General features: G+C 43.1%; 168 protein-coding genes, 2 tRNA genes, 3 rRNA genes, 7 pseudogenes and 2 riboswitches (2 of these 182 cut by a window edge). Of the genes and pseudogenes, 83 read left to right on the plus strand and 97 right to left on the minus strand.

The window, feature by feature from the left end; translation table 11 throughout:
- The 3 genes from uvrA to GD631_RS20315 form a co-directional block, all read left to right on the plus strand.
- A protein-coding gene (gene uvrA, locus GD631_RS20305) for an excinuclease ABC subunit UvrA (RefSeq protein WP_143259380.1) crosses the window boundary here: on the plus strand, nucleotides 1–2650 show its 3' portion. The gene continues 122 nt to the left of window position 1, outside the view; 2650 of the gene's 2772 nt are visible here — the last part of the coding sequence; its start codon lies beyond the left edge, outside the window; it ends in the stop codon at nucleotides 2648–2650.
- A 332-nt stretch (nucleotides 2651–2982) separates the two neighbouring features.
- Nucleotides 2983–4494: a sigma-70 family RNA polymerase sigma factor gene (locus GD631_RS20310; protein ID WP_143259379.1), complete on the plus strand. Its 1512-nt coding sequence runs from the start codon at nucleotides 2983–2985 to the stop codon at nucleotides 4492–4494.
- A 98-nt stretch (nucleotides 4495–4592) separates the two neighbouring features.
- Nucleotides 4593–5375 carry a class I SAM-dependent methyltransferase gene (locus GD631_RS20315; protein ID WP_143259378.1) on the plus strand — a complete coding sequence of 261 codons (783 nt, stop codon included), beginning with the start codon at nucleotides 4593–4595 and terminating at the stop codon, nucleotides 5373–5375.
- 154 nt (nucleotides 5376–5529) lie between these two features.
- On the opposite strand, the gene GD631_RS20320 is transcribed toward GD631_RS20315, so the two are convergent.
- Genes GD631_RS20320 through GD631_RS20330 form a run of 3 tightly spaced genes read right to left on the minus strand, consistent with a single transcriptional unit; the run spans nucleotide 5530 to nucleotide 7677 of the window.
- Complete coding sequence (locus GD631_RS20320; protein ID WP_004300961.1) at nucleotides 5530–6015, minus strand: outer membrane beta-barrel protein; 486 nt, start codon at nucleotides 6013–6015, stop codon at nucleotides 5530–5532.
- A gap of 4 nt (nucleotides 6016–6019) precedes the next feature.
- Nucleotides 6020–6250 (minus strand): hypothetical protein, encoded by a 231-nt coding sequence (locus GD631_RS20325; RefSeq protein WP_004300962.1) that lies wholly within the window; start codon nucleotides 6248–6250, stop codon nucleotides 6020–6022.
- Nucleotides 6247–7677, minus strand: a complete 1431-nt coding sequence (locus GD631_RS20330; RefSeq protein WP_143259377.1) for a carbon starvation CstA family protein — start codon at nucleotides 7675–7677, stop codon at nucleotides 6247–6249. Before GD631_RS20330 ends, GD631_RS20325 begins: the two co-directional genes overlap by 4 nt.
- A 108-nt stretch (nucleotides 7678–7785) precedes the next feature.
- On the opposite strand from GD631_RS20330, the gene GD631_RS20335 reads away from it, so the two are divergent.
- A complete protein-coding gene (locus GD631_RS20335; RefSeq protein ID WP_143259376.1) occupies nucleotides 7786–9252 on the plus strand; it encodes a glycoside hydrolase family 10-like protein in 1467 nt (488 codons plus the stop codon).
- A gap of 372 nt (nucleotides 9253–9624) precedes the next feature.
- Here the strand turns inward: GD631_RS20335 and GD631_RS20340 are convergent, their stop codons facing one another.
- Complete coding sequence (locus GD631_RS20340) at nucleotides 9625–10827, minus strand: hypothetical protein (RefSeq protein WP_143259375.1); 1203 nt, start codon at nucleotides 10825–10827, stop codon at nucleotides 9625–9627.
- Nucleotides 10828–10989: 162 nt separating this feature from the next.
- On the opposite strand from GD631_RS20340, the gene GD631_RS20345 reads away from it, so the two are divergent.
- Both GD631_RS20345 and nifJ read left to right on the plus strand, forming a co-directional pair.
- Nucleotides 10990–12168, plus strand: a complete 1179-nt coding sequence (locus tag GD631_RS20345; protein WP_143259374.1) for an ATP-binding protein — start codon at nucleotides 10990–10992, stop codon at nucleotides 12166–12168.
- 32 nt (nucleotides 12169–12200) lie between these two features.
- The gene (gene nifJ, locus GD631_RS20350; RefSeq protein ID WP_143259373.1) at nucleotides 12201–15749 is read left to right on the plus strand and encodes a pyruvate:ferredoxin (flavodoxin) oxidoreductase; all 3549 of its coding nucleotides are present in this window, start codon (nucleotides 12201–12203) and stop codon (nucleotides 15747–15749) included.
- Between the two features lie 128 nt (nucleotides 15750–15877).
- On the opposite strand, the gene GD631_RS20355 is transcribed toward nifJ, so the two are convergent.
- The 4 genes from GD631_RS20355 to GD631_RS20370 form a co-directional block, all read right to left on the minus strand.
- Complete coding sequence (locus GD631_RS20355) at nucleotides 15878–16744, minus strand: glycine betaine ABC transporter substrate-binding protein (RefSeq protein WP_143259372.1); 867 nt, start codon at nucleotides 16742–16744, stop codon at nucleotides 15878–15880.
- 20 nt (nucleotides 16745–16764) lie between these two features.
- On the minus strand, nucleotides 16765–17589 hold the full coding sequence (locus tag GD631_RS20360) for an ABC transporter permease (RefSeq protein ID WP_143259371.1): 825 nt from the start codon (nucleotides 17587–17589) through the stop codon (nucleotides 16765–16767).
- On the minus strand, nucleotides 17586–18812 hold the full coding sequence (locus tag GD631_RS20365; RefSeq protein ID WP_143259370.1) for a quaternary amine ABC transporter ATP-binding protein: 1227 nt from the start codon (nucleotides 18810–18812) through the stop codon (nucleotides 17586–17588). Before GD631_RS20365 ends, GD631_RS20360 begins: the two co-directional genes overlap by 4 nt.
- Nucleotides 18813–19110: 298 nt before the next feature.
- On the minus strand, nucleotides 19111–19449 hold the full coding sequence (locus GD631_RS20370; protein ID WP_143259369.1) for an MGMT family protein: 339 nt from the start codon (nucleotides 19447–19449) through the stop codon (nucleotides 19111–19113).
- Nucleotides 19450–19619: 170 nt separating this feature from the next.
- Between GD631_RS20370 and GD631_RS20375 the strand changes: the two genes are divergently transcribed.
- A complete protein-coding gene (locus tag GD631_RS20375) occupies nucleotides 19620–20918 on the plus strand; it encodes an LruC domain-containing protein (protein ID WP_143259368.1) in 1299 nt (432 codons plus the stop codon).
- Nucleotides 20919–20998: 80 nt separating this feature from the next.
- Here GD631_RS20375 and GD631_RS20380 read toward each other — a convergent pair whose 3' ends face one another.
- The 4 genes from GD631_RS20380 to GD631_RS20395 all read right to left on the minus strand — a co-directional run bounded on the left by GD631_RS20380 (nucleotide 20999) and on the right by GD631_RS20395 (nucleotide 31885).
- Nucleotides 20999–23815, minus strand: coding sequence for a substrate-binding domain-containing protein (locus tag GD631_RS20380; protein WP_317174220.1), 2817 nt, complete (start codon nucleotides 23813–23815; stop codon nucleotides 20999–21001).
- A gap of 14 nt (nucleotides 23816–23829) precedes the next feature.
- A complete protein-coding gene (locus GD631_RS20385; RefSeq protein ID WP_143259367.1) occupies nucleotides 23830–29394 on the minus strand; it encodes an alpha-2-macroglobulin family protein in 5565 nt (1854 codons plus the stop codon).
- 401 nt (nucleotides 29395–29795) lie between these two features.
- Nucleotides 29796–30683: a carbohydrate kinase family protein gene (locus GD631_RS20390; protein ID WP_143259366.1), complete on the minus strand. Its 888-nt coding sequence runs from the start codon at nucleotides 30681–30683 to the stop codon at nucleotides 29796–29798.
- 35 nt (nucleotides 30684–30718) lie between these two features.
- On the minus strand, nucleotides 30719–31885 hold the full coding sequence (locus GD631_RS20395) for an MFS transporter (protein WP_143259365.1): 1167 nt from the start codon (nucleotides 31883–31885) through the stop codon (nucleotides 30719–30721).
- A 15-nt stretch (nucleotides 31886–31900) separates the two neighbouring features.
- On the opposite strand from GD631_RS20395, the gene GD631_RS20400 reads away from it, so the two are divergent.
- Entirely contained in the window at nucleotides 31901–32122 is a 222-nt protein-coding gene (locus GD631_RS20400) for a hypothetical protein (protein ID WP_143259364.1), read from the plus strand.
- Between the two features lie 105 nt (nucleotides 32123–32227).
- Here GD631_RS20400 and GD631_RS20405 read toward each other — a convergent pair whose 3' ends face one another.
- From GD631_RS20405 to GD631_RS20425, 5 genes are all read right to left on the minus strand, one after another.
- Nucleotides 32228–34063 (minus strand): glycoside hydrolase family 32 protein, encoded by a 1836-nt coding sequence (locus GD631_RS20405; RefSeq protein WP_143259363.1) that lies wholly within the window; start codon nucleotides 34061–34063, stop codon nucleotides 32228–32230.
- A 100-nt stretch (nucleotides 34064–34163) separates the two neighbouring features.
- Nucleotides 34164–35732 (minus strand): glycoside hydrolase family 32 protein, encoded by a 1569-nt coding sequence (locus tag GD631_RS20410; protein ID WP_185911524.1) that lies wholly within the window; start codon nucleotides 35730–35732, stop codon nucleotides 34164–34166.
- A 17-nt stretch (nucleotides 35733–35749) separates the two neighbouring features.
- Nucleotides 35750–37135, minus strand: coding sequence for a DUF4960 domain-containing protein (locus GD631_RS20415; protein WP_143259361.1), 1386 nt, complete (start codon nucleotides 37133–37135; stop codon nucleotides 35750–35752).
- Nucleotides 37136–37161: 26 nt separating this feature from the next.
- Nucleotides 37162–38874 (minus strand): RagB/SusD family nutrient uptake outer membrane protein, encoded by a 1713-nt coding sequence (locus tag GD631_RS20420; protein WP_143259360.1) that lies wholly within the window; start codon nucleotides 38872–38874, stop codon nucleotides 37162–37164.
- Nucleotides 38875–38901: 27 nt separating this feature from the next.
- Entirely contained in the window at nucleotides 38902–42015 is a 3114-nt protein-coding gene (locus tag GD631_RS20425; RefSeq protein WP_185911525.1) for a SusC/RagA family TonB-linked outer membrane protein, read from the minus strand.
- A gap of 303 nt (nucleotides 42016–42318) precedes the next feature.
- On the opposite strand from GD631_RS20425, the gene GD631_RS20430 reads away from it, so the two are divergent.
- Together GD631_RS20430 and GD631_RS20435 are read left to right on the plus strand one after the other, a co-directional pair.
- Nucleotides 42319–43194 (plus strand): BRO-N domain-containing protein, encoded by an 876-nt coding sequence (locus tag GD631_RS20430; protein WP_143259358.1) that lies wholly within the window; start codon nucleotides 42319–42321, stop codon nucleotides 43192–43194.
- 36 nt (nucleotides 43195–43230) lie between these two features.
- Nucleotides 43231–44103, plus strand: coding sequence for an aldose 1-epimerase family protein (locus GD631_RS20435; protein WP_143259357.1), 873 nt, complete (start codon nucleotides 43231–43233; stop codon nucleotides 44101–44103).
- Between the two features lie 168 nt (nucleotides 44104–44271).
- On the opposite strand, the gene GD631_RS20440 is transcribed toward GD631_RS20435, so the two are convergent.
- Nucleotides 44272–46152, minus strand: coding sequence for a glycoside hydrolase family 32 protein (locus tag GD631_RS20440; RefSeq protein WP_143259356.1), 1881 nt, complete (start codon nucleotides 46150–46152; stop codon nucleotides 44272–44274).
- Between the two features lie 225 nt (nucleotides 46153–46377).
- Between GD631_RS20440 and GD631_RS20445 the strand changes: the two genes are divergently transcribed.
- On the plus strand, nucleotides 46378–47400 hold the full coding sequence (locus GD631_RS20445) for a helix-turn-helix transcriptional regulator (protein ID WP_143259355.1): 1023 nt from the start codon (nucleotides 46378–46380) through the stop codon (nucleotides 47398–47400).
- Between the two features lie 90 nt (nucleotides 47401–47490).
- On the opposite strand, the gene GD631_RS20450 is transcribed toward GD631_RS20445, so the two are convergent.
- Entirely contained in the window at nucleotides 47491–48336 is an 846-nt protein-coding gene (locus GD631_RS20450) for a patatin-like phospholipase family protein (protein WP_143259354.1), read from the minus strand.
- Nucleotides 48317–50539, minus strand: coding sequence for a cation:proton antiporter (locus GD631_RS20455; protein ID WP_143259353.1), 2223 nt, complete (start codon nucleotides 50537–50539; stop codon nucleotides 48317–48319). The genes GD631_RS20450 and GD631_RS20455 overlap by 20 nt, the downstream gene beginning before the upstream one ends.
- 184 nt (nucleotides 50540–50723) lie before the next feature.
- Here GD631_RS20455 and GD631_RS20460 point away from each other — a divergent pair, with 184 nt between their 5' ends.
- From GD631_RS20460 to GD631_RS20470, 3 genes are all read left to right on the plus strand, one after another.
- Nucleotides 50724–51248, plus strand: coding sequence for a hypothetical protein (locus GD631_RS20460; protein WP_143259352.1), 525 nt, complete (start codon nucleotides 50724–50726; stop codon nucleotides 51246–51248).
- Between the two features lie 10 nt (nucleotides 51249–51258).
- Nucleotides 51259–51459 carry a hypothetical protein gene (locus tag GD631_RS20465; protein WP_223225892.1) on the plus strand — a complete coding sequence of 67 codons (201 nt, stop codon included), beginning with the start codon at nucleotides 51259–51261 and terminating at the stop codon, nucleotides 51457–51459.
- 112 nt (nucleotides 51460–51571) lie between these two features.
- Nucleotides 51572–52756, plus strand: coding sequence for a C1 family peptidase (locus GD631_RS20470; protein WP_143259351.1), 1185 nt, complete (start codon nucleotides 51572–51574; stop codon nucleotides 52754–52756).
- Nucleotides 52757–52782: 26 nt separating this feature from the next.
- Here the strand turns inward: GD631_RS20470 and GD631_RS20475 are convergent.
- Together GD631_RS20475 and GD631_RS22240 are read right to left on the minus strand one after the other, a co-directional pair.
- A pseudogene (locus GD631_RS20475) lies at nucleotides 52783–52974 on the minus strand (LytTR family transcriptional regulator DNA-binding domain-containing protein); the annotation flags it as partial.
- A gap of 297 nt (nucleotides 52975–53271) precedes the next feature.
- Nucleotides 53272–53364, minus strand: a pseudogene (locus tag GD631_RS22240) (AraC family transcriptional regulator); the annotation flags it as partial.
- 115 nt (nucleotides 53365–53479) lie between these two features.
- Here GD631_RS22240 and GD631_RS20485 point away from each other — a divergent pair.
- From GD631_RS20485 to GD631_RS20530, 10 genes are all read left to right on the plus strand, one after another.
- Nucleotides 53480–54160: a hypothetical protein gene (locus GD631_RS20485; RefSeq protein ID WP_143259350.1), complete on the plus strand. Its 681-nt coding sequence runs from the start codon at nucleotides 53480–53482 to the stop codon at nucleotides 54158–54160.
- 40 nt (nucleotides 54161–54200) lie between these two features.
- The gene (locus GD631_RS20490) at nucleotides 54201–56075 is read left to right on the plus strand and encodes an alpha-L-fucosidase (protein WP_143259349.1); all 1875 of its coding nucleotides are present in this window, start codon (nucleotides 54201–54203) and stop codon (nucleotides 56073–56075) included.
- Nucleotides 56076–56207: 132 nt separating this feature from the next.
- Complete coding sequence (locus GD631_RS20495; RefSeq protein ID WP_143259348.1) at nucleotides 56208–56738, plus strand: GNAT family N-acetyltransferase; 531 nt, start codon at nucleotides 56208–56210, stop codon at nucleotides 56736–56738.
- Between the two features lie 765 nt (nucleotides 56739–57503).
- A complete protein-coding gene (locus GD631_RS20500) occupies nucleotides 57504–58376 on the plus strand; it encodes an electron transfer flavoprotein subunit beta/FixA family protein (RefSeq protein WP_143259347.1) in 873 nt (290 codons plus the stop codon).
- A 2-nt stretch (nucleotides 58377–58378) separates the two neighbouring features.
- On the plus strand, nucleotides 58379–59398 hold the full coding sequence (locus GD631_RS20505; RefSeq protein WP_143259346.1) for an electron transfer flavoprotein subunit alpha/FixB family protein: 1020 nt from the start codon (nucleotides 58379–58381) through the stop codon (nucleotides 59396–59398).
- A 6-nt stretch (nucleotides 59399–59404) separates the two neighbouring features.
- Nucleotides 59405–61111, plus strand: a complete 1707-nt coding sequence (locus GD631_RS20510) for an acyl-CoA dehydrogenase family protein (RefSeq protein WP_143259345.1) — start codon at nucleotides 59405–59407, stop codon at nucleotides 61109–61111.
- A 152-nt stretch (nucleotides 61112–61263) separates the two neighbouring features.
- Nucleotides 61264–63018, plus strand: a complete 1755-nt coding sequence (locus GD631_RS20515; RefSeq protein ID WP_143259344.1) for a rhomboid family intramembrane serine protease — start codon at nucleotides 61264–61266, stop codon at nucleotides 63016–63018.
- 7 nt (nucleotides 63019–63025) lie between these two features.
- Complete coding sequence (locus GD631_RS20520) at nucleotides 63026–63445, plus strand: hypothetical protein (protein WP_143259343.1); 420 nt, start codon at nucleotides 63026–63028, stop codon at nucleotides 63443–63445.
- Between the two features lie 37 nt (nucleotides 63446–63482).
- Nucleotides 63483–68543 (plus strand): DUF4132 domain-containing protein, encoded by a 5061-nt coding sequence (locus GD631_RS20525; RefSeq protein ID WP_143259342.1) that lies wholly within the window; start codon nucleotides 63483–63485, stop codon nucleotides 68541–68543.
- A gap of 7 nt (nucleotides 68544–68550) precedes the next feature.
- Entirely contained in the window at nucleotides 68551–69021 is a 471-nt protein-coding gene (locus tag GD631_RS20530; protein ID WP_143259341.1) for a GAF domain-containing protein, read from the plus strand.
- A 112-nt stretch (nucleotides 69022–69133) separates the two neighbouring features.
- On the opposite strand, the gene GD631_RS20535 is transcribed toward GD631_RS20530, so the two are convergent.
- The 6 genes from GD631_RS20535 to GD631_RS20560 all read right to left on the minus strand — a co-directional run bounded on the left by GD631_RS20535 (nucleotide 69134) and on the right by GD631_RS20560 (nucleotide 74905).
- Entirely contained in the window at nucleotides 69134–69448 is a 315-nt protein-coding gene (locus GD631_RS20535; protein ID WP_185911649.1) for a chaperone modulator CbpM, read from the minus strand.
- A 14-nt stretch (nucleotides 69449–69462) separates the two neighbouring features.
- A complete protein-coding gene (locus GD631_RS20540) occupies nucleotides 69463–70428 on the minus strand; it encodes a DnaJ C-terminal domain-containing protein (RefSeq protein ID WP_143259339.1) in 966 nt (321 codons plus the stop codon).
- Between the two features lie 94 nt (nucleotides 70429–70522).
- A complete protein-coding gene (locus tag GD631_RS20545) occupies nucleotides 70523–72226 on the minus strand; it encodes a phosphoethanolamine transferase family protein (RefSeq protein WP_143259338.1) in 1704 nt (567 codons plus the stop codon).
- Entirely contained in the window at nucleotides 72213–73412 is a 1200-nt protein-coding gene (locus GD631_RS20550; protein ID WP_185911526.1) for a BamA/TamA family outer membrane protein, read from the minus strand. The genes GD631_RS20545 and GD631_RS20550 overlap by 14 nt, the downstream gene beginning before the upstream one ends.
- An 89-nt stretch (nucleotides 73413–73501) precedes the next feature.
- Nucleotides 73502–74515: a threonine aldolase family protein gene (locus GD631_RS20555; RefSeq protein WP_143259337.1), complete on the minus strand. Its 1014-nt coding sequence runs from the start codon at nucleotides 74513–74515 to the stop codon at nucleotides 73502–73504.
- A 171-nt stretch (nucleotides 74516–74686) separates the two neighbouring features.
- Entirely contained in the window at nucleotides 74687–74905 is a 219-nt protein-coding gene (locus GD631_RS20560) for a winged helix-turn-helix domain-containing protein (RefSeq protein WP_143259336.1), read from the minus strand.
- A gap of 236 nt (nucleotides 74906–75141) precedes the next feature.
- Between GD631_RS20560 and GD631_RS20565 the strand changes: the two genes are divergently transcribed.
- The 4 genes from GD631_RS20565 to GD631_RS20580 all read left to right on the plus strand — a co-directional run bounded on the left by GD631_RS20565 (nucleotide 75142) and on the right by GD631_RS20580 (nucleotide 79396).
- The gene (locus tag GD631_RS20565) at nucleotides 75142–76881 is read left to right on the plus strand and encodes a thiamine pyrophosphate-dependent enzyme (protein WP_143259335.1); all 1740 of its coding nucleotides are present in this window, start codon (nucleotides 75142–75144) and stop codon (nucleotides 76879–76881) included.
- A 155-nt stretch (nucleotides 76882–77036) separates the two neighbouring features.
- Complete coding sequence (locus tag GD631_RS20570; RefSeq protein ID WP_143259334.1) at nucleotides 77037–77954, plus strand: DUF2157 domain-containing protein; 918 nt, start codon at nucleotides 77037–77039, stop codon at nucleotides 77952–77954.
- Nucleotides 77938–78912 carry a DUF4401 domain-containing protein gene (locus tag GD631_RS20575; protein WP_143259333.1) on the plus strand — a complete coding sequence of 325 codons (975 nt, stop codon included), beginning with the start codon at nucleotides 77938–77940 and terminating at the stop codon, nucleotides 78910–78912. Before GD631_RS20570 ends, GD631_RS20575 begins: the two co-directional genes overlap by 17 nt.
- Nucleotides 78899–79396 carry a GDYXXLXY domain-containing protein gene (locus GD631_RS20580; protein ID WP_143259332.1) on the plus strand — a complete coding sequence of 166 codons (498 nt, stop codon included), beginning with the start codon at nucleotides 78899–78901 and terminating at the stop codon, nucleotides 79394–79396. The genes GD631_RS20575 and GD631_RS20580 overlap by 14 nt, the downstream gene beginning before the upstream one ends.
- A gap of 273 nt (nucleotides 79397–79669) precedes the next feature.
- Here GD631_RS20580 and GD631_RS20585 read toward each other — a convergent pair whose 3' ends face one another.
- The 4 genes from GD631_RS20585 to GD631_RS20600 all read right to left on the minus strand — a co-directional run bounded on the left by GD631_RS20585 (nucleotide 79670) and on the right by GD631_RS20600 (nucleotide 85619).
- Entirely contained in the window at nucleotides 79670–82195 is a 2526-nt protein-coding gene (locus GD631_RS20585) for a hypothetical protein (protein WP_143259331.1), read from the minus strand.
- 374 nt (nucleotides 82196–82569) lie between these two features.
- Nucleotides 82570–83508 carry a tyrosine-type recombinase/integrase gene (locus GD631_RS20590; protein ID WP_143259330.1) on the minus strand — a complete coding sequence of 313 codons (939 nt, stop codon included), beginning with the start codon at nucleotides 83506–83508 and terminating at the stop codon, nucleotides 82570–82572.
- A gap of 160 nt (nucleotides 83509–83668) precedes the next feature.
- Nucleotides 83669–85306: a chaperonin GroEL gene (gene groL, locus GD631_RS20595; protein WP_143259329.1), complete on the minus strand. Its 1638-nt coding sequence runs from the start codon at nucleotides 85304–85306 to the stop codon at nucleotides 83669–83671.
- A gap of 40 nt (nucleotides 85307–85346) precedes the next feature.
- Entirely contained in the window at nucleotides 85347–85619 is a 273-nt protein-coding gene (locus tag GD631_RS20600; protein WP_004314007.1) for a co-chaperone GroES, read from the minus strand.
- A 244-nt stretch (nucleotides 85620–85863) separates the two neighbouring features.
- Between GD631_RS20600 and GD631_RS20605 the strand changes: the two genes are divergently transcribed.
- Nucleotides 85864–86913, plus strand: a complete 1050-nt coding sequence (locus tag GD631_RS20605) for a L,D-transpeptidase (protein ID WP_143259328.1) — start codon at nucleotides 85864–85866, stop codon at nucleotides 86911–86913.
- 411 nt (nucleotides 86914–87324) lie between these two features.
- On the opposite strand, the gene GD631_RS20610 is transcribed toward GD631_RS20605, so the two are convergent.
- From GD631_RS20610 to GD631_RS20620, 3 genes are all read right to left on the minus strand, one after another.
- Nucleotides 87325–88032, minus strand: coding sequence for a DUF5039 family protein (locus GD631_RS20610; protein WP_143259327.1), 708 nt, complete (start codon nucleotides 88030–88032; stop codon nucleotides 87325–87327).
- 59 nt (nucleotides 88033–88091) lie between these two features.
- A complete protein-coding gene (locus GD631_RS20615) occupies nucleotides 88092–88640 on the minus strand; it encodes an NUDIX hydrolase (RefSeq protein WP_143259326.1) in 549 nt (182 codons plus the stop codon).
- A gap of 72 nt (nucleotides 88641–88712) precedes the next feature.
- The gene (locus GD631_RS20620) at nucleotides 88713–88886 is read right to left on the minus strand and encodes a hypothetical protein (protein WP_008015767.1); all 174 of its coding nucleotides are present in this window, start codon (nucleotides 88884–88886) and stop codon (nucleotides 88713–88715) included.
- A gap of 144 nt (nucleotides 88887–89030) precedes the next feature.
- On the opposite strand from GD631_RS20620, the gene GD631_RS20625 reads away from it, so the two are divergent.
- From GD631_RS20625 to hydF, 4 genes are all read left to right on the plus strand, one after another.
- Nucleotides 89031–90500 carry a 4Fe-4S dicluster domain-containing protein gene (locus GD631_RS20625; protein WP_143259325.1) on the plus strand — a complete coding sequence of 490 codons (1470 nt, stop codon included), beginning with the start codon at nucleotides 89031–89033 and terminating at the stop codon, nucleotides 90498–90500.
- Nucleotides 90481–91521 carry a [FeFe] hydrogenase H-cluster radical SAM maturase HydE gene (gene hydE, locus GD631_RS20630; RefSeq protein ID WP_143259324.1) on the plus strand — a complete coding sequence of 347 codons (1041 nt, stop codon included), beginning with the start codon at nucleotides 90481–90483 and terminating at the stop codon, nucleotides 91519–91521. The genes GD631_RS20625 and hydE overlap by 20 nt, the downstream gene beginning before the upstream one ends.
- 116 nt (nucleotides 91522–91637) lie before the next feature.
- Entirely contained in the window at nucleotides 91638–93059 is a 1422-nt protein-coding gene (hydG, locus tag GD631_RS20635) for a [FeFe] hydrogenase H-cluster radical SAM maturase HydG (RefSeq protein ID WP_185911527.1), read from the plus strand.
- Nucleotides 93060–93135: 76 nt separating this feature from the next.
- The gene (gene hydF, locus GD631_RS20640; protein ID WP_143259323.1) at nucleotides 93136–94326 is read left to right on the plus strand and encodes a [FeFe] hydrogenase H-cluster maturation GTPase HydF; all 1191 of its coding nucleotides are present in this window, start codon (nucleotides 93136–93138) and stop codon (nucleotides 94324–94326) included.
- 122 nt (nucleotides 94327–94448) lie between these two features.
- Here hydF and hisS read toward each other — a convergent pair whose 3' ends face one another.
- The 8 genes from hisS to GD631_RS20680 all read right to left on the minus strand — a co-directional run bounded on the left by hisS (nucleotide 94449) and on the right by GD631_RS20680 (nucleotide 103496).
- Nucleotides 94449–95813: a histidine--tRNA ligase gene (hisS, locus tag GD631_RS20645; RefSeq protein WP_143259322.1), complete on the minus strand. Its 1365-nt coding sequence runs from the start codon at nucleotides 95811–95813 to the stop codon at nucleotides 94449–94451.
- Between the two features lie 240 nt (nucleotides 95814–96053).
- Complete coding sequence (locus tag GD631_RS20650; protein ID WP_004301089.1) at nucleotides 96054–96734, minus strand: zinc metallopeptidase; 681 nt, start codon at nucleotides 96732–96734, stop codon at nucleotides 96054–96056.
- Between the two features lie 120 nt (nucleotides 96735–96854).
- Complete coding sequence (locus tag GD631_RS20655) at nucleotides 96855–98153, minus strand: alpha-L-fucosidase (protein WP_143259321.1); 1299 nt, start codon at nucleotides 98151–98153, stop codon at nucleotides 96855–96857.
- A 109-nt stretch (nucleotides 98154–98262) separates the two neighbouring features.
- Nucleotides 98263–99534: an adenylosuccinate synthase gene (locus tag GD631_RS20660; protein ID WP_004301093.1), complete on the minus strand. Its 1272-nt coding sequence runs from the start codon at nucleotides 99532–99534 to the stop codon at nucleotides 98263–98265.
- Nucleotides 99531–100019: a Fur family transcriptional regulator gene (locus tag GD631_RS20665; RefSeq protein WP_008025868.1), complete on the minus strand. Its 489-nt coding sequence runs from the start codon at nucleotides 100017–100019 to the stop codon at nucleotides 99531–99533. Before GD631_RS20665 ends, GD631_RS20660 begins: the two co-directional genes overlap by 4 nt.
- Nucleotides 100020–100217: 198 nt before the next feature.
- Nucleotides 100218–100880, minus strand: coding sequence for a DNA alkylation repair protein (locus GD631_RS20670; RefSeq protein WP_143259320.1), 663 nt, complete (start codon nucleotides 100878–100880; stop codon nucleotides 100218–100220).
- A 6-nt stretch (nucleotides 100881–100886) separates the two neighbouring features.
- Nucleotides 100887–102935, minus strand: coding sequence for a dipeptidyl-peptidase 3 family protein (locus GD631_RS20675; protein WP_185911528.1), 2049 nt, complete (start codon nucleotides 102933–102935; stop codon nucleotides 100887–100889).
- Between the two features lie 96 nt (nucleotides 102936–103031).
- Nucleotides 103032–103496 (minus strand): helix-turn-helix domain-containing protein, encoded by a 465-nt coding sequence (locus tag GD631_RS20680; protein WP_004301101.1) that lies wholly within the window; start codon nucleotides 103494–103496, stop codon nucleotides 103032–103034.
- A gap of 270 nt (nucleotides 103497–103766) precedes the next feature.
- Here GD631_RS20680 and recQ point away from each other — a divergent pair, with 270 nt between their 5' ends.
- Nucleotides 103767–105575, plus strand: coding sequence for a DNA helicase RecQ (gene recQ / locus GD631_RS20685; RefSeq protein ID WP_185911529.1), 1809 nt, complete (start codon nucleotides 103767–103769; stop codon nucleotides 105573–105575).
- A 206-nt stretch (nucleotides 105576–105781) separates the two neighbouring features.
- Here recQ and GD631_RS20690 read toward each other — a convergent pair whose 3' ends face one another.
- The gene (locus GD631_RS20690) at nucleotides 105782–106600 is read right to left on the minus strand and encodes a tetratricopeptide repeat protein (RefSeq protein WP_143259318.1); all 819 of its coding nucleotides are present in this window, start codon (nucleotides 106598–106600) and stop codon (nucleotides 105782–105784) included.
- 27 nt (nucleotides 106601–106627) lie between these two features.
- Nucleotides 106628–107578, minus strand: coding sequence for a cysteine synthase A (gene cysK / locus GD631_RS20695; protein ID WP_143259317.1), 951 nt, complete (start codon nucleotides 107576–107578; stop codon nucleotides 106628–106630).
- 131 nt (nucleotides 107579–107709) lie between these two features.
- On the opposite strand from cysK, the gene GD631_RS20700 reads away from it, so the two are divergent.
- Entirely contained in the window at nucleotides 107710–109545 is a 1836-nt protein-coding gene (locus tag GD631_RS20700; protein ID WP_185911530.1) for an LTA synthase family protein, read from the plus strand.
- A 95-nt stretch (nucleotides 109546–109640) separates the two neighbouring features.
- Complete coding sequence (locus GD631_RS20705; RefSeq protein ID WP_143259316.1) at nucleotides 109641–110330, plus strand: phosphatase PAP2 family protein; 690 nt, start codon at nucleotides 109641–109643, stop codon at nucleotides 110328–110330.
- Nucleotides 110331–110411: 81 nt separating this feature from the next.
- Here the strand turns inward: GD631_RS20705 and leuB are convergent, their stop codons facing one another.
- The 12 genes from leuB to GD631_RS20765 form a co-directional block, all read right to left on the minus strand.
- Complete coding sequence (gene leuB / locus GD631_RS20710) at nucleotides 110412–111473, minus strand: 3-isopropylmalate dehydrogenase (protein ID WP_004311790.1); 1062 nt, start codon at nucleotides 111471–111473, stop codon at nucleotides 110412–110414.
- A 60-nt stretch (nucleotides 111474–111533) separates the two neighbouring features.
- Nucleotides 111534–113081 (minus strand): hydroxymethylglutaryl-CoA lyase-like TIM-barrel protein, encoded by a 1548-nt coding sequence (locus GD631_RS20715; RefSeq protein ID WP_185911531.1) that lies wholly within the window; start codon nucleotides 113079–113081, stop codon nucleotides 111534–111536.
- Complete coding sequence (leuD, locus tag GD631_RS20720) at nucleotides 113063–113659, minus strand: 3-isopropylmalate dehydratase small subunit (RefSeq protein ID WP_004307192.1); 597 nt, start codon at nucleotides 113657–113659, stop codon at nucleotides 113063–113065. Before leuD ends, GD631_RS20715 begins: the two co-directional genes overlap by 19 nt.
- Nucleotides 113660–113701: 42 nt before the next feature.
- Nucleotides 113702–115096, minus strand: coding sequence for a 3-isopropylmalate dehydratase large subunit (gene leuC / locus GD631_RS20725; RefSeq protein WP_143259315.1), 1395 nt, complete (start codon nucleotides 115094–115096; stop codon nucleotides 113702–113704).
- A gap of 95 nt (nucleotides 115097–115191) precedes the next feature.
- Complete coding sequence (locus GD631_RS20730; protein ID WP_008771292.1) at nucleotides 115192–116688, minus strand: 2-isopropylmalate synthase; 1497 nt, start codon at nucleotides 116686–116688, stop codon at nucleotides 115192–115194.
- 401 nt (nucleotides 116689–117089) lie between these two features.
- The gene (locus GD631_RS20735) at nucleotides 117090–117323 is read right to left on the minus strand and encodes a hypothetical protein (RefSeq protein ID WP_143259314.1); all 234 of its coding nucleotides are present in this window, start codon (nucleotides 117321–117323) and stop codon (nucleotides 117090–117092) included.
- Nucleotides 117324–117447: 124 nt separating this feature from the next.
- Nucleotides 117448–117558: ribosomal RNA gene (rrf, locus tag GD631_RS20740) — 5S ribosomal RNA — on the minus strand.
- A 93-nt stretch (nucleotides 117559–117651) separates the two neighbouring features.
- A 23S ribosomal RNA gene (locus GD631_RS20745) occupies nucleotides 117652–120531 on the minus strand.
- A 161-nt stretch (nucleotides 120532–120692) separates the two neighbouring features.
- Nucleotides 120693–120766, minus strand: a tRNA-Ala gene (locus tag GD631_RS20750).
- Nucleotides 120767–120836: 70 nt separating this feature from the next.
- Nucleotides 120837–120913 (minus strand) — tRNA-Ile (locus GD631_RS20755).
- Between the two features lie 208 nt (nucleotides 120914–121121).
- Nucleotides 121122–122650, minus strand: a 16S ribosomal RNA gene (locus GD631_RS20760).
- The 16S, 23S and 5S rRNA genes sit together here with 2 tRNA genes alongside, the layout of an rRNA operon.
- Nucleotides 122651–123930: 1280 nt before the next feature.
- Nucleotides 123931–125592 carry an IS1182 family transposase gene (locus GD631_RS20765; RefSeq protein WP_143257978.1) on the minus strand — a complete coding sequence of 554 codons (1662 nt, stop codon included), beginning with the start codon at nucleotides 125590–125592 and terminating at the stop codon, nucleotides 123931–123933.
- Between the two features lie 616 nt (nucleotides 125593–126208).
- Here GD631_RS20765 and GD631_RS20770 point away from each other — a divergent pair.
- The 6 genes and pseudogenes from GD631_RS20770 to GD631_RS20795 all read left to right on the plus strand — a co-directional run.
- Complete coding sequence (locus tag GD631_RS20770; protein WP_143257977.1) at nucleotides 126209–127315, plus strand: AAA family ATPase; 1107 nt, start codon at nucleotides 126209–126211, stop codon at nucleotides 127313–127315.
- A gap of 163 nt (nucleotides 127316–127478) precedes the next feature.
- Entirely contained in the window at nucleotides 127479–128393 is a 915-nt protein-coding gene (locus tag GD631_RS20775) for a WYL domain-containing protein (protein WP_143257976.1), read from the plus strand.
- Between the two features lie 60 nt (nucleotides 128394–128453).
- A complete protein-coding gene (locus tag GD631_RS20780) occupies nucleotides 128454–129509 on the plus strand; it encodes a hypothetical protein (RefSeq protein ID WP_143257975.1) in 1056 nt (351 codons plus the stop codon).
- Nucleotides 129510–129680: 171 nt separating this feature from the next.
- A complete protein-coding gene (locus GD631_RS20785) occupies nucleotides 129681–130685 on the plus strand; it encodes a DUF6557 family protein (RefSeq protein WP_143257974.1) in 1005 nt (334 codons plus the stop codon).
- Entirely contained in the window at nucleotides 130682–131392 is a 711-nt protein-coding gene (locus GD631_RS20790) for a hypothetical protein (RefSeq protein WP_143257973.1), read from the plus strand. The genes GD631_RS20785 and GD631_RS20790 overlap by 4 nt, the downstream gene beginning before the upstream one ends.
- Before the next feature lie 83 nt (nucleotides 131393–131475).
- Nucleotides 131476–131643: pseudogene (locus tag GD631_RS20795) on the plus strand (AAA family ATPase); the annotation flags it as partial.
- Nucleotides 131644–131900: 257 nt separating this feature from the next.
- Here GD631_RS20795 and GD631_RS20800 read toward each other — a convergent pair.
- On the minus strand, nucleotides 131901–132125 hold the full coding sequence (locus tag GD631_RS20800) for a winged helix-turn-helix domain-containing protein (RefSeq protein ID WP_004308997.1): 225 nt from the start codon (nucleotides 132123–132125) through the stop codon (nucleotides 131901–131903).
- 311 nt (nucleotides 132126–132436) lie between these two features.
- Here GD631_RS20800 and GD631_RS20805 point away from each other — a divergent pair, with 311 nt between their 5' ends.
- A complete protein-coding gene (locus tag GD631_RS20805) occupies nucleotides 132437–133294 on the plus strand; it encodes an AraC family transcriptional regulator (RefSeq protein ID WP_143257972.1) in 858 nt (285 codons plus the stop codon).
- Between the two features lie 214 nt (nucleotides 133295–133508).
- Here the strand turns inward: GD631_RS20805 and GD631_RS20810 are convergent, their stop codons facing one another.
- The 3 genes from GD631_RS20810 to GD631_RS20820 form a co-directional block, all read right to left on the minus strand.
- Nucleotides 133509–133880, minus strand: a complete 372-nt coding sequence (locus GD631_RS20810) for a VOC family protein (protein ID WP_143257971.1) — start codon at nucleotides 133878–133880, stop codon at nucleotides 133509–133511.
- A gap of 94 nt (nucleotides 133881–133974) precedes the next feature.
- A complete protein-coding gene (locus GD631_RS20815) occupies nucleotides 133975–134778 on the minus strand; it encodes a helix-turn-helix domain-containing protein (protein WP_143257970.1) in 804 nt (267 codons plus the stop codon).
- A gap of 171 nt (nucleotides 134779–134949) precedes the next feature.
- On the minus strand, nucleotides 134950–135819 hold the full coding sequence (locus GD631_RS20820; protein WP_143257969.1) for a DUF6845 domain-containing protein: 870 nt from the start codon (nucleotides 135817–135819) through the stop codon (nucleotides 134950–134952).
- 436 nt (nucleotides 135820–136255) lie between these two features.
- Between GD631_RS20820 and GD631_RS20825 the strand changes: the two genes are divergently transcribed.
- The gene (locus GD631_RS20825; RefSeq protein WP_143257968.1) at nucleotides 136256–137194 is read left to right on the plus strand and encodes a DUF1848 domain-containing protein; all 939 of its coding nucleotides are present in this window, start codon (nucleotides 136256–136258) and stop codon (nucleotides 137192–137194) included.
- A 372-nt stretch (nucleotides 137195–137566) separates the two neighbouring features.
- The gene (gene hdhA / locus GD631_RS20830; protein WP_143257967.1) at nucleotides 137567–138346 is read left to right on the plus strand and encodes a 7alpha-hydroxysteroid dehydrogenase; all 780 of its coding nucleotides are present in this window, start codon (nucleotides 137567–137569) and stop codon (nucleotides 138344–138346) included.
- A 170-nt stretch (nucleotides 138347–138516) separates the two neighbouring features.
- Here the strand turns inward: hdhA and GD631_RS22245 are convergent, their stop codons facing one another.
- Nucleotides 138517–138852 carry a hypothetical protein gene (locus tag GD631_RS22245; protein WP_244983347.1) on the minus strand — a complete coding sequence of 112 codons (336 nt, stop codon included), beginning with the start codon at nucleotides 138850–138852 and terminating at the stop codon, nucleotides 138517–138519.
- 40 nt (nucleotides 138853–138892) lie between these two features.
- Nucleotides 138893–139369 (minus strand): hypothetical protein, encoded by a 477-nt coding sequence (locus GD631_RS22250; RefSeq protein WP_244983348.1) that lies wholly within the window; start codon nucleotides 139367–139369, stop codon nucleotides 138893–138895.
- 166 nt (nucleotides 139370–139535) lie between these two features.
- On the opposite strand from GD631_RS22250, the gene pncB reads away from it, so the two are divergent.
- Complete coding sequence (pncB, locus tag GD631_RS20840; protein WP_143257966.1) at nucleotides 139536–140711, plus strand: nicotinate phosphoribosyltransferase; 1176 nt, start codon at nucleotides 139536–139538, stop codon at nucleotides 140709–140711.
- Between the two features lie 145 nt (nucleotides 140712–140856).
- Here pncB and GD631_RS20845 read toward each other — a convergent pair whose 3' ends face one another.
- Nucleotides 140857–141180, minus strand: coding sequence for a thioredoxin family protein (locus GD631_RS20845; protein WP_143257965.1), 324 nt, complete (start codon nucleotides 141178–141180; stop codon nucleotides 140857–140859).
- Between the two features lie 275 nt (nucleotides 141181–141455).
- A riboswitch (cobalamin riboswitch) is annotated at nucleotides 141456–141659 on the plus strand.
- Nucleotides 141660–141791: 132 nt separating this feature from the next.
- Between GD631_RS20845 and accC the strand changes: the two genes are divergently transcribed.
- From accC to GD631_RS20860, 3 genes are read left to right on the plus strand one after another with little or no spacing between them, the layout of a single operon-like run.
- Complete coding sequence (gene accC, locus GD631_RS20850) at nucleotides 141792–143306, plus strand: acetyl-CoA carboxylase biotin carboxylase subunit (protein ID WP_143257964.1); 1515 nt, start codon at nucleotides 141792–141794, stop codon at nucleotides 143304–143306.
- A gap of 22 nt (nucleotides 143307–143328) precedes the next feature.
- On the plus strand, nucleotides 143329–143838 hold the full coding sequence (locus GD631_RS20855; RefSeq protein WP_143257963.1) for an acyl-CoA carboxylase biotin carboxyl carrier protein subunit: 510 nt from the start codon (nucleotides 143329–143331) through the stop codon (nucleotides 143836–143838).
- Between the two features lie 19 nt (nucleotides 143839–143857).
- Nucleotides 143858–145393 (plus strand): acyl-CoA carboxylase subunit beta, encoded by a 1536-nt coding sequence (locus tag GD631_RS20860; RefSeq protein ID WP_143257962.1) that lies wholly within the window; start codon nucleotides 143858–143860, stop codon nucleotides 145391–145393.
- A gap of 590 nt (nucleotides 145394–145983) precedes the next feature.
- Here the strand turns inward: GD631_RS20860 and GD631_RS20865 are convergent.
- Nucleotides 145984–147048 carry an N-acetylmuramoyl-L-alanine amidase family protein gene (locus GD631_RS20865; RefSeq protein ID WP_143257961.1) on the minus strand — a complete coding sequence of 355 codons (1065 nt, stop codon included), beginning with the start codon at nucleotides 147046–147048 and terminating at the stop codon, nucleotides 145984–145986.
- Nucleotides 147049–147177: 129 nt separating this feature from the next.
- Here GD631_RS20865 and GD631_RS20870 point away from each other — a divergent pair, with 129 nt between their 5' ends.
- A complete protein-coding gene (locus GD631_RS20870) occupies nucleotides 147178–148458 on the plus strand; it encodes an O-acetylhomoserine aminocarboxypropyltransferase/cysteine synthase family protein (RefSeq protein WP_118407743.1) in 1281 nt (426 codons plus the stop codon).
- Between the two features lie 267 nt (nucleotides 148459–148725).
- Here the strand turns inward: GD631_RS20870 and GD631_RS22470 are convergent.
- The 3 genes and pseudogenes from GD631_RS22470 to GD631_RS20880 all read right to left on the minus strand — a co-directional run.
- A pseudogene (locus GD631_RS22470) lies at nucleotides 148726–148806 on the minus strand (Imm9 family immunity protein); the annotation flags it as partial.
- Between the two features lie 120 nt (nucleotides 148807–148926).
- Nucleotides 148927–151176, minus strand: coding sequence for an inorganic phosphate transporter (locus tag GD631_RS20875; RefSeq protein WP_143257960.1), 2250 nt, complete (start codon nucleotides 151174–151176; stop codon nucleotides 148927–148929).
- A gap of 513 nt (nucleotides 151177–151689) precedes the next feature.
- The gene (locus tag GD631_RS20880) at nucleotides 151690–153804 is read right to left on the minus strand and encodes an RNA degradosome polyphosphate kinase (protein ID WP_143257959.1); all 2115 of its coding nucleotides are present in this window, start codon (nucleotides 153802–153804) and stop codon (nucleotides 151690–151692) included.
- A 55-nt stretch (nucleotides 153805–153859) separates the two neighbouring features.
- Between GD631_RS20880 and GD631_RS20885 the strand changes: the two genes are divergently transcribed.
- The 3 genes from GD631_RS20885 to rfbB all read left to right on the plus strand — a co-directional run bounded on the left by GD631_RS20885 (nucleotide 153860) and on the right by rfbB (nucleotide 156482).
- Complete coding sequence (locus GD631_RS20885; RefSeq protein ID WP_143257958.1) at nucleotides 153860–154354, plus strand: metallophosphoesterase family protein; 495 nt, start codon at nucleotides 153860–153862, stop codon at nucleotides 154352–154354.
- Between the two features lie 99 nt (nucleotides 154355–154453).
- On the plus strand, nucleotides 154454–155323 hold the full coding sequence (gene rfbA, locus GD631_RS20890) for a glucose-1-phosphate thymidylyltransferase RfbA (protein ID WP_143257957.1): 870 nt from the start codon (nucleotides 154454–154456) through the stop codon (nucleotides 155321–155323).
- Between the two features lie 22 nt (nucleotides 155324–155345).
- Entirely contained in the window at nucleotides 155346–156482 is a 1137-nt protein-coding gene (gene rfbB / locus GD631_RS20895; protein ID WP_008641275.1) for a dTDP-glucose 4,6-dehydratase, read from the plus strand.
- 3 nt (nucleotides 156483–156485) lie between these two features.
- On the opposite strand, the gene GD631_RS20900 is transcribed toward rfbB, so the two are convergent.
- Entirely contained in the window at nucleotides 156486–157379 is an 894-nt protein-coding gene (locus GD631_RS20900; RefSeq protein ID WP_143257956.1) for a 1,4-dihydroxy-2-naphthoate polyprenyltransferase, read from the minus strand.
- Nucleotides 157380–157515: 136 nt separating this feature from the next.
- Between GD631_RS20900 and GD631_RS20905 the strand changes: the two genes are divergently transcribed.
- Nucleotides 157516–158595 carry a metallophosphoesterase gene (locus GD631_RS20905; RefSeq protein ID WP_143257993.1) on the plus strand — a complete coding sequence of 360 codons (1080 nt, stop codon included), beginning with the start codon at nucleotides 157516–157518 and terminating at the stop codon, nucleotides 158593–158595.
- 104 nt (nucleotides 158596–158699) lie between these two features.
- Nucleotides 158700–158888: pseudogene (locus GD631_RS20910) on the plus strand (ATPase); the annotation flags it as partial.
- Between the two features lie 5 nt (nucleotides 158889–158893).
- Here the strand turns inward: GD631_RS20910 and nadD are convergent.
- From nadD to GD631_RS20930, 4 genes are all read right to left on the minus strand, one after another.
- Nucleotides 158894–159475: a nicotinate (nicotinamide) nucleotide adenylyltransferase gene (gene nadD, locus GD631_RS20915; protein WP_229067658.1), complete on the minus strand. Its 582-nt coding sequence runs from the start codon at nucleotides 159473–159475 to the stop codon at nucleotides 158894–158896.
- Nucleotides 159476–159505: 30 nt separating this feature from the next.
- Entirely contained in the window at nucleotides 159506–159649 is a 144-nt protein-coding gene (locus tag GD631_RS20920) for a YciI family protein (RefSeq protein WP_342356069.1), read from the minus strand.
- 87 nt (nucleotides 159650–159736) lie between these two features.
- Nucleotides 159737–160303: a guanylate kinase gene (gmk, locus tag GD631_RS20925; protein ID WP_143257954.1), complete on the minus strand. Its 567-nt coding sequence runs from the start codon at nucleotides 160301–160303 to the stop codon at nucleotides 159737–159739.
- A 56-nt stretch (nucleotides 160304–160359) separates the two neighbouring features.
- Nucleotides 160360–161238 carry a YicC/YloC family endoribonuclease gene (locus GD631_RS20930; RefSeq protein ID WP_143257953.1) on the minus strand — a complete coding sequence of 293 codons (879 nt, stop codon included), beginning with the start codon at nucleotides 161236–161238 and terminating at the stop codon, nucleotides 160360–160362.
- An 89-nt stretch (nucleotides 161239–161327) separates the two neighbouring features.
- On the opposite strand from GD631_RS20930, the gene tsaB reads away from it, so the two are divergent.
- From tsaB to rseP, 7 genes are all read left to right on the plus strand, one after another.
- The gene (gene tsaB, locus GD631_RS20935) at nucleotides 161328–162017 is read left to right on the plus strand and encodes a tRNA (adenosine(37)-N6)-threonylcarbamoyltransferase complex dimerization subunit type 1 TsaB (protein WP_004316997.1); all 690 of its coding nucleotides are present in this window, start codon (nucleotides 161328–161330) and stop codon (nucleotides 162015–162017) included.
- 104 nt (nucleotides 162018–162121) lie between these two features.
- Nucleotides 162122–162733 carry a DUF4290 domain-containing protein gene (locus GD631_RS20940; RefSeq protein ID WP_004316998.1) on the plus strand — a complete coding sequence of 204 codons (612 nt, stop codon included), beginning with the start codon at nucleotides 162122–162124 and terminating at the stop codon, nucleotides 162731–162733.
- A 59-nt stretch (nucleotides 162734–162792) separates the two neighbouring features.
- Nucleotides 162793–164097: a UDP-N-acetylglucosamine 1-carboxyvinyltransferase gene (gene murA, locus GD631_RS20945; RefSeq protein ID WP_143257952.1), complete on the plus strand. Its 1305-nt coding sequence runs from the start codon at nucleotides 162793–162795 to the stop codon at nucleotides 164095–164097.
- Nucleotides 164094–164648, plus strand: a complete 555-nt coding sequence (rimM, locus tag GD631_RS20950) for a ribosome maturation factor RimM (protein WP_143257951.1) — start codon at nucleotides 164094–164096, stop codon at nucleotides 164646–164648. Before murA ends, rimM begins: the two co-directional genes overlap by 4 nt.
- A gap of 138 nt (nucleotides 164649–164786) precedes the next feature.
- Nucleotides 164787–165647: a M23 family metallopeptidase gene (locus GD631_RS20955; protein WP_143257950.1), complete on the plus strand. Its 861-nt coding sequence runs from the start codon at nucleotides 164787–164789 to the stop codon at nucleotides 165645–165647.
- Nucleotides 165648–165663: 16 nt separating this feature from the next.
- Nucleotides 165664–166833: a 1-deoxy-D-xylulose-5-phosphate reductoisomerase gene (locus tag GD631_RS20960; protein ID WP_143257949.1), complete on the plus strand. Its 1170-nt coding sequence runs from the start codon at nucleotides 165664–165666 to the stop codon at nucleotides 166831–166833.
- Between the two features lie 28 nt (nucleotides 166834–166861).
- A complete protein-coding gene (gene rseP / locus GD631_RS20965) occupies nucleotides 166862–168217 on the plus strand; it encodes an RIP metalloprotease RseP (protein ID WP_004317003.1) in 1356 nt (451 codons plus the stop codon).
- Between the two features lie 191 nt (nucleotides 168218–168408).
- Here rseP and nrdG read toward each other — a convergent pair whose 3' ends face one another.
- From nrdG to GD631_RS20985, 4 genes are all read right to left on the minus strand, one after another.
- Nucleotides 168409–168867: an anaerobic ribonucleoside-triphosphate reductase activating protein gene (gene nrdG / locus GD631_RS20970; protein ID WP_143257948.1), complete on the minus strand. Its 459-nt coding sequence runs from the start codon at nucleotides 168865–168867 to the stop codon at nucleotides 168409–168411.
- 121 nt (nucleotides 168868–168988) lie between these two features.
- Nucleotides 168989–171382, minus strand: a complete 2394-nt coding sequence (locus GD631_RS20975) for an anaerobic ribonucleoside triphosphate reductase (RefSeq protein ID WP_143257947.1) — start codon at nucleotides 171380–171382, stop codon at nucleotides 168989–168991.
- A gap of 32 nt (nucleotides 171383–171414) precedes the next feature.
- A riboswitch (cobalamin riboswitch) is annotated at nucleotides 171415–171603 on the minus strand.
- A gap of 288 nt (nucleotides 171604–171891) precedes the next feature.
- The gene (locus GD631_RS20980) at nucleotides 171892–172752 is read right to left on the minus strand and encodes an Rpn family recombination-promoting nuclease/putative transposase (protein WP_009038696.1); all 861 of its coding nucleotides are present in this window, start codon (nucleotides 172750–172752) and stop codon (nucleotides 171892–171894) included.
- Between the two features lie 463 nt (nucleotides 172753–173215).
- Nucleotides 173216–173728 (minus strand): HU family DNA-binding protein, encoded by a 513-nt coding sequence (locus tag GD631_RS20985; RefSeq protein WP_143257946.1) that lies wholly within the window; start codon nucleotides 173726–173728, stop codon nucleotides 173216–173218.
- 349 nt (nucleotides 173729–174077) lie between these two features.
- On the opposite strand from GD631_RS20985, the gene GD631_RS20990 reads away from it, so the two are divergent.
- On the plus strand, nucleotides 174078–174350 hold the full coding sequence (locus GD631_RS20990; RefSeq protein ID WP_143257945.1) for a DUF4248 domain-containing protein: 273 nt from the start codon (nucleotides 174078–174080) through the stop codon (nucleotides 174348–174350).
- Between the two features lie 267 nt (nucleotides 174351–174617).
- Here GD631_RS20990 and GD631_RS20995 read toward each other — a convergent pair whose 3' ends face one another.
- The gene (locus GD631_RS20995) at nucleotides 174618–175073 is read right to left on the minus strand and encodes a hypothetical protein (RefSeq protein ID WP_244983349.1); all 456 of its coding nucleotides are present in this window, start codon (nucleotides 175071–175073) and stop codon (nucleotides 174618–174620) included.
- A 270-nt stretch (nucleotides 175074–175343) separates the two neighbouring features.
- On the opposite strand from GD631_RS20995, the gene GD631_RS21000 reads away from it, so the two are divergent.
- The 7 genes and pseudogenes from GD631_RS21000 to GD631_RS21030 form a co-directional block, all read left to right on the plus strand.
- Nucleotides 175344–175688 (plus strand): SH3 beta-barrel fold-containing protein, encoded by a 345-nt coding sequence (locus tag GD631_RS21000; RefSeq protein ID WP_008770759.1) that lies wholly within the window; start codon nucleotides 175344–175346, stop codon nucleotides 175686–175688.
- 178 nt (nucleotides 175689–175866) lie between these two features.
- On the plus strand, nucleotides 175867–176091 hold the full coding sequence (locus GD631_RS21005) for a hypothetical protein (RefSeq protein ID WP_143257943.1): 225 nt from the start codon (nucleotides 175867–175869) through the stop codon (nucleotides 176089–176091).
- Between the two features lie 109 nt (nucleotides 176092–176200).
- A complete protein-coding gene (locus tag GD631_RS21010) occupies nucleotides 176201–176956 on the plus strand; it encodes an HNH endonuclease family protein (RefSeq protein WP_143257942.1) in 756 nt (251 codons plus the stop codon).
- The gene (locus GD631_RS21015; RefSeq protein ID WP_009038703.1) at nucleotides 176953–177396 is read left to right on the plus strand and encodes an N-acetylmuramoyl-L-alanine amidase; all 444 of its coding nucleotides are present in this window, start codon (nucleotides 176953–176955) and stop codon (nucleotides 177394–177396) included. The genes GD631_RS21010 and GD631_RS21015 overlap by 4 nt, the downstream gene beginning before the upstream one ends.
- A gap of 33 nt (nucleotides 177397–177429) precedes the next feature.
- On the plus strand, nucleotides 177430–178491 hold the full coding sequence (locus tag GD631_RS21020; RefSeq protein WP_143257941.1) for a DUF4373 domain-containing protein: 1062 nt from the start codon (nucleotides 177430–177432) through the stop codon (nucleotides 178489–178491).
- Nucleotides 178492–178809: 318 nt separating this feature from the next.
- The gene (locus tag GD631_RS21025; RefSeq protein WP_143257940.1) at nucleotides 178810–179433 is read left to right on the plus strand and encodes an NYN domain-containing protein; all 624 of its coding nucleotides are present in this window, start codon (nucleotides 178810–178812) and stop codon (nucleotides 179431–179433) included.
- Between the two features lie 19 nt (nucleotides 179434–179452).
- Nucleotides 179453–179728: pseudogene (locus GD631_RS21030) on the plus strand (hypothetical protein); the annotation flags it as partial.
- Between the two features lie 154 nt (nucleotides 179729–179882).
- On the opposite strand, the gene GD631_RS21035 reads toward GD631_RS21030, so the two are convergent.
- The 3 genes from GD631_RS21035 to GD631_RS21045 all read right to left on the minus strand — a co-directional run bounded on the left by GD631_RS21035 (nucleotide 179883) and on the right by GD631_RS21045 (nucleotide 185863).
- On the minus strand, nucleotides 179883–181247 hold the full coding sequence (locus GD631_RS21035) for a TolC family protein (RefSeq protein ID WP_143257938.1): 1365 nt from the start codon (nucleotides 181245–181247) through the stop codon (nucleotides 179883–179885).
- A gap of 230 nt (nucleotides 181248–181477) precedes the next feature.
- The gene (locus tag GD631_RS21040) at nucleotides 181478–184675 is read right to left on the minus strand and encodes an efflux RND transporter permease subunit (RefSeq protein ID WP_143257937.1); all 3198 of its coding nucleotides are present in this window, start codon (nucleotides 184673–184675) and stop codon (nucleotides 181478–181480) included.
- A gap of 18 nt (nucleotides 184676–184693) precedes the next feature.
- Nucleotides 184694–185863 (minus strand): efflux RND transporter periplasmic adaptor subunit, encoded by a 1170-nt coding sequence (locus GD631_RS21045; RefSeq protein ID WP_143257936.1) that lies wholly within the window; start codon nucleotides 185861–185863, stop codon nucleotides 184694–184696.
- A 156-nt stretch (nucleotides 185864–186019) separates the two neighbouring features.
- Between GD631_RS21045 and GD631_RS21050 the strand changes: the two genes are divergently transcribed.
- The gene (locus GD631_RS21050) at nucleotides 186020–186868 is read left to right on the plus strand and encodes a helix-turn-helix domain-containing protein (protein WP_143257935.1); all 849 of its coding nucleotides are present in this window, start codon (nucleotides 186020–186022) and stop codon (nucleotides 186866–186868) included.
- 66 nt (nucleotides 186869–186934) lie between these two features.
- Here the strand turns inward: GD631_RS21050 and GD631_RS21055 are convergent, their stop codons facing one another.
- The gene (locus GD631_RS21055) at nucleotides 186935–188017 is read right to left on the minus strand and encodes a PDDEXK nuclease domain-containing protein (RefSeq protein ID WP_143257934.1); all 1083 of its coding nucleotides are present in this window, start codon (nucleotides 188015–188017) and stop codon (nucleotides 186935–186937) included.
- A gap of 417 nt (nucleotides 188018–188434) precedes the next feature.
- A complete protein-coding gene (locus GD631_RS21060) occupies nucleotides 188435–189646 on the minus strand; it encodes a multidrug effflux MFS transporter (protein ID WP_185911532.1) in 1212 nt (403 codons plus the stop codon).
- A gap of 495 nt (nucleotides 189647–190141) precedes the next feature.
- Between GD631_RS21060 and GD631_RS21065 the strand changes: the two genes are divergently transcribed.
- From GD631_RS21065 to GD631_RS21075, 3 genes are all read left to right on the plus strand, one after another.
- A complete protein-coding gene (locus GD631_RS21065) occupies nucleotides 190142–191461 on the plus strand; it encodes a TolC family protein (RefSeq protein WP_143257932.1) in 1320 nt (439 codons plus the stop codon).
- A gap of 72 nt (nucleotides 191462–191533) precedes the next feature.
- Nucleotides 191534–192568 (plus strand): HlyD family secretion protein, encoded by a 1035-nt coding sequence (locus tag GD631_RS21070; RefSeq protein ID WP_143257931.1) that lies wholly within the window; start codon nucleotides 191534–191536, stop codon nucleotides 192566–192568.
- A 67-nt stretch (nucleotides 192569–192635) separates the two neighbouring features.
- The gene (locus tag GD631_RS21075) at nucleotides 192636–194249 is read left to right on the plus strand and encodes a hypothetical protein (protein ID WP_143257930.1); all 1614 of its coding nucleotides are present in this window, start codon (nucleotides 192636–192638) and stop codon (nucleotides 194247–194249) included.
- A gap of 130 nt (nucleotides 194250–194379) precedes the next feature.
- On the opposite strand, the gene GD631_RS21080 is transcribed toward GD631_RS21075, so the two are convergent.
- From GD631_RS21080 to GD631_RS21115, 8 genes are all read right to left on the minus strand, one after another.
- On the minus strand, nucleotides 194380–195495 hold the full coding sequence (locus tag GD631_RS21080) for an acyltransferase family protein (RefSeq protein ID WP_143257929.1): 1116 nt from the start codon (nucleotides 195493–195495) through the stop codon (nucleotides 194380–194382).
- A gap of 21 nt (nucleotides 195496–195516) precedes the next feature.
- Complete coding sequence (locus tag GD631_RS21085) at nucleotides 195517–197145, minus strand: beta-N-acetylhexosaminidase (protein ID WP_143257928.1); 1629 nt, start codon at nucleotides 197143–197145, stop codon at nucleotides 195517–195519.
- 21 nt (nucleotides 197146–197166) lie between these two features.
- Nucleotides 197167–199677, minus strand: coding sequence for a family 20 glycosylhydrolase (locus GD631_RS21090; RefSeq protein WP_143257927.1), 2511 nt, complete (start codon nucleotides 199675–199677; stop codon nucleotides 197167–197169).
- 38 nt (nucleotides 199678–199715) lie between these two features.
- The gene (locus GD631_RS21095) at nucleotides 199716–201101 is read right to left on the minus strand and encodes a DUF5016 domain-containing protein (protein WP_143257926.1); all 1386 of its coding nucleotides are present in this window, start codon (nucleotides 201099–201101) and stop codon (nucleotides 199716–199718) included.
- 33 nt (nucleotides 201102–201134) lie between these two features.
- On the minus strand, nucleotides 201135–202610 hold the full coding sequence (locus tag GD631_RS21100) for a RagB/SusD family nutrient uptake outer membrane protein (protein ID WP_143257925.1): 1476 nt from the start codon (nucleotides 202608–202610) through the stop codon (nucleotides 201135–201137).
- 11 nt (nucleotides 202611–202621) lie between these two features.
- Nucleotides 202622–205864 (minus strand): TonB-dependent receptor, encoded by a 3243-nt coding sequence (locus GD631_RS21105; RefSeq protein ID WP_143257924.1) that lies wholly within the window; start codon nucleotides 205862–205864, stop codon nucleotides 202622–202624.
- A 227-nt stretch (nucleotides 205865–206091) separates the two neighbouring features.
- Nucleotides 206092–207087, minus strand: a complete 996-nt coding sequence (locus GD631_RS21110; RefSeq protein WP_143257923.1) for a FecR family protein — start codon at nucleotides 207085–207087, stop codon at nucleotides 206092–206094.
- 97 nt (nucleotides 207088–207184) lie between these two features.
- Nucleotides 207185–207751 (minus strand): RNA polymerase sigma factor, encoded by a 567-nt coding sequence (locus GD631_RS21115; protein ID WP_143257922.1) that lies wholly within the window; start codon nucleotides 207749–207751, stop codon nucleotides 207185–207187.
- Between the two features lie 269 nt (nucleotides 207752–208020).
- Between GD631_RS21115 and GD631_RS21120 the strand changes: the two genes are divergently transcribed.
- The 6 genes from GD631_RS21120 (at nucleotide 208021) to GD631_RS21145 (ending at nucleotide 216015) form a co-directional block, all read left to right on the plus strand.
- Entirely contained in the window at nucleotides 208021–210312 is a 2292-nt protein-coding gene (locus tag GD631_RS21120) for an NADP-dependent malic enzyme (protein ID WP_143257921.1), read from the plus strand.
- Nucleotides 210309–210485: a hypothetical protein gene (locus GD631_RS21125; protein ID WP_004317275.1), complete on the plus strand. Its 177-nt coding sequence runs from the start codon at nucleotides 210309–210311 to the stop codon at nucleotides 210483–210485. Before GD631_RS21120 ends, GD631_RS21125 begins: the two co-directional genes overlap by 4 nt.
- 248 nt (nucleotides 210486–210733) lie before the next feature.
- A complete protein-coding gene (locus GD631_RS21130) occupies nucleotides 210734–212068 on the plus strand; it encodes an NADP-specific glutamate dehydrogenase (RefSeq protein ID WP_004317274.1) in 1335 nt (444 codons plus the stop codon).
- A 255-nt stretch (nucleotides 212069–212323) separates the two neighbouring features.
- The gene (locus GD631_RS21135) at nucleotides 212324–213784 is read left to right on the plus strand and encodes a catalase (protein ID WP_008641219.1); all 1461 of its coding nucleotides are present in this window, start codon (nucleotides 212324–212326) and stop codon (nucleotides 213782–213784) included.
- Nucleotides 213785–214013: 229 nt separating this feature from the next.
- Nucleotides 214014–215210, plus strand: coding sequence for a PCMD domain-containing protein (locus GD631_RS21140; protein ID WP_143257920.1), 1197 nt, complete (start codon nucleotides 214014–214016; stop codon nucleotides 215208–215210).
- A gap of 22 nt (nucleotides 215211–215232) precedes the next feature.
- Nucleotides 215233–216015 carry a porin family protein gene (locus GD631_RS21145; RefSeq protein WP_143257919.1) on the plus strand — a complete coding sequence of 261 codons (783 nt, stop codon included), beginning with the start codon at nucleotides 215233–215235 and terminating at the stop codon, nucleotides 216013–216015.
- Nucleotides 216016–216297: 282 nt separating this feature from the next.
- Here the strand turns inward: GD631_RS21145 and GD631_RS21150 are convergent.
- From GD631_RS21150 to GD631_RS21175, 6 genes and pseudogenes are all read right to left on the minus strand, one after another.
- Nucleotides 216298–217485: pseudogene (locus GD631_RS21150) on the minus strand (DDE transposase).
- Nucleotides 217486–217718: 233 nt separating this feature from the next.
- The gene (locus GD631_RS21155) at nucleotides 217719–219839 is read right to left on the minus strand and encodes a PCMD domain-containing protein (RefSeq protein ID WP_143257918.1); all 2121 of its coding nucleotides are present in this window, start codon (nucleotides 219837–219839) and stop codon (nucleotides 217719–217721) included.
- 288 nt (nucleotides 219840–220127) lie between these two features.
- On the minus strand, nucleotides 220128–220592 hold the full coding sequence (locus tag GD631_RS21160; RefSeq protein ID WP_185911533.1) for a calycin-like domain-containing protein: 465 nt from the start codon (nucleotides 220590–220592) through the stop codon (nucleotides 220128–220130).
- A 534-nt stretch (nucleotides 220593–221126) separates the two neighbouring features.
- Entirely contained in the window at nucleotides 221127–224096 is a 2970-nt protein-coding gene (locus GD631_RS21165; protein WP_143257916.1) for a PEP/pyruvate-binding domain-containing protein, read from the minus strand.
- A 4-nt stretch (nucleotides 224097–224100) separates the two neighbouring features.
- Nucleotides 224101–224742: an HNH endonuclease gene (locus GD631_RS21170; RefSeq protein ID WP_143257915.1), complete on the minus strand. Its 642-nt coding sequence runs from the start codon at nucleotides 224740–224742 to the stop codon at nucleotides 224101–224103.
- A gap of 5 nt (nucleotides 224743–224747) precedes the next feature.
- Nucleotides 224748–225983 (minus strand): AAA family ATPase, encoded by a 1236-nt coding sequence (locus GD631_RS21175; protein WP_143257914.1) that lies wholly within the window; start codon nucleotides 225981–225983, stop codon nucleotides 224748–224750.
- 146 nt (nucleotides 225984–226129) lie between these two features.
- Between GD631_RS21175 and GD631_RS21180 the strand changes: the two genes are divergently transcribed.
- From GD631_RS21180 to GD631_RS21190, 3 genes are all read left to right on the plus strand, one after another.
- Nucleotides 226130–228241: a prolyl oligopeptidase family serine peptidase gene (locus GD631_RS21180; protein ID WP_143257913.1), complete on the plus strand. Its 2112-nt coding sequence runs from the start codon at nucleotides 226130–226132 to the stop codon at nucleotides 228239–228241.
- Nucleotides 228242–228457: 216 nt separating this feature from the next.
- The gene (gdhA, locus tag GD631_RS21185; RefSeq protein WP_008024724.1) at nucleotides 228458–229795 is read left to right on the plus strand and encodes an NADP-specific glutamate dehydrogenase; all 1338 of its coding nucleotides are present in this window, start codon (nucleotides 228458–228460) and stop codon (nucleotides 229793–229795) included.
- A 232-nt stretch (nucleotides 229796–230027) separates the two neighbouring features.
- On the plus strand, nucleotides 230028–230686 hold the 5' portion of the coding sequence (locus GD631_RS21190) for a M24 family metallopeptidase (protein WP_143257912.1). Its footprint extends 505 nt past the window's final position; 659 of the gene's 1164 nt are visible here — the first part of the coding sequence; its start codon is at nucleotides 230028–230030; the stop codon falls past the right edge of the window.

Below are 230686 nucleotides of genomic sequence, written 5' to 3' on the forward strand. Positions count from 1 at the left end.
ATCACTTGCTTTTGATACCCTTTATGCAGAAGGACAACGCCGCTACGTAGAAAGTTTAAGCAGCTACGCGCGTCAGTTCTTGGGGAGAATGAGCAAACCGGAATGTGACTTTATCAAAGGGATTCCTCCCGCCATTGCCATCGAACAAAAAGTAAACAGCCGTAATCCCCGTTCCACTGTGGGCACCTCGACTGAAATTTACGAATATCTACGCCTGTTATATTCACGGGTGGGGAAAACGTATAGTCCCATCAGCGGGCAGGAAGTGAAGAAGCACTCCACAGAAGACATCGTCAACTGTATGCTTTCCTATCCGGAAGGCACAAGATATACGGTACTGACGCCTATCCGCCTGCGTGAAGACCGCACATTGCAACAGCAACTGGAGATAGACCTGAAACAAGGATTCAACCGTATCGAAGTGAACGGTGAAATGAAACGAATCGATGAATATACACCTGTGGCAGGTGATGAAGTCTATCTGCTGGTTGACCGTATGGCGGTTGCCACCAGCAAGGACGCCATCAGCCGACTGACTGATTCTGCCGAAACAGCCATGTACGAAGGCGACGGAACCTGTATGCTGCGCTTTTTCCTATCGGATGGCACCACAAAACTACATACTTTCAGCACTAAATTCGAAGCGGACGGCATCATCTTTGAAGAACCGAACGACCAGATGTTTTCATTCAACTCGCCTATTGGCGCTTGTCCGGTGTGCGAAGGATTCGGCAAAGTTATCGGCATTGACGAGCACTTAGTCGTTCCGGATCGTTCATTATCGGTATATGAAGGAGCCATCGTATGCTGGCGTGGAGAAAAGATGGGTGAATGGAAAGAAGAACTGATCCACAATGCGGATAAATTCGATTTTCCTATTTTCACTCCTTATTATGAGTTGACGGATGCACAGCGCCGGTTACTTTGGGAAGGCAACCAATACTTCCACGGCATCAATGATTTCTTCAAGATGCTGGAAGAGAATCAATATAAGATACAATATCGGGTAATGCTGGCACGTTACCGGGGGAAGACGCTTTGCCCGAAATGCCACGGCACCCGCCTGAAACCGGAAGCCGGATATGTACGGGTGGGCGGAAAGAATATTTCCGAACTGGTGGATTTGCCTATCACAGAACTGAAGCAATTCTTCGATCATCTGGAACTGGATGAGCACGACAGCAATGTGTCCCGACGTATTCTGATTGAAATAAACAGCCGGATTCGCTTTTTAATCGATGTAGGTTTGGGCTATCTGACTTTGAACCGGCTTAGTAATTCCTTATCGGGTGGAGAAAGCCAGCGTATCAATCTGGCAACTTCATTGGGAAGTAGCCTTGTGGGTAGTCTTTATATTCTCGATGAGCCAAGTATCGGACTGCATAGCCGTGATACAGACCGCCTGCTCCATGTGTTGCGTCAACTGCAACAATTAGGAAATACGGTAGTGGTGGTAGAGCACGATGAAGAGATTATCCGTGCGGCGGATTACATTATCGACATAGGTCCCAATGCCGGACGCCTGGGCGGAGAAGTCGTTTACCAAGGCGATCTGAAGGATTTGAAGAAGGGAAGCAATAGTTATACGGTACGTTATCTTTTAGGAGAAGATGAAATACCCGTTCCGGAGCATCGCCGGCCGTGGAATAACTATATCGAACTGAAAGGTGCACGTGAGAATAATCTGAAAGGAGTAAACGTACGTATCCCGCTCAATGTAATGACAGTTGTTACGGGTGTTTCCGGTTCCGGAAAAAGTACATTGGTGAGAGATATTTTCTTCCGGGCATTGAAGCGTGAATTAGACGAATGTAGCGACCGACCGGGAGAATTCTCTTCAATCGGAGGAAGTTTGCGTGACCTGCGGAATGTAGAATTTGTAGATCAGAACCCGATTGGCAAATCATCGCGCTCAAATCCGGTGACTTACATCAAGGCTTACGACGAAATCCGCAAACTATGGTCCGAACAGCCTTTGGCGAAGCAAATGGGATATACCCCCGGATTCTTCAGTTTCAATAGTGAAGGCGGACGTTGCGAAGAGTGTAAAGGAGAAGGAACCATCACTGTAGAAATGCAGTTTATGGCAGATTTGGTATTGGAGTGTGAATCTTGTCACGGAAAACGCTTCAAATCCGACACGCTGGAAGTGAAATTCAACGATAAAAGCATCTACGATGTATTGGAGATGACCGTCAACCAAGCGATTGAGTTCTTCAACGAACATGGACAGAAGAAAATTGTGAAAAAGTTGCTTCCTTTGCAGGACGTAGGACTGGGATATATCAAATTAGGACAGGCTTCTTCTACCCTTTCCGGTGGTGAGAACCAACGTGTCAAACTCGCATTTTATTTAAGTCAGGAGAAAGCCGACCCGACGATGTTTATCTTTGACGAGCCGACTACAGGATTGCACTTCCATGATATCCGCAAACTTCTGGATGCTTTCGACGCGTTGATTCGCCGGGGACACAGCATCGTTATCATCGAGCATAACATGGACGTCATCAAATGTGCTGATTATGTAATCGACCTCGGACCGGAAGGTGGAGATAAAGGTGGAAATATCGTAGCAGTGGGTACTCCGGAAGAAGTTGCCGCCTGCGGAGCAAGCTATACAGGGCAGTTTCTGAAAGAAAAACTAGGATAGGAACAATTCATTTTCTTTGATTCTTTATATCTTATCTCGCCCCACATATGCAAGGCATTTGTACCCTCTACCTTTAGGAGGAGTGTTCAAAGCCTTGCACTTTACTTCCTTTATCCCAATTACGCCTTTTACTTCTTGATATAAATAACAAGCCTAACACACAAACAACCAATCCATTAATGATTCTTAAACTGACTACATTTTGATAGGCTTCAGCTTCCCCTTACACAAAAGACAAAGAATAGAAATGTTAAAATCACAAAAGATATGCAGTCTTTGGGAGTTCTATATATCATATCTAAAATAGACTGTCGTATAGAACATAAAAACACATGAACCAAAAGGAACTTATAGAGTTATGTAAAAAAGGAGATAAGTCAGCTCTAAGCTGGCTCTACCAAACCTATGCCGATAAAATGACAAGAATATGCTTTCATTATGTTTCTGACAGACAAATAGCACAAGACCTCCTACATGATGGCTTCATTATCATCTTCACCTCTATAGACACCCTACATTCTCCTGATAAATTAGAATATTGGATGGGAACCATTATGAAAAACATATCTTTAAGATATTTGAAACAGTGCAGTTCAAAGTCCACAATCTCTTTAGAAGAAATGAGTGAAGATGAAGTCCCCATTGACACTTTTCCCTCTAATGATTTTCCAGCTTACAAGACAATGATCAGAATGATAGAATCGCTCCCTGAAGGCTATAACAAAGTTTTCAAATTGGCTGTATTAGAAGGATTGTCTCACAAAGAAATTGGTTCATTATTAAATATAGCTCCTCATTCTTCCTCATCGCAATTATCAAGAGCGAAAGATATATTACGGAGACTCATCTCCCAACACCGTATTATGATTGGATTATTTATATTGTCATCTATCATTTTTATACAAATATGGCTATATACATCTAAGAAAGCTATTACTACAGAACAAAACATTGTGACTACACAGAAAGAGAAAAAACAAAATGCTAAAAGCATATTATCAAAAGATTCTATAAAAACTATTTTAAATCATGTCCCCACTACTCCTCGGTATACAGATTTACAATCTATAAGAAAGATATCCAAACAAGAGGTTATTTTACAAGGCAGCGTTCCAGAAGGAAACGACAGCATTCAATTGTCTAATCATCAGATCATAGAGAATCAAGATACAAAAAAGCGGAAAGAATTTTACAACACCTATACTTCAAAGCAACTTTCCAACAATAAAAAAAACTGGTCGTTGGCTGTTTCTTATTCAGGAGGAGAAAAACAAGTCAACTCTCACAAATCAAGAATCCCCGGTGATATTTCATCCGAATCCCCCAAAGAAGTAGTGGAGAAATCATATCATCACATCCCTGTTACACTATCACTTTCGTTGCGTAAAAACATAAATGAGAACTGGGGTATAGAAACCGGAGTACAATATACATACCTACGTTCTGACTTCACGACCATCAGCGATTCTTATTTAGAGAAAATACAGAAAATCAGTTATATAGGAATCCCAATCAAAGGCTCTTTCAATATATGGAAACAACGAAGATTCTCTCTATACACTTCCGCTGGAATGACTTTGGATATACCTGTAAAAGCAACTTCAGAAGAATTCACGTCAGAAAATGGGCAAATTATATCTGAAAAGAAGAGTAGCTTATATCCACATTTACAGTGGTCAGCGGATTTTGGTATAGGCATCCAGTATCATATAACACCCTCTATCGGAATCTATGCAGAACCGAATTTACGATACTACTTCAACAATGAGAATAAGCTGAATACAATTAGGACAACAAAGCCATTCAATATGACATTGCCTATAGGTATTCGCCTATCTTGGTAAAAAAACAAAGATTATCATGCAGTCTTTCAGAGAATAGTTTATCATCATTATAGAAAGTAATTTTAATTGTGTTACTCTTTATATATGAAACTATTATTATGCAAGAACGTCATGAGAACCGGAATATCTATTTCAAAGAATTGTCCATAACAAGCAGGAATTATTTTATCCCATATATCCAATGTTGGCATGCAATAGAAGCAAGAATGAATGTATTGGAAATTGGTTGTGGTGATGGAGGTAATTTGCTTCCTTTCTCGGAAATGGGATGCAATATTATAGGGGTTGATATGGCTAAAAGCCGTATTAAAGATGCAAAAAACTTTTTTAATGTACACCATGCAGAAGGTGAATTTATAGCATCAGATATATTTAAGCTAAAGGAATTGGAGCAGAATTTTGATATTATTATCTGCCATGATGTATTTGAGCATATCACAGAAAAAGAACAATTCTTATCTAATTTGAGTAAATATCTGAAGCCACAAGGCATTGTTTTTATGTCATTCCCAGCATGGCAAATGCCATTTGGAGGTCACCAACAAATATGTAGAAACCGTATCTTGTCCTATCTGCCTTTTATTCATTTATTCCCTGTTTCTATATACCGATCAATTCTAAAAGCCTTCAGAGTAGACACTGATTGTATCAAAGAGCTGCTTTCCATAAAAAAGACAGGCGTATCAATAGAATTATTCGAAAGATTAGTTCAAAAGACAAATCTAATAATACAAAACAGGCAACTATGGTTCATTAATCCCCATTATAAAATAAAATTCGGGCTATCCCCACGTCAACTGAATCAGATGATTTCTGGAATACCTTATTTGAGAAACTTTGCAAGTACAAGCTGTTTCTACATCTTAAAAGAAAAAGACTAAACGAATAAGACTAAACAAGACATCAAGAGGCTGAATGTGTCAAAACTCTTATAAACAAAAAGTCACCCTCGCTACAATTATCTGCGACGAGGGTGACCCCATAGAAAGGGGAGTTTTGACACAAGCCCCAATATATAAAATATCGATTATACTACTATAAGTAGAAACCGAATCCAATCTTCACACCGAAACGTGACATATCTCCATCATTGAAACGCCATTTATAATAAACGGCAGGTTCAATGGTTACCGTACGCGAAAGGAAGTAAGCGTATCCGGCTTCGATGCCCAGTCCCCAGTCTGTCTGATGTTTTCCACCACTCCAACGGAAGCGGTTCCAGTCGAGTCCGCCACCCAGATAAATACCGGTTTTATTGAAGTAGAAACGTACTCCGGTACCTAGTGTATATTCGTCTACCGGTTTCGACCAGTCGGCTCCGGCATTTACCATCAAGGCAATACCTTCGGCAAAGAATGTACCGACCTGTGCACCAACTCCAAATTTTGCTTTATCATTTTTACTATACGAAAAGTCCAACCCCGACAATGAAGGATTAATAATCGTAGTTCCTTTCTCAAATTGCGCCTGTGCAGTGAAAGAGACTGCCAATAAGCAAAGAGCCAAAGCTAATTTCTTCATAAACTTACTTTTTTAAGTGAATAGATTGTTCGTCTTTTTTGCGGCGTTCACGCATTTGTTCCTTTTTCCGAAGCACCAGCCAAAGAAGAAGGACGATGACATAAGAAACTGCCACCGTAATTATTTTCTCTGTCAGGCTGACTTCCGTATTACGAGGCAACAAATAAGCCGCTGTTACGGATACATAAATAAGGAATGCAAGCGCAACCCCTGTTGATTTTCTTATTTTCTTCATTCTGATAATTTTCTTGTTTTTTGCTTATTTATCCAGATATAGAACCAAACTGCCGCAACTACTACGCACACTATACCAATGCCATAGGAAACTGCATGCGAAAGTCCCAATCCTTCAGGAGCAATACATATATAAGTAGAACATACACATGTCATAAACAGTGCCGGTATCAAAGTGATGATATAAGGTTTCTTGGATACCGCCAGAAAAACCGTTATAGCCCACAAGGTAAACACAGCCAATGTCTGATTTGCCCAGGCAAAATAACGCCATATCATATTAAATCCGTTTGCGTCACGCAAGCTATACAAAAGCAGACCGATAGCAATTACGAACATCGGAATGCAAATGTACAAACGACGACGCATACTTTTTTGCTCCATCCCCAAGAAGTCCGCCACAATCAGACGGGCGGAACGGAAGGCCGTATCTCCCGAAGTAATCGGAGCGGCAATGACTCCCAAAATAGCAAGTACTCCGCCGATTGCCCCCAACCATTCTTTTGTAATGGCATCAACAATAACAGAAGCATTGCTTTCTTCCATTCCGTTCTCATGGAAAAAATAAGTAGCGGCAGCTGCCCAAATAAGAGCAACAATGCCCTCGGTAATCATTGCACCGTAAAACACCGGACGTCCATGCCGTTCCGAGGTCATACAACGTGCCATCAATGGGCTTTGCGTAGCATGGAAACCAGAAATGGCACCACAAGCAATACTCACAAACATTATCGGGAAGATAGGAAGTTCGCTCGCTTCCGGGTTAGTATTTTGCAATCCGTCCCATAACTCCGGCAAAGCCGGATGGTTAACGTAAAGCATCACCAAAATGCCTACTGCCATAAACAACAAGGCAACCGCAAACAACGGGTAGATTTTACCAATTATTTTATCAACAGGCAGCAAAGTAGCCAAAATATAATATGCAAATACAACGATAATCCAAAACGTAGCATCCAAACTTTCCGGAGTGAGTTTTGCCAACAGTCCGGCAGGCCCCGCAACGAAAACCGATCCCACCAGAATCATTAAAATGACAGTGAATCCTCTCATCACTTGCTTGGTAGTCAGTCCCAAATAACGGCCTATTATTTCCGGCAGGCTTTCACCTCCATTACGCAAAGAAAGCATTCCGGCAAAATAATCATGCACTGCACCCGCAAAAATACTTCCCAGCACAATCCACAAGTATGAAGAGCTGCCAAATTTCGCTCCCATAATTGCTCCGAAAATAGGACCTAATCCGGCAATATTAAGAAATTGAATCATGAAAATCTTCCAGGTGGGCAATGGAATATAGTCCACTCCATCCGCCTTGGTAAGAGCCGGTGTTTTACGGTCATCGGGACCAAAGACGCGTTCCATCAGGCGTCCGTACGTAAAATAGCCTACTATCAGCGTCAGCAGGCATAGAGTAAATGTAATCATAGCGTGTCGTTTTTTAACTTGGCAAATGTAACATAATCTCACGAAACAGCCCAACAATACCGACACTTTTACTAACTTTGCAGGGATTTAAAACAAAAAATAAAGAATATGCGCTATACTATTTTCATTCTTTCACTTTTGTTTCCTTTCCTCTCAATTGTTGCGCAACCCAAACACGAAGTTCGTGCCGCATGGGTGACAGCGGTGTACGGCTTGGATTGGCCTCGCACACGTGCGACAACTCCTCAAACGATCCGCAAGCAGAAAGAAGAATTAATAGATATTCTTGATAAGTTGAAGGCTGCCAACTTCAACACTGTCCTATTTCAAACCCGTACTCGTGGAGATGTGTTATATCCTTCGGCAATCGAACCTTTCAATTCGATTCTGACGGGAAAGACAGGAGGAAATCCGGGATATGATCCGCTGGCCTTTGCCGTTGAAGAATGTCATAAGCGAGGAATGGAATGTCATGCCTGGATGGTAACTATCCCGTTGGGGAATAAGAAGCACGTTGCTTCGCTCGGCAGTCAGTCTGTCACCAAGCGGGTGAAAGATATCTGTGTTCCTTACAAAAGTGAATATTTTCTCAATCCGGGACATCCGGCAACGAAGGAGTATTTGATGAAACTGGTGCGGGAAGTCGTTAGCGGTTATGATGTGGACGGAGTACATTTTGACTACCTGCGTTATCCGGAGAATGCTCCTCTTTTTCCTGATAAATATGATTTCCGCCGATATAATAAAGGACGCACACTGGATCAGTGGCGCCGGGATAATATCTCCGAAATTGTACGTTATATATATAAAGGCGTAAAAGCCATGAAGCCTTGGGTAAAAGTAAGTACCTGCCCGGTAGGTAAATACCGGGATACTTCGCGTTACCCCTCCCGTGGATGGAATGCTTTCTTTACCGTTTATCAAGACCCGCAAGGCTGGATGGGAGAAGGTATTATGGATCAAATTTATCCGATGATGTATTTCCAGGGAAACAATTTCTACCCTTTTGCCCTCGACTGGCAGGAACAGAGTAACGGACGGCAAGTGATTCCGGGACTCGGCATTTATTTTCTCCATCCCGATGAAGGCAAATGGACACGCGACGAAATAGATCGTCAGATGAACTTTATCCGCAGTCAGAAAATGGCGGGTGAAGGACATTACCGGGTGAAATACCTGATGGAGAATACACAGGGTATTTATGATGAATTATCCGAGAATTTTTATGCATATCCTGCTTTACAGCCTCCTATGCCATGGCTGGATAATGTTGCGCCAACTGCTCCTTCTGCGCTGAAAATTACTCATATCGATAATGGATATACGGAATTAACCTGGCAGGCTGCTACTGATAACGATCAGCGCAACAAGCCCATGTATGTTATTTATGCTTCTAACGATTATCCGGTAGATATCAACCGACCGGAAAATATCGTTGCGCAAAATATCCGAGAGACGAGTTACGTATATGCCCCTATCCTACCTTGGAATGCAAAAAAGCACTTCGCAGTGACGGCTATTGACCGCTATGGAAATGAAAGTACAGCGACACAGGAACAAACGGTTCAGCAGTAAACCTGGTATTTAGAATCGACTTATTTGTTTCAAAACGGTATAGAAATAAACTGATCCGCACGGAAAGAAATTAAATAATATAGTTTAGATTTTTCTCCACTGTATAAACAATCTATCTGAGACCCGGGTCTCAGCATCTATGACACCCGGGTCTCAGGTATGCCAACACCCGGGTGTCAGTACCATTGAGACCCGGGTGTCAGATAGAACTCTACTACTAAGCGTTTTTTCTTTGTTACTAGAGTAAATAAAATTCCGATGCATCTAATATCTATTCAAATCCGGTGCAAAAAGGAATATATTTAGACGCGGATTACACGGCAGAAGCGACATTGAAGCAGATCGACGATAAAGGCTATCTGATACCGTAAGTTAAATATTATCAGGAGTTACCCATATCCACGCCCGATAACAACTTCTCCTATGAACAGGAACCAAAGGTAAATAACCGGAGTACACTCTACCTTCCCTGATTTCCAACGGATAAGTTGCGGACATTCGTTCATGTTCCTGCAAGGCTTCACCTTCCGAAGGATGATAATCAATCACAAAACGTCCTGTTGAACCTGGACGTACATAACGGTCATGTAAAAAACGCGCAATGACTCCCATATTCATGCGCAGATTGATTTCCACACAGGGATGAATCCGAAAAGCCGGCTTTTCATTTTCCGGAAACCGACAAATCATCATATCAACCCCAAGATAACCTTTATAAACGGTTCCTACCAACGCAGAAAGCCTATATTTCAAACAGTTCTCCAAATCCGTCAGAACCTTTGAAGGGACATATTGCGAAAGTTGTTTCCAGATTGCCTCATTAGAAAGCAAACGATTCCCTTCATACATTCCACTCTTTCCGGTATGGAAGAAGGAATATCCCACAAACGTCACTTCACCTGCACCATCGGAATAAAACTCCATGGCAAAATCCTCTACCTTATCATATATAGGTTCTGCAATGACTCCACCCTGCGAAGCAGTCACACGCGTACACCAACCGGAAATAAAAGGAGTAAATATGCCTTTACACCAGTTCAGACCTTTACCGCTTCCCGAAAGTGGAGCTTTCAACAAACATTCCTTCCGCTCTTCCACAAAACGTTTCCATTCCTCCGGGGTCTTTAAATAGTAAGATTCGCCGCAGAAATATTCATTCAGTCGTAATTCCGGAAGTAACGAGACGGCTTTAGAACGATGGGAGTATTCCCGCAGACCGTTTAATTGCTCCATAGAAGGAAACAAGGCTTCATCCACGCCCAACACAGAAAGCCGCTTCCGTAAAGCTAAATCCCATCCCCAAGGACGAATATCCAAATTCGGTTCAATAGCAAGTTCCGGCTCTGTCATCAAATCAACCGGAATATCCAGCAACTCCTGCATTTGCTTCAAATAATTGAGATTATAAGCGGAAGGAGCCAATACAACACTTCCCTCTTCCGCATACCACATCGGAAGCAAAGCCAGCTCGGAAGCCATACGTCTGGCCGAAGCCGGAGCCATATAATTAGTTTCACCGCTGGCCAACGCCAAGTCATGTTCCGGATTGAATATATAAAGAGCCTTTTTTGTCATTTCAAATGAATTCAAAACTTTATTCTGCAAATATATACAGGAAATAGTCAGGAATGACAACAATAAACATAAAGTTGGAATTAAAAGCACAATTTTGCCATCTCTACTTTGCAAATCCTAAAAAAAGCAGTATATTTGCCACCCGAAAAACAAAGAACTGAAATGGAATCATTCTACCGCACACACGCCTACCTCGTTGAGCACACCAATGCCCCCGTCCGCCGCGATCTTATGGACGAGATCGATTGGAGCGACCGCCTGATTGGTATCAAAGGGACACGTGGCGTAGGAAAAACCACTTTCCTTCTCCAATACGCCAAAGAGAAATTCGGGAACGACCGTTCCTGTCTGTTCATCAACATGAACAATTTCTACTTCTCGGGTCACAGCATTGTAGACTTCGCTAACGAATTTCAGAAACGCGGCGGAAAAGTATTGTTGATCGACCAAGTGTTCAAACATCCTGAATGGAGCAAAGAGTTGCGCATGTGTTACGACCGTTTTCCTAATCTGAAAATTGTCTTCACCGGCTCATCCGTGATGCGACTGAAAGAAGAAAATCTTGAATTGCGTGATATTGCAAAGAGCTATAACCTGCGTGGATTCTCTTTCCGTGAATTCCTAAACTTACAAACAGGCATGAAATTCAGGGCATACAGCCTCGAAGAAATTCTTAGCACTCACGAACAGATTGCCAAAGGAGTGCTCTCCAAAGTTCGTCCTCTCGATTATTTTCAGGATTACCTGCACCACGGATTCTATCCGTTCTTCCTCGAAAAACGTAACTTTTCGGAGAATTTGCTGAAAACAATGAACATGATGGTAGAAGTAGATATCCTGCTCATCAAACAAATTGAACTGAAATATCTTTCAAAGATAAAAAAATTACTATATTTGCTCGCTGTCGACGGGCCGAAGGCTCCAAATGTGAGCCAACTGGCAAGCGACATACAGACATCTCGCGCCACGGTGATGAACTATATCAAGTATCTGGCAGATGCGCGACTCATTAATCTGGTTTATCCGAAAGGGGAAGAATTCCCTAAAAAACCGTCGAAGATAATGATGCACAATTCCAACCTGATGTATTCCATCTATCCGGTGAAAGTGGAGGAGCTGGACGTGCTCGACACATTCTTTGCAAATTCTTTATGGAAAGACCATAAAGTACATAAAGGAGATAAAAACGTCTCTTTTATGGTGGACGAAGTAATGCCGTTCAAAATTTGCCAGGAAGGCGCAAAGATCAAGAACAATCCGAATGTAACGTATGCGTTGCATAAGGCTGAAATAGGTCGGGGCAACCAGATACCTCTCTGGATGTTCGGCTTTTTATATTAAAAGATTTATTTACTTAAATATTTAATTTAGTTATGACTAAACAGAAGAAATTCATCACTTGTGATGGTAACCAGGCTGCAGCACATATCTCGTATATGTTCTCTGAAGTAGCAGCTATCTACCCCATCACTCCTTCTTCGACTATGGCTGAGTACGTAGACGAATGGGCTGCCGCAGGACGTAAAAACATCTTTGGCGAAACAGTATTGGTACAGGAAATGCAATCTGAAGGTGGTGCTGCCGGTGCAGTTCACGGTTCTCTTCAGGCTGGTGCGTTGACTACTACTTACACTGCTTCTCAGGGTCTTCTCCTGATGATCCCTAATATGTACAAAATTGCCGGTGAGTTCTTGCCTTGCGTATTCCATGTATCTGCTCGTACATTGGCTTCTCACGCATTGTGTATCTTCGGTGACCACCAAGACGTAATGTCAGCTCGTCAGACTGGCTTTGCAATGTTGGCTGAAGGTTCTGTACAGGAAGTTATGGATTTGGCAGGTGTTGCCCACCTGGCTACAATCAAAGCTCGTGTTCCGTTTATGAACTTCTTCGACGGTTTCCGTACATCTCACGAAATCCAGAAGATCGAAATGTTGGAAAACGATGATCTAGCTCCGCTGATTGATCAGAAAGCTTTGGCTGAATTCCGTGCCCGTGCACTGAATCCGATGAATCCGGTAGCTCGTGGTATGGCTGAAAATCCTGACCACTTCTTCCAACATCGTGAATCATGCAATAACTACTATGAAGCAGTTCCTGCTATCGTAGAAGAATATATGAATGAAATTTCTAAGATCACAGGTCGTAAATACGGTTTGTTCGATTACTATGGTGCAGAAGATGCAGAACGCGTAATTATCGCTATGGGTTCTGTAACAGAAGCTGCCCGCGAAGCTATCGACTACCTGGTAGCAAACGGCGAAAAAGTGGGTATGGTTGCCGTACACCTGTATCGTCCGTTCTCTGCTAAGCACTTCCTGGCTGCTGTACCTAAGACTGCTAAGACTATCGCAGTTCTTGACCGTACTAAAGAACCGGGCGCTAACGGCGAACCTCTTTACCTTGACGTTAAAGACTGCTTCTATGGTGCAGAAAATGCTCCGGTTATCGTTGGCGGTCGCTACGGTTTAGGTTCAAAAGATACTACTCCTGCTCAAATCCTTTCAGTATTCGAAAACTTGGCTATGCCAATGCCGAAGAACCACTTCACTATCGGTATCGTAGACGACGTTACTTTCACTTCTCTTCCTCAAAAAGAAGAAATCGCTTTAGGCGGCGAAGGTATGTTCGAAGCTAAATTCTACGGTTTGGGTGCTGACGGTACAGTAGGCGCTAACAAGAACTCTGTAAAGATTATCGGTGACAACACTGACAAACACTGCCAGGCTTACTTCTCTTATGACTCTAAGAAGTCAGGTGGTTTCACTTGTTCTCACTTGCGTTTCGGTGACAATCCAATCCGTTCTACTTATCTGGTAAATACTCCGAACTTCGTTGCTTGTCACGTTCAGGCTTACCTGCACATGTACGATGTAACTCGTGGTTTGCGTAAAAACGGTTCTTTCTTACTGAACACAATCTGGGAAGGTGAAGAACTGGCTAAGAACCTACCTAACAAGGTTAAGAAGTATTTTGCACAGAACAACATTTCTGTATACTATATCAACGCAACACAGATTGCACTGGAAATTGGTTTGGGTAACCGTACCAATACTATCCTTCAATCTGCATTCTTCCGTATCACAGGCGTTATTCCTGTAGAACAAGCTGTTGAGCAGATGAAGAAATTCATCGTTAAGTCTTACGGTAAGAAGGGTGAAGACGTTGTCAACAAGAACTATGCTGCTGTAGACCGCGGTGGCGAATACAAAACTTTGCCTGTTGATCCTGCTTGGGCTAACCTGCCGGATGACGCAAAAGCTGAAAACAACGATCCTGCATTCATCAACGAAGTAGTTCGTCCGATCAATGCACAAGACGGTGACTTGTTGCCAGTATCTGCATTCAAGGGCATCGAAGACGGTACTTGGTATCAAGGTACTGCGAAATACGAAAAACGTGGTGTAGCTGCATTCGTTCCTGAATGGAATGCTGAAAACTGTATCCAGTGTAACAAGTGTGCGTATGTTTGTCCTCACGCTTCTATCCGTCCGTTCGTACTCGATGCTGAAGAGCAGAAGGGTGCTAAGTTCGAACAACTGAAAGCTGTAGGTAAAGCATTCGACGGTATGACATTCCGTATCCAGGTTGACGTTCTCGACTGTCTGGGTTGCGGTAACTGTGCAGACATCTGTCCGGGTAATCCGAAGAAGGGTGGCAAAGCATTGACAATGAAACACCTCGAAAGCCAATTGGCTCAAGCTGAAAACTGGACTTACTGTGCTGAAAACGTGAAGACTAAACAACATCTTGTTGACATCAAGGCTAACGTGAAGAACTCACAGTTCGCTACTCCGTTGTTTGAGTTCTCCGGCGCTTGCTCAGGTTGTGGTGAAACTCCGTACGTGAAATTGATTTCTCAATTGTTCGGTGACCGTGAAATGGTTGCTAACGCTACCGGATGTTCTTCTATCTACTCTGGTTCTGTTCCTTCTACTCCGTATACTACAAACGAAAACGGACACGGTCCTGCTTGGGCTAACTCACTGTTCGAAGACTTCTGTGAATTCGGTTTGGGTATGGAATTGGCTAACGAAAAGATGCGTGCTCGCCTCGTGAAAGTGATGAACGAAGCTATTGCTGCTGACTGCACTCCTGCCGAAGTAAAAGAACTGTTCACCGAATGGATCAACAATATGCTGGATGCAGATAAGACTAAGGAATTGGCTGCTAAGATCATTCCGGTTGTTGAAGCTAACAAGGATAAATGTAACCACTGCAAACAAATCGCTGAACTGCAACAATATCTTGTAAAACGCAGCCAGTGGATCATTGGTGGTGACGGTGCTTCTTATGATATCGGTTACGGTGGTCTTGACCATGTAATCGCTTCTGGTAAGGACGTTAACATCCTCGTTCTGGATACTGAAGTTTACTCTAACACAGGTGGTCAGTCTTCTAAGGCTACTCCAGTAGGTGCTATCGCTAAGTTCGCTGCTGCCGGTAAGCGCGTACGTAAGAAAGACCTCGGTCTGATGGCTACTACTTACGGTTATGTATATGTTGCACAAATCGCTATGGGTGCTGACCAAGCTCAAACTTTGAAAGCTATCCGTGAAGCTGAAGCATATCCTGGACCATCTTTGATTATCGCTTACGCTCCATGTATCAACCACGGTCTGAAAGCCGGTATGGGTAAGAGCCAGGAAGAAGAAGAAAAGGCTGTTAAGTGCGGTTACTGGCACTTGTGGCGTTACAACCCGGCTTTGGAAGAAGAAGGCAAGAACCCATTCCAATTGGATAGCAAAGAACCGAACTGGGAAGATTTCCAAGGTTTCTTGAAGGGTGAAGTTCGTTACGCTTCTGTAATGAAACAATATCCTGCTGAAGCTGAAGAACTGTTCAAAGCTGCTGAAGAAAACGCTAAATGGCGTTACAACAGCTACAAACGTTTGGCTAAAGAAAACTGGGGTGCTGAATAATAGTAATACCCTATAAATATAAAACGGTAATCTTGTAGAAGATTACCGTTTTTTTATTGTATGAACTCTGTCCAACATTAACAATTCCCTGTTTCTTCTTTCCGAATAAAGAATAACAATGACCCAATCTATTTATTCTCTGATTCCGGAATCCAACTATCCACCAACTGCCGATGTTCATCCCTCCATTTACGGGCTATTTCTTCTTCATCCATCCGGGCATCCTTCATAGCTGTCATAAAAGAGCTAAGTTCTTCTGTCGTTAGTTTGATGTTGCCAAAGAATTCGGCAGCAAACGGATCCTTCTCACTAAAACCTTTCCATGCAATAGCATGTATTTCTTCCAAGTCTCCATATACTTTCTTCGGATCATCCAAGAATTTCAAGTCAAACTGGTCAAACATCCAATGTGGCGCCCAACCTGTGATGACAATCCATTCTCCTTTATCCATCGCTTTTTTCAAAGAGGCCAGCATGGTGGAGCTACTTGAAGTCATAAGGGTATACCCATCAAGTCCATAAGCGGCAATAGCTTTATCGGTCGTCTTCATAATTCCTGCTCCGGCATCAATTCCCACTATTTCGGAAGAAAAACGGTCTTTGTTATCTGCCAGTTCACTAATAGACTGAATCGTAACATATTGAGGAACAACCAGTCCGACGCGAGCTTCTCCATATACCTCCCCCAAGAATTCGATGCTGTCTCCATACTGATCCATATAATCTTTCATCGTTATTGGTAGCCAGGCATCCAGAAACACATCCGATTTCTTTCCTGACATAGATACAAAGATAGGGGCAAGATCAGCATTTTGCAATTCAACCTCATATCCATGTTCTTCCAACACCACCTTGGCCAAATGACTCATGGCAATACCTTCCAACCAATTGGCATAGGCTATTTTTACTTTCTTTTTCTCTAAGTCTGAATTAGTACAGGAAGCTAGCAAAAGCATAGCTGACAATACTATTCCAACTATTTTATATATTCTCATACGTATTTTATCCTTTCCGTTTAGTTCTTATTTTTTCGTCCTGCCATTCCTTGCGTGATACGGTCTAAGATGATAGCTAAAATAACCACTGCTATACCACCTTCAAACCCAAGTCCGATTTTCATTTGGGTAATACCTTTCAACACAATTTCTCCCAGACCACCGGCAGCAATCATGGCAGCAATTACCACCATAGAAAGCGACATCATTATTGTCTGGTTGACACCAGTCAGGATGGTGGGCAACGCCAAAGGAAGCTGCACTTTATACAATAACTGCCAACGGGTAGCCCCGAACGAACGGGAAGCTTCCACTACATTTTTAGGGACCTGCCGTATTCCCAATCCGGTAAGGCGGACTACAGGAGGCATAGCAAAGATAATGGTGGCAAACACTCCCGGCACTGCTCCCAATCCGAAAAACAAAACGGCAGGAATCAGATAAACAAAAGCAGGCATCGTCTGCATCAAATCGAGAATAGGACGGAGTATTTTCTCTGCACGCGGACTGTTTGCCGTCCACACTCCTAAAGGTACACCAACAATCAGGGCCAGGCAGGTAGATGAAAAAACGAGAGCCAGGGTTTGCATAGTAGCCTCCCAAAATCCCATTCCATAGATTAGTAATAATCCCAATGCGGTGAAAATTGCCGTACCACGTCCTGCTTTCATCCATGCGAGTGCAGCAAGTACCAGGATGGTTATATAAAAAGGTATTCCGAAAAGTATGTGTTGGAATCCTATAATAAAACTACCGATGCCCGCATTCACGGCATCAAAGAAAGTGGAAAAATGTACCATCATCCAATTGATGGCCATCTCTATATATTGTCCTATATTTATCATAGATCTATTGCGTTTTGAATTATTTCGTTTATTTCTTCTTTATCTTTCCCGGTCACTTCGATGATTAAGGAGGAAAGCGGAATTGTTCCTAAAAACTCGCGCGTCTCATCAATCACCCATACCGGCGAATTAGTCTTTGTCATTAAAGGAAGTATATCCTCCAACACTGTATCCTCCAACACAGAATGTACTTCTGTACGCACAATCGTTTCAATGGATTTTTCCTGCCTGCTACGTAACTTAAGCAGGTCGTTCAGACGTACTTCTCCGACCAGTTTATCATCGGCGTCTATTACAGGTAATACAGTAATATTCTTCGCACGCATCTTACGAATCAATACTTCGGGACCTTCTTTCTTCAGACGGGCCACCAGCGGTTTGTCAATCATTAAAGAAGAAGCGGTGATAATTTTACTCCTGTCCACGTTTTCAACAAAACGGGCTACATACTCGTTAGCCGGTTCAGTCAGTATTTCTTCTGACGTACCTACCTGCACCACCTCTCCATCTTTCATAATGGCAATACGGTCGCCCAGTTTAATCGCTTCACTCAAGTCATGGGTAATAAAGACAATTGTTTTTTTCATCTTCGACTGCAAAGCCAGCAGTTCATCTTGCATTTGCACACGAATTAGAGGATCGAGAGCAGAAAAGGCCTCATCCATTAGAAGTACTTCGGGATTATTAGCCAAGGCACGGGCCAGTCCGACACGTTGTTGCATCCCACCGGAAAGCTCACCCACCATCTGATTTTCATATCCTTTCAATCCGACAAGCATCATGCTTTCCATAGCTTTCTTCTCACGTTCCTCTTTCTTCACTCCCTGAAGTTCGAGACCGAATGCAATATTGCTCAATACGGAACGGTGAGGCAACAGACCGAAATTCTGGAAAACCATCGCCAGCTCTTTCCGGCGAACCTGCAATAATTCTTTTTCGGATATTTTAGATATATCTACTCCGTTTACAAGCACTTGCCCGGCAGTAGGACGTATCAGACGATTGATACAACGCAGCAATGTTGATTTTCCACTTCCCGAGAGTCCCATTATCACAAAAAACTCTCCTTCATTAATTGAAAGATTGGCATCTTTCACTCCTACCGTACAACCGGTATCTTTCAGAATTTCCTCTTTACTCTTATCTTTTTTCAACATCTTGAGGGCTTTCTGCTTCTCGTTTCCAAAGATAAGGTACAAATCCTTTATTTCTATTTTACTCATATAATATATTGGTTTAGATTATAATAGTTGTTTTGTTTTCAACTGCCGCGTTCCTCATTCTCACTTACGATAAACAAGTTGAATGTTCGCATGGTTCAGTCATGTCACATGACAACATGACGATCCGACGTTTTTTAAATGGTTAAAAAAAACAGACTGAGTAGTTTAAAAGGAAGAGAATTTGATAAGATTATCCTCTCAATGAACAGTAGAAAACAGTATTTTCATAAATAAATAACAGTCTGTTCTTGCATATTGTTGGTACAAAGGTAAGGAAAACAGATTAAATATACAAATTTTATTCAGATACAGAGTAATTCCAAAGATGCTTTTTCAGGTCTACACACCCATTTTGCTTAAAAGAGATCCCTTCTTCCAACAAGAGTTGCTTTTGCTCTGTCCAACCGGGAACAAGACGTCCCGACGCATTGACAACCCGGTGACAAGGCGCAGATAAATCATCCGGAACCTGTTTCAAAGCACGCCCCACCATACGGGAACATTGAGGCATTCCCAACAATGCGGCAATTCCCCCATAGGTAGAAACTTTACCTACCGGAATTTCCCGAACAACCTGATATACCTCTTGACAAAAGGATGCGGAGAGACTCGCCTTATCTACTTTATAATCTTTCATTGCCTGGACTTCACTTATTTCACTCCCAAAGCTAGATAAAAAGAAGAGAATTTGCAAATAATAAGATCACCACAAACAAAATATGCAACTTTACTTGCTTTTTATACAAATAATATCGACCTTTGCAGTCATATAAGCAACCTATTATTAACAAAACAAGCACTGCTGTTATGAAAAAGGAAACAATTCTATTCACTTCTTGTTTGTTTGGAGCCTTCGCTTTCAGCTCCTGTGAGAAGAACCTTTATGATGAAAACAAACAACCTGAAAAAGAAATTCAAGTAAAAGACCTGGATATACCCGCAGGTTTTCAGTGGAAATTAACTCAAGTAGCCGCAGGAACAGTAGCTGCTACTACCCCCACTATGGTTTCCTTCTTTTTGGATGAAGCATGTAGTAAAGAAGAGAAAATAGCCGACATTCCTGTAGATACAGAAATTTCAAGTCTCCCTTTGAGCATCCCAACCTACGTAAATACATTGTATGCCCAGTACAAAACCGGCACCAATGAAACAAAAAAAGTGGCCATACCTGTAAATGCAGATAGAAGTTTCTCACTGAACATTGCTAATGATGCCAAATCCAAATCTAACACCACCCGGTCAATCACTCGTGGGCATGATATAGAAGATGACATCCAATTGGCAAAAGGAGTCATTTTTCATCCCAAAGATGGTTGGGGAACAATCATGTTTGAAGACCAATTCCCATCATTAGGAGATTATGACTTTAATGATTTTGTAGTCAATTATAAGGTGCAGTTCCAAGGTATTAAAAAGGTTGACAAAAAATACACTGCGCAGTATATACAAATAGGATTACGTCTAAAAGCTATTGGAGGAATATTCCCTTATTCTCCATATTTAAGACTGAAAGAAATAGACTCCGACGAAGTGGAAAATATTGAGGTTTATGAAACTAAAAATATGAATCCTGCGGTTGACGGAGTAGAACTTGTCCCCAACAAGCATCTTATCATTGATTACAGCCCTTTAATTAAGAATCTGGCTAAACCTGCAGGCAGCCAATATTATAATACAGAAAAGAGTGCTTTGGTAACAACAAGTGATTTACCGGAGATCAATATTCTGATCACCCTAAAGAAGAGAAAAGAAGTAAAGGAAATATTAGAAGGCGATGAATTCGACTTATATTTAAAACGTAATGATAGCGGAACAGAGATCCATATGAATGGTATTGAACCGATAACTTACCAATATCCATTCAATGATAAAAACCTGCTACCGGTATATACAAACGGGGACGAAGAAGATGATAACTACTATTTTAGTGCAGGACGCCTGATTTGGGGATTAAGAGTACCGGGCAACGCAGCGCATGCTATTGAAAAAGCTAATTTCTTGGAAGCCTATAAAGGATTCGCGAAATGGGCGCAAAGTAATGGCAAAAACGAACAGAACTGGTATAATCAAGGAAACGCAGATAAAAGTTTGTTGATTCAGAACTAACACATATAAATAAATCCCGGTAAACATTGAAAATTCAAGTTACCGGGATTTATTGTATTCTGACGTGAATAGTTTTGATTCTATCCTTTCCTCTTCAACAAATCTGTCGGACTCTCGCCAAACTGTTCTTTATAGCATTTGGTAAAATAAGAAGGAGAGCTGAAACCGACTTCATAACCAACCTCTGCCACTGTCATATCCGACGAAGCAAGCAGGGAAGCCGCTTTCTTCAAGCGGGCGATGCGAAGCAATTCATTCGGAGAATAATTAGTCAGGGATTTTATTTTGCGATAGAGCTGCACACGACTTAATCCCATATCCTTACCCAAATCTTCTACATTCAAATTTGAATCTCCCATCTTTGCTTCAATCAAAGCCTTGAATTTTTCCACAAAGTCTTTATCCATATCACAGACATCCTCTTTCGCCAATGTTTGTCCGTCGCCAAAAAACTGTTTCAGGCGGCGATGTGAATCTATCAGATTACGAACGCGTGCCAACAGCAATTGCGAACTGAAGGGCTTGGAGATATAAGAATCCGCACCTCCGTCATATCCCTGAATCCGTTGTTCATCCAAAGAACAAGCTGTCAATAGGATGACAGGGATATGGCAGGTTTGCAGTTCGCTTTTCAGACGACGGCAACACTCTATTCCATCAATACCGGGCATCATCACATCAGAGATTATCAAGTCCGGGACATATTTCATTGCTTTGCGGATGCCCTCCGAACCGTCTGCAGCTTCAATAACAGTATAATCGGTATGGAGTAATCCGCGTACATACAAGCGAATATCCGCATTATCATCAATTACCAAAACGGAAGGCTTGGAAGAATCATAGCCTTTTTCCAGTTCCTCTTCTTCGACAGCTAAAGTTTCATTCAGGTTGGAAGAGCCGGGAGAAGCAGGACTTAAAGGAACTGCAGAGACTGATGATATCAGAGAATCTTCAGCCAGAATAGTCTCACAAGTATGTACCGGTAAATCAACAGTAAAGACAGTGCCCTGCTTTTCGTCACTTTCCACAGAAATTGTACCTTTATGCAATTCAACGAAAGCTTTGACCAATGCAAGCCCGATTCCCGAACCGGCATGGTGCATGTCTATTTTATAAAAACGATCGAAAATGCTCCGGATATGTTCGGCGGAAATCATTGAACCGGTATTGGCTACAGTAAAACGAATCCAGCGAGTTTCCTCTTTCGTCAAGGAAGACAAACGAACCGTTATCTTTCCATTTTCCGGAGTGAACTTGAACGCGTTGGAAAGAAGATTAAAATAGATACGTTCCAACTTTTCCATATCTGCCAATGTATGGTAATCCGTATCCGGCATATTATCAAAAGAGAAATGAATATGTTTCTTCCGGGCGGCTGCAAGGAATGATTCGTTCCAACCCTCAAAAGAAGAAAGAACATCTACCTGAACAGGTGTATATTCCATCTTACCGTTCTCGTATTTACGGAAATCCAGAATCTGATTGACAAGACGCAAAAGGATATTCACGTTTCGTTGAATCAGCATCAACATTCGATGCTGATCTCCACTTAGTGTATGATCGGCCAATAAATGTTCTACCGGATCGGCAACCAATGTCAGCGGAGTACGGAAATCGTGAGATATATTTGTGAAGAAAACCAGTTTGGCATGCGTTGCCTCTTCCAGTTGATGAGAAAGCTGGATGAGCTGATCCCGCTGTTCTTCCAGTTTATCCCGCTGTTCTTCTAATTGGTCACGTTGTTCCTCTAACTTGTCCCGTTGCTCTTCCAGCTGTTTCTTCTGCCCGGAAAGTTCCTTATTCAAACGATTTTTAGCACGGAGAGATTTATAGACTACCAATAATAAGCCTGCCACCAATAGAAGAATGGCCAAACCTCCATACATCACCACCTGCTGTGTAGCAACGCGAGACAAATATCCGCTGATACGTCCGTTCAATGTTTCAATCTTCTGATCCAGTTCCGAGATATGAGTCGTCTGCAGTTGCATGACATGCGCATTCGTACGGTCAACCACCGCAGTGTTCATGACCGTTTCCCGGGGATAAGGCTTTTTCTCAAGGATATTCATTGCCAGTTGCATCACTTTGTCGCCATTGGTAGGATAAATAAAAGTAGCATTCAACACACTGTCAAGCACCATTTCCAATCCGTTGCCTTTGCCGGGAAGAGCATCAATACCGACAAAAATCATTTCCTTCTCCCGTCCCACTTTCTTTGCAGCCTGATAAGCTCCCGGAGCGATACGGTCATTATGCGCATACACGGCATCTATCTTCGGATGCCGACGGAGCATACTATCCATTTCCACTTCCGCCGGTTCACGCTCCCACGCAGCATCCGCTTTATCAATCAGTTTGATATCCGGAAAGTTACTGATAGCAGCCATAAATCCCTGATGGCGTTCCATGGCTGGAGTTGAGCCACCCAGTCCGGTAAGTTCCACCACATTCCCTTTTCCTTTCAGGCTTGACGCAATATAATTACCTACCGCACGTCCTATTTCATAATTGTCGGCACCGATATAGGCAGTATATTTATCAGAAAGAATCTTCCGGTCTACCAAGATGACAGGTATTCCCTTTTGATAGGCTTCCTCTACAATCGGAGTCATGGGGGCCGCTTCGTTGGCAGAGATAATCAATAAGTCAACCCCTTCATCTATAAAATAATGAACGTCTTCCGCCTGTTTGCGATTATCATCCGCAGCCGACCGGATTTCAACCGATACTCCATCGTAAAACATTGCTTCACGAAGAATCTCATCATTCATCTTATGCCGCCAGGAGTCATCACTACATTGCGCCACCCCGATACGGAAACGCGGTGCATCCTGCCGACAAGCCGTCATGCCAAGAAAACAAAGCAAGACCGCTATCCACTTTGTATACCTCATCGCTCTAATCATTCTCATTCTTTCGTATTTCTTTCTGTAATCCAAATTTTTCTCCCTTCATTATTAGCATTCACTACCGGGAAATACATCAGCTCCACTTTCACAGGATTCAGCGTGTATTTTCCTGTAAAGCGTGGAAGCAAAGGGATAGTAAACTGATAAGTACCTACCGGTAATTTTTCGCTAAAGATAACAGTTTTCTCCTTAAAATATTCACGATATACTTCAGAACAGGAGAAATTAACAGGTTTTGAGGCATAACTGCAACCAGCCGGAACAGGAACTTCGAGCATCACATATTGCGCACCTTCCTGTTTCACCTGCAAGGTGACCGACAGTGTAACAGGCATACCCGCTACCAGAGAATCTTTCTCCAAGGCCGCCTCTACCTTGAAAGCATCACTTTCGCGAGCATCCATCACTCGCTTCGTTGAATAAACACTGTACAATAAAGGCTCCTTACCTGTTTTTGAGATAAACAGACTATCTCCTGCCGTCAATCGGGCATGATAAGGAAATTCCATAATCCGCTTATTCTCCTTTCCGCTGACGGATACTGACGTCCCTACCCCGTTGCGATCCGCTCCTGTCAGCAAATCAGTCAAAACAGTTGCTACCGCAGCAGAAGCCTGATAGGTATTCCAACCACGCTCTTTAGTCCGCAGAATATACAGTTGCATATTCTCTTTCAACTTGCACAAAGAAGAATCATTCTTAATCACCCGGTAAGCAATCAACGTATTAATCATATGATTTCCTTCCCAATAATGAGTGCGACGACCATCGTCACAATAAACGCCTCCCAACATATCCTTTTTCAGATAATGCCGCACGCTATCACCGACATTGACAGAATCTACCTGTTGTTTGATTTCCCAAAGAAGCAACTTTTCCTTCAAATAAGAAAGAGGACGATAATGCTTGTTCCTGCTTGCCAACGAATCTTCCTTCTGTTCCAACTGCCGGACAAATGGTTCCAATAATCTGACAGCTGCAGAATAATCAGCTTCCACCTTCCAGTCATGCAAGGCATGAAGTATTTCTATATCCTCCAGTTTCATTCCCCGGTAAGGATGTACATGGGCATACTCCACTTTCAATCCATTCAGATTCAAATGGACAGGATAACCTGCGTCTTTTGCCATCTTCAAAGCCCGTAAGATATGTGCCGACATCCAGAAAGAAGTATTTTCAGAGTTACCCCACCATGACCATAACTGATGCTTATTCTGATGATTCGTCAGCCGGCGAATGATAGTCCGGATCGCTTTATCCCCCTTCACCTTCTCGCCTATCCCCTGCATATACTGTTGATAGGCCAGTAGACCGATCAGCTTGGAAGCTAATTGCTCGTTACACAAATATCGATATCCGGTCAGGAAATTCACAGATTCCTTATAAATATCCAACTGATTGTCCGTGATGCTGACCATCACTTCTTCATCCTCACCGGATTGTATGCTGACTGTCTCCGCATCAGACAAGATACCTAATGTGCCCTGTGCCAATTCTGTCCCCCGCGGCAATACCGGAATTGTATATTCCTCCCCATCCTTATACCCGTCCTCCCGGGTAAAAAGATAACTGATGGCCACACTGTCAGTATTTGCAGCCTGCATAGGCAATGTTTCATGAAATCCTTCCGTCAGATTGACTTCCCGCTGTTTCAACGTATCCGTTCCGACACAAAACTGTGTGGTTCCTTCTATACGCCGTCCATCCAGATAATTACGGATAGTCCCGACCAATGTACTCTGATCTCCTTCCACCAAGAAACGGGGAGTTTTCAGTTCCGCCATCAATGGCTTGTAAGAGCGAATGGAACGACGGAAAGTTCCTGTCTGCAAACGTCGGTTCATGGCATAAACCACCGTCTCCCATTTCGTCACGTTGTCGGGGAAAGTAGTCTCAAACCGGACAGTCCCGGTTTTATCCGTAAACAAACGAGGTTGCCAGAAAGCTACATCGGAGAAATTCCGGCGTAACCCGTTCAGTTGCAGCAGTTCAGTATACAACCGATTAGCATCTACTTCCTCCTTCGCTTTCTCTTCCTTATCCTGTCCGTCCAATTCCTCCAAAGGAGTTGTAGCAGAGGAAGACTGATCCACCCTCACTCCAGCAATAGACCCCGTCAACGAATGTCTTCTACTCATCCCGTATCCAACCACTACCACTTCATCTAATGCCCGGCTATCTTCCTCCAGCGTAACCAACAGGTTCGAACCGGGCATTGCTCTCACCTCTTGCTGCTTAAAGCCGACATAGCTAAACAGCAGTTGTTCCCCTCTCCTGTCACAATCCATTTCGAAATATCCATCCCAATTAGTTATTGTTCCTTCTGTTGTTCCTTTGATCAACACGCTGCATCCTATCAACGCCTCTCCGGTAGCATCTGTCACATAGCCACAGACTTTGCCACCATAACTGCGCACGTACTGCGTGATTCTCATCTCCTTATAACTGGGCTGATTCGTACCGATCGTCCCTCTTCCTCCCAACAAAAGCCACCCAGCAGATAGCGAATCAGCTTCGTGCAAGGGCAGAGACTCCATATTTACGTCCAGATAGCTATATGACTTTACAGGCAAAGCCTCCTGTTTCAGGTATTTCCCGTTATTATAAAGTAAAATCGCATCATACGTACCGGCAGGAAGTCTGGAATAAATCCGGTTCATGCGCACCAATGTATCCGGATAAATCAATTCACCGGTCGTACAATCTTTAAAGAACAGGTTTGCCACTCCGGTAGAATCTTTTTCTTCGGGGAGCCGGAAATTCAACTTCTTATCCGGCAAAGAAAAATAAATCCGGGTAGGATGCCAACTCTTTCCCTTCCGGAGTTCAGACACCAGGTTACGGAATCTTTCCGGTGATAAATAATAATCATTCAAAGTAGTAATCTTCGCCACAGACGAAAAATGCAAATACCGCGGACATAGTTCATTGTCCTTATATTTATAGACAACATTTCCATCAAATTCATAAGAGAAACCTCCCTCATGCCGATATAATACGCCATTCATATACTTCCAAAGCCCCGGCTCTACGGGACCTGCCAATATATTCTTTTTATAACGGGACAACTCCGAAAGCGAAACCGGAAACAATTTTCCATTATGTTCCAAAGAAGTACATATCGCCCCGTCCACCACAGGAAGGCGGCAAAGATACTGTTCGTATCGCTTCTTTTCTTCCTTAGTAAATTGGTATTCGTAGTATTTTCCTTTCTTTTGGCGCAGCCAGACCATTTCCACTCCTTGCGGCAACTGATTCATATCAAAGCTTAAAATCGTTTTCTTGCCACGTTCGAAGGCCAGAGAGTCGATGATAAAAGCCCTGTCATGCATTCGCAATGTTATTTTCTGCTTCCCTGCCGGACGAAGTACAGGAAAAGAGTACTCTTGAGGCTGTTCCGTCCACGAAAAATAACAGGGGATATCATTCTGTTCAATCACATAGATATTTACCGCTTTCCCGTCCAACATCACATAAGGGGCAAATTGAGTGGTTCCATCCGGTGTATCCACCGTCTGACGATACAGGTTTCCCGAAGGATAAGCAAACCGATAATAAGGTAATTCTTCTAAATGAAGCAGTTCATTCCAACGTTTATAATCTAACGTAGCCGTATGCAGGTATTCTTTTTGCTTCATCGAATAGGAAGCACGCTGTTCACGGGGACGGGGCGCACTCCCGTAATAAGGCAAGTCCGGAATCTGATAATTCAGTTGGCTGTTGACTGCGAAAGCCGTGAGATCGACGTTAGATACCGGACGTCCCTGAATATTCGTCACATTCAGTTTTGTGGTCACAGTCTGCCCGGGATATATCCGTTCCGGCAGATCAGATTCAATCACCAATCGTTCGGAAGGCGAAGTGTATGAGCGTTTCATCATACATTCCTTATTTCCCATGACATAGAATACCTCCACGTAATAGACCGAAGAAGGGTCAATCTCTCCGGATTTATGTTCCATCTCCTTTCCCGAACCTTTCTGCAATAATCGGTTGCCCTGATATACATACCATGAAAGCTCCAGTTGCAAAGGATTGGAGAGGGAGACACAGAATGAGTCTTTCTCTATTCCGCCATTCAGTTCCAGTTTGGGATCCAGTCCGGCGGGAGTAATGATTGTTTCATATCCTATTTCCGGTATTTTGAATCGATAATCCGAAATGGTCTGATTGAAAGGTTCCCGATAAGGTAAACGGATTTTTTTCACTTCTTTCTTATCCCCATAAGTCAGTTCCGCTTCTAAGGGACGCTCCACACCTAAGTCGAAGAATGAAAAACAGACTGTATCAGCTTGCGTGGTACACTGCACATTGTAACAAGAATAGTAAAAAGTCGCCTTGTCCTGTTGTTCCAAGCGGTTGTTATCCGCTGTTAGTAAGACAACACTCACACGATAGAAACAATCGGAAGCACCGAATATTTGAGAAGGAATATCTACCGAAGCTTTTCCGGAGACATCCAGTTCCGCCTGCACAGACATCAGCGTATCGGGCAAAGAAAGTATTTCGGTATACGATTTAAACACTTGTTCTCTGCCAATAGTCACTTCTACATTTACTTCCCGCAAAGGAAGACCGTTGGCATCCGTTGCACTGATATCGACACGGTTGCTCTGCGGTGCATATTGCACATTCGAAGCCAACGTTGCAAGCAACTTATTGCCATTCAGTTCATAGTCCTCATAGTTGAAATGGGTGGAAGCAACGATGCGTCCCCGCTTGTCACGAAGTTGAATGGAATATCTTTGGTCTAACTTCAAATTCAACGAATCATTCAATTCAAATTCTCCGGCAAAGCCTCCCGGATGGTAAGGGACAACCGGCATTATCTTCTTATAGTCACGCCAGGAAGAGCCGACACGCATCCATAATGAAAGTTCCTGTTTCAGAGGGCGTTTATGCTCGGAGAGAGCATACGATTTGAAACGAACCGTCTCACCCGGTTTATATTTGTTCTTGTCAGTAATCAGATAACTATAAAACTCCGGTCCATCTTGTCTCCCATAGTCATTCTGATACCAGGGCGACACCAGATGTTTTGTCAAATCAAATACGGCACGAAACTTATCCAATTCAACAGTCAGGATATGTTGCTCCTTCTGCGACCAGTTGTCATCCGTATACGTTTGACTGTCCTCATCGTAATATACAGCCTTACTGCCCACACGTACTTTAGCATCTTTCCTGATTGCTCCTTCGGCATCAACCACTTGCAAAGTCAATACACCATACTCTTTGAAAAGAAAAACATGAAAAGGAATCACCGGAGCATACCGGTAATGGACTTCATTCCGTTCTACATCAGCCAGCAGAAAATGTCCCTTTACAGGAGGGTTAGTCCATGTATCTGTGAAGCGGGCAAAGGGAGCCTGTTGTATCTTATCCCACTGTTTCTGCCGAAGTTTACCTTTTAGAAGTTTCAAAGCCTCTTTATTGGTCAATTCGAAAACAAGAGTCTCGGGAGAAGCATCGTTTCCGATCATCGGTTGTCCGAATACCTCACTAGAAAGAAATAACAGTCCCAGTAACAGCAAGCTTTTCATCCGAAATAGTATCGTGTCCATAGTTTTCAATAGATTGATTGAGAACAAAAATAAGAAATAAAACTGTGAGTATGCTATTTATCACCGGATTATTCTCATCATTATCCTCCAAAGAAATGCAAAAATGGTTCCCCAATATTCAACCGGAAACTATTAACAAAAGTATAAAGCGTAACACAAACGCTTAATCAATGTTATAAAACATCTCTTTTTATTTGGATTATTTGCAGATTTAGCAGAAGTCCGTATCTTTGCAATGTGTTTTTCATAGTATTAGATTTAAGGTTAACAAAGGTTGGAGCAAGGCGTTGCTCCTTTTTTTATGCCCGTACCTCTTATATCATGCGAATCATGCAAAAAGAAAAAAGAGGTATATTCCCACAGAATGAGATATACCTCTATACTTACTTTCCATCAAACAATTACATCAATCTGTCTTTTAATACCTGCGGAAGTTCAGGCATTGCACCGCTTTGCGTGCAGACATAAGCAGAAACTTCAACGGCAAGTTTGTGAGCTTCGGGAACCGGCTTTCCATTAAGAATGGAAGCACAGAAAGCAGCGGTAAAGGAATCACCTGCTCCCACCGTATCGGCAACCGGCACTTTGGGCGTTTCCTGGAAAGAGACAACACCCGGAGTAAACACATAACTGCCATTAATTCCGCAAGTCAGAATCAACATCTTCAGGTTGTATTTCGCCAACAGAATCCAGCATTTATCCTGCAAGTCGATGCCGGGATAGCCAAACAGACGGCTGATGGTCACCAGTTCTTCGTCGTTTATCTTCAGAATGTTGCAACGGCGGAAAGATTCGCGCAACACCTCTTTGGTGTAGAAGTCCTGACGGAGATTAATATCAAAGATTTTCAGTTGTCCGTCTATGTCGGGCATCGTATCCAGAAAACGGTTGATAGTGGCACGGCTCACTTCATTACGTTGAGCCAGGGAACCGAAGCAAACGGCACGCGTACTCAATGCCAAACGTTTCAGCTCATCCGTGAAAGGTATGTTATCCCATGCCACGCCTTCTTTGATTTCGTAACAAGGCACACCTTCGTCATCCAATGTCACCTGTACCGTACCGGTAGGATAATCCACTTGTTCAATCTGCGTTTTCAGTTTCTTCTCGTTGAATACGTTCAGAATCTCGTCTCCCAACTCATCTTTGCCCACGGCACTCACCACGCGACTGTCAAAACCAAACTGTGATACATGATAGGCAAAGTTTGCCGGAGCACCACCTATTTTCTTTCCTTCGGGCAACACATCCCAAAGTGCCTCGCCCATTCCTACGATTATATTATTCATGATCTACGGATTTTATTGTTTCCAAAGTTATAAAATTATTTTTTAATACGGAACGTATAGAACAAGAGATAAAGCACGCCCACCGTCATTACGGCTACTGCCCCACTCTGTCCCATCGCATCGGATGCTACTCCCATAGCCAACGGAAATACCGTACCGCCGAACAGTCCCATAATCATCAGACCGGAAACTTCATTCTTCTTACCCGGCAGGTAAAGCAATGCCTGCGAGAAGACTACGGAGAACACATTGGAGTTGCCGAAACCGATCAGGCCGATACATACATAAATCATTGTCTTGTCATGGAATATAAACAAACCTGCCATCGCTATCAGCATCATCACAACGCTAATGCCGAAGAACGATTTCGCCGACATCTTACGCAAAATGAAAGAACCCAGAAAGCAGCCTGCCGTACGGAAGATAAAATAAAGGCTTGTCGCAAAAGCTGCATCATCAAGACCCATGCCAAGACGTTCCATCAAAATCTTGGGGGCGGTAGTGTTTGTACCCACATCAATTCCGACATGACACATGATACCAATGAAAGAAAGCAAGATAAACGGTTTGCCAAGCAAGGCGAGACATTGTCCTAACGTAGACGGTTTGCCTTCTTCTTTTTCCTCTTTAATCTGCGTGACATTAAGCAACAGGATAGCAATGACGGCTACAATCATATAAATCGGGAACAAGATGCGCCAGCCTAAATCGAAAGTCGGGATGGCCTGTGTCGCTCCCCACATGGCAATGTAAGGTGCAAGAAAAGAGGCAATGGCTTTCACAAACTGGCCGAAAGTCAGGCTACTTGCCAGACGGTCGCCACGTACGATGTTAGAAAGCAACGGATTCAGGGAGGTCTGCATCAACGCATTTCCGATACCCAAAAGGGAGAAAGAAATCAGCATCAGCATATAGCTGTCTCCGAAAACCGGCAATAACAAAGAAGCAAAAGTCACAAGCAAACTAAGCAACACGGTTTTCTTCTGACCGATACGGCTCATTAACATGCCTGTGGGTACGGAGAAAATCAGAAACCAGAAGAATACCAGTGAAGGGAAGATATTCGCCTGTGAGTCCGACAGACCGAGGTCTGCCTTTACATAATTGGAGGCAATGCCTACCAGGTCAACAAATCCCATGGCAAAGAAGCAAAGCATCACCGGGATCAGTTTGGAAAGAGAAGAGTTTTTACTATTTTCCATTGTTTTATCTTTTATATGATGAATTCTGTTTCCATAGGGCGGGAAGCACACAACCTTACGGCAATGTACACGTCAGCCCTTTATGTAGTTGGTGTATCTCCCGTTCCTTGTTGTGCTAAAGCTACGGTATTGTTACCTTCCCACGGCCGTGGTGACTTCTCTTCATGGCTGTGGGAAGAAGCTACCACGGCCGTGGTAGGATCTCGTCACGGCCGTGAAGAACTACCAATAACGTAAGTTTAGAGCAACTATATCCCCACTTTATGGATACTCTCTCACCGGGAAAGAGGAACTCTGTCATAAGGAAACAGGGAAAGAACGTATGGAGCGGAATAGAGCAGCTTACGGTTTCAACTTATAAACTACAAATGAGTCTACCTTATAAGCTCCTCCTTTGCTGTAAAAGTCGATATGGTTGTAAGGTTCCGAAGGGAATACCTGATTAGTCATCGCAAAGCGTCCACCGTCTCCAAAGGCCTCAACGCTGGATTTATCAACAAACAGGCGAAGTTTTAATGCATCTTTTCCGCTTTCAATAGCTGTCCAGGTCAACATCGGGAAGTTCTCATTGAAGCTGACCTCTCCGCTCTTGCGGCGATCCATCGAGAATTTCTTTTCTTTCATGTCATACTGCATATCCACTTCTTCGCCTTTATCATTGTAGAGACGGAAGCCGATTACGTCTGCATGTTGATTTTCAATCGTCAGTTCTATTTCGTATGCACCGTCATTGCCGGAAATCATTTCTTTGATTGTGCGTGTTCCGTTTACCCTGAACGAACGCTTCTTTGAAGCATCACGCAAAGCCAGCAGCTCGGGAGAGGGAGCTGATTGGAGGTAAGTCTCACCATCTACGGTAAACAGGCTCAAGTCGCGGGGAACGGAGTTCGGGCTACGGTATTGGGAAGTAGGAACGTCGTTTGCATATTGCCAGTTGCTCATCCAAGCGATAGCAATACGACGGTTGTCGGGAGCATCACTCCAAGTCACGGTGGCATAATGGTCTTTTCCCCAGTCCATCCATTTGGTTTTGGAGGGTGATTCATTTACAAACTCTTTTCCGTTGAAGGAGCCTATAAAATATTGAGTAGCCGAGTCACCGAAAGGACCGTCGCCGAGGCTGCAAAGCAGTACCCACTTCTTTTCATTCGTTCCTTCTACCGGGAGTTCGAATAAGTCGGGACATTCCCAAACGTTTCCGTGTGCACCGTGTCCTTTGCCGAAGCTGCTTTCAAATGTCCAGTCTTTCAGGTTGGGGGAAGAGAAGAATTGCATTTCCTGCCCTACCGCCAATACCATGATCCAACGTTTGGTACCTTCGTACCAGAATACTTTCGGGTCGCGGAAATCACGCGCTTCAGATACTAATACGGGATTGTTTTCGTATTTGGTGAAAGTACGTCCGTTGTCGGTGCTATAAGCAATGCTTTGCACCTGACGGTCACTATTCTGTGTATAGATGGCGATGATAGCACCTGCACCGAAGCCGGCAGTATTGTGATGATCTATCACGGCGGATCCACTGAAGATAGTGCCGAATGCATCCGGGGCGATTGCTACGGGGCGATGTTCCCAGTTTACGAGGTCTTTGCTGATGGCATGTCCCCAGTTCATATTTCCCCATTTGGAGCCGTAAGGATTGTATTGGTAGAAAAGGTGGTATTCACCGTCTTTGTAGACCATTCCGTTCGGGTCGTTCATCCATCCGTAAAGGGGAGAGAAATGATAAATGGGACGGAACTTTTCACGGTTGCTTGTATCGAACGTATCGGACAATTTCATTTCCTTGCAGCAAGCAGTGTTGTCCGGTGAAAGGTTGACACGCACCGGGTCGTTGGAGTTCATTTTAAATTTGAAAGAGATTAGTTTGCCGGAATAATCGGAAAGGTCTACCGGGACAAAGTAATCGACTTTATGGATGGCCAGACGGACATCGAAGCTCTTTACCTCTTTATTATTGACAATCATGCTGATACGCACATCGGGCGACGCATCTTCTACGGGCAACAACAGATACTTCTGGTTAGTGTTGACGCGTACGAGGCAATGTCCTTCTCCTAAATCTTTAATTAATAGAGGAGAGTTGTCCGCACGGGCGGATAGAGAGATATTCATCACAATCATACAAAATAAAACCGCGAAGGTTCGAATTTGTTTGGAAGAGAGTCTTAAATTCATGCTTTATGGTATTAAGGTTGTTACAGTGCAAAGATAGGCGCTCCGGGATGAAACGCCTATCACTTTTGTTTCAAACACTGTAAAAGATGTTACTTTTCTATTAATATGTGCTCACTTGAATATCTGATACAGTGATTTCACCTTTATAACAGCAGAGTGACCACGGGTTCTTCTGCATTTGATAAATGCGGTTCGTGAAAGATAACTGGTCATTGATGTAGGTCACACAAACCGACTGGTCACTGTAAATCGTCACATGGTATTCATTATCCGTCGGGATGTTGAATTTGTTATCAAACAAGTATTTGGCATTGTCACCGTCTTTCTCGAAATTGGCTTTACCTTCGTCAGCGTTGACATGGATGCTATACCATGATTTGGAGTCCGTTCCACGAACGAAAGAGATCCCAAAACGATCTGTATTCGAGGATGCTTTTACGGTAAAGGAAATCTTGTTGTGCACTTTCAACCGGTTGAAGATGACGGAAGCTCCTTCGGCCAATGTATAGGTTTTACCGCTTTCTGTTACGTTTCCATCTTTAGCCATTACTTTTACTTCTTGTGCAGAAGTGTATTTACGGTCGATTGCCTCCGGAACTCCAAGAGTCAACGTACCGTCTTCGTGCTGAATGAGGCGTTGCGCTACCAGGTTTCCAGCCCATTCAGGTTCTACATCTCCTACGTTTCCATTATCATTGCCGGCGCGGGTAGGACACCAACCCCAGATGTAACGGTTGGTTCCATCGGAAGCGGTCTTTCCTGCATAGAATGCGCGGCTGTCCAGCATACCTTCCCGATTGTCCGGCCATATTCCGGCATCATTGGCGGTAGTCGCTTTCAGTTCTTCAAGTGTTCTGCCTTTGAAGTATTGTACCTTGCGCATGAAGGAAGCTTGTTCCGAATAGACCAGATACCACCATTCTCCCATCTTGAATACGTCCGGACATTCATAGAAACGATCCCACATCATGGTCATAAATGTTCCGGCAGACTCCCACTCTTTCAGGTCAGTAGAAGTAAATTCGGCAATGTGTCCTTTTCCATTTTTACGGGTGGCAATCAGCATGTGATAGACACCGTCTTCGGTCTGGAACAGGAACGGATCGCGGAAGTCATTCTTGTCATAGCCATACGTATCTCCTTTCAGATAGAAAGTGCGGTTCTTGGTCCATGTTTTAAAGTCAGGAGAGGTAGCTACCATGACTACTTGCGCATTCTGGTCGGAAGAAGGTTTGAATTTATTGCCGGTGTAGAAAGTGTAGTAGAGTTTATCAACCGGATTATAGATGGTACCTCCTGTACCGATGGCGGCATCCTGTTCGTCACGACCTCCGCAGGGAATCAGTTCGCCGAGAGATTCATAAGTAGCACCGTCTTTGGTGGCCACCCCGAAAATGGGGTGGTAAGTAGCTTCGGGGTTCGGACGGTAGTCTTGTAGGTACATCACTTTAAAGTCTTTGGCAACCGGATCATAGAATGGCATCGGGTCACCGACAAAGCCTACCTGCGGTTTATAGTACATCGAAAAGCCATGCTCGTCGGTCGATTGGAAGTAAGTGGCTGTACCGTCCCAGTCTCTTTGAGTCAATACGGGATCAATCTCATCACTGCAAGCGGTCATTGAGGCCAACAGTGTGGTTAATGCTATATGTAAGATCATATTTTTCATAATTATCGCTTATTCTTTTATTTACATAAGTAGTTGATTGCATTCAGAGTCATTTGCTCTACGTTGTAGTGGTAGTAATCGGCAGAAGCGTCTACTCCTTTACCGTACCAATCGTAACCACCGTAGCCGATACAGATCGTACGTCCGCTATTGGAGCGCGGCTCGAATTCGGCTATGATTACTGCACCGTCGTCTCCGCATGCCACATCGATTCCTCCTGTCAAGTTACGCCATGCGTTCAGGTCCTCATAACCTCCCCAGTTTGTTCCGATGTGCCATTGGGCTGTGCTATTGGTTACTGCGTAACCAGCATCAAAGGTATAGACTCTTGTTTTGTCACCATCTTTCCATTTTAAATCCTGAAATAACGGATGCGACTCGTTGCCAGTAATCGGAAAGCTCCACGGTCCATCAACAATTTCAGGTGAATCCTCACTTCTTCCCCAACTGTTGTTTGGTACACGCTCGTCTTTTGCAATGCTAAGATCCTTAATATAGAAAGTTGCGTAGCGGGTCAGCAACAGGTTACCACCGTTTTGATAGTAGACTTTAAATTTCTCTACGGCAGCTTTTGCATCATCCGGCAAAGGAGGATTGTCACCATTGTCTGCATGGAAATGCCACCAGATTGCAGTATATTTGCCTAAATCCACTTTTCCGTCTACTACATCTTTGAATGAGATGTATTCGGACATTGATATATTATCCATCATCCACTGGGCAGCGGCTTTTTCTTCAGGACTTGTAAGTTGGCTTACAGAAGAAGCTGTGCCGACAAAGGCCGTCGGAATCACGTTTCCTTGAGTAACCGTTACTACATAAGGAGTCACTGCCGAACGGTAAGTTGCCGTATAGGTGACAGGATTGGTAAAGTCCTGGATGCTGCCGGATGCCGGAGTCACAGTAGCTCCATCCGTCACGGTGAACGTACCTTTCAACTGGGTGATATCCACTGTCAGCGGAACAACTACGGAGATTGTTTTTGATAGCTGGTCTACTTTTCCTACATAAGTATCATTCAACTTAAAGGTCAGTATCTTCGCCTCGTCCCTCTTCACGGTAATCGTATAGCTCATTTGTACGTCACCATTCTTCACAATCAAAGATACGGGAAGAGAAAAGTCGATTGTTTCACCGACAGCGATGCTCGCCGTAGCGCCTTCGGAAAGGTCGATTTCGCTGACGGCCATCCGGGTAACGTCATAATCGTAAGGTACTCCCACTACGATTGTCTTATTTTGATAATCGATCGTTCCTGCGTATTCATCCAGTTTGATAGAGTTTACCCATACATCTCCGTCCAAACGAAGATTGGATTTGAAGTCATCGCTACATCCCGCAACTGTTATGCATACTACAGTCACCAACAGGATGGTATAGAGTTGTTTTATGATTGATTTCATTTTATTCTTTGTTTTAAGATTGATGATTACCAACCGAAATTCTGTGTATAATTTCCGTTACTGGCACTGATCTGTTCGAATGGAATTGGGAGGTATTCGTTCTTATTTTCCGTGAAACCTGCATTCTTGTAAATAGAACAACGGGCTGCTTCGGTCACATAATAAGCATTGATAACGTCTTTGGCTTCTCCCCATCTGACGAGGTCAAAAAAGCGTGAGCTTTCCATTCCAAATTCTATACGGCGTTCCCATTTCAACATTTTCATGGCTTCGTCCTGTGCATAAGCTTTCTGTTCATAAGGGGTTACTTTGAAGTTCACTCCGTACTCTTCTTTATAATTGAAGATCAGCATTGTACTTCCGGCTGCACGACTGCGTACATCATTGATGAGTGAGATGGCGTCGGCAATACGTCCGTCGTTCAACTGTATCAGGGCCTCGGCACGCATCAGCAATACATCTGCATAACGGATGACGATATGATTCAGAGAACTTGCCCAATAAGAGCCTTTCTTCAGGCAGTCACAGTCCGGGTCTACATTCTCTTTGAGCGAAACATAATATCCGTAAAGTCCCTTGCTACGGCTCCAGTCATCATTCTTCTGAATCAGGTAGCCTTCGTTGTATTTATAAGGGAAGCCCGGCATACCTACCGTGTGGAATAAACGGGGGTCTACATTGTCCGTTGTAACCTCGTAGTTCTCATTATCATAGGTGCTGAACAACGGTTTTCCCTGCGAGTCGGTTTTGAAAGCGTTCACCAGATTTTGGCTCGGTTTGTGGAAGTCACAGCAACCTAGTATCTGCGGAGTTGTCAGTCCCATTCCCCAGTTCAGGTTACCGTTGTATGTTCCGTCGTTGATAGAATATTGAATCGCCCATACAGACTCCGCGCCATTTTCATATTGAGGCAGGAAGTTCATACTATAATCATTTTCCAATCCGTAACCGGCTTTGGCCATGATGAGAGGATCGGTATATTTCACTACCTGTTTCAAGTCTTCTTCGTTGATCCCGGTAAGATTGTTATTCACTCCATCTTGGCGGTAAGCCTTATACAGGTAAGTCTTTGCCAGATAAGCAGCTGCGGCAGCCTGTGTAGGACGTCCTTTTTCTATTTGCACTTCCGGCAGGTTGTCGTAGGCAAACTGGAAGTCGTCTGCTATCTTTTGCCATTGTCCATCATTGGTATAGGTGGTATTCGAAAGCTTGTTGTAAGCATCCGGTTCCATGTTTTCATCGTCTACTATAACGATCTTCTTAAACAGTTGCTTCAACATAAAGTGAGCATGTCCGCGCAGGAACCTCATTTCAGCAATACGCTGGTTCTTCAGCGGATAAGTCTTTTCATCCATCAGGTCGAGTGACTGCAAGGCTGTGTTGGCACGAGTGATGCATTGATACAGTCTTTTCCATATATCGTTGATGTTCCAGTCGGTGGTGTTGATACCTTTAGAAATCTCCAGTGCGTTGAACACACCGCCGTCTTCCGTACCGGAACCGCCTTTATAACAATCGTCAGAACGCACGTCATAATTCCAAAGCGAGAAGGAAGAGTTGATGTCGTCACCTGTTGCCCAAATGGCGTAGGCTGAAATCACGAGGTTATCCACGTATTCGGGAGAAGCGATCTGATCGCCGGTCACAATACCCTGCGGAACCTGACGATCCAGAAAATCGTTGCAACTGCTTGTCAGCAAGGTAAATCCGATGGTTGCTATGTATAGTATCTTTTTCATGATAGTTCGTTTTATAAATGAAGTGAATTAAAATCCGATGTTAAGTCCGAAGGTGATATTCACAGGGATCGGATAAGAGAAGTTCGGGTTTTCCGGGTCTTCTCCCGTAAAGTCTTTACTCTTGATCGTCAACAGGTTTTGTGCGCTGCAATAGAAGCGTAAACGTTCCATTCTCAACTTCTTGGAGATTACTGCCGGAACCGTATAACCTAATTGGATATTACGCAGTTTCAGGAAGGAACCGTTTTCAACAAAGTAAGTGGAGACGCGCTGTTCATTGTTTGTATCGCTGCGGGTCAATGCCGGAATAGTAGAGTTCGGATTAGTAGGCGACCAGGCATTGAGCAAGCGGGTTCCCTTGTTCAGGAAGCCGACGTTGGATGCACTCCAGAAGTCACTTTTCTTCTTCACGTCACTGATGATATCTACTCCCTGAACGCCTTGCCAAAACATAGTCAGGTCGAAGTTCTTATATTCCAGATAGATATTCAATCCGTAGCTGAAAGCAGGAGTCGGATCGTAAATCCATTCCTGGTCTTTTTCATCAATCACACCGTTATGATCGATGTCGCGATAGCGAATACGGCCAACGGCTGCACCTTCCTGCGTAGCGTGATTGTCCACTTCTTCTTGTGATTTGAAGATACCGTCGGCAATGTAGCCCACTTGTGAATTGTATGTATGACCGACTACACTCTTTACTCCATTACCACCAAACTTTCCATTGGCAGCCACTGTCTCCGGTAATTCAAGAATTTCATTCCGGTAAGTGGAGATGTTTCCGTTCAAGTCGTAAGTCAGTCCGAAGGCAGTCTTGTTGCGGTAGCCCAAGTTGAATTCAAAACCCTGGTTTTTCATTGCGCCCGAATTAATCCAACGGTTGCCACCTTCTCCTAATACTCCCACACCTGCCATTTCAGTCAGGATATCGGTTGTTTTCTTGTAATAGTATTCCAATGAACCGTACAAGGATTGCTTGAACAGGCTGAAGTCGATACCGATGTTCGTCTGTGTAGTTGTCTCCCATTTAATATTGTCATTACCGATCTGGTTACGTTTGAATCCGGAAGGCAGAGTACCACCTCCGTTAGAACCTGTAATATCGTATGCCGTACCGTAGCTTTGACCGCCAAATGAATCTGTTGTTCCATAATTAGGAGCGTAGATAGTGTAACGGGCAAGGTTGGAGATTTCCTGATTACCGGTCTGTCCCCATGAAGCACGCAGTTTCAGATCGTCAAGCCAAGTCAGTTCCTTCATAAAGCTTTCTTGTGTGATGCGCCATCCCAAAGAAACGGAAGGGAAAGTGGCATAACGATGATTTTTACCGAAGCGGGAAGAACCGTCACGACGGAGAGTCAATGAAAGCAGATATTTGTCAGCATAAGAATAGTTCATTTTGCCGAAGAAAGAGACAAGCGAGTAACCTTCACCGGCACCGTAAGCCTGGGCTGTGCCGCTACCTGCATCGGGCCACATATAGTCGGGAGTAAGGATAGAGAAATCTTCTTTGTAGCCGGAGAAATGGCTGTCGTCTTCCCGATTCAGCTCCATACCTACCATGACGTCTCCACGATGTTTGCCTATTTCCAACTGGTAAGTGGCAATGGCATTCCACATCCATTTGGTCCAGTGTTCCTGTTTGGCTTCCACTGCACTCTTGCCGTTGTTGGTCTGTGTTCCTTCCTGATAAGGATAGGTAAAGTAACGGGCTTGCTTGTTTGCGTAGTCCAGACCAAAAGTAGAACGAACATTGAATCCTTTGAAGAGGCTTAGATTCACATAAGCATCACCGAACATACGCCAGTAAGTGTATCGGTTGTCTTTGTTGTATTCGAGTACGGCACGAGGATTACGACGGTCCGGCCATCCGCCTACCGGTCCTCCCCATGAACCATCCGAAGCATAAACAGGGATAGCGGAAGGAATGTCCAAAGCGGTTTCGATAATTCCGCCGGGAGCTTGTACTTCCGAAGTCCGGTTTAAGGTGAAATGCTGGCCGATAGTCAATATATCATCGATTAATTTATAATCACTGTTCATACGGGCAGAGAAACGGTCGAAGTCCGTATCTTTGATTACACCCAGGTTTTTGTAATATCCCAGAGAAAAGAAGGAAGAACCTTTCTCCGAACCGTTGCTGACAGAAAGATTGTATTGCTGGATAACACCTGTACGGGTAATCTCATCAAACCAGTCGGTATCTGCCACAGGCATTGTATTCTTCGAGTCCAGGTATTTGGAAAGGCTCATACCGTATAGTACAGGATTTCCGTTGGCATCGTAACCCCAATTGTAGTTATATCCCAAGGCATTGCCGTTCGGGTTCTCACCATCGTTTACATAGGCTTGCCACATGGCACGTCCGTACTGCTCCGTATTCAACACGTCCATCTTACTTTGATACATGGAAGCTGAAACCGAAGCATCAAAATTGATTTTAATCTGGCCTTTCTTTCCTTGTTTGGTAGTAATGACGATAACGCCATTTGCAGCACGCGAACCGTAGATGGATGCTGAAGCAGCATCTTTCAGTACTTGAATGGATTCAATGTCGTTTCCGTTCAATTCGTGCATGCCGGCTTTGGTAGGAACTCCATCGATAATATAAAGCGGATCGTTGTTGTTCAGCGTACCGATACCACGAATACGTACGGTAGCCGATCCGCTCGGATTTCCATCCGCCGTAATGTTCATACCGGGCACGCGGCCTTGAAGTGCTTTCACCGGGTTGTTCTCTCCTTGCTTCTGGATTTCGTCGACTTTCACTACGGAAACAGCACCGGTCAGGTCGGCTTTACGTTGAGTGGTATAACCTGTTACGACCACTTCATCTACCATTTGAGTGTCTTCTTCCAATAATACATTAACGATAGCAGCCGATTTTACGGTCACCGGTTTATAACCAATATACGTAATCTTTAAAGTAGAGTTAGCCGGAACCGAAAGGGTGAAATTACCATCTAAATCAGTAATTGTTCCATTAGTAGTAGCTGTAGCTTCAACAACAGAGGCACCGATGACCGGCTGTCCGTCCGTTTTAGAAGTAACGTTTCCTTTCACCGTAATGTTTTGCCCCCAAAGGACTGACATGAAAGTAAACAGGAAACAAACGCTGCAAAGAAGTTTTTTGTTCTTCATAATACGATGCATTAGTTTGATGTTATTAAATTAAAAGTACGAATTTTATCTTTATCGATGATGCAAATTACGGTTGATTTATATCAAACGACTAAAAAAAATGTTTCAAAGGCTATAACATTTGTTGCATAGAACGCTATTTTATAGGGTTTTATAAGATCTTTTTCTTGCTATGAGAAAAATGAGGTTCATATTCTCTTATGTAGATTGAAAGTGGTATCTTTGTGTAGTGATATGAGCCCCCAAATAGAGAAGACTCTTCATTAAAATAACAACCAATTAAAGATTCTAAAAACAGAATTCATGACTAAACAACAAGCATTAAAGCTCTTTGAGGAAAAAAAAGTACGTACGGTATGGGATGATGAACAAGAGAAGTGGTATTTTTCGATAGTAGATGTGGTAGCTGTTCTGACAGACAGTCCAAATCCCAATAATTATTGGAAAGTGCTAAAACACAGACTTAGAAAAGAAGGAAATGAGTCAGTTACAAATTGTAACCAACTGAAATTGGAGTCAAGTGATGGCAAGAAATATAAAACCGATGTCGCCGACACCGAACAGCTTCTCCGCCTTATCCAATCCATACCCTCCCCAAAAGCAGAACCTTTTAAATTATGGATGGCTCAAGTTGCCAGTGAACGGCTCAATCAAATACAAGACCCCGAATTATCCATCGAACAGGCTCTACAAGATTATAAACGTCTGGGATATTCCGACAATTGGATTAACCAACGTTTAAAATCAATTGAAATCCGTAAGGACCTTACTGACGAATGGAAAAAACGAGGTCTGCAAGAAGGTGTTCAATTTGCCACATTAACGGATGTAATCTATCAGACCTGGTCGGATATGACATCTAAAGAGTACAAACAATTGAAAGGATTGAAAAAAGAAAACCTACGAGATAATATGACCAATAAAGAATTGGTATTAAATATGCTTGCCGAACTTTCTACTAAAGAAATATCCGAAATCAGCGATCCCGAAACATTCAATGACCACATGGATATTGCTCAACAAGGTGGAGAAGTAGCCCGCAATGCCCGACTGGAACTGGAGGCTAAAACGGGCAAGAGAGTAATCTCTCCTCTTAATGCAAAAAGTGGTATGCTACTGAAAGGCAAATCTGAATACGAATTGAAAGACGGATTGAAAGATGAACCGAAAGATGAATGAAAAATTACCCTCAAAATAATCCAATAAATAAACGATATGAAAACAATCTCCAACGAACAACTTACGATTCAAGTATCTCCTCATGGAGCTGAACTTTGCAGTATTTTCGCCAATGGAAAAGAATATCTGTGGCAAGCCGATCCTGCTTTTTGGAAACGTCACTCTCCTGTCCTATTCCCTATTGTTGGGAGTGTATGGGAGAATGAGTATCGAAATGAAGGAATTTCTTATACGCTTACCCAACATGGTTTTGCCCGTGATATGGAGTTCGCACTCGTTACTGAAAAAGAGGATGAAGTACGTTACCGTCTTGTTAGTAATGAAGAGACTTTGCGAAAATATCCGTTTCTATTCTGTCTGGAAATAGGCTATCGCATCCAGGGAAAGAAAATTGAGGTTATGTGGGAAGTAAAGAATACCGGCGACAAGGAAATGTATTTTCAGATTGGTGCACATCCTGCTTTCTATTGGCCAGAATTCGATGCAAGCAATTCTGAAAGAGGGTTCTTCGGATTTGACAAGGAAAACGGTTTGAAATATATTCTCATTTCAGAAAAGGGATGCGCTGATCCTTCTACAGAATATTCTTTAGAGTTGACAGACGGATTGTTACCACTGAACACACATACTTTTGATAAAGATGCTTTGATACTGGAAAACGAACAGATCCGTAAAGTTACCTTATATAATAAGGAGAAACAGGCTTATCTAAGTCTACATTTTAATGCTCCGGTAGTCGGCCTCTGGTCTCCACCTGCAAAGAATGCTCCTTTTGTCTGCATCGAGCCTTGGTACGGACGTTGCGACCGTGCACATTATACTGGTGAATATAAAGATAAAGACTGGATGCAACACTTACAGCCGGGAGCGATATTCCAAGGGGGATATACAATTGAAATTGATGAGTAATTGATGAATATAAGTAGCTGCCGGATTTCACATCTGACAGCTACCAAACACCTAATTCTAATCTACAAAACCTAACTTATAAATCTAACCTATGAATCCTTAAAACAATCACTACTTGTTGCTTTCACTAAATCGACGCAAACATCTATTGCGTAACTTCTATTTCTCTTATAAACCTAGTCGATACGTATTGAATGAATCGACATGGAATGTACCTCCTTTGCTATAAAAACACATACGGTTGTATGGTTCCGATGGAAAGATAAGATTAGTCATAGCTACCTTTCCTCCATTCAGGAATATTTCTACAGAACATTTATCAACGAAAACATCCAACGTATATTTATTCTCTTTCTTTATCGGTGCCCAGGTAGCTAATGCAAAATCATCTATATAATTGATAGAAGCCGTCTTTCTACGGTCGTGAACCTCTATCTCATGAGGTACACTCTTCTTTCCGAAATCTACGATACCACTTTTCGTCCGGTCCATTACCAATCTCTTTTCCGGAAGATTGAAATAGATATCCACCTTTTCCCCTTTATCATTAAAGAGGCTGAATCCCATAATCTCCGCTTCCCCGGCGGTAATCTCCAATGCCAGTTCATACGCACCTTCATTATCAGCCAATAAAGAATCAATATGATAATCATTACCAACCATAAATGCCGGAATCTCTTTCTTTTCTTTTCGCAGAGTCTTTATCTCCGGCACCGGAGCTGCCGAAAGATAAATTTCACCGTCTTGTGTATAAAAACTTAACTCACGCGGCAGAGCATTAGCACTACGGAATTGCTTTGTCGGAACAATGTTACAATATTGCCAGTTACTCATCCAAGGGACGGCAATTGTGCGTTCTCCAGTATTTGAGAAACAAACGGTAGCATAATGATCCTTTCCCCAGTCCAGCCATTTCGTTACATTCGGTTGACTGTCACAACTGAATTTCGTTCCATCAAAGTCTCCTGTAAAGTATTGAGTGGCACTTCCTCCGAAATAACATCCCGGATTGACGTTCACTATCAACGCCCATTTTTTACGATTCAGATCTCCATCCACCGGAAGTTCCACCATGTCCGAACATTCAAACTGACAAGGCTGTACCCCGTATCCTTCTCCGAAGCTACTCATATAATTCCAGTCCTTCAGATTCTTAGAGTCATAAAAACGCATTTCTTTATCGGCGGAGACAATCATCACCCATTTATCTTCCGGTTCATAACGAAACACTTTCGGGTCGCGGAAATCTTTCAAACCATCAGCTGGCCTCAAGATGGGGTTCTTCTCATATTTAGTAAATGTTCGTCCGTTATCTTTGCTAAAAGCAAGACATTGAATCTGCCCGTTTTTATCACTGGCAGAAGTATAGAAAGCCAAAATACTCCCTGCTCCATACCCCGCTACGTTCTCCTGATCGACAATAGAGCTGCCGGAAAAGACATGTCCCAATGTGTCACGGGCAATAGCCGGGGCCAGATGTTCCCAATGCATCAGGTCTTTGCTGACAGAGTGCCCCCAATGCATATTTCCCCATTTGGAACCATAAGGGTTATATTGAAAATACAAATGATATTCTCCATCTTTATACACCAATCCGTTGGCATCATTCATCCAGCCATAAAGGGGAGTATGATGATAAACAGGACGAAACTTTTCCGTATTGGCTGTATCAAAAGTATCAGATAGTTTGATTTCTTTCCAGCAAAGTGCGTCTTTTGATTTATTACGGACACGCACGGTGGCAGTCTTCGCTCCGACAGGCAAGGCAAATGGAACGAAATAGTCCACTTGAGTCTGCGCCAGACGAATATCCATATCGGTATCCGCAGCCTCTCCCGTATCAAGCTGAACCTGACTTTCTGCAGCTTCCTCTTCTATAGGAAGCAATATATAATTAGTAGGATTGGTGATGTGGATAACAGTCAGGCTATCGTTTTTCTGTTCCAAGGTCAACTTGCTTTTAGTTGTGTGGCAATAAGTCAGTCCGTAAGAAACTGCTAACGCAAGTATTGCACCTTTACATAGTTTCATCCAAGGGTTTGTTTTCATGGCAACAAAGTATTCCTAGTTTATACAAGCTTTTAATCTAAAATAGACGAAGGCAAAGATAGGGGGTATCTTCGCCTTCGTCTATAAACTTTGTTTCAAAGGGTATCAAATTTGATACAAATCCTAAGAATTTTCTTTTTATCATCCAAGAATAAAGACCTGTAACCTCTTTGTTTTCCTGAATTTATTTTTCTACTTTTGAAGCAAATCTTTATTCTTCTACTTATGCCAGCAAATAGAAATGCCTTAATCCGTTATAAAACAATTGATAACTGTCTGCGTAATCCTTATCGACGCTGGACGTTGGAAGATTTGGTAGATGCTTGCTCGGATGCTCTTTATGAATACGAAGGCATTGATAAAGGCATAAGCAAACGTACGGTACAAATGGATATACAGATGATGCGTAGCGAGAAACTGGGTTATAACGCTCCGATTGTGGTGTACGAAAATAAATATTATAAATACGAAGATCCGGAATACAGCATTACACAAACCCCGCTGAATGAACAAGACCTGAAAACGATGTCGGAAGCAGTGGAAGTGTTACGGCAGTTTAAGGGTTTCTCCTATTTCACGGAAATGAGCGATATTATCAACCGCCTGGAAGACCATGTCGCTTCTGCCCGGATGAAAACCACTCCTGTCATTGACTTTGAAAAAAATGAATCATTGAAAGGACTGGATTATTTGGATACGATCTATCACGCGATTGTAAACGAGCATCCGATACAGCTCAAATATCGTTCGTTCAAGGCACGCTCCGCCAACAGCTTTATTTTTTATCCTTATCTATTAAAAGAGTATCGCAACCGGTGGTTCGTTTATGGAGTCAGAAGAAACGGACGGATCTTACAAAACTTAGCTTTGGACAGAATACAATCATTGGAAGTTCTACCACAGGAACATTACATAAAAAACACGTTCTTCGATCCAAACACATTCTTCGATGATCTGGTAGGAGTCACTAAAAACTCCGGAAGCATAGCGGAGAAAGTAGGTTTCAAGGTAGCGGCTGCTGAAGCACCTTACATCATAACCAAGCCTATACATCGCAGCCAGCAAGTGGTGGAAAGATTGGCCGACGGAAGTGTCATACTGGAAATAGAAGTCGTCATCAACCATGAGTTAGAACGAGTATTCTTCGGATATGCCGAAGGAATACAAATTCTTTATCCGAAGACTCTGGTAGAATTGATGGGTAGAAAACTAAAAAAGGCTGCTGAACAATATACCCATTCAAAATGAAAAGGGAACACGTCCAATTATCTTATCTGACATTCAAGAAAAACAAAAAAGCATGGAGAGCCTATCTATTATTCAACTATGAAGACTTGTTTATTCTTCAAGTAAGGCTCTCGCACATTCATATCCTTCCTGATAAAACTCTGTCAGTTTTTGCACATCTTTCTCGATGCGGTCTACGGCTACAGGTTTCAAAGGACGGATTACGACAATCTTTCCTTCATCTTCCATACGCTCCACCATTTCCAGTTGTTCATTATAAACAGCGCACCGGCAACTTAACGCTTCACGCAACTTCGGATATTTACGGTATACAAACGAAGGGATACGAATGTCTTTCGAATCTTTCCGATACCCCCGGTTACGGGTGAGTACCACGACATTTTTCGTGCAGCCATCCGCAATGGCCCTTTGCAGAGGTATGGAATCTACGATACCTCCGTCAAGCATGGGAACCTCGTCTACATAAGTAATAGGACATACAAAAGGAAGACTGCTGGATGCGCGGACAATATCAATTACCCTGTGCCTGTCTTTTTTCTCTTCGAAATAGTTGGCTTCTCCCGTGACGCAATTCGTAGTCACCATCACAAAACGTTCCGGTGAAGCAAAATATGTTTCATAATCATAAGGGAGAATATGTTCGGGAAATTCATTGAATAATAGATCAAAGTCGAGTATATTACGCTTTTTGAGCAAATGTTTCAAACCAATATAATCATACTTCTCCAACAAGTCAATGTTACTGTATCTGGCACGTCCCCGTTGCCTTGATGCATACGACAACCCGTTACACGCACCGGCAGACACTCCTATCGTATAGGGAAACCGGATATCGTGATCCATAAAATAATCAAGCACACCGCAGGTGAATACTCCACGCATTCCCCCGCCTTCCAACACTAATCCCGTAGATTCATCAATTTTCAAGTCTTTCATTTTTATCTCCCGTATTCTTATTCCGGCGGATTACCAGCAAAGATGACAATTCACGTATCACAGCCTCATCCTCGGATAATTTCGTATAAGAAAGATGGCTCATTATCAATAACCCGTCTTTCTCTTCAGTCACTAAATCTTCAACTCCCACAAACCACACCATCATCGTTTGTTCCGGATAACGCGCCTGTAAATCGTCAATGCGCCCACGGAACTCTTCATCATCCGTATCAAAAAGGAAAAGGCGTACCGAATGTCCGTTCTGCAACATCTTATCCAAATAGGAAAAAAGAAACATATCAATCATTCCGCCAAGTACGAAACTGACCGTCGCGCCTACCCGATACTGACGATTGACAAATACGGCCACGGGACATTTCACCTGCTCCATAATCTCATCAATCTTATCCCGGAAGAGCGTTAACCATAAAATTGCCCCGGGAGTTCCCGGCATATCCGAGCGATAATGACTCCCGGCTCCCAAAAGCAGCATATCAGGACGTTCTTTACGGACAAAGTGGATGATTTCCTGTACAAGTTTGTCTGTCACCCGATAATGGTTATCTACCTGGATATTCAATTTCGCTGCCTGTTGATTGAGCAAAGCAAAACTCTCGCTGGCATAATGTTCGGCATTCAACGGATTCAAATCCGCGCCCACCGTATAGTGTGCTGCAATCAAATGATTTTTCTTCAACTGCTTTCCAAATAACAAATCATAAATGGAAAGCAACACACGCCCGGATTCCGGACGCCCGAAACAAAATATCAATTTGTGCTTCAAAGATAATTTTTCTTCCCGACGTACGAAAATATGTTCCACCAAATGAAGCAAAGGAGTAGTCATAAAGGTCGTAACTAACGCCATAATGACCAAAATTACGAATATAGACGGGGGAAGAACTCCCATTTCATAACCGATATTCAAAGCGACAAGCTCCATCAATCCCCGTGTATTCATCAATGTCCCTATCGTCAGACTATCCTTCCACGACTCACCCACCAAACGGGCGGCAATGGCACATCCACCCAACTTGCCGACAATGGCAACCGTCACCAACAGTAAACATACCATCCACAACTCCGGACTGTTTATCAAACCGATTTCCGTGCGCAATCCGGTGAAGGCAAAGAACAGAGGTAAAAAGAAGACTAATGAGATATCTTCCACTTTTTCCATCATCACCTTCCGGAAACCCAGATTGGACGGCATCACTACCCCTGCCATAAAGGCTCCGAACAGTGCATGAATACCGATAATTTCGGTCAGACAAGAGGAAATAATAAGAATGAGCAGAATAAATGCCACGAATGTTTTATTGATTGCTTCCCGGTTGGCATATACTTCTCCTACTTTCTTCAGAAACGGGCGAACGACCAAAAACATGACCGCAATATAAACAACTGCCAGCCCCACTGAATAAAGTGCACTGGCAAAACTTCCTGCTTTGGAGATAGCAATCACCACTGCCAACAGGCACCAAGCTGTCACATCATCATTGGCAGCGGAAGCAATGGTCAGCGTTCCTAAAGAAGTCTTCGTCATATTCCGCTCCTGAATGATGCGTGCCAATACCGGAAAAGCGGTGATGCTCATAGAAATACCTATAAACAGGGCAAAAGGGAGAAACGGGGTTTGGGCAGCTGCATATTCTTCGTACACCCAGTAAGAAGACAAGATACCCAGGAAGAAAGGGACTAAAATTCCGGCATGACTAATCACCAGTGTTTCATTGATCTTATTTTTCAGCACACTGAAATCCAGCTCCATACCGATGACAAACATAAAAAGTATCAGTCCCACCTGACTCAATAACTCAAGATTGGTAAGCGAATGTGCCGGAAAAAGGAAATGAAAAGCATCCGGAAAGAAAAAGCCGAGTACGGAAGGTCCTAACACAATACCGGCAACAATCTCTCCAATCACTCCCGGTTGCCCGATCAGGCTGAATAAATAGCCAAAAAGACGCACCATCAGCAGCACGGCTATAATCTGAATCAATAAGGTAGTGAGCGGATGATGAAGATTGTCCTGTATAAACTGGAGAAACATAGTGAATGGATTCCCCTGTACCATGTTCTGCGCATTTATCGCATAGTGTGAAAACCGGTCACCCTCTTCAATAGCAACATAAATCAATCCTCCAAACAGGAGTAACATCAGTACATAAATGACATAATTCTTCCGGGCCCTGTTCCGCATAAACTTTACTTTTACGATTTGTGCATATTTATAGTAAAAACAAACGAAAAAGGCAGATAGTTTGGCGGAAATAACAAATTCTCAAACAAAATCTTGTTTTTTTGCTTCAATCTATGTAACTTTAGGCTAGCTTAATTGTTTAAGGAGGAAAAAATCAAAAAAGTCCTGCCCGCAGGCAAGCACCATGAGAATACAGTTTGAGATTAAAGAAAATTTGCCGGAAATTATCGAAGAAATCTTACACTCTGATAAGTGGCAAACTTCCGTGAAGGAAGAACTGAGCGGTCGGACGACCGTTGTGATCCGTGACCAGGCGTATGGTTCAGAAGCTACCATTGAAATTTATGCTACATCTATTGAAATCAAAACCGCATGGTCAAAGTACTCCTATCGTATATTTGTAACCAACGATATCGTATGGTGCGAATATAACGGTGCCTATCGTGGTCTGTTGGAACAAGTGCTCCTACCTACTATTACTCCCAAAGAAAACCTGCTCAATTCTGACGTGACTGAAAGTTCGCTCTATGGAAATGAGCATAGGAAATTGAGAGAGTATGCAGAAGATAACCTGAAACTGAAACAATTCCGCCGGGAAAACTTCAATGAACAGAAGAATGGAACCGCACCATTCGATCATCCCAAACGTGTGTATGATGAGTTTATCAAAGAAGATTATGTAGTAGCACCGAAAGAAGAAAAGAAATAACCTGTACTTCATGCTTTACCTTGTGTTATCGTCTTGGCACAACAGTGCCAAGACGGCTTCACTTACAGAATTGACCGAACAACGTTTCCAAATAGATGCCGGTATTATGGGAGCTTATCAAAAATACTCACAACGGGGAGCAAGTAATCGTTCCGTCACCGGAAACCTGAATAACTTGAGTATCGGTTGCCGGATTATTCCACGCTGGTAAATATAAAACCTTTGTGTACTCTGTGGTGAATTAATCTGTGTAAACCTATGTAATCTATGGCGAAACTTTCCTATATTTGTAGCCAAAACAATTTAATATTAATTTCATAGGAATGAAAAAGACAATCCTTATTGCTGCTTTAGGCTTATTCAGCCTAAGCATCATGGCACAAGATGCAAAACCTGAAGAAGGTTTTGTTTTCACGACGGTGAAAGAAAACCCGATTACTTCTATCAAGAACCAAAATCGTTCGAGTACTTGCTGGAGTTTCTCAACTCTCGGATTCGTTGAATCAGAATTACTTCGTTTAGGTAAAGGCGAGTATGACTTGTCTGAAATGTTTGTCGTACACAAAACGATGCAAGATCGCGGAGTAAACTACGTACGTTATCATGGTGACAGTTCTTTCTCTCCGGGTGGAAGTTTTTATGATGTAATGTACTGTATCAAGAATTATGGTATTGTTCCGCAGGAAGTGATGCCGGGTATCATGTACGGTGACACGTTGCCGGTGCATAACGAACTGGATGCTGTTGCTTCCGGTTACATCAATGCTATTGCGAAAGGTAAGTTGAGCAAACTGACTCCGGTATGGAAAAACGGACTAAGTGCTATTTATGATACTTATCTGGGAGCATGTCCGGAGAAGTTCACATACAAAGGCAAAGAATATACTCCGAAGACTTTTTCTGAATCACTGGGATTGAATTATAACGACTATGTATCACTGACTTCTTACACGCACCATCCATTCTATTCTCAATTCGCAATCGAGATTCAGGATAACTGGCGCAATGGATTGTCCTACAACCTGCCTATCGAGGAACTGATGGCTGTGATGGACAATGCTGTAAAGAAAGGTTATACTTTTGCATGGGGTAGCGACGTCAGCGAACAGGGATTCACACGTGACGGTATCGCCGTTATGCCGGATGTAAACAAAGAATCTGAACTTTCCGGTTCGGATATGGCTCGCTGGACCGGCCTGTCTGCTGCTAACAAACGTCAAATGATGACAACCAAACCATGCCCGGAAATTGACGTCACTCAAGAAATGCGCCAAGTTGCTTTTGACAATTGGGAAACTACAGACGATCACGGAATGGTAATCTACGGTATCGCTAAAGACCAAAACGGAAAAGAATACTTCATGGTGAAGAATTCTTGGGGTAAATCAGGCAAATACAATGGTATCTGGTATGCTTCCAAAGCCTTCGTTGCTTACAAGACTATGAATATTCTTGTACACAAAGATGCCCTTCCCAAAGAAATCGCAAAAAAGCTGGGGATTAAATAATTAATGAGCCATCGCCCATTCATCATTTATGAAAAGCTTAGTTTACTGATATATTCCGTAAACCGTTCTTTATAATTATCACCGACAGGAATATATGTATTCTTATCAAAGATAATACGGAGACGGAAGATTTCAGTAATCTTACGAAGATTGACAATATAAGAACGGTGGACCCGCATGAAATGCGTGGGAAGCCGTTCTTCCATTTTTGGGAGGCTGGCACCGGTTTCCTTCTTCCTGCTGCACAACGACACGTATGATGCGAAAGTCCTCTCCTGAATTCTTTTTGGAAACGCTCTTTCGCAGGAAATGGGAAGACTAAAAAGATAATACCTATTGCAAAAACCAAAGAGAATGTATATCGCCAATATCTTTTCTTAAAAAGGAAATAAGGAACCAATAGATAGTTATTCAGTAATTTCAACGGTAAACTGCTGCCTTTTCACATCTCCCTGATACATATTTAAGCGATTTTTTATCAACCGTCCTCATAACGGTTCTAATTTACGGCAGGGAATCTCTGTAATGATTGCCAACGGCCTGTATCCGGTTGCCCTGCGGATGGCACTTGAGAAATGTGCTGCAGTAACTCCACACTTCTCCGCATAAATCAATGATGCCATCCAAGATTTGCAACCGCTTTCTTTTTTTCCTTATATGTCATCATTTATCTATATATTACGTATCTTTGCGCAACAAAAATGAGAAGAAACAATCGATAAAATGAAAAAACAGATAATACTTATTGCCATCTTATTATGTACAGCCTTTGCACAGGCACAAGAAGTTTTTGTAACCGCAGATTTTGTGAGCAGCTATATCTGGCGTGGTATGGATAGCGGCAATGCAAGTGTGCAACCCTCGCTCGGCCTCAACTGGAAAGGACTGACCGTCTATGCATGGGGCTCTACCGAATTTCGTGAGAAGAACAATGAAATAGACTTATCACTGGAGTACGAATACAAAAACCTGACTCTTTACGCCAACAACTATTTTACCCAAACAGAAGAAGAACCTTTCAAATACTTCAATTACAATTCACATTCCACCGGACATACTTTTGAAGTAGGAGCCGGATATATGCTTAGCGAGAAGTTTCCATTATCAGTCAGCTGGTACACCACCTTTGCCGGAAACGACTATCGTGAAAACGGAAAACGTGCCTGGTCCAGCTATTGCGAATTGAGTTATCCGTTCAACGTGAAAGATGTAAACATGAGTGTCGAAGCAGGTTTTACCCCTTGGGAAAGTATGTACTCCGACAAATTCAACGTAGTCAATATCGGATTATCCGCAACGAAAGAAATCAAAATAACGTCCAACTTCTCTCTGCCCATATTCGGAAAGCTAATAGCCAACCCCTATGAAGAGCAACTTTATTTTGTATTCGGAATTACGTTGTAGATGATTCTTACATTCATTTATTAACTAATAAATTACCCCCATGAAAAAACACTTTCTTATTTTCGGAGCAGGCCTCCTTCTATTAAGTGCCTGTAATTCGGTCAAAGCACCGGAAGCTATCTTGCCCATTCCCGAAGCCAAGCAGGTAGAATGGCAAAAAATGGAAACGTATGCTTTCGTACACTTCGGACTTAACACATTCAACGACCGCGAATGGGGATACGGTGATTCCGATCCTAAAACATTCAATCCTACCCGACTGGATTGCGAGCAATGGGTACAAACCTTTGTGAAATCCGGAATGAAAGGAGTGATCCTGACAGCCAAACATCACGACGGGTTCTGCCTTTGGCCTACTCAACTGACAGAATATTGCATCCGTAACACCCCGTATAAAGACGGAAAAGGCGACATCGTTCGCGAACTATCGGATGCCTGCAAGAAGTACGGCATTAAATTCGCAGTTTATCTGTCTCCTTGGGACAGGCATCAAGCCAACTACGGTTCTCCCGAATACGTAGAATACTTCTATAAACAGCTCAACGAGTTATTAACCAACTATGGTGATGTTTTTGAAATCTGGTTTGACGGTGCCAATGGCGGAGACGGCTGGTATGGCGGAGCAAAAGACAGCCGTACTATCGACCGCAAAACTTATTACGATTATCCGCGAGCCTATAAATTGATCGACGAGTTGCAACCACAAGCTATTATCTTCTCGGATGGAGGTCCGGGCTGCCGTTGGGTAGGTAACGAAAACGGATTTGCAGGAGCTACCAACTGGTCTTTTCTCCGTGCCGGAGAAGTTTATCCGGGTTACCCTAAATATCGTGAACTGCAATATGGGCATGCCGACGGCAACCAATGGGTAGCCGCAGAATGTGATGTATCCATCCGTCCGGGATGGTTCTATCATCCGGAAGAAGACGACCGTGTGAAAACAGTAGATACATTGACCGATCTGTATTACCGTAGCGTAGGTCATAACGCAACATTGTTACTCAACTTCCCGGTTGATCGTGACGGGCTGATCCATCCGACAGACTCCGCCAACGCCGTAAACTTCCACCAGAACGTACAAAAGCAACTGGCATACAACCTATTGGCAGGACTTTCTCCCAAAGCCTCGGACGAACGGGGAAAAACATTCTCTGCAAAAGCGGTGACCGATGGTGATTATGATACTTATTGGGCCACCAATGACGGCGTCAACTCTGCCACAATCGAGTTTGACCTGCCTCAAACGGAAAAGATTAACCGCATAATGTTGCAGGAATATATTCCTCTCGGACAACGTGTTAAATCATTCGTTGTAGAATATAACCAGGCAGGCGAATGGCTCCCAGTGAAGCTCAATGAGGAGACTACCACTATCGGATATAAACGTCTTCTTCGTTTCGAAACAGTCACAACAGATAAGATTCGTGTCCGTTTTACCGATTCGCGAGCTTGCCTCTGTATCAATAACATAGAAGCCTATTATGCAGGAGAGACTTCCGATACATATACTGCAAAAGCAGAAGAGTTGAAGAGTTATCCGTTCACGCTCGTCGGAGTAAATGCGGAGGAAGCACAGAAATGTATGGATAAAAACAATCAGACCACCTGCTTCGTCAACGGAAATACATTATTGATTGATTTAGGAGAGGAACGCACAATCACCTCATTCCATTATCTCCCCGACCAGAGTGAATATAATAAAGGAATAATCAGTTCTTATGAAATCTCTGTCGGCACGGAGAGTAATGCTGTCAATCAGGTAGTAGCCAAAGATGAATTTTCCAATATAAAGAATAATCCGATTCTGCAATCGGTTTACTTTACTCCGGTTAACGCCCGCTATGTTCAATTGAAAGCAACACGGATGATCCATGACGGAGAACCAATGGGATTGGCCGAAATCGGTATACAATAAAAGTATTGGTATACAAATAACAATAAAATAGATTCAGTCACATTCTGCCTCTTTTTTGAGGTGTAAAACACTTCTCTTAAAAGTAGAATATGGCTGAATATACATTAATAAAAGCCTTAAATATCAGACAATATGGCGCAAGAACCAAGAATCATTGTAGAAAAGGAAAACTATACTCTCCGCACCTGGCAAACAGAAGATGCTGCGTCATTAACCCAATACATCAATAATAAAAAGATTTGGGATAACTGTCGTGACGGCCTCCCCTATCCATACGCTCAAGAAGATGCACAAACTTTTCTCGCTATAGTACAAGCCAAAGAAGGTATTCACGATTTTTGCATTGAAGTAAACGGAGAAGCAGTCGGAAGCATTGGTTTTATGCCTTGTGCAGATGTAGAACGCTTTAATGCCGAAGTAGGCTACTGGATTGGAGAACCTTTTTGGAACCGGGGAATCGTAACTGACGCCCTGAAAGAAGCAATCAGTTATTATTTCGAGCATACAGATAAAGTACGCATATTCGCACTTGTTTTCGAACATAACACAGCTTCCATGCGCGTATTGGAGAAAGCTGGATTTGTAAAAGCCGGAGTGATGCGAAAGGCTATTTTCAAGAATGAGAACTTCATAGACGCACATTATTACGAACTAATCAAATAATTTTAAATCCTTCAACCTGTGGATTTTGCACTCGGTTTTCTTATCAGAGCCAAACGTTTGAGTCATGTTATCATCACTCTTACATTCATCTTCCAGGAAGCAAGCATCTCATCTGACAAACACTCGCATTTCATATGCTTTTCCCTTATTGTTTATGTGTCTTTGCTTAATAGTTGTCAAGAGCTCACCATTGTGAACAAACAGGCTATCAGTTGTAAACAAAAACGTTCACAGACGTAAACAGCTTTGTTCACATAGGTGAGCCCTTGCAAAGCATTAGAGCTTAACAAAAGAACTACTAAGCATTAACGCATAAATACCTAAGAGAATACATAACAAGAACAGTTACTTTAAAACAAACATAAAGTGATGCCAATATTGTTTTGGGTGAGGGTAACTTTTTACCCTCACCTACCCTCACCTTTACCCTCACGCCTACAACCCCGATGAATAAATGGATTGAGCCAGAGGGTGAGGGTGTGAGGGTAAAAGTATCACCAACTTAATAGGAAGAAGAATGAAAGGTTTATGGATGCACATTCATTATAAGTTATTAAAGAGGAATCCTGAATTAAATCTATAAAAACCCTCCTATTTTGCTCAAAATTCTTAAACCTGTGCATTTTTTACTCGGATTTCTTGTCAGAACCAAGCGTTTGAGTAAATTTGCAAGCTGATAGTTAACCGGATAGTTTGGATAGCAAGAGATTACTACTTGACTACTGGCTGCTAACTTGTAGAAATACTAATACTAAAATTTATAGCATGAGTTTGAAAATTGTTGTATTGGCAAAACAAGTTCCCGACACACGTAACGTTGGGAAAGATGCCATGAAAGCCGACGGAACGATTAACCGTGCGGCACTCCCCGCCATCTTCAACCCCGAAGACCTGAATGCTCTCGAGCAAGCTCTCCGATTGAAAGATGCTCATCCAGGCTCTACCGTAACCGTTCTGACAATGGGACCGGGACGGGCAGCCGACATTATTCGTGAAGGACTTTTCCGTGGTGCAGATAACGGTTACTTATTAACCGACCGTGCTTTTGCTGGTGCAGACACACTGGCTACGTCTTATGCACTTGCCACTGCCATCCGCAAAATCGGTGACTGTGACATTATTATCGGTGGTCGCCAGGCAATCGACGGTGACACGGCACAGGTAGGTCCGCAGGTAGCAGAAAAGCTGGGATTGACGCAAATCACATACGCAGAAGAAATTCTGGAAGTGGGCGATGGTAAGATCAAGGTGAAACGCCACATCGACGGTGGGGTTGAAACTGTAGAAGGCCCGCTGCCTATCGTGATTACTGTCAACGGTTCTGCAGCTCCTTGCCGTCCGCGTAACGCTAAATTGGTTCAGAAATACAAACATGCCAAAACTGTTACTGAAAAACAACAAGGCAATCTTGATTATACAGACTTGTATGACAAACGCGATTATCTGAATCTGGCAGAATGGAGCGTAGCCGACGTAAACGGTGATCTCGCACAATGCGGTCTGTCCGGTTCGCCGACAAAAGTGAAAGCCATCCAGAACATCGTGTTCCAGGCTAAAGAGAGCAAAACCATCAGCGGCAGTGACCGTGACGTGGAAGACCTGATTGTTGAACTATTAGCTAACCACACCATCGGATAATCATGAATAACTTATTTGTATATTGCGAAATAGAAGAAGGTAACGTTTTAGACGTCAGCCTCGAACTTCTGACCAAAGGTCGTTCGTTAGCCAACCAGTTGAACTGTCAGCTCGAAGCGGTGGTTGCCGGAACCGGCCTCAAAGATATTGAAAAACAAATCCTTCCTTACGGAGTAGACAAACTTCACGTTTTCGACGGCGAAGGACTTTACCCTTACACTTCACTTCCTCACACAGCTATCCTGGTGAACCTTTTCAAAGAAGAACAGCCACAAATCTGTCTGATGGGTGCCACTGTGATCGGTCGTGACCTCGGTCCGCGCGTTTCTTCTGCTTTGACCAGCGGACTGACTGCCGACTGTACTTCACTTGAAATCGGTGACCACGAAGACAAAAAAGAAGGTAAGACCTACAAGAACCTGTTGTATCAGATCCGTCCGGCATTCGGCGGTAACATCGTTGCTACGATTGTGAACCCGGAACACCGCCCGCAGATGGCAACCGTTCGCGAAGGTGTGATGAAGAAAGAAATCCTCTCTCCGACTTATCAGGGAGAAGTGATCCGTCACGATGTGAAAAAGTATGTAGCTGATACGGACTATGTAGTGAAAGTAATCGAACGCCACGTAGAAAAGGCAAAGAACAACTTGAAAGGTTCTCCGATTATCGTAGCCGGTGGATACGGTGTAGGTTCGAAAGAAAACTTCGACCTGTTGTTCGACCTCGCTAAAGAACTTCACGCAGAAGTAGGCGCCAGCCGTGCTGCTGTTGACGCTGGTTTCGCAGATCACGATCGCCAGATCGGTCAGACAGGTGTTACGGTTCGTCCGAAACTCTACATCGCTTGCGGTATCTCCGGACAAATCCAACATATTGCCGGTATGCAGGAAAGCGGTATCATCATCTCTATCAACAACGACCCTGAAGCTCCTATCAATACGATTGCAGATTATGTAATCAACGGAACAATCGAAGAAGTTGTACCGAAGATGATTAAGTATTATAAACAAAATAGCAAGTAAGGAAAGATGGCCAATTATTATACAGACATACCGGAACTCAAGTATCACTTGAACAATCCGATGATGAAACGTATTTGCGAACTCAAAGAACGCAACTACAGAGATAAAGATGAATTCGATTATGCTCCGATGGACTTCGAAGATGCTGTAGACTCTTATGATAAAGTGTTGGAGATTACCGGAGAAATCACAGGAGAAATCATTGCCCCTAACGCAGAAGGTGTAGACGAAGAAGGTCCTCACTGTGCCAATGGTCGCGTAGAATATGCTTCAGGAACCAAACAAAACCTGGACGCAATGGTGAAAGCCGGCTTGAACGGTATGACCATGCCACGCAAATTCGGCGGTCTGAACTTCCCGATCACCCCGTACACCATGTGCGCAGAAATCGTGGCTGCTGCCGACGCAGGTTTCGGAAACATCTGGTCATTGCAAGACTGTATCGAAACCCTTTATGAGTTTGGTAACTCCGACCAACACAGCCGCTTTATCCCACGCATCTGCCAAGGCGAAACGATGTCTATGGACTTGACAGAACCGGACGCAGGTTCCGACCTACAATCTGTTATGCTGAAAGCTACTTACAGCGAAAAAGACGGATGCTGGTTGCTGAATGGTGTGAAACGTTTCATCACAAATGGTGACGCGGATATTCACCTCGTACTGGCACGTTCGGAAGAAGGAACAAGAGACGGTCGTGGTTTGTCCATGTTCATCTATGACAAGCGTCAGGGTGGCGTGAACGTACGTCGTATCGAAAACAAACTCGGTATCCACGGTTCTCCTACTTGCGAACTGGTATATAAGAATGCAAAAGCCGAACTTTGCGGTGACCGCAAACTCGGTTTGATTAAATACGTAATGGCTCTGATGAACGGTGCCCGCCTAGGTATTGCCGCACAATCTGTAGGATTGAGCCAGGCAGCTTACAATGAAGGTTTGGCTTATGCCAAAGACCGTAAGCAGTTCGGAAAAGCAATTATCGAATTCCCGGCTGTGTATGACATGCTGGCTATCATGAAAGGTAAACTGGATGCCGGACGTGCTTTACTGTATCAAACATCTCGCTATGTTGACATCTACAAAGCATTGGATGACATCGCCCGCGAACGTAAACTGACTCCGGAAGAACGCCAGGAACAGAAGAAATATGCTAAATTAGCAGACAGCTTTACTCCGCTGGCTAAAGGTATGAACTCTGAATATGCAAACCAAAACGCTTACGACTGTATTCAGATTCACGGTGGTTCAGGTTTCATGATGGAATATGCTTGCCAACGCATCTATCGCGACGCACGTATCACCAGCATCTACGAAGGAACTACCCAGTTGCAGACTGTAGCCGCTATCCGTTACGTGACCAATGGTTCTTACATCGCTACTATCCGCGAGTTCGAAGCCATTCCTTGCTCACCGGAAATGGAACCGCTGATGTCTCGCCTGAAAAAGATGGCTGACAAATTCGAAGCAAGCACCAATGCAGTGAAAGAAGTACAAGACCAGGAATTGCTTGACTTCACCGCTCGCAAACTGGTGGAAATGGCTGCTGACATTATCATGTGCCACCTGCTGATCCAAGATGCCAGCAAGTCTTCCGAACTGTTCTCCAAATCTGCACACGTATATTTGAACTATGCAGAAGCGGAAGTAGAAAAGCACTCAAACTTCATCGAAAACTTTGATAAAGAAGACTTGGCTTTCTACAAAAAATAATAAATCATCTATCAAATCTCATAAAAGCATCCCTTCTTACGAAGTGGATGCTTTTTTATTTGTCACATTCTATTATTTTTCATTATTATTCTATACATTTGTCAGTGAGATCAGTAATTTTTTAATCGACGACTCTATATAAGAATAGAAATATGGCACTCAAACCTTCATATAACGACAAACTGCATTTACCGGGTTTATCAAAAACAGAAATCCTTATACTGGCTCTCGAAGCTTCGCAAAAGCTGGAGTGGAATATCGAGGAAGTGACTCTGGAAGGAGCACGATTCGAGGTTCCGTTCAATATGTATTCCCGTGGAGAGGAAATAACCTTTACCATAGAACAGGGAAGCGACGGAGAAGTAGCTGTCCGCAGCCAATCTTCTTCCATACAACTTGTAGACTATGGAAAGAACAGAAAAAACATACAAAAACTACGGGAGACGATGGAGGATATAAAAGTATCCCTTACCCCGGAAGAGCTGACCCAAAAGGCTAAAGATTTCGAGGAAGAGTATAACCGTCCGCTCACAGAAGAAGAGAAAGCCTATTTGGAGGAAGAAAAGAAGAGGAACTCTTTCTGGTCGTTCTTCATTCCCCGCAAAGGTTTTATGGCAACGCCCATCCTGATAGACCTCAACATCCTTGTATTTATTGTGATGGTTGCATCCGGAGTGGGAATCATGTCTCCTTCCACCTTATCACTGCTGAAATGGGGAGCCGACTTCGGACCGTTGACACTAACAGGCGACTGGTGGCGTGCAGTGACCTGTAACTTCATACACATCGGAGCTTTTCATCTCCTGATGAATATGTATGCTTTCATGTATGTAGGACTTCTACTGGAAGGACTGATAGGAAGCCGTCGTATGTTCATGTCTTATTTACTGACCGGACTATGTTCGGCGGCATTCAGTCTTTATATGCACGGCGAGACAATCAGTGCCGGAGCCTCCGGAGCCATCTTCGGACTTTACGGTATATTCCTCGCCTTCCTGTTCTTCCATCGCATCGCAAAGGAACAACGGAAAGCATTATTGACCAGTATCCTTATTTTTGTCGGTTACAATCTGGTTTACGGCATGAAAGCGGGGATTGATAACGCCGCACATATTGGCGGGTTATTAAGCGGTTTCCTACTGGGAATCATCTATGTGTGCAGCTATAAATTTGAAAAAGCTGATGCGCAACGCACCGTTTCAATCCTTGGAGAGCTTGGTGTCTTTTGCATTTTCCTGTTCAGCTTCTTGATACTTTGCAAGAACGTTCCCCCTCTTTATCAAGACATACGCGGCGAATGGGAAAGCGGTATTGTAGAAGCCTATCTGAATGGTGAACTGGAAGAAGAAAACGAAGATGGCAACCAATCGGACATGGAGACTGTCGACAGTTCCTCTACCAGTCAATATCCTCCATACGTTCCGGCAGGCAATAACGATACGTGGCTTTCTTATTACGACGCAGAAACAAATTTCAGCTGCCAGTATCCTACTAACTGGAGGAAAATAACAGGAGCGAAAGGATTAACTCCCAACGCACAACCTCCGTTACTCAAGCTCGTTAATGGTGCCAACCAACTGACGGTTACAGCCCTTACCTACGATACACAAAAAGAGTTTGAACATATAAAGAAGTTATCGCTCACTCTCCCGCGAAATGCACAAGGGCAACCATCAGAAGACTATAAAAAGACCGATGTCAACATGAACGGACTCCCCATGACAAAGATCACGAATCCGCTGCACATCGGAGCTCCTGATGAGCCGGGAGAAGATATACAACAAATTGTATTACACTATTTCCAAGAGAGTAAGAAACGAACTTTTACCATTGTCATGCTTGTCTATGATGAAGAAGCCGAAACCGATCTGAATGCTATAGCATCAAGTGTTCAGATCACTCAATAAAGAGAATATGAGAGTATATATCCAAGTCAAACAGTTAGGAAAGCGAAAGTGCAGCATCGAAAAGATTCCTGTCGATTTTCCTGTTCCGCCTGTCGATGTACAGGGGTTGATTGAAGCCATCGTCAGTTGGCAAGTCAGTGAATATAATGAACGCTTGCAACAAAGCGAAGTACTGAAATACCTCACGCAGGAAGAAGTGGAAAATAAAGCAACTTCCGGTAAAGTTGGGTTTGCAGTAAACTATAACGGCAAACCTGCCGCAGAAGTAGAAGCAATCACCAATGCCCTGCAATCTTACGAGGACGGAATTTTCCGTATCTTCATTGACGATACGGAAACTGGAGACTTATCCTCTCCCACCGGACTCAAAGAAGAATCTACCATCACTTTCATCCGGCTGGCCATGCTGTCGGGAAGACTTTGGTAATCATTTTCTTATAAACACACTTAAAACGAAAATAATCATGAGACTTATTTATAATGAAGCATTAAACAAACGGATTGCTCCGTACCTGGAAAGGTTAACGAAAAAGAGAACCAGTTTAGACAAAGAGACAATGACACTGTTGGATGTATTTATGCAATACTTCAACATGGACACCCGGTATGGCGCATACAGCGATAAACTAGAGCCTTGCATCATACATATTATTCAGAAAGAAAAAATTAAGAGTGTTGCCAATCTTTTTGATGGAAAGTTGAACAAAGTGCTCCGTTATCTATTGGGAGACGAATATGCTAACCTGTTCCACACCTATCTGAAACTCAAAGCACGGTGTCCGTACACTCATGGATATTCGCGCCGGTCACAGCGGTCGACGAATCCTCTTCTGCATTTCAGTCACATCATAGATGCGCTGACGGAATTTCTAAAACTACGTGCCACCGGATTCAGCGAACAAGCCATACTGAACGGAGGAAACAATCCGGAAGAAATAGAGACATACAAGGATGCGATGAACTGCCCAAACTGGATGGCCGCCCAAATAGCAGAAGGCAACCAGACTGTCATTGCACACCTCAACAACGTATTGACCAGCGAAAATAATGCCAACCGCCTCAATCAAGGACATCTCCAGGCTATCGCAGTGAGCGGTTACCGCCCGCTGCTGGAACTGGAAGGGAAGTTACTGCTGGCAGCCAAACTGCAGGAAGGTCTCCGTCAGGCTATCGTGGAAACGATGGACGAAGGATGTCCCGAAAGTTATCTCCATCTGTTCTCGGTTATCTGCGACAACGGCCTGCAACGATTTGCCTCCGTGAAACGCGGCATTGCAGTCAGCACGGGTATCGGAGAACAAGACAGCAGCGAGCGTATCACCAACAAATATGTGGAACTGATCCGCCGTTTTCTGAACGACCGGGAAGAAGCACGCAAAGCCCTCCAAAGCAAAGATACAGTCGAACTCTATCTGGCTCTATGGAGTATCGGATTCTATAATACGGAAGAAATCCAGGCACTCGTTCCGGGAATGATTAAAGACGGTGCCAAATATCAGGTACAGACATTACTTTACTTTTTACGCTGTACGCAATACTCCGGCATGAACCACCGCATCAGTAAAGATGCTTTTGAAAAATGGTACAACGAACCGTCGGTAGTGGCGGCTATTCTGCCGCTGTATCTGTCCGGACTCTATCTTAGCCGATACGGAGGACATAAGGACACCCCGTCACTCTATGATTATTTTGATAGCAAAGAAGAGGCGATCCGCCATTATGGATATCTGAAAAACGTCTATCAGTCCATCTCTGCCAAAGAGATTTATTCTCCTTATGTATTCCCATGGGACAGTGCAGAGCTCACCCGTTCGGAAATCGTTCTCAAGATGGCGTATATTACCTGGATGACCGACGACTCTGCATTGAAAGACGATCTTTGCACCTGTCTGCCCTCTTTGGATACCTATATGCGGGCAGGCTATATCGGTGTCGTATTAAATCCACCGACTAGCCATTTACAGGAAGAATATGTGTTGCAATCACTGGGCGACCGTTCGCTGGACGTCCGTGACGAAGCCTACAAAGTCTTGTCCGAGATGACCCTGTCGCCCGAACAGAATCAGAAAGTAGAAGAGTTGCTGCGCTTCAAATATAGTGAGATGCGTATCAACGCCATCAATCTATTGATGAAACAGCCGAAAGAACAATTGTCCGGCAGCATCCGCCGCTTACTAACGGACAAAGTGGCCGAACGCCGCCTGGCCGGATTGGATATGATGAAGACTATCCACAATATAGAATTCCTGCAAGATACCTATCAGGAACTGATCCCCACCGTCAAAGAAATTCAGAAACCGAACGCGAAAGAAAGAGTGTTGATAGAATCTTTGATTGGCGACGGAACGGAAAAGAGCACCGTACAGCACTATACGAAAGATAACGGATTCGGTCTGTACGACCCGGCTCTTGAAGTCAGTCTGCCGGAGATTACCCAGGATAAAGGATTCAACGTGAAAAAAGCATTCGAATTCATTTGTTTCGGAAGGGCTAAACTTGTATTTAAAAAACTAAGCAAATACATCGAAACCTATAAGAACGAAGAGTTCAAGAATGGATATGGAGAAGCACGCCTGGTAGGAAACAGTGTCCTGATAAACTGGAGTAACTACGGAGGATTGAGCGGACTCGGTTTCCCGGAACTATGGAAGACCTTCTACGAAGAAGAAATAGGAAGCTATGACAAATTACTGATGATGAGTTTCATGCTTGCATCGACAGGCACTCCTAAAGACGATGACGACTACGATGAAGAGGATGAGGAAGACATCAAGGCAGACCAGAAATCAAGCAATACTTTCGAGCCGCTTGTCAACCGGATGTATGCCGGCATCACTTACCGCGGATTGCAGAAGGAGCTCCGCAAGATGCCTTACTACGAACAGATGAGTGATATTATCGAAGCATTGTCATACGAGTATAAAGACGAAGCAGTCTACCAACGATTGGCTGTCAATATGCTGCTCCAACTGTTGCCTTTGCTGAACACCAAAAACATTTTCCGTCAGTACACCAACAAGCATGCATGGCTTCGGGACAAACTGGAATATGGAGAAAAAGAGATCGTTTACCCGATACATAACAACAAGTTCGTGAATTTCTGGCTTGAAATGCCTCAAAAGCCCATGAGTGATGATCTGTTTATCCGCTACTTCACGGTGCGCTATCAACTTTACAAGCTCACCAACTACATGGAACACACACCCGAACTGGAGGAAACAGACTCTTACCTGCATGCCACGGACTTCGCCCGTGCATGGATGCTCGGAATCATCCCGACAGAAGAAGTATACCGCGAAATGATGGGACGTATCAGCTCGCCCGCCCAGATCAAGGCAATCACCACGGTATTGAACGACAATGTTCGTTTCAATAAGGAAAAAGAAAGATACGCCGACATCAAAAACGTTGATTTCTCTCTCTTCCGTTCTCTTGCACAGAAGATAGTAGACCGGATTCTTGAAATCGAACTAAAACGAGGAGACTCCGAGACACAAGTTACCAGCCTTGCAGAGGAATTAAGTTATATTTATGGAGCAGACAAATTTATCCACATTCTGCAAGCATTCGGCAAAGATACTTTCATACGCGACAGCTACAACTGGGGCAGTACCAAGCGAGGCGTATTGAGCAGCTTGCTCCATGCTTGCCATCCCCTGCCGACAGATACCAGCGAAAATCTGAAGAAACTGGCGAAACAAGCCGAAATCAGTGACGAGCGACTGGTAGAAGCCGCCATGTTTGCTCCGCAATGGATTGAACTGACCGAAAAGGCAATAGGCTGGAAAGGACTGACAAGTGCTGCCTATTATTTCCACGCCCATACCAATGAAACATGTGACGACAAGAAGAAAGCGATCATCGCCCGCTACACTCCTATCGACGTGGAAGACTTGCGGGAAGGCGCTTTTGATATCGACTGGTTCAAGGATGCGTTTAAGACAATTGGCAAACAACGCTTCGAAGTGGTCTACAATGCCGCCAAATATATCTCATGCAGCAATAGCCATACCCGTGCCCGCAAGTTTGCCGATGCCACCAACGGCGCAGTAAAGGCGGCAGATGTAAAGAAAGAAATAATAGCCAAACGCAACAAAGACTTATTGATGAGCTACGGCCTCATCCCATTGGGACGGAAACCGGACAAAGAACTGCTGGATCGTTATCAATACCTGCAAAAGTTCCTGAAAGAGAGTAAGGAATTCGGTGCTCAAAGACAGGAAAGCGAAAAGAAAGCGGTAAACATCGCCCTGCAAAACCTGGCGCGTAACTCCGGCTATGGAGACGTTACCCGTCTGACCTGGAGCATGGAAACGGAACTAATCAAAGAACTTCTCCCCTACCTGTCTCCCAAAGAGATAGACGGCGTAGAAGTGTATGTACAAATCAACGAGGAAGGCAAATCTGAGATGAGGCAAATCAAAGACGGCAAAGAGCTCAACAGTATGCCTGCCAAACTGAAAAAACATCCGTATATAGAAGAACTGAAAGCGGTACACAAAAAGCTGAAAGACCAGTACACCCGTTCCCGCGTGATGCTGGAACAGGCGATGGAAGACTGTACCCGTTTTGAAGAAAACGAATTGCGCAAGTTGATGCAAAACCCTGTCATCTGGCCATTGTTGAAACATCTTGTCTTTATCTGTAACGGACAGACGGGCTTCTACACCGATGGATTGCTGGTGACTGTAAATGCCATTTGCCTCCCGTTAAAACCGAAAGACGAGTTACGCATCGCCCATCCCACAGACTTGTACGCAAGCGGTGACTGGCATGCTTATCAGAAATTTCTGTTCGATAAAGCAATCCGCCAACCTTTCAAACAGGTATTCCGTGAGCTCTATGTTCCGACTCCGGAAGAAGTGGAAGCCACTCAATCCCGCCGTTACGCCGGCAATCAGATTCAACCGCAGAAAACGGTTGCCGTACTGAAAGGCCGTCGCTGGGTAGCCGACTATGAAGACGGTCTTCAAAAGATCTATTACAAAGAGAACATCATCGCCACCATCTATGCTATGGCAGACTGGTTCTCTCCGGCCGACATCGAAGCTCCGACATTAGAATATGTCTGCTTCCACAACCGCAAGGATTACAAGCTGATGAAAATCTCGGAGATTCCTCCTGTCATCTTCTCGGAAGTGATGAGGGACGTAGACTTGGCAGTAAGTGTAGCCCATGCCGGAAGCGTCGATCCGGAAACCAGCCACTCTACCATCGAGATGCGCAGCGTGCTGGTGGAACTGACAATGCCGTTGTTCCATTTCAAGAACGTGAAGATAAAAGGAAGTTTTGCCCACATTGAAGGCAAACTGGGTAAATACAATATCCATCTGGGCAGCGGCGTGATTCATCAGGAAGGCGGCGCGCAGATTGCCGTCCTTCCGGTACATTCGCAAAATCGCGGACGTCTGTTCCTGCCTTTTGTAGATGAAGATCCGAAGACAGCCGAGATATTGACTAAGATTATCTTCTTTGCAGAAGACGATAAGATAAAAGACCCGAGCATCCTGAATCAAATCAAATAGAAAAGAGATGGCAGAAAATTTATTAATCAGTACAGGAAATAAGGAAGAGAAATACCGGGAGTTACTTCCGCAACTGCACGCTCTAGTAAGTACGGAAACAGATCTCATAGCCAATCTTGCCAACATTGCGGCAGCGCTAAAACAGACTTTCGGTTTCTTCTGGGTAGGTTTTTACCTTGTGAAAGAGGATGAACTCGTACTTGGTCCGTTTCAAGGCCCCATTGCCTGTACCCGCATCCGCTTCGGCAGAGGAGTTTGCGGCACAGCCTGGAAAGAGGTCCGGACACTGATTGTTCCTGATGTAGAACAATTTCCCGGACACATCGCTTGTAGTTCGGACTCTAAATCGGAAATAGTAGTACCGATCATCCAACAGGGTGAAGTCGTTGGAGTGCTGGATATTGACAGTGATGCACTGGATAGTTTCGACACCATCGACGCACGCTATCTGGAAGAGATTTGTACGTATATCGGATAAGTTGACGACCGTGCAAACGTCCTGAAAAAACGGAGGCTCTGATTGAATGAATCAGAACCTCCGTTTACTATAAATAGAGCCTCTGTTCAGATCAAACAGAGGCTCTATTTTTTTACCAGTCCATATCTTCTATTTCCCGTTCCCGGTACAGTAGAAGTTGTTTGCGAAGCGAACTCATCTCGCGTCTCATATCTTCCATCCTTTCCAGCAAATGATGAATAGCATCGATACCTTCCATATTGATGGATAAGTCGTAGTACATTCTGCTGTAACGCTCCACGTTCGGGAGTTCCGACAAAAGCAGATAATGTTCACCGCCTTCGGTATGTACGTTAATCAAACCGCCCTCTTCCAACAAGTCGATGAATGAAGGCTCAATATGACATTTGTGACAGTATTCACTGACAATAATTAATTCGGTCTGCATAGTACTCATTCATTTTAGTTCATACTCTGTAATTGACGGAACAACTCTTTCTGTTTGTCGGTCAAGTTCGTAGGAATCTTGACGGAATAGGTCACAATCAAGTCACCGAATTGTCCTTCCTTCTTATAAACCGGGAATCCCTTACCTTTCAGACGGACTTTCGTACCGTTCTGTGTTTCCGGTTTTATCTTCAGTTTCACTTTACCATCCAGCGTGTCGATCACTTTTTCACCACCCAATACAGCAGAGTAAAGGTCTACTTCCACATCTACGTACAGATCGTCGCCCAAGCGTTTGAACACCGGGTCTTCGGCTATCACGAACGTAATGTACAAGTCGCCCGCAGGTCCTCCGTTGATACCTTCGGCTCCGTAGCCCTTCAGTTTGATTACCTGTCCGTCGGCTACACCGGCAGGGATGGTGATACGCACTTGTTTGCCATTTACGGTCAATATCTGCTTATGCGTTTGAGCTGCATCACGAAGGGAAAGATGAAGTTCGGCATTAAAGTCCTGTCCGCGGAATCCCGCAGAGCCTTGTCCTCTTCCTCCCCGATGTCCGAACATTGATTCGAAGAAATCGGAAAATCCACTGGCATTGCCACCGGAGAATCCCTCTCCATCGGAGCTATACCAATAACTTCCGCTACCATCGGAGAAACCTTGACCCGCACCGCCGAATCCGCCGAAACCTCCCGCACCGCCATAGCCTCCGGCTTGTTGCTGTGCACGTTTCTGCGCTTCGAATTCATCGGCATGTTTCCAATGTTCTCCGTACTCGTCGTACTTTTTACGTTTCTCGGGATCACTTAGTACTTCATTGGCTTCATTGATTTCCTGAAACTTATCCTTTGCACTCGGGTCATTAGGATTCAAGTCAGGATGATACTTTCGGGCCAACTTACGAAAAGCCTTTTTGATATCATTCTGCGAAGCACTTTTGTCTACTCCAAGAATCTTGTAATAATCTATATAGGCCATGTTTTATGAATTTAATCGTTCATACATCATACGGCAAATAACACACCAATCACGCTTTTGGATGCAAAATTTAACAAGGATTAAGAGCTTAATATTAATACTTTATATTCCTCTTTTCCAGCATCCGGAAGTCTTGCTTCTTCATGCCCAAATCATCCAGCGGACGGGGTTCGTTGTGATCGTTCAGATAAACTCTCGGTTTCATGGTGTAGTGCGGAGCCGTTACAGACTGCGAATCATTCCGGTAAGAAGTTTCTATTCCGCCTAAAGACAACATGGTCGGGAAGAAAGAGCTGCTGGAAGAAACATTCTTATCCTTATTATCAATGGCGGTATCCCAGTATTCGGGATAAGTTTCGCGATAGTTGTCGGACATCCAGATGAGGAACGGTACGTGAAGTTGATAATAAGAAGGTACGGGAGAAGCATGGAGAAACAGATGGCGGGAATCGTCGAAAATATCCTCACCATGATCGGAAGTGTAGAGCATGGCGGCATCTATCTGCTGTTTTTCCAACATGTGGATTAGGCGTGACAAGAAACCGTCCGTATAACGGATGGAGTTGTCATAGGCATTGACCAGATTATCCCGGTATTTTCTTTCTGCTTCCATCGGATAATCGGGCGTAAAGAAAGCACTCTCCGACGGGTAACGTTCGCGGTAGTTAAAGTGAGAGCCGTAGGTGTGGAGCACGATAAATTGTTTCGTCGCACCTTTAGCCAGTTCCTGCTCCACCAGTTTCAGAAGTTCGTCGTCAGAAGGATTGTAGGAGGATCTGACAGAATCTTCTTTTATAAAATCGTACGTATCGGCTTCCATCCCGAAGAAATCGATAAACGAATGGTTGTAACGTTGGTTGGAGAAAAAGGCTGTCCGGAAACCTGCCTCTTTGAAAGCGGTAATGATTCCTTTCTGATGATAAATAGAATCGTAGTTGCAGGCGGTAACGTCCGACATCAACATGGGGACACTTTTATGTGTCGTATTCGACTCTGTCAGTACTTTCGGGAAAGCAATCAGACCCGTTTGCCGGGATAAGAGTGGGGTTGTTTCACGTTCGTAACCATATAATTGCCAGTTCAGGGCACGGGAGGTTTCTCCCACGACCATTACGTATACTTCCCGTTTTTCTTTCGGATGCGTAGGCTGGGCATGGAAAGTAAAATCCTTTGAAGTACGGTGATAATTCTGCGTCAAGGCGTTTCGTTGGAAGGCAAGACCCACGTTATAACACACGTTTAGTGGATATAAATCGGACTTCAACTCATATCCGGGGTCCTGCACATAGGCTCCGGCAAGGCTAAGGAGGGAAATCCCAAAGACTATGGAGGCTCTCTTCCGTTCTCTGCGGATAAATTCTGCCGTAAGTTTCCGCTTACGTACAATTGAAATGGTCCCTAATATCAGAGCAGGTACGTAGAGTATGATTACAGCAATAATGGCAGGTGTGAGATTATCAAGCAGTTCCAGGGCTTCACTTGAATTGGTAGTCACCAGGTTCAGAAACATATCGACAGCGATAATGGACTGGCCGAACAAATAAAGCAATACAATCTGAAAGGCTCCGAAAAACAGGAACAGGAATAAAATCCAAAGCATCTTGCCACAGTTTCTCGACAAAGTCATCAACAGATAATAGCAGCCGAAAGGCAAAAGCACATTACACACCTTTGCCATCAACGGTAAAGGCTCCGTCAAACAGAGCACAAGGTTAGGTACTATCAAGATGAAGAGGAACAGATAAAACAAATGCTCCTGATTCTCCAACCAATTCTTTATATTCTTAAAAAGCTTCATTGATATTAAAAATAAATCCGGTCTGGTGTTTGCCAAACCCTAAATCCAAACGTACATTTACTCTCTTCTTAAATTCCCAACGATAACCGAAACCATAATTAGGCAGAATATGCTTCGAAGTAAACTCGGAAAGTCGTGGAAAAATCGTTCCCGCTCCTGCCCATACAGCTACTCCATTCCGTTTCCAGACGTGCTGCCGGAGTTCTATTTGCGCATCCATTGCTCCCTTGTCCCGATAGCGTCCTTCGTAATATCCGCGCATGGAGTAAGAGCTTCCCAGCGTTGCCATCAATCCCCACGGGGTATCGCCATAGGTAAGCAATGTATGGAATTGTCCTGCCAACACTCCGCCTTTCCATACCGGCTGATAATAGCTGGTAGTCAGTTCTGTGCTGCTAAAAGCATATTTATTGCCGAGAAAAGCCGGGCTGAATCGCTGGTCTATCCGCAAGTAATAGCCGTGAGATGCATTTGTCAGGAAATCACGTGAATCGTAAAGGAGGGAAAGTCCCAGACTGGTATTGGTAGTCCGTGCCGCCATTCCTTCCCATAGTTCCGGTTTATCAAAGTCCCGCCCATCAATATAATCGAATATGGCCATCGGGCCGATGTAGAAGTTCTTTGCCAGTCGAAACATAAAATCGACTTTCACCTGTGCCTGAAAGCGTTTATAATCGCTTTCATTATCAGAGTTGGCTCCATTGTCATATCCCCGTCCCCAATACAGGCTGGGGAAAGAATAGAAATAGAGATTGTAATTCAAGCGGTATTTGTCTTGCGGAAACAGATGGTTCCCACGGACTCCCAACAGGTAGAAGCCGACAGTCGACACATCTCCGTAAAGAGAAACATTGGAGGGAGGAAGAAGCGAATCAATCCGATCGGTGCGATATAGTCCGGCCGCAACCAGTCCGAGCCCGAACTTGGTGTCACTGGAATAGTGAGGACCGCCTATCACACTGAAATCAAACTTTTTATTCTTCTTTTCCTTATTGGCGTCATTGAAGTAATCAAGAAACTTTTTGAAGAAGTTGCGCTTTGCCGGAACAGAATCTTCCATGGTTACAAGTACAGAATCCTCCGGCAGTTCAATTTTAGTAGAATGCAGCTGCGCGCCCAATGGGGTTTGTGTCAATAACAAAATCGCGAATATGATTAGCCTGTTCTGTCTAGTATTCATAATCATAAGAAGTAGAAAACTTTGCGGACAAAGTTAATTTCAAACTTCTTATTACAACAGAGTTTCAGGCGCTTTTGTTGTCCTGAATTTCCTTTTTAACGTTTCAAAAGTCTTATAAACTCGTCTACATCTTCTTCTGTCGTATCAAAAGAAGTTACCAAGCGGATTTCATCCTTCTCTTCGTTCCAGAAATAAAAGAAATAAGACTTCAGCATCCGGTCGATAACCGGGCGGGGCATGGTGAGGAATAGTTGGTTGCTCTCGGCCTTTTGAGTAAAAGTGACTTCGGGCAATTTCTCTAATTCCGCACGAAGTTTGGCAGCCATCGCATTGGCGTGACTGGCATTCTTCAACCAAAGGTCGTCTGTGAGATATGCCGTAAACTGGCAAGAGAGGTAACGCATCTTCGAAGCGAGCTGGGCGGATTGCTTCCGGATGAAACGGGCTTCCGATTGCAGGTCTTCATTAAATACAATCACGCACTCTCCCATCATCAGTCCGTTCTTTGTTCCGCCGAAACTAAGAATATCGACTCCGCAATCCACCGTCAGTTCTTTAAGGGAAAGATTCAGGGCGGCACAGGCATTGGCTATTCTGGCTCCGTCCATGTGTACATACATACCATTCAGATGGGCAAAGTCAGTCAGGCGTTTCAACTCTTCGGGAGTGTAGATGGTACCAAGTTCGGTGCATTGGGAGATGTAGAGAGCTCTGGGTTGCGAATGGTGTTGATCGCCAAAACCGTGCAGGTAAGGTTGCATCAAATCCGGGGTAAGTTTACCGTCGGGAGTAGCAATCGGACGAATCTGACAACCTGTCATTTTCACGGGAGAGCCACACTCATCTACATAGATATGAGCAGTTTCCGCGCAAAAGATGGAATGATACGGGCGGGTCATCAGCTGCAATGCTACCACATTGCTGCCTGTTCCGTTGAATACAAACAAGGGAACACAGTTCGGGGTGAAGGTTTCTTCAATCTTCGCTACGGCTTCTTCCGTCCATTTGTCATCGCCATATCCTAAAGAATGGTCTATATTGGCCCGGTTCAAAGCTTCCATTACCAACGGATGCACACCGGAATTATTGTCAGAGGCAAAACTTCTCATTGTTTCTTGCATTTTAATTCGTGGTGCAAAGTAACAGAATTATTTCCGGAAATCAATTGAAACGAAGATACATTAAAAGGAAAAAAGATAAAAAACAAGAATCACCGAAAGGCTGACTGGGCTGTCATCCCTCCGATGATTCTGCTGTTCTCATTAAAGTGCCAAACTCTTTTAGCCAATATAAACATTCACACAGAGATATACATAGAGTTCTTCATCACACTGATCGAACTCAATCTTACTCTCTCTCGACAACCACCCTAAAGCGGCACCCAGTTCTTTATCTTTCAACCCGGATTTTCTCTTCAGAAGTCCGTAGCTCCACTTTTCGTTATTGCTAAGCAGTTGCCAAACCTTACCGGCATTTATACCGATTTCATTTCTGTTCATTTTTCTAGAGTAATTAAGAGGTTTAATACATTAGGTTAAGATTTCGCCTATAAAGATAACAAAAGGATATTGCAATTGTTTATGCATCTTTACTAAAAAGTTGTTACAGAAATATTTTTAACATAAAAGCGGTGATGTGTCCCGACACAAAGACGCTATTAGCATATGTTAAATTAGAACTTTTCCTTGCAGACATCTGTTATTACATAAAAAACAATCCTAAACCAATTACAGCTATGGCAAAAAAAATAGCAGAACAACTGATAGATACTTTGGTTAAATCCGGAGTTGAACGCATTTACGCCGTGACAGGCGACAGTCTGAATGAGGTAAACGAAGCAGTCAGAAAAAACGATCAAATAAAATGGATACATGTACGTCATGAAGAAACAGGAGCGTATGCCGCTGCTGCAGAAGCACAACTGACCGGCCGACCGGGATGCTGTGCGGGAAGTAGCGGTCCGGGACACGTTCATCTTATCAATGGTTTGTATGACGCGCACCGTTCCGGGGCACCGGTAATCGCCATCGCCTCTACGATTCCTACCGGAGAATTCGGTACGGAGTATTTTCAGGAGACGAATACAATCAAACTTTTTAACGATTGCAGTTATTATAATGAAGTAGCCACTACTCCCAAGCAATTTCCACGTATGCTCCAGTCGGCCATACAAACGGCTGTCACCCGTAAAGGGGTGTCCGTCATCGGACTACCGGGAGACTTGGCAAAGGCTTCTGCCGTTGCTGTCGACTCGTCGGTCCGAAACTATCCTGCCCCACCGGAAGTTTGCCCGTCAGAAGAAGATTTGGCTCAATTGGCTGACTTGCTAAACAAACATACACGTATCACTCTTTTCTGCGGCATTGGTTGCCGGGGAGCTCACGAGGAAGTGATCGCGCTTTCCGAGAAGCTGAATGCCCCGGTGGTATATACTTTTAAAGGAAAAATGGAGGTGCAATATGAGAATCCGTATGAAGTGGGTATGACGGGATTGTTGGGAATGCCTTCGGGATATTACAGTATGCATGAAGCCGAAGTGCTTCTCATGCTCGGCACTGACTTTCCATATTCCGCTTTCCTGCCGGATGATATCAAGATAGCTCAGATTGACATAAAGCCCGAACGCTTGGGACGTCGCGCAAAGGTGGATATCGGACTTTGTGGAGATGTCAAACTTAGCATCCAGTCTTTATTGCGTATGCTGAATCCGAAAACGGATGATTCTTTCTTATTGAAACAACTCAAAAGATATGAGGGAGTAAAGAAGGATTTGGCCGCTTACACCAAAGATAAAGGGGGCGTAAATAAGATTCATCCCGAATATGTGATGTCTGAAATAGACAAACTAAGTTCGGACGATGCTGTGTTTACGGTAGATACGGGAATGACTTGTGTATGGGGAGCACGTTATCTGCAAGCAACAGGCAAACGTCACATGCTGGGGTCTTTCAACCATGGTTCGATGGCAAATGCGTTGCCGCAAGCTATCGGTGCCGCATTGGCTTATCCGGATCGTCAGGTAGTTGCGCTTTGCGGAGATGGCGGATTATCGATGACTTTAGGAGACTTGGAAACTGTTGTACAATATAAGTTGCCGATTAAAATCATCGTATTCAACAACCGTTCATTGGGAATGGTGAAATTGGAAATGGAAGTGGACGGACTGCCGGACTGGCAGACGAATATGTTGAACCCTGACTTTGCCCAAGTGGCCGAAGCAATGGGAATGGCCGGATTTAATGTCAGTGATCCGGAAGAAGTGTTGACTACCTTACTGAATGCATTCGAGTTAGACGGTCCGGTACTTGTTAATATCATGACCGATCCGAACGCACTAGCCATGCCTCCCAAAATTGAATTCGGGCAAATGGTGGGCTTTGCGCAGTCAATGTATAAGTTGTTAATCAACGGCCGTTCACAAGAAGTGATTGATACGATCAATTCTAACTTTAAACATATACGGGAGGTATTTTAAGTTATTCTATTTTTAATATTTTCATTACCTCTCTCAAAGTATGACTTACTATTATTGTCTATTTCAATATGGTAAGTCATACCTTTTTATAGTCTATCTTGAGGTGATAATCATTTTATTTTATTATGTTTGTAATCATCAAAAAGTAAAAACACATGGAAAAGACCGGCTCTTCGCCTTTATCCCGACAAGCGCTGTACGCTGATAAAAAACAATGGAATCAATTCCTTTCTATTTTTTTATTGGCAGTGGGCGTTGGTTTTACAGTGGCAGGCATTATCTTCTTTTTTGCCTACAACTGGGATGAATTACCTAAATTTGTAAAGTTAGGAATAGTAGAGGTGTTATTAGTAGCTTCTGTCCTGCTCGCCACATTCACCCGTTGGAATAAGCTCGTCAAACAGATTCTCCTGACCGGGGCTACGTTCCTGATAGGTACGCTTTTCGCCGTCTTCGGACAAATCTACCAAACGGGAGCCGATGCTTACGATCTTTTCCTGGGGTGGACTCTTTTCACCATTCTTTGGGCGGTTGCTATCCGTTTTGCTCCGTTATGGCTGACGTTCATCGGATTACTTTGCACTACGATATGGTTGTACAATATACAGATAGTTAGTGCCAACTCTTGGGAAATGACTTTGTTGGCCAATGCAGTAACCTGGATATGTGCCTTGACAACGATAATCACGGAATGGATGAGTGTAAAAGGTCATTTGGACAGAAACAATCGTTGGTTTGTCAGTCTCCTTTCACTGGCCACTATTATACACACCAGTTTTCTGTCAATGATGGCAATCTGCGAAGAGAGCGCCATATTGTCTGTTCCCCTCATAAGCACCGTCCTTTTATTCTCTGCGGGACTTTGGTATGGATGGAAAGTAAAAAGCCTATTCTATCTGGCTATCATTCCGTTTGCCGCATTAATAATTCTATTGACTACATTCATATCACAAAGTGATCTTAGGGATGTTCAGATATTCTTCTACGGAGGAGTTATTGTTATCACCGGAACAACTTTGCTCATTTACATCATTCTTCATCTAAAAAAGCAATGGTATGGCACAGAAGCATAACCTCACTATTCAAGTCGTATCCATTATCGGGGGAATCCTGACGGCTATTTTCTTTTTGGGATTTCTGGCACTTGCCAGAATCCTCCGCTCCGATATTTCTTGCCTGATTGCCGGAAGTATGTTAATTCTCACTACGCTAACAATCAGCCGCATGGTGGTCCGGTCTTTTCTGGATGCAATGAACATCACTTTATACATAGCCGGATGTGTATTGATTGGCTTTGGTATAAATGCCAGCACTAATCTCCTCTTCATTACACTTATGGGAATCAGTATTCTCACATTCTTGCTATCAAGAGGATTTATCCTCCCCTTTCTTTCAGTCATTCTGTTTAATATATCTTTCTTCGGAGAAGCCGCCCATGTCTTTTCTTCGTTTTATCCCTTGCAAATAGCTGTAGTTCCTATCCTTGCACTGTTTCTATTTACCAACATCTTTGAAAACAAGTTGTTTGAGTGTATAGGAACAGAGAATTACTTTTCCAAATACAGCCCATTTCATTTCGGATTATTCGTATCCGGTATCGTCTCACTGGGAGGATTATCAATCAATTATCTGATATCAGAAGCAAATAGTTGGCTTGTGTCCTGCATACTGTCTGTTTGTATATGGTTCGGAATTCTTATCATGGTTCAACGAATCATGCAAGTCATGAAAGTGGATCATCCGGTGAATCAGGTTGGTATCTACATTCTTTGTATTGTTATCTGTCTGCCTACCGTGTTTGCTCCTTATTTATCCGGTAGTTTGTTACTGATTTTAATATGTTTCCATTATGGTTACAAAGCGGAATGTGCTGCCTCGCTCCTTCTCTTTATCTATGCTGTTTCCAAATACTATTATGATTTGAATTTGAGCCTGCTCACCAAATCCATAACGCTTTTCTTCATCGGAATTGCATGTATTGCAGCTTGGTATTTCTTCACTCAAAAAAGAACAAGACATGAAAAAGTATAGCCAAATATTGATTATCGCAAACCTGATACTGCTACTAGGATATTTCAACTGGTCGGTTTATCAAAAAGAGCAGACCTTGAAAGACGGACAGTTGGTCTTGTTACAGCTGGCCCCCGTCGATCCCCGCTCTCTTATGCAAGGAGACTATATGAGACTTAACTACAAGGAAGCCTCATCAGATCTGATAGATGAGCAAACCGACACACGCGGTTATGCCATACTCCGGACGGACAGTAATCAGATAGGAGAAATTGTACGATTACAAAACACTTTGGAACCTGTAAACGGCAATGAGCTAGTCATCAAATATAAAATAATAAATAGACGCCTCTTCCTCGGCGCCGAATCTTTCTTCTTTGAAGAAGGACAGGATACTCTTTATCAAAAAGCCGTATATGGCGGACTGAAAGTAGATGATAAAGGGCAAAGCTTACTCGTGGGATTGTATGATGAGGACTTTCGCCAAATTCAACCTGATAAATAACAATGAAAGCCCGGACTTTCGCAAGCCCGGACTTTCTATATTCTCAAAACGTCTCCTTAATCTATAGGGAAATAAGGGACTAGCAAATTGGTTTCTAGTGCAAATAAGGAGACATTATGAAATAAAGAAAAGGGATACCTGTGGGAAATAAGGGAGGTATCCCTTTCTATAAGAAGAACAGAATTGGAAGGATTGACTTTCACAAGCCAAATCCTTCACTCTGTTTCTTCTCGGCGTATTCTTCACACAAGGTGAAGAAGGGTTTGATTTTTATTATTCAAACTTATTGACTACAACTGTTACAGTTGTTGCATGAGTTACACCCCATTCATCAGTTGCAGTCAAGGTCAGTTTACAAGTTTGAGCTGTTACAATCTGTGCAGAAGTTTTCTTCTTCACAGTCAGTGTGCTCTGACCATCCCAACTTGCCAATGTTGACATATCCAAATAGTCTTGAGCATTCTTGTCACCAGTCCAAACTAAAGTTACTTTAGCATCTTTCAATGCAAGATCCTTACCATTAGCTACGTCTGCGATCTTAAATTCTTTAGCTTCAATAGTAGTTCCACTTTCATTCTTGATTTCCTTGCTTGCACCACTATATTTCAAAGTTCCTAATCCAGAAACAACAGTCAGACTGATTTCATCTGTAATATTTTCCAATCTACTATTATTAAACGGACTATAAATAGCTTTGATAGTACGAGCAACGCCTACACCACCTTTGGCAGGAGCTTTTGCAACTACGATATCACCAGTAGTTTTACTTCCACCATTTGTAAACCAGCTAGTAAAGCCTTCTGGAAGAGGCGTCTCTTCGTCAAACTTGATATAAGATGCTGCATCGCTCTTAGTTTCAGCAGAATACAAACCATATAAGTTATAAGTAACTTTCTGATTTACACCTGTTCCACTTATAACACCGGTTGCAGTTCCCTTATTACCGTCAAAGTAGCCAGCCAGACGTCTTCCGTCCCATTTAAATCCTTCGAACGGATTAACTACAATCTCAAAGTTAAGAACTTTTGCAACTTCGTTGCCCAGTGCAGAAGAACCATTGGCATTGTTTACATTGACAGAAACAGTATGTGTAGTAGCACAAACCGATTCTGGTTTAAAGGTTGTACGAATCACCCAATCTTTAGTTGTAGCTCCTGATACACCAGCATTTTTATCAACCAAAGCAAGTGTAATACTCTGTGAATCATAAGTCACATCAGCTCCATTCACCTTCACTACATCGTTCTTAAAGCCGATAGTCGGATTTGCGTCCAATGAATATCCTGTCTGATTGAAAAGTGCTTTCACTTCGTCAGTAAGAGCAATGTCAGCAGTATTATTAGGAGCAGCATTTACAGTCCATTTCATTGTACCTAAAACTACAGGATCAGCATAATACTTAAATGTGATCTTCAATGTAGGAGCAGCTGCTTCTTTAACCACTTCACCATTTGTTTTCAGATATTCTACTTTAATAGTAGCTGTTCCTGCACTCTTAGCAGTAATGGTTGATCCTGACAAAGTAATGTTTTCAGCTTTCAATTCGCCTGGATCACTAGTCAAGGCTAAAGAATATTTGCAATCAACAACTTTATCAGTACCCGGCATCAATGCGTTCAAGTCACAAGCTGTATTGATAATTGCTTCTGCAGTAGCATCACTCAAAGTTGGAGCTGACTGATCCACATTAATTGTCACATCATATTTAGAAATAATTTCATTTCCAAAAGGATCACGGGTAGTAAGAGCATAAGAACCTTTTGCAGGAATATTTGCCAAATCAAAGTTATCAGCATCCTTATTGAAAGTGACATTCATATCATAAACACCTTTATTAGCTGTTTTATCACCAGCAGCACGAGATAAAGGTTTTTCAGTCATATTTTCCTGAATACTTCCTTTTAGAATTTGGAAGAACTGATTATCTTTAGAGTCTGTCAAACCTATATTATAAAGTTGCACATTTACATCTGCCGGATTAATCAAAGCCTGTATTTTAGATGAGCCAGAAGCGACAAGAACTTCATTCTCTGCATACTTATGACCGTTAAAATCAACCTTACCAGTTGTTTTTCCGCAGAATAATGTAATCGTACTTCCAAGTGTCAGTTTTGCATTAACATCTACACTAACAGCATCCATGCTAACAATAGAACCTGCTTTAGGAAGTGTTACAGAAGATTCAGCATAAGTACCATCAGACTTCAATTCACGTACATGAAGTTCCCAAATCAATGGATTGCCAGCAACTTCAGTAACATAGATTGTTGCATTAGCTACTATATCTGTAGATTCCCATGCTCCAGTCTCTGTGTTATAAACTTCCCAGCATCCAGTGGTAGCACTGATACGAGGAGATTTCCCGTTTACTCCATCCTTACCATCTTCTCCGTCTTTGCCATCATCTCCCTTATCACCTTTAGGACCAACAGCAGATTGACCAGAATCTATTCCATCAAAGAACCAATTGTTATTAGCACCAATAGTAACTTTAGTACCGTTCTTTCCATCAGTTCCATCAACGCCATCTTTTCCATTAGTTCCATTGGTACCGTTAACGATAGAATAAGATTTTCCATCATCAAATGTGATCTTGAAACCTCCAGCAACATCTTCAACGGATTTAACCCATTTGCCTTCATTCACAAACTTCTGCAGATCGGCAATGCTGGCTTTGTTTGCGTCAATCTGTGTTTGCAGATTGTCGATGTCATCATCATAGTCTTTACAGCCTACATAGGTGACAGTAGAAAGTGCCAACGCCCCGAAGAACATCACTTTTACAAATTTTCTTTTCATAACTACTTAAAAATTACATTAATAATATATTATTAAACACTAAGTTTCAATAATAGCATGCCCGTTACTTTGTAGGTAACGGAAGAACCTTTGTCCTGCTCTTCGGGAGTAGTCAATACTGAAAAACGATACGATATGCTACGAAACATTTTTACCCCTGCTTTTGAAAGCAAGTAGCGGGGAGGGGAAATCTTGTGCAAAATTTAGAAGTTAACAAAGCCCTAATACAAAGAATCCGCGTGTTTTATCTGTCCTATTCCTGTTTTGAGTAGTTAATTAGAAAAAATGTATGATTTCATTTGGTTGTTTTAAGAAATATGCTCATATTTGCACCGGTATTTGTTCCCGTTACCTACAAAGTAACAGTTTATTTTTCAAGCTATTAATCCACTAATAGCACGGTTCACAAAATCAATTACCTGTCTATTAGCTTCATCAATTTTCTTATTCCTGAAAGGCTTTAGATACGTTTCAGTCACAGTGATGGAAGAATGTCCCATTGCTTCCGAAATAATACCCGGATGAATCTCACAATAATAAGCTGTCGTAGCCCAAGTGTGGCGGGCGGTATAAGAGCTCAATCTATCACCCAGTCCCAATAATTCACCCAACAACATCAACTGACGATTGAATGTGCGCAATGCCAACTGATATTCACGATAAGCTTCCGAGGTCCCTTCACGGCTCTTCAACAAAGAAAACAGATAAGGAGAAGAACTGTCACGATTCATATATCTCTTTACCAAAATCATTGCTTCCGCAGTCAGTGTCACAGACAAAGTTCGTCCCGTCTTACGCCTGCGATACGTGATCACATTGTCACGTAAATCACTTTTACGTAAATAGGCGAGATCGACAAAAGGCAAACCGCGCAATAAAAACATAAGGATAAATAATTCCTGTGCCTTTCGTAATGACGGAGAACCGGCAAAAACCTGTGATAACCTGGCAAATACCTTTTTCATATCCTCCTCTCCCAGCGCACGTTTGTGATCGGCACGAGTACCGGTATAAACAGAACGGAACAGGTGAGGCACATAAGGCGCCTTACGAAGATCGACAGCCCGATTATAAACTGCACGAAACGTGCGCAAATAAGTGGAGACGGTATTCCAGCTGCATCCACGACTCCGAAGATGCACCTCGAATCCTTTTAACCACTCCGGACTCACCTCATGGAAGGTGAAATCCTCTTTCCCACAATAAGCAATAATGGCATTGAGACTACTCCGATATACATGAGCAGTACCAAAGTTTCCCTCCATCTGTAGCCCACGAGCTACTTGCTTCATAAACGTTACTACTTTCAACATCTCACGATTTATTAATAAATTAGACAATAAATATAAGGGTATTCCAACAATCGAACAAATTGAAGGCAGAGATGTTGCAGGAATACAAAAAAAGAACCACCTCCCCTTATCAGGGAAAGTGGTTCTTATCTTCTTATATATTCTTAAGAGGAAGCCGGAATTACATCATTCCGCCCATGCCTCCCATTCCGGGAGCGCCCATCGGCATTTCTGGTTTATCTTCCTTCTTTTCTACAATTACACATTCGGTAGTCAGGAACATACCAGCGATAGAAGCTGCATTTTCCAAAGCTACACGAGCAACCTTAGCAGGGTCTACAACACCAGCAGCGTGCAAGTTTTCGTAAATGTCCAGACGAGCGTTATAGCCAAAGTCACCCTTGCCTTCACGTACTTTCTGAACAACTACCGCACCTTCTTTACCAGCGTTAGCAACAATCTGACGAAGTGGCTCTTCGATAGCACGTTTAATGATTTCAACACCGGTTGTTTCATCAGCATTATCACCCTTCATGCCGTCAATTGTGTCGATTGCACGAATGTAAGCTACGCCACCACCCGGGATGATACCTTCTTCGATAGCAGCACGAGTTGCACGCAAAGCATCGTCCACACGGTCTTTCTTTTCTTTCATTTCCACTTCAGAAGCAGCGCCTACATAGAGAACAGCTACACCACCTGACAATTTAGCCAGACGTTCCTGCAATTTCTCGCGGTCATAGTCAGACTTAGTTGCCACGATTTGTGCTTTGATCTGTTCGCAACGTTCTTTGATGCTGTCTTTGTTACCTGCACCGTTTACAACAGTTGTATAGTCTTTAGTAACTGTAACTTTGTCAGCAGTACCCAACATTTCGATAGTAGCTTGTTCCAGTTTCAAACCCTTTTCTTCGCTGATAACAACACCACCTGTCAGGATAGCGATATCTTCCAACATTTCTTTACGACGATCGCCGAAGCCCGGAGCCTTCACAGCACAGATCTTCAATTGAGAACGCAGACGGTTTACTACCAATGTAGTCAACGCTTCGCTATCTACATCTTCTGCAATTACCAACAGAGGACGACCTGTTTGTACAGCCGGTTCGAGGATAGGCAAGAAATCTTTCAGGTTAGAAATCTTCTTGTCATAGATCAGGATGTAAGGTTTCTCCATCTCACATTCCATCTTTTCTGTATTTGTCACGAAGTAAGCTGACAAATAACCACGGTCGAACTGCATACCTTCTACTACACCGATAGTAGTGTCTGTACCTTTTGCTTCTTCGATAGTGATTACACCGTCTTTAGAAACTTTACGCATAGCGTCAGCAATCAATTTACCGATTACCGGGTCGTTGTTTGCAGATACGGTAGCAACCTGTTCGATCTTGTCATAGTTGTCACCTACTGTTTCAGCCTGATCCTTGATTGATTCTACCACTTTGGCAACAGCCTTGTCGATACCACGTTTAATATCCATTGGGCTAGCACCGGCAGTTACGTTCTTCAAACCTTCAGCTACGATAGCTTGTGCAAGAACGGTTGCAGTAGTTGTACCGTCACCAGCATCGTCACCTGTCTTAGAAGCTACTTCTTTTACCAACTGTGCACCAGTATTCTGGTAAGCATCTGACAATTCGATTTCTTTTGCTACTGTCACACCGTCTTTTGTGATGTGCGGAGCACCGAATTTCTTCTCAATGATAACGTTACGTCCTTTCGGGCCCAGAGTTACTTTTACTGCATTTGCCAAAGCATCGACACCTTTTTTCAATTGGTCACGGGCATCGATATTGAATAATATTTCTTTTGCCATTTCTCTATTTACTATTTAAAGATTTACTTACTATTATTAATTAACCCAAAACAGCGAGAACATCGCTCTGACGCATGATAAGATATTTAGTACCTTCAACGTCAAGTTCTGTTCCGGCATATTTACCATAAAGAACTGTATCGCCTACTTTCAATACCATCTCTTCATCTTTCGTACCGTGACCTACTGCCACAACTTCACCCTTCAAAGGTTTTTCTTTTGCTGTATCAGGGATAATGATACCACCAATTGTTTTTTCTTCTGCAGGTGCAGGGAGGATAAGCACTCTGTCTGCTAATGGTTTAATGTTCATAGTTACTTGTTATATTTTAGTTATACATTTAATTGTAGATGTTATCCGCCATTTTTAAGGCGGAACGCTAAAGTCATTGCGAAAAGCGTGCCAAAGTGAATAAATGATTCTTTGTCAGAAATTGACTGACAAAATGACTGACAACTTGCACTGTATGGCAAAAAAGTATATTTGTCACCTACTTTTTAAACAAAACAAAAGGATTATTCCTTATAATGATGTATATTCGTAAACGAACCATCAAATGCACTGTATAAATAATATGAATAGAATAGCATCCGGCCTCATCATCGCCTCTTGCGTCTTCTACTCCTGCACTTTGCGTACAGGAGAGATTTCTTCTGTACATGAACAACAACAGCCAGATTCGCTGTCGCAAGATACAATAGCTCACCCCGAGGTTAAACCTGTTGACAAGAAACTCACAGCAGAACAGATACAAATCACCAAAGATTTATTGTATGACCAATATACATTGGAAGACACCTATCCTTATAAGGACACTACCCGGCAGTTTCAATGGGATAAAATCAAAGAACGGCTGGCTTTGCTCGAAAATATACAGTTGCCGCCTTCCACCTGGGCAATTCTCCAGAATTACAAAAACAGGAATGGAGAAGCACCGCTTGTGAAGAATTTCAAAAGAAATGCGTACGGACGAGTGGCAGATACTCTCGGCATAGAACGTTACCAATCCGTTCCGCTTTATTTGTTAACTGACACATTAGTGCCCGAACGCTACGGCCAGGATGGAGAACTAACCCGTTTTATCGAAGATGGAGAAAAATTCATAAAAGCAGAGCCAATCTTTACCGGAAATGAATGGATGATTCCTAAAAAGTATGTAAAAGTAATCGGAGATACGATTGTTTTTAACAAAGTTATTTTTGTAGACCGCCACAATCAGAATATCGCTTCTCTCGAACGTAGCGGAAAAGGTCAATGGCTGGTTCGCAGTATGAATCCTTCCACTACGGGACGTCATCTGCCGCCGTATGCACAGGAGACTCCGTTAGGTATGTTTGTATTACAGGAAAAGAAAGTGAAGATGGTATTTCTAAAAGACGGTTCGAAAGAAACGGGAGGTTATGCTCCTTACGCCAGCCGTTTCACAGACGGAGCCTATATTCACGGAGTACCGGTCAATGCTCCCCGCAAGACGCAGATAGAATACAGTCCGTCATTGGGAACGACACCGCGTTCGCACATGTGTGTGCGGAACGCCACTTCACACGCCAAGTTCATCTATAACTGGGCGCCTGTAAATGAAACTATTATTTTTGTATTGGAATAGACGCTGAACAAACATACACCACTATTCTCGAATCACTACTACCTATCGTCCAAAGTATAATCAGAAAACTTCTTTTCTATAAGGAGAGAACTTGCTTTCCTCCCTGAGAAAAGTTACTTTCCCTTTACTCCAATCTATAAACGCAAGTTGCATTTATAAAAACAAAGCTTGCAATTATAAAAACGAAGCCTTCATTTATATAATCAAAAGTTGCAATTATAGTTCGTTCTACGGCCTTAATAAGTTCCCTTCCCGTACAAAAGAAGTTTGCATAGGAGGAAAAAGAACTTTTCTATATATACTTGAGGGGAAAGATAAAGAGGTCTGAACTTTTCAGTCCAGACCTCCCAATTTGTAGAAAGGGATTTCTCCATCCCGTATTACCTTATCAATTATGTGTGAAACTCTCTTTTATTTATCTTCAGTCTTACCCAACCCATATCTTGCTCTTGTTATATTCTGAACAAGTTCTCTCTGCACACTTTCCAATGCGTTTATTTCTTTCTGCAACAACTCCAAAGCGGAACCTTTCTGCAATAAATAAGACCGTTCAGCATATTTTATATAAGAAGTAGGAATCTCCTGCTTTTTTTCTTTATAATGGGCAATCACATACCGCAAAGCTTCCGCCCGATATTTGCTGATCGCTTTCCGTTCGGCATAATACAAATCTCTATAAGGATTTTCTTCACTTCTCAATTTCTTCCAGAATGCAGTAAAAGCAGTCGATACAGCATCTTTCTCTTCCTTGGTTGATGCATCTTTCTGCCTCTTTGTCAGATCCTTATATTCCTTATATGTATTTAGAAACTTATCCAATTCATCTTTACTGGCTTTATGTGCCAATCGGTAAGTTTCCAAAGAAGCAGGACGTTCATATTCGACAACTGTTTGTAGATAAGGCAAGTCGTTCCAGCTTATATATTTATTGTTTGCTTCACAATAATCTGCATAAGCCGCCGCAAGCTGCCAACTATATTCTTTTGTCTTTTGATTCAAATCCTCATTGATAGCGGACAAGTTCTTTTCCATCTCTTGCAAGTCCTGCGCCGACACCGTTTGCATACTTCCCCATCCGGAGAGAAACAAACAAAGAATACTCCATAATATAGTTTTCATAATTAGATAATTTAAATTTTCTCCAAAGTTATTATTTCTCTACAGAATTCCAAACGATATTACAGATTTGCTATATATTTCCACAATGGAGCAGCATTCAGCGCTTGCATAATTTCGTTCTTATCAAGCAGGCTTCTTACCTCTTCCAATGTAAGCAAATGTACACTGATATCTTCAGTAGCTTCCAAATGCTGATGGTCTATCAGTTCCACGTCCGTAGCAAGGAAGCAATAAGTCAGATTAGTATGAGTGCTCGGATTAGCGGAAATCACCATATATTCCTGCCAGTTTCCTTTTCCGTAGCCTGTTTCTTCCCACAATTCACGCTGGGCGGACACTAACGGTGAAGCGTCTTCCTTCTCACAGACCCCGGCACAAAGTTCATAACAAGTTCGTTCAATTCCCGGACGATACTGGCGGACAAAAACAAATTTGCCATCTTTTGTAATGGCAATCGTATTTACCCAGTCGGGATACTCAAGAATATAATATTCGGGGATATGGTTACCGTTGGGAAGCAACATATCTTCACAACGCACAGTCAGCCACGGACGGCGAAATAGATATTTACTACTCACCGTTTTCCAGGCTTTATTCTTTTCTTCCATAAGGTCTGTTTTTTCTTCCGGCAAAAATACAAATTTCCCCCGGCTTTTCCTACCTTTTTCAGTTTCTTGTTTTTATTCGTCCGTGTCGATACAAGTGATCTCTATCCCTTGTATCTGCTCCAGGTATTTTTTGGTAGAGCTTACCAAAGAACTTCCCATGTAGAATAAAAACAGCAGACTGATAATAACCATCAATGCGCCAATCATGGCAAAACGACTACGTTGCTCGAAAATACTGCTATTCATAACTCGGCCTCCTCTAAGTTTTTTTTGTCCACTACAAAGATAACACGCGATGGCTACAAAAAAGTTACAAGAATGTTTCAAAAAACTTAAATATTGAATTTCTGTTCGTATCTTTGCACTAACTAACAACCTTTTTATTACAATATGGCATTTACGAATAATATTATGATTGTCCGGCATAAATTGCTGGCAGACCTTGTTAAACTCTGGAAAAACGACGAATTAGTGGAAAAGATAGACCGGCTCCCGATTGAGTTGAGTCCACGAAAATCAAAACCCCTAGGACGGTGTTGCGTACATAAAGAACGCGCAGTGTGGAGGTACAAGACTTTTCCTCTGATGGGACTGGATATGACAGACGAACACGACGAAGTTACCCCGCTTTCCGAATATGCGCGATTGGCATTGAGCCGCCCCGAACCGGACAAGGAAAATATTATGTGCGTCATCGACGAGGCCTGTTCTTCCTGTGTACAGATCAATTATGAAATAACCAACCTTTGTCGCGGATGCGTGGCACGTAGCTGTTACATGAACTGCCCCAAAGATGCGATACGTTTCAAGAAAAACGGTCAGGCAATGATTGACCATGACACATGTGTCAGTTGTGGTATTTGTCACAAGAGTTGTCCTTATCACGCTATTGTATATATTCCCGTGCCTTGTGAAGAGGCTTGCCCGGTAAAAGCTATCAGCAAAGATGAACACGGCATAGAACACATTGATGAAAACAAGTGTATCTACTGCGGAAAATGCATGAATGCTTGTCCGTTCGGTGCAATCTTCGAAATCTCGCAAACATTCGATGTATTGCAACGCATCCGTAAAGGAGAAAAGATGGTTGCCATTATTGCTCCGTCTATTCTGGGACAGTTTAAGACTTCTATCGGACAGGTGTACGGTGCTTTCAAAGAAATAGGATTTACAGATGTGATCGAAGTGGCTGAAGGTGCTATGGCAACCACCAGCAATGAAGCACACGAGTTACTGGAGAAATTGGAAGAGGGACAGAAATTTATGACTACTTCCTGTTGCCCTTCTTATATCGAGCTGGTAGAGAAACATATTCCGGATATGAAACCTTATGTTTCTACCACCGGATCACCGATGTACTACGCCGCACGGATTGCCAAAGAGAAACATCCGGATGCTAAGGTTGTATTTGTCGGCCCTTGTGTGGCTAAACGCAAAGAAGTACGTCGTGACGAAGCGGTGGATTATATTCTGACGTTTGAAGAAATCGGTTCGATTCTCGACGGGTTGGGTATTGAACTGGAACAGGTACAGGAATTCTCTGTATTACATACATCTGTTCGCGAAGCACATGGATTTGCACAGGCAGGTGGTGTGATGGGAGCTGTCAAAGCTTATTTGAAAGAAGAAGCGGATAAAATCAATGCAATACAAGTGTCGGACATCAATAAAAAGAATATCGCTCTGCTGCGTGCCTGCGCCAAGACAGGAAAGGCTGCGGGACAGTTTATTGAAGTGATGGCGTGCGAAGGTGGATGTATCACCGGGCCAAGTACGCATAATGACATTGTTTCGGGACGTCGCCAATTGGCACAAGAGCTGCTCAAACGAAAAGAGAGCTATGAAACAATGGATCGATAAACTACGGCAGGAAAGAACACTTAGCCCGGAAGAGCTCCGGCAACTGTTGACCGGATGTGACGCAGAAACCCTGCGTTACATCAATAAACAGGCGCAGGAAGTCGCTCTCCGCCACTTCGGAAATAAGATTTATATCCGTGGACTGATTGAAGTCAGTAATTGCTGCCGGAACAACTGTTATTACTGTGGTATCCGAAAAGGAAATCCGAATATCGAACGTTACCGGTTGAGCCTGGAAAGTATACTGGACTGTTGCCGGCAAGGATATGAATTAGGCTTCCACACTTTTGTGCTGCAAGGAGGAGAAGATCCTGCACTGACAGACGATCGGATAGAAATGACTGTCGCCCGTATCAGGCAGGATTATCCGGATTGTGCCATTACACTGTCGCTCGGAGAAAAGTCGCGTGATGCATACGAACGTTTCTTCCGTGCCGGAGCCAACCGTTATCTGTTACGTCACGAAACGTATAATGAGTCACATTACCGGCAACTGCATCCTGCAGAAATGTCCGGCAAACAGCGCCTGCAATGCTTAGAGGATTTAAAAGACATCGGCTATCAGACAGGAACCGGAATTATGGTCGGCAGCCCGGAGCAAACAGTAGAACATATCATCGAGGATATATTGTTCATTGAAAAGCTACAGCCGGAAATGATCGGCATCGGTCCTTTCCTACCCCATCATGATACGCCTTTTGCCCATTATCCCAGCGGGACAGTGGAACGGACGATTCTGCTATTATCTATCTTCCGCCTGATGCATCCATCCGCATTGATTCCGGCAACAACGGCTCTCGCCACTCTTATTCCTGATGGTAGGAAGCGGGGGATATTAGCAGGCGCAAATGTAGTTATGCCCAACCTGTCTCCCCGGGAAGAACGGAAAAAATATGAATTATACAATGACAAAGCTTCACTCGGAGCGGAATCTGCCGAAGGGTTGGCAGCTTTACAAAAGCAGTTGAATACCATCGGTTATGAGATTTCTACCGAAAGAGGGGACTTTAGGAGTGATTAATGGGATAGTGATTAGTGATTAATACTATGCGGCAGCATTGCTCTACTAATCGCTAATTCATTTATCACCCATTACAACACACAGCCCACTAATCATTAATCACTAACCACTAAAAAATGATATATCAAAAAGATTCATCCAAAGCAGAAGAGTTTATCCATCACGAAGAAATTCTGGATACACTGGAATACGCACATAACAATAAGGATAATCGTGTCTTGATTGAACAACTGATTGAAAAGGCAGCTTTGTGCAAGGGACTGACACACCGGGAAGCGGCTATTCTGCTGGAGTGTAACCAACCTGACCTGATAGAACGTATCTTTCATCTCGCCAAAGAAATCAAACAGAAGTTTTACGGTAACCGCATCGTCATGTTCGCACCGCTTTATTTATCTAATTATTGCGTAAACGGTTGTGTATATTGTCCGTATCATGCCAAGAACAAGACTATTGCACGCAAGAAACTGACACAGGAGGAAATCCGCCGGGAGGTAATTGCTTTACAGGATATGGGACATAAGCGACTGGCTCTTGAAGCCGGTGAGCATCCGTCACTGAACCCGATAGAATATATTCTGGAATCTATTCAGACAATTTATAATATCAAGCATAAAAACGGAGCTATCCGCCGGGTAAACGTAAATATCGCAGCCACGACGGTAGAAAATTATCGTCGGCTGAAAGAAGCGGGTATCGGCACGTATATCTTATTCCAGGAGACTTATCACAAAGACAACTACGAAGTTCTCCATCCTACCGGTCCCAAAAGCAATTACGCCTATCACACCGAAGCGATGGACCGTGCGATGGAAGGAGGAATCGATGATGTAGGCATTGGCGTCCTTTTCGGTTTGAATACTTATCGGTATGATTTTATCGGATTATTAATGCATGCCGAACATTTGGAAGCCAAATTCGGTGTAGGCCCACATACAATCAGTGTGCCGCGCATCTGTTCGGCAGATGACATCAATGCGGGAGATTTCCCGAACGCTATTTCGGATGAGATATTCAGCAAGATTGTAGCTGTTATCCGAATTGCCGTTCCTTATACAGGAATGATTATTTCTACACGTGAATCGCAAGAATCACGCAAAAAAGTGCTCGAATTGGGTATCTCACAAATCAGTGGCGGTTCGCGTACCAGTGTAGGCGGATATGCTGAAACGGAATTACCCGATCATAATTCCGCCCAATTTGATGTGAGCGATACCCGGACATTGGACGAGGTGGTCAACTGGTTGCTCGAACTCGGATATATCCCCAGTTTCTGTACAGCCTGTTACCGGGAAGGACGAACAGGTGACCGTTTCATGTCATTAGTGAAATCCGGTCAGATAGCAAATTGTTGCGGACCAAATGCCCTGATGACTCTGAAAGAGTATCTGGAAGATTATGCTTCAGAAGATACCCGTCGGAAAGGATTAGAACTGATTCTAAAAGAAACAGAACGAATCCCCAATCCTAAAATCAGGGAAATAGCTATCCGGAATCTCAAAGCTATAGCCGCAGGACAAAGAGACTTTAGATTTTGAATAATACGCCGATGTGCTAATATACCAATGCGCCAATTAGCTGCGCATGAATTAACAAGTTGAAAAATTATCAATTATGAGCCTAACAGATACTCCAAACGCCAACAAACTTCATATCACCCTTTTCGGTAGACGGAATAGCGGTAAATCTTCTCTTATCAATGCATTGACAGGACAGGACACTGCACTTGTTTCGAATACTCCTGGAACGACTACCGACCTTGTGTCCAAAGCAATGGAGATTCAAAGTATTGGCCCGTGTCTGTTTATAGATACTCCAGGATTTGATGACGAAGGAGAGCTTGGAGAGCTGCGTATCAGCCGGACTTTAAAGGCTATTGAGAAAACGGATATTGCATTGTTACTATATGAAGACACTACCTTTTCTCATGAAAAAGAGATACTGGCACTATTGAAAGAGAAGAATATCCCTGTCATTCCAGTATTGAATAAAATAGATATACGAGAAAACTGTGATAGCTTAGCTACGTATATTGAGAAAGAATGTAAAATACGCCCGCTACTTATCAGTGCCAAAGAACAAACAGGAATTGAACAGATCCGGCAAGCCATTCTCGAAAAGCTACCTTCGGATTTCGGCCAACAGAGTATCACCAGGGAACTTGTTACAGAAAACGATCTTGTACTTCTGGTTATGCCGCAGGATATTCAGGCTCCCAAAGGCAGACTAATTTTACCACAAGTACAGACCATCCGTGAATTGTTAGATAAAAAATGCCTCGTAGTGACTTGTACTACTGACAAATTTCCGGTGACCCTGCAAGCTCTTGCCCGTCCTCCTAAATTAATCATCACCGATTCGCAGGTCTTCAAAACGATTTATGAACAAAAGCCTAAGGAAAGTGAACTAACCTCTTTCTCTGTGCTTTTCGCAGGATATAAAGGTGATATTCATTATTATGTAGAAAGTGCAGCCGCCATTGAAAGACTAACGGAATCGTCGCGTGTACTGATAGCGGAAGCTTGTACACACGCTCCCCTTTCAGAAGATATAGGAAGAGTGCAACTTCCCCGTTTGTTACGGAAACGAATTGGAGAAAAACTACAAATTGATATTGTAGCAGGAACCGACTTTCCGCAAGATCTGACTCCTTATTCGCTGATTATCCATTGCGGAGCATGTATGTTTAACCGTAAATACGTACTTAGTCGCATTGAACGTGCGCGGGAGCAGCACATTCCTATGACGAATTATGGAGTAGCGATTGCTTTTCTCAATGGAATATTAGATCAGATAAAATATTAAAAAAGAAGTCGTCTCTTTTTTATTTTGAAATGCCCCCAAAAAGTCTTTTATCTAACTTTTGGGGGCACTTCATTTTTATATTGAGACGACCTCTTTATATTATAAAGTTCTAATATTTCTGCTTATTTCTTCACAACAGCAATCAGCTCCTCTGATGAAACAAGATTCTGTTCTCCTGTCTCCATATTCTTCAACATTGCTTTGCCTTCGTTCATTTCATTCTCGCCGACAATAGCTACAAACGGAATATTCTTCGCATTGGCATAACTCATCTGTTTCTTCATCTTGGCAGCATCCGGGAAAATTTCGGCACGGATACCGGCAGCACGCACTTTAGCCAAAATTCCCATAGAGAATGCAGCTTCCTTTTCACCGAAGTTGATAAACAAAAGTTCTGTTCCGTTTACAGCTTCTTTCGGATAAAGTTCGAGCTGGTTCAATACATCAAAGATACGGTCTGCACCAAAAGAGATACCCACTCCGGACACACCTGCCATACCGAAAACTCCGGTCAGGTTATCATAACGGCCACCACCAGTGATACTGCCAATCTGTACATCCAGTGCTTTCACTTCAAAGATAGCTCCTGTATAATAATTCAGTCCGCGAGCCAATGTAAGGTCAAGTTCGATTTCATTCTTCAAGCCCATTGTTTCCAGTGTATTCAGAATAAATTCACTCTCTTCCACTCCCTTCAGCCCTACTTCACTGGCTGATAACACATTCTTCAGTGTTGCCAATTTCTCCGCATTCGTACCACTAAGAAGAATGATCGGCTGCAACTTGGCAATAGCCTCATCACTGATTCCCTTCTCTTTCAGTTCGGCATTTACATTATCCAGACCGATTTTATCCAGTTTGTCAATTGCTACGGTAATATCTACAATCTTATCCGATTCGCCTATAATTTCAGCGATACCGGAAAGAATCTTGCGGTTGTTAATCTTAATACATACACGAATATTGAAACGACTAAAAACGGTATCGACAATCTGCATCAATTCCACTTCGTTCAATAACGAATCGCTTCCTACAACATCGGCATCACATTGATAAAATTCGCGATAACGTCCTTTCTGCGGGCGGTCGGCACGCCATACCGGTTGAATCTGATAGCGTTTGAACGGGAAAGTGATCTCATCACGATGCATCACTACATAACGGGCAAAAGGCACTGTCAAGTCGTAACGCAAACCTTTCTCACAGAATTTGCTTGCCAGTTTGGCAGCATTACGGCTTAACAATTCTTCGTCAGTAATCCCGGAAAAATAATCTCCTGAATTCTGAATCTTAAAGAGTAGTTTATCTCCTTCATCACCGTATTTTCCCATCAATGTAGAAAGCATCTCCATAGACGGAGTCTCTATCTGCTGGAAACCATACAGATGGTATACGTCACGAATCGTATTGAATATATAATTACGCTTCGCCATTTCTACCGGCGAAAAGTCACGAGTTCCTTTAGGAATACTTGGTTTTGCTGCCATAATATTACTGTTTATAATTTTAATTGCGCAAATTTACTGCAAATTTCCGAGCAATGCTTACATATATTTGAAAAAATCACCTGTATTGTGTCCATCCCCTATCAATATCATAAAGAAATACTCAAGCGAGTCCCTCAAACAATACAAAAAATCCTCCATAGTCTTCGGAAAGACTGCGGAGGATCCTTTTATATTCTATAGAGAGAAGTTAATAAACGCACTTTTCTCCCTTTTCATTTCTTAGTCTCTTCTACCCATGAAGATCATGATGTAGTATACCAATGTTGCCAATGAGCCCAATGCAGCAACTACATATGTATAAGCTGCAGAACGAAGAGCATCTTCAGCCTGTGCATGATTGTACGAATTAGTAATGCCGGATGAACTCAACCATACCAACGCACGTTTACTTGCATTAATTTCCACCGGCAGCGTGATAAAGCTGAACAGTGTAGTCATGGCAAACAGGATAATACCTGCCAGCAATAACTGCGGGAAAGAGTTTATCAACAAGATGCCACCCAACAATACCCATGTCATAATGGAAGAGGCAAAGTTCACAACCGGAACCAGCGCACTACGCATTTTCAGCGGAGCATACATGCGTGCGTGCTGCACAGCGTGTCCACATTCATGAGCTGCTACGGCAGCTGCCATTATACTATTACTTTCATACACCCCTTCACTCAAATTCACCGTTTTGTTAGTAGGATTGTAGTGGTCGGTCAACCGTCCCGGCGTATGTGTAACCTGTACGTCATAAATTCCATTGTCATGCAACATTTTTAAAGCAACGTCGCGTCCTGTCATTCCATTTCCTGTAGGAATCTTAGAGTACTTCTTGAATTTGTTTTGCAAATTCATCTGTACCAACCAACTTACAACAGCGATTCCTATAAATAATACCCAATAAGACATCATATACTTTTCAATTTTAATTATTACTCTATATCTTTATAAACAAATTGTTTGCCAAAAATAAGGGGAAACGTTCAATGTCAGAATAGTTTCCCCTTGCTTTTATGAAGAATTAGCTAAAAATTAGTCAATTGTCAGTTCTACCACATAGTCAATATCTTTCGGAACCTCGGCGAATTCGAGCAAAACACCGGCTTTCGTCTTTGTGAAACGAACCGGAGACTGGTCTTTAAACAAGACTGCCTTCTTGACCTTCTTGTCCGTCAACGGCAGGAACAAAGCCACATCTTTCAGGTCGAGAATATGCACATAGAGCTTATTTCCTTTTTGTGTCGTCACTCCCCAATCGTGCGGAGCAACTGCACCGCTTCGTGTTCCATAAATCGTTTCACCATATTGTTTCATCCACTCTCCCATCTCTGCCAAGCGTTGTACAGCTACCGCAGGAAGTTCCCCATCAGGTTGAGGGCCGATATTCATCAAAAGATTGGCATTTTTACCGGCTGCCTTCACCAGATAATGAATTAATGTCTTTGTCGATTTATAATTCTGGTCGGTAATCTTATATCCCCACATACCATTCATTGTTTCACAAGTCTCTAAAGGCAGACGACTCACCTCCTGTCCGGAAAGCCCCGAAGCATTTTCACCAGGCAGATCGCGTTCGAAAATCTGAATATCTTCCCCATCAAAAGGCGTTTGATGATGATTATTGCCCACCAGGCAACCCGGTTGGAGTTTGTGAATCAAAGCATACTGTTCCGATAATTCCCAGTTAAAAGTTTTGGGCTGATCCCACCATCCGTCAAACCAGATGGCACCTATCGAACCGTAATTCGTCAACAACTCTGTCAACTGGTTATTCATGAATTGATAATAACTTTTCCAATCTCCTTTTGAGTTCGAGCGACCTGTGCCCTGCCCTGTACGTCCCCAAGGATAGTCTTCGCGCGCCCAGTCAAGATGTGAATAATAAAAATGGAGCTTGATGCCCTGCTTGGCACAGGCTGCTGACAGTTCTTTCACAATATCTCTTTTAAAAGGAGTAGCTTTGACTACGTTATAATCCGAATACTTGGTATCAAACATAGAAAAGCCTTCATGATGACGGGTAGTGAAACAGATATATTTCGCTCCTGAAGCTTTGATAGCTGCCACCCATTTGTCCGCATCAAACTTGGAAGGATAAAATCCGCCTGCCAGTTTGGCATACTCTTTATAATTCAGATTATTGTTTGTCATAGTCCACTCACCGGTAGCGAGCATAGCGTATAGCCCCCAATGAAGAAAAATACCAAACTTATTGTCCTGAAATTCCTGCCGTGCTTTCAGATTCTCTTCGGTAGGCTGATAGGAAGATTGCGCAAATACTCCCAAGTTCATTACGAACAACAAAAGGAAAGTTATAAAACGTGTTTTCATAAGGCATACATTATTTTTGTGTGTTTAGGATAGACTATACAAAGGATTGAACAAGAAAGGCGGAGTTTTTCTTCAATCTCCGCCTTTCCTCCATATAATAAATCAATTGTTATTCTTCAGTATAACGTTCGATGGTCTGTGCTCTGTCCGGTCCTACAGATACAATCTTGATTTCTACACCAAGCTGTTCTTCCAGGAAAGTCAGGTAAGCATTGAATTCTTCCGGGAATTCATCTTCGCTCTGCATCTTGGTCATATCTGTCTGCCAGCCCGGAAGCTCTGCATATACAGGTTCTACGCCTTCTGTGATGTCATACGGGAAGTAGTCGATTTCTTCACCGTTCACTTTGTAAGCAACGCACGCTTTGATTGTTTCGAAAGTATCGAGTACATCGCTCTTCATCATAATCAATTTGGTAACCCCGTTTATCATCACGGAATACTTCAACGCTACCAGGTCGATCCATCCGCAACGACGTTTACGTCCGGTTACAGAACCGAATTCATGTCCTAACGTACACATCTTGTCGCCTGTTTCATCAAACAATTCTGATGGGAACGGACCTGCTCCGACACGAGTACAGTATGCCTTGAAGATACCATATACTTCACCGATACGGTTAGGTGCCACTCCAAGTCCGGTGCAGGCTCCCGCACATACGGTATTGGAAGAAGTCACAAACGGATATGAACCGAAATCAATATCAAGCATAGTACCCTGCGCTCCTTCACAAAGCACGCTCTTACCATCCTTCAACAGGTTATTCACTTCATGTTCGCTATCTACGAAATGGAATTGTTTCAGGTATTCGATACCTTCCAACCATGCTTTTTCCAGTTCAGTAAGATCGTATTCATAATTCAAGCTCTTCAGAATTTGTTCGTGACGAGCTTTCGCAGCGGCATACTTCTGGTCGAAGTTATGAAGAATATCACCTACACGAACACCGTTACGACTCACTTTATCCGTATAAGTAGGACCGATACCCTTACCGGTAGTTCCCACTTTAGCATCTCCTTTGGCTGCTTCATAGGCAGCATCCAGGATGCGATGTGTCGGAAGAATTAGATGAGCTTTCTTTGAAATGTGCAAACGTTCTTTCAGCGGATGGCCTGATGCTTCAAGTGCTTCTGCCTCTGCCTTAAACAATGCCGGATCAAGTACGACACCGTTACCAATGATGTTTACCTTGTTTCCTTGAAAAATACCGGAAGGAATCGAGCGAAGTACATATTTCTGTCCTTCAAACTCAAGCGTGTGACCGGCATTCGGGCCGCCCTGAAAACGAGCAACCACATCATACTTAGGTGTTAAAACGTCGACTACTTTTCCTTTACCTTCGTCGCCCCATTGTAATCCTAATAGAACATCTACTTTCATTTTTCTTTTTTATTGTTGTTATTTACTTTTTTCCGTTTGTTAGCTCTGTCGCACTTACTACATACTCCATATATATATAAGGAGTAATGCGAAAGCTGGAAGCGGCTCAATTTCGTATTTTCAATGGCTTGCTGCAGTTCCTCGTTCTGAAACTCGGTCACTTTACCACATTGAGTACATATCTGATGATGATGTGTCTCGCGATTATATGATTTTTCGTATTGGGAAGAAGTACCGAACTGATGCTTAATGACCAGTCGTGCATTGATAAGAAGAATAATGGTGTTGTAGAGAGTCGCCCGGCTCACCCGGAAATTCTCCTGGTCCATCATCCGTGAATAAAGCATGTCAATATCGAAATGACCGTCAATAGAATAAATAGTATCAAGTATGGCGTAGCGTTCAGGAGTCTTACGATGCCCGTTCGCCGTGAGATATTCCGTGAATATCTGCCTTACTGTATCTTTCACGTTTTGAGTTTCCATCATCAGCCAAAATTAGCGCGAACAAAGTTAAGCCTTTTTTGCGGAAAGCAAAAGAAATTCTTAGAAATAAGTGACAGGTAAATAAGTAATAGGTAATAAGTAGCAAGTAATAAGTAGATAGACATAGGTAATAGGCAATGCTTATGCAGATTATACATATTTATGCAATTACGGCATTACTTATTACCTGTTACTTGTTTATTCTTCCGTCTCTTCTTTCACCATATTGTAGAGCATTTGCTCTCCTTCCGAGGTAGAATCAGCCATACCTTCCACCAGGCGGCATACTTGAAAAGCATGTTCTTCGCTATGCTGCATATATTTGCGGATAACCAGCAAAGCAGCGTTACGAATATGATAGCTGTCGGAATGTACTGCACAAATCGCCTGGTCGAGCAATTCGCCGGAGGCGCGTTCGGTCATATCCCCTTTCTTCATCAGAAGACGGGCGGCAGTCAGGAAACCACAAGTCTGCACGTACTCCTGTTCGTCGGCAATCCAGTGAAAAGATTTAGCCGGAGCATACGGTAAATGTTGGAAGAGATTCATGCAGGTCAGTTCGGCTATTTCGATATTCCGGATGTTTTCCACCCAAATATCGGCTATCTCGGGATAAAACGTTTCAATCGGCTGAAGTATTCCCGCCAGAATCTTACACTCACGAATTTCCTCTTTCCATAAAGCCTGCGCCAGGTCATGATTCTTTTCATAACCTTCGGCAATCATCTTGATACGAGGCAGTTCCACTCCGAAATTGAGTTTATAAACCAGCCCTTTCTCGCGCATACTTTGGGACACAGCCCCGTTCATAGAGAGACGGAGCTGTGTCTTGATATCTTTCAATTGTTCTTTAATATCCATTTCAGATCAGTTGTTTATGGAAGGCAGCGGAGAATAATCAGTGCTGTAACGCAACATTTGTTCCACATAGCCTTCATCATAGGAAACTGTGACATCCGTAACGTTTCCGTTTTCATCTGTCACCAGTTCATATTTCGGATTCACAAAACCTTTATAAGGAGCCAGATTCAACTTCTTATAACGTTCAAGGACTTCTGCATGTAAAGCCGGATCTACTTTTACGGCATAGTTTTCTACCAATGAACGGGCACCTTCAAAGTCGCCTGTCGATTTGATCCGCTGAATTTCAGCCAACAATTCGCCGAAAAGTTCGCGTACCTTCTGATAGTCATTGATAACCACATAAGTCTTTCCGTCTTTCTTCGCCAATTCCACCACTTTATCAGCAGCCCCTTTCTCAAATACCCAACGGGCTATCAACTGGCGGTTGCGCATGTGAGCTTCTTCCACAGTATTTCCCGGTTCGATACGTACCAACTGCGTCATCAGACCATTCATCAGATAAGTATAGTATTGAGCTTTATAAGCATCGGGAGAAGAGAGAAGTCCCAATTCCACCAGCTTGGGATCAGCCACATAATACAATCCGAACAAATCGGCACGCGCCTCTTCGATGGTAGAGCCGTATGCTTTCAAAGCATCAGGATCTACCCCCGGCAGTAACTTACCGGAACCGTGTCCCAAACATTCGTGCAAGTCCGTATGCAGTTCATCCGTTAAATCAGAATAGGCATCGATCAGTTGTATTTCCGCATCGCTATAAACAAATTCTTCGTTGAATCCGTTTCCGTGAGCGGCTTTATTATAAGCATCTGTTATATTTCCGATTGTCACCGATTTAGAACCGTGGTGAGCACGAATCCAGTTAGCATTCGGCAGATTGATACCGATAGCTGTTGCCGGATAAAGGTCACCGGCAAGGATAGCGGCAGTAATCACTTTTGCCGATACTCCTTTTACCTTTTCTTTCTTGAAAGATTTATCTACCGGAGAATGATCTTCAAACCACTGCGCATTGCTGCTGATAATCTCCGTGCGGTGTGTTGACTCCACGTCCTTGAAGTTCACCAAAGATTCCCAGCTCGCTTTCATCCCCAACGGATCACCATAACTTTCAGTAAATCCATTCACAAAATCGATTCGTGAATCCAGATCTTTCACCCAGAGAATGGCATATTCATCAAAATCCTTCAGATTGCCAGTTTCATAGAATTGAATCAGCTTGGTAATAACGGCCTTTTGTGCCTCATTCTCTGCTACGCCTTCCGCTTTTTTCAGCCAGTAAACAATCTTCTCTATTGCCTGTGTATAGAGTCCGCCTACTTTCCAGACTTTCTCCTCCAACTTTCCGTTTTCTTTGACCAACCGACTGTTCAGTCCATAAGAAACCGGTGTTTCGTCTTTCGGATCTTTCATGGCACTATAAAAACTTTCCGCCTCTTTTTGCGTCACTCCGTCATAATAGTTACAAGCAGAAGTCAAAACAAGATCTTCGCCATCTGCCTGGTTTACCCGTTTTGGCATGATTGCCGGATCGAAAATCACCGGAAACAGTTCGGCACAAAGTTGTTCGGCAGTCTGCCCTTTCGCTAGCGGCAGCAACTTGGCATCTATACCGAGTACAGCCTGTTTCAAGAACTCCTGCGAGAAGTCGGGCACAAATTTCTCCGTACCATAGTGGTGATGGATACCATTGGAGAACCATACCCTTTTCAGGTACACCTCCATATTTTTAAAATCAGGCGTTGTTTTATCTCCCTGATAGTTTGTATATACTGCTTCGAGCATCCGACGGATTCTCAAATTATATTTTCCATTCTGGTCAAACAGAATATCCCTTCCCTCCAGAGCAGCCTCTGTCAGGTAATAAATCAGTTCTTTCTGTTTCAGCGTCAGTTCCTCAAATCCGGGAACTTTATAACGCAATATCTGTAAATCAGCAAATTGTTCCACTGTATAATCAAATTTGTCTGCTTCAGCAGTTGTTGTTTTACTTCCTCCGCACGATGTAAAAAGCGTAGCGGCCACTGTCATTAAAATCAGATGTTTTTTCATAATGCTAGCATTGATTAATTAAAATGAGAAAAGGAATTATCTCCAAAATCTTTCATTTAGAGGTAATTCCTTTTGGTCAGTTTTCGGAACGCGCAATTATTTCTTATTTTCGAGATGTTTTTTGCGATATCCATTAGGAGTCTCACCCACGTTTTTGTAAAATGCAGCATAAAAAGATTGACGATTTGCAAAGCCAACCATGGCACTAATTTCTTCCACATTTTTGTCGGCATAACGTTTGTCAGTCAATAAATGCAAAGCATCTTTTACTCTGTATTCATTCAACAGGCAAGAATAGTTCATGCCAAAGCGTGAGTTTACTACTGCAGAAAGGTAACGAGTATTCGTCTTCAATTCTTTCGCCAAGTCCTTAGCTGAATAATCAGGATCCTTGTACTTCTTCTGTACAACGATGATATTCAAGATCTTGTCATACAACTCGTCTGCCAATTCCGGTCTAATCAAAGACCTGTATGCAGCCTTTTTTTCTTTCTTTTCCCTCAAATTGTAGGGACGTTTTTTCGGAGTTTCTTCCGTTTTTTTGTTCTCTAAATCACTCATTGAATTAACTGGTTAGGGTTTGTTCATTTGTTAATAATTGCTCATTTGCAACATAACATGTTACAAATGTCTTACTTTTTTTTTAAACACACAATTATTTTGTGCATTATTTTTCTAAATAAACAATCAAAAACCTTGAAAAAGAAGGAATGGGTCCGAATAATAAGAAACTTTAACCTATTTATAATTCATATCAGAAACAGAAATCTACACATGATGGAAAAATGCCAAAGAAAAATGTACCTTTGCAGCATGGATAAATCAGCATCAATGAGAGAGACTCTAAAGACATATTTCGGGTACGATAGTTTCCGTCCTCTGCAAGAAGAAATCATCCACCACATCCTGAATAAACAGGATGCATTGGTATTAATGCCTACTGGTGGAGGAAAATCGATCTGCTACCAACTTCCCGCACTGCTTTGCGAAGGTACCGCCGTTGTCGTTTCTCCACTGATTTCGTTGATGAAAGACCAGGTGGAAACATTGCTGGCAAACGGCATTGCTGCCGGAGCACTGAACAGCAGTAATGACGAAACCGAAAATGCGAACCTGCGCCGTGCCTGCATTGAAGGGCGGCTGAAGCTGCTTTACATTTCACCGGAAAAACTTTTAGCAGAAAAGGACTATTTGTTGCGGGATATGAACATCTCTCTGTTTGCTATTGATGAAGCTCATTGTATTTCGCAATGGGGACATGATTTCCGTCCGGAATACACACAAATGGGGGTACTCCATCAACAATTTCCGCAAATACCGATTGTCGCACTAACTGCCACCGCGGATAAAATCACGCGTCAAGACATCATACGGCAATTGCACCTCAACCATCCCCGTGTCTTCATCTCCTCGTTCGACCGTCCCAACATCAGTCTGACTGTAAAACGTGGTTTCCAAGCGAAGGAGAAAAACAAGGCCATCTTAGAATTTATCCACCGTCACAGAGGAGAAAGTGGGATTATTTACTGCATGAGCCGGAGTAAAACGGAAACCGTCGCACAGATGTTACAGAAGCAGGGTATTCGTTGCGGTGTTTATCATGCCGGATTATCCACTCAACACCGGGACGAAACACAGAATGATTTTATTAACGACCGCATACAGGTGGTATGTGCCACCATTGCTTTTGGAATGGGGATTGATAAATCAAATGTCCGCTGGGTGATACATTATAATCTGCCTAAAAGCATAGAAAGCTTTTACCAGGAAATAGGACGTGCCGGCCGTGATGGACTTCCCAGCAATACCATCCTGTTTTATTCATTAGGAGACTTAATATTACTAACTAAATTCGCTTCGGAAAGTAATCAGCAAAACATCAACCTGGAAAAGCTTCAACGTATGCAGCAATACGCAGAGGCCGACATTTGCCGACGCAGAATCTTATTAAGCTACTTCGGAGAAACAACAACAGAGGATTGCGGCAACTGCGATGTTTGTAAAAATCCTCCTCAGCGATTTGACGGCACAGTCATCGTGCAAAAAGCATTAAGTGCCATCGCACGTACGGAACAGCAAATCAGCACAGGAGTGTTGATTGATATTCTTCGTGGAAACTACTCAGCGGAAGTAACCGGGAAAGGGTATCAGGAACTTAAAACGTTCGGTGCCGGACGCGACATTCCTCCTCGTGACTGGCAAGACTATCTGCTTCAAATGCTGCAACTCGGCTACTTCGAAATAGCTTATAATGAGAATAATCATCTCAAGATAACGTCAAGCGGAAGCAATGTTCTTTTCGGAAGGACACAAGCGGCATTGGTAGTTATCCAACATGAGGAAGCCGTTATCCGAAAAGGAAAAAAGAAAAAAGTGGTTATCGCCAAAGAACTCCCCTTCGGCGCGGCAGGCGGCGAAAGCCAAGACTTGTTTGAAGCATTGCGAGGATTAAGAAAACAGCTTGCCGATCAGGAAGCTTTGCCCGCCTATATCGTCTTGTCAGACAAAGTGTTGCATCTGCTTTGCATCTCACGTCCCACCACTATCGAAGAGTTTGGAGAAATCAGCGGTATCGGAGAACACAAGAAAAAGAAATATGGAAAGGATTTCGTAAATCTGATTAGACAGTTCGTAGAATAAAAGAAATTCTTTAATAGTATATATTAACGAGTCACCTGACTAATTATTATTCGTTCCACCAGGGTTATCTTTTCGTTCCACAGCTGTTTCCCTTTAGTTCCACATAGGTAGAACTAAAGGGAAACAGCTGTGGAACGAACTAATGCCTATAACAAAAGGTTCTAACTTATGTAAACTGGAAAGATATAGTTGCCTTATTGATCACTTCACTTGCATTGCCGCAATTGCTCGTGCAAATCAGCCGGAGGCACTCCCAATGAAATAGCTTTCTCAAAGTCAGCTTTTGCCAATCCTTTTTTCTTCTGTGCCAGGTAGATATTGCCACGCAACAGATAAGCATCAGCCGAGGCAGCATCCAACCGGATGGCTTCCTCCAAATCAACCAATGCCAAATCTTCATGTTTCATCTCACGTTCCACATCAGCACGGGCAATATAGAGTGTCGCATCTTCAGGAGTGGCCGCAAGCATCTTATTCAATATATCAAGAGCTTCCCGGAATTTTCCTTCTTTCTGTTCCAAAGTAGCCAATCCCAGCCGTCCGCTATAACTCTGCGGATCAAGTTCCAACAAACGATTATAATCTATTCTCGCAGCCGGATAATCGCGGCGGAGCACATAAATATAAGCACGCATCAACAGAGCTTCTTTGTTCTGCTTGTCCTCGTCCAACACCTGGCAATAATCCGTATAAGCACGGTCTGTTTTTCCCATTTCCATATAAATGGCGGCACGGTCAAGCAAAATAGGGACTGCCAAAGGAGCAAAGTTCAGTGCAAAAGAATAAGATTCCAATGCTTTATCAAACTCACCCAAACGGCGCTGAACTAACCCTAAGTTAGAAAAGAGCAATGCATTCTTAGCGTTCTTCGGTTCCAACTTCAAAGCCTGAAGCAAAAGTTCCTCTGCCTGAGGAAGACTGTCTTGCTCGATACACTCAATGGCTCTCTCAGACAATTGCTGATAGGTTTGCGCAAAGGCAACAGCCGGAAAACAAAAAAGCAAAGCTATAATTATTCTTACCATGGTTCAGGTCTTTTTATAGTTAATGAATTAATCCAATGGATATGCGTCAAAAGCAAACAGTTCGGTCGACAAATAACGCTCTCCCGTATCAGGTAACAATGCTACTATTTTTTTGTTCTTAAATTCCGGACGTTGTGACAGTTGACGGGCGGCATACACAGCTGCTCCCGAAGAAATACCGACCAACAAACCTTCTGTTGCCGCTAACTCACGCCCCGCACGAATCGCTTCATCATCAGGCACACCTATTACTTCATTCACCACCGAAGCATCATAAAGCTTCGGGATAAAATTCGCTCCAATACCTTGAATACGATGTGAAGCCGCCTCGCCCCCTGCCAACACTGGAGACGACGCCGGTTCCACAGCGACAATATAAATATCCGGATTATGTTTCTTTAAAGCACGGGCTACTCCGCAGACCGTTCCCCCGGTACCGACTCCGGCTACAAAAACAGCCACTTCACCGTCCGTATCCCGCCAAATTTCTTCACCTGTTGTCCGTTCATGAACAGCAGCATTGGCCGGATTTTCAAATTGTTGCAAAATCACCGAACCGGGGATACTATCACGCAACTCCTGCGCTTTGGCAATGGAAGCTGCCATTCCTCCCAGTCCATCTGTCAATACAATCTGCGCACCCAGCGCTTTCAACAGATTCCGCCGTTCCAAGCTCATCGTTTCGGGCATGGTCAATATCAGGTGATACCCTTTAATAGTAGCCACCATTGCCAACCCTACACCTGTGTTTCCACTTGTCGGCTCAATAATCGTTGCACCGGGTTTCAATGCTCCACGAGCTTCCGCATCTTCAATCATCGAAAGAGCTACTCTGTCTTTTACACTTCCCGCCGGATTAAAAGCCTCCAGTTTGGCAATAATATTTTGTTCCAGACCATACTTTCCACTATAACCGGAAAGTTCCATCAAAGGGGTATTCCCCACTAAATCTGTTAGTTTCTTTGCAATCTTTGCCATCTTATTACTTCATTTTTGTCACAGACACGACAAAGATATGGAAAAAAAGGTATGTTTTATATCACATCATGAGAAAGATAAGGAAAAGTATAGTAACTTTGTATCCGTTCAATCTTTTTAAGTTTACATATATGAAAAAGAGAATTATACAATTTCTCACGACCTATTTTTTATTTGTTCTTTTATTCGTTCTTCAGAAACCAATCTTCATGGTTTACTACCATGACTTATATACCGATGCATCTTTGGGTGACTACTTCCGCGTCATGTGGCACGGATTACCGCTGGATTTATCTCTTGCAGGCTATCTGACTGCTATCCCCGGCCTAGTGCTCATCGCTTCCGCCTGGACAAACTCATCCATACTCCGCCGCATCCGGCAAGGATATTTCGGATTAATAGCCTTTGTCATGGCCTGTCTTTTTATCATCGACCTGGGATTGTACGGCTTCTGGGGATTCCGTCTGGACGCCACCCCAATTTTCTATTTCTTCTCTTCTCCCAAAGACGCTATGGCAAGTGTCAGTTTTTGGTTTGTTCTACTTGGAATTCTGGCTATGCTGATCTATGCAGCAATTCTATACTGTATTTTCTACTGGTTCCTTATCCGGGAGAAAAAGCCTCTGAAAATACCCTATCGGCGTCAGAATGTCTCTCTTGCACTCCTTTTACTCACAGCAGCACTCTTCATCCCTATCCGGGGCGGATTCAGCGTATCGACCATGAATTTAAGCAAAGTGTATTTCAGTCAGGACCAACGCATGAATCATGCTGCCATTAATCCGGCATTCAGCTTCATGTATTCTGCCACCCATCAAAATAATTTCGATAAGCAGTATCGCTTCATGGATCCGAAAATAGCCGACGAATTATTTGCAGAGATGATAGACAAACCCGTCACAGCAACAGACAGCATCCCCCAATTATTGAATACACAACGCCCGAACATTATTTTCATTATCCTTGAGAGTTTCTCCACACACTTGATGGAAACTTTCGGAGGACAACCCAATGTGGCTGTCAACATGGATAAATTCGCCAAAGAAGGCGTATTATTCAGCAACTTCTACGGCAGCAGTTTCCGCACAGACCGCGGACTGGCATCCATCATCAGCGGATATCCCGGACAGCCGAGTACCAGCATTATGAAATATCCCGAAAAGACGGACAAACTTCCTTCCATCCCCCGCAGCTTGAAAAATGCGGGATACAGCCTGGAATATTACTATGGAGGAGATGCCGATTTCACCAATATGCGTTCTTACCTGGTATCTTCCGGCATTGAGAAAATTATTTCCGATAAAGATTTCCCTCTGTCCGAACGTACCGGAAAATGGGGAGCACAGGATCACGTTTTGTTCCAACGCCTGATGAAAGATCTGAAAGAAGAAAAACAAAAGGAGCCATTCCTGAAACTGGTTCAGACATCAAGTAGCCACGAACCATTTGAAGTTCCGTTCCACAGGCTGGATGATAAAGTCCTCAACTCTTTTGCGTATGCCGACAGTTGCGTGGGAGATTTCGTGAAACAGTATCAGGAAACACCGTTATGGAAAAACACACTGTTTGTACTCGTTCCCGATCATCAGGGCGCATACCCATACCCGATAGAAAATCCGCTGGACGGACAAACCATTCCGCTGGTTTTAATCGGAGGTGCAATAAAACAACCTCTTGTAGTAGATACTTATGCTTCACAAATTGACATTGCCGCTACCCTGCTCGCTCAATTAGGATTGCCGCATGATGAATTTACTTTCAGCAAGAATATCATGAATCCGGACTCTCCTCATTTCGCGTATTTTACCCGACCGAATTATTTCGGAATGATTACCGCCGACAACCAATTGGTGTACAACCTCGATGCCAATACCGTACAACTGGACGAAGGCACCGCCAAAGGAGCTAACCTGGAAAAAGGAAAAGCGTTCCTACAGAAGCTCTACGATGATCTTGCTAAACGCTAATAATTAAGAAATATGGAATATTTATAAGGCAATATAGGACATTTACTATTCTTTATTGTATATTTGTGACGTTAAAAATAGATCAATAAAGCCTGATGATACATAGCGAAATCGTCCAATTCCTTTCAGAGATAGATACAAATATCTTCTTATCTTTCAATGGTATACACTCCCCTTTCTGGGATTATTTCATGAGTTCCTTCACGGGTAAAATAATCTGGGTTCCCATGTATGCCACCATATTATACATATTATTAAGAAATTTCCACTGGAAGGTAGTCTTATGTTATGTGGCAGCCATCGCGCTCACGATTACCTTTGCCGACCAAATGTGCAGCAGTATTATCCGCCCGGTGGTGGCACGCCTGCGTCCCGCCAATCCGGACAACCCGATTGTAGATATGGTATATATCGTGAACGGGTATCGCGGAGGAAGTTATGGTTTCCCATCGTGCCATGCGGCCAACTCATTGGGCCTTGCCATGTTTGTAGTATTCCTGTTCCGCAAACGCTGGCTAAGTATTTTCATTATAACCTGGGCAATTCTCAATTGTTATACACGTATATACTTAGGTGTACATTATCCCGGTGATTTACTCGTAGGAGGTATTATCGGAGGATTCGGCGGTTGGCTATTCTGCACTATCGCTCACAAAGCAGCCATCTATTTGGAACCTTCCACCCGCACAAAGAGAAAGGAAATAAAACAATGGTCAGTCACTATTTATGTAGGATTGCTGACCGTACTCGGTATTGTTCTATATTCCACTATTAAAAGCTGGTAAAACATACATTATTTAAAGCTAAAAAGTAAAAGCCTGACACCGTGTATCCGATGTCAGGCTTTTACTTTTTAGTCTAGTTTATCAAGCTTTCTTGATATAATCAACAATCCACTGTCCTACTTCTTTCGTTCCGTATTTAGCACCGTCAGCCACCTGGATTTCGGGTGTACGTACATTCTCATCCAAAGAAGCGTCTACTGCTTTACGAATCAGCGCACCTTCTTCTTTGCAATCGAAATACTCGAACAACATAGCTACGGAAAGAATCTGTGCCAACGGATTAGCAATATTCAGTCCTTTAGCCTGCGGCCATGAACCGTGAATCGGTTCAAACACCGGAGTACTCTCGCCTGTGGAAGCAGAAGGAAGCAAGCCCATAGAACCACTGATTACAGAACCTTCGTCAGTCAGAATATCACCGAAGGTGTTTTCCGTTACCATCACATCGAAGAAAGCAGGTTCCTGAATCATCTTCATTGCAGCATTGTCCACAAACATATAGTCAGTTGTCACTTCCGGATAGTTCGGAGCCATTTCCTGTGCAATCTGACGCCACAGACGGGAAGAAGCCAACACGTTTGCCTTATCTACCACCGTCAGATGTTTTCTGCGCTTCATCGCATATTCAAAAGCCACTTTCAAGATACGTTCGATTTCCGGACGAGTATAATAGTTGGTATCATACGCCTTATCATTATCCTGATACTTTTCACCGAAATACATACCTCCGGTCAACTCACGGATACAGATAAAATCTGCGTTCTCTACCAGTTCCGCACGCAACGGAGATTTGTGAATCAGGCATTTGAATGTCTGTACCGGACGGATATTAGCGAAAAGTCCCAGTTTCTTACGCATCGCCAGCAAGCCTTGTTCCGGGCGTACCTTAGCGGTAGGGTCGTTATCAAATTTCGGATCACCTACGGCAGAAAATAAAACAGCATCCGCATCTTTACAAACCTGATAGGTTGCTTCCGGAAACGGATCGCCTACTTTATCAATCGCATCAGCTCCACAGATTGCATATTCATAACTTACTTTGTGGCCAAACTTCTCGCAAACGGCACTCATCACATCTACACCTTGCACAGAAATCTCCGGTCCGATACCGTCGCCTGCTAATACAGCAATTTTAAAATCCATAATCGTTTATTATTCTATTTATATATTCTTATAAAAAACATTCTTCGGGCAAGTTGTTTCTCATTTGCTCTTCTCGTATTCATCTTCTATGAGGTTCAACATCTTCATAGTAGCCTTAATGGCAGCCTCTGTCTGGTCGGCATCGAGTCCACGGGTACGGAACACCTGCTCATCATAACTCCACGTGATTACCGTCTGCACAAATGCATCCGTACGTCCACCGGGAGGGATGGTTACCGCATAATTGGTCAACATCGGGAATTTACGTCCTAATGTCACCTTATATATCTTACGCAGCGCACGAACAAAAGCATCATACTGACCATCGCCGCCTGAACTCTCTTCGTACTCTTTTCCGTTGATTTCTATCTTCAACGTTGCCATCGGTTTCAACCCATGAGCCAGATTCACAAAATAACTCTTCAGTTTGACCTTCTCCCCCACTGCTCCATGTTTCAACACATCCGAAACAATGTACGGCAAATCTTCCTGGGTAACCAGCTCTTTCTTGTCGCCCAACTCGATGATGCGTTCCGTCACCTTGCGCATAGCATCTTCGTCCAGCTCCAATCCGAGGTCTTCGAGATTTTTGCGGATATTAGCTTTGCCGCTTGTCTTACCCAATGCATATTCGCGCTTGCGGCCAAAACGTTCGGGAAGCAAATCATTACAGTAGAGATTATTCTTGTTATCCCCGTCGGCATGCACTCCTGCCACTTGCGTAAAGACATTCTCACCTACAATCGGTTTATTGGCAGGTATCACAATCCCCGAATAAGACTCCACTACCCGGCTGACATCATTCAAACGGCTCTCATCGATATTGGTCACCGCATTGAAATGGTCTTTCAAGATAGCCTGCACACTTGCAAGAGGAGCATTGCCTGCCCGTTCGCCCAGTCCGTTGATGGTTGTATGCAATCCTTTGACACCGCTTAATACGGCTGCAAGAACATTGCTCACTGCCAAATCATAGTCATTATGCGCATGAAAATCGAAATGAGTATTCGGATAACGTTTCTTCATCTTCCGCATATACTCTATCACTTGCAAGGGATTCAAGATACCCAGCGTGTCAGGCAACATATAACGCTTGATGCTTGTCTCTTTTAATCCATCCATCAACTGAAATACATAATCGGGAGAATCTTTGATACCGTTACTCCAATCTTCCAGATAAACATTGACGGTTATATCCTGTTCGTCGGCATAATGCACCACATTAATGATATCCGCCAGATGTTCTTCCGGTGTCTTTTTCAGTTGTTGCGTACAATGCTTCAGTGAACCTTTACAAAGAAGATTAATCACACGGCAACCGGTACGCTGAATCCAGTCGACAGAAGTATACCCGTCAACAAAACCGAGCACTTCCACTTTATGGAGCAGATTACGACGGGCCGCCCAATCGCAAATCATCTTCACGGCTTCAAATTCACCGTCCGACACACGCGCCGAAGCAACCTCCACCCGGTCTACCTTCAAATCTTCTAATAGCAAACGGGCGATCATTAGTTTCTCATGAGGCACGAAAGACACTCCGCTGGTTTGTTCACCATCACGAAGCGTTGTGTCCATGATTTCTATTTTCACGCCTTCTTTTCCCATTCTTCTATTTTATCTTTATTACTTAACAAGAAATCGATATCGTCCAATCCGTTCATCAAACAAAGTTTCTTGTAAGCATTGATTTCAAAATGTTCACTTTTACCTGTCGCCTTGTTGGTGATGGTCTGTTCGGGAAGGTTCACTTCCACTTCCATCTTCGGGTCAGCTTCTATCGAATCGAACAATTCTTGCAGAAACTCCTCAGTTACAACCACCGGAAGCACAAAGTTGTTCAACTCATTGTTCTTATGAATATCGGCAAAAAAGCTGGATACCACCACACGAAAACCGTAGCCAGCAATTGCCCAGGCTGCGTGTTCACGGCTGGAACCCGAACCGAAGTTCTTACCTGCCACCAATATCTGTCCGCTGTAAGTAGGGTTGTTCAACACAAAATCCTTGTTCAAAGAACCATCTGCATTATAACGCCAATCACGGAAAAGGTTATCACCAAAGAATTTTTCTTCACGAGTGGTTGCTTTCAGAAAACGTGCCGGAATAATCTGATCGGTATCTACGTTCTCTAAAGGAAGAGGAACACAAGTACTTGTGATTATATTAAATTTTGTCTTAGCCATCTTGATATTTACTATTTAATGATTTACGAATTACGATTGAAATTACATCAGTTCTCTCGGATCGGTAATCACACCAGTCACCGCAGCTGCAGCGGCTACCAGCGGACTAGCCAACAAGGTGCGTGCACCAGGTCCCTGACGTCCTTCGAAGTTACGGTTGCTGGTAGATACCGAATATTTTCCGGCAGGAATCTTATCATCGTTCATTGCCAGACAAGCAGAACATCCCGGCTGACGAATAGCAAATCCGGCTTCCGTCAAAATCTTGTCGATTCCTTCCTTACGGATCTGTGCGTCTACCATCCATGAACCCGGAACCAGCCATGCAATTACATTCTCCGCTTTCTTGCGGCCTTTCACGATGGAAGCAAATGCACGGAAATCTTCGATACGACCGTTTGTACAAGCTCCGAGGAATACATAATCAATCTTTTTACCCAACAAAGATTCCCCTGGTTGGAATCCCATATAGTCCATTGATTTCTTGAATGAAACCTGTGCAGCCTCACTCATTCCTTCCATAGTAGGAATGTGCTGTGTGATGCCCATACCCATACCCGGATTCGTTCCGTATGTAATCATCGGCTCAATGTCAGCAGCTTCGAAACGGACTTCCTTGTCAAATACGGCATCGTCATCACTCTTCAATGTCTTCCAATATGCCAAAGCCTTGTCCCATGCTTCGCCTTGCGGAGCACTTTCACGTCCTTTGATATATTCAAAAGTCACTTCGTCCGGAGCAACCATACCACCACGTGCCCCCATTTCAATAGAAAGGTTACAGAGAGTAAGACGTCCCTCCATTGTCAGATTGCGGATGGCCGAACCCGCATATTCTACGAAGTAACCGGTAGCGCCGCTGGTAGTCATCTTGGACATCATATACAGAGCTACATCTTTTGCAGTCACCCCTTTGCCCAGTTCACCGTCTACCGTGATACGCATTGTTTTCGGTCTTGACTGAAGAATACATTGTGAAGCCAATACCATTTCCACTTCGCTTGTTCCGATACCGAAAGCGATTGCTCCCATCGCACCGTGAGTAGAGGTGTGAGAGTCACCGCAGACAATCGTCATTCCCGGCAAAGTCAAACCACGTTCGGGACCTACGACATGGATAATTCCATTCTTCGGATGCATCATACCGTAGTGTGTCAAACCAAAATCCTTCGCATTCTTAGTCAGTGTGTCGACCTGCATTTTAGAAACCGGATCTTCAATCTCCTTATCCTGATCGTGTGTCGGTGTATTATGGTCGGGCATACAAAATACCTTTTCCGGACGCAACACTCCGATTCCACGTTCACGCAATCCGGCAAAAGCTTGCGGACTAGTCACTTCATGACAATATAAGCGATCAATATAAAGTTGTGTAGGGCCATCTTCCACAGTAGTCACCACGTGGGCATCCCATATCTTATCAAATAATGTATTCATCTGTTTATTTACTATTTTACTAATTACTATTTACTATTTACTATTTACTATTTTAGTCAATCTCTACAATGCCGATACGACTGTCAGCCTCTTTTTTATGATTTGAATTTGTTAATACAGTCAATATAAGCTTCTACGGAAGCGGCAATAATATCTGTATTAGCTCCAAAACCATAATAAATCTGGTTATCGTATTCTACCTGCATATGTACTTTACCTACATCATCACTTCCCTTGCTGATAGCCTGAATAGTAAACTCTTTCAAAGTCATGTGGCGTTCTACAATCTTCTTCAATGCTTTGATAGCTGCATCTACCGGACCGTTACCGCTGGCACAAGCCTCAAACTTCTCACCGGCAATGTTCAATCCCAAACTAGCTACCGAACGAACGCCAACCCCACTCGTCACCTGCAAATAATCCAATTTGATGCGATGGTTCTGGCTACGGTCTGCGCCTGCCAATACTAAAATATCATCATCATTAATATCTTTCTTCTTATCAGCCAATTTCAAGAACTCATCATACACCTTATCCAGCTTTTCCTGATCCAAGTCAACTCCCAAGATAGAAAGACGATTTTTCAATGCGGCACGTCCGCTACGGGCTGTCAATACGATAGAGTTATCATCAATACCCACATCATGCGGATCAATAATCTCATACGTCTGTACATTCTTCAACACGCCATCCTGATGGATACCTGAAGAGTGCGCGAAAGCGTTACGTCCAACAATTGCTTTATTCGGCTGCACCGGCATATTCATCAGGCTGGAAACCATGCGGCTGGTCGGATAAATCTTCTGTGTATTGATATTGGTCTGAATATCTATTTCGTGGTGGCTCTTGATAATCATGGCGATTTCTTCGAGGGCAGTATTTCCTGCACGTTCGCCGATACCGTTGATGGTTACTTCCACCTGACGTGCGCCGTTCAAAACACCGGCTATCGTATTGGCGGTAGCCATACCCAAGTCATTGTGACAGTGAGTAGAAAGTATGGCATTATCAATGCCGTCTACATGGTCAATCAAGTATTTTATCTTAGCGCCATATTCTGAAGGCAAGCAATAACCCGTTGTATCAGGAATATTCACTACGGTAGCTCCTGCCTTGATAACAGCTTCCACCACACGTGCCAGATATTCATTATCCGTACGGCCTGCGTCTTCTGCATAAAACTCTACATCGTCCACAAAACGGCGGGCATACTTCACGGCAGCTACCGCACGTTCGATAATCTCTTCACGATTCGAATTGAATTTATATTTAATGTGCGAATCAGAAGTACCGATACCGGTATGAATACGTTTATGTTTAGCAAATTTCAGCGCATCTACAGCAACATCAATATCTTTTTGAACGGCACGTGTCAAAGCACAGATAGTAGGCCAAGTCACCGCTTTTGAAATCTCAATTACAGAATTGAAATCTCCCGGGCTCGAAATGGGGAATCCGGCTTCAATCACGTCTACTCCCAACGCTTCCAATGCCTTTGCTACCTGAATCTTCTCTACTGTATTCAACTGGCATCCCGGAACCTGTTCACCATCTCTAAGAGTGGTATCAAAAATAAATAACCTATTGTCCATATTCAATGTATATTATATAATTATTAGCATTAAAAAAAGCCTTTCACACTTGGAAGTGAGAAAGGCTTTCGTATATTTTCATTTATACACATTTACGCACAGCACTCACTTCCACTAACCTTTGATAGTAGAATAATAATACCGCATAGTAGAATATGTATAAACATCTGGTTCATTTCTTGTCTCTTTTATAGTTTGACGGTGCAAAGGTATGGATTATTTCCTTACCACCAAATAATACGTTACTTTTTTATCGAAAAAAATATCATTTCATAAGTTAAAGCCGTTTTTTACCAAAAATATATCACGAATAAAGGTCTATATTTCATTAAATAAAAAGAGGGAGTAGAATGTTTTCAGCATTCTCTCCCTCATCTTCTTTATTGTTCTAAATCAATAGATTACTTCTTATCACAACATTCTTTCTTTTCTGCGCAATCTGCTTTTTTATCGCAAGCATTAGCACAAGAATCTTTAGCCTGGCAGCAAGAATCAGATTCAACAACAGCTTCTACTGTTTCTACAGTTGTTTCTTCACCTTCAGAAGCAGCGTTAGTAGTTTTGTTACCAGTACAAGACATCATTGCAAAAGAAAATGTTACTGCTACAGCAGCCAAAAATAATTTAGTTTTCATACCTTTCAAATTTGCTTTAAACGTTTAATAAAATAATTGTCAGTCGCAAATATAGTACTTTTTTTGCAAAGTACCAAAAAACAGAAAGCCCCTTGATTCTTAGTTGAATCAAGGGGCTTCTTAAAAACGGCGGCTACCTACTCTCCCACTGTTACGCAGTACCATCGGCGTGACGAGGCTTAACTTCTCTGTTCGGAATGGGAAGAGGTGGAACCCTCGTGCTATAACCACCTGAATAAGGTTATGACATGATGAAAAGTAAAATTGAAAGCTCATCGCTCATTGAAGAGCAATCCGCTAAACGTATATACCCAACCGGTACATATTTGAAAGAAAGTGAACGGGCAATTAGTAATGCTCGGCTTTGATGTTACCACCTTTACACCTGCATCCTATCAACGTCATCGTCTTTGACGACCCTAAGAAATCTAATCTTGTGGCTGGCTTCGTACTTAGATGCTTTCAGCACTTATCCAATCCCGACTTAGATACCCAGCAATGCACCTGGCGGCACAACTGGTAAACCAGCGGTCAGTCCAACACGGTCCTCTCGTACTAGTGTCAGAGCCACGCAAATTTCATACGCCCACGATAGATAGAGACCGAACTGTCTCACGACGTTCTGAACCCAGCTCGCGTGCCACTTTAATGGGCGAACAGCCCAACCCTTGGGACCTTCTCCAGCCCCAGGATGTGACGAGCCGACATCGAGGTGCCAAACCCCTCCGTCGATATGAGCTCTTGGGAGGGATCAGCCTGTTATCCCCGGAGTACCTTTTATCCTTTGAGCGATGTCCCTTCCATACGGAAACACCGGATCACTATGCTCTAGTTTCCTACCTGATCGACTTGTCTGTCTCCCAGTCAAGCGCCCTTATGCCATTACACTCTACGGACGGTTACCAATCGTCCTGAGGGCACCTTTAGAAGCCTCCGTTACACTTTTGGAGGCGACCACCCCAGTCAAACTACCCACCAAACAGTGTCCCCGCAACCACGGGTTAGAACTCAAATAATCAAAGGGCCGTATTTCAACAGCGACTCCACAAATACTGGCGTACCTGCTTCGAAGTCTCCGGCCTATCCTACACATCAATTACCCAAATTCAATGTTAAGCTATAGTAAAGGTTCACGGGGTCTTTTCGTCCCATCGCGGGTAATCGGCATCTTCACCGATACTACAATTTCACTGAGCTCACGGTTGAGACAGTGTCCAGATCATTACACCATTCGTGCAGGTCGGAACTTACCCGACAAGGAATTTCGCTACCTTAGGACCGTTATAGTTACGGCCGCCGTTTACTGGGGCTTCAATTCAATGCTTCTCTTGCGATGACATCTCCTCTTAACCTTCCAGCACCGGGCAGGTGTCAGGCTGTATACGTAATCTTTCAATTTAGCACAGCCCTGTGTTTTTGTTAAACAGTTGCCTGGACCTATTCTCTGCGCCCAACTCTCGTTGGGACCCTTTATCCCGAAGTTACAGGGTCAATTTGCCTAGTTCCTTAACCGTGAATCACTCAAGCGCCTTAGTATATTCAACCCGACTACGTGTGTCCGTTTGCGGTACGGGTACCTTAAAGATTAAGTTTAGCGGATTTTCTTGGGAGTATGCTTACACGCACTATTACCGTTTCCCGAAGGAATTGGTATACTATCAGGTTCGACTCTCTTTGTGGATTTGCCTGCAAAGATCAACATCTACACCCTTCAACGGACTATTCCGTCAGTCCGCGGCGTTGTCACGACTCCGTCTCCACGTCACTCCTTAAGGTAGTACAGGAATATTAACCTGTTCTGCCATCGGCCTCACCGTTCGGCTGAGCCTTAGGACCCGACTAACCCTGATCCGATTAGCGTTGATCAGGAAACCTTAGTCTTTCGGCGAGGGGGTTTCTCACCCCCTTTATCGTTACTTATACCTACATTTGCTTTTCCACACGCTCCAGCAAAGCTCACGCTTCACCTTCGACGCAGAGTGGAATGCTCCCCTACCGATCATTACTGATCCCATAGCTTCGGTAAATTGCTTGATGCCCGATTATTATCCACGCCAAACTCCTCGACTAGTGAGCTGTTACGCACTCTTTAAATGAATGGCTGCTTCCAAGCCAACATCCTAGCTGTCTTAGCAATCTGACTTCGTTAGTTCAACTTAGCAATTATTTCGGGACCTTAGCTGATGGTCTGGATTCTTCTCCTTTAGGACATGGACCTTAGCACCCATGCCCTCACTCCTGGGATCGAACTACTGCGCATTCGGAGTTTATCAAGACTTGATAGGCGGTGAAGCCCTCGCATCTTATCAGTCGCTCTACCTCACAGTAGTAATTCCCAAGGCTGCACCTAAATGCATTTCGGGGAGTACGAGCTATCTCCAAGTTTGATTAGCCTTTCACCCCCACCCTCAGTTCATCCGGAAGCTTTTCAACGCTTATCGGTTCGGTCCTCCAGTTAGTGTTACCTAACCTTCAACCTGACCAAGGGTAGATCACTTGGTTTCGCGTCTACTCCTTCCGACTAGTCGCCCTGTTCAGACTCGCTTTCGCTTCGGCTACACATTTTGAAATGCTTAACCTTGCCGGAAAAAGTAACTCGTAGGTTCATTATGCAAAAGGCACGCCGTCACTTCTTACGAAGCTCCGACCGCTTGTAGGCGCACGGTTTCAGGGACTATTTCACTCTTCTATTCGAAGTGCTTTTCACCTTTCCTTCACAGTACTGGTTCGCTATCGGTCTCTCGGGAGTATTTAGCCTTACCGGATGGTCCCGGCAGATTCACGCAAGATTCCTCGTGTCCCGCGCTACTCAGGATACCACTACGCTTCGTTTAGCTTCGAATACCGGACTATCACCGTCTATGGTTTCATTTTCCAAAGAATTCTTCTCACTAAATGTCTTGCGATATCGTGGTCCTACAACCCCAATATTGCCGTAACAACATTGGTTTGGGCTAATCCCCGTTCGCTCGCCACTACTAGGGGAATCATTATTATTTTCTTTTCCTGCAGGTACTAAGATGTTTCAGTTCCCTGCGTTAGCCTCTTGCTATGCAAGATGTCATTCCTTCAGAATGACGGGTTGTCCCATTCGGAAATCTTCGGATCAAAGGTTATTTGCACCTACCCGAAGCTTATCGCAGCTTATCACGTCCTTCATCGCCTCCGAGAGCCAAGGCATCCGCCATGCGCCCTTGCTTACTTTCTTTCAAACGTTTTATTCTTGTATTGGTACTGACGTTGGAATTGCTCCCAGCTATCAATATTGCATACTCGAACACGTACGGTTTGATATATACTTTTAGCTCTTACTTTTAATTTTACTTTTTGTACATCATGTCAAAGATCGTTTTCTCTTTTCAGAGAGAGTGGAGAATAACGGATTCGAACCGTTGACCCTCTGCGTGCAAGGCAGATGCTCTAGCCAGCTGAGCTAATCCCCCAAGAGGTTGTTCAAGAATATCGTTTTTTAGCTTTCAGCTTTCAGCTTTCGCTGTTCCTCATTCTTGAGCTTGGTAGTCCCAGGCAGAGTTGAACTGCCGACCTCTACATTATCAGTGTAGCGCTCTAACCAACTGAGCTATAGGACTAGTTCAACCTTGTCTACCTGTGCGTTAGACTCGGCTTCTTTTTTCTCTTGTTTATCTCTATCTATACTTCTATAGATGGTTGATCTATATATTATAAATAAACAAGTACCAGTAGTACAAAAAACAGAACCTTTAAAGTCATTATTTTTAACGATGGCCGTTTTACATTATTCATGTAGAGTTGCATCGTCTTACGACATCACTCCAGAAAGGAGGTGTTCCAGCCGCACCTTCCGGTACGGCTACCTTGTTACGACTTAGCCCCAATTACCAGTTTTACCCTAGGACGCTCCTCGCGGTTACGTACTTCAGGTACCCCCGGCTTTCATGGCTTGACGGGCGGTGTGTACAAGGCCCGGGAACGTATTCACCGCGCCATGGCTGATGCGCGATTACTAGCGAATCCAGCTTCACGAAGTCGGGTTGCAGACTTCGATCCGAACTGAGAGAGGTTTTTGGGATTAGCATCCTGTCACCAGGTAGCTGCCTTCTGTACCCCCCATTGTAACACGTGTGTAGCCCCGGACGTAAGGGCCGTGCTGATTTGACGTCATCCCCACCTTCCTCACATCTTACGACGGCAGTCTCTCTAGAGTCCTCAGCATAACCTGTTAGTAACTAAAGATAAGGGTTGCGCTCGTTATGGCACTTAAGCCGACACCTCACGGCACGAGCTGACGACAACCATGCAGCACCTTCACACCTGCCTTGCGGCTATACTGTTTCCAATATATTCAGGTGCAATTTAAGCCCGGGTAAGGTTCCTCGCGTATCATCGAATTAAACCACATGTTCCTCCGCTTGTGCGGGCCCCCGTCAATTCCTTTGAGTTTCACCGTTGCCGGCGTACTCCCCAGGTGGAATACTTAATGCTTTCGCTTGGCCGCTTGCTGTATATCGCAAACAGCGAGTATTCATCGTTTACTGTGTGGACTACCAGGGTATCTAATCCTGTTTGATACCCACACTTTCGAGCCTCAGTGTCAGTTGCAGTCTAGTGAGCTGCCTTCGCAATCGGAGTTCTTCGTGATATCTAAGCATTTCACCGCTACACCACGAATTCCGCCCACCTCTACTGTACTCAAGACTGCCAGTTTCAACTGCAATTTTACGGTTGAGCCGCAAACTTTCACAACTGACTTAACAATCCACCTACGCTCCCTTTAAACCCAATAAATCCGGATAACGCTCGGATCCTCCGTATTACCGCGGCTGCTGGCACGGAGTTAGCCGATCCTTATTCATATGGTACATACAAAATTCCACACGTGGAATACTTTATTCCCATATAAAAGAAGTTTACAACCCATAGGGCAGTCATCCTTCACGCTACTTGGCTGGTTCAGACTCTCGTCCATTGACCAATATTCCTCACTGCTGCCTCCCGTAGGAGTTTGGACCGTGTCTCAGTTCCAATGTGGGGGACCTTCCTCTCAGAACCCCTATCCATCGTAGTCTTGGTGGGCCGTTACCCCGCCAACAAACTAATGGAACGCATCCCCATCGATAACCGAAATTCTTTAATATCAATCTCATGCGGGACTGATATGCCATCGGATATTAATCTTTCTTTCGAAAGGCTATCCCCGAGTTATCGGCAGGTTGGATACGTGTTACTCACCCGTGCGCCGGTCGCCATCTTTAGTTTGCAAGCAAACTAAAATGCTGCCCCTCGACTTGCATGTGTTAAGCCTGTAGCTAGCGTTCATCCTGAGCCAGGATCAAACTCTTCATTGTAAAAGTATCTTGTCATCCGTTAAGATGATTTTTTGCTCTGTTCAGGACGCCGTAATTTTATTGACCTTATTTCAAATACCTGACATCCTAAATCGTATCGCTACAATCTCGGACAAGTATTGACGGTTCTATTTTTTACTTGTACTACTTGTATTGTTTATCAATATTTCAAAGAACTTGCTGCTTTCGTTTCAAAAGCGAGTGCAAAGGTAAAGACTTTATTTTTAACCACCAAACTTTTTCGGAAGTTTTTTTTCAACCTTTCTCTTTACTCATTTCTCAGGCTCTCTATGCGAAAGGGAAAGAATGTATAAAAGAAAGGCTCCGGCCTTTTTCTTTGCGAATCGGAATGCAAAGATAAGAACTTTATTTATTATCCTCCAAAACTTTTCGGAAGTTTTTTTGTTCTTTTCTTCAGGACCAATCACGCCTTTTCAACAAGTCAATTCCGCAAGGCTTTCTTCTCTTGGAAAGCGGGTGCAAAAGTACGCCCTTTTCGTATACCGTCCAAATATATTAAACTCTTTTTTCGAACTTTTTTTGAAGGAATTCCCTAAAGTGCTGATCCATAACGATGTTGTAGAACATATTTTTTAAGGATGAGTGGCTCGTGGTCGGAAACGATAAGGGAAATACACATTATTATATCACACGCGGGCGCGTACGGGCGCACAACGGGAAAGTTATCCGATGGAGAGCTGTCCGATGAAAAAAAAGAGGAAAGAGGGCAATGCCTGGTTCCGCTTATTGCAAAAGGAAGACTAAAAGGATGAATTCACGGGGAAGGCCAAAAGGAAAATGAAAAGCGATTGTAGCAAAAAAATGCGCGGCCTGAAAACGATTTTATATTTTCATTTCTCATATTCTCATAGATTGTAGGGTAATTAGTTGTAAATCACCGAAATAGTACTATGAGAAATAAAACAGGAAACTGCGTTTCTCATAGTATTACCGGAGTTTTATGCTAGAAATGGCGCATTTCTCATTCCTTTTAAAGGTATTTCTCATAGTATTTTGACTATTTATACTATAAATTCTCGAGACAGATCCTAAACTAAAGACCAAGCTGAATACCAGACTAGACACCGCTTTACAATATATTATCAGTGCTTATTGAAAGTATACAGAGTAGACATCCGCATATTTTCCTATCTGCATCTGTATCGTTCCACTACAGTGAACAGATCATTGCACTAGAGTAGAAAGAACCGTCTGAGGTTGTGTCAAAACGTTGGCACACCCTCTTTTATATTTTACAGTTCTGCAATATTTTCTTTTGGCTATGCTACTTTTTCCTCATGCATTTGGCAACAAGTTGCTATATTCCAATTATATCGGGTTATAAATAGTCCCATAAACATATATTTGGCAACTGTAATGAACCCCTTTCCTTCTTTTGTCAGTTTAGCACACATTTTTTTGATATTAAAGGCTATAGCAAAGAAAGCAAAGTCCATTATAACCTTGTCTTCTCCCACATGCCGGAATCTTCTGTATGCCATGTTGTATTTCATTTGTCCAAACACAGCCTCTGGTTCTATACACCTCCTGCCTCTATGCTTGATACCTTCTTCTGAGAGCAACCTTTCCCGTGCCTGCCGTTTGTATTGATTTAATCGGTGGTTGACTTCTATAATACGGTTCCCCCGAGCTTTAAAACAACTGCCACGCAAAGGGCAACCTTCGCATCTTTTTGCTTTATACCGGGCACTTTCGGTGATGTATCCGCTCGCTGTCTTGTCACGTTTGGTTCCTATGCGGTTCATGTGCTGTCCCATAGGACAAACGTAATAATCCTCCCCCGCATTGTAATGGAGACTTTCGGCATGGAACGGGTTGGGAGTATAACGAGGACGCTGTTCTTTATGGAAGTAATTGTACTTGATGAAGGCTTCTATCCCATTCTCCTGCATGAACCGGTAATTTTCTTCCGAACCGTAACCGGAGTCTGCCACACAGATATTCGGTAAACGGTTATAGCGGTACTGGAAAGAGTGGAAAAAAGGTATGAGGGTCAGTGTATCGGTAGGGTTGGGAAACAGACGGAAGTCTGTGATGAATTGGTTTTCAGTACCTATTTGCAGATTATATCCGGGTTTGGTCTGCCCGTTCTTCATGGCATCTTCTTTCATGCGCATGAATGTGGCACCAGGATCGGTCTTGGAATAAGAGTTACGTTCTCCAAGGGTATCAAGGTGATTGTCGTATTCTATCAGTTTGTCACGATACCCTTCAAGTTCCCTGACCTGCTTCTTCTTTTTGCGCAGGGCTTTCTTTTCTTCCTTATCCTTTGTTGCAGGCTGGCGTTCCAGGGCTTCTTTAAGTTCATCCACTATGTCAGAGAGCATGCAGGGAGTAAACTCCACGGATGTGTCTTTTATAGAGTTCTCCTGTGCAATGGCTTCATCCACCTGCTCCAAGAGAATACGGATTTTATCCATTAGTCTTGTACGGTTCCGTTCGACTGTCTTGCGCCAGACAAAAGTATATTTGTTGGCTTTGGATTCAATCTTGGTGCCGTCGATATACTCCACATCAAGGCTGATGAAACCTTTATCGGCAAGGACAAGAACCAACTGGGTAAATACATTATTTATTTCCTCCTTTACACGGTTACGAAAACGGTTGATCGTGATAAAATCCGGATGCTCATTACCGGCAAGCCAAATATAATGAATGTCACGAACGAGGTGCTTTTCTATTTTACGGCAAGAATAGATATTATTCATGTAGGCGTAGATTATCACCTTAAGCATCATTTTAGGATGATAAGGACAACGGCCCGTCTCCTTATAAAGCTTCTTGAAACTCTCAAGATTGAGATTGTCAATAACAGCATTCACGATGCGGACCGGGTCGTTCGCAGCTATGTTTTCATCAATTCTTTGTGGAAAAAGAACGGTTTGGTTGGGAATGTAAGGACGAAAATGTAACTTTGCCATAACGAAAAACTTTATACCTAAAGATACGAAAACTTTGGGTAATAACAAAGCCCGGGCTTGAGAAAGTCTGGGCTTTGCGCATAAAAAAAGGCTGTGTCAGCGTTTTGACACAACCTCGCAATGATACAGATAGTAGCAGGAAAAAATAGCAATGATTAAGGAAAAGCATAAAGATATAAGGTACATGATACACAGGAAAGCAATAAACAATAGGAAATTGCTTAATAAACGACATAAAGAAAGGAATAATCGTAAAGTCCGAAGAGAGTCTGGGAAAAGATACAGACATAATGCATGAGAAAGGAGCAAAATAGATAAAAGGAGTATGAGAATAAGATAAGAAACGATTTAAAACCTATGAGAAATGCATCATTTTTAAGGATAAATAATAGAAATAGTATGAGAAATACCATTTTATACTTTATTTATCATTGTGTTATATTGCTGTTTTACAGGAGATTATTGTATCATTTATGAGAATATGAGAAATGAAAATGAAAAATCGTTTGCAGGAAACTTATCCTATCCACGTTTTTCAAAAAAATGATAAATCGAATAAGTCCATAAGATAGATTTATTTAGTACCTTTGCCATTCTATTTATATAAAAAGAAAAAATGAGTAAAGAATACACACTCGCAGATTTCACGGATATTTTTGACTATTCCACAGGCTGGTTCAGCGACAGTAGCATTTGTAGTCTATTCTATCAGATATTCAAACGATTCCCTTCCATGAAAATGGTAAAATATAAAGTAAACCAGGATTTTCTGAAAGAAATCAAAGAGCTTTATCAACAAGACGATGCGTTCGATATATTCGAGCATACATATTGCAATCATTTTGAGAATGAAAAAGAAGAAGAGGAGGAAGAAGAAGACAATACATCTACAAAAGAGTTATACGATTGCATCGTCATCTGCAAAAGGAATTTAATGATTGGCTATTTTGATAATTGCATAAAGATTGTCTATTCCAATATTAATAAGGAAGAAATCGATCAGATTAATCAGATTTGCGAAAACCACAAAAAGGAGAATGAGAAACTGAACAATCTATTTATAGTAACATACGCTCATAACTACTTCAGTCTGAAACAATCGCAAATCAATAAGCCGGCCATTCAGATTGACCGACACTATAACAATGATTTTGTTCCCGTAGCCGCCGAAATCGAAAACTTCCTATTGGGGGAGAATAAAAGCGGATTAATCATTCTACATGGGAAACAAGGTACGGGAAAAACAACTTATATCCGTCATCTTATCAATCTCGGAAAAAAAAGAATGATTTATATGAGCGGCGACCTGGTAGATAAACTTTCAGATCCAAGCTTTATCACTTTTATCCGCCAACAAAAAAATTCGATATTTATCGTAGAAGACTGCGAAGAACTATTGTCAAGCCGCAATGGAGGAAACCGCATGAATGCCGGACTAGTCAACATTCTGAATATCAGCGACGGACTATTGAGTGATGAATTATGTATCAAATTTATCTGCACATTCAACGCTCCACTAAAAGATATCGACGAAGCCTTGCTTAGAAAAGGACGTCTGGCTGCCCGGTACGAGTTTAAAGACCTGACAACAGACAAAGTGAACCAACTAATAAAGGAAGAAGGGCTGGATATCCCCCAACAGACACACCCCATGACACTGGCTGAAATTTATAATTACGAAGGCATGGATTTCTCCTTAGGAAAAAAGCGGGTAGGATTTTAAACGAATCCCCCCAAATATAGGCAAAGCGATGGAAAATATCTCTTAGATAATCCTTTCAAAGTTATTGGATAATTAGCTATTTTTGCGTTGGTATGAACGAATATGGCACACCCACACAATAACTTTGCATCAAATTCGTTTCATGATATAAAGGGATTATAACATGGCACTAAATCAAATAAACAAGCTGGTGTGGATTGTGGAAACTATCTACAAGGCTCGCAGAATATCCTTTGAAGATTTGAATTACCGCTGGATTGAGAACGTAGAGCTTAGCGGTGGTGAGGAAATGCAGAAACGCACCTTCCACAAATGGAAATGGAACATCTTCGACACATTCGGTCTTTCGATTGAATGTGAAAAATCAGCACCATATCGTTATTATATAGAGAATATGGACGATATGAAGCGAGGTAGCATTGAGAACTGGCTCCTCAGCACCTATTCCGTCAGCAACTCCCTCATGGAGAGTAAATCCATCAAGGACAGAATCTTGTTGGAAGACGTACCGAGTGGACAGGAATATCTGGAGCCTATTCTTGAAGCTATGAAGAAGAACCGCTTCATCCACATCACCTATTATAACTATTGGCGTGAGGACACCCGCGAACACTACGTTATGCCCCTATGCGTGAAACTCTTTCGTCAACGCTGGTATATGATAGGGCGCAAGTGGCCATCAGGCAGTGATCTTGTCTATTGCCTTGACCGCATCCGTGACTTCCGCCTTTCAAGTCACATATTTGAATATCCGACAGACTTCAGTCCACAGGAATATTTTGAGGGTTGCATCGGAGTAATCACCGGCGATGGTTGCGACATTCAAAAGGTAAGACTCAAAGTCAGTTCTGGCCAAGCCAACTATTTTCGTGACTTGCCCTTGCATGAGTCACAAGAAGAAACGGAACAAACAGAAGACTACAGTATCTTTGAGTATCAGCTTCGCCCCACCTTCGACTTCCAACAGGAGATACTCCGGAACGGTGAAGACGTAGAAGTGATTGAACCGATCTGGTTGCGCAAGGAAATAGCGGGCAAGATTAAGAGGATGTGGAATAAATATAATAAAGAGCAATAGATATGATGAAGAATAAAATCATCGCAAATAACGGTTGAATTATTATTTATTACTATAACAATGAAAGTATATACTCATTTTTTCAAAATCAATGAAACGGAAGGATTTCGTTGGAGAACACTATTACACTTCGGAAATTCTTGGGATTGCATAGGTAGTATTGTGATGAAAAATCCAGGATCTTCTACTTTTACCAAAGAAGCCCCCGTATCTAAACCAGAAGTCTTAGAAGGATTATCTCGTTATAGATTCAAAGAACTAAATTGGTATGAATTCTCCATTGATCCTACCATGAGATATGTGGCTAGTCTTTTTGCTTATAAATATGGACTTGACGATCCAGCCCAACTATCTGGCGTAATACAGATATTCAACCTCTTTTACATAAAGGATGCTGATTTGACAAAAGCCAAACAAAAAGCGGAAAAATATGGTATTCCACCACTATTCAATGATGCCCTACAAATGACTCAATATGATATTGATCATTTGATTGCTCCGGTGTATTTGGGGTTCGGAAGTTTGGCTTACAGCAAAGAATATGGAGAAAGAGCAAAACTTATTTTTGATGCAGCAATAAAACTTGAAGGGTGTAACTATCTTTCATGCAAATTCTGTGAGAATTTCTATTATCACCCACAATGGCTAATTCCTTTTGGCAAGAACTATCATAATGGTTTGCTAACACTTTTGCGATTCAAGCAAGAAACTTTTTATCCTACAGATGCAGATAATGCCATATTGAACATACCAAGAAATACTATAAGCCCCAGCAGAGTGAAAAGCATTGAATCTGCTGTACTTGAAAACTTTCCTACCTGTAGATACGATAATAACAGAAGACTGAAAAATAATGAAAATGCTGCATACGGCATTACAATTGCTGAAGGTTATATCGAGGTGCGGCAGGCTTTTGAAGGTAAATCAAAAACTGCCCAGCCAAAAGCTTCCGACAGCGAAGTGAAAAAGATGCTGGAAGATAGAGGATATATTAGCGAAAAGAATTGGTTAGGACGAAAAAGGTTAATTGATTTTGGCAACACGGATTCTGAGATTATCGAATACGTATGTACGGAAATCCAAGAATTATTCAAAGAACTTGAAATATATCACTGAAATTCTTGAAAACACATCACTTCTTGCAGCCTATGCCCATATTCGGCATGGGCTGTTGTTTTTTTTGCACCATGAAATCAATAAACGAGGATTTATGGCAAGGAATTCATAACAAAAAGGTTGGAACTTTTCCGTAAATACTACTGTAATTTGTGGGATTAAAAAAAAGATATGACATTTAAGGAACTTCTAAACTGTGTAAAATTTGAGGATGTAGCTCCTCATATTGTGAAGATGTATCCAGATATGAAGAACAGTCTGGGCTGGTTCAATTTGCATTTTGATATGCTTCGCCACCTGCCTCCTGTCGTTCACGAGGATGCCAATGATAAGGTATGCCATATAACACTAAGAAATGATGAAAATGGAACAGAATCCTATCTTGACGCTTTCCCTATGGAGGGAGACTATTGGGAGCATTCCTTAACTAAGGAAATCATCGTTGATTCCGATGTAAAAGCAACCAATGAGGAACTTGTGGCTTGTTGCCTATGGCACACGTCATTCTATGGTTTTGTAGAAAAACACTTGGATGAGAAGTTCGGAGAAATCTGCCTCGGAAGAGACAGTTACTCTTATAACAAGGTTTGGACTATGCGTAACTATGGTATAATCCGAAAGTATGGAGGTACCATTCCTACTATCAGAGAGTTATCGATGTCAAAGAAACAAAAGTTGACACGATTGACAAAGGATAATATCTGGTACGGAAGCAATAGGTTGAATAAATCGAAACGGAAGAGGATGTTCAGACAGGAATTTATGGTACACTATTATGAACGTATGGCACACATCAGTGAATTTATCGTTCAAGCCATCCCTGCCTTGGATAATGGAAAGAACTATCTGACAACAGAGCAACTCTGTGGATTGTTCCAATCGGAGAAATTCTGTTCTGAGGAAATCATGTCGTTTGCTGACGACAATAAGTCTGGCGCAAACTACCTGATGGACATTATCTCCCGATATGATATGGTTCAAAGAATGGATGGTATCGTGGTTTGTTTGATAACAGGAACAGGGCATGAAGTGCTCTCGGATGACGAACAACGGCTTTGCAATTACTTGGCAGAGGGGCGAAAACACTCAGACTTAATGATTGGAGTTGATACCTCATTAGGCAATCAAGTCATCATACGTTATGCAGCATACAATTCAAAAACAAATATAATATGACAGTACAAGAGATATTCGACACTCCTGCTATCAAGGAGGTTGAGAATGAAATGATTGGTCTGGAGGAAGACATTGAGCGACACCATGTTAACAAACCGGGTGGACTGGAGACGATGCGTGTGCTAATTGGATTGCGTCGCAATCTCCTTGCCGATATGTTTGTGATGGATGAGAATTACAAGAGATTGCTCTCAGACTTCAACGAAGCCATGAAGCAGCAACTTATTCGAATGCGTCATGAAACCATCAAGGCTGCACAGGGTGTGATGAATGCCGATGTGACAGGCGACATTCAAGTTATAGGCAAGTGTTTCCTCGGTTATCGTTATTCCAGACTTCATCCCGTGCAAACTATGCGAGCAAAGAAAATATGGGCTATCCTTAATTGTTCAATTGATGATTACGTCCAGTTTTATAGTGATGGAGTGCTGATAGGAGGCTATGTGTATGACAGCCGAAAAGAGCAGGAATCTGAAAGCCAAATGCTCTATTTGCAGGAAGAGCCGGATAACTGGAATGAGGGTCTCGACATGGAGATAACTAAGGATATGTATCTCATCTATCCTGTTCACCATCTCATTTCGCATACCGATTTCTCCATCTTCGACCTACTATGGGTGCGGGATTTCAGCATGGAGATACAGATGAAGTCGAACTACGACACCTATCCCGAAGAGGAAGAAGGAGAAGATATCTCATTTATTTGAGAATAATCGTAGCGAGTGCATTCCCAATTCACTCCGAACAAACTAGGATTTCATGTTAATTACAGGAATATGTACAGGAACATATTAAACTCCAAAGAAATTCTGTGTATGCAGAAAGCATCTTCCTGCTTGGTCCGCCAGGAACAGCCAAAAGCATGGTCGCATGCAGATTAAAGTTGGTATTCAAAGAGGCAAAGTCCTTTGAATACCTCATGTCTCGTTTTTCCACTCCAGATGAAATATTCGGTCCAGCCATTGACAGAGTAGCAAGAAATCAGGCGAAGCGGATAAGCTGCAAGGGCAAATCATACCCAGGCGTAACAAATCAACAAGAACGATTCAACATTTTTATACGTTTATTATACGCAAAAAGAGTTGCCCTATTATGGAGCAACTCTTTTAAATATTAAACTTCTTAAGTTCAAACTTAACTTGTGATACCTTATATCAACATATTCTTACTTATAAGAAACGGAACTTCAAAGATATTCACTCGCAAAATCTGTAATTATCCAAAGCTAAAAGGGAAAGTGCTTTCATCAGATAAAGCAATTAATCCATTCTTCCGCTGGATACAAATTTTGTTCTCTCTTGCCAGCCAACCGGCCGCCAATGCTGTACTTTCTACGCTTAGGTTTAATCTTCTTGCCAATTCAGGTATTGAAATTTCACCAATTTCTTTCAGGGCACACCAAACTTTTCCGGCATTGTTCCCTACAATTGTTTTATCCATGGCTATTTTTATTAATAATTTGGTTACAATATAGTCATTTTAATAATTGTTTATAACAAAACCAACTTTTTTGTTTTAGTTTTTGACATTATTTAAAACAAAGAAATCAATTTCGCGTCTAGTGATTAAAAACTTGGTAATAATTCGTACCATAACACCACTAAAAGGAACATTATATATCAAAATAAATTCTCAAAAAAGGAATCGGGCAATCACAGAAAGAAAATAGGAAATTGACATTTCCGCAATATCGGACAAGTCATTTCGCTTTTTTACCAATACCTTTGCGGAGTGAAATACCAAAATAAGTTATGCAACAGAAAAAAACAACGAAAGAAGAATATCAAAAGTGCGTAAATGTTGTAGTGGAATACATCAACCAACATTTGGGAGAAGACATTGATTTAAAATCTCTGGCCAGAATTTCAAACTTTTCTCCTTTTTACTTTCACCGGATCATGAAAGCTTTTCTCGGTGAACCGATTGGTACGTTTATTGTCCGGACGCGGACAGAAGCTGCCGCACGTCTACTCCGCTACTCGGATGTTCCGATTGCCGACATCGCCTACCGGATTGGTTACTCATCTCCTTCTTCATTGTCGAAAGTGTTCAAGCAATTTTATGGCATTTCACCTTTAGAGTATAGAAACAATAAAAACTTTGTAATTATGAAACCAGCGATTATCAGGCCAGACCTGGAACTAAAAAGAGAGATCAGAAACGTTTCCGAACGGAATGTGATTTATATCCGCCTCACCGGCGATTACAAACTGAATGATTACGGTGGCACTTGGAGCCGTTTATTCCAATTCATCAAAGAACAAAAGTTGCCGATGGGAGATTTCAGCCCGCTTTGCATCTATCACGATGATCCGAAAGTGACACCGGCAGAAAAACTGCGTACGGACGTATGTATGGTAATGCCTGTAAAGGTAGCTCCCAAAAGTGATGTCGGATTCAAGGTGATCCCAGCCGGACGTTATGCTATCTTCTTGTATAAAGGTTCGTATGACAATCTGCAAGCCGTGTATGATACGATTTACGGAAAGTGTCTGCCCGAAATGGAATGTACGTTGAGGGATGAAGCCAGCGCGGAACGCTATCTGAATAATCCATGCGACACTGCCCCTGAAGAGTTGCTGACGGAAATTTATATTCCGGTAGAATAATGCGGACAGACAAATGGCGGAATAAAGAGAATGAATAAAGATGTGATTGAACGTCTGACTTTTTGGGGCAGTGCAAAGCCCTGATAAGTCTATCTTTTAGACGCGGATGACACGAATTTAGCGGATTTATAATCTTCTTATCCGTGTCATCTTGCGTTATCCGCATCTAAAAACATATTATGCCATGACAAGCTGCCTTCCTCTCTCCTATCTGCTATTTTTCGGCATAAATGCCAATGCGGTTTCCTTCACTATCCGTGAATACGGCAAACCATCCTTTGCCGTCTGCCTCGATCTTTGTTTTGGGAATGACCACTTTCCCACCTTTCAGAAGTACTTTTTCCAAGGTCTGTTCTATATCCTCACAGTTGAAATGGATAAGCACTCCATGCGTTGAAGGAAGAAAGTCGAAATTTGAAGCATAAGAGACAGCACCGACAGTTTCACCTTCTTCTGTGAAACAAGCCATTTTTTCTGTTTCACATTCAAAAGTCGGAAGTTGCATACCCAACACTGTTTCGTAAAAATCGACTGCCCGATGGAAATCGGAAGCAGGAATCTCAAAAAATGCAATTAGTTTTTTCATTTCGTTTCTTTTTTATCGTTACTACTAAGCCTTTGCAAAGACACTGCAAAAGTAGGGTAACACGAGGAAGCCTGATAGGAAAAAAGAGACATTTTTAAAGTTCGGAGAAATAATCGGAATAAGGAGCGCAGACAGAAAGATACTCGGCAGGGGTATAACCGGAAAAGAGTTTGAACTCTTTTATCATGTGAGACTGATCGGAGAAGCCACATTCATAAGCTACTTGTACAAAAGGGATAGTGACATCCTGTTGCAACATTGACAATGCCCGCTGCATACGGACAATGCGAATAAATTCTTTGGGGGTAGTGCCGACATAATCGGCAAAGATACGTCCAAACTGCTTACTGCTCAAACAGGCTGTTTCCGACAGATGAGCAATGTTGATTTGCGGCTGGAGGTTTATTTCATGAAACACAGCAGACATCCGTTTGAGGTTATACTCCGGAAGGGTGTATAGTCGACGAAGAAAAAACTGTTCTATCAAACGAATGCAAACGGCATTATCAGAAATGTCAGTGACCTGTTTCACCAGATCCGATAGTTCTACATCTTCCATCGCATCGGTATTTACATTTTGTCCGTGAAACAGATAGCTGGGAATATGAAACAATGCTTTGACTGCATAAGGCTGGAAAACGACAGTTATCATCTCTATTCTGCCTGTAGACATCACATCCGAGAAACCGACCGATTGTCCGGATATGAAGGATTGGGGTTGCAATGCCGACTCGCCCAACAAAAGAAGTTGTTTCCCTTTATGAAATACCAGTTGCATACAGCCAATAGGCAGAGTCCGTTCGGAAACCGGAGTCACTGAATCGTCTTGCAATATCCAGTAATGCCGTATATAAGGAGTCAGCGCCAAACAGGGTTTTATGAGTTGAAATGATTGCATAGAACAAAGATATTATTTCTTAATTCAAATGCAAAGGTAAAGCTCCTGTTTAAAGAGATATAGTAAAAAAAGGACTTTTTATAAAAAGCCAGCAAACATTCTCTTAATAAAAAAACATCCCCTGTTTGAAGGAGCATGATTGTAGCTCACATTCAAACAGAGGAAGATTCTTTAGATAACGGAAAGTCCGTATTCGTAGGCCTCCGACATCGCATTATAGTCCTCGTCGGAATAGCTACCTTTATCTCTGGCTTTCTGCATATCTTTCATAAATGATTCTACGGAAGTCAGGAAGCTATAATAATTCTTCTGTTCTTCATCATAACCTGTGACAGCAGGAAGTTTCTTTGCAGCTTCGAGTTCTTTCTTCAGTTCGGCCATCTTCATATCAATACGCATGCCGTCCAATGCATGTTTGCGTGAATAGAGATTCATGATACTTTGCACGGTGCCGGACATCTTACGCATGGCCATGATTTGATCTTTCAACGGTTCGTCGGCAAGCAGTTCTTTTTCAGCTTGTTCTGTCAGAGGGCTTAGAATATCAAAGATCACTTGTTTATATTCCGACATTTCTACACTAAGCCGATAGTTCTCGTCGAGGAGCTTGCCGATCTTTGCAGTCTCTTTTGCCTGCTTGTAAGAGAGGAATTTATTAAAATTATCATAGAATTGCGTCCTTGCACTGAAAAGTCCTCGATAACTCTGCTTCAGATTCTGACGGACTTCTATATTAAAATAATCTCCCGGATCCATCAATTCCGCTGTATCTCTGGCAGATACTTCAGGTGGTGCAATCGGAGATACTTCAGGAACTTTTCCTGTCTGTTCCATATATCCCAAAACTGCATTTATGTCTTTCGCATTGGCTACATGCCTCAACACGATGAGCGATGTATGATAATAGTTTATCACCTTACTGGCATTGTCCAATTCCTCCGAAGTGACAGAGGACGCAGCCTGTTTCTTGTTTCCTCCCGAACAAGAAACCAACAAGAGAGCACCTACAAGTGCTCCGAAAAATAAAATATTCTTCTTCATAATGGTTCGTTTATTAAGTCTTTCGTACTATAACAATAAAAATCGTTTTTTGTTATAGACAAACAATGCATATTCGAGAAGTGTAGTGGAGAAATTTAAAATGCTGCTAACGATGATTAAGGAATAAGCAACCAACGTGTATAAAAACAAAAAATGGCTACTCATCACGAGCAACCAATCTTTTGTTAACCTTAAATCTAATACTTATGAAAAAAACACAGTACAAAGGTACCATATTTCAGATAAATAGCAAATTTCAGCGCCTAAACAGACGATATTATAACAGGGTTTAATACTCCGAGAATCGCATTAACATTTCAGACTTCATCCGTTAACATTTAACATATTCATTCACATAGGTTGCTCCCCGGATAAGTAAAAGTAGAAAAAAGGCTAATCATGGAAACGACATTGTTTTTTTTCGTAACTTTGAACTATGATAATCAGTGCCAGCCGCCGGACAGATATTCCGGCATTCTATTCTCAATGGTTCTTCAACCGGATAAAAGAAGGATTTGTATTAGTGCCCAATCCTTATCATCCGAAAATGATTAGCAGGATTTCCTTATCTCCTGCTGTGGTTGATTGTTTCGTATTCTGGACCAAGAACCCGGCCCCGATGCTTAACCAGCTGGATAAATTACAGGATTATAACTATTACTTCCAATTTACACTCAACCCTTACGGAGAAAAATTGGAGAATCGTTTGCCATCTATCGATAAACGAATTGATACCTTTAAAAAGCTGGCAGACAAAATTGGCAGAGAAAAAGTGATTTGGAGATATGATCCGATACTGACGAATGAGGAATACAACGTTTCTTTCCACCAGGAAGCATTCGCCCGGATTGCCCATGAACTCAAAGACCATACCTCGAAATGTATGCTGGGATTTATAGACCATTACCCCCATATCCGAAACTCGATACAACCATTCAACATCAATCCGCTGACCAAAGAGGAAATAGAAGAAATGGCCGTCTCCTTTAAAAAGACAATAGATATTTATCCCGGTATACAGCTGGACACTTGTACCGTCAAGGTAGATTTAAGACATTTGGGTATTCCCAGCGGCTTGTGCATTGATAAAAGGCTGATTGAAAAGATCACCGGTTATCCTATCCTTGCTCAAAAAGATAAAAACCAGCGTAATATCTGCAACTGTATCGAAAGTATTGATATCGGGACTTATGAAAGTTGTCTGAACGGATGTGTTTATTGCTATGCCATCAAGGGCAATTACAATACAACAGCATATAATATGAAGAAACATGATAAAAACTCGCCGTTGCTCATCGGTCATTTATCCGAAGATGATATAGTAAAGGAACGGGAGATGAAGAGTCTGCGGGATAACCAATATTCGTTGTTTTAGTCTTCCTGATCCGTATCTGACTTACAGGCATAAAAAAAGGCTATCTATCCCAGACAGCCAATCTTTTGTTAACCTTAAATCTAATACTATGAAAAACACAGTACAAAGATACGGACTTTTCGGTTATCTCCAAATTTTCGGCCCGACGCAGCGTATCTTATAACATGGTTTAATAGAATCAGAACCGTATTAACAAATAAGCGGTTAAGCATTAACATTTAACAGTTTTCTTAAATAATCAGGGCATAAAACCGGAGGAGATGCAAATGTTTTCCAATCGGACACCTTATCTTATTAAAGAGAGTTTATGAGGTCTAACAAATTCCTCTGTCATCTGTTTCTAATAGAAGGTAACTATCAAATTCCCAATATATGAACAGATTCGAAAATAAAGTAGTTGTCATCACCGGTGCTGCCGGTGGTATTGGCGAAGCAACCACACGCCGCATTGTCTCCGAAGGGGGCAAAGTAGTCATTGCTGACCATTCTGAAAAAAAGGCGGAACAGCTTGCCAACGAACTTACTCATGCAGGGGCCGACGTGCGCCATGTCTATTTTTCCGCCACCGAACTCCAGAGTTGCAAAGAGCTGATTGATTTTTCTATGAATGAATATCAACGAATAGATGTACTGATTAATAATGTAGGAGGAACCGATCCCAAACGTGACCTTAATATCGAGAAGCTGGATATCAATTACTTTGACGAGGCATTCCACCTGAATCTCTGCTGTACCATGTACCTTTCTCAACAGGTCATCCCTATCATGACTACCAATGGCGGCGGAAACATTGTCAACGTAGCTTCCATAAGCGGACTTACTGCTGATGCTAACGGTACATTATATGGTGCCAGCAAAGCGGGCGTCATCAACCTGACGAAATACATCGCTACCCAAATGGGAAAGAAAAATATCCGCTGCAATGCCGTAGCCCCGGGATTGGTACTTACCCCCGCGGCATTGAATAACCTGAATGAAGATGTACGCAACATCTTCCTCGGCCAATGTGCCACTCCTTATTTAGGAGAACCGGAAGACGTCGCAGCTGCCATCGCTTTTCTAGCTTCGAACGATGCAAGGTACATCACGGGACAAACAATCGTCGTAGATGGTGGCCTGACTGCTCATAACCCGACAGTAGCGTTATCATAGAACATAACTTTAATACAATGAATAAAATGACAATAATGGGAATATGGCTTCTTTCGCTATTTATCAATAGCGGATGCAACCGAGAATTAGTAGAATAGACAGTAATGATCTTAAAATATCTATCGAAAAGGGGGAAGAGTGGATGCATGATTTTCCATTGTTTCTGGGTTTCACAATGACTTTACCCATGCATTCATTTCGTTAATAGCTTCTAGTGAAGACGGAAGCTCCTGCTTAGTCTGCAAAGCATCCGGACGAAGATCGACACGCACATACCCCCAGCCGTCTTCGTCGATTTGCAGATAGCCATACTTCCTGTACTCTTCCAGGCAACTGTCTGAGCATCCTCCATAAAAGTCACATTGAAGTTCTTCTTCCAGTGTCTTTCTATTTGCAATGAATGAACTTTCACCCACCCAAGTAAAATCGTCCAAATCAACTTCGTAATAGTCCCCTCCTCCCCGATTAAGTGCGGCAACCTCCCCCAAACGTCCTTCGGGAAGCATCTTGTAGATGCGGACATAACACTCCCCCTCATACGGATTTTCATCTACAACAAGAAAAAGGCCGGACTTTCCACAGAATAAAGGGGATGCTGTAATGACACACTGTATCGTTCTTTATTCCGTCTTTATAAACAACTACCGAATAATAGGGTTCCGACACAAAAGAATCAGTCGAGCGAAAATAAAAGTGCTTATAAGCACCGTTCATCAATGAGCCCTTGTAAAAACAACGTTCCACGCCATCTACTTGTTTCCGGCAAATACTGTCGGAGTCATAGACCTTCAAAGAAGATGCTTCCGGTTCTTTTAGCAATGATTCGGAAAGTGCATCGGGAATAATCCAATCACTTCCTTTATAAAAATCCATAGAGAAAACTTCGGAAATAGCAGTAGTTTTTTCGCCTAAAGCGTTTTCCTGTGTTTCCTGATTTGTGGAAGAAGACTGCGAAGTTCCTCCGTTTTTTCCACCACATGATAACAACAGTAATACGCAGCTATATACCAAAGCTTTTTTCACACCAAACATCTTTTATTTAATACATAATTACGGCGAATTTAATGATAATATCAGAGAGTCAGGCATAAATCGATCCAAAAAATGGAATAATTATCAGTCGGGAGACTATTATTTCGTTCAACAAATACTAACTTTACAACGTTATTAATAGAAAAGAACGAACGTCATGATTGTTAAAACACTACTAGATACAGACCTCTATAAGTTTACCACCTCGTACGCTTATATCAAACTGTTTCCTTATGCAATGGGTACTTTTAGTTTCAATGACCGGAATGAGACAAAATATACCGAAGCTTTTCTGGAAACACTCAAGACAGAGATCAAGAATCTTAGTCAGCTGAGATTCACGGAAGAGGAGTTGGAATACATGACGAAAAATTGCAGATTCCTTCCGAGAATCTACTGGGAATGGTTGTCTTCTTTTCGTTTCGACCCGAATAAGATTGATATTCATCTGGATGAAACCTGTCACCTCCACATCGAAGTAACTGACTTGCTTTATAAAGTGACTTTATATGAAGTACCTTTGCTCGCCATTGTCTCCGAAATCAAAAACCGGTTCTTCGGTCATATAGCCGACATGAACGGGATTCTTTGCAAACTGTCGGAGAAAATAGAGTTATCGAACCAACACCAGCTCCGCTTTTCAGAGTTCGGCACACGGAGAAGATTCTCTATTGATGTGCAGGAAACGGTTATCAAAAAACTGAACGAGACAGCACAATATTGCACCGGAACTTCCAACTGCAACTTTGCAATGAAATATGGAATGAAAATGATGGGGACTCACCCTCATGAATGGTTTATGTTTCATGGAGCACAGTTCGGATATAAACATGCCAACTATATGGCACTCGAAAACTGGGTGAATGTTTATGACGGTGATTTGGGTATCGCACTTTCCGACACCTATACTTCCGGCATCTTCCTTAGTAACCTTAGCCGTAAACAAGCAAAACTTTTCGACGGTGTGCGCTGTGATTCCGGTAATGAATTTGAGTTTATCGACAAGCTGGTTGCCCGTTACAAAGAGTTGGGAATTGACGCGACAACCAAAACCATCGTATTCAGCAATGCGCTCGACTTTACAAAAGCATTGGATATTCAAGAATACTGCAAAAACAAAATCCGCTGCTCTTTCGGAATAGGCACGAACCTTACCAACGATACCGGGTTCGAACCTTCGAACATTGTGATGAAACTGACGCAATGCAAGATGAATGTCAATCAGGAATGGAGGGAATGCATCAAACTGTCTGATGATGAAGGAAAACATACCGGAAGTCTTGAAGAAGTACAGGCTTGCCTGTACGAGTTGAGGTTAAACAGAAACCAATAATCAAGACGACGGAAAGGCTATAAAAAGAAAAACAGAAGTACCTCGATAGAAAATACTTTCTGCTTTTCCTTCATATATGCCATACTGAAATGCACCTGCATAAAACCAGCTATTTATATCATTGTAATAAGCGATACAATATTTTTCAGGATTTGAACCCTTTCACTGCTCTTTCCAATCTTTCCAAAGGTAATTCACCGGATTGCCGCCAAAGCTGTTCCCCTTTTCTAAAAAGAATAAAAGTAGGGGTTGACTCCACCGTATAAAAATCAGTAAGGGCAGGTTCCTGGTCGATGTCCACTTCCACTACTTCCAATGTTCCTTCCATCAGTTTCTTGAATTCTTCAACAACCGGTTTCATGCGTTGGCAGTGAGGACACCACGTTGCGTAAAACTCTGCCATTACCCAATCACCGTTAGCCAGCTTCTCCTGATTTCTTTCTTCACGAGCTATTTTCTTTTCTTTCATAATGAAATCTCCTTTTAATTAATAATTATCAACCTAACAATATCAGGAGAAAGATGGTTTAGAAAAGAAGCAAGGTTACACACTAATTAAAGAATCAAACCCGTTTGCATTTACCCGACCAACTATCAATATCCAAGCGAATATTCTCTGTACGGTGAAAAGACTTCTCTGCATCATACTTCGTTCCTATCACTTTATCTTCCGGACTAAGGACAAGCATTGCACAAAATCGAAACTTTCGTGCAAAAAAGAAACATCTTATTCAATATTTATTTATCTTTGCCCCCCGAAATGGTTCAGAATCCGTATCCAACGGACGATGATTAATAGGGAATCGGGTGCAAATCCCGGACAGTCCCGCTGCTGTGAAACTCTGTTCAATGTCTTATAATTGAACTAATTTAACGCCACTGATGTTATTCGGGAAGGCAAATAAGACAAGAGTCAGTCAGAAGACCTGCCATTTTGTGTAAGACGCCCCTCTCCTCGTGGGTTAGGAGAAAGAGTATCACTTGTTAAGCCCCAAATCAAAAAAATACTGTTTTTCGTCGGGTGGAGTATGTCCATTAGACGGGAAGACATTAATAAGTATGTACTTAATTGAAAAAAGTATGATAAAAAAAATCTTAGTAGCCAATCGCGGTGAAATTGCCGTAAGGGTAATGCGTTCCTGCCGGGAAATGGAGATAACGAGTATCGCTATCTTCTCCGAAGCAGACCGGACCGCGAAGCACGTGCTTTATGCAGACGAAGCTTATTGCGTAGGGCCGGCAGCATCCAAAGAGAGTTATCTGAATATAGAAAAAATCATCGAAGTGGCAAAAGCAGCTCATGCAGACGCCATCCATCCGGGTTACGGCTTCTTGTCCGAGAATGCCACCTTCGCCCGTCGATGTCAGGAAGAAGGAATCATCTTTATCGGACCCAATCCGGAAACAATGGAAGCTATGGGAGATAAAATTGCTGCCCGTATCAAAATGATTGAGGCGGGAGTACCCGTAGTTCCCGGCACACAAGACAACCTGAAAAGCGTGGAAGAAGCAATAGAGCTTTGCAATAAAATCGGTTATCCGGTGATGCTGAAGGCTTCTATGGGTGGTGGTGGAAAAGGAATGCGCCTCATCCACAGTGCCGAAGAAGTGGAAGAAGCATATACCACTGCCAAGAGCGAATCATTGTCTTCCTTTGGTGACGACACGGTTTACCTGGAGAAGTTCGTTGAAGAGCCTCATCACATCGAGTTCCAGATTCTTGGTGACAAGCATGGAAACGTCATTCATCTGTGCGAACGCGAATGTTCCGTGCAACGCCGTAACCAGAAAATCGTGGAAGAGACTCCTTCGGTTTTCGTCACTCCCGAACTGCGAAAAGACATGGGTGAAAAAGCGGTAGCGGCGGCTAAAGCTGTGAACTACATCGGTGCGGGTACTATCGAATTCCTTGTTGATAAACACCGCAACTATTATTTCCTTGAAATGAACACCCGCTTGCAGGTGGAACATCCGATTACAGAAGAAGTGATTGGAGTAGATTTGGTAAAAGAGCAAATTAAAGTTGCCGACGGACAAGTGCTTCAACTGAAACAAGAGAATATCCAACAACGTGGACACGCTATCGAATGTCGTATCTGTGCCGAAGACACTGAAATGAATTTCATGCCGAGTCCGGGTATCATCAAACAGATTACAGAGCCAAACAGTATCGGTGTGCGTATTGACAGCTATGTATACGAAGGATATGAAATCCCGATCTACTATGACCCGATGATCGGCAAACTGATTGTGTGGGCTACCAATCGCGAATATGCGATCGAGCGAATGCGCCGTGTTCTCCACGAATATAAATTGACCGGAGTGAAAAACAACATCAGCTATCTGCGTGCCATCATGGATACACCTGATTTTGTAGAAGGTCATTATGACACAGGGTTCATTGCCAAGAACGGCGAGTACCTGAAACAACGGATTATGCGCACCAGCGAACACTCCGAAAATATTGCCCTGATCGCTGCCTACATAGACTATCTGATGAATCTCGAAGAGAACAACAGCGGTATGGCTGCCGACAACCGCCCTATCAGCAAGTGGAAAGAGTTCGGATTGCATAAAGGTGTGTTGAGAATCTAATTTTAACAAAGAGAATTCAATTATGGAAATTCATATAGGAAACCGTGTGGCCGAAATAGAACTGGTCAACAAGGAAGATAATAAGGTAGTGCTCACCATTGATGGAAAAACGTTTGAAGCAGACGTAGTGATGGCAGAAAACGGCACTTGCAACATCTTGATGGATGGACGCAGTTCGAACGCACAGCTGATTCGCCGTGATAACGGAAAAAGTTATAAAGTGAATACGCATTATAGCAGTTTCAATGTAGAAATAGTGGACAGCCAAGCGAAATATCTGCGTATGCGCAAGAAAGGGGAAGAAGAACAGAATGACTGTATCATTTCTCCGATGCCGGGCAAAGTAGTGAAAATACCTGTGGTAACCGGTCAGGAAATGAAAGCTGGAGATACCGCTATCGTTATCGAAGCCATGAAGATGCAAAGCAACTACAAAGTGACTTCAGACTGCCGCATTAAAGAAATTCTGGTTCAGGAAGGTGATAACATAACCGGCGACCAGACATTAATAACATTAGAACCGATTGCATAATATAAGAACGGATTGCATTATGGAAGAAATGAATAAAGCATACGCCACGTTCGAGGAACGTGACCGCATCGCTTCTCTTGGTGGAGGCGTTGATAAAATAGAGAAGCAACACGAAAGCGGTAAAATGACTGCTCGCGAACGTATCGACATGTTGCTCGATAAAGGTACTTTCGTTGAACTGGACAAGCTAATGGTTCACCGTTGTACGAACTACGGCATGGATAAAAACAAAATTCCGGGAGACGGTATCGTTTCAGGTTACGGAAAGGTGGACGGTCGCCAGGTATTTGTTTACGCATATGACTTTACCGTATATGGCGGTTCACTGTCTGCTTCCAATGCCAAAAAGATTGTAAAAGTACAACAACTTGCGTTGAAGAATGGTGCCCCGATTATCGCTTTGAATGATTCGGGCGGCGCACGTATTCAGGAAGGTATCGAAAGCCTTTCCGGTTATGCGGATATTTTCTATCAGAACACAATGGCCAGCGGTGTGATTCCACAGATTTCGGCCATTCTGGGTCCTTGTGCCGGAGGCGCTTGCTACTCTCCCGCCCTTACCGATTTCATCTTTATGGTGAAAGAAAAAAGTCACATGTTTGTAACTGGTCCGGATGTAGTAAAAACCGTGATTCATGAAGAAGTAAGCAAAGAAGAACTGGGTGGCGCAATGACGCATAGCAGCAAGAGCGGTGTGACGCATTTTATGTGCAACTCCGAAGAAGAACTGTTGATGAGCATCCGTGAACTGCTATCTTTCTTACCGCAGAATAATATGGATGAAGCCAGGAAACAACCTTGCGCTGACGAAACCAACCGCGAAGACGCTTCTCTGGATACGATCGTTCCGGTAGATCCGAACGTTCCGTATGATATGAAAGACATTATCGAACGTGTGGTAGACAACGGTTATTTCTTCGAAGTCATGCAGAACTTTGCAAAGAATATCATCATCGGCTTTGCCCGCATGGCAGGTCGTTCGGTAGGTATCGTAGCCAATCAGCCGGCTTATCTTGCCGGCGTTCTTGATATCGACGCCAGCGACAAAGCAAGTCGTTTTATCCGTTTCTGCGACTGTTTCAATATTCCATTGATTACATTCGAAGATGTTCCGGGGTTCCTTCCGGGATATACGCAGGAAAACAACGGTATCATCCGTCACGGTGCAAAAATAGTTTATGCGTTCGCAGAAGCTACTGTTCCCAAGCTGACCGTTATTACCCGCAAAGCTTACGGTGGCGCTTATATCGTAATGAACTCCAAGCAGACCGGAGCTGACGTGAACTTCGCATATCCCAGCGCAGAAATCGCAGTGATGGGTGCAGACGGAGCAATCAACATCCTTTTCCGTAAAGCTGACGAAGCAACAAAAACCAAAGAGCTAGAAGCTTACAAAGAGAAGTTTGCCACTCCCTATCAGGCTGCCGAACTGGGATATATTGACGAAATCATTTATCCGAGACAGACTCGCAAGCGTCTGATTCAGGCACTGGAAATGACGGAAAACAAGATGCAGACAAATCCGCCTAAGAAGCACGGTAATATGCCTTTATAACAACCAGATAAGGTGTGCACAAAGCACCCTCTCACAAAGACGGGCTTACATAGATTCTATGATATACTTTAGAATCTTTGTAAGCCCGTCTTATATGAATAAGTCTTTTATATGCACAAAAAAAACGGCACCTCGATTCACATCGCAGCACCGTCACAACACAAACACAAAATAAAACACGACAAAACTACTATGCAATCTTCCTGTCATGCCGGGGAGGCATACCTTGCTTGACTTATCTATATTCGCATACACACAAGAAGCTTTATCAGGCGATTTGCATAATAAATAACATACACTTCCGGATTTTGTTCATTGGATTGATGAGATTTATATCATGAAATGAGAAAAAAACAGAATAACCCGCCATATTTATCAAAAAAAACGGTACCCCGATTCACATCGCAGCACCGTCACAACACAAACACAAAATAAAACACGACAAAACTACTATGCAATCTTCCTGTCATGCCGGGGAGGCATATTCACTAGCCTATATATATTCACATACCTACAAGTAGCCATCAGGCGATTTGCATATATAAAACATTCAGATTTTTATTTTGTTCACGAAAGGAGAAGCAAAATTGTTATTTCTTCTCCTTGTAATCTTTCAGGAAGCCTTCCATCAACCATTTTGCGAGTGCCTGACGATTGGAATTCATCACCAACCGACGCTGATCGAACGTATTTTGGATATTACCCAACTCCACAAAAACGGAAGCGGGAGTGGTATGGGAAAGCACGTATAAGTTACGCCCGCTCACTGTGCCGGAAAAACCCCGATTAGGCTGATGCGTATCGTACTTTGACTCAAACGTATCTTTCATATTATTCGCCAATCGTTTGCTGTCTCCTTTTTTATTCGAATAATAGAAAAATACATCCGTTTGTTTTCCTTTACTACGGCTATCGATATGAATAAAAATCGCTCTGCAATAAGAGTGATTCTTACGGTCTTTCCGGTAAAGGGCATTTATTTTATCGCAACGTTGCTGAAGGCGTTGCACCTGATTCAAAGGAATAGCATCCCCCATACAAGTCTCACGTTTACTGTTCGACAGATACGAATCATCACGAATACCATCTTTGGCATCTTGAATGATGATATGCACTTCAGCTCCTTCCTGCATCAGGTTACGTGCCAGACGGAGCGCAATATCATAAGCGTATTCATCTTCATGCAGTTCGTATCTACCCACTTTTCCAATAGCTCCCGGATCGGGACCTCCATGTCCGCTGACCACATAGAAACAAGCACCGGCAAGACGGTTGGAAGTAACTTTCACATTAGCCAGTTGCTTTCCAAACAGAGGTTCGTTGATGGTGGTTCCTATTTTGGTCGATTTAGCTTTTGAAGATGATTGCTTTGTCCCTGTGCTTTCGGTAGTTATATTCTTGGCAGGAGTAGTTGTCGATTTCTTTACCGGAGGAATAACATAAGTCACGCCTACTTTAAGCACATTATTCTTTCCCAGCTTCTGCTTATTCAGCTCTATAAAATCGTCGTAATACTTCTTCGGAGAACGGTTGTGTCTCAACAGAAAAGAAGAGATACCCTCACCCGCCTTCGGAGTTGCCTTCTGCTGCGCCCAAAGAGTTGTGCCCGAAAAAAGAAAAGCTAAGAATAAAAGAATATAGAGTTTATTTTTCATAACTACATTAACTATCTCCTTCACAAGAGTATCATTTCACTCATAAACAGGGCAAAAATACAATTATTTTCCCTACTTTTGCAGCATTAAAACATTTTTTGAAATAAAACATTAAAACCCGATAACATTATGGCAAAACAATTCAAACCGGAAACCCTGTGTGTACAGGCAGGATGGACGCCTAAAAAAGGCGAACCACGCGTGTTGCCCATCTATCAAAGTACAACTTTCAAATACGATACCAGCGAGCAAATGGCCCGTCTGTTCGATTTGGAAGACAGTGGTTACTTTTATACCCGCCTGCAAAATCCAACGAATGACGCCGTTGCTGCTAAAATCGCCGCTCTTGAAGGTGGTGTAGCCGCTATGCTGACTTCCAGCGGTCAGGCAGCCAACTTCTATGCCATTTTTAATATCTGCCAAGCAGGAGATCACTTTGTCTGCTCTTCCGCCATTTATGGAGGTACGTTCAACCTGTTCGGAGTGACGATGAAGAAGCTCGGTATTGATGTGACTTTCATTAATCCGGATGCCAGCGAAGAAGAAATTTCTGCTGCTTTCAAACCGAATACAAAGGCTTTGTTTGGTGAAACAATTTCCAATCCTTCTCTGGAAGTGCTGGATATTGAAAAGTTCGCACGTATCGCACACAGTCACGGGGTTCCCTTGATTGTTGACAACACCTTCCCGACTCCCATCAACTGTCGCCCGTTTGAATGGGGAGCTGATATCGTAGTTCATTCTACTACCAAATATATGGACGGACACGCTACAAGCGTAGGTGGCTGTATCGTAGATAGCGGCAATTTTGACTGGGATGCTCATGCTGAAAAATTCCCGGGACTTTGTACTCCGGACGAGTCTTACCACGGGCTGACTTACACGAAAGCATTCGGCAAAGGTGCCTATATCACCAAAGCAACTGCACAACTGATGCGTGACCTCGGCAGCATCCAAAGTCCGCAAAACTCTTTCCTATTGAACCTGGGACTTGAGACACTGCACCTGCGCATGCCTCAACACTGCCGTAACGCACAGAAAGTGGCCGAATATCTTTCTAAAAATGAGAAAGTAGCTTGGGTAAACTATTGTGGTCTGCCGGACAACAAATATTACAGCCTGGCACAGAAATATATGCCGAATGGTTCTTGCGGGGTCATCTCCTTCGGGCTGAAAGGCGGACGTGATGTGTCTATCAAGTTTATGGATTCACTGGAATTCATCGCTATCGTTACTCACGTAGCTGATGCACGTAGTTGCGTGCTCCATCCAGCAAGCCATACTCACCGCCAGTTGACGGATGAGCAACTAATGGAAGCCGGTGTACGTCCGGACTTGATCCGTCTATCGGTAGGTATCGAAAATGCGGATGATATCATAGCTGATATCGAACAGGCTTTGAACGCATAACAATACCATAAAGGTATCAAATAATAAGAGAAGGCACAGGAAATCTTTCATTCCCGTGCCTTCTTATTTTATCACAAAAAATAGAAAACTTACTTGCTATAGGTAGAAAACTTGTTCTCTCCTAGAAGAAAAGTTCTTTTTCTCTTAGGGCAAACTAAAACCAGAACTTGCGGTTATAGTTTTCTTACCAACAAAGATACGTTTTCCTGCCAGGATAAGCAAGTTTAATCCCTATGAAAAGGAAGTTTGATTACGATTCAGTTACTATCACCGCTTCTTTACTTTATATCCTTTCAAGGTAAAACCGACTTCAAACAGATTCAAAAGAGCTATCCGAATACTATCTTCTAAAAAGAAAAGACTGTTTGATGTACCCTCACTTATGTAAACAGGGATTATCAAACAGTCCTTTCCTTCCGGATTATAATTCGTCTTTTTTCAGTGAAGCACGTTCATCGTTTCTCAACTTTATGGCATTTCAGCTTCCAGCTGGAATTTACGGCTTACTTTCATTAAGTTGATGGTGTAAGTGACTACGTTCTGCGCTTCCTGAACCATCGTGAGATATACCATGCTAACCCGGATGCTTCCTGATTGGCTTTGAATACGTTGCAGCTCCTTACGTTTCAATAGCGAAAGCTGTCCGTTGAGGTCGTTGGCACGACGGATTTCTTCTTCCAGATTGTTATACTCATTGTTTTCCATCTTCTTACGGCACTGCTGAATCAGATATGTAATATCTTCGGCAACATCACTAAATTCACCTTTCTGAATGGCATCCAATGGATTGAAATTGTTGTCGGTATGTTCCAGACAAGGTTCGCAAAGACGAGAAATACTGTAAACCAGTTCGCTGGCAAAGTCGTTGCCTTGATAGTAATAAAGTCCCTTTTCGAGTACGGTGTTGTTGTCGAGGCGGCACATGGCTACGGTGCCCGAACGTTTCATCTGTTTGACGAGCTGTTTCTCAAATTTAGTAGACCCCATAGCACGACGCAGTCCTCGAAGGTTTTCGTGAAGGAAGGAAGTGACAGTCAGTTCGAAGTTTGTTTCTGCATATTCCAGCACTTTGGAAAGTTCTTCACGGGTGTGCTTACGCATCAGTTGCAAAGCTTCAGTGCTGTCTGTGGCTTGCATAAGTTGCTTCAGAGTTTCGTTACCCTGTTCTTTCGCTTTGCGTTTCTTGTACATCACTTGGCTACGGATCAGGATAAATACAGCTATACCGATGAGTGCGATGATAGAGATATTTCCTCCATAATGAAGTACGAGGGCTACGAAGAAACAGATGGTGAAGGCAGCCCCGGCAGTGATGAACCAGCCACCGATGACGCTTAATACGCCGGTGATACGATAAACGGCAGAATCACGTCCCCAGGCACGGTCGGCCAAGGAGGTACCCATAGCTACCATGAAGGTTACGTAGGTGGTAGAAAGAGGAAGTTTCAGGGAGGTTCCCAAAGCGATAAGCAGACCAGCTAATACCAGGTTGACAGAAGCGCGGACAAGGTCGAAAGCTGCTCCGTCGGCAATGATAGCTTCGTCTTTGCGGAAGCGGGAATCAAACCATTCTTTGCTGCCACTCGGCATGATACGGGAGATTCCGTTGGCAAGTGTCATACTGATGCGGACTACTGTACGGGCAATCGGGGTACTTCCGAATGTTTCTTCTCCTTCATCTTGACGGGAAAGGTCGACAGATGTTTTAATTACGGCGTGTGCCTTTTTAGAAGTGCAAAGGGCATAGACCATAATGGCTCCGGCTCCAATCAGAAAATACCACGGGGTTTTGGCAGGTCCCAGCAGGGAAGTCATCAGGAAGCCATTCGGATTTCCTCCTCCGTTGGCGGTATAGTCCATAAAAGAGGAGAAGCCTGCGAGAGGAACACCGATGAAGTTGACAAGGTCATTACCAGCAAAAGCGAGAGCGAGAGCGAAGGTGCCCATCAATACAACTACTTTGAAAACGTTGATTTTCAGCCAGTGAAGGATTTGCATCAGTATGGTGAAGAATACAAAAAAAACGGTGATTAACATCAGTGTATTGTCTTGTATCCAGTGTTTGTTTTCGGGTGTCATGAAAGAACTGTCTTTCAGTCCTTTGATAAGCATGAAATAGATGATGGCGGTAGCGGCTACACCTCCGAAGAGGGCAATGCTGTATTTCATCTTTTTCGTATAGTTGAAAGTGAATATCACACGGGCCAGCCATTGTACGACCATTCCAAAGAAGAAAGCGATGGCGACGGATACGAAAATGGCCATAATGACGGAAAGGGCTTTGTCAGTGTTTATGAGGTCGCCCAAACCGAGGGTATCGCTATTATGTACTTTGATAAGTGAGAGGGCGAAGGTTCCTCCGAGTAGTTCGAAGACTAGTGAAACGGTAGTGGAAGTGGGCATACCCATGGAGTTGAATACGTCCAGCAATACTACGTCGGTCAGCATGACGGCTAACAGGATGCACATGATTTCGGCGAAGTAGAAGTGTTCGGGCTGGTAGATACCGTGCCGGGCTATGTCCATCATGCCATTGGATAGGGAGGCGCCAATAAATATGCCGATACCGGCTATGAAAAGAATGGTTTTAAACGAAGCGGCCTTGGCGCCTACCGCCGAGTTTAAGAAGTTGACTGCGTCATTACTGACTCCGACTATCAAATCGAAGACGGCAAGGACGAAGAGGAAGATGATAATGCATAAATAAATAGTCTCCATAAATAATATGTGTATGTTGTTTCCAGTTGCAAAGGACGGGATTTGACGTTGCAGGGAGGTGTCATACATATTACAATTGTATTACAATCATCTTTCTTTTGTCTTGAAACAAAAGAAAGAAGCAAAGAAAAATTCAAGGCTGACTTTTTTCTCCTACTCGCTTCCTGCACTTCGCTAAAGGGCAGAAACTCGCTACGCTCAAACAATCTGCCCTTCTTGACGCTACGTTACGGGCACTCGCTTGACGGAGAAAAAAGTAGGCCGGAGAGAGCCCTGTCACATGCAAGTTTTTGCGGGATATATGTTACGATGGGGTTAGTGGAAGGGAGTGGTTGCGGTATGATTGCAATGATTTGTTGAGGGGGTGTCAAAGCAGTTTTTTTGAAAGATACCACTGCCAAATATTGGACTATATTTCTAAAGTTTTGTGTCTAATTTTTTTAGGGGCAGTTCAATGTGTGGCAGTGGTAAATCTTTCAATTTGGGCATTATGCACACCCTTAAGATTTTATGTTAGTTGTCATTTTTGTTTAGCCAGTCGTAGAAGGTGTACTGGGCTCGAACGGCAGGTGTGCCGGGTGTTCTTTTTTTGAATATGTTTTGCAGCTTATCATCCACCCAGCAGGCTTTTTGGTTGTCGGCGAGTTGGATGTCGAGCATTTCGATCAAGCTGTCACGCAGGTCGGGGGCAAGAATGGGGGTGATGGCTTCGATGCGGCGGTAGAGGTTACGACGCATCCAGTCAGGAGAGCCCATGAATACTTTTGGGGTACCGTCGTTACCGAAGTACCAGATGCGGGCATGTTCGAGGAAGCTGTCCACAATACGGGTGACACGAATATTACGACTGTATGACTGTCCGGGGATGAGACAACAGATGCCACGGACAATAAGGTCGATTTGTACACCGTGTTCGGAGGCTTCATAGAGGCGGTCTATCATGGTAGGGTCTTGGAGGGCGTTCATTTTTAGGATGATACGTCCTTGCTTGCCTTCGTCTGCGAGGGATATTTCGCGGTCGATCAGGCGGTTCAATTCGGGGATGAGGTTGAAACGGGCTACCAAAAGGGTGGTGAACTTCGGGTCTGCTTTCCCCTGCAGGGTACGGAAGAGGTTATAGAGGTCGGCCACTATTTCTTTGCGACAGGTGAAAAGACCGCAATCGGCGTAAAGGGTGGCGGTTTTTTCATTAAAGTTGCCGGTGCTGATGTAGGCGTAGCTGGGGATTTTCTCACCGTTTAATCCGCGACGACGGATCAGAGCTACTTTGGCGTGCACTTTCAAACCAGGGATGCTGTAGATTATCTTGATACCGGCGGCTTGCATCATTTCGGCGGTGGCAAGGTTGTTTTCTTCATCAAAGCGGGCTTTCAGTTCCACAAAGACGGTGACTTTCTTGCCGTTTTGGGCAGCGGCTATCAGGGTGTTGATGACGGCGGAGTTTTCCGCTACGCGGTATTGAGTTACCATGATTTCGCGGGTTTCCGGGTTGTGCACGGCTTCATATAGGAAGTGGATAAAGTGCTCGAAAGAGTGATAAGGGTAATATAATAATAGGTCCTTTTTGGCGACGTAATTGAAAATGGATTCTTTCTCATCGAGGACGGTCAGCTTCATCGGCTTCGGTTTTTCGAGGCTGTGAAGAGATTTGTTCGGGTTGGGAAGATGGCACAGATCTTCAAGATTCAGGTGCTTGTCGCCAGGAACAAGTTCGTCACGCTGAATGTGGAAGGCATCTACCAAAAAGTCCAGGAAGTCGTGGGGCATACCACGGTCATAGACGAAACGACAGACGTCACCGATCTTACGTTTCTTCACTTTCTTCTTAAGTTGAGCAACGAGGTCGGCACTGCTGCCGGTGTCGTCAATCAGTATGTCGGCGTCACGGGAAATTTTGATGCAGTAGCTGGAGTCAACGTCATAGCCGGGGAAAATCAGATTGAGGTTTGCCTTGATAATGTCTTCGGTAAACATCAGATAATGATTCTTCTCGCGAGACGGAAGTTCGATGAAACGGGGTACTTTGGCGTAGGGTTGCTTCATCACGAAGTAAAGAGGATGCCGGGATTCTGTTAGATTTGTATTTCCTTCTTTTCTTTCTCTTTCTTCACTTCCTTCTTTGTCTTCTTTCTTGGGATAAACTCGTATTGCCAGGTAAAGGCGGTTATCCCGCAGGAAGGAGACAATTTTATCTTTGGATACAGGCACAGGCTGCAGATAGGGAAAGATTTCCTCCCGGAAAAAGTCTTTGATAAACTGTTGGTGGAACGGTTCTACATGGCTGTCCTGATAAAAGATGATATGGTTTTTGCGCAGGGCAGGCAATAATTTCTGTTCATAGATACGTACACGGTCATCCAGCTGGCGGGTGACTTCTTTATTTATTTCCTCTACCAGTTCGCGGGCTGACTGTACGGTTTCTTCATCGCTTTCCGTAGCGCCGGACGCAACAGCTTTATGGTCGGCTACACGGATTTTGTAAAATTCTTCGAGGTTGGAAGAGTAGATAGAGATGAAGTTGATACGTTCGTAAAGCGGCAGACGCTCGTCCAGAGCCTCCAACAATACGCGGTAATTGAACGAGAGCCAACTAATATCTCGCTTGAAATAATTATATTTGCTTTCCATGTGCTTTAAGATTTTTCCAAATATAGTATCTTTGTGGGATTAAACAAAGAATTTTATGACAAGAATTGGATTATTATCTGATACTCACGCTTACTGGGATGAGAAATATCTGGAATATTTTGAACCGTGCGACGAAATCTGGCATGCCGGAGACATCGGTTCGCTGGAAGTAGCGGAAAAGTTAGCCGCATTCCGTCCATTCCGGGCGGTATACGGAAACATTGACGGACAGGAAATCAGAAAACTGTATCCACAAATAAACCGTTTCACGGTAGATGGTGCGGAAGTACTGATTAAACATATCGGCGGTTATCCGGGAAAGTACGATCCTTCCATTATCGGTAGTCTGATGACGCGACCGCCCAAGCTTTTCATCAGCGGACATTCGCATATATTAAAGGTGAAGTATGACAAAACGCTGGATACGCTGCATATTAACCCAGGAGCTGCAGGTATGTCCGGTTTCCATAAGGTGCGGACCTTGGTACGTTTTGTTATCAATCAAGGGGCGTTCCAGGACTTGGAAGTTATTGAACTGGCGGACAAATAAAATAAATGTCCCCGCCTGATTGAAAAATTATTTTAAAATTTTGCCACGTCGGAATTCTTTCCGACCTTTGCACACTGTTAATGAATAACTCAGACGAACATGAAAGGAATTATTCTGGCCGGTGGTAGTGCCACCCGACTTTATCCGCTTTCCAAAGCGATTTCCAAACAAATCATGCCTGTGTATGACAAGCCGATGATTTATTATCCATTGTCAACACTGATGTTGGCAGGAATACGCGAAGTGTTGATTATTTCGACTCCACGTGACTTGCCTATGTTCCGGGACTTGCTGGGAACGGGTGAAGAGCTGGGTATGTCTTTCTCCTACAAAATACAGGAACAACCTAACGGACTGGCACAGGCTTTCGTATTGGGAGCCGACTTCCTGAACGGTGGACCGGGCTGTCTGATTCTTGGGGATAATATGTTTTACGGACAAGGCTTTTCTGCCATGCTCCGCCGGGCTGCCAATATAGAAAAAGGCGCCTGCATCTTCGGTTACTATGTAAAAGACCCGCGCGCATACGGTGTAGTGGAATTTAACGAACAAGGGAAAGTTATTTCACTAGAAGAAAAACCGGAAGTGCCGAAAAGTAATTACGCTGTTCCCGGACTCTATTTCTATGATGCCAGTGTGACGGAAAAAGCGGCAGCTCTTCGTCCTTCAGCACGTGGAGAATATGAGATAACAGACTTGAATCGCCTGTATCTGGAAGAAGGCACATTGAAAGTGGAACTCTTCGGACGTGGATTCGCATGGCTGGATACAGGTAACTGCGACAGCCTGTTGGAAGCTTCCAACTTCGTGGCTACTATTCAGAACCGGCAAGGTTTCTACGTCAGTTGTATTGAAGAAATCGCCTGGCGTCAGGGATGGATTCCGACGGAGCAATTGCTTCTGTTAGGTCAACAACTCGAAAAGACCGAGTATGGAAAGTATCTCATCGAATTGGCAAAACAATCCTAAAATCAACATAATAGAATAAAATATGAAAACTTATCTAGTGACCGGTGCCGCAGGATTTATCGGGGCAAATTACATTAAATACATCTTGGCCAAACATAACGACATCAAAGTCGTGATATTGGATGCTTTGACGTATGCAGGTAACTTAGGAACGATTGCCAAAGACATCGACAACGAACGCTGCGTCTTTATCAAAGGAGACATTTGTAGCCGGGATGTGGTAGACGGTCTTTTTGCTGAGTATCGTTTTGATTATGTGGTGAATTTCGCTGCCGAGAGTCACGTTGACCGCAGCATTGAAAATCCGCAACTGTTTCTGATTACCAACATTCTCGGAACACAGAACTTATTGGATTGTGCACGCCGCGCATGGGTAATGGGAAAAGATGAACAAGGATACCCTACCTGGAGAAAAGGTGTACGCTATCATCAGGTATCCACCGACGAAGTGTATGGTTCACTGGGAGCCGAAGGGTATTTCACAGAAACAACCCCGCTTTGTCCTCACAGCCCGTACAGTGCCTCTAAGACTAGCGCAGACATGGTAGTGATGGCTTACCATGATACTTATAAAATGCCGGTAACAATTACCCGCTGCTCAAACAACTATGGTCCGTATCACTTCCCGGAGAAATTGATTCCGTTGATTATCAAGAATATCCTCGAAGGAAAACATCTCCCTGTCTACGGTGACGGCAGCAATGTACGCGACTGGCTTTATGTAGAAGATCACTGCAAAGCGATTGACCTCGTCGTACGTGAAGGAAAAGACGGAGAAGTGTACAACGTTGGCGGACATAATGAAAAGACAAACCTCGAAATCGTAAAACTGACTATTTCAACTATTCACCGTCTGATGGCAGAGAAGCCCGAATATCGCCAGGTTCTCAAAAAGAAGGTGAAAGACGAAAACGGAAATATTTCGATCGACTGGATCAACGAAGATCTGATTACATTCGTTAAAGACCGTCTGGGACATGACCAACGTTACGCCATCGATCCTACAAAGATTACAAATGCTTTAGGATGGTATCCCGAAACAAAATTCGAAGTCGGTATCGTAAAGACAATCGAATGGTACTTGGCTAACCAAGCTTGGGTGGAAGAAGTTACCAGCGGAGATTATCAGGGTTACTACGAAAAGATGTATGGAAAATGATTCTCAATTTATCAACATTCCTATTGCAATAAGAATACCCATAAACAGCATATTACGCGAAGTCTCGCCTAATATGCTGTTTAGTTTTTTACCACTATATATTTTCACCATCCGTTTCCATGTGAGGAAATGAGGAATCAAATAGAGTTGCGGAAGAAGAGCGGCTAAAAAATGACCTTCACGAAGGAAACACAGGCAGAGAAGAGAAGCTGTAACACCCAGCATCAAATAAAAATAGCGGCCGAACTTCTCACCGAAACGAACGATCACTGTTCTTTTTCCACTGCGCGCATCCGCTTCCCGGTCACGGTAGTTATTGACTACCAGTAGCGTATCAATCAATAGTCCACAAATCAGAGAGGCGATAGTGACATCCGGCGTCCATGTTAACGCTTGCACGTAATATGTTCCGCCTACAGGCACAAATCCGAAAAAAACAATCACCAGTACATCTCCCCAACCGTTGTAAGAAAGAGGATAAGGACCGGTGGTATAAAGAAAGGCAAATAATACACAAAGCACTCCCACGATAATCAATTCCCATCCGGCAAAGAAAAGTAATGTGCAACCGATAAGACAGGCAAGAGCAACCGTAATAATAATCCCGGTTTTCATCGCTTGCGGAGAAATCCATCCCTGTGCACAAGCACGTTCGGGCCCCAAGCGGTCTTCCCGGTCTGTCCCTTTGAGGAAGTCGAAAAGGTCATTGATGAAATTAGCGGCAATTTGCATCAGACTTGCGAACAGGCAACAGATCAGCGCCGGCAACCAGTGAAAATATCCGTCCATTGCAGCGAGAGCTGTACCTATCAAGACAGGGGTAATGGCTCCTGTAAGAGTTTTGGGACGTGCAGCTAATATCCACGTTTGCAGCGAGTTACGATTTACTTCTTCCATACTTTAATATATTATAAAGAGTTTTGACGGACAAAGATACATGATTTTTCGTATCTTTGCATCCCGGAAAACTTCAAACTAAGAGAAGATGAAGAAAATAAATGCTCCTGTGATGAAAAGAATAAATACCCTATTGATGAAAAAAACTATTTATCCACTGACGAAGAAAACAATCTATCCTGTTATCCTGTTGACATTGCTTTTGCTTGTTTCCTGTAAGTCGAAAAAGAATATGGTGGCTACCTTGCCGCACCCTGTCTTACATACTGATTCCATTTATCCGGATACGACTAACGCCATTGCCGGATTGTTCGTTCCCAATCACTCGAAACTCAAAGAACTGGATGTTTCTAAAAACAAAAAGCAACATACAAAGAAAAAGGAGACTGATACCGACACGTACGAATCCGACCGAGTGCTCCGTGGAACCCAAATAACCTCTTCCAGCGTAGATGTATCATCTGTTTATACAGGAGTGGACCGTGTAGTAAAATATGACTTCACCCACCGCGATGTCCCCGAAGCTTTTGAAGGTTTCCGCATCGCTTTCATTTCCGATTTACATTACAAAAGCCTGCTGAAAGAGAAAGGATTGAACGACCTTGTCCGTCTATTGATTGCCCAAAAAGCAGACGTTCTTTTGATGGGTGGTGATTATCAGGAAGGTTGCGAATATGTAGAACCTTTGTTTTCCGCACTAGCACGTGTAAAGACACCGATGGGAACGTATGGAGTGATGGGTAATAACGACTATGAACGTTGCCACGACGACATCGTGAACACAATGAAACATTATGGAATGCGTCCGTTAGAACATGAAGTGGATACGCTTCGCAAAGACGGCCAGCAAATTATTATCGCCGGAGTACGCAATCCTTTTGATCTGGGGCACAACGGAGTATCACCCACTTTGGCCCTCTCTCCCAAGGATTTTGTCATCTTACTGGTTCATACTCCGGATTATATAGAAGACGTTTCAATAGCCAATACAGACCTTGCTCTCGCAGGACATACTCACGGCGGACAAGTCCGTGTATTCGGAGTCGCCCCGGCACTGAACTCACACTACGGCAATCGTTTTATCACCGGACTGGCATATAATACAGCAAAAATTCCTTTGATTATAACAAATGGAATAGGAACTTCAAAGTTACCGATTCGTGTCGGTGCTCCGGCAGAAATCATCGTCATTACTCTTCATCGATTGACGGAGTAAGGTATCGTAACTTGGTACAATAAAAAACAGAAATAGCATCATACGCTTTTTTGATACGATTTTTTATTATTATCCTTATTGCTTACATTCGTACCTATAAGTAGCTGATAATAAAAGAAATCCGTATTATTCCGGTCGAAATGAAAGCAGAAGAAAATTTACAGTCGAAAAGTCTGCGCTCTTTTGTTGAAAAGAATCCGGGACTGCATAGCATCCGTTTTTCCATGTCAGATTATCGGGAACAAGAGTGGCTGACAAATTATCCGTTATATTCTGCCGGACACGTATTTTAATATATTCAAAGACGTATATTATCTTTCTTGATGGCCTCCCAAGCCCTCGGATGTAGAAAGTAACGAATATCTTTCCCTGCATTCAAGGCTTCCCGAATAAAAGTGGAACTAATTTCAAAAACAGGGGAATGAACAAGACGCACGGTTTCCGGCAATTCCTCTTCTTTTACCGGAAAGCCGGGACGAGGATAAATGAGGAGCTGATTCTCTTTAATGATGCGTTCGGACTGATGCCAACGTCCAAAACGTTCCCAATTATCGGAACCGATAATGAAATAAAATTCCCGGTCGGGATACGCTTCACGAAGTTTCTCCAGTGTATATACGCTATACGAAGGACGGGGCAAATGAAATTCAAAGTCCGAAGCTCGAAAACGAGGATAATCACTGATAGATAACTCCACTAATTTAAGACGAAGCTCGTCACTCCATAACTCTGCCTTCGTTTTTAAGGGATTCTGCGGACTTACCATAAACCAGATTTCATCCAGCCCTTCATACTCACAAAGGTAATTGGCTAAAGCGAGATGCCCGATATGAATCGGATTGAATGACCCGCTGAAGATTCCGGTTTTCTGTTTTTTCAGTTGTACCACCCGCTCTGTTATAATAAATAGTTATTTATCTAATAATTCTTGAAACTTCTCCACTGCCTTATTTACCTCAAATTCTATTATCTGATAATCAGCAATCGCATTGAAAGGATCCTCTTTCACTATATTCTCTACCTCCATCTTGCTTTTCGCCTGACAAAGTATAATCCCTCCCTTCCGAGGAACTTGCGGACCGGAAGCTAAAAAGGTGCTTTATATGTCAAGATTAATACAAACATCTACCTTTATTCCAAACTATGAGTTCAGAAACTCTTTGATGACTTTCAACGCTTCTGCCTTCGCAACTTCCAAATCGTCATTGACAATCACGCAATCGAATTGCGGAGCAAACCCCAATTCATATTCCGCCTTAGCAATACGACTTTCAATGATTTCCGGAGCATCCGTTCCGCGCCCTTCCAACCGGCAACGCAATTCTTCCACCGAAGGCGGTTGAATGAACACTGACAACGCACGGTCACCATAAAACTTCTTGATATTACATCCCCCTACCACATCAACGTCAAACACTACATTCTGACCTGCTTCCAGTTGCTTTTCCACTTGTGCCTTCAACGTTCCGTAATAACGGTCCTTATATACCTCCTCATACTCCAAAAATTCATTGTTCTCAATACGACAACGGAATTCTTCCGGTGTAAGAAAGAAATATTCCACTCCATGCTGCTCCGTACCGCGCGGAGGACGACTGGTAGCAGAAATAGAAAACGCAAGATTCAAATTCTGCGTCAGCAGATAATTGATAATAGTAGATTTGCCCGAACCTGACGGGGCAGAGAAAATAATTAGTTTACCGATCATTATTAAAGTTTATTTAACATTAAGGTTGTCTGATCGCAAATAAATACGCAAGTAAATTACATCACGTTCAATACCTGTTCTTTAATCTGCTCCAACTCATCTTTCATCTGAACAACGATTTTCTGCATTTCAGCATGATTGGACTTGCTACCTAACGTATTGATTTCCCGCCCCATTTCCTGGGCGATAAAACCAAGTTTCTTACCTTGTCCATTACCGCTTTCCATTGTGCTGATGAAATATTTCAGATGGTTGCTAAGACGTTGTTTTTCTTCATTGACATCCAGTTTCTCAATGTAATAAATCAATTCCTGCTCCAGGCGGTTCTTGTCATAATCCACACTTAATGTCTTTTCGAGAGCATCCGTAATGCGTTCTTTCACTTTTTCCACACGTTCTTTTTCGTAAGGAACGATCTTCTCGAGCAAGCTTGAGATATTAGCGATCTTCTCACGGAACTTCTTTTCCAGTGCGGCACCTTCCTGTTTGCGGAAATCTACCAGATGACTGATAGCATCAAGCACAGTGGCATGCACCATTTTCCATTCCTCTTCGCTCAGTTCCTGGATTTCCGTTTTAGTCATCACATCCGGCATACGGAGCAATGTCTGAAACCAGTCAGCGGGAACAGGAATACCAAGATTCTGCGAGATTGCCAAAATCTGTTTGTAGTAACCTTCCACCAATACTTGATTGATAGGAGTCGCATTTTCTGCCGCCTCTTTCTTCTCAATCCACAGGCTGAAATCGACCTTTCCACGTTCCAGGACTTTAGAAATCTCATTACGGATTTCAATCTCTTTTTCACGATACGCCGGAGCGATGCGAGTGGATAAATCCATTGCCTTGCTGTTGAGCGACTTGATTTCTACATTTATTTTTTTATCAGGAAGTTCGGCCGTAGCTTTACCGTATCCTGTCATAGACTGTATCATAACCTTAAAGTTTTGTGCAAAAGTACACGAATATTTTAAGAATTGGAAATAATCATGTAAATTTGCGACAATTTAATAAGCTGATTTTTATGTCGTGTATACTGAATATTGAAACCTCTACCTCTGTTTGCTCGGTAGCGGCCAGTCAAGACGGACAGACGATTTTTGTGAAAGAAGACTTGAAAGGCCCTTCACACGCCGTGTCTTTAGGAGTTTTTGTAGATGAAGCGTTGTCTTTCATAGACAGTCATGCCATCCCTTTGGATGCAGTCGCAGTGAGTTGCGGGCCGGGTTCTTACACCGGACTCCGAATCGGGGTTTCTATGGCGAAAGGAGTTTGTTACGGACGTAACGTCCCATTGATCGGTATCCCTACGCTGGAAGTATTAACTGTTCCAGTATTATTGTATCACGACTTGCCCGAAGACGCTTTGCTTTGTCCGATGATCGACGCCCGCCGCATGGAAGTATACGCAGCCGTTTATGATCGCAGACTTCAGGTAAAACGTGCAGTAGCAGCCGACATTGTAGACGAAAACTCTTACTTGGAGTTTCTGAACGAGCAACCGGTTTATTTCTTTGGAAACGGGGCCGACAAATGCCGCGAACAGATCACGCATCCGAACGCACATTTTATCGACAATATTCATCCGTTGGCTAAAATGATGTTCCCGCTGGCAGAAAAAGCAATAGCCGACGAAGATTATAAAGACGTGGCTTACTTCGAACCTTTCTACCTGAAAGAATTCGTTGCTTCCATGCCGAAAAAACTTCTTTAACCAGATGACAGGTGATAAATGATAGGTGATAGATAATAAATTTCATTATCAACAGCCCACCAGTCAAGTCTTTAATTTTTAATTTTAAACTTTCAATTAAATAAATGCAATACAATACTCAACAAAAAAGAATGCCGCTTCCCGAATATGGGCGTAGCATCCAGAACATGGTAGATTATGCGTTGACCATTCAGGATCGTGCAGAACGTCAGCGTTGTGCTAACACCATCATCAACATTATGGGAAATATGTTCCCCCATTTGCGTGATGTACCCGACTTCAAGCACAAGCTTTGGGATCACTTGGCTATCATGTCCGGTTTTGAGCTGGATATTGACTACCCGTATGAAATCATCCGTAAGGACAACCTGGTGACTCGTCCGGATCCGATCCCCTACTCCACTGCCCGTATGCGTTATCGCCACTACGGACGCACACTGGAAGTGCTGATAAAGAAAGCAATCGAATTTCCCGAAGGAAACGAAAAGAGAAATCTGATAGCCCTCATCTGCAACCACATGAAAAAGGACTACCTGGCATGGAACAAAGATACAGTGGACGACAAAAAGATCGCCGAAGACCTGTATGAACTCTCCAACGGGGAACTCCAAATGACTGACGATATCGTCCGGCTGATGGCAGAACGCCTGAACCAGAATTATCGTCCGAAGACGAACTATACCAATAATCGTCAGAACAATAAGAGAAGATACTAGCGTGCGGTTAAAACTTAATACTTGAATTATACTTGATATTTACTTAATACTTTAAATTAATGGCTTCATTTGTAATCGAAGGAGGACATCGGCTTTGCGGAGAAATTCACCCGCAAGGAGCTAAAAACGAAGTTTTGCAGATAATCTGTGCCACGTTGCTAACCGCAGAGGAAGTAACAGTGAACAATATTCCCGACATTCTTGATGTCAACAACTTGATTCAGCTCTTGCGCGAGATGGGAGTGACGGTTGCAAAGAAAGGCATTGATTCTTATAGTTTTAAAGCAGAGAATGTAGACTTGGCTTATCTGGAAAGCGATGAATTTTTAAAGAAATGCTCCAGTCTGCGAGGCTCTGTTATGCTGATTGGCCCTATGGTGGCACGTTTCGGCAAAGCATTGATATCCAAGCCGGGAGGAGATAAAATCGGCCGCCGCCGTTTGGACACTCACTTTGTAGGTATTCAGAATTTAGGAGCGGACTTCCGTTATGATGAAGGACGGGGCATTTATGAAATAACAGCCGACAGACTCCAAGGAAGCTATATGCTGCTGGACGAAGCGTCCGTCACCGGAACAGCCAATATCGTAATGGCTGCCGTGCTTGCCAAAGGCACTACTACCATCTATAACGCGGCCTGCGAACCTTACCTGCAACAACTCTGCCGGTTGCTCAACCGGATGGGAGCAAAAATCAGCGGAATTGCATCCAACCTGCTTACTATTGAAGGCGTGGAAGAATTGCATGGTACACAACACACCGTACTGCCCGATATGATTGAAGTCGGCAGTTTTATCGGTATGGCAGCCATGACAAAAAGCGAAATCACCATCAAGAACGTTTCTTACGAGAACCTTGGAATCATCCCCGAGAGCTTCCGCCGCCTGGGCATCAAGCTCGAACAGAGAGGAGATGATATTTATGTTCCCGCACAGGAAACTTACCAGATAGAATCATTCATCGACGGCTCCATCATGACGATAGCCGACGCCACCTGGCCGGGACTGACTCCCGACTTGCTTAGTGTGATGCTCGTTGTAGCCACACAAGCCAAAGGCAGCGTACTGATCCATCAGAAGATGTTCGAAAGCCGCCTGTTCTTTGTAGACAAGCTGATCGATATGGGTGCACAGATTATCCTTTGCGACCCTCACCGTGCCGTAGTCATCGGACACAATCATGGCTTCAAGCTGCGCGGTGCCCGCCTGACTTCACCGGACATACGTGCCGGTATCGCCCTCCTGATTGCCGCCATGAGCGCCGAAGGAACCAGTACCATTAGTAACATCGAACAGATAGACCGTGGCTATCAGAACATCGAAGGACGTCTGAACGCTATCGGAGCCAGAATCACCCGAATATGATAAAGAAAGAAGAAGTATATAAGATAGGATTATTCAATAAGCCGCATGGCATTCACGGCGAATTGCAGTTTACGTTTACCGACGACATTTTCGACCGTGTGGACTGCGATTACCTGATATGCCTGCTCGACGGTATTTTCGTGCCTTTCTTCATCGAAGAGTACCGTTTCCGTTCCGACTCCACCGCTTTGGTAAAACTGGAAGGGATAGACACCGCCGAACGTGCCCGAATGTTCACCAACATCGAAGTTTACTTCCCCGTAAAGCACGTGGAAGAAGCGGAAGACGGTGAATTGTCCTGGAACTTCTTTATCGGCTTCCAAATGGAAGACATTCATCACGGACCTCTGGGAGAAGTGATAGATATAGATACCACTACGGTAAACACCCTTTTTGTGGTTGAAAGAGAAGAAGAAGAGGAACTACTCGTTCCCGCCCAAGAGGAATTTATCGTAGGGATAGATCAGAAACAAAAACTCATCACCGTGGAGCTTCCCGAAGGGTTGCTCAATCTGGATGAGTTGGAGACAGATGACACAGCTCCCGGATAAATCAGGCACGGATGACACGGATTCCACGGTTTTCATTAATCAAAATTCACCGAGGAGCCATGCCATCCGTGCCTAAATAAAGATTAGTCCGGCCGCAGCCCCTTTTAATTTTTAATTTTTAATCTTTAATTACCAAAGATGCCAAAGAGAAGACGAAGTAAAGCTTTCTGGAAAAATTTCAAGTTCAAGTATAAACTAACGATCGTTAATGAAAATACACTTGAAGAAATTGTCGGACTTCGTGTATCCAAACTCAATGGACTATCCGTTTTACTTTGCGTGCTGGCAGTGCTTTTCCTGATTGCCTCCTGCATCATTACCTTCACCCCGTTGCGCAATTATCTTCCGGGATATATGAACAGTGAAGTCCGTACACAGATTGTAGACAATGCGCTGCGTGTAGACTCTTTGCAACAAGTGCTCAACAAGCAGAACCTCTACATCATGAACATTCAAGACATCTTCAGCGGGAAAGTGCCTATCGACAGTGTGCAAACGCTTGATTCGCTGACTGCTGCCCGTGAAGACACGTTGATGGAACGTACCAAGCGGGAAGAAGAATTCCGCCGTCAGTATGAGGAGAGCGAGAAATACAATCTGACCTCCATCACTTCCCAACCGGACGTGACCGGATTGATATTATACCGTCCGACACGAGGTATGGTGTCCGATCACTTCAATGCCGAAAAGAAACATTACGGCACCGATATTGCCGCCAATCCCAACGAAAGCGTACTGGCAACCATGGACGGAACCGTCATCCTTAGTACATACACTGCAGAAACCGGTTATCTGATTGGCGTACAACACAATCAGGATTTAATTTCGATCTACAAACACTGCGGCTCTCTCCTGAAAAAGGAAGGTGAACGAGTGAAAGGAGGCGAAGCCATCGCTTTGGTAGGAAATAGCGGAACACTTAGTACAGGACCACACCTGCACTTCGAACTTTGGTATAAAGGTCACCCGGTAAATCCGGAAAAATACATCGTGTTTTAAAGTGATGATAGATAAAATGAATATAGAGACTAACAAAAAGAAAAAACAAATAGCTATTCTAGGCTCCACAGGTTCCATCGGGACGCAGGCTTTGCAAGTCATCGAAGAGCATCCCGACCTGTATGAAGCCTATGCACTGACAGCCAACAATCGTGTGGAACTACTGATTGCGCAGGCACGGAAGTTCCAGCCAGAAGTGGTAGTGATAGCCAACGAAGAAAAGTATTCCGAACTGAAAGAAGCATTGAGTGACCTGCCTATCAAGGTGTATGCAGGAACCGACGCTATCTGTCAGATTGTGGAAGCAGGTCCCATCGACACGGTATTGACAGCCATGGTCGGTTATGCCGGACTGAAGCCGACAATCAACGCGATCCGCGCCAAGAAAGCGATTGCGTTGGCAAATAAGGAAACATTGGTAGTAGCGGGTGAACTGATTAACCAGCTGGCACAACAATATCGCACTCCGATTCTGCCGGTAGACTCTGAACACTCCGCCGTTTTTCAGTGTTTAGCGGGAGAAGTGGGCAATCCGATTGAGAAAGTGATATTGACTGCCTCCGGAGGTCCGTTCCGCACTTATACTTTGGAACAATTAAAGTCCGTGACTAAGACACAGGCCTTGAAACACCCCAACTGGGAGATGGGAGCGAAAATCACGATTGATTCTGCTTCTATGATGAACAAAGGTTTTGAAGTGATCGAAGCCAAATGGCTGTTCGGTGTCCAGCCCAGTCAGATTGAGGTGGTTGTGCATCCGCAATCAGTCATTCACTCGATGGTGCAGTTTGAAGACGGAGCTATAAAAGCACAGTTGGGCATGCCCGATATGCGCCTGCCCATCCAGTATGCATTCTCCTATCCCGATCGTATCAGTTCTTCTTTCGACAGGCTTGATTTTTCCAAATGCACGAACCTGACGTTCGAGCAACCCGACACGAAACGATTCCGCAATCTGGCACTCGCCTACGAAGCGATGTATCGCGGGGGGAATATGCCTTGCATCGTCAATGCCGCCAATGAAGTGATGGTAGCCTCTTTCCTGAAAGACGGCATCAGCTTCCTCGGTATGAGTGACGTGATAGAAAAAACAATGGAACGGGTTACCTTCATTGCCAACCCTACCTATGATGATTATGTAGCTACGGATGCCGAAGCAAGAAAGATAGCGGCAAGCCTGATATAAATATTAATATAAACTGTAAATAGACCATATGGAAACATTTTTGATTCGTGCCCTGCAATTGATTATGAGCTTATCTTTGCTCGTTATCATTCATGAAGGCGGGCATTTTCTTTTTGCCCGTTTGTTTAAGGTGCGTGTAGAAAAATTCTGCTTATTTTTTGACCCCTGGTTCACCCTGTTTAAATTCAAACCCAAGAAAAGTGACACAGAATATGCAGTAGGTTGGCTGCCATTGGGTGGTTATGTCAAGATAGCCGGTATGATTGACGAGTCGATGGATACCGAGCAGATGAAACAACCCGAACAACCGTGGGAGTTCCGCTCCAAACCGGCATGGCAACGTCTGCTGATCATGGTGGGTGGTGTACTGTTCAACTTCCTGTTGGCTCTGTTCATCTACTCGATGATTCTTTTTGCGTGGGGCGACCAATATATAAAGGTGCAGGAAGCTCCTCTCGGTATGGATTTTAACGAAACAGCCAAATCCGTAGGTTTTCAGGACGGTGACATCCTTCTTTCTGCCGACGGCGTTCCTTTCGAACGTTATGACGGCGATATGTTGAGCCAGATTGCCGATGCCCGCGAAGTAAGCGTTATCCGCAACGGCGCGAAAGCGTCCGTTTATATCCCTGAAGACTTGATGCAACGCCTTCTGGCAGACAGCATCCGTTTTGCCTCCTACCGTTTCCCGTACGTGATAGACAGCGTAATGGTGAACTCTCCTGCCGCACAAGCAGGCATCCAACCGGGTGACAGCATTATCGCCCTGAACGGAACACCGATTTCTTTCTCCGACTTCAAAGAAGCGATGGCAGAACGTAAAAAAAACGCGGAAACCCTGCTCAAAGACAGCATCGATCCGCGCCTGATTACACTGACCTATGTGCGTGGCGGCGTAACCGACACATTGAATATGCGTGTAGATTCTGCCTACCTGATGGGCGTAACCGCCTGTCTCGTCACAGACCGCCTGCTCCCTATGGTGAAAAAAGAATATACTTTCTTCGAATCCTTCCCGGCAGGTGTCTCCCTCGGCGTTAAAACACTGAAAGGATACGTAGGAAACATGAAATACCTCTTCTCGAAAGAAGGAGCCAAACAGCTAGGTGGCTTCGGAACGATCGGCAGCATCTTCCCCGCTACATGGGATTGGCACCAGTTCTGGTATATGACAGCCTTCCTTTCCATCATTCTGGCTTTCATGAATATCCTCCCTATCCCCGCATTGGACGGCGGCCACGTGCTCTTCCTCTTCTACGAGATGATAGCTCGCCGCAAACCGAGCGACAAATTTATGGAATACGCTCAAATGACCGGTATGATTCTACTCTTCGGTCTGTTGATATGGGCTAACTTCAACGATATTCTAAGGTTCTTCTTCTAGAATTTCAAAGCATAGATTCAGATAAGAGATAGATTTAGGCACGGATTACACAGACTTCACGGTATAATTAAGAAACCGTGAAATCTGTGTAATCCGTGCCTATTTATTCTCTGTACCTATTTGTTTTCAATTCAGTTTATTTATTTCCAATTCGCCTGACTTTATAAGTTTCTTTAGTGGAAAAGAGTCAGTTACTTCAACTTCAAAATCCGCTGATTACTACTTCCCCTAAACTCCAGATATGGAGAAAAAAGCGCCTGTTCAAAGCGTCCGTCCACCAATACATCTATATAGGCAAGAGCGGCACTCAAACGAGACTGTTTTTTTATTTCTTCGTATGTATATCCGGTGTAGCACCACACGTTCATCCCTGTTTCCTCTTTCACCCGTTTCAGTAAAAGCAGAAATTCTTCCGGATGAAAAAACGGATCACCGCCGGAGAAAGTAACGCCGTCCAACAAAGGATTCGCTTTGATTTCATGGATGATGGACTGTATTTTCTCCTCTGTCAGTTCTTCCCCTGCGCCCGGATTCCAACTCTCCGGATTATGGCAACCGGGACAATGATGAGAGCAGCCGGCAAGATAAATAGAATACCTGATACCTTCACCGTCAACAATCGTTTCAGAATAAGTTCCTAATAAATTCACTTCTTTAATGGATAATGGACAATGAATAATTGAAAATGAATAAGCGAATAATGGATAATGAACCGTAACGCTTTCATCAAGCACCGTTCATTATCCATTCATCAATTATCAAACATTTATTCTACAAATGCTTTACACGGTCCTTCTCTTCTGCACGTTTGGCAGAGTTCCAAGAGCTTAAGTCGCCCGTCAGATAACCGGTGATACGGCGCATACGGAGAATACTTTCACTCTGGCATACAGGGCATTTATCGAAGATAACTCCCTTGTAGCCACAGTTATGACAAGTGTCTACCGGGTGATTGATAGAGCCGTATCCAATTCCTTCGTCGTGCATCACTTTCACAATCTTGGCAATGGCACGCACATTCTTCTGCGCTTCACCGTCCAGCTCCACATACGTGATATGTCCTCCGCGCGTAATAGCGTGGAACGGAGCTTCACGCTTGATTTTCTCAACGATGCTGATCGGTTCTTTCACGTCTACATGGAAAGAGTTGACATAATAGTCGCGATCTGTCACTCCGGGGATTTTTCCATATTTCCGGCGGTCCATTTTCGTGAAACGTCCCGAAAGTCCTTCGGCAGGAGTAGCCAGAACGGAGTAGTTCAGGTTATATTTCTCTTTATATTCGTCTACCACTTTATTCATTTCCATCACCGCTTCATACAGCGTGTCCCATGCTTTCTGGTTGTGTCCGTGACCTTGTCCGTAGAGAGCCACCATCGCGTTGTGTCCGCCGATAAATCCGATCCCCAGTGTACCGCTGCGCAAGGCGTCTCCCACCTGTTCATTCGGATTCAGTTCTCCGCCGCCTTTCCACACATTATTTCCCATCATGAACGGGAACTGGCGTGCCAGGGCCGTACGCTGATACTGATAACGTTCGTAAAGCTGGTCGGCCACGAGCACAGACATTTGGTGTACGGATTCGATGAAAATTTCTTTTGCCTTTTGTTCGATGGCGTCCTTGTTGCGTTCATCTTCTACCAGATTTTCCGCTTTGATACGGGCTTCGATAGCCAGTCTTGGCATATTCAGTGTGGTGAACGAAAGATTGCCACGTCCTAAAGACGATTTTTCTCCGGCCACATTTTCAAAGACACGGGTACGGCAGCCCATCGTTGCCAGTTCGTAGATGTAACGTTGCGGATCGTCGGCTTTCCATTTCTCGTTCTGGTTGAAAGGTGTGTCGAGAAACATGAAGTTCGGGAACAACGCTTTCGCAGTGGTCTGGCAAGCCTTTAATAGCAAGTCGAAGTTGGGAGCCTCGTAACTGTCGGTCATTGCCTCTTCGATGTTCTCCGCTTTCATTGCTTTCTCAAAGTCTTTCTCCGAGTAAGAAACGCCGTCTTTCACCTTGAATATCTGGATGGGGAATACGGGCACTTCTCCTCTGGTGCCGAGGCCTTCAATGGTAGCTTTCAGCAGTTCTTCGATCACCATGCGGCCTTCGGCAGAAGTGTCCGTTCCGTAGTTGATGGAACTGAATACCACTTGGTTACCGCCACGAGAATGCATCGTGTTCAGGTTGTGGATGAATCCTTCCATTGCCTGATGCGTATCTTTACGGGTCTGCTGGTAGGCTTTTTCGACGATGCGGGCAAGGTGTTCCTTATCTATAATGATCTGTAAAGCGACCAGAGCGATGCGCAATGTTTCGCGTTCGGCCTCGGTGGACTTGATAGACGGAAGGTATTCTTTAATCAACGTGCGGATGGATTTCTCATCGGCCTGATTTCCGTTTTCCATAGCCACATAGAAGTTGATAAACGATGCCAGATGCTTGCGGAAAGATTTGGCTACTCCTTTTGCCATGAAGAAGTCGAAAGCCGGAATCGCCTGTCCGCCATGCTGCTCATTTTGGTTGGTCTGAAAGATGATGGTAGCCAGCGTAGCATAGCTTTGGATGCTTTGCGGGGTGCGGATGCTACCGTTCTTTGTGCGGAAACCGCGTTCAAAGAGGTCGTCCATATCATATTGGATGCAGGTTGTCGTCTTTGTCGGATAATAGTCCAGGTCGTGGATGTGAATGTCTCCCAACTGGTGTGCTTCGGCAAAACGTTTCGGCAACAAGTATTTATAGGTGTAATCTTTAGTCACTTCGGAAGCGAACGTCATCATCTGTCCGGCAGGGGTGTGACTGCTCATGTTGGCGTTGCTCAAATTGACATCGTTCTTGTCGATAGCCACAATGCCGTCCATCACCTGTTTCATCTGGGTTTTCTTCTCACGCTCCGTATTCCGCCATTCGCGATAGATGATGTATTTCTTCGCTACTTCCGGCCGCACTTTCATCAACGACTTTTCCACCAAGTCCTGAATCTCTTCTACGGTGATCGTGGGGGTAGCAAACTGACTGATAACATTCATGGTGATGTCAGCAATCAACTGCTGCTCATCCTGAATACCACTTGCACTGAATGCTTTACTGATTGCATTCTTAATCTTACTGATAGAGAAATCTTCTCTTTTACCATCACGTTTGATGATACAAATTTCCGCGTAGTTCATAACTTTAACTCCCGAAAGCATTAATAAATTAAAAATAGAAAATCTCTTCGGCAGGTCTTCTGACTTATCTCTCCCCCGCAACACCTTCCCACACCGGCATCGATGCAGTGGCCTATTGTGCGGATTCTTAGAGAATTACAGCAGCGGGTACTGTCGCCGATTTGCACAGCGTTCCCTCATTGACTAAACCTCTTTTTAGTTCCGAAACCGGATACAAAGATAGGAGATTATATCATAGCTTGGTTAGCTTTTAACATTAAATTTCGGGAAACTTTTCTTTCTCGCTGATACAGAAAGTTTTCCAAAACGGAAAACTTTTTTCTGATTTTAACGTGGATAATATTCCAAATCCGTTTATTTCACCCAAAAGACATATATAGTTTTCAGGTACTTTACCCTTAGCGGAAAAAGGATGTGTTAAAAGTCTCCACAACTATCGTTTGCTTCATAAGTTATAGACTATTTTTTCACTTTCGACAAAAACTTTCTTTCCGATAGAATGAAAGAAATTATAATTTTTCTATTTCTTCTTTCGAAAGCCCAGTAGATTTCATAATAATATCGTCAGCCACACCTAATTCTTTCAAATTACGAGCTGTTTCTTCTTTACCTTTTTGCAAACCTTTCTGCAAACCTTTTTGTAAGCCTTTTTGTAAACCCTTCTGTTCAGCAAAGTCCAACGTATTAAAATAATCGTTATAAACTTTCCATTCTTCTTCATACTGGGCTCTTTCCTCCTGGGTCATATTTGCTTTGGAAGCCAACTTTTCAAGTCGCTCGAAGACGGCCTTGCGAGCCTTGAAAGGCATCCGGTCAAGTGTATCCATATGCTTTAGTATATAAATCCAGCGTTCAAAATCATTTTCACATTCATCCTCTTCTTTATTGAAGTTCGGCAGTTCGATAAAAATCTGCCGGAACTTGTTGCTGAAGAGCTTCCCCGTATCCCTGTCAGAAAGAACGATATCCGTTCTAATTTTAGAGGGCATATCCTTATCCATCACGAAATTCATGAAGAACACTCCGTACACGGCATCCAGCTGGAAGTTCCAAACTCCCCTTTTCGCTTGCTGCGTAATGGCCCTAGAAAGATAGAAGAGGGCACGATCTTTAAAGTAAGGTTGTTCCCGGTTCTGCATTTCTACGATAATACGTTCACCGGTATCGGTCACGCAATAGATGTCGTAGATAAGACCTCGTTCTGTTTTTACTTCCGGCGGCTGTTCGTTGTTAAGGAACCTGATGTCGGTAATCACATGCTCTCCTACGAGCAAATCGTTCAAGAAGTCGATTAACAACTCCTTTTCTACCTCTCTGCCGAATAAAAACTTAAAGCCAAAATCGGTAAAGGGATTGATAAATCTTCCCATTATATGCTGTGTCTCAATTATAAAACAAAGATAGAGTTTTTTTGTTGAATACGGTCAAGAATAGAAGAAAATAAATGGATACAAAAAAAAGCTGCCTCATTCATCGGGAGACAGCTTCTTCATTTGAGCCTTGAGCCTTACTTTACTTTCACTTTATGAGTTGCTCCACGTTCGTTACCGGTTCCGTGAGCTACGTGCGGCACGTACACTAATCTTTTTCTGTCTTACTGCTTCTCCGATGACGGAACCGCAGAACAGCCTCAAGAATGTCTAACAACTTTTCCAATAATAATTTCATTCGCTTTTCTTTTAAGGTTGATAATCTATTTTATATCGGTCGAAGTGCAACCATCAGCTATACCCGATTCGCGGCTACTGATTAGTCGTCCATTAATAAGCTTTAGTTTGCCCGACAAACTTATCAGTTAGTCCCTGCGGATTCAGCTGTCGATTGAACTCCCGGTTAAGCTGCCGGGTCCGGCGCTTCTCCGCTTCCACCACCAGGTTTATTATCCTCATCCGGGTCTTTGTCAATGACATCATCGGCCACAAACGAACCCGCTACATCCTTGATGTGCACAAACTCCACTCCGGTGGTCAACGCACGGGTAGCACTCCCGTCGGCGGCACGAGTGTATTCGGGCGTAAACTGGCAACGCAATGAAGTGATCTGCGAACTGCTGACCTTATTTTCCAACTCTACCCCTTTCCCGTTTGCCTTGGCAATCATAGTAAACGTCCCCAAGCCTTCGAGACGTACCGTGCGACTGTTGAGCAACTGTTCACGCATCACCGACATCAGGTTGCGAATAACGTTGTGAACATCACCCGCCGTCAGCGAGGCTTTTTCCGCAATCAATTCCGCCATCTTCTGCGTGTTGACCATTTTCCCGAATTTCACCAGACGGGGATAATAAAGTTTCTGTCCTTCCTTGTTGGCAAGCGTTGCCTGATACGGTTTGTAAATTAATGGCATACTTTTTTTCCTTTCTTCTTTTTAATGATTAATGAATAAATTCTATCTGTAACCGATTACGAAAGCAAAAGTATATGAAAAGAAAAAAGCAGAAGAACACGACGTGACGACTCGTCACAAGAGACAACAAACAGGCACAACTTCTACACGAACTATGCCAACAGAGGCTTCTGTACAAAGCTGAACCACTTGGCATAAAAAAGCGTATCTTCGTATTCACACAGGATAAACTAAAAAAAACAGATAAGCTCCCGCTACTAATTAATGGCTATTTTTTCAGGAGTAATCCGCGCCTAAATTATGATATAAACTAATTATGAACACCTACTAATAATAGAAAGTATCGACAATGAAAACAGAAACAACAGCCCCCTCCGTCAGCCCAAAAGAAATACCGGAGACGGCAAACTCTACCCGCATACAGACTTACAGCAAAAGTCAGCTGGCCACACTTTATCTACCTCACATACAGCCTGCCTCGGCACGCCGCACCCTCCGCAGTTGGATTGCCAAAAATACGGCACTACAAGCCGCACTCGCCCAAACCGGCTACAGCGAAAAGGCAATCTTACTTACTCCGGCTCAAGTTGGACTATTCTTCAAGTTTTTGGGAGAACCCTAAAAAACAAAGGTGCGGTACGGAAAGGGATGACACGGATTTTTAAAGCTGCACAGCTATTTAAAAATCCGCGTCCGTCATCCACGTCCGTCATCCGCGTCCGTCATCCGCGTCTAAAAGATAAATTCCTAACCGGACAAGAATATCGCCCGAAGCCGCCTAATTCCGAGGAATTTCCTCCCGACGGTTTCATAAAATCGGCAGTGACCTCCGACGAAAGCCAACAGCAGCCCCGTCATCGGTCCATTCCTTCGATTTTCGTCTTTAATTCTACTTTTTATTGTTCCTCTTTGTCCCTATCTTCTTATCTCCTTCCTCTTCCGTAGGATCCTTAACCAGTTTTTTGGAGGTATGAAACCGAATTTCAATGTCTATATGGCAGTCATCATCCACCGTGCAGTTTATATCTGCCGAATCGTCAACTATTAGATTTAAAATTTGGCACAACACTTCGGGAAATCCGGGAATAAATTCAGACCTTCCAATGATACAAGCAGAATAATTATGAATAGTTGTCCAATCGGGGATAGGACTCTGACCATTAAATTTACATTTGCATATACGTCCTATTGAAGAGCGCGAACAATTCGAATTGTTCGCCACATAGCCTTCCGGAATATTATTCAACTGTTCTATCTTAAAAATACAATCCACCACCGCTTTCTTAACATCATCTTCACTATGACGGACACCGATTGCTTTACTCTGTTTATTCCTACTTTTCACTTTAATTTTTTTATCTACCATTTTTCTTCTATTCGTTTATAAATATTCCACAAAAGTCTGATATTTCTTTTAACATTTGTGTTCAAGCATGACACATTCGTTCTTATTCCATGAATAAATTCAAATATGGGTCGAATCTTTTAACGCATCGGCTCATTCAAGCATGACACATTCGTATCCATTCTTTTTTTATGCGTCAAGCTTGCACAACCTTTACGCAACTCATCTTCTACCTTTGCCACCGTAATCAAAAATAAACCGAATAAAAAAATGACTGAAATCAAAAAGAATCATTCACTTCAACGGATACGGCTTATGAAACAGGCCGCTGTCATCCGGCAAAGTAATGGCATGAGCCGGCACGACGCACTCGTCACGGCTCACCGGATAGGAAAGCTTATCCGACAAATGCATCACGGAAACGTCTGTTTCCGATATACCAAGCAAGATGGAACCATCCGTCGTGCCACCGGCACACTCATCGGCTACGAACATAGTTTCCGCCGCCCGTACACACCGAAACCGGAGAACACATTTGTCGTCTATTACGACATCGATGCCAAAGGCTGGCGCACCTTTCATGCTGAAAATTTTCTGGATATCGAAGTGGAATGAATCTGCAGGAAAAAAGGATGAATCTGCAGGAAGAAGGATGAACCTGCAGGAAGAAGAATGAATCTGCAGGAAGAAGGATGAACCTGCAGGAAGAAGGATGAACCTGCAGGAAGAAGGATGAACCTGCAGGAAGAAGGATGAACCTGCAGGAAGAAGAATGAATCTATTGAAAAAGAAAATGAATCTACAAGAAAAAGGAATGAATCAACAAGAACGAAAAGAGTGGGAAGCTCTTTGCAGACAGTATAATGTAGACTCCCTGCAAGAAGCGATTCAAGGCTGCCGGGAAGAATTAGAATTTCTCATTCACTGTGCCGAACGGCTCGAACCTTGTACAGAGCAAGATGAAGACAGCAAGAAACGCCGTTTAACACATACAGACAACGCCGCTTTTCCACACTAGGAAGCGCCGTTTAACAGATGCAGGAAACGCCGTTTCTCCTTGCTAAATTCAGAGAAGCGGCTATTTTTTTAACAGAGTATAATTTTATTAACATTTATCAGTATCAAGTATGGAAAATTGGAGATTTATTGAAGAAAACCCCGACTATATGATTTCAGATCATGGGCGGGTATTGAGTTTCAAGGGCAAATCGAAGTTAATTCTTTGCACTAGAATCATCGGAACCGGTTATGAAACGGTATCACTCCTGAATAAAGGAATTTGTACCGATTACCACGTCCACCGCTTAATTGCCAAGGCATTTATTCCGAACCCGAAACATCTGCCGCAAATAAACCACCTTGACGGAAACACGATGAACAACCACGTGTCAAACCTTGAATGGTGCGATGCATACACCAACACGATGCACGCCATCCGCACAGGATTACGCCCCACCGGAACAGGTTCCCGCAAAACTCCCTACGCCGTAACGGATGCGAAAGGAATCATTTTACGTGCCTACCCGTCTATGAAAGAAATGGGCAGAGAGGAACGCCTGAAACCGTCACACCAACACTGGCTCATCCTGCAACTGAAACATCCGGATCGTGTATGGCTACATAACCTACGTGCAAGGCAACATCGGGGAAACGATTTCATGAAGGTTCCCTTTGCCAATTCATCGGCTTTATCCAAACTGCCTGTCTTTTTAAACTCACCGGCAATAACGGATACGGCTGTACCACCGATTCACGCTCCTTTCACTCCGGTGCACCACTCGGTGACAAAGCAATATTACCGTCAACTGTCTGCAGAGGAGGCTGCCGCCTTCGGATTCACCTCCCCTACTATACGCAAACAAGAAAGGAGGATTTCACAATGAGAGACACCATCATCATCCACTGTTCCGCCACTCGTGCGGGACAGGATTTTACCGCTGCCGACATCGACCGCTGGCATCGTCAACGCGGCTTCCGTTCTATCGGTTATCACTTCGTCGTCCGTCTCGACGGCACGGTTGAACCGGGAAGGGATGTTGCCCTCGACGGAGCACATTGCACGGGATGGAATCATCGGTCTATCGGTATCTGCTACATTGGCGGACTGGACAGGAACGGTCGGCCTGCCGACACACGAACGGAAGCGCAGCGTGAAGCACTTGTCCGGCTGGTAGAAGATTTGCGCCTTGTCTTCCCTTCTCTGCAACAGGTGATAGGACATCGGGACACCAGTCCCGACCTTAATGGAGACGGTATTATCTCACCGAACGAGTATATAAAATCCTGCCCCTGCTTCGATGTAAAAGCGGAGTTTATTCAATAATTATCAATTATTTACAATCAGTAATTTATCATCATGGCCCGCATTTCCAAACCCGGATTAGATTATTTTCCCCTCGATGTCAATTTTCTGCAGGACAGAAAAGTACGCCGCATCTCCTGTCGCCACCATGCGGCAGGGATTGCTGCGCTCACTTCACTGCTTTGCCTCATTTATAAAGAGAAAGGTTATTATATTTCGTGGAACAAAGACACGCTCTTCGACATCGCCCAAGAAGCGTGTTGCGGGGAGGAGGAAATGCAGGCCATCATTGATGATTGCCTGGCGGTAGGGCTGTTCGACGATCTTATATATAAGGAGTACGGTGTATTGACTTCACAGGCCATTCAGGAACAATATCATAAAATCATCACCGACAGCCGGAGAAAATACAAATTACCTCTGGAACATTTCTGGCTTATCAAGGAAGATTTTAAAGATGTAACAGAATCCCATGATTTTGCTACAACAATGCCACAAACAAAAGAGGAAACGGATACAGATACCAAAGGTAAACAGGAAATGGATATGGAAAATGAGAGCAAATCTGAAATCAAAAAAGACAAAGAGACAGAGAGACAAGGAAAATGCGAAAAAAAGAATGAGAGGATAATGCCGCCCGTTCCGTCAAACAGCGTTTTTCAGGCTTCGCCTGTCGTTGTAGAGGGTTTGTCTTTGGATAAATCGATTGGAAGAGAAAAAACGGAATCTACTGCGGAGACGGTTTCTGAAACAACTTCGGGAACAGCTCCGAAAACAGCTCCGGGAACAGCTCCGAAAACGGTCTTAGAAACAGCTCCGAAAACGATTTCGGAAGGGATGCAAACGGGAGGGGGATCGGAAGCTATACTTCTACTAAATATGCAAACAATCGGTATCCGGAACGAACAGACCGTGAAAGCGATTGCCGCCCTTGCCCGACGTAAAGAACTGGGAGGTCCCGGCGGGATTTTATGGAAAATCCTTAGTTCCCAATACCGCCCTACCCTACTCAAAAAGAACGAACCGGGTGATTACATTCTTTGGGCGCTCAATCATCCGACAGAATTTGAGAACACATACAACGGGACACTGAAAAAGCTAATCAGGGGAAGATAAACCGGGGAAAAAGTCTGAATATAAAAACGAAGTATGCCATCATCATTCGTTTATATCATAAATTCAGGCAAAGAAAGATAGAAAACCAAAAACTATCGCATCTTTATCATACAAGGAAAAGGCCTCGACTTGTAGAGCCAGTATTTGTAACTCGAGAAACCAAAGAATAGAATAAATCATAAAAAAGGAAGAAAAAGAACCTATCAATTTGTTATTCTAAAAAAGATTTGTACCTTTGTAGTACAAATTACCCCCCTTAGTTGAGAAATACTAAGGCTGACCCATCAATTAAAGATGGGTTTTTTTATATATAACACTATGGAAGACAAAAAGAAAGTAATAGTCTATGTAGACGGTTTTAATTTCTATTACGGGCTGAAGTCCAAAAAATGGAAAATGTGTTATTGGCTGGATTTAGTCAGCTTCTTTAATAGTTTTCTAAAGTCCTATCAAGAATTGGTAGAAGTCAATTATTTTTCAGCTCGTCCAACAGATGCAGGCAAACACGATAGACAAGATAAACTATTTCAAGCAAACAAATGTAACCCCAAATTTAACTTGATATTGGGTAAATACCTCAAAAAAGAGATTAAATGCCGTTATTGCGGTGGTATCATTCATTCTTTTGAAGAAAAAGAGACAGATGTACGAATAGCTACAAAGATTCTGTCGGACGCCTATAAAAAGCGCTGTGACATTGCTATCATTGTATCAGCAGACAGCGATTTAATACCACCTGTAGAGCTAATAAGAGAATTTAACCCATCACAAAAGGTCTATGTATATTTTCCTCCTAACAGATATTCATCTAACTTATCGAACCTAAGTGATGGCACACGTAAACTTGATGGCGCTTTTAATATATTCAAGAAACATATATTACCCCAAAAAGTGCAGCTACCAAACGGATATGTAATAGAACGCCCGGATGAGTGGAAATAAGATTTTATATCGACCTATCTTGCCGTTCAAGGCACGAAAAGCTGTCTTCGAGAAATTGGAAGATATCGCTGATGTGGCTTCTATGTCTCCGGAAGACAGGGAGCGATACGACAATAGCGTCAAGGTGTACCGCGATTATTTGGTGACAATGGATGCAGCTGAACAAAAAGGGATGAAAGAAGGCGCCCAAAAAGCCCAACTACAAATAGCCCGGAATATGAAAGCCAAAGGGATAGACAACCAATCTATTGCCGAATGTACTGATTTACCTTTAAGCATGATCGAAGAGTTATAGAGTAAACAAATCGTTTACGAACGAATAAAACAAAAGAGGTGAGTTCCCCTTCACAGGGTAGCCCACCTCTTTCTCTTCATACACAAACATTCAAATAATCAGGTACCAGATGCTCGTCAATGTAACGGATGCCATCCATTTTAAACATACCTCCCTACATACGGCCGCCACCCAAAGCCTGATACAACGTAATCACACCCTGAATTTCGGTAAAGCGGTTCGCCACTTGTGACAGTTGCGCGTTGAGCAACGTCTGTTGTGCCGTCAGCACTTCCAGATAAGTGGTGTTGCCATGCTTCATCAACAGGCTCGTGCTCTTGGCGGCTGTTTGCAAAGATGCCACCTGCTTGTCGTAGTAGTCGGCTTTCTCGCGGGCAGTCTGATACTTCACCAGTGCTTCGTTCACTTCCACACCTGCATTCAGCAAGGTTTGTTCGAAGCTAAGGCGGGCTTCCTCTTGCTGGGCTTTCGCTATTTTCAGCTGGGCGATGTTGGCGCCTTTATTAAATAGAGGCTGCGTCAGAGAAGCTACGGCAGAAGCCAGAAACTTACCCGGATTGACAATCATCCCCCCTGCACTATTAGTCCAGCCTGCGCTGCCACTCAACGTAATGGAAGGATAGAAAGCGGCACGGGCGGCATTGGTGGTGTAGAAAGCCTGCGCCAACGAGAATTCTGCGCTACGCACATCGGGACGGTTGGAAAGCATCTGCAAGGGAACACCTACGGAGAAGTTTTCCGGCAACTGCTGGTTCCCCAGTTTGCCACGCTGTATCTCATGGGGAGTTTCCGCCAGCAACAACGCCAGTGAATTCTCTGCCTGGTTGATTTGTTCTTTCAGGTCGAGCACGGTGGTACATATATTATAATAGGTAGCCTCCGTCTGTGCCAGTCCCGCCTCGTTCACCATACCGGCTTTTTTCATGGCACGAGTGGCGTTCACGCTTTCCTTCCAGGCAGCTTCGGTGGCAACAGCTATCTCATACTGCGAATCGAGCATCAACAAAGTGTAATAGGTGTTGGCAACAGATGCCACCAATTGTGTCTTTACAGCTTGTTCATATTCCTTGCTCTGCTCATAAGCAGCTTTCGCACGACGCTTTGCGGTGGTCACTTTTCCGAAAATATCCAGTTCCCACGAAGCGGTCACGGGCAAAGAGTAAGTCTGCGTCGCCTTTCCACGGTCGAAGCTGCTGGCAGCCCCTTCCGGCGCAAGGAATAAAGAAGGCAGATAAGACAGTTTGGACGTCAGCAAGGTAGCTTCCGCTTCTTTCACACGCAAGTGGGCAGTCTGCATATCGGTGTTGCGCACAAGTGCCGAGTCAATCAGACTTTGCAAAGACGGGTCGGTAAAGACCTCCCGCCACGAGAGGTTGCCGAAGTTTGCCGTATCGGCGACAGCAACTGACTCGCTGCCGTAAAGTCCTTCGGGAACTTCCGACACCGGTTTGTATTTATTATAGATACCGCAACTACTCAAAACGAGTGTTGCCGCGGACAGAATTATTATTTTTCTCATTCAACTATAAATTTATGATATAAACTAATGAGGAGGACAGATTCACTGTTTCCTAATTAAATGCTTATTTTATCTTTCAGACAGAAGAACAAAAGAACAAATATTGAACTTATGGTCAACGTTCCATTGCAACGATTGTATTCATTATATCAACCACATGAATTACATTGATTATATGACTACATCGACTTTATCTTTTACACTAATGTTCTTCTGTCTAAAAATCAGAATTACTCTTTTCCAGCCTTGGACTTTTCTTCCTCGCTCACTTTGATTTCCTCTTCAATCTGCCAATCATGCGTAGGGGCGCTCTGTACGGGACGGAAACGCTCCTGCAACCATTGGAAAGCGATGAACAAGGTTGGCACGATGAAAAGCAACGCCAGCGTACCGATAGTCATACCGCCAACTACTCCCGTACCCAATGAGCGGTTACCGTTAGCTCCTACTCCACTGGACATCATCAGCGGGAACAGACCGAAAATCATCGTCAAAGCCGTCATCAGAATCGGGCGCAAACGGGCTTTGGCCGCACTGACAGCAGAAGCAATCAGTCCCATACCGGCCTTACGGCGTTCGGCAGCATATTCCGTCAGCAAGATAGCCGTTTTTGCCAGCAGACCGATCAACATAATCAGCCCCGTTTGCAGATAAATATTATTCTCCAATCCGAACATCCAGGCGAAAAGGAAGCTACCCATCAATCCGCAAGGCACACTCAAAAGAACGGCGAACGGAATAATGAAGCTCTCATAAAGCGCGCTTAGAATGAGGTAAATCATCAGGAAGCAGATACCGAAAATAATCATCGTCGTACCGCTTTGCTGGTTTTCCTCACGGGTGATACCTCCGTAGTCATAGCCGTAACCTTTCGGAAGAGACTGTTCCGCCGTTTCCTGCACAGCCTTGATCGCGTCTCCCGTACTGTATCCATCGGCCGGCATCGCGTTCACCGCAATAGAATTATACATATTGAAACGGCTCAACGACTCCGCACCATAACTGCGGGTCAGCGTAACGAACTGGCTTAACGGAGCCATCTCACCATTAGACATACGTACAAAAGCGTTGTCGAGCGAAGTCTCGTCCAGACGGAACATCGGATCGGCCTGAATCATGACACGGTACACTTTAGAGAAACGGTTGAAGTTGGACACATACTGACCACCGTAGTAGCCGGACAGCGTACTCAGCACCGCGTCAGGCGTGATACCTGCACGCTTACATTTAGCCGCATCCACCTCTACCGTCCATTGCGGATAGCGCACGTCGAACGTCGAATAAGCCATTGCTATTTCAGGCCGTTGGTTCAACGCTCCCAAATATTGCTGGGTAGTGGTGAAGAACTCATTGATATCACCGCCCATCTTGTCCTGCATGTGGAGCTCGAGGGCATTACCCATACCGTAGCCCGGAATCATACCCGGTGAGATGGCGAACACACTGGCATCCTTAATATCAGCCGTACGGGCATACACCTGCCCGATCACCGACTGCACATTATCCGCGTCATCCGGTCGTTCGTCCCACGGTTTCAGCTTGAGAATCAGCATGCCGAACGAACTTCCCTGTCCTGCCAACAATCCGTAACCGGCCACTTTCTGCACGTGCTTCAGTTGAGGGATTGCCATCAAACGTTTTTCAATGCGTTCCATCACTTCATCGGTGGTCGACAACGAGCTACCTGCCGCCGTACTTACATTCACAAAAACAACTCCCTGATCCTCATCCGGCACCAGACTGGTCTTTGTCGTATTCATCAGGAACACAAGCAACACTACGGAACAAGCCAGCAACGACCATGTGAGCCATCTGCGCTTGATAAAGAACAACACAATCGTCTTATATTTATCCACCATCACATCGAAAGCCGAATTGAAAGACTTACGGAAACGTGCCGCAAAGTTGTTCTTCTGCGTTCCGTCTTCATTGATGTAAGGTTTCAGCAGCAATGCGCACAAAGCCGGACTCAAAGTCAACGCGTTGATGGCCGAGATGCCTACCGCAACCGCCATCGTCAACCCGAACTGTGTATAGAACGTACCGGAAGTGCCGCCCATAAAGGACACCGGAATAAATACCGCCATAAACACCAGTGAAGAAGTGATAACAGCATTACTGATACCTTTCATCGCGTCGATACTTGCCATATACGACGACCTGTAGCCCACATCGAACCGTGCCTGCACCGCCTCGACGACAATAATGGCATCATCCACCACCGTACCGATCACAAGCACGAGCGCAAACAGTGTCAACAGGTTGATACTGAATCCCGCTATCGCCATGAAAGCGAACGTACCTACCAGTGACACAACGATTCCGACCAAAGGAATCAATGTGGAACGGAAGTCCTGCAAGAAAACGTACACCACGAGGATAACGAGGATAATTGCCTCGATCAACGTCTTCACCACCTCATGAATGGAAGCGAACAGGAAGTCGTTGGAGCTCATCATCTGTGTCAGCTCCACTCCTTTCGGAAGATCCTTGCGTGCCTCATCGAGGAATCTGTCGATGTTCCGGTTTACTTCCGTCGCATTGGAACCTGCCGTCTGGAACACCATACAAGATATACCTGGATGACCGTCCATACCGCCGTGATAAGCGTAGCTGTCCTGTCCTAGTTGTATGTCGGCAATATCTTTCAGTTTCAACACCTCGCCATTATCGGTAGAACGGATGACGATGTCACCAAATTCTTCGGGGGTAATCAGACGTCCCTTGTACTTCATTGTATATTGGTACGTTTCATTCGAGTTCTCACCAAACGAACCGGTTGCCGATTCGATATTCTGCTCGGCAAGCACACCGGTGATGTCGGACGGAATCAGTTTGTACTGTGCCATCACATCCGGCTTCATCCAGACACGCATACTATATTCACCACCCATAATCATCATATCACCCACACCGGAAATACGAAGAATCTGTGGTTTCAGGTTGATGCTGATATAATTGGACAAGAAATTCTCGTCATAACTCTCGTCCGGGCTGGACAAAGAGAACATCTGCAAGATACTCGTCTGCCGCTTGGAAGTGGTCACACCGACCTGGGTGACTTCCGCCGGAAGCTGTCCTGTAGCACGCGACACACGGTTTTGCACGTTGACAGCCGCCATATCAGGGTCAGTGCCCTGCTTAAAATAGACGGTGATGCTCACCGAACCGGCATTGGTGGCGGAAGAAGTCATGTAGGTCATGTTCTCCACCCCATTGATCGCCTCTTCCAAAGGCGCGATTACACTCTTCTGCAACGTCTCCGCACTGGCACCATAATAGGTGGTACTCACCATAATGGTAGGCGGAGCAATATCGGGGTACTGCTCAACAGGCAGACTGAACAGCCCGATGATACCCACTACGACAATCGTAATAGAGATGACTGCCGATAATACGGGGCGTTCTATAAAGGTTCTTAAATTCATGAATGATTCCTCCTTGGTTTAATTTTCAGTAGTTGTTGCCGGAGACGTCATGGCTGTCTCTGCCGACTGGGGTTGAGCGGCCTTCGCCTTAACGGGAGTACCTTCACGAAGCAATCCTACGCCTTCGGCCACAATCACATCTCCCGGTGCCAGCCCTTCATCTACAATAAATTCCCGACCGCCATCGACGCGAGTCACCTGTACCGGGCTTGATTGAGCTTTACCGTCCACTACTTTATACACATATCTCTTATCCTGTATTTCGAAAGTGGCAGCCTGCGGAATGATCAACGCTCCCGTTTTCCGCACAGGGACAATCACATTACCCGCACCACCGCTATGCAACAATCCTTCCTTATTCGGAAAAACAGCACGCAGACTGACCGTACCCGTCGAACGATCGATCACTCCACTAATCGACTCGATCTGTCCTTGCTCGGGATAAGTCGATTTATCGTTGAGTTGCAGATCGATGGCAGGCATATTTTTCAGCGCCTCTTCTTTGGAACCGTATTGGCGGATGAGTCCCAGCAACTGATTTTCCGTCATGGAGAAATAAACATACATATCCGAATTGTCGGAAACCGTCGTCAGCGGTTGGGCAAGAGCGGAACTTACCAAAGCTCCTACACGGTAAGGCAATGTACCCACCACTCCGTCTGCCGGACTCTTCACAACCGTATAAGAAAGATTGTTGCGGGCACTTACTTCCTGCGCTTTTGTCTGCGCCAGCTGTGCCTTGGCAGCCAATAGGGAGTTTTTCGCCGTACTCAAATCGAAAGAGGAAACTACGTTCGCTTTATACAGTTCCTCTTTACTGTCATACGTCAGTTGTGCCGTAGCCAGAGAGGCTTTTGCCGATTCAACGTTTGCCACTGCCGTCTGCAAAGCAGCTTCATACGGCACCTGATCGATGATAAACAACGTCTGTCCGTTCTTCACGCGTTGACCTTCCGTCACACAAACTTTAGTCAGCGTACCACTCACCTGGGGATAAATATCAATATCCTGACGCCCGCGGATGGTTGCCGAGTAAGTGCTTGAAATCATCCGGTCGGCCGGAACAACGGTCATCACTTCGTATTCTGTTTCCATTTGTGCCGGGGGAGCCTGTTTACAGCCTGTCGCAGCAACCATACAGCAGAGCAACAATAATCCCTGCTTCATTTTACATACCTTTTTAATCATTTCTGTTACCTATTAAATATTTTTAAATGCGGCAAAGGTAGACTGTTTTCTTCATAGAAAACTGGACTTAGTATCTTCAGTTTTGTTCATTTTAGGAACATTAAAACCGATATTTAGTAAAAAAGTCCTATTTTTGCACCCAAAATAAGAATAACAATGGAATCAAAAAACTCTAACCTAGCCATACTTCGTGAACCGTTTGTTGCCGGAATGGACGAAAACCTGTCTCCAATTATGCAACGCCTGTGGAAACTGGAAGGGGGCGCCATCTATTTTTGCCGAAGCGGATGGGCACACGTCACGATTGACTTGAAAGACTATGAAATTGTCGAAAATACTCAAATCGTGCTCTTGCCGGGAACGATTATCCGTGTCAACGGCAGCAGCAGTGATTTCACAGCTTCTTTCTTCGGATTCCCCAAAGAAATGTTTCGCGAAGCCTGCCTCCGTTTCGAGCCGATCTTCTTCCGGTTCATCAAAGAAAAACCGTGCTATACACTCAAGGATGAAAACACAGGAGCAATCAACGGGTTAATACGTGCCACGACAGCTATATACAACGATCGTGAAAACCGTTTCCGCAACCAAATCGCCAAAAATCATCTCCAGTCGTTTATGCTGGATATTTATGATAAGTGTTACCGCTACTTCGACCGGCAGGAAATCGAAGGAGGAAGCCGGCAGGATGAAATCTTCAAGAATTTCATCGCACTGGTGCACGAAAACTGCATCGCTGAAAGGGAAGTAACCTTCTACGCCAACAAGCTCTGTATCTCCACCAAATATCTGACAGGTATCTGCAAGAGCGTGACGGGCGACGCCGCCAAAAAGATTATCGACGACTTCGCCATCCTGGAGATAAAAGTGCTGCTTCAATCCACCGGACTGACAATTCAGGAAATAGCCGACCGGCTCGGTTTTCCCGATCAGTCGTATCTAGGCAGGTATTTCAAACGACATGAGGGGATGTCGCCAAAGGAGTATCAGAGCAAATATTCTATCTAATAACAAAAATAGCACAGACGGGCGAGCATGGTGTATTTTTTCCACCTATACACCACTCCGCCTAAATTATTCTGCACTTTCATTGTCTTGTAATCCCTGATAAAGTTTGCTTTCCAGTTCTTCGATGGAAGGCAGTCCGGATTTTATATCGTGAGGGATTGATTTACCTAACTCATAATCGGAAATACCTATTGGTTTGCGCACATCACGTAAAGCATATTCAGCCATGATGCGATCTTTGTTCTGACAAAGAAGCAAACCAATCGTCTGATTATCACCTTCCCGGCAAAGAATATCATCTACTGCAGAACAATAGAAATTCAGTTTACCGATATATTCGGGTTGGAAGTCCCCTTTTTTCAACTCCACAACTAAATACCTGTGCATAAACACATTATACATCAAGATGTCAATATAGAAATCATTGCCGGACACTTCAATATGATACTGTCTGCCCATGAAGGCGAAGCCTGCTCCCATTTCGAGAAGGAACTTTTCAATATGCTTAACCAACCCTAACTCTACATCTCTTTCGTTATATTCGTCAGTGAAAGTCAGCATATCAAAAATATAGGGGTCTTTTAAGGTTTCTTTTACCTGCTTGGCTTGTATTTCCGGGAGAGTGGTATCGAAATTGTTTGCCAATGCTCCGTAAGTATGGTAGTAGTCCTGATTGATAGCTTCAATTAAGAAATTACGACTCCATCCACTCTTCAAACATTGAATCATGTACCAATAGCGGGCTTTCAGGTCTTTTACTCGTTGTATTAAAGTGATGTTGTGTGACCAGCTTAACTGTTTTATCGGCAATACTATGGAAGCTTCCTGCAAATGCGCAACCGCTGGTTGCGCATTTGTAAGTTGCTGATTATATTCATTATAGAATTGAATCATCACCTGACAATTTCTTTTTGAAAAGCCCTTCACTTTCGGATAATCATTCTTCAGGTCATTGGCAAGCTGTTCAAGTGCATTGTTCCCCCATCCTATCTGCTTCTGGCTTTCACAAAGAAGTTTGCCGATGTCCCAATACATAGAAAGCATTTCTTCATTAGCGGAATAAATCGCTTTTTTCTGTGCGAGTGCCACCCGTGCTTTGACTTGTTTAAGCAAAACAGCGTAGTTAAATATACTATTTTGAATTTCCATTTATTATTTTTCGTTTTAGATTAAAGACACTATAGGTTATTCCTACCCAAGCATCATTCAGCCGATTGCCTCAAAGCAAAGAGACCTTTCTTGGTAATAGAGTGGCAAATATAATGATAATTGAAGCATTACGGATGCACTATCCGATAAATTTGCCTGCCTTTTCCGTCATACCACAACTTTGTCACGAGTGCAAACTTATATTTATCCAGTTGGACGTTACTCCAGAAGACACAGAGAATATAAAGCCATTCAATTGCGGAAACGACGATTTGAATGGCTTTTTGTTGGAAGATGCCCGCTTTTACCGAGAGAAGTTAATTGAATGATAAAATATCCCAGACAACTATAGATATATTCTCTCCAAGTTCCTCCTATCAGAAACACCCTAACCGGAACATTGGCAGACCTTCTAAATTAGTCTTTCATCACAGTATATACCGCCACTTTCGTCGCCATCCGCCTCATCGCCCAAAGTGCACAAAGCAGGGAGCAGATGGCACAGACAACAAACGTTATTCCGGTAGATACAAGGATATTTCCTATACCAACCAATGGAGAAACAATGCCTCCGGAAGCGAAACAGAGGGCACCCAACAGGGCGGAAGCTGCTCCGGCATATCGCCGTTCGCTGTCCATGGCTAAGGTGGTGGAAGAAGTAAAGGTCAGTCCCATCATAAAGAGCAATGCGAACATCAGTAATTCATACGTCCAGAAGCTGCAACCGCTATACAAGGCTCCCATCAGGCAAAGCGACAAGCACAACATTCCTACACAACCGATCAGTGTCCCGTTTTCCGTGCGACGGAATTTTACGGAAAGAGCTGCCGCTACTCCGATAGCTACTGCATTCACTGCAAAACAAACACTAAAAGCCAACGGAGAAAATCCGTAATGTTGCTGCACGATGAAGGGAGAAGAGGCAATGTAAGCAAACAGGATGCCTTGCGCAAACGCCAGTTGCAGGACATAGAGCATATAACGGCGGTTATGAACGATCACACCGAAACTACGGAAAGTGGAAACGACACCTGTCTTCGAGCGTTGCTCCACAGGGAGCGATTCTTTAAAACGGATACAGCCTATCCACAAGAGTACTCCAATAAACAGCAAAATCACAAAAATTCCTTTCCATCCGATAGTCCCGGTCACCAACCCTCCGACTACCGGAGCCGCAACAGGAGCCACACCATTAATCGCGCCAATCACCGCCAGCATCTTGGCCAACTCCTTCCCCGAAAACTTATCAGTAGCCACCGAACGGGAAATAACGATACCGCCTGCTCCTCCGATTCCCTGCACCAACCTCAACGTTATAAACGAATAAATGTCCGGGGCAAAAAGACAGAACACTGTGGAAATGATAAATAGTATCATCGAAACGAGCAACAACGGACGTCGGCCGTATTTATCACTTAAGGGTCCGAAAAAGATTTGTCCCAATGCCAGCCCGATCATGCTCGTAGTAAGCCCTAATTGCACCATAGACGAACGGGTAGAAAAATAGTCTGTCATTGCTGGCAGACTAGGCAAATACATATCCGTAACAAAAGGTCCGAACGCTGACAACATACCAAGCAAAATCAGCAAAAACATCTTTGAGTTCTCCTGTTTTATCATTGTATTCATATTATTTACTATAACATTCATAATCAATCATTTAAATTCGGGGGCAAAGGTACACGTTTTCTATGGCTTACCAGTAGACTTAATCAGAACAAAACCGGCTCTTTTCAGAACAACCCTCTCTTTTCTTTGTATTAAAGTTCCATAACCTTGACAATCATGAATAGCAGGGCATGCATATATGAACTTACGTTCATGGGATGAGACTACTTTCCTCTACCCAACATACCATTCGACAATCGTTAAAAAACATTATATTTAGACATCTATAAGGTTACAACTTACCTGTTTTTTTTCATAATTTCGCAAATCCAAAATAGAAAACAGGTATTAAGATGAAACTAAGATATTATCAAATCGACATTCGTTACAAGAACAAAATGCATGACTTTCACGGTTGGGGTGTGGAAGTGCAAATTTGATAATTCGGTCTTCACTACAGAGAATTTACCATAGAAAATTCAAACTTCTACTATTAATTAAATTTCTTTTCACTTTATGAGCAAAAAAAGATGGCTCATAGTGCTGCTATACGCCGTACTTTGTAGCCAAAGACTGTTTGCCCAGACGCTTGACAAGAGAGTTTTGGGCATTAACGAAATGTTCCGTCTGGCAGACGAGAACAGTCAGAGTATTCAAACGTATAAAACGGGGGAAGAGGCAGCCAAAGAAGCTTTGAAAGCTGCCAAGTCACAACGTTTACCGGACATAGGGGCTTCACTTTCATTCAGTTACCTGGGTGACGGATATTTGTGGGACCGTGATTTCAAAAACGGGCAAAACATTCCTATGCCGCACTTCGGCAATAACTTTGCTTTGGAGGCACAGCAAGTGATTTATGCCGGTGGAGCCATCAACAGCAGCATTACTCTGGCAGAACTCGGGCAACAAATGGCTGCATTGGACTGGCAAAAGAACCGTCAGGAGATCCGTTTTCTTCTGACCGGCTATTATCTGGATTTATATAAATTGAATAACCAGTTGCAAGTGTTACAAAAAAATCTGGACCTGACGGAACAGGTGATCCGCAACATGGAATCACGCCGTACGCAGGGAACAGCTTTAAAGAATGATATCACCCGTTATGAACTGCAGAAAGAGACGCTTAAACTGCAACTGGCAAAGGTGCAGGATGCCTGCAAAATTATGAATCACCAACTGGTGACTACGCTACACCTGCCCGCCGGAACAGAAATCGTCCCTGATCCTACCTTGTTGGATGAGGAAGTAAAAGCACTGGCAGAAAACGACTGGCAAATGATGGCGGCCCAAAGTAATGTCGGCCTGCAACAAGCCCAGCTGTCTGTACAAATGAGCGAGCAGAAAGTAAAACTGGAACGTTCGGAACTGCTTCCCAAAATTGCTCTTGTAGCCGGAGAGCATTTGGACGGTCCTATCACGATTGAAGTCCCGGTACTAGATAACAACTTCAATTACTGGTATGTGGGTGTCGGCATAAAATACAACCTTTCTTCTTTATTCAAAAATAACAAAAAAGTACGTCAGGCAAAATTGAACGCACGCAGAGCACAGGAAGAATATTCATTGGCACAGGAACAAATAGAAAACGGAGTTCAGGCAAATTATGTCAACTTCCTCACTTCTTTTACTGACTTACGTACGCAGGAGAAAAGCGTAGAACTCGCCGACCAAAATTATAATGTTATCAGCAACCGCTATAAAAATGATCTCGCTCTGCTCACCGATATGCTCGACGCCAGCAACATGAAACTAAGCGCCGACCTCGGTCTGGTCAATGCACGCATCAACTTGATATACAGTTACTATAAAATGAAATATATCACACATACCCTATAGATTTTACGATTAGACAATTTGGATTGTAAATTAAGAGAATGAAATTACTTACTGTTTAAAATATAAATGATTATGATAGCTAGAAAAACCCAGAAGATTATATATAATATTGTGATAATCTGTCTTCTTATCGGTGGTATCACCTATGTTTGTTCCCGGTTCATTCACCTTGGAAACATTGAATATACTGATAATGCGCAGGTGAGACAACATATCACGCCAATCAACACTCGTGTTCCGGGGTTCATCAAAAAAATCTGTTTCGACGAGTATCAGCAAGTACACAAAGGCGACACGCTCCTTATCATCGAAGATACTGAATTTCGCCTCCGTGTGGCACAGGCAGAAGCTGATTTAGCTAATGCTACCGCAGGACGGCAGGCCACTACCGTCGGCATCGCCACTACTCAAAACAACTTGAGCGTGAGCGACGCAAGCATTGAGGAAGTGCGTGTACAAATGGAAAATGCAAGACGCGAACTGAATCGTTTCGAAAAATTATTGCAGGAAGATGCAGTGACAAAACAACAATATGACAACGTGCATACAGCTTACGAAGCTGCCAAAGCCCGTTATGAACAGGTGTCACGAGCTAAATTGTCTACATCTTTAGTGAAAAGCGAGCAAACCCATCGTTTAGGACAAAATGAGGCAGGTGTCCGCCTGGCAGAAGCTGCATTAGAGCTTGCCCGTCTGAATCTTTCTTATACAATCATCATTGCTCCATGTGACGGTACCACAGGAAAGAAAGAAATTTTGGAAGGCCAGCTGGTACAGCCGGGACAAACAATGGTCGACATCGTAGACAGCAGCGACCTGTGGGTAATCGCCAATTATCGCGAAACCCAGCTTCCGAATATCAAGGAAGGCGCAGAAGTGGAAATTACAGCGGATGCTGTGCCAAACATAACATTCAAAGGAGTAGTAGAATCTATTTCCGACGCAACAGGAGCTGCTTTCTCTATGATTCCACAAGATAACGCCACCGGTAATTTCGTCAAAGTGGAGCAACGTATTCCCGTACGTATCAGTCTGAAAGGAAACAAACCGGAAGATTTGAAACGTATGCGTGCAGGCTTCAACGTAGAATGTGAGGTGAAGTACTAACCGCTTCAACCCTTTATCGTTTTAATTATCAATTGCTTTAATTTTTAATTTCTAATCTTTAATTTTTATGAGCGCTCCTGTTCTGAACGGTCCTTTCGTTATGCCAATGTTCCGCAGCTTCGTACCGCGGAGGATGCAGCCGTGGATTTATCTTTTCATTGCCGTCACCTTCCAGTTATCGGGCGGTGTCTATCTGGGTGCATTGAATCAGATGATCGGCAGCATGGCACTGATGCGTGAGGATATTTTAATGTGCATGTACGCTAATCTGGCAGGTATGGCGATCTATTTCCCGTTATTGTTTCGCATAAAGTTTCGTTTTACCAATAAAACCCTACTCACGTCGGCAGCATTGGGAGTCTTACTCTGTAACTTGATAGCTCCACATATCACCTTCCTCCCACTGTTGTGGCTGATCTGTTTCATCGAAGGAATGTGCAAAATACAGGGAACTTTTGAATGTATGTCCAACATTCAGTTATGGATGACCCCTAAACGGGATTTCACGGTTTTCTTTCCCTGGCTTCATATTGTAATTCTGGGAAGTATTCAACTGTCCGACCTGATTACGACTTATTTAATGTATCACTACCACTGGACATATATGAATCTGTTCATCGCCGGATTAATGCTGATCGTCCTGCTGATTCAGTTTACCTGTGTGAAACATTTCAGGTTCATGCGTAAATTTCCCCTGTTCGGTATCGACTGGCTGGGTGGAGTGCTCTGGGCCGCCTTATTAGCGGAAATCGCCTTCCTCTTCAACTACGGAGACTGGTATGACTGGTGGAACAGCCCGGTAATCCGCCAACTGACTATCGTGATTTTCATCACTTTGGGTATCTGTATTTGGCGTATGATGACAATCCGCCATCCTTTTCTCGAACCGAAGATGTGGACTTATCGCCACTTTTGGTCCTTATTAGGACTAGTCACATTAGTGGAAGCGTTTCTTGCAACCGAGCATGTATTAGAAGAAGTCTTCTACGAAGAAGTGATGAAATATGAAGAACTGGTCAGTTCACAACTCGACTGGTTTGCCATTATCGGTATCGTTTGTGGTTGTGTATTCTCTTATTGGTGGATGCACATCAAACAATACAACTATGTGCGCTTGATTATTGTCGGCTTCGTTGGGCTGATCGGTTATCTGATCGGTTTTTACCTGACTCTATCTACTGATATACATATTTCACAACTCTACTTGCCAACGGTATGCAGGGGATTTGCCTATGCTGTTTTAAGTGCCACTTTCATGGTGTGTCTGGAAGAAACCATGACATTCCAGCATTTCTTTCAGGGGTTAAGTGTATTCAATATGCTGCACATGGTAGTTGGCGGTGTGTTGGGTTGTGCAGTCTATGCGCAGGGATTGGCCTATTATGTTCCGGATAACCTGGCTCGTTACGGTTCGGCCATCGATCATGTGTCTTTCAGTAGCAATCCGTTTAACCTCGGGCATTATATGGAAGAGTTTATCAGTCAGATGATGGAAATAAGCATCAAACAAATTTATGGCTGGGTGGCTTATGCCTGTATCTTCCTTTTCCTATTATTATTGCTTTATGATTTTCCGGTTCGCCGTTCATTGAAAAGCATACCAAGTTGGAGAGACGTGGCAAGAGAGGTAAAAAACACATTTTGGCGGACAACGCATACACCGTCCGGAAAAGAAAAATAAAAGATAACCTATCCACCTATTGACTATATAGCACTACATCATAAAAAGGATAGTTCATACCGATTCATTACGAAAACCAACTTTCGAAAAGCACCGGTGTAAACTATCCTTTTTTCAGACCTGTTCTTTATTATATCTTTATAAAGATCCGCTTTTTGTACAAGACCCACACAATCAAATAATTGAGTCCGATAAACAGAAGTCCGTAAATCAGAGAGGCCAAATAAGCGTCGGGAAGAATGAGCCGGATGGAGGCATAAATCCTCCCTTGCAGACTAATTCCACCAACTGTGATAACCTCGAGTAGAGTAGCCAACACGCCGGCCACCACATAGATGAACAACGGATTCGTGCCAAAAACATGGAAAGGATACGCCCATTTCTGTTTTTTACGAATATCAATAAGCCAGGTGAGAAGCACAAGAAATAAAGAAGCAAAACCACAGGTTACCAAGACAAAAGTCGGACTCCATACCTTTTTATTCAACGGGCAACCGTAACTAAGCAACCATCCGGCAAATAAAAGAACAATACCAAGTATGGATATCTGTAACAACCGGTGATGAATTTCTGTCTTCTCCCGCAAGATATTTCCGCAGAAATAACCTATTATCACTTGCGCAATACACGGCAAGGTACTTAACAGCCCTTCCGGATCGAAAAAGATACGTCCGCCGTCCGGCAACCACTCCCGGTACAGATGAGTTTCTCCGAACAATGTTCGGTCTGTAACGGCAATAATATTCTGCTCGGATAGTTCAAAGCCGTGCCCCAAAGCCAATAGAACAGCATAGCCTATCAGAATAATCGCGGAGATCCATGCCAGATTTGCCGGACGCCGGACACTCATAATCAACAAGGAACCAAAGAAGTAAGCTAACGCCAGTCGTTGCAACACACCTAGAATACGTATCTGTGAGAAAGGCTGTTCCACCCCCGCACACACCAACGAAAACCAGGAAAGAAAAAGTCCCAACAAGAATAAAATCACTGTGCGCCGCACCAGTTTGGTGATAAAACTACGGCTGAAGTGATGGTCGAACCTGGATAAAGCAAAGCTCATAGAAACACCCATGATAAACATAAAGAATGGGAAGACTAGGTCTGTCGGTGTCAGTCCGTTCCATTCGGCATGGCGCAAGGGCGCATAAACAGACTCCCACGTACCGGGGTTGTTCACCAAAATCATTCCGACAATGGTGATTCCCCGAAGCACGTCTAATGAAAGTAAACGTTCTGATTTCATATCATTCTGATGATACCGGGATTAAATAAATCCCGGTTTGGTGAAGTAAAATCCATTCTCATTCAACCATTTAACATGCCATTTCAGGCGATTGGTGAAATCAATCCAGTTGCGGTCACTTCCCCACGCCAATTCTGAAAAGGCCTGAAGAGAAGGGAAAACATGCTGACCGAACTTCCGCTCATTAGGAATCATTTCCGTCCAGACACAGGCTTGGAAGCCTAATACATTCTGCTTCACAATATTAGGAAACTGGGGGTCGAACTCGAAGTTATACAAAGAGCTTAATCCTTCGTCCGAAGGCGTTGCGCTCAAATAGAAACGAGACCACTCCATAAATACAATCGGATAACCTTTCTGGGTAATCTTTCCCGGCTGGTCGGGCAGCCAGTCACGCCAATAGGTATAGATCAGGTCTTGTGGATCTTTCTCAAGAAAAGCATCGTCCCATCCCATCACTTTCTTACCTTTACCCTTCACATAGTTCGTCATTATCTTCACAAAGCGGTTTTGCAATTCATCCACTTTCTGATAACCTTCCTGTTGCATCAACTGCTGACAGACTTCACACTGCTCCCAGTTATCCTTTTCTACCTCGTCAGCCCCTATATGAAAATATTCCGAAGGAAAGATTTCAACCATTTCATCAATGATAGATTGCACAAACTGATAGTTTTCCGGGCGGGAAGGGCAAATAGGATAAGAAAATTCTTCTCCCCAACCAGCTTCTCCCGTACACGACAGTTCGGGATACACTTTGATAGCCGCCGAGAAATGCCCTGGCATATCTATTTCGGGAATAATATCAATACCTCTTTCCAATGCGTAACTCACCAAGCCTTTCATCTCTTCTTGTGTATAATGACCACCATATTGCGAACCATTTCTCACAAAACGAGGATCTATCTCGTAGTTATAATCTTGTTGGGAAAGTTCTACGCATCTCTTGTCATACTCGTCGAAGTCACGCCAGCTTCCTTCCTGCGTCAGTAAAGGATATTTTTTCACTTCGATACGCCAGCCCTGATCGTCGGTCAAATGCAGGTGGAGCTTGTTTATTTTGTAGAAAGACAAACAATCTATCACCTTTTTCAGATAGTCAACCGTAAACATGTGCCGTACCACATCGATATGGAATCCGCGCCAGTCGTATTTGGGAGCATCCTTTATATCTACCATCGGAAGATATTTCGAGTTTCCCGAAGTGAAGAAATTAGCTTGTTCGAGTGCTTGCCTCAACGTTTGGATTCCCCAAAGAAGTCCGGTTTCCGTTGAATAATAGATGCAGGCTCCCTCTTTGGTTACGGTCAGACGATAGGCTTCTTTAGCCAGATCAGATTCTTGTTTCACCCGGATAAAGGCATGATCGTTGGAAGCGTCACTCGCGGAAAGAGACAGTTTCTCTTCCAGCGTGGATTTCAACAGTTGTGACGTAGAAGCCGGAATATTCTGGCTAACAGTCACATTCTGCGGAAGAGTGACCACCGATTCTTTATAATCAACTCTTTCCGGCAAAGGCATTACCGACAGGCGGGTCGGTACCCGTTCCGGATACCCTCCATTATCATTGTCATTGCACGACAATGATGTGATCGCACCTATTCCCAACAGGAATAATATACCGCCTTTTTTTATCTTATCATAGTTCATAACTTGTCTACTTTTTGTGGATTAATTTACTTTGAGAGTGCTTGTCACACTTTCTTTGTTTAAATAAAACAGTTTAGCTTTCACAACCGAAGCATCACAGGTTATGGGAGCTTCCCAAAGTGCTGAATCACGAGTTGGTTCCGCTCCATCGGTCGTATAGCGTATCTCCCCTCCCCGGATGGGGGTGTTGGCATAAAGCTTGCCTTCTTTGATGCAAAGTCCGGGATGAGGCAAACGGAAGTTAATGTTTCGGGACGCCCAATGGGGCATTTCCTTCTCACTCGCTTTCGAATAGAACAGAGCCAGCGCTTTGTTGAAAGCCAGCTGTTCTTTCTCTCCTGCCAGCATACTCCAAGCGGGAAAAGCATTCCACCCGCGTTCTACCAGTCCGAGGATTTTAGGAAAGGTATAATATTCCACCCACTTGAAATCACGGATCGTTTCTGCAAACAGTTGCGCTTGTACTCCTTGGATACGCTCCTTGCCGGATGCGGTCAAAACTGTTTTTCCTCTTTCCGCAATACCTAAATCGACCGGATTGCCAGCCATATCAGTACGCGAAGAGCGATAGATGTGATATGGAAGCATGGAAAAGCCTTTAGATTCATCCACATATCCGGCCCACGAGAGCCCTCTTTCATCGGGGTGAGCATCATAGGCCAAATCCAGATAGAAGTTGTTCACGTTGCAGAGGATCACCGGATAACCTTTGTTGGCTACCTGATAAGGTATTTCGTCCGCTTCCCATTCGGGAACAGTATTCCAGCAATATATTCCTGCCGCAAGCCTGTTCAAATGACGGTCGGTAGCTTCCGAATGTCCCAACGCTGCTTCCTGCCAGCCACTGAACCGCACATGATATTGTTGCAGATAGTCTGCCATCTTCGTGATGTAGTATTCAGACAGTTCATGCGCACTCGTCATTCCATGTTCATCCATAAATGCCCGGCAGACAGGCGAACCCATCCAAGCTCCATCAGGCACTTCATCGCCTCCCAAGTGAATGGTAGTCAAAGGTACCTCCGCTTCTTCATACATAGCAATCAGCTCACGAATCACTTTTTCCATAAACCGATACGTGGAGGGCAATGCCACATTCATCACGTTATCCGTATAAGACTGTGCGGAAACATAGCGGGAAGTATCTTGCGCGTCACTCAACAAATATTCGACGGCCTTTTCAGGATCGGTGTTTATATATTTATGATAACGTGCTTTCATGGACACAATTGCCGCCCGTGCATGTCCCGGAGACTCTATTTCCGGGATCACACGCACATGTCTTTGAGCTGCATAACGCAATAAATCTATAAACTCTTCACGAGTATAATACCCGTTGCCGGAGGTAGGCGCAGACGGATCATAGTTGCCATCGTAGCCCGGATACAAACATTCCAGTTCATCCGTGGTGTGTCCCCGACGTGCACCGACCGAAGTCAGTTCTTCCAGACCGGGAATCTGAAGACGCCAGCCTTCATCATCCGAAAAGTGGAAATGCAGCACGTTCAGTTTATAAGAAGAGATAGCGTCTATCAGTTTCTTTAATTGGTCTGCCGTCGTGAAGTTTCTGGCAATATCCAACATTTGTCCGCGATATGGCAAGTCGGGGTAGTCACGGATAGATACAGCTTCCAAACAGAACGGTTTCTCTTGTCCTTTCAAGAGAGAGAGCAAGGTTTGCGTGCCATTGAAAATGCCGTGTGACGTAGGAGCTGAAATATTGATCAGACTATTTCCTGTGTCCATCCGATAGTATTCGTCATTCGCAGCCGTCTCCTGTTGCGGCAAATAATCCAGATGAACCGTTACCGGTGCTTCGGAAATGACTTCCAACCCATAGAGTGTTTCCAACTTATCTTTCAGCAATCCTGCTTCGTTGGCAAAATCGGGATGAAAAGTCAGTTTCACCTTATTTTCTATGGTAACGTTTTCTTTACCGACAGCCGGAAACGCTTCCTTTACTGACGGGAAAATATCAGTTTGTTGCAACTTGCCAGTAGTCTCTAACGCCAAGTTTGAAACATATATTTTATCAGGTGCAGGATACCAGCTTTCCGACTCCATTCCTTGCAGCGGATAGATAGTCAGCCCGACAGGCAAGGGAGTACCTTGCTTGCCGCCTGCCTGACTCACCCAGTAAGTACCTTCGGGAGCATGTGACAGTTTTTTCAGTCCGTTGGTACAACAGAACGTCACAATCAGCGAATCTCCCGGTGCCAATGGCTGGAAGTTTTCCGCCGGATACATCCGGAAGAAGTTCGCATTTACTACCTCTACCTTGACCGATGCAGATTCGTCTTGAAGAATCTCACGAGGCAACTGCGAATAATAGATGATCCAGTCCTTTCCCAAAGGAGCATCTGATATATTCTTCAGGATAAATGAGTTCTCATAGTAGCCGGGCTGCACTTCGGCAGCTCCCATCTCCCAAGTCAATGACACGGGGGCTTTCGCCCCGTCAGCCGATTTACAGCCGGTCATGAACAACAGGAGACACAGACTTCCCCCTATCGTATATAGTATATTTCTCATAGGCTTTCCTATTTTTCTATATATCACTCTTTCAGACATTAATCACTCAATCGTTCGATGTGCAATGTTTCTTTGCCTACTCCCTGCGAAGTATCGAAAGTCAGACGGTAATAGCCAGGTACGAAGCCGTCGCCACTCGTTATTCCATTGGAAGCCGATATTTCAATTCCATCCGTATCACCGGATAATGAACCTGCTTGCAACTCCATACCTTTATTTTTATTCCATTGCAAATCGCTGTAAATTTCGATTTCGAAAGACTCCCATTTATGAGTATTACTCAAATATACGGTAGTCTGATACTTCTGTTCACCAATCGGGACAATATATCCTAACTGCAATATATCTTCCATATTCCAGCCATCATTGGTATCATAATCCGTATTCCAGATAGGAGCACTAGTGAATCCATGTCCAGCCAGCCAGAAGCAAGCAGGTGCCACATCGCCCATCCGGGCAACCCAAATATAGTTATATTTAGAAGAATAATAGATTTCCCAAGTACCCGATTTGCGCAGGAAGGTAAACTTACCATTGTCCGGATTATAACTAAAGAAGTCGCGGTTGTAAGCATGTTCCACATCTTCAAATCCACTCATTTCAAATTCTTCACCTTGAGTAAAGCTAATCTGGGCACGGAAAAGTCCTTCACTGGCTATCAACTCGGTTTCTTTAATTTTCAGGTTCTTCTGGAAACCGACGACACCCAATTTAAAAGTCATCACGTCGAAAGTGATCTGTTCAACAAACCAATCCCGGTAATCAAAGGCAAAGCTGGGTCCCGACGCTTCAATAAGGACAGCTGTATTACTCTTTTCAGCAGCTCCCCAAATCAATTCCGCATCGTCCAATGATTCCGTAGTGGAGATTTTTCCAGTCAGCTCCATCGGATAGCCCTCTTCCGAGCCGGAAACTTCCGTAAGATACAGATAAGGATTCTCTGCGCTCCGGGTCATTTCTACCACCTCACCATTATAGTGAAGATAGAGCACTTCCGGAATCTGTGGACGGACGATATGGAAATCAAACGTTTGAGAGACTTCACTACCTTCCACATTGATGGCAGTCAATACTACTTTAGCTTCCTGGTTCTCTTCCAAGTCAGCCTCAAACGGGATATAAATTCCTTTCTCAACAATCGACACATCAGTGCCTTTCGTACGGATCGACTGCGAATTTACCAAGGTTTCACCTACCATCAATTTCACTTCCAGCGTAGACAAAGGAGTCTCCGGATCGTGAATCTTTACAGAGAAATAAAGAGAATCAGCTGCAGGAGTCTGATCGGTAGTCGAGAATTGTAGTCCTGATAGTTCAGGACATGAATATGGATACTTCACCCGACCATCTTCTTCGCTACATGAAGCCAGCCAGCAAACGGTTAGCCCCAGCAACCATAAAAACAGATTATTGTGTTTCATCATTTTTTCTTTTAAAGTTTTACGTTCCTCTTTTCATTAATAACCTTCATTTTGAGTCAGATTGGTATTTTTATCTTTCTCTCCTTGAGGAATCGGCCACAACTGCCGGAAAGCCTGCAAACCTGCAAACAGCAATCTGCCATCTTTGTCTTTATGTTTCTGCATCACTTCCAGCAAACGGTTATTACGTACCAGGTCAAACCAGCGCTGACCTTCCATATACAACTCCAATTGACGTTCATTCTCTACCGCCAAGCGGCCCCTAGCCTGTCCCATATTCTCATCTAGAGAAGAGGGAGCAAACCCCGCACGTTCTCTAATGCCGTTCACGATTCGAATCGCTTCCGGAGTGCGGTCTAACTCTACCAGTGCTTCGGCTTTCAACAGGAGTATATCCGCCAATCGCATCAGAATAATGTTGGAAGTCTTCTCGCGAATCTTATAAGACAACGGATAACTGTCCGCCGGCCAATAGGTGTCATAAGGAACCGATTTCCAAAGGATACTGGATGCATAACGGGTATCTTTCTCCTTGTCGAATTTAGCAACCAAGTCATGAGTAGGCGTACAATAACGTCTCCAGGTCACCGAGCCGTCGTCTTCTTTCAGCAACACCCAATAAGCCCAGTTGGGAGCATCGGAGGTGTAATAGACTTCAAAGATACTTTCGGAAGAGAATTTCTTGTCAGGTTGCCACAACTCATCAAAGTTGCCGACCAGCGTATAACCCTCTGCTATCACTTTGTCGCAAGCCTCAACCACTTTGGCATAGTCGCGTGTTGATTTCTCTCCTCTGGTTGCCAACACCTTGGCACGCAAAGCATAAGCGGCACCTTTGGTGGCCTGGAAAACTCCTTTATTTTTGCTTGCCAGGTAACGAATGGTATTTTCTTCGTTCAGATCATCCAATATCTGATCGTAGATTTTATCTGCGACAGAGCGTTCCGGATACATCACCGGATACCATTTATCCAGATTCTCGGCTGTAATGGTCGGAATCAAATCCAACACCATCGGAGCGTCTCCCCATAAACGGACGATATCGAAATAGGCCCATGCCCGCAAGAATTTTGCTTCTGCGATGACCCGATTACGCTCTTCTGCTACGGTAGAGGCAGGGTCCATCATTTTCGTATTTTCAATCACACTGGTTGCAGTGCCCGCCATTGAATAATACTGTGACCAGACCAATTCTACCTTATAATTGGTAGAGGTTAGTTTCAACAGATCAAATTCTTGTTCGGCCACACCGTCTCCACCAATATAGCAATTATCGGACTGAACATCTCCGATGGTGTAATTTTCCGACTGGAATATATCTGCCTTAAAGCTTTCATACACACCTTGCAACTCGGCTTGCGCATCTGCCAGACTTCCGTATTTAGACTCCTGATCTTCCGTTCCGGTACCCTCCTGCATAAAATCCGATTGCGGTTTCTCATCCAGAAAATTACTGCATGAAACGAATAAGACACAGAGTACGACATAAGCTAACTTTATTATGTTTTTCATTTTCGCACCTATTAAAATTCAACATTCAAACCAAATATTACCGCCCTCGATTGAGGATAAGTACCATAGTCCACTCCTTGAGCAACGGAGTCACCGCCAAAAGCATTTACTTCAGGATCGTATCCCTTGTATTTTGTCAATGTGAAAAGATTTTGTCCGGTGACGTAAGCCTGCAACCTGGACAAATGTATTTTATTCAACCATTTCTTAGGGAAATTATAGGATAAAGTGACTGTTTTCAAGCGCAGATAAGATCCGTCTTCTACAAAACGGGAGGAGTTGTGATTGTTCTCTGTATTACCAACGCGGGGGACATTGGTAATCATACCCGGTCGTTTCCAACGATCCAATACACGAACCGACTGGTTTCTAAAGTCAGTCATACCTTCCATATCGATGCGTGACGCATTAAAAATCTTATTGCCCTGACTTCCCTGCAAGAAAACAGACAGGTCGAAGCCGGCATACGAAAATGTATTCGTCATACCGTAAATGAATTTAGGCTGGGCATTTCCCAAGGTAGTGCGATCTTCCGGATCGATAAAGCCGTTACCATTCAGGTCACGATAGATGATATTTCCAGTTTCCGGATCGACGCCTTCCGATATATATCCAAAGAATGTTCCCAATGGAAGACCTTCTTTCAGGATGACAGCTTTCTCCTTGGATTCATACATTTCAGCATAATAATAGACTTTATTCAAACCGAGCTTCGTCAACTTATTCCGGTTGAAAGAGATATTGAAATCGGTATTCCACTGGAAGTTACCTTTAAAATTCTGGGAAGAGACAGTGAACTCCATACCTTTATTCACCATTTCGCCATCGTTTCTTGTCACACTGCTTGGCACTACATTCTCCGGTAGGCTGACTGTCAGTAATAAGTCGGTTGTTTTTTTGTAATAAGCGTCCACCGAGAAGGATAAACGAGAATCAAACATTGTCAGGTCGAGACCCAGATTCCACTGGCTTGTTTTCTCCCAAGTCAGTTCTTTATTGGCTGCCGAACCGGGTCTTATGGCAAGTCCCGGATATAAATTACCTTCTGAAACCGGTAGTTTACTAACACTCATGGAAGCCATGTAAGCGTAGTTTCCAAAACCGCCCTGATTACCGTTCATACCCCATCCGGCACGTAGCTTCAAATCGGTTACGATGTCTTGCAAAGGTTGCATAAACTTTTCGCTTGATATTCTCCAACCTGCCGAAACAGAAGGAAAAGTACCCCAACGGTGTCCCGGAGCAAAACGGGAAGAACCGTCGGCACGGAAGTTAACCGTCAGCAAATAACGGCTGTCATAATTGTAGGCTATACGACCCAAAAAAGAGGCCAGCGTCCATGCGGAGGCAGAAGAACCGCAAGCGTCCTTATCCAACTGATTGGCGGCACTGATAGAATGAATATCGGGATAGGACTCTGCCAGATCAAAACCAGCCATCCAGGATGCGTTATATTGCGCACGCTGTTGGGTGGCTCCTCCCAAGAGTGAAAAGTTATGCTTGTTGAAGGAACAATCATAGGTTAGCAAATTCTCAAAAAGCCATTCGAAATTTCGTGAGAAACTCTCTTCCACACGTCCTTTTGTACCGCGTCCGTCCGAAGTTGAAATCGGGTCCAGATAATAATCCCAGTGTTCATTAGTCAGTTCAATGCCAAAAGTTGTTTTGAATTTCAGACCTTTGTATATGTCAACCGTAAAGCCAAGTGAACCATTAATATGATCTGTATTTGTGTTACTGTCTGCAGCATTGGCAGCCAGCGGATTCAGAATACGTGCACCATAAGCCTGTTCGTCGTATTCATTCGGATCATACGGGTTCCACTTCTGCATAAACGGAGGAGTATTCACTACGGACAAGATGGAACCGGCACGCAAAGAACTGCGGCTTTCGTTCACCCACTGTCCTCCTGTATGCGAATATGCAAAGTTAAGTGCCATCTTTAACCATTTTGTCTGCTCACTATCCAAATTCGCACGGAAATTATACCGGTTGAAATGTGCTTTCTCCACAATACCTTGTTCGTCGGAATAACCTCCGGATACAAAATATTGTAATTTTTCGGTTCCATTTGCCACGGATAATTGATAGTTCTGATTAACGCCCGTACCGAAGAATAAATCAGTCCAATCCACATAGCGTGTTTCATTTTCAGGGATATTGGGAGCAACGTCCGAAACAGCTTTCAAGTCTTTCATCAAGTCTTTATATTGCTCTGTATTCAAGGCATCTATCTTCTTCCCTAATTTAGAAAAACCCACATAAGCACTCATTTTCACCTGTGGCGCACCGATCTTTCCTCTCTTGGTCGTAATCAACACCACTCCGTTTGCCGCACGTGCTCCATAAATAGCTGCAGATGAAGCATCTTTCAGGATTTGCATACTTTCAATATCATTCGGACTGATATTCGAAATATCATCCGACGGCAAACCATCTACCACATACAACGGCTCATTAGATGCCTGCACCGAAGTAGCACCTCTCACCCGGATGGTTACCCCGGAACCCGGCATACCCGATGGCTGCACGACTTGAATACCGGCTGCTTTTCCCTGAATGGCTTGTGCAGCCGTCATGATCGGACGTTCTTCAATATCTGCCGTAGAAACCACTGATACTGCCGTCGTAATATCTTTCCGTTTCATAGAACCGTATCCCACCACGACAACTTCTTCCAGCACTTGCGAATCTTCACTCAAAGACACATTATATATGCTCTGTTTATTGACCGTGTGAGACTGGGAAACGTAACCGATATAGGAGAAACTGATTTTTGCCCCTATGGGAGCTTCCAAAGAGAAACGTCCGTCGATGTCAGTAGCGGTCCCAATATTCTCCCCTTCCACTCTCACGGTAACACCAATCAAAGGTTCCCCCCTCCGATCGGCTACAACACCGGTTATTGTTTTCTTATCTCCTTTCCGGGAGGCGTTTTGTTCGGTTTTCAGGGTAAGCACTACCTGCTTGCCCGATTCTATCTTATAACTAATAGGTGACCCTTTGAAAACTTTTTCTAAAACCGAATCGATGCTTTCATTGTCCACTTTCAATGAAATCTTTTGATCTAATCCGGGAAGCTTATCCGTATAAAAGAAGCTGTAATCAGCCTTCTTCTCAATCACTCGTATCGTCTGGCGTATTGTCTGATTTTTTACAGAGAAAGTGATCTGCGCACTTACCTCTTGAGACACAAACAACAAGATACAACAGAACATAACAAGCCTGAATATGATATGTAATTGTTTTCTCATTAGTAATTAGCTTTAAATTCTTTAAAATATAAGTCTGAAAATTAGACTTTTTATTATCTTTGTGAAATCATGAAACAAAAAGGATTCCCTTTCCCTTATCCGCATAAGGAAAAATTTCTTTTTTACTATCATGTATAAACCGTATTTTATTTCAGGGTGGAATTATGCTGCTACATAATTCTACCCTCTTTGTTTTATTATGAGGTGTCTTCCATAAATCGTCTTTTTTAGTTAATACTACTTCCAATTCTCACCGTATCTCCTTCTAACTCATAGGTCAAAGGATAAGTAAGGCTTATAATGTAAAATACATTATGCAAACTGCTGTTCCGGATGGTTCCGGAAAACGGCACATTCTTCAGCTTCTCCGAGTCAAACACGACTTTCACTCCGTACATCCGCTCCAGCGTGGTCGCGATCTCTGCTAAAGGCGCTGAATTAAAAATCAACATATTGTTCCGCCAAAAGTCTATTTCACGCAGATCCGAGATAGGCGATTTAGTAAATGTCTGCTTGTTCTTATGATACTCTACCTTTTCGCCGGGTTTCAACAAGGTGGCATTCGTTTTATTAGAAACCCTGACACTTCCTTCCGCCAGCAGTGTCGTGACGGAAAGATCGTCCCCATATCCCTTCACATCAAAGGTTGTTCCCAACGCTTCTATCTCCAAATCATTGCAACAGACGATAAAGCGCTTGTCTTTGTTCTTTGCCACCTCAAAATAGGCTTCTCCGTCTAAATAAATCTTTCGGTCGGATTTGTTATACTCCGCATCATAAGAAAGATGAGTAGCCGAATTCAACCAGACTTTCGTTCCATCAGGTAAAGTCAGATTTGCTTTCTGCCCGTAATCTACTGCAACCATGAAAGGATCCTGTGATACCTTATTTATATGTCCTACTCCAAAATATGTGGCCAGCCCCAAACAAACCGGTAATAATATAGTGGCCGCCACCTTATATATAATAGGTTGCCAACGCCGCTTCTTCGGATACAGAATTTTGGGTTCATCCAAATTCCGCTGCAGATGATTCCACATTTCTTCTTCCACTGTCTTATCTATTTCGACAGCTGCTTCTTTCCACATCTGCTCGCAAAGCGAATTAAACTCATCACGAATTCCCGGTTTGCGAATCCATTCAATAAGTATCCTTCTTTCTTCAGGAGAGGTCTCCTGCTTGAAGAATTTTTCCAATAGTACTATGTAATCGTGTTGCTCCATAATTTTCCTGTTCTATATATACTAGCCTTGAGAGACAAAAAAGGACTACAAGAAAATGAAGATAAGTTAGATCTTAACTTTTATTAAAGGTTAAGCATTAGATATGGTGCAGGAAGAGAGAAACAGAAAAGGCAATCGTCCCCAGCTTGTCACGCAGGAAATCCAAAGAACGATGTACCTGTGTAGCAACGGTCTTTTCGGATATATCCAACTGTTCAGCTATCTCACGATAGTTCAGTCCGGATTTCCAGTAGAGCATAAAAACTTCCCGACGGGCAGGAGGCAGTTCTTCCAAAAGTTTCAGGATATATTCTTCTAAAAATAAATAATCCAACTCTTCATCTATCTCTACAGATTCGTCAGCCGATTCATTCGATAATTTATCCACATAATTTTGAAGCAGGAGTTCGCGCCTCACGTAATGATACACCATATTTCGGGATATTTTAAAAAGATACCCGCCAAAATTTCCATCCAAATCAATATTGAGCCGCTTCTCCCAGATTTGGAGAAAAATATCCTGTGTAATGTCCTTTGCCACCCCAGCATTGCCTACCATAGAAAGGACAAAACTGTAAATGCGAGCATTGTATGCACGATACAACGCTTCAAAAGCATTTTTATTTCCTTCCTTCAATAGTTGAAGTTGTTGGGTGGTAATCATTATCAAATAAAGTTAAATCATATATGGACTCAAAAATAACGAAATAACTAAAGCCGACAAGCAAAGCGCTTGTTAAAATTTCAATAAATCAATATCTAAGCTTTTAAAAAAGAATAGGATATAAACGCATAACCTATGTATATCATATCATAAATTCAGCCATTTTGCTATAAAATTAATAGAAATTACCAATCAACAGCTACAATTTCTAACTTTTATTCCTACATTTGCGGGCAATTGATAACTTATTAACAAATTACATAAATACCATGGCTAAAATAACGAAAGAAGCCGCTTTGCTCTATCATTCACAGGGCAAACCTGGCAAGATTGAGGTAGTGCCTACCAAACCTTATAGTACACAAACCGACTTATCACTCGCATATTCCCCCGGTGTAGCCGAACCATGTCTTGAAATTGAGAAGAACCCGCAGGATGCATACAAGTATACAGCTAAAGGAAATCTTGTAGCTGTTATTTCTAACGGTACAGCCGTACTCGGACTGGGCGATATAGGCGCCTTGAGCGGCAAACCTGTAATGGAAGGTAAAGGACTGCTTTTCAAAATCTATGCCGGTATCGACGTTTTCGACATCGAAGTAGATGAGAAAGATCCGGAGAAATTCATTGCGGCAGTGAAAGCAATCGCTCCTACCTTTGGAGGGATCAACCTGGAAGACATCAAGGCACCCGAATGTTTTGAAATCGAACGTCGCTTGAAAGAAGAATTGGACATTCCTGTAATGCACGATGACCAGCACGGTACTGCTATTATCTCCAGCGCCGGTTTGGTAAATGCCCTGCAGGTGGCAGGAAAGAAAATCGAGGATGTAAAAATCGTCGTGAACGGTGCCGGTGCATCCGCAGTATCTTGTACTAAATTATATGTATCTTTGGGCGCGCGCCTCGAAAATATCGTCATGCTGGATAGTAAAGGTGTTATTAGCAAGACACGTACCGATCTGAACGAACAGAAAAGATATTTTGCAACCGACCGCACAGATATCCACACGCTGGAAGAAGCAATCAAAGGCGCGGATGTATTCCTCGGCCTGTCAAAAGGAAATGTGTTGAGCCAAGATATGGTACGCAGCATGGCTCCGATGCCCATCGTATTCGCATTGGCTAACCCGACACCGGAAATCTCTTACGAAGATGCAATGGCAGCACGTCCTGACGTACTGATGGCTACCGGACGTTCCGACTATCCGAACCAGATTAATAATGTAATCGGTTTCCCATATATCTTCCGCGGCGCTTTGGACACTCAAGCAAAAGCAATCAACGAAGAAATGAAGATTGCAGCCGTACACGCTATTGCCAACCTGGCAAAACAGCCGGTACCTGATGTAGTCAACGCAGCCTACCACGTAAACAACCTTTCTTTCGGTGCGGAATACTTTATCCCGAAACCGGTAGATCCACGCCTCATCACTGAAGTTTCATGCGCAGTGGCAAAAGCTGCTATGGAAAGCGGAGTGGCTCGCACAGAAATCAAAGACTGGGACGCTTACTGTGTTCACCTGCGAGAATTGATGGGTTACGAATCCAAACTGACCCGCCAACTGTATGATACTGCCCGCCGCTCACCGCAACGTGTCGTATTTGCCGAAGGTATCCACCCGAATATGCTGAAAGCTGCCGTTGAAGCAAAAGCCGAAGGTATCTGTCATCCTATCTTATTAGGAAACGACGAAGCTATCGGAAAACTGGCAGAAGAAATGGATCTTAGCCTGGAAGGAATTGAAATCGTGAATCTCCGCCACCCGAACGAATCAGACCGTCGCGAACGTTACTCCCGCATCCTTGCAGAAAAACGTGCACGCGAAGGATTTACATACGAAGAAGCCAACGATAAGATGTTCGAACGCAACTACTTCGGTATGATGATGGTGGAAACGGGGGATGCAGACGCATTCATCACCGGACTTTATACAAGATATAGCAATACGATCAAAGTGGCAAAAGAAGTGATCGGCATCCAACCGGGCTTCAAACACTTCGGTACCATGCATATCCTGAACTCCAAGAAAGGTACTTACTTCCTGGCAGACACATTGATTAACCGTCATCCCGATACGGAAACATTGATTGATATCGCCAAACTGTCCGACAAAACAGTTCGTTTCTTCAATCACACACCGGTTATCTCTATGTTGTCATACTCTAACTTCGGCGCTGACACCGCAGGTAGCCCAGTGAAAGTGCACGAAGCAGTTGCTCACATGCAGGAAGAATATCCGGAATTGGCTATCGACGGTGAAATGCAGGTAAATTTTGCCATGAACCGCGAATTGCGTGATACCAAATATCCGTTTACCCGCCTGAAAGGTAAAGACGTAAATACATTGATTTTCCCGAATCTAAGTTCAGCAAACGCCGGTTACAAACTGTTGCAGGCAATGGACCCGGATACAGAATTCATCGGCCCTATCCAGATGGGATTGAACAAACCTATCCACTTCACCGATTTCGAAAGTTCTGTCCGTGACATTGTGAATATCACAGCCGTAGCCGTGATCGATGCCATTGTTGACAAAAAGAAAAGAGGAGTTAAATGAAGCGTCCGTTATCCAAATCACAAATAGTTTGCATCAGCCTGCTTTGGTTGGCGCTTTGCTATTTAGTTCTGACGAAAGCCGAACGAATTGACGGGATGACGATAGTAATGCTTGTCATTTCGGCAGCATTAGTATTTATTCCTGTTTATAAGTCGATCAAAAAGAACAAATAAATATCTTTTTTCCTATTTTTAATGCGATAAAATATCAATTTTGATGTTTTATCGCATTTTTCTTTATAAAATGTTTGCCAGTTCAATTTTTATCTTTACTTTTGCAACCGAAAATAAAAGTCCGATGTACCCATATGCAAGTGTGTAAATTGCTATATAATACGAAAGCACACAGTCAAGCGGCACATTAGCAAATTGTCAAATTAGCACATTATTTTTATATCAACCAATTAAAGAAAAAAAAGATTATGAATGCAGCAAAGGTATTAGACGATCTGAAAAGAAGATTTCCCAATGAACCGGAGTATCATCAGGCAGTAGAAGAAGTACTTTCTACTATTGAAGAAGAATACAACAAACACCCGGAGTTTGATAAAGTAAACCTGATCGAACGTTTGTGTATTCCTGATAGAGTATATCAGTTCCGCGTGACTTGGATGGATGATAAAGGTAATATTCAGACCAACATGGGTTACCGTGTTCAGCACAACAACGCGATCGGTCCTTACAAAGGCGGTATCCGTTTCCACGCATCTGTAAACCTTTCTATCTTGAAGTTCCTTGCCTTTGAACAAACATTCAAAAACTCACTGACTACTCTGCCGATGGGTGGTGGTAAAGGTGGTTCCGACTTCTCTCCTCGTGGAAAGTCAAATGCCGAAGTAATGCGCTTTGTACAGGCATTCATGCTGGAACTGTGGCGTCACATCGGTCCTGAAACCGATGTTCCTGCCGGTGACATCGGTGTTGGTGGCCGTGAAGTAGGTTTCATGTTTGGTATGTACAAAAAACTGGCTCATGAATTTACCGGAACATTCACAGGTAAAGGCCGCGAATTCGGTGGTTCACTGATTCGTCCGGAAGCTACCGGTTATGGTAACATCTACTTCCTGATGGAAATGCTGAAAACAAAAGGCACTGACCTGAAAGGTAAAGTTTGTCTGGTTTCCGGTTCCGGTAACGTTGCTCAATATACAATCGAAAAAGTAATCGAACTGGGTGGTAAAGTAGTTACTTGCTCTGACTCTGACGGTTATATCTACGATCCGGATGGTATCGACCGCGAAAAACTGGATTACATCATGGAACTGAAGAATCTGTACCGTGGCCGTATCCGTGAATACGCAGAAAAATATGGTTGCAAATATGTAGAAGGAGCTAAACCTTGGGGTGAGAAATGTGATATCGCTCTTCCTTCTGCAACTCAAAACGAATTGAATGGCGACCACGCTCGTCAGCTGGTAGCAAACGGTTGTATCGCTGTATCTGAAGGAGCTAACATGCCTTCTACTCCGGAAGCTATCAAAGTATTCCAGGACGCTAAGATCCTTTACGCTCCGGGTAAAGCTGCTAACGCCGGTGGTGTATCAGTATCAGGTCTTGAAATGACTCAGAACTCTATCAAATTGAGCTGGAGTGCTGAAGAAGTAGACGAAAAGCTGAAAAGCATCATGAAAAATATCCACGAAGCTTGCGTTCAATATGGTACAGAAGCTGACGGATACGTAAACTATGTGAAGGGTGCTAACGTAGCCGGATTCATGAAGGTTGCTAAAGCAATGATGGCACAAGGTATCGTATAATCAGCGAAAGATATATAAGCTATAGTTTATTTAAAGACTCCCGCCTTCCGAAAGGAAGTGCGGGAGTTTTTTTTATGCAAAAAAATAACAGGCAATACGTACATAATTCATAGTTATTATCTATCTTTAGATAGAAATTATCTGTTTGACAAGCAAGCAAAAGAAGCCTATCTTTGTTACATATTATAAACCCCGGATGAAAGAATAAAAAGGCGACAGTCTGTTTATACTTGTATCCGACTAAAAAATCCATTTATGGAAAAGAAAAAACTCACTGCTGCGAACGGTCGCCCTATCGCCGACAATCAAAATTCGCAAACCGCAGGTCAACGCGGGCCTGTCATGTTACAAGATCCCTGGCTCATTGAGAAGCTTGCCCATTTTGATCGTGAAGTGATTCCGGAAAGACGTATGCACGCTAAAGGTTCAGGAGCATATGGCACTTTTACCGTCACTCACGACATCACAAAGTACACCCGTGCCGCCATTTTCAGTAAAGTCGGAAAACAAACAGAATGTTTTGTCCGTTTCTCCACCGTAGCCGGAGAACGTGGAGCTGCCGATGCAGAACGTGACATCCGTGGTTTTGCCATGAAATTTTACACGGAAGAAGGTAATTGGGACTTGGTTGGTAACAATACTCCCGTATTCTTCTTACGTGATCCACTTAAATTCCCGGATCTGAACCATGCTATCAAACGAGATCCGAAAACGAATATGCGTAGCCCGAACAGCAACTGGGACTTCTGGACGCTCTTGCCGGAGGCATTGCATCAGGTGACTATCACCATGAGTCCGCGTGGTATTCCTTATTCATATCGCCACATGCACGGATTCGGCAGTCATACTTATAGTTTTATCAATGCAGAAAATCAGCGTATCTGGGTCAAGTTCCATCTGCGCACCTTGCAGGGGATCAAGAATCTGACTGACCAGGAAGCGGAAGCAATTGTTGCTAAAGACCGTGAATCTCATCAGCGTGATCTCTTCGAGAGCATCGAAAAGGGCGATTATCCGAAATGGTTATTCCAGATTCAGTTAATGACGGAAGAGGAAGCGGACAATTATCGCATCAACCCGTTTGACTTGACTAAAGTATGGCCGCACAAAGATTTTCCTCTGCAAGATGTCGGTATCCTTGAACTGAACCGCAACCCGGAAAACTATTTCGCCGAAGTGGAACAGGCTGCTTTCAACCCGATGAATATAGTAGATGGTATCGGTCTGTCTCCCGACAAAATGTTGCAGGGACGTTTGTTCTCGTACGGTGACGCACAACGTTATCGTCTTGGAGTGAATGCCGAACAAATCCCGGTCAACAAACCTCGTTGTCCTTTTCACGCCTATCATCGTGACGGTGCTATGCGCGTAGACGGAAACTACGGTGACACTAAAGGTTATGAACCAAACAGTTACGGCGAATGGCAGGATTCTCCTACTATGAAAGAACCGCCTCTCAAAGTTACCGGTGAAGTTTACAACTACAATGAACGGGAATATGATGACGACTATTATAGCCAACCGGGTGACCTATTCCGACTGATGCCAGCTGAAGAACAACAATTATTGTTCGAAAATACAGCTCGTGCTATGGGAGACGCTGAACTATTTATCAAACAACGTCATGTACGCAACTGCTACAAAGCTGATCCCGCATACGGAACAGGAGTTGCCAAGGCATTGGGAATTGATTTGCAAGAGGCTTTGAAAGAGTAATCTGCTATCACTTTCCTCTACTGGTACTCCTTCTTCCTGAAGAAAGAGTACCAGTTTTCTTATACCCCAAAGAGTATAATATGAACTATAAATCATTATCAAAGTACTCCCTTTTGTATAGTATTACCGCCAATCTCGAATTTTCTTTTAACATTCTACAGAAATAGCGATTCAACTATTTTAACTATCTTTGTCCCCTGTATAACCCATTAATATTTATAACAGACTGATGAAACTAAGAAATTTATTCGCCGGAATGATATTATGTCTGGCAGTTGCTTCCTGCATTCAAGATGAAGCTCAAAATGTTGAAGCAGCTATAGATGGATGCAGTGGAAACGATATCCAATTAGCTAACATTAATACTTACAGTAAAACGGTATCTATTTATGTATCCAAATCTACAGACTTATCTGCATTGGAAATCAAATTCGAACTGCCCGATGGAGCTAATATCAATCCTGTCAATGCAATAGCAAATGACGATGCTCCTAAATACGATTTTTCAACTTCGAAAGTTCCCATTACATCCGAACAAACCTTGGAGCAATATCAACGTATGTTCAAAGTTACATCTGAAAGCGGTACAACGGAAGCTGTTTATGCTATAACCGTAATAAAATCAGAACTTCCCACTGAATATAAATTTGAAAACATAGAAGATGGGAACAACAATTATCATATCTTTTATGAATTCAATCAACTAAAAGCAGAAATGCTCCAATGGGCAAGCGGCAATCCTGGGTTCAAACTTACCGGCATGGCAAAAACTCCGATGGATTACCCCACTCTTCAAACCCAAGGGTATATAGGTAAAGGTGTAAAACTGGAAACTAAAGGTACAGGAAGTCTAGGTTTAACAGTTGGTATGCCAATCGCAGCAGGTAATCTCTTCATCGGTTCATTCGAAGTAGGAAATGCATTATCAGATGCAAAAGCTGCAACCAAGTTTGGATTTCCATTTTTTAAGCATCCTACAAAACTGGAAGGATATTATAAATTCAAACCAGGAACTGAATATATAACAGGAATTGGTAAAGATGAAAATCAGAAGCCTTACATTATAACGGATCCTTCTATGAACGGTAAAGACAAAGGTGATATATATGCCATTTTATACAGAGCAGATAATGTTAATGACTTTCTGGATGGCAACCTCAACTTTGATTCCGAAGAAAAAATAGTATATATCGCTCGAATCTCTAATGAAGAAATGAAAGAGACGGATACATGGACCCACTTTAGTATACCTTTTATACATAGAAAAGAGATAGAACAATCAGCTCTTGATGAAGGAAAATATAAACTTGCTGTCGTTTTTTCCTCTAGTATAAATGGAGCTTATTTCAAAGGTTCTATAGGAAGTACTTTATGGATAGATGAAGTAACAATCCACTGTGAAGAAGACGGAGAAAACAATAAATAATAAATTAAAAAGAAATTCAGACATGAAAAAATATATATTGGCAGGTTTAGCTACACTTTTCTTTGGTATTAGCCAAATCAATGCACAATCATCCGAACACAAAGGTTTATTATGGTCCTCTCTTCATGGGTTAGACTATGAATTCAAAGCAGGGGTAAATATAGGGGGAACATCTCCCCTTCCTCTTCCTAAAGAAATCCGAAGTATAGAAAGCTATTCCCCCGGACTTGCCATCACTTTAGAAGGAAATATAACCAAATGGTTAGATGGTACAAAAAAATGGGGAGTTAGTTTAGGACTCCGTCTCGACAACAAAAACATGACTACCGAAGCCCTGGTAAAAAACTACGGAATGGAAATTTTTAATGAAACAGGAGGAAAGGTAGAAGGACTTTGGACAGGAGGAGTTAAAACTAAGGTAAAAATGTCTCTTTTGACAATACCTATCTTAGCAAATTATAAAATTAGCGACCGATGGAAACTAGTTGCAGGTCCTTATCTATCATATGTAATGGAAAGAGACTTCTCTGGACATGTTTATGAAGGACACCTTCGCTCTCCAGATGCGACCGGTGATCGGGTGAATTTCACTGGTGATAATATCGCAACCTATGATTTTTCTGAAGATTTGCGCAAATTCCAATGGGGATTACAAGTAGGCGGAGAATGGAAAGCCTACAAACATCTGAATATACATGCAGACTTAACATGGGGATTAAATGATATCTTCAAGAAAGATTTCACCACAATTTCATTCGCCATGTATCCAATTTACTTAAACGTTGGATTTGGTTACTCATTCTAAAAAGTAACTCTTCTATATCCCTAAGTGATGAAGAATCATTTAATTAGATTCTTCATCACTTAGGGATATTCAGTAAATGTTTCTCTTTTTTATAAATCAAGAGAAAAGTTTTACTTTACGTGAGCTTTTCTCTTAATTTTTTCGGGCAAATCCTCAATCTTCTATCTTTTCCATAGAATATTATTTACATATTCTTATTTTTTCTTCCCAGCCATGCATTATGTACATGTCTTTTTCAAGAGAAGTTAAAACCTCTCCTCTTTTCCTCTTATTTTAGTCCGATTATGCTGCCGTTCTTTTTTTCTTTTCGACCTTTTCTATCATACATACCGCATTAGCCGTATGTATTCCAAAGAAAATCCAAAGCATTTCCGTTTTCCTGTTTCTGGCTTTAATTCTGGCCAGTGAGTAATGTTGTTTCTGTGTTCCAAAGCTTCCTTCCAGGCGGGTAGCTCTTTCACGGCTGAGCTCCGAGCGTAAGATCTTACGAAACGGCTCATCTTTGGCAGCTCTGCCCTTACGCTTAAAGGAAGTACTTATATGATATTTTGTACAAAATTTCCGGTTGGCATTATTGGCATAGCTTGAATCCGCCGCAAGCGCCTTAACCCTAACCCCGGTCAGTTGTTGTTGCAGATGAATACAGTCTTTCAAACGTACCCCTTCGTTAAAAGCCTTAAAGGAGATATGTTCTATAAAGGAGATTCCGTCTATCTGTATATTGTTGACTTTGGCTCCGAATTCAACTGATTTGGTTTCATTGCCTCTGATAATGGGGCGAAAGTAATGCCGGTCGATACTCACGATACGGTCGGACACTTTTTTGCCTGCAAATAAACTCTTCCCTTGCTTAAGGACCGTCTGTATGACCGAGAAACGTCTTTGGTAATCAGAGGATAGTGTAAGCCTGTTCCTGTAGGATGAATGAAGCCGAGCCGTCTGGTCAAGTAACTTTTCCAATAACTGAAGTAGTCTGCGTTTAATCATACAAATCTGTGATTTCCTGCGTTTACGCAGTTTACTGTAAACAAGGCAGGCACGGCTTACATCAAGATACTTGTTACGGGGACGTTGTATGTGCAATGTCCGGCAATGTTTACACAGATGACGATGAAGCCATACAATACCTTCCCATAAGAGTTTGACATCACTAGGAAAGCGCAGATGACTTTCATAACAAGTGGCATCGGTCATACAGACATGAAATGAATATTACCGTTCAAATGTTCAATCAGCTATGAATCGGAAAAGTTGGTATAGAACTTCAAGACCATCAAGGCTATTTCACCTTCGGAAGAAAAATAACTTTTACGACCCAAAGGAGAGGACCTCAAAGCATTTGTTGAGCCACTTTTGGAAAAGGAAATAGAGCATAGAGGCGACCTAATTCACTCGTTGCAAAACTTTGACGATATTTTTTTTAACATATCGAACTCAGTTAAAACCTAAACAAGGTTCGATTTCTGAGATTTTTTATATTTTTACCATGTGTTTTTATTTTTAATTACCCCCGTTTTGACCGTCAAACCGTTTTTTTGGGGGAATGCTTAAAGATACAAAAAAGGCAACTAACTCGCAATGAATTAGTTGCCTTAAATTTTCTTATTTTAGGAATATCCCCGCTTATTTATATAGAAGAGCACCTTTTTGTTAAAGGGTCGTCTCACTAAAAATGAGACGACCTCTTCATTTTTCTCTTTCAATCAAAAAACAACTTCTAGATTATCTACATAAAGTACACTACCTGGTGCACCTGAGAAGTTATCTCCATCTTTACTAGACGAACAAACAATAGCTAACTTATATTTCTTGGAAGCATCCCAAGATTTACCATTCTTGTATTCAAAGTTAACATTAAACTCTTTATAAGCAGCCTGTTCACCTGCATCTTTTACAGAAGCTATTGCCGCAATCTTATCAGATGTCAATAGGTTAGTCCCATCTAAATGATCAGCAGAATAAGAGTCAACCTCATATAATACAGCATTCAAAGCTGGAGCATCCTTCTTTGTGTTATCTAAAGTCACTTCATGAGCTTTTGACGGTTCACCTGGAGTATTGGCTTGATAATAATCCGGGCCAGCAGCATATTTATAAAATCCTTTGAAAGATTTTGGTTCTTTACGACATATATCACCAAAATGGGTACTTTTCAAAGTATTCAAGATATTCACACTAAATACCCCATTATATACAGAACCTGACGTCACTTTGGGAACAGAAGTTATAAACACAAATCGTCCCTTTGTATCGGCAGTCTCAAGGCGCGCTGCTTTACCACTTCCAGTAGCAGTATCGTCAGTTGCAGTCACCAAATAAGCTCCAGCCTGTGGATATAAAGCATCATCTCCTGTACCATACATTGATTTAATCCACTTCAATCCTTCATTAGAAGTAGCCCATCCACGACCTGGTTCATAATATTCCTGATATTTATTAGCCGCATTGCTCGTTTCATTCTTCAATTCCCAAGGATCATCAAAACTAACTTTGAATGAAAATTCTTCAATAATATCATGTGTAATAGTATAAGTTTTTGCGGTTCCTTTCTCTGGCTTCACTTTAATCGTAGTTTTCGCTCCAGAGAAATCAATAGCAGTTCCTTTCACATAAGGCTCATCATTATAGAGAACGGTCGCTCCCTCCGAAACCTCAAAAACAGGAACAAGCTGTTTCAATTGTTCTTCCGTCGTATTCGGTGTTACATAGAACACAACATTAGTACCGGATATTTCAGGTTGAACAGTTACATTATCACTATCGAACGTCATTTTTATCAAATCCTTTCCTGTTTTTTGTAGTGGATCGGATATAAATGAATAATTTATTGTATATTTTTCCGATTTCAGTACTATCTTCAAAGTCAGAATTTTATCAGCTAATGTACCCACTATGCTATACTCAACAGCTTCTTTATTCTTATCAGCAACCTTCCCTTTTATTTCCTCAATAGAAAACGTGCCATCTACATTCTTTTTTAATCGCGTACTTTCTCCACCAATATATTGATGAGGCTTAGTAGATGACGGTGCACCTAAAGCAGGACTTAAAGGGAATGAAATATAAAATTTAGAGATTGTAACCTTGTTATATCCAGCACTTGTGAATGTAAAACCATCTGTAGGATATTGCAATGTAAATCCATCTTCTACATAATCACATGTTAACCCATTCTCTGAACGCGGATAGAAACCTGAGATTGTTTCTGAGTAATCTTTATCATCCACTTCTTTAGAAATACGAGTACCGTCAAATGAAGCTACAATATCCATATCCTCAACAGGACCACCTTCTACACTTCCACCTTTTTGAATAACATTAATATTCAAATTAGTCTTTTCATGACTTACTGTTCCTGAGACTTTAATCTTCAGATTTCCCAGCACATCATGATTCATAGTTGTTTCCGTTTCTTGTAAAACAACTTGATTTGCGTCACCACTCAAAGATATACCACTCACAACAATGTCACCTACTGAAAAATCCAAGAATGAAAAATCTCTTAATGACAGTTCGACCTTATCAGTCCCCTCTCCTTTTACAAAAATTCTTTGAGATATAGCTTCTGGAGTTAGATTTGTCCCATTCATCGAAACTTTCAAACTACCGTCGTAAGTACCGACTGTCGCATCCTGAAGTAAGGTAAAATCAGGACCAATGTTTCCCGGCTCGTCATCACCACAAGCTGTAAACAAACTTACTGAACAAATCAGTACAAATAAATACAAAAATCTCCTTTTCATTAATTCTCTGTTTAAGTTAATAATAATAATTAAAAATAAATCAATAATTCCATTTTCAAGAAAAGCAATACCGACATTCACACATCTCGTTTCTTTTAAACGGCACAATAAATATATAAACCTTAGTATATACAAGGCTATTTCATGAATTAAATAGTCTGATTTTTCTTGCTTAAAGAAGTAGTTAACATGAGGAAGAAAAGATTAAGTAGCTCATAAAAAAGCAGATACCTACCGGTCATCACAAATAAAATTTAAATATTGCGAGAATCCATAGGCGTCTGCATTCTGAATCTTTAACTTTGTAGGTTAATACAGTCGCTACTTATCATAGGAGCAAATCCTGTAAATATAATATTCAAATTCTTATTATTTCGTTCCAGTATATTGAACATTAACAGTCAATGTACCCATTACTCCTACAACGATTGGCAAATTCAAGTTATTACCTTCTACTGTAGCATTCACAATATTAACAGTACAATCGACAGGCGTGGGATCTCCATCACCAAGTGGCACCTCTATATCTTTCAAATCTTTGCTACCATTAAAAGTATATTTTCCATCTTTCTGTGTCAACGTACATTTTTCTACTTTCAAGTTACCTAAGCTTACTGGTATAACAGCTCCACCAAGACTTACATTCAGCTTAAAATCATTAATAACCACATCGATCGCATCATCACCATTCTTGACCAAAGACAATGACTTAGGTTCATTGGCAACTTCCGTTCCTCCCAGACTAACGACCAAAGTACCATTATAAGTACCAGCTACCATTTCAGAAGATGTAGCATCATCATCGTCATCACTACAAGCTGTAAACAAACTCATTGAGCTAATTAGCATTGCAAACAAAAAAAATGTAATTCTTTTCATAACCATCTCTTTATAATTAATATTTCTATACAATAGAGGAAAGCTAGAATTATCTTCCTTCTCTATTTTCTCAAAAGATAGCGCAAAGTAACGAATATTAAGAATACAATACAAGGTCTATTTTTCTTGTTTTTGTTCTATTTTTCAGGTTCATCATTCAAAAAGAAATAAAAAGTAGCATTTTATAGACTAGAAACACGCTTTTCAGGAAAAGTCAATAGTCAAAATTATAGATTGAAATGCACAAAAAATTCTTTTAAAAACGATACTCAAAAAGTAGTTATACATAAAAATATATACAATACAGCTATAGAAATCCAAAAGAGTTTAATCTACGCTACAAATATACGATGGATAAAGAAATGTCTTAAAGAACTTATCCTAAAATGATTTATTAGTGCAGAGACCTATAAAATCCTCAACTGTAATAACAATTTACAATCAAACGCATAACATAATATGATATATATATTCAATTACCCAATCTTCCTAATCTCCCGGCATCAAAACCACACCCTGCTTCTTCTTTCCATCCATCTTGACCACCATCGGTTTCTCAAAGCGGACATGACGAAGATATTTCGTTTCTTCCACCGCAGGTTGCGCATTGAGGAAGTCCTGATTATACACACCATCATTCATAAAGGCATTGATAGTGAAATATCCAACCCCGAACGAAGTCAGATTCTGAAAGAAATGTGTTCCTTGACTGGGATCTACCCGATAGTTGGTCAGTCCGGCTTCCACAATCACACGGGCAGCCGAGATATGAGGCCACTTCACAGGAATACCGAGCCATGTATCACTGCTTCCCCAACGTCCTGGACCGACAAGCACATAATTCTTTCCTTCATTCAAGAACTGTTGGTTGATCTTTTCTATCTCCCAAGCAATTGCCTGATTGTTGGAGGCACTATAATTATCGGTCTTTACATAGACCACATCATAAATATCATTCATGATACCGTGTCCCAACGAATTATATGAGCGGAGAATCACATCTTCATCCGGTATCTCGTTCAAATCTTCGTCCAGCATTTCTTTACTGTCTACGATAGGACGTATCTGTAACAGATAGAAGGTTCCGGATTTATCATGTTCGCGACTTAACGTTGCTGCAAATTCAATTTCAACCGGACGGCGCATCTCCTGTTCACCATATTTCAAGACCAACTGCAGAATACGAGCCAACGGGAAAACATCATGTTGCAGGATATTGGCAAAAGTAATCACCTTGCGCCCCCCAGGATACAGACCATCTCGGATAATCTGATCGTACGGATCATACGTAGAGGCAATATAACGCAGGGCACCATCGTTTTCCGCCTCTTTGACATGGAGTTTCAGTAAATTGAAACCATCGTCGATAGAAAAATCATGTCCGGCATTTTTTAAATCCAAAGCATAGAAACGGGTCTGGGTCTCTTTCAGAGCGATTTCCATTTCACTGGTTTGCAACACCTGATTGGGATGATAGGGAGAAAAACGAAGGGTCATACCACCGTCTACAATATATTTCCCTAATCCCAAAGCCAGATTAACCGTTCCTTCTTCGGCTTTTTCATCTCCTAAAGGATAATAATTCAGTGAACGGGCCACACCCGACATAGACGGATAATAACGGTCGCCATATTGATTGCCAACTACCTCCTGCAAGATAACAGCCATCTTTTCCTGATCGATCACATTCGAAGTAGCCTGCATATACGCTTTGCTGTCACGGAAATAGACTGATGCATACACCCCTTTGATGGCATCCGAAAGCATGCGCAACATTTCATACCGATCATCCAGATAAGGAATCATGTATGTGTTATAGATTCCTGCAAACGGCTGATAATGAGAATCTTCAAGCAAAGATGAGGAACGGATGGCAATCGGAGATTTCACTACATCGAAGAAAGTAAAGAAGTCCTCCACCAAGCGGTCAGGCAACTTTGCCTTCAGAAAATATTTCAGAATCGTAGCATCATCCGCATCTGACAGCGCAATCTGATACAGATTATTAGTGTCCATAAATTCATCAAACACATCCGTACAAAGCACCACCGTTTTAGGAATAGCAATACGTGCGTTCTCAAACTCTTCAAATTCCGGATGACGCTTCACCATATTATCAATAAACGCCAGTCCACGCCCTTTTCCTCCTAAAGAACCATCCCCGATACGGGCAAAGTTAGAATAACGGTCGAAACGGTCTCGCTTAAACACTGCCACGACTCCCTGGTTCTTCATCTTACGATACTTCACGATGGCCTCAAAGATGATTTTCCGGTGAGCATCCACATCTTGAAGACTATTCCAGGTAATCGGTTTCAAAAACTCGGCTACCGGGAACATGGCACGAGAATAGAACCAACGCGACACGTGATTCCGGCTGATATGATATAAGAAAGACTCCGCAGGCACGGCAAAAAGAATGTTTTGCAATTCTTTCAGATTCCGGACACGGGCTATCTCTTCCCCGGTATCCGGATTCCGGAATATAAAATCACCAAAACCAAAATTATCGGAGACAATACGACGCAAATCAACGTCCATCTTTTTTGAGTTCTTATCAATAAAGCTGGCACCATACTTAGCGGCATAAGAAGAGTTTTCCGATTCGGACGACTGGATAATCAACGGAACAAACGGATCGTTCTTGCGTATCTCGGCACACAGCTTGATACCTGCCAGACCGTCTTTCTCCCCCCGCTCCACTTTCGGGAAACGGACGTCGGTGATTACTCCTAATATATTATTCTGATACTTATGATAAATTTCCATTGCCTCCTGATACGTACGTGCCAGTACAATCTTAGGACGCCCGCGCATACGAAGCGTACGCTGGTGAGCATTCAAGGCCTCAGTAGAGAACTCCTGACTCTGCTTCAACACGAACTTATACAGATTCGGCAAAATAGAAGAATAGAAACGAATGCCATCCTCCACCAAAAGAATCAACTGCACACCGACTTCCTGCACATCGTGTTCCAGGTTCATCTTGTCCTCTATCAATTTGATAATAGACACCAACAGGTCGGTATTGCCTAACCAACAGAACACATATTCAAACGCGCTTAAATCTTCATTGATAATCCGTTTGGTAATACCATGGCTAAAAGGAGTCAGAATGACGATAGGAATATGCTCATATTTCTCTTTGATATGACGACCAATATCAAAACTGTCATTATCTCCTGTGCTCGGCATACAAATCACCAGGTCGAACGACATATTTTCCAACTGCGCCAATGCTTCCTCCTCTGTGGATACCTGCGAGAAACGAGGCGGATAACGCAAAGATAAAGAGGTGTATTCATTGAAAATCTTCTCATCAATGCGCCCGTCATCTTCCAGCATAAAAGCGTCATAAGGGTTGGCGATTAACAACACGTTAAAAATTCGCCTTGTCATCAGGTTGGCGAACTGTGTATCTTTGAAGTAAAGCTGGTTTAATTTATATTTACTAAGCATAAAGTCATTCTCCTTTTTTATTCCAAATCGTCATATCTCCAAAATCATGTTTCAGCAAATCGTTACTATGAATAATTGCATATTTAAATCCCAAATATTCACTACGAATATCCAACTGTTCTTTTATAACCGGATAATAATATTCTTTCTTACCTGACATATATTCATCAACAACATAAGAAAAGAAATTCATTTTTTGAATAAATTCATCATAAAATCGTTGCTCACGACAATTCCTATAAGATAGTTTTCCATTAAATAATAAATTCAATAACTTTATCGTTGAAAGTACTTCAGAAGTTCTATTATCACTATCAAATATTACTTTCTGATTAACAAAATCATTTGAATGTTCTATTATAGTTTCGATATCATATTGAGTCGGTTCTAAGATATCATCATACTTATTCGACTTTTTATTGTTACAGTATCCACAAGCTACAAATAAGTTTTCCCATGTTTGTTTCAAGTCTCCATTATTGGCTTGCGATTTAAAATGCTCTACTTGATAATCAGTTGTCAAACGCCGTTCGCATAGATAACATTTATCATTCTGATCCATCAGTAATTGTTTGCAGACCTCGTCCGTATTATAACTCTTATCTAAAGTTTGTGGCTTATCTGCATTTTTACAAATTCTAATCATCTTAATTAATTCTTATTTTGCCACTCTCTTTTCAGATCATAATATTTAGCTTTAATAGCAGGAGCAACTGCTTCCGGAATCTTATCAAAATCCTGCAGATACATTTCCAACTCACTTTTATCCGAAATAGAAAGCCGATCGGAACGAATCAATTCTTCCATCCGTTGTAAACGCATTTGAATCTCACTGGAGTCTGTACGAACACCAAAGTAACCTTCTGCTAATGCTTCATAAGAATAATCCGTTAAATCTTCAATTGGTTCACGATGCTCCAAATCAAAAGCAACAGCATTCTCTAAAGAATTAAGAATAAAAGGGGAATGAGTAGTGACAACAAACTGTATATTAGGAAAAATAGTAGTCAATATCGGCAAAATCACTCGTTGTAGTTCCAAATGAAGATGCGTTTCTATTTCATCAATCAACACAATTCCTTCTTTCTCGTATGCACGGACCACATTATTCTGTGATTGCATTTTTAAAATTAAATCGGCTACAATGTCTAATGCAGCCGAATACCCTGCTGATAGTTCGGTGAATTTAAACGACTTTCCGCGTGTTTGAATGAGGAAAGAGTAATCTTTATAATTGAAATCAAGTTCTAAGGTTGTATCATCAAATATCTGACGAAGAATATTTCGGAAGCCGACAAACCATTGACGAATATAATCAGCATCCTCTGTTTTTCCTTCATTACGAGCCAAGGCCTCTTGCACTTTACAGTCAACCATAAAATTCAAGAACTGATCTACTTTATTATGTTTCAGATCAGTCTTCATCTTCAAATCCGGCTTAACAGGATTCTTAGGTTCTACAAAAAGAGACTTACGTTCATCAGCATAGTAGGCTATAATAAAGTTCTGACTAAAAAAATCCTTAGAGATGGAGTATATATCATGGAATGAAAGTTCTACTTTTCCATAAACTTCTTCAATCCAAGTTTTATATAATTCAATACTATCTTGGTTAGATATTATTTTCTGTGAATCACCTACAACTTTATATTGCTGTAACCGTGTTCGGCAAGACTCTAAATGTTTCTCATAATCTAAAAAGCTCAATGTCTTATCATTACAAACCTGACTTAAATGCTCCACAATTGCATTCAACAAAATAGTCTTACCACTTCCGTTCTTTCCCGTAATAATCAGATGTTTTTTTTCATTTTCAGAGATTGGTATACAAAAGTTCTCCAAATGAAAAATATGATTAACCTTGATACTCGTAATAAAATTACCCATAGTCCTTTATACTTGATGATTACTTTTGCAAAGTTAATTCTTTAAATCTCATTTTCCATCATCTTCTTTATAAAGTTTACTTGTTTATCTCTTATTATTTTGTAGATTTGTAACTTTAAGTTTATTCAAAAAGACTTTTTATTCACATGAAAAAAGTAACTTTATTAATGAGTGGAATCATGGTGATATCATGCGCTCCCCAACAAAAAAAGCTGGTCTACCCCGAGACGGCAAAGGTAGACACTGTAGATGTGTACTTCGGCACACAAGTTCCCGACCCTTACAGATGGTTGGAAAATGACACCAGTGCAGCCACTACTGCCTGGGTAGAAGCACAAAACAAAGTAACGAATGAGTATCTTAGCCAGATTCCGTTCCGCGAAAACCTGCTGAAACGATTGACGACACTGGCCGATTACGAGAAGATCAGTGCCCCGATCAAAAAACATGGGAAGTATTATTTCAGTAAAAATGACGGTCTGCAGAACCAGAGTGTATTCTATGTGCAGGACTCACTGGACGGCGAACCGCGTGTTTTCCTCGATCCGAACAAGCTCTCGGACGACGGAACAGTGGCACTGACCGGTCTTTATTTCTCAAACGACGGCAAGTACACCGCTTACAGTATTTCACGCAGCGGTTCGGACTGGTCTGAAATTTATGTAATGGATACCGAAAGCGGAAAACTGCTGGAAGACCACATCGAATGGGCCAAGTTTACCGGTGCCGCCTGGCAGGGAGACGGTTTCTATTACAGTGCCTATGATGCGCCGACCAAAGGAAAAGAGTTCTCTAACGTGAATGAAAATCACAAAATCTATTATCACAAAATCGGTGAGCCACAGTCAAAAGATAAACTGATTTATCAGAACCCTGCTTATCCGAAACGTTTCTACACATCAAGCACCAGTGAAGATGAACGGATTCTCTTCCTGACAGAATCCGGCGCCGGAAGAGGTAACAACCTGTTTATACGGGACCTGAAAAAGCCGAATTCACCCTTCATCCAACTGACTACAGACCTCGACTACCAATATTATCCGATTGAAGTTATCGGCGACCAGATTTATATTTATACCAACTACGGCGCACCGAAAAACCGAATTATGGTAGCTGACATCAACCGTCCGAAATTGGAGGACTGGAAAGAGCTCGTACCCGAATCGGAAGCTGTTCTTTCAAATGCGGAAGTGATCGGTGGCAAACTATTCCTTACTTATGACAAAGATGCCTCGAACCACGCATACGTTTACGGTCTCGACGGTAAACAAATTCAGGAAATCCAACTGCCGTCACTCGGTTCCGTAGGCTTTAGCGGCAACAAAGACGACAAAGAATGTTTCTTCGGATTCACTTCATTCACCATACCGGGTGCTACCTACAAATACGACATGGATCAGAACACCTACGAACTATACCGTGCCCCGAAAGTACAATTCAACTCGGATGATTTTGTGACCGAACAAGTATTCTTCGCCAGCAAAGACGGCGTAAAAATTCCGATGTTCCTTACTTATAAGAAAGATTTGAAGAAAGACGGCAAGAACCCTGTATTCCTCTACGGATATGGCGGCTTCGGCATCAGCCTCAACCCGGGCTTCAGCGCCACGCGCATTCCATTCCTCGAAAATGGGGGTATCTACGCACAAGTAAACCTGCGCGGTGGTAGTGAATACGGTGAAGATTGGCACGTAGCCGGAACTAAAATGCAGAAACAGAACGTATTCGACGATTTCATCTCTGCCGCCGAATATCTGATCGACCAGAAATATACGAATAAAGATAAAATCGCCATTGTAGGAGGTTCCAACGGTGGTCTGTTGGTAGGTGCCTGCATGACACAGCGTCCTGACCTGTTCCGCGTAGCGATCCCGCAGGTAGGTGTGATGGATATGCTCCGCTATCATAAATTTACTATCGGCTGGAACTGGGCTAGTGATTACGGCACAAGCGAAGACAGCAAAGAGATGTTTGAATACCTCAAAGGCTACTCTCCACTGCACAACCTGAAACCGGGCACGAAATATCCGGCAACACTGGTCACTACAGCCGACCATGACGACCGTGTAGTCCCTGCCCACTCATTCAAGTTTGCCGCTACCCTGCAAGCTGACAACGACGGTACCAATCCGACACTGATCCGTATTGACAGCAAAGCCGGGCATGGCGCAGGCAAACCAATGGCCAAAGTACTGGAAGAACAAGCTGATATTTACGGATTCATCATGTATAATTTAGGAATGAAACCAAAATTCTAAAGCGACACTTCCTATTTATAAACACATAGAAGCCCCGTAACCTGTATTTTACATTACAGGCTGCGGGGCTTTGTGTTTTTCAGCAGAAGAAATTGACATTTTATCATTATTTAATCAAAATATCTGCATTAAAACAAGCAACTTTGAAAAATTTTCCTATATTTGCAGTGAATTAGTTGACATTTTATCAGAATTAACCTTTTAAAACATAGTATCATGAACATCCAGAAAATCATGTCCTCTTTGGAGGCTAAGCATCCCGGTGAATCTGAATATCTTCAAGCAGTGAAGGAAGTTCTTCTTTCTATCGAAGATATATACAATCAACATCCTGAATTTGAAAAAGCTAAAATCATAGAAAGATTGGTAGAACCCGACCGTATCTTCACTTTCCGTGTAACGTGGGTGGATGATAAAGGTGAGGTACAGACCAACCTCGGTTATCGCGTACAATTCAATAATGCGATAGGCCCTTATAAAGGCGGTATCCGTTTTCATGCTTCCGTCAATCTTTCCATTCTGAAATTCCTCGGTTTCGAACAGACATTCAAAAATGCACTGACCACGCTGCCTATGGGTGGTGGAAAAGGGGGTTCCGATTTCTCTCCGCGCGGTAAGAGTGATGCCGAAATCATGCGTTTCTGTCAGGCCTTCATGCTGGAGCTATGGCGTCACCTCGGACCGGATATGGATGTACCTGCCGGTGATATCGGCGTAGGCGGACGTGAAGTGGGCTATATGTTTGGCATGTATAAGAAACTGACTCGCGAATTTACAGGTACATTCACCGGTAAGGGATTAGAATTCGGAGGCTCGTTGATTCGCCCGGAAGCTACCGGTTTCGGTGGTCTGTATTTTGTAAATCAGATGCTACAAGCAAAAGGTATTGACATAAAAGGTAAGACAGTCGCTATCTCTGGCTTCGGCAACGTTGCATGGGGAGCAGCTACCAAAGCTACCGAACTGGGTGCCAAGGTGATTACAATTTCCGGCCCGGACGGATATATCTACGATCCGGATGGTATCAGCGGTGAAAAGATAGACTATATGCTCGAACTTCGTTCTTCGGGTAATGACATTGTTGCACCTTATGCAGAACAATATCCGAATGCTACCTTTGTAGAAGGCAAGCGCCCGTGGGAAGTGAAAGCAGACATCGCGCTTCCTTGTGCTACCCAAAATGAATTAAATGGAGAAGATGCCCAAAATCTCATAAAAAATGACGTACTTTGCGTCGGAGAAATTTCCAACATGGGATGTACCCCCGAAGCAATCGATCTCTTCATCGAACATAAGATAATGTATGCTCCGGGTAAAGCGGTCAACGCAGGCGGTGTTGCCACTTCCGGTCTGGAAATGTCTCAAAACGCAATGCACCTAAGCTGGAGTGCTGCCGAAGTGGACGAAAAGCTCCATGCAATCATGCACGGCATCCATGCACAATGCGTGAAATACGGCACGGAACCCGACGGATACATTAATTATGTGAAGGGTGCCAACATTGCCGGATTTATGAAAGTAGCTCACGCAATGATGGGACAAGGCGTTATTTAGAAGACTTTGTTTAGTTGTATTTGTATTTGTGGTTTGCGCTGCTCGCCTCCTGTGACAGGACGCGGGTGGCGCTATTTTTTTGAGATTAACATTATTTTCGCTGGAATTAATTATCTTTGTGGCATGATAGGTTAAATAATGGTTTGTGAATTTGTTATATCAGATAAACAACTCACAACTAATAATTTACCATTGATAGTTTTGTAATTAATAATCATGTAATAAATAAAAAATGCTACAACCCGAATTGAAATTTCGCCGTGACAAGATTCGCAGTCTGATGGTGTCACAGGGCATCGACGCCGCACTTATCACTTGTAATGCAAATTTAATTTACACGTATGGCTGTGTAGTCAGTGGCTATCTTTACCTCCCTCTTCATTCGCCTGCACTATTGTTTTTCAAACGCCCTAATAATATCACAGGAGAACATTCGTTCTCGATTCGCAAACCGGAACAAATCCTTGACCTGTTGAAAGAACAAGGATTGCCGATGCCAACCAAACTGATGTTAGAAGGTGACGAGCTTCCTTATACGGAATATTGCCGTCTGGCCAGCCTGTTTCCGGAAGCAGAAGTTGTAAATGGCACCCCGTTGATCCGCCAGGCACGCAGCGTGAAAACACCTGTAGAAATTGAGATGTTCCGCCGTTCGGGCATTGCCCACGCCAAGGCATACGAGCAGATTCCAAGCGTATATCGCCCCGGTATGACGGACATCGAGTTTTCCATTGAAATAGAACGCCTGATGCGTCTGCAAGGTTGCCTCGGAATTTTCCGGGTATTCGGACGCAGCATGGAAATATTCATGGGTAGCGTACTGACCGGAGACAATGCCGGATACCCCTCTCCTTATGATTTTGCTTTAGGTGGACAGGGACTTGATCCTGC

The organism is Bacteroides luhongzhouii (assembly GCF_009193295.2).
GTDB lineage: Bacteria > Bacteroidota > Bacteroidia > Bacteroidales > Bacteroidaceae > Bacteroides > Bacteroides luhongzhouii.

Coding starts and splice junctions, on each gene's coding strand:
- GD631_RS21080 (WP_143257929.1), bottom strand. CDS start 195,495: ATGAAATCAGAACGTTTACTTTCATTAGACGTGCTTCGGGGAATCACC.
- GD631_RS21170 (WP_143257915.1), bottom strand. CDS start 224,742: ATGATTAGAATTTGTAAAAATGCAGATAAGCCACAAACTTTAGATAAG.
- GD631_RS21050 (WP_143257935.1), top strand. CDS start 186,020: ATGGAATCAAAAAACTCTAACCTAGCCATACTTCGTGAACCGTTTGTT.
- GD631_RS20930 (WP_143257953.1), bottom strand. CDS start 161,238: ATGATACAGTCTATGACAGGATACGGTAAAGCTACGGCCGAACTTCCT.
- GD631_RS21015 (WP_009038703.1), top strand. CDS start 176,953: ATGAGAGACACCATCATCATCCACTGTTCCGCCACTCGTGCGGGACAG.
- GD631_RS20390 (WP_143259366.1), bottom strand. CDS start 30,683: ATGAATAATATAATCGTAGGAATGGGCGAGGCACTTTGGGATGTGTTG.
- GD631_RS20865 (WP_143257961.1), bottom strand. CDS start 147,048: ATGAAAAATAAACTCTATATTCTTTTATTCTTAGCTTTTCTTTTTTCG.
- GD631_RS20605 (WP_143259328.1), top strand. CDS start 85,864: ATGCACTGTATAAATAATATGAATAGAATAGCATCCGGCCTCATCATC.
- GD631_RS20505 (WP_143259346.1), top strand. CDS start 58,379: ATGAATAACTTATTTGTATATTGCGAAATAGAAGAAGGTAACGTTTTA.
- hydG (WP_185911527.1), top strand. CDS start 91,638: ATGATATATCAAAAAGATTCATCCAAAGCAGAAGAGTTTATCCATCAC.
- GD631_RS20555 (WP_143259337.1), bottom strand. CDS start 74,515: ATGAGAAGTTTTGCCTCTGACAATAATTCCGGTGTGCATCCGTTGGTA.
- GD631_RS20785 (WP_143257974.1), top strand. CDS start 129,681: ATGACATTTAAGGAACTTCTAAACTGTGTAAAATTTGAGGATGTAGCT.
- GD631_RS20455 (WP_143259353.1), bottom strand. CDS start 50,539: ATGCGGAACAGGGCCCGGAAGAATTATGTCATTTATGTACTGATGTTA.
- GD631_RS21105 (WP_143257924.1), bottom strand. CDS start 205,864: ATGAGAAAACAATTACATATCATATTCAGGCTTGTTATGTTCTGTTGT.
- nifJ (WP_143259373.1), top strand. CDS start 12,201: ATGACTAAACAGAAGAAATTCATCACTTGTGATGGTAACCAGGCTGCA.
- GD631_RS20600 (WP_004314007.1), bottom strand. CDS start 85,619: ATGAACATTAAACCATTAGCAGACAGAGTGCTTATCCTCCCTGCACCT.
- GD631_RS20870 (WP_118407743.1), top strand. CDS start 147,178: ATGGCAAAACAATTCAAACCGGAAACCCTGTGTGTACAGGCAGGATGG.
- GD631_RS20575 (WP_143259333.1), top strand. CDS start 77,938: ATGGCACAGAAGCATAACCTCACTATTCAAGTCGTATCCATTATCGGG.
- GD631_RS20385 (WP_143259367.1), bottom strand. CDS start 29,394: ATGGACACGATACTATTTCGGATGAAAAGCTTGCTGTTACTGGGACTG.
- GD631_RS20320 (WP_004300961.1), bottom strand. CDS start 6,015: ATGAAGAAATTAGCTTTGGCTCTTTGCTTATTGGCAGTCTCTTTCACT.
- GD631_RS20450 (WP_143259354.1), bottom strand. CDS start 48,336: ATGAAAGACTTGAAAATTGATGAATCTACGGGATTAGTGTTGGAAGGC.
- GD631_RS20335 (WP_143259376.1), top strand. CDS start 7,786: ATGCGCTATACTATTTTCATTCTTTCACTTTTGTTTCCTTTCCTCTCA.
- GD631_RS20775 (WP_143257976.1), top strand. CDS start 127,479: ATGGCACTAAATCAAATAAACAAGCTGGTGTGGATTGTGGAAACTATC.
- GD631_RS20905 (WP_143257993.1), top strand. CDS start 157,516: ATGAAAAAAACTATTTATCCACTGACGAAGAAAACAATCTATCCTGTT.
- GD631_RS21130 (WP_004317274.1), top strand. CDS start 210,734: ATGAATGCAGCAAAGGTATTAGACGATCTGAAAAGAAGATTTCCCAAT.
- GD631_RS20680 (WP_004301101.1), bottom strand. CDS start 103,496: ATGAGTGATTTAGAGAACAAAAAAACGGAAGAAACTCCGAAAAAACGT.
- GD631_RS20765 (WP_143257978.1), bottom strand. CDS start 125,592: ATGGCAAAGTTACATTTTCGTCCTTACATTCCCAACCAAACCGTTCTT.
- GD631_RS20670 (WP_143259320.1), bottom strand. CDS start 100,880: ATGGATATTAAAGAACAATTGAAAGATATCAAGACACAGCTCCGTCTC.
- GD631_RS20485 (WP_143259350.1), top strand. CDS start 53,480: ATGAAAAAACAGATAATACTTATTGCCATCTTATTATGTACAGCCTTT.
- GD631_RS20880 (WP_143257959.1), bottom strand. CDS start 153,804: ATGGAAAGCAAATATAATTATTTCAAGCGAGATATTAGTTGGCTCTCG.
- GD631_RS20540 (WP_143259339.1), bottom strand. CDS start 70,428: ATGGCCTATATAGATTATTACAAGATTCTTGGAGTAGACAAAAGTGCT.
- GD631_RS20900 (WP_143257956.1), bottom strand. CDS start 157,379: ATGGAAGAAGTAAATCGTAACTCGCTGCAAACGTGGATATTAGCTGCA.
- GD631_RS20460 (WP_143259352.1), top strand. CDS start 50,724: ATGAGAATACAGTTTGAGATTAAAGAAAATTTGCCGGAAATTATCGAA.
- GD631_RS20405 (WP_143259363.1), bottom strand. CDS start 34,063: ATGAATTTAAGACTCTCTTCCAAACAAATTCGAACCTTCGCGGTTTTA.
- GD631_RS20325 (WP_004300962.1), bottom strand. CDS start 6,250: ATGAAGAAAATAAGAAAATCAACAGGGGTTGCGCTTGCATTCCTTATT.
- GD631_RS20380 (WP_317174220.1), bottom strand. CDS start 23,815: ATGAGGTATACAAAGTGGATAGCGGTCTTGCTTTGTTTTCTTGGCATG.
- GD631_RS20425 (WP_185911525.1), bottom strand. CDS start 42,015: ATGAAGAACAAAAAACTTCTTTGCAGCGTTTGTTTCCTGTTTACTTTC.
- rimM (WP_143257951.1), top strand. CDS start 164,094: ATGATAAAGAAAGAAGAAGTATATAAGATAGGATTATTCAATAAGCCG.
- GD631_RS20345 (WP_143259374.1), top strand. CDS start 10,990: ATGGAATCATTCTACCGCACACACGCCTACCTCGTTGAGCACACCAAT.
- GD631_RS20490 (WP_143259349.1), top strand. CDS start 54,201: ATGAAAAAACACTTTCTTATTTTCGGAGCAGGCCTCCTTCTATTAAGT.
- GD631_RS21075 (WP_143257930.1), top strand. CDS start 192,636: ATGAGCGCTCCTGTTCTGAACGGTCCTTTCGTTATGCCAATGTTCCGC.
- GD631_RS20800 (WP_004308997.1), bottom strand. CDS start 132,125: ATGGATAAAACAATTGTAGGGAACAATGCCGGAAAAGTTTGGTGTGCC.
- GD631_RS20445 (WP_143259355.1), top strand. CDS start 46,378: ATGCCAGCAAATAGAAATGCCTTAATCCGTTATAAAACAATTGATAAC.
- GD631_RS20980 (WP_009038696.1), bottom strand. CDS start 172,752: ATGGGAAGATTTATCAATCCCTTTACCGATTTTGGCTTTAAGTTTTTA.
- GD631_RS20610 (WP_143259327.1), bottom strand. CDS start 88,032: ATGAAAACTATATTATGGAGTATTCTTTGTTTGTTTCTCTCCGGATGG.
- GD631_RS21055 (WP_143257934.1), bottom strand. CDS start 188,017: ATGGAAATTCAAAATAGTATATTTAACTACGCTGTTTTGCTTAAACAA.
- GD631_RS20365 (WP_143259370.1), bottom strand. CDS start 18,812: ATGAGTAAAATAGAAATAAAGGATTTGTACCTTATCTTTGGAAACGAG.
- GD631_RS20370 (WP_143259369.1), bottom strand. CDS start 19,449: ATGAAAGATTATAAAGTAGATAAGGCGAGTCTCTCCGCATCCTTTTGT.
- GD631_RS21125 (WP_004317275.1), top strand. CDS start 210,309: ATGAAGCGTCCGTTATCCAAATCACAAATAGTTTGCATCAGCCTGCTT.
- GD631_RS21065 (WP_143257932.1), top strand. CDS start 190,142: ATGAGCAAAAAAAGATGGCTCATAGTGCTGCTATACGCCGTACTTTGT.
- GD631_RS20545 (WP_143259338.1), bottom strand. CDS start 72,226: ATGAAGCTTTTTAAGAATATAAAGAATTGGTTGGAGAATCAGGAGCAT.
- GD631_RS21000 (WP_008770759.1), top strand. CDS start 175,344: ATGACTGAAATCAAAAAGAATCATTCACTTCAACGGATACGGCTTATG.
- GD631_RS21040 (WP_143257937.1), bottom strand. CDS start 184,675: ATGAATTTAAGAACCTTTATAGAACGCCCCGTATTATCGGCAGTCATC.
- GD631_RS20440 (WP_143259356.1), bottom strand. CDS start 46,152: ATGAAAACAAACCCTTGGATGAAACTATGTAAAGGTGCAATACTTGCG.
- rfbB (WP_008641275.1), top strand. CDS start 155,346: ATGAAAACTTATCTAGTGACCGGTGCCGCAGGATTTATCGGGGCAAAT.
- accC (WP_143257964.1), top strand. CDS start 141,792: ATGATAAAAAAAATCTTAGTAGCCAATCGCGGTGAAATTGCCGTAAGG.
- GD631_RS20885 (WP_143257958.1), top strand. CDS start 153,860: ATGACAAGAATTGGATTATTATCTGATACTCACGCTTACTGGGATGAG.
- cysK (WP_143259317.1), bottom strand. CDS start 107,578: ATGGCAAAGATTGCAAAGAAACTAACAGATTTAGTGGGGAATACCCCT.
- GD631_RS20510 (WP_143259345.1), top strand. CDS start 59,405: ATGGCCAATTATTATACAGACATACCGGAACTCAAGTATCACTTGAAC.
- GD631_RS20770 (WP_143257977.1), top strand. CDS start 126,209: ATGAGTAAAGAATACACACTCGCAGATTTCACGGATATTTTTGACTAT.
- GD631_RS21175 (WP_143257914.1), bottom strand. CDS start 225,983: ATGGGTAATTTTATTACGAGTATCAAGGTTAATCATATTTTTCATTTG.
- GD631_RS21110 (WP_143257923.1), bottom strand. CDS start 207,087: ATGGAGCAACACGATTACATAGTACTATTGGAAAAATTCTTCAAGCAG.
- GD631_RS20410 (WP_185911524.1), bottom strand. CDS start 35,732: ATGAAAAATATGATCTTACATATAGCATTAACCACACTGTTGGCCTCA.
- murA (WP_143257952.1), top strand. CDS start 162,793: ATGGCTTCATTTGTAATCGAAGGAGGACATCGGCTTTGCGGAGAAATT.
- GD631_RS20955 (WP_143257950.1), top strand. CDS start 164,787: ATGCCAAAGAGAAGACGAAGTAAAGCTTTCTGGAAAAATTTCAAGTTC.
- GD631_RS20825 (WP_143257968.1), top strand. CDS start 136,256: ATGATAATCAGTGCCAGCCGCCGGACAGATATTCCGGCATTCTATTCT.
- GD631_RS20790 (WP_143257973.1), top strand. CDS start 130,682: ATGACAGTACAAGAGATATTCGACACTCCTGCTATCAAGGAGGTTGAG.
- GD631_RS20975 (WP_143257947.1), bottom strand. CDS start 171,382: ATGAACTACGCGGAAATTTGTATCATCAAACGTGATGGTAAAAGAGAA.
- GD631_RS20395 (WP_143259365.1), bottom strand. CDS start 31,885: ATGGAAAATAGTAAAAACTCTTCTCTTTCCAAACTGATCCCGGTGATG.
- GD631_RS21010 (WP_143257942.1), top strand. CDS start 176,201: ATGGAAAATTGGAGATTTATTGAAGAAAACCCCGACTATATGATTTCA.
- pncB (WP_143257966.1), top strand. CDS start 139,536: ATGATTGTTAAAACACTACTAGATACAGACCTCTATAAGTTTACCACC.
- GD631_RS20990 (WP_143257945.1), top strand. CDS start 174,078: ATGAAAACAGAAACAACAGCCCCCTCCGTCAGCCCAAAAGAAATACCG.
- GD631_RS20735 (WP_143259314.1), bottom strand. CDS start 117,323: ATGAAAACTAAATTATTTTTGGCTGCTGTAGCAGTAACATTTTCTTTT.
- GD631_RS21095 (WP_143257926.1), bottom strand. CDS start 201,101: ATGATGAAACACAATAATCTGTTTTTATGGTTGCTGGGGCTAACCGTT.
- leuB (WP_004311790.1), bottom strand. CDS start 111,473: ATGGATTTTAAAATTGCTGTATTAGCAGGCGACGGTATCGGACCGGAG.
- GD631_RS20415 (WP_143259361.1), bottom strand. CDS start 37,135: ATGAAATCAATCATAAAACAACTCTATACCATCCTGTTGGTGACTGTA.
- GD631_RS20355 (WP_143259372.1), bottom strand. CDS start 16,744: ATGAGAATATATAAAATAGTTGGAATAGTATTGTCAGCTATGCTTTTG.
- GD631_RS20340 (WP_143259375.1), bottom strand. CDS start 10,827: ATGACAAAAAAGGCTCTTTATATATTCAATCCGGAACATGACTTGGCG.
- GD631_RS20820 (WP_143257969.1), bottom strand. CDS start 135,819: ATGAAGAAGAATATTTTATTTTTCGGAGCACTTGTAGGTGCTCTCTTG.
- GD631_RS20705 (WP_143259316.1), top strand. CDS start 109,641: ATGATACATAGCGAAATCGTCCAATTCCTTTCAGAGATAGATACAAAT.
- GD631_RS21180 (WP_143257913.1), top strand. CDS start 226,130: ATGAAAAAAGTAACTTTATTAATGAGTGGAATCATGGTGATATCATGC.
- GD631_RS20375 (WP_143259368.1), top strand. CDS start 19,620: ATGAAAAAGGAAACAATTCTATTCACTTCTTGTTTGTTTGGAGCCTTC.
- GD631_RS20330 (WP_143259377.1), bottom strand. CDS start 7,677: ATGATTACATTTACTCTATGCCTGCTGACGCTGATAGTAGGCTATTTT.
- GD631_RS20875 (WP_143257960.1), bottom strand. CDS start 151,176: ATGGAGACTATTTATTTATGCATTATCATCTTCCTCTTCGTCCTTGCC.
- GD631_RS20860 (WP_143257962.1), top strand. CDS start 143,858: ATGGAAGAAATGAATAAAGCATACGCCACGTTCGAGGAACGTGACCGC.
- GD631_RS21005 (WP_143257943.1), top strand. CDS start 175,867: ATGAATCTACAAGAAAAAGGAATGAATCAACAAGAACGAAAAGAGTGG.
- GD631_RS21085 (WP_143257928.1), bottom strand. CDS start 197,145: ATGAACTATGATAAGATAAAAAAAGGCGGTATATTATTCCTGTTGGGA.
- GD631_RS20580 (WP_143259332.1), top strand. CDS start 78,899: ATGAAAAAGTATAGCCAAATATTGATTATCGCAAACCTGATACTGCTA.
- GD631_RS20550 (WP_185911526.1), bottom strand. CDS start 73,412: ATGATTATGAATACTAGACAGAACAGGCTAATCATATTCGCGATTTTG.
- leuC (WP_143259315.1), bottom strand. CDS start 115,096: ATGAATACATTATTTGATAAGATATGGGATGCCCACGTGGTGACTACT.
- GD631_RS21115 (WP_143257922.1), bottom strand. CDS start 207,751: ATGATTACCACCCAACAACTTCAACTATTGAAGGAAGGAAATAAAAAT.
- leuD (WP_004307192.1), bottom strand. CDS start 113,659: ATGGCTAAGACAAAATTTAATATAATCACAAGTACTTGTGTTCCTCTT.
- GD631_RS20530 (WP_143259341.1), top strand. CDS start 68,551: ATGGCAGAAAATTTATTAATCAGTACAGGAAATAAGGAAGAGAAATAC.
- GD631_RS20815 (WP_143257970.1), bottom strand. CDS start 134,778: ATGCAATCATTTCAACTCATAAAACCCTGTTTGGCGCTGACTCCTTAT.
- GD631_RS20960 (WP_143257949.1), top strand. CDS start 165,664: ATGAATATAGAGACTAACAAAAAGAAAAAACAAATAGCTATTCTAGGC.
- GD631_RS21070 (WP_143257931.1), top strand. CDS start 191,534: ATGATAGCTAGAAAAACCCAGAAGATTATATATAATATTGTGATAATC.
- recQ (WP_185911529.1), top strand. CDS start 103,767: ATGAGAGAGACTCTAAAGACATATTTCGGGTACGATAGTTTCCGTCCT.
- GD631_RS20590 (WP_143259330.1), bottom strand. CDS start 83,508: ATGTTGAAAGTAGTAACGTTTATGAAGCAAGTAGCTCGTGGGCTACAG.
- GD631_RS20420 (WP_143259360.1), bottom strand. CDS start 38,874: ATGAAAAAGATACTATACATAGCAACCATCGGATTTACCTTGCTGACA.
- GD631_RS20650 (WP_004301089.1), bottom strand. CDS start 96,734: ATGATGTCTTATTGGGTATTATTTATAGGAATCGCTGTTGTAAGTTGG.
- GD631_RS20435 (WP_143259357.1), top strand. CDS start 43,231: ATGAAAACAATCTCCAACGAACAACTTACGATTCAAGTATCTCCTCAT.
- GD631_RS20855 (WP_143257963.1), top strand. CDS start 143,329: ATGGAAATTCATATAGGAAACCGTGTGGCCGAAATAGAACTGGTCAAC.
- GD631_RS20805 (WP_143257972.1), top strand. CDS start 132,437: ATGCAACAGAAAAAAACAACGAAAGAAGAATATCAAAAGTGCGTAAAT.
- GD631_RS21145 (WP_143257919.1), top strand. CDS start 215,233: ATGAAAAAATATATATTGGCAGGTTTAGCTACACTTTTCTTTGGTATT.
- GD631_RS20675 (WP_185911528.1), bottom strand. CDS start 102,935: ATGAAAAAACATCTGATTTTAATGACAGTGGCCGCTACGCTTTTTACA.
- GD631_RS22245 (WP_244983347.1), bottom strand. CDS start 138,852: ATGCTTCCCGAAGGACGTTTGGGGGAGGTTGCCGCACTTAATCGGGGA.
- GD631_RS21020 (WP_143257941.1), top strand. CDS start 177,430: ATGGCCCGCATTTCCAAACCCGGATTAGATTATTTTCCCCTCGATGTC.
- GD631_RS21090 (WP_143257927.1), bottom strand. CDS start 199,677: ATGAGAAATATACTATATACGATAGGGGGAAGTCTGTGTCTCCTGTTG.
- GD631_RS20620 (WP_008015767.1), bottom strand. CDS start 88,886: ATGAATAGCAGTATTTTCGAGCAACGTAGTCGTTTTGCCATGATTGGC.
- hydE (WP_143259324.1), top strand. CDS start 90,481: ATGAAACAATGGATCGATAAACTACGGCAGGAAAGAACACTTAGCCCG.
- GD631_RS20985 (WP_143257946.1), bottom strand. CDS start 173,728: ATGCCATTAATTTACAAACCGTATCAGGCAACGCTTGCCAACAAGGAA.
- GD631_RS21120 (WP_143257921.1), top strand. CDS start 208,021: ATGGCTAAAATAACGAAAGAAGCCGCTTTGCTCTATCATTCACAGGGC.
- GD631_RS20360 (WP_143259371.1), bottom strand. CDS start 17,589: ATGATAAATATAGGACAATATATAGAGATGGCCATCAATTGGATGATG.
- GD631_RS20520 (WP_143259343.1), top strand. CDS start 63,026: ATGAGAGTATATATCCAAGTCAAACAGTTAGGAAAGCGAAAGTGCAGC.
- GD631_RS20430 (WP_143259358.1), top strand. CDS start 42,319: ATGACTAAACAACAAGCATTAAAGCTCTTTGAGGAAAAAAAAGTACGT.
- GD631_RS20500 (WP_143259347.1), top strand. CDS start 57,504: ATGAGTTTGAAAATTGTTGTATTGGCAAAACAAGTTCCCGACACACGT.
- GD631_RS20515 (WP_143259344.1), top strand. CDS start 61,264: ATGGCACTCAAACCTTCATATAACGACAAACTGCATTTACCGGGTTTA.
- GD631_RS20570 (WP_143259334.1), top strand. CDS start 77,037: ATGGAAAAGACCGGCTCTTCGCCTTTATCCCGACAAGCGCTGTACGCT.
- hdhA (WP_143257967.1), top strand. CDS start 137,567: ATGAACAGATTCGAAAATAAAGTAGTTGTCATCACCGGTGCTGCCGGT.
- GD631_RS20585 (WP_143259331.1), bottom strand. CDS start 82,195: ATGAAAAGAAAATTTGTAAAAGTGATGTTCTTCGGGGCGTTGGCACTT.
- GD631_RS21060 (WP_185911532.1), bottom strand. CDS start 189,646: ATGAATACAATGATAAAACAGGAGAACTCAAAGATGTTTTTGCTGATT.
- hydF (WP_143259323.1), top strand. CDS start 93,136: ATGAGCCTAACAGATACTCCAAACGCCAACAAACTTCATATCACCCTT.
- GD631_RS20625 (WP_143259325.1), top strand. CDS start 89,031: ATGGCATTTACGAATAATATTATGATTGTCCGGCATAAATTGCTGGCA.
- GD631_RS21100 (WP_143257925.1), bottom strand. CDS start 202,610: ATGAAAAACATAATAAAGTTAGCTTATGTCGTACTCTGTGTCTTATTC.
- GD631_RS20845 (WP_143257965.1), bottom strand. CDS start 141,180: ATGAAAGAAAAGAAAATAGCTCGTGAAGAAAGAAATCAGGAGAAGCTG.
- GD631_RS20665 (WP_008025868.1), bottom strand. CDS start 100,019: ATGGAAACTCAAAACGTGAAAGATACAGTAAGGCAGATATTCACGGAA.
- GD631_RS20940 (WP_004316998.1), top strand. CDS start 162,122: ATGCAATACAATACTCAACAAAAAAGAATGCCGCTTCCCGAATATGGG.
- rseP (WP_004317003.1), top strand. CDS start 166,862: ATGGAAACATTTTTGATTCGTGCCCTGCAATTGATTATGAGCTTATCT.
- GD631_RS21135 (WP_008641219.1), top strand. CDS start 212,324: ATGGAAAAGAAAAAACTCACTGCTGCGAACGGTCGCCCTATCGCCGAC.
- GD631_RS20525 (WP_143259342.1), top strand. CDS start 63,483: ATGAGACTTATTTATAATGAAGCATTAAACAAACGGATTGCTCCGTAC.
- GD631_RS20715 (WP_185911531.1), bottom strand. CDS start 113,081: ATGGGAAAAGAAGGCGTGAAAATAGAAATCATGGACACAACGCTTCGT.
- GD631_RS20780 (WP_143257975.1), top strand. CDS start 128,454: ATGAAAGTATATACTCATTTTTTCAAAATCAATGAAACGGAAGGATTT.
- GD631_RS21165 (WP_143257916.1), bottom strand. CDS start 224,096: ATGCTTAGTAAATATAAATTAAACCAGCTTTACTTCAAAGATACACAG.
- GD631_RS20315 (WP_143259378.1), top strand. CDS start 4,593: ATGCAAGAACGTCATGAGAACCGGAATATCTATTTCAAAGAATTGTCC.
- GD631_RS20660 (WP_004301093.1), bottom strand. CDS start 99,534: ATGAAAGTAGATGTTCTATTAGGATTACAATGGGGCGACGAAGGTAAA.
- GD631_RS21035 (WP_143257938.1), bottom strand. CDS start 181,247: ATGAGAAAAATAATAATTCTGTCCGCGGCAACACTCGTTTTGAGTAGT.
- GD631_RS20465 (WP_223225892.1), top strand. CDS start 51,259: ATGCTTTACCTTGTGTTATCGTCTTGGCACAACAGTGCCAAGACGGCT.
- tsaB (WP_004316997.1), top strand. CDS start 161,328: ATGTCGTGTATACTGAATATTGAAACCTCTACCTCTGTTTGCTCGGTA.
- GD631_RS20400 (WP_143259364.1), top strand. CDS start 31,901: ATGATGAATTCTGTTTCCATAGGGCGGGAAGCACACAACCTTACGGCA.
- GD631_RS20565 (WP_143259335.1), top strand. CDS start 75,142: ATGGCAAAAAAAATAGCAGAACAACTGATAGATACTTTGGTTAAATCC.
- GD631_RS20690 (WP_143259318.1), bottom strand. CDS start 106,600: ATGGTAAGAATAATTATAGCTTTGCTTTTTTGTTTTCCGGCTGTTGCC.
- GD631_RS20615 (WP_143259326.1), bottom strand. CDS start 88,640: ATGGAAGAAAAGAATAAAGCCTGGAAAACGGTGAGTAGTAAATATCTA.
- GD631_RS20470 (WP_143259351.1), top strand. CDS start 51,572: ATGAAAAAGACAATCCTTATTGCTGCTTTAGGCTTATTCAGCCTAAGC.
- GD631_RS21160 (WP_185911533.1), bottom strand. CDS start 220,592: ATGAGTTTGTTTACAGCTTGTAGTGATGACGATGATGATGCTACATCT.
- groL (WP_143259329.1), bottom strand. CDS start 85,306: ATGGCAAAAGAAATATTATTCAATATCGATGCCCGTGACCAATTGAAA.
- gmk (WP_143257954.1), bottom strand. CDS start 160,303: ATGATCGGTAAACTAATTATTTTCTCTGCCCCGTCAGGTTCGGGCAAA.
- rfbA (WP_143257957.1), top strand. CDS start 154,454: ATGAAAGGAATTATTCTGGCCGGTGGTAGTGCCACCCGACTTTATCCG.
- GD631_RS20810 (WP_143257971.1), bottom strand. CDS start 133,880: ATGAAAAAACTAATTGCATTTTTTGAGATTCCTGCTTCCGATTTCCAT.
- hisS (WP_143259322.1), bottom strand. CDS start 95,813: ATGGCAGCAAAACCAAGTATTCCTAAAGGAACTCGTGACTTTTCGCCG.
- GD631_RS21025 (WP_143257940.1), top strand. CDS start 178,810: ATGGAAGACAAAAAGAAAGTAATAGTCTATGTAGACGGTTTTAATTTC.
- GD631_RS20730 (WP_008771292.1), bottom strand. CDS start 116,688: ATGGACAATAGGTTATTTATTTTTGATACCACTCTTAGAGATGGTGAA.
- gdhA (WP_008024724.1), top strand. CDS start 228,458: ATGAACATCCAGAAAATCATGTCCTCTTTGGAGGCTAAGCATCCCGGT.
- GD631_RS20310 (WP_143259379.1), top strand. CDS start 2,983: ATGAACCAAAAGGAACTTATAGAGTTATGTAAAAAAGGAGATAAGTCA.
- GD631_RS20495 (WP_143259348.1), top strand. CDS start 56,208: ATGGCGCAAGAACCAAGAATCATTGTAGAAAAGGAAAACTATACTCTC.
- GD631_RS21045 (WP_143257936.1), bottom strand. CDS start 185,863: ATGATTAAAAAGGTATGTAAAATGAAGCAGGGATTATTGTTGCTCTGC.
- GD631_RS20560 (WP_143259336.1), bottom strand. CDS start 74,905: ATGAACAGAAATGAAATCGGTATAAATGCCGGTAAGGTTTGGCAACTG.
- GD631_RS20700 (WP_185911530.1), top strand. CDS start 107,710: ATGAAAAAGAGAATTATACAATTTCTCACGACCTATTTTTTATTTGTT.
- GD631_RS21140 (WP_143257920.1), top strand. CDS start 214,014: ATGAAACTAAGAAATTTATTCGCCGGAATGATATTATGTCTGGCAGTT.
- GD631_RS20535 (WP_185911649.1), bottom strand. CDS start 69,448: ATGCAGACCGAATTAATTATTGTCAGTGAATACTGTCACAAATGTCAT.
- GD631_RS20655 (WP_143259321.1), bottom strand. CDS start 98,153: ATGAAAACACGTTTTATAACTTTCCTTTTGTTGTTCGTAATGAACTTG.